Raw genomic sequence first — 230,686 nt, 5'->3', positions numbered from 1 at the left:
TGAGTGCGCAATCGCGCACATCGCTGGTGCGAAAACGATCCAGCTAGATGATTGAACGCCGCGGCGACCGCACGAACTACGGCTGATCGTGTTAGTATGGGCTTTGCAAGCCGCACTGCGCTGCGCAGGAATGCACCATGATCGACTGGGATGACGTTCGCTACTTTCTTGCCGCCGCGCGCGTAGGCTCGGTGCGTGCTGCCGCCGCACACCTCGGTGTGAACCACTCGACCGTGCTGCGACGCATCGCTCAGCTCGAGGAACGCCTCGGGGCGCAGATGTTCGAAAAGCTGCCTTCCGGCTACCGCCTGACGGCTGCGGGCGAAGAGGTCCTCGATCTCGCGACCCAGATGGAAGCGTCGTCGCACCAGCTGGAGACGCGAGTCTTCGGTCGTGACCAGAGCGCGCGCGGGCTTTTGCGGGTGACGCTTCCACCGTTCCTCGCGACACACCTGCTCATGCCGGATCTCGCCGACTTCGCGCGTTTGCATCGCGACATCGAGATGGAAATCTTGTCGTCCGGCGAGCTGGCAAATCTGACCAACCGAGAGGCCGACGTCGCGATCCGCATTGTCGCCGACCGCAAGACCCTGCCGCTCAATCTTCACGGCCTGAAGGGACCGGAGCTGTTCAGCGGCGTCTACATGTCTCGCGATCGACTAGCCGCGTGGCGTGCGGGCACGCCTGATCCCATCCGGTGGATAGGCATAGACAATCATGGAATTCCGGACTGGGCGCGCGAGGGAGAAGTTCACGTCACGGGAGTACCGTTCAGGACACCTGACGCCGAGACGCAGATCATCGCGGCGCACCAGGGGATTGGGATAACGAAACTGCCGTGCTTCGTCGGAGATGCCGACCCCCTGCTGGTGAGGGTGCCGGGGATCGACGTGCCCATGCATGGGACACTGTGGCTTCTCACGCAAGGCGAGACACGCAAGACGAAGCGGGTGCGGCTCTTCACGGAGTTCGTATCCCGGAGGCTCGCCACGTACGCTCCGCTTCTCTCGGGGCTGTCCATATCGCGCGACTGACCCCCGGCAGGTCCGCCGGCAACGCTTCCCGCAATCCGGGTGGAAGCCGAGCTGCGATCGCCTGAAGCGGCGTGTTCAATCCGCGAATCCAGTGGGAGTAGGAAACGGCGGCAGTAGCGTAGAGGTACCAGCCTAAGCTCGACCTCTTCCCACACCATGATCAGACAACGATGCCACCGTCTTCAGCGCGCCATCGAGCATGTCGCCTTTCTCGTCTTTCAGCGCAGCTTCGCGCAACCGCCTGATCCAGTCGGCAGCGTCATCGCGGCCCTTGACCAGATCGAGCGCCGACAGCACGCGATCGAATTTGGACTGGGCGCGGAGGTGGGTGTCGCTGTAGCCCTTGATCAGCCGGCGGCAGTTCAGGATTTCGACGGCGAGCGCGTAATCCTGGGGCACATATCCAAGTGCCAATGCATACCACCGCTCCAGATGCGCCGTCTCCACCTTGTGGCGCAACAGGCGGCGGCGCCAGCGGCGCAGGCCGCCAATGAACCAGAGGACCGCAAAGCCGGCAAAGCTGTCGGTGCGGATGCGCCGGCCGTGATTGATGCGCCGGTCGAGAAAGCCGGCAAGTTTCGGTCGGTTCTCGATGTAGCTGCCCAACCCCGCCGGCAAGGTGCCGCAGAACTCCTCGATGCGCGGATGGAAATATTCGGTCACCTGCAGGATGGAGCCGTCCTTGACGCCCACCTCCTTGCGCACCCGCCGGTCACGCGTCGAACGTGTCTTGAGATCGGCGACGCGGATCATGTCGTCGTAGCACAGCGCGTTGGCCAGATGCTTGGCGGCAGCGATGGACAATGCATGGGCATGTTCAGCGCTATCCAGCGCGACCGCCTGGTCGAGCCGGTCGAGATACTCGCCGCCATAGGAGATGTCCTGGTAGTCGACGACCTTTCTCAGGCCCCGGAGCGCCATGTAGCGCACCGCCGCGGGCATCAGGTCGATGCGGGCGGCCAGCGCCTGCCAACCCTGCAGCAGGTTCTGCGGACCGCTCACGCGCCCTGCACCCGGAGCTGGTTCGACCGTGGCCGGTTCTGCCGGCTCTGGCGCGGGGACCGTCGTACCGCGCGCGCGGTCGTAGGCAACGGCGAAGGCAGCGAGGCTGGCTTTCGCGCCCCGGCCGCCGGCGCCGATCGCTTGCTCATAGCTTTCACGCTTGAACGGCAATGCGTCGGAGCCGGCCAGCGCGCCAAGCAGACTGGCCGAGATCATCGAGCCATTGTCGGCGGCGATCTTTTCCATGTCGAAAGCGACGAAGCGTTTCGATGCAGCTTCCGCCGTCGCGCGTACCTTGGAAGACGAGGCCCGGCCGTCACCCGGCTCGATCTTTTCCGACACCGCGGCAATGCGATGCGAAGAAGCAATGAGCGTGGTTCGATCGGGCGTGACGAAGCCCCTGATGATGGCGCGGCCGGCTTCCATCAGCTCGGCGGCGATCAGTATGTCGACGTCGCCCTGCGAAGGCGACAGGGCAAAGACCGGCAGCCGGCCGGTGTCGCGGGCCATCTCGACGTAATAGATCGTAGCGCCGGTGCGCTGGGCGACGCCGGCGACGGAGGTCGATTGCGCGACGTAACCATTGCGCTCGGCGACATCGGTGATCCAGTCGGCGAGCACACCGCCGCCCTGGCCACCGACCGCGAGCAAAGCGAGTTTGATCACCGGCTCGGTATCGGCGGCACCGGATTTCGGGCGCAAGGGCGAAGCCTGGTCAAGCATCGGCGAACGTCAACCTACGGCTCTCGCGGCGGCGCTGCATCAGGCCGATCACGGCGCGGCGAGCGCTTTCCAGGAAGCGGTCCCAGCGGCCCGGATTGTGCACGACATCGGCGCGGTAGAAGGATGGGCACAGCACGGCGGCGTCCGCCACCTCACCGCAATTGCCGCAGCCGACGCAGCTCTGGTCGATCGATGCCACCGGATCGTCACGCAAGGGATCGTCGAGCGATTTCACCGACAGCGACGGGCAGCCGGACAGCCGCATGCAGGCGTGGTCGCCAGTGCAGATGTCCTCGTCGACGCCGAATTTCGGCTTGACGACACGGGTCCCTCCCTTGATCGCCTTGTCGACCAGCGGCTTTTCGCGACGCTGGCGGTTGAGCATGCATTCGGAAGAGGCGACGATGACCTTTGGTCCCTTTTCCTCCGTCGTCAGCGCCTCGCGCAGCGTGTCCTGCATCTTGCCGACATCGTAGGTGCGGTCGATGTGGCGCAGCCATTTGACGCCCATGCCCTTCACCGCTTCGGTGATCGGATGCTTGGTCGACTTGGTCTTGTTGCCCGCACGCGACGACAGGATGTCCTGCCCACCGGTGGCGGCGGAGTAAAAATTGTCGACGATGACGATGACGCCGTCGTTCTTGTTGAAGACCGCGTTGCCGATCGAGGAGGTCAGGCCGTTGTGCCAGAAGCCGCCATCGCCGACGAAGGAGATCGACCTCCGTTTGGCGTCGGGCGAATTGAAGGCTGAAGCCGAGGCCGGCCCGAGCCCGTAACCCATGGTGGTGGCGCCAAGCTCGAAGGGCGGCATGATCGAGAACAAATGGCAGCCGATGTCGGAGGCGATGTGGTGCTTGCCGAGTTCCTGCTCGACCAGCTTTGTCGCGGCAAAGATCGGCCGCTCCGGGCAACCGATGCAGAAGCCCGGCGGACGGCCCGGCACGACATTGATCAGGTCGGCGGTGTCGACGCCGTCGCCGACCTTGTTGGGCGCGCGCACCTCGCCCGGCAAGAGATGCGAGGCCTCGGCGCGCAGGAAGGCGCCGATGCCGTCGAGCATGACCTGGCCGGTGTATTCGCCGGCCATCGGCAGATACTCCTTGCCGACCAGTCTGGTACCGCGCCCGGCCTTGTGCAGCATGGCGGCAAAGGCTTGCTCGATGTAGTTGGGCTGGCCCTCCTCGACCACGAGCACCGCCTGCTTGCCTTCGCAGAAGGTGAGGAACTCGTCGTCGATCAGGGGATAGACGGCATTGAGCACATAGAGCGGCACATCCGTCTCGCCGTAGGTGTCGGCGAGGCCGAGACGCTGCAGCGCGCGGATGACCGAATTGTACATGCCGCCCTGCATGACGATGCCGACCGAGCCGTGGTCCGAGCCGAAGAATTCGTTGATCTTGTTCTTGGCGATGAACTCCACCGCCGCCGGCCAGCGCTTCTGCACCTTCTCCTTCTCGTGCAGGAAGGAGGCGGGCGGCAACACGATGCGGCCGGTGTCGCGGCGCGGCGCGTCGAGCGCATCGGCCACCGTCATCGGCGGGCGCTTGTTGTCCTTGGCGATGAAATGGCCATGCACATGGCAGCAGCGGATGCGCACCTGCAGCATCACCGGCGTGTTGGATGCCTCGGACAGCTCGAAACCATCCTCCACCGCCTTGACGATCGACGGCAAATTGGGGCGCGGGTCGAGTAGCCAGACCTGGCTCTTCATGGCGAAGGCATGGCTGCGCTCCTGCATGATCGAGGAGCCTTCGCCATAGTCTTCGCCGACGATGATCAGCGCGCCGCCGGTGACGCCGCCGGAGGCGAGGTTGGCCAGTGCGTCGGACGCGACGTTGGTGCCGACGGTCGACTTGAAGGTCGCCGCACCGCGAATGGGGTAATGCACCGAGGCCGCCAGCATGGCGGTGGCGGTGGCTTCCGAGGCGCTCGCCTCGAAATGCACGCCGAGCTCGCCCAGAATGTCCTGCGCGTCGGCCAGCACGTCCATCAGATGACTGATCGGCGCGCCCTGGTAGCCGCCGACATAGCCGACGCCGCATTGCAGCAGCGCCTTGGTGATGGCGAGGATGCCCTCGCCGGCAAACTCCTCGCCGGCGCCGAGCCGGAGCTTTTCGACTTCCTTGGCAAAAGACCGTTCGGCCATTTTTCCAACCTTCCGTTGCCGCCGAAACTTGGCAGCGCGTACGTCTAGATTTCGTGCTTGCGAATGTTCTTGAGCATCTTCAAGAGCGTCGCGATCAGTGCTGCATATTCGGCATCGTCAATATCGTCGAACATTGCCTCGAAGGCGTCATGCATAGCCGGCCAGGCGCGGGTGAACTCTGCGCGGCCCTCATCGGTGAGGAAGACATGGCGGATGCGGCTGTCGGTGACGCCTTGCTCGCGTCGCACAAAGCCTTGTCCCTCCAGCGTGTCGAGCGTGCGGCTCAAGGTCGACTGCTCTATGACGGTGTAGACCGAGAGGTCGTTGACGGTGACGCCGTCGGTGACCGACAGCACGGCCAGCGTGCGGACCTGCGGAATAGTCAGGCCCTGCTTGCGGAAATCGTCGCGCAAGGTGGCGTTGTAGCGGCCCATGATGCGGTTCATCAGATAGGGCGCGAATTGCTGCAGGCCGATCTGGCCGAGGGTCGAAATGCGCTGGCGCCCTTCCGCCACCTTCTGCTCCATCACAGCCTCCCCGCCAGGAGAAAGCCGGAACCGCCGCCGAGGCCTGCGCCCGGATGGGTGGAAGCGCCGATGTGATAGAGGTTTTTGATCCCGGTCTGATGGTTGCGGCTGGTCTTGAACGGCCGCCACAGGAACGACTGGTCGATAGTCGACGAGCCGCCATAGGGGTCGCCGCCAACCAGGTTGATGTTCATCGCTTCGAGATCGGCCGGCGAATAGGCGCGGCGCGCAATCACGCTGCCCTTGAAGCCATCGATGTGGCTGGCGAGAATGGTTTCGACGCGGTCGGCGTAGGCTTCACGCAGCGCCTCGGTCCATTGTCCGTCAGCCGGCGTCTGCAGCTTGCCGGCGGCATCACCCTTGATGTGCCGGGGCGCCTCGGGCAGTTGCAGCCACAGGATCGCCTTGCCTTCCGGGCAGCGCGATGGATCGAGCGCATGCGGCTGGCCGACGCAGATGGTCGGCACTTCCGGCAGCATCCCGCGCGCCGCCTCGTTGCAGGCTTTCGAGACGCCATCGAGCCCCGGCGTCAGGTGCAGCAGCGCCACCTTGTCGAGGCCTTCGCCGCGCCATGCCGGCGGCTTGGCCAGCGCATAGTGGATCTGGAAATTGCCTTTGCCGTAGCGATATTTCTGTGTCGCCTCGACCTCGGCTTTGGGAGCATCCGTGCCGACCAGCCGGCCGTAAAGCTGCGTCGGCGTGACCGAGCAGATGACGCTCTTGTTTGCTGTAATCGTTTCGCCGGATGCCAGCCGCACGCCGGTCGCGCGGCCACCGCTCTGGACGATCGAGGCGACATCGGCGCCGGTGCGGATTTCGCCGCCGCGTTCCCGTATCAGGGCTTCGAAGGCAGTGAGCAGGGTCTTCGCCCCACCCTTGACGATCGGCGCCCCGGCCGCTTCCAGCGCGAAGGCAATGACCTTGGCGATCTGCCCTGAGAAGGCGTCTTCCGGTCCGAGCCCGGCGTGCAGCACCCAGGGCGCCCACAGCGCGCGGATTGTCTCGGACCGATAGGTGCTTTCCAGCCAGCTGCGCGCCGGCACCAGTGCCTCACCCAGAAAAGCGGCAAGGCCACGCGGGCTGCGCCGCCAGGCATCGCCGGCCAGCAGTTTCGCCGTCGGATAGGACCACAGGCTGCCGCCGAGCAGGCCGAACAGCAGGCCGGCATTGCGCTCGATGCTGCCGACATCGTCGGCGTGCCGGTCGCCATCGCCGGGGGCGATCGCATTGATTGCAGCGACGTTGGCGGCGCGGTCGGTGGTGAGCACGGCATGGCTGCCGTCCGGCCGCAGCACGCCGGTTGGCGTGCCGGTGTGACAGAACTCCAGCCCGTGCCGCGCGAGGTCGCTGCCCAATGCCGCAAAGGCCGGCGAGGTGATGAACAGCACGAAGGTGGTCGCCATCACGTCATGGATGAAGCCGGGCGCGGTGATCTCCTCGGTACGCATGCAGCCGCCGATGCGGTCGTTGCGCTCGAGGACGAGCACCTTCGCGCCCTTGCCGCCGAGCATCGCCGCGCAGACCAGCGCGTTGATGCCGCTGCCGACGATGATGTGATCCGGCTGGCTCACCTCAGCGTGCTTTCTCAGCCTTTCGACACCAGCGCCAGCGCGCGGATAGGGCTGCCGGTGCCATGTTCGATCTTGAGCGGTGCGGCGATCAGGATGGCGCCCTTCGGAGGCAACTGGTCGAGATTGCAGAGGCTGGCGAGGCCATAGCGGTTGGCCTTGTGCATCAGCGTGTGGGCCGGAAATGGCGGCTCCATGCCGCCGGCCTTGCCGGCATCGGTGCCGATCGTCTCTGAGCCCCAGCCCTTGATATCCTTGCTGATCAGGAACTGGATGGCTTCGGCTGTCGGACCTGGCGTATGTGGGCCGGTTTCGTTGGCGTTGAGGAATTCGGCTTCCGAGCCATTGCGCTTATACCAGTCGGTGCGCATCACCACCCACTCCCCGGCATTGATGGCGCCATGCTTGGCTTCCCACGCCTTGATGTGGTCGACGGTGAGCAGGAAATCGTGATCGGCGGCGGCTTCCTTCGAGCAGTCGATGACATTGACCGGGCCGACGAAGTTCTGCGCCGGAATGGTGTCGGTGGCGCCGTCCGGATAATCCTTGCCGCTGATCCAATGCTGCGGCGCATCGAAATGCGTGCCCGAATGCTCCCCAAGCTTCAGCCAGTTCCATGCCCACCACGGGCCGTTCTTGTCATAACGGGAGATGTTATGGATCTCGACCTTTGGCGTGTCGACGGCAAGCTCCGGCGGCAGCTTGATAAGAGGCGTGTCGGGTCCGAGTTGCGCAGAGAGGTCGACCACCCTGATGGCGCCTGAAAGCAGCTGGCCGGCGACTTCGCCGAGGAGTTTTTGCGTGTCCATGGTCTGAAGTTCCCTCTTGTCGGTGATGATCAAGGCTCGTCTCGGCCCTTAATATCCTACTAGACGAAAACATATGCATCTGCAATTATCTTTAAGCATAAAGGAAATGGGAACGGGGCGTGAGCGAGTTCGACGCCATCTTTGTCGGGGCGGGCCACAACAGTCTGGCATGCGCTGCGCATCTGGCACTCAAGGGCTGGAAAACCGGGATTTTCGAGCGCAGTGCAGCAATCGGCGGCGCCGTCCAGACACACGAATATACGCTTCCCGGCTTCCGCCACGATTTCGGTGCGATGAATCTGAGCCTGTTCGCCGGCTCCGCCTTCCACCGGAAATATGCAAATGAATTGAAAACCCACGGGCTGGAGTTCGCGCCGGTCGCCGATTGTTTCGCCAGCGCCTTCCCAGACGGACGCTGGTTCGGCGTCAGCAACGACCTGGAAAAGACCGCCACGCGCATGGCCGCGTTCTCCGCTGCCGATGCCGAGACGTGGCGCAAGCTCGTTGCCGCATTCCCTGATGAGGCCGAGCATCTGTTCCGGCTGCTGGGCTCGCCGATGAGTGCGCGTGCGCTTGCCGGCACCGCCTGGAACCTGTGGCGCAAGAAAGGCATGTCCGGCGCGCTCGATACGGGACGGCTGCTGTTGTCATCGCCTCGCGCCTGGCTGGAGGAAAATTTCGAGTCCGCGCATGTGCGGGCAACGCTTGCCACCTGGGGCATGCATCTCGACTTCGCCCCCGACATCGCCGGCGGCGCCGTATTCCCCTATCTTGAATCGATGGCCAATCAGAGCTTCGGCATGGTGCTGGGCAAGGGTGGCGCCGACACCATCATCCGCGCGTTGTCGGGCATGGTGGCGTCGGCCGGCGGCACGATCGTCACCGGGGCGGAAGTTGCCGAGATCACCGTTGCCGGCGGCAAGGCATCGGGCGTGCGACTCGCTTCAGGTGAGACACATACGGCCACCAAGGCAGTGATTGCCGGCGTCGCGCCCAAGGCGTTGAGCGGCAGGTTGCTACCCAACGGTTTCGGCGACGCCGGCTTCGACACGGCGATGCAGAAATTCCGGCACGCGCCGGGCACGATGATGATCCATCTGGCGCTCGACGACCTGCCCGATTGGCGCGCCGGCGCGGAGCTTCGGCAGTTCGCTTATGTGCATCTGTCGCCGTCGCTCGACGCGATGTCGCGCACCTATCAGCAGGCGATGGCGGGCATGCTGCCGGACGAACCGGTGCTGGTCGTCGGCCAGCCGACCGCGATCGATCCGTCGCGCGCGCCTCAGGGCAAACATGTGCTGTGGGTGCAAGTGCGCATGCTGCCTGCCGAAATCCTGGGCGATGCGGCAGGCAGGATCGCTCACGCGCATTGGGATCAGGTCAAGGATGCCTACGCCGAGCGCGTGCTCGACATCATCGAGATATACGCACCCGGACTGCGCCCGAAAATCCTCGGCCGTGCAGTGTTCTCGCCAATCGACCTCGAGCGTGAGAACCCCAATCTCGTCGGTGGCGACCAGGTCTGCGGCAGCCATCATCTGGCGCAGAACTTCTTGTTTCGCCCGGCGCGCGGCTATGCCGGCTGGAACACGCCGGTCGCCAATCTGCACCTCACGGGCGCCGCGACATGGCCGGGCGCCGGCACCGGCGCGGCCTCGGGCTACATGCTCGCGCAACAGCTTGGCGGGAGGTAGCTCGGAAGATTTCAGGAGGGCGACGAGAGGCAAGGCGCTGCTGCCCCACGAAGCCTGAAGCTATGAACTGGTAGTGCCGCGCAAAGACAACAAACAACAAGGGGAACGACCATGACAATCAACAGACGCGAATTGCTGGGATACAGTGCCGCGGCACTTGGTGCGGCCGCAATCGGCCTGCCGCAGATCGCCAAGGCAGCGGGCGAACTGACCATCGCCTATAACGTCAACCTGCCGTCCTGGGATCCGACCACCGGACCCTCGGCCGTCAACCCGACGATCCAGGGCCTCTACCAGTCAGTGTTCGACCAGTTCATTCCGCAAAAGCCGGACCTGTCCTTTGCGCCTGGCCTGCTCACCGAATGGGGCTGGAACGAGGATCGCACCAAGGTGACGATGACGGTGCGCGAAGGCGTGACCTGGCATGACGGCTCGCCCTTCACGCCCGAGGACGTGGTCTGGTCGCTGCAGCGGGCGGGCGACGAAAAGACCGGCAATCCGATCCAGTTCGTCTGGAAGAACGTCAACAATTTCAAGATCGACGGCAACAAGATCACCGGCGACGTCGTGCAGTTCGATCCGGTCTACTTCAAATGGATGTCGTTCCTGACCGGCTACATCCTGCCGAAGGCCTATTACGAGAAGGTCGGCGCCGAAGGGTTCGAGAAGGCGCCGATCGGCACCGGCCCGTACATGGTGGAAAAATTCGAGCGAAATGCTTTCCTCCGACTGAAGGCCAACCCGCACTATTGGGGCGACAAGCCGGCCTTCGAGAATGTGACGATCAAGTTCGTCACCGACGCGGCGAGCCGCGTTGCCGAAATCGAATCCGGTTCCTCGCAGGTGACGCTGGAGGTCCCCTACGAAGAGTATGACCGGCTGATCGCCAAGGACGGGCTTGCCGGCTCGTGCAAGCCCGTTTCCGACATCGGCATGATCTTCTTCAATGACATCGAAGCGATGCTGGACAAGAACGTCCGCCAGGCCGCCGTCATGGCTGTGGACAAGGAGCTTCTGGTCAAACGGCTGCTGCGCGGCTATGGCCAGCCGATCGCCACGCTGGAGACCCCGGAGTACACGGCCTTCGACGCCTCGATCAAGGTCGAGCACAATCCTGAAAAGGCCAAGGAGCTGCTCGCGGCCTCCGGCTATTCGCCGGAAAAACCGGTCAAGTTCACAATCCAGACGACCAAGGGCTTCAAGCCCAAGGATTATGAGATGATCCAGGCGATCGTCGGCATGTGGCGCAAGGTCGGCATCGAGGCGACGATCGAGGTCTACGAGATCGCCAAGCACTATGAACTGCGCGCCGCCGACAAACTAGCGCCGGCCGCCTTCTACAATTGGGGCAATGCCATCGGCGATCCGACAACGTCGACTGGTTTTGCCATGTATGGGCCGAGCCCGCACTCGGTGTGGGACAGCCAGGACCTGATCGACATGATCAATCCGCTCTGGGGCGAGAAGGACGAGGCCAAGCGCATCGCCGGCTGGAAGGCTGTCGACAAGTATATCGCCGAGCAGGCCTATGTGCTGCCGCTGATTCAGTATGCGCAACCTATCGTGCATGCCAAGGGCGTCAACGTGGTGCAGCATGTGTCCGGCGCGCTGCTGCCGGCGCTGATGACCCCGGCCTGATATCGGCTTGTGGGCGCCACCCTTCGCTGAGCGGCCCATCCGGCCCTTCGGGCCACCTTCTCCCCGCTGGGGAGAAGAGACCAGCTCAGCTGTCCGTGACCTCTTCTCCCCTCGGGGAGAAGGTGGCCGCGAAGCGGACGAATGAGGGGGCTCTTCGTTAGAAACGCACTGGGCCAACACCAGAATGCTCCTGCAACGATTCCTGATCCGTCTGCTGACGATGCTGATCACGCTGTTCGGCGTGGCTGTCGTCGTCTTCGTCGTGATCCGCGTCGCGCCTGGTGACCCGATCGCCATGATGCTGCCCCCCGGTGCGACAGATGCCGACATCGACCGGCTGCGTGCACTCTACGGGCTCGACAAGACCATCGTGCAGCAATTCTTCATCTGGCTGTCCGGCGTCGTCAGGGGCGATTTCGGCACCTCGATTTCGCTCAGGCAAGATGTGCTCAGCCTTGTCTTCAATCGTTTGCCGGCAACGCTGGAACTTGCCATCATCGCGCTCGTCATGGCGGTTGGGCTCGGCGGCACGACGGCGATCCTCGGAGCCCGCGAGCGCGGCACGGCGGTCGAAGCCGGCATCGATATCGCCAGCGGCGCCGCCCTTTCCATTCCCGATTTCCTGTGGGGCCTCGTGCTGATCCTTTTGTTTGGCGTGCTGGTGCCGATCTTCGATATCTCCGGCCGCGTGTCGCCGCAGCTCGATCTGCCCTTCGTCACCCAGTTCTATTTCTTCGAGAGCTTGCTTCGGCTGCGCTTCGACCTGACCTGGGATCTGCTGAAACACATGCTGATGCCGGCAGTAGCCTTGGCATTGCCGCTGGCGGCAATCATCGCGCAGTTGCTGAAACAGTCGCTGAAGGAAGTGCTTGACCTCGACTATGTCGTGCTGGCCCGGGTGAAGGGGTTTTCGGAAACGCAGGTTATCCTGCGCGAGGCGCTGAAGAACGCTGCCTTGCCGACACTGACTCTCGTGGGCGTCCAGTTCACCTTCCTTGTCGGCGGCACGGTCATCGTCGAGCGGCTGTTTTCCTACGAAGGGCTCGGCAACATGGCGATCGATGCCGTCATCAACCGCGACCTGCCGCTGATCCAAGGCATCGTGCTGGTGTTCGCGCTGCTGTTCGTGCTGATCAATCTTGGCGTCGACATGATGTACGCGCTGCTCAATCCGAGGCTGCGCCATGGATGAGGCACGCATCGCCCGGCGCGGACTAGGCCCGAGGCTGTGGCTGGCCGGCGGCTGGCTGCTGCTGGCGCTGCTGGCCGCGATCTTCGCGCCGCTGGTCGCACCGCAGGACCCGCTGGCGCAAGACCTGATGCTGGAACGGCTGCCGCCATTCTGGATGAGTGGTGCGGAATCCGGCTATTGGCTGGGCACCGACAGCCTCGGCCGCGATCTCCTCTCCCGGCTGATCTTCGGCGGCCGTATCGCCTTCATCGTCGCTTTCGCGGCGGCGATCGCCGCCTGCCTTGTCGGCTCGACGCTCGGACTGGTCGCCGGCTATTTCGGCGGCTGGGCCGACCGCATCATTTCACGCATCGTCGACGTCTGGATGGCATTCCCGCCGGTGCTGTTCGCCATCCTGCTGGTCGCGGTGCTCGGCACCGGCCTCAGTTCCGTCATCCTCGCCATCGTCATAATCGACTGGACGCGCTTTTGCCGGGTGATCCGCGCCGAAGCGATGGGCCAGTCGCGCATGGACTATGTCGAGAACGCCCGCATCGCCGGCTATGGCCGCATCGGCATCATGCTGCGCGAGGTGCTGCCCAATGTGGTGCCGTCGATCGTGGCACTGCTGTCGCTGGAGATGGGCATCGCCGTCATCGTGGAGGCCATCCTGTCCTTCGTCAATCTGTCGATCTCGACCGACGATCCGACCTGGGGCGGCATCATCGCCGAGGGCCGGCTGTCGATCCATCAGGCCTGGTGGGTGCTGGTGTTTCCGCTCGTAACGCTGATCCTCACCGTGCTGTCGTTCAGCCAGTTCGGTGAGGCGCTGAAGACACGCTTCGATCCGGTGCTGCGATGAGCGCTTGCCTGGATATTGCCAATCTGAGCGCCGTGCTGCCGAACGGCCAGCGAGTGCTGCGCTCCGTGTCGCTTTCCGTGCAGCGGGGTGAGGTGCGTGCTCTTGTCGGCGAGAGCGGCGCCGGCAAGACGATGATCGGCAAGGCGGTGCTCGGTGTGCTGCCGTCAAGCGTGCGCATCGTCGAAGGCGCCATGCAGCTCGAAGGCCAAGACCTCGGCAGGCTGCAGCCCAAGGCAAGGCGTACGCTGATCGGCGCCCGCACGGCGCTGATCCCGCAGGATCCGTTGACTGCGCTCAACCCGTCGCGCCGCATCGGTCCGCAGATGACTGACCGGCTGGTGCGCATTCTCGGCTGGAGCGGTGACAAGGCGGACAAGCGTATCCGGCAATTGTTGGATGAAGTGCAGATCCGCGATCCCGACCGGGTGCTGAAATGCTATCCGCACGAGCTGTCCGGCGGCATGCGCCAGCGCGTGCTGATCGCCGCCGCCTTCGCCGCCGAGCCACGGCTGATCGTGGCCGACGAGCCGACAACCGCGCTCGACGTTACCGTGCAAAAGCAGATCCTGCGCCTGATCGCCGAGCTGCAGCGCGAGCATGGCACCGCGATCCTGTTCGTCACCCACGATCTCGGCGTCGTTGCAAAGATCAGCCAGAAGGTGTCGGTGCTTTATGCCGGCAAAGTGGTGGAGGAAGCCGAGACGGCTGCTCTCTTCGACGCCCCGCAGCACCCATACACGCGGGCACTGATGGCCGCGACGCCGCGTTACACAGATCCTTTCGCCTCGCTGATGCCGGTGGACGAGACCGTGCTGGCCGGGCTTGCCGCTGAGATCGATGCGGCAGACCAGGCGTGGAGGCGGCCGCATGGTTGAGCCGCTGTTTTCCGTGCGCGGGCTGAAGGTGGCGCTGCCCGACATGACCCGCAAGCCGCTGATCGGCCGCGCGCCGCTGGCCGAGATTTTGAAAGGCCTGGATTTCGATTTGCCGAGAGGTTCGGTGACCGGCATCGTCGGTGAATCCGGGTCCGGAAAATCGACGCTCGGCCGCACGCTTGTCAGACTTCTGGAGCCGAGCGTCGGCAGCATCCATTTCGAGGGCCGCGATATCGCCCATCTGCCGGATGCAGAGCTGCGACCTCTGCGCCGCGACCTGCAGATGATCTTCCAGGACCCGATGTCGTCGCTCAACCCGCGTCGCACCATCGCCGGCATCATTGCCGCGCCGCTCAAGCAGAATGGGCTTGGCGACAGGCTTAAGGAACGCGTCGCCGAGGCATTGCATCGCGTCGGCCTGCCGCAAGGCTTCTCCAGCCGCTATCGTCATGAACTGTCGGGCGGCCAACGCCAGCGCGTCGGCATTGCACGCGCGCTGGCGCTGTCGCCCAAATTCGTGCTCGCCGACGAGATCGTCTCCGGCCTCGACGTATCGACGCAGGCGCAGATCCTCACCCTTTTGGAGAGACTGGCCGCGGAGATGGGGCTGACGGTCGCCTTCATCAGCCACGACCTGTCGGTCATCCGGCGGCTGTGCCAGCAAGTGATCGTGATGCGCCAGGGCATGATCGTCGAGGCGAGCGCCACCGATGCGCTGTTCGACAATCCCAGGGAGACCTACACGCGCGACCTGCTTGCCGCCATCCCACTGCCTGAGATCGACGCGGACTGGTTGCGGCCAGCAACGAAAGCGCCGGCATAGGACTGTTCACCCACCACGCCGAACAGCGGGCTTCGGACGTGCATGAGGGCAAAATCAGCCCGCGAACGGAGGGTAATATGAATTACGCAGCCCGCGGCACGATGCTTGCCGCGATCCTGTTCTGCTCGATGGGAACGGCTTCGGCCGATGCGATCCCCGGCATGCGCGGCCACGACCACACCGGCATCACGGTGCCCGACATGAAGCAGGCAGTCGACTTCTTCACCGAAGTCGTCGGCTGCAAGAAGGCGATGTCGTTCGGTCCGTTCGCCGATGACAAGGGCACCTTCATGCAGGATCTTCTGGGCGTCGATCCGAAGGCTGTCATCGAGCAGGTCACCATGGTGCGTTGCGGTTATGGATCGAACATCGAGCTGTTCAAATACACCGCGCCCGACCAGAAGGATTTGACTCCGAAGAACAGCGATATCGGCGGCTTCCACATTGCCATGTATGTCGATGATGTCGCCGCGGCGAAAGCCTATCTCGACAGCAAGGGGGTGAAGACGCGGATGGGTCCGCTGCCGGTCAAGGAAGGTCCGGCGGCCGGCCAGACCATCCTCTATTTCCAGGCGCCATGGGGATTGCAACTGGAGGCGATCAGCTATCCCGATGGGATGGCCTATGAGAAGGGTGCCGAGACTGTGCTGTGGAGCCCGAAGAACCCGGACAAGTGATTTCCAGAGCGCGCTTGCGGGGCCAGCCCGCAGGCGCGCCACCCGTGTCCAGCAATCGTTCCAACATGAAACTTTAAGCTTGAAATATATTGTCTCCGGCGCGATACTTGATATGCAGCAAGCGAAGAGGAGATCGCACGGATGAAGGTTGCGGTTCTCGGTGGCGGACCAGCCGGCCTCTACTTTGCCATTTCAATGAAGCTGCGGGACGCCGCCCACGAGGTCACGGTGTTTGAGCGCAACCGCGCCGACGATACGTTCGGCTGGGGCGTCGTGCTGTCGGCCGAAACACTCGACAACCTTGCCAAAAACGACCCGGTCAGCGCTGTATGGATCAAGAAGCATTTCGCCTATTGGGACGACATCGCCGTCATCCATGACGGCGTGCGCACGGTCTCGTCGGGCCACGGTTTCTGTGGCATCGGCCGCAAGCGGCTTCTGATCCTGCTGCAGCGACGCGCGCGCGAACTTGGCGTGAGGCTGATGTTCGAGAGCGATATCGCCGACCCTCAGCACTATATGGAGACGCATGATCTGGTCGTCGCCGCCGATGGGCTGAACTCAAGGGCGCGCAACACCTTCGTCGAAGTCTTCAAGCCCGACATCGACACCCGCAAATGCAAATTCGTCTGGCTCGGCACCAACCAGAAATTCGACGACGCCTTCACCTTCATCTTCGAGAAGACCGAACATGGCTGGGTGTGGGCGCACGCCTATCAGTTCGACAGCGAGACAGCGACTTTCATCGTCGAATGCAGCGAACAGACCTGGGCTGCCTTCGGCTTCGGCGCGATGTCGCAGCAGGAATCGATCGCCGTCTGCGAGCGCATCTTTGAGAAGCATCTCGGCGGCCACGCGCTGATGACCAATGCCAATCACATCAGAGGTTCGGCCTGGATCAATTTCCCGCGCGTGCTGTGCGAACGCTGGTCGTACAAGAACCTGGCGCTGATGGGCGATGCCGCGGCCTCGGCGCATTTCTCGATCGGCTCGGGCACCAAACTCGCATTGGAAAGTGCGGTCGCGCTGGCCGAGTATGTCAAAACCGAACCGGACCTCGTCGCCGCCTTCCGCAAGTATGAGGATGCGCGCCGCACCGAGGTGCTGAAGCTGCAGTCGGCAGCGCGCAATTCGCTGGAGTGGTTCGAGGAGGTCGAGCGCTATCTCGGCCTCGATCCGGTGCAGTTCAACTATTCGCTGCTGACCCGCTCGCAGCGCATCAGCCACGAGAATTTGCGGCTGCGGGATGCCAAATGGCTTGAAAGCGCCGAGGAATGGTTCCAGCGCCAGGCGGGGGCAGGCGGCAACAGGCAGCGCCGGGCGCCGATGTTCGCGCCGTTCAGGCTGCGCGACATGCAGCTCAACAACCGCATCGTCGTTTCGCCGATGGCGCAGTACAAGGCCGTCGATGGCTGCCCGACCGACTGGCATTTCGCCCACTATGCCGAGCGGGCCAAGGGCGGCGCCGGGCTTGTCTATATCGAGATGACCTGCGTCAGCCCGGAAGGACGCATCACGCCCGGCTGTCCCGGCTTCTATGCGCCCGAACATGAGGTTGCGTGGAAGCGGCTCGTCGATTTTGTCCACACCGAGACCGAGGCGAAAATCTGCGCCCAAGTCGGGCATTCCGGGGCCAAGGGCTCGACCCGTATCGGTTGGGAAGGCACCGACGTGCCGCTCGCCTCGGGCAATTGGCCGGTCATGGCGGCCTCGGCGATTGCATGGTCACCTGAGAATCAGGTGCCGAAAGCCATGGACCGTGCTGACATGGACAAGGTGCGCGACGAGTTCGTGACCGCCACCCAGATGGCCGATCGCTGCGGCTTCGACATGCTGGAGATCCATGCCGCGCACGGCTATCTGCTGTCGTCCTTCATCACGCCGGTCACCAACCGGCGCACGGATGAGTATGGCGGTTCGCTGGAAAATCGCATGCGCTATCCCCTGGAAATCTTCCATGCGGTGCGTGCCGCCTGGCCGGCGCGAAAGCCGATCTCGGTGCGCATTTCGGCCAATGACTGGGTCGGCATCGAGGGTGTGACGCCGGCCGATGCGGTGGAGATCGCGCGGATGCTGCATTTGGAAGGCGTCGACATATGCGACGTCTCGGCGGGCCAAACCTCGATTGCCGCCAAGCCTGTCTATGGCCGCATGTTCCAGACGCCGTTCTCGGACCGTATCCGCAACGAGGTCGGCATGGCGACGATGGCGGTCGGCAACATCTACGAGCCTGACCATGTCAATTCGATCCTGATGGCTGGCCGCGCCGACCTGGTGGCACTGGCACGGCCGCATCTCGCCGATCCCTACTGGACGCTGCATGCGGCAGTGACGCTCGGCGACCGTGGCGTCAAATGGCCGGATCCCTATCTGCCCGGACGCGACCAGATCTACCGGCTGGCCGAGCGCGATGCGGCGGCGGGGCTGAAAGTATGACGACGGCCTCGGCGATTTCAGGCAAACACGCGCTGGTCACCGGCGGCGGTTCCGGCGTCGGTCGGGCCATCGCACTCGCGCTGGCCGAGGCCGGCATCGAGGTGACCATATGCGGACGGCGCGACGCCGAGCTTGCCAAGGTGGCTGGAGAGAACGACCGCATCCACGCCATGTCAGCCGATGTTACAAATGAGGCGGCGATAATTTCGCTCTACTCGCAGGCGGAAGCCATGCGAGGCCCGTTCGACATCGTCGTCGCCAATGCCGGCATGGCCAGCAGCACGCCGGCGTACAAGACCTCGCTTGCCGACTGGCAGCGGACGCTCGACGTCAATTTGACCGGCGCCTTCCTGACGGTGAAGCCGGCGCTGGTCGGCATGGCCGCGCGCAAGGCGGGCCGGATCGTCTTCGTCGCGTCGACGGCAGGACTGAAAGGCTACGCCTATGTCGCACCCTATGTGGCGGCCAAGCATGGGGTGGTCGGGCTGATGCGGGCACTGGCGGCCGAGACGGCGAAATCCGGCGTGACCGTCAACGCCGTTTGCCCGGGCTTCGTAGAGACCGACATGCTGGCGGACTCCATTCAGCGCGTCGTCGAAAAGACCGGCCGCTCAGTCGAGCAGGCGCGGGCGAGCCTTGCCTCGACCAACCCGCAAGGCCGTTTCATCCAGCCGCAGGAAGTTGCCGCGGCGGTGCTCTGGCTGTGCGGCGATGCGGCTGCGTCGATTACCGGACAAGCGATTTCGATCTCAGGAGGCGAAACATGGTAGCCGGCCCATTGCCCGCGCCGTCGGGACCCGGCAAGGACCGGCTGCGTCTCTGGATCAGGCTGCTGCGCGCCTCGCGCACGATCGAGGCCGAGCTGCGCGAGCGCCTGAAGAAGGAATTCGATACGACACTGCCGCGTTTCGACGTCATGGCCGCCCTCTACCGCGCGCCGGAAGGCATGCTGATGAGCGATCTGTCGCGCTTCCTGCTGGTATCCAACGGCAATGTCACCGGCATTGTCGACCGGCTGGTTTCGGAAGGGGTGGTCGCGCGCGCGCGCCGCAATGGCGATCGCCGCACATCCATGGTGCGACTGACCGACGAGGGTTCCAAATCTTTTGCCGCAATGGCCGCGGCGCATGAGGGTTGGATCGGAGAATTGCTGGCCAAGGTCAGCGAGGAGGATGCGCGCCGGCTGACCGGCATGCTGACCTCGTTCCGCAGCAACTGGGAGGGACGCGAATGAGTTCGATGGCCGGCCTCAAGCCGAAGCACTTCCTTTGGGAAGTCGAAGGCAGGATCGCCAGGGTGCGGCTCGACCGGCCGGAGCGCAAGAATCCGCTGACCTTCGACAGCTATGCGGAACTGCGCGACACGTTCCGCGATCTCGTCTATGCCGACGACGTCGACGCCGTGGTGTTCCTGCCCAATGGCGGCAATTTCTGCTCGGGCGGCGATGTCCACGACATTATCGGCCCATTGGTCAAGATGGACATGAAGGAATTGCTCGCCTTCACCCGCATGACCGGCGATTTCGTCAAGGCGATGCTCAACTGCGGCAAGCCGATCATCGCGGCGGTCGACGGTGTCGCGGTCGGCGCCGGCGCCATCATCGCCATGAGCGCCGACATCCGCATCGCCACGCCGGAGGCCAAGACCGCTTTCCTGTTCACCCGCGTCGGGCTTGCCGGCTGCGACATGGGCGCGTGCGCGATCCTGCCGCGCATCATCGGCCAGGGCCGTGCCGCCGAATTGCTCTACACCGGCCGCACGATGACGGCGGCGGAAGGCGAGCGCTGGGGCTTCTACAACAGGCTGGTCGATGCCGCAGTGCTCGAGGCCGACGCGCTCGAGATGGCGGCGCGCATCGTCTCCGGCCCGACCTTCGCGCACGGCATCACCAAGACGCAGCTCAACCAGGAATGGTCGATGGGCCTCGACCAGGCAATCGAAGCGGAAGCGCAGGCGCAGGCGATCTGCATGCAGACGGGTGACTTCGAGCGCGCCTACAAGGCCTTCGTGGCCAAGGAAAAACCGGTGTTCGAGGGGAATTGATGGCAGACAGGAGCTTCCTCAGCTGGCCGTTCTTTGAAGATCGCCACCGCGAACTGGCCGAAAGGCTGGAAGCATGGTGCGCGATAAACCTTCCCGTTGATCACCGCGACGTCGATGCCGCCTGCCGCGAACTGGTGGCGAAACTTGGCCGCGACGGCTGGCTGAAGCCGACGGCGCTCGATACCAACAATCCGGGACCGCTCGATGTCCGCACCTTGTGCATCACGCGCGAGACGCTGGCGCGCCATGACGGGCTGGCCGACTTCGCCTTCGCCATGCAGGGGCTCGGCACCGGCGCGCTCAGCCTGTTCGGCACGCCCGACCAGCAGCAATGGCTGGCAAAGACCAGGGCCGGCAAGACGATCTCGGCTTTCGCGCTGTCGGAGCCACGCTCGGGGTCGGATGTCGCCAACACCGAAATGACGGCGAGCCGCGATGGCGACTTCTATATCCTCAGCGGAGAGAAAACCTGGATTTCCAATGGCGGCATTGCCGATCTCTACGTCGTCTTTGCCCGCACCGCCGAGGCACCGGGTGCTAAGGGACTTTCCGCCTTTCTCGTACCCGCTGATACCAAGGGGCTTGGCATTGCCGAGCGCCTTGAAGTGATCGCGCCGCATCCGCTGGCGCGGCTTTCCTTCGATCAGGTCCGGGTGCCGGCTTTGGCGCTGATCGGCAAACCGGGAGACGGCTTCCGCATCGCCATGTCGGTGCTTGACGTGTTCCGATCGACGGTCGGCGCGGCGGCACTCGGCTTTGCCCGCCGGGCGCTGGACGAAAGCATCAGCAGGGTGGCCGAGCGCAAACTTTTCGGCGCTCCGATGGCAGAGCTGCAGATGGTACAAGGCCATATCGCCGACATGGCGCTGGACGTCGATGCCGCGGCGCTGCTGGTCTACCGCGCTGCCTGGACCAAGGACATGGGCGCGGCGCGTGTAACCCGCGAGGCGGCGATGGCCAAGCTGTTCGCCACCGACAAGGCGCAAGAGGTGATCGACAAGGCTGTGCAGCTGCATGGCGGCGACGGCGTCCGCAAAGGTCACATCATCGAGAGCCTGTATCGCGAAATCCGCGCGCTGCGCATTTATGAGGGCGCTTCCGACGTGCAGAAGGTGGTGATCGCGCGGCAGGTGATGGGCGCGGCCTGACGGCGATGTATTTCATTTGAGATTGATCTTTAAGAATACCGGGGAGGCTTGAAAATGCACGAGATCCTGCAGCCGGAGGGCTGGGCGAAACCGGTCGGCTACGCCAACGGAATTGCTGCGCGCGGCAGGCTCGTCTTCGTCGGCGGACAGGTCGGCTGGAACGGACAGTGCCAGTTCGAGACCGACGATTTCGCCGGCCAGGTGCGGCAGACGCTGCAAAACATCGTCGCCGTGCTGGCGGAAGCCGGCGCGGAGCCACGCCACATCACCGCGATGACTTGGTATTTCACCGACAAAGCCGAATATCTCGGCAACCTCAAGGGCATCGGCGAAGCCTATCGCGAGGTGATCGGCCGGCATTTTCCGGCGATGGCCGCCATGCAGGTGGTGGCGCTGGTGGAAGATCGCGCCAAAATCGAGATTCAGGCCACCGCCGTTATTCCGGATTAACGAATTCGTTATTCCCTGACTGATCAGCAGCGCAGCCCCGCCCGCTTCAGCAGCGGCAACACATGGTCGCAGAAATAGGGCAAATCCTGGGTGTAGTTGACGAACGACAGCGCGATGCCCTGGTAGCCATGCCCGGCAATGGCAGCCATCTCGGCGGCGATCGTCTCCGGCGTTCCAACCAGCGGGTAGGTGCCGGCGCCGCCGGCGAAACGCTGCCGGTAGCGGTCATAGGCATGCGGGTCATGCGACTGCGAGAACTCCTTCTTGCCGGCCATATGGGCATCGACCGCATCGTGGTCGGCCAGATCGACGGCATAGCGCGTGTAGTAGGCCTGCGCCACTTCCATGGTTGGACGGCAGACGACATGCGCCACCGTGTAGACGCCGACGTTGCGGCCAACCTTGTCGGCCCGCTCGCTGATGTCGGCGACATGCTTGCCGGCATCGCTCATTTCCGAAAAGGTCGTGAACAGATAATCGCATCGGGCGGCGGCGAAATCCCGGCCCGGGCCACCGAAAGCAGCGTTCATGGTCACCGGGCGTGGAACCTGCAGGCTCGCCGGCCGGCTCACCGCCTCCTTGAGGCGATAGTAGGTGCCTTCATAGTCCAGAGGCTGGTCCGAGGCGTAGAGCTTTTCCAGGATTTCGATCCATTCGGCGGCCTGGTCGTAGCCCTTCTCGACCAAAGGCGTGCCGAACATGCCGAATTCCTTCGGGTTCCAGCCGCAGACGATGTTCAAGCCGGCGCGGCCCTGGCTGATATGGTCGACAGTTGCCAGCGCCTTGGCGGCATAGAGCGGATGCACCAGCGGCACATGCACGGTCATGAACAGGCCGATCTGCTCGGTGGCCACCGCCAGAGCTGCTGCCCAGGTGAAGGTCTCGAACGACCATTCGCGCACCTTGTTGCGGCCGCCAAAGCCACGCCAGCGCGCGATCGGAAGCATAAATTCCAGCCCGGCGCGGTCGGCGATCTGCGCCGCCGTCAAATTGTCCTGCCAGCTTGCCGTCCAGCGTTCCGGCACATCGGTGATGGCCAGACCGCCATCGGCATTGGTCGAAAAGACGCCGAGCTTCAGTTTGTTCGAGCCGTGCAGGGGATGCGTTTTGATCATCATGGGAACTCGTGGCGGGAGACCGACACGCTAGGCCCGCGCAAAAATATTTCAAGCCTGAAATAGCTTCGCCTCGCCGCCGATTGCGGATATGAATTTGGAGGGGAAAAGGGGATGGATATGAGCGCGTTCCGTCAGAAGTGCATCGGCAAGACCAATCTCGTCGGCTCCTTCGCCGCTATTCCCCATCCCGTCGCCGTCGAAGTGATGGCGCTCACCGGCCTCGACTTCGTCTGCATCGACTGGGAACATGCCCAGATCGCGCGCGACACGATCGAAACCATGGTGCGCGCGGCCGACGTGCATCGCGTGCCGGCCATGGTGCGTGTTCCCGGTCATGCGCCGGAAGCTATCCAGGCGGCGCTCGACAGCGGCGCACAAGGCGTGCTCGTGCCGCGCGTCTCGACCGCTGCTCAGGCCGAGGCGGCGGTGAAAGCCTCGCGCTATCCGCCGCTGGGCGAGCGCGGCGTCGGGCCTGGCCGCGCGGCCGGCTATGGCTATCGCATTCCCGAATATCTGGCCGCGGCCAATGATAGGGTGGTCGTCGCGGTCCAGGTCGAGACATCGGAGGGGCTGGCCAACATCGAGGCGATCGCGGCCATAGACGGCATCGATGTGGTCTTCGTCGGCCCCGGCGATCTCTCCGTGTCGATCGATGCGATCGGGCCGAAAGGCGTGGACAAGCTCAATGAGGCGATCACAAGGATCATCCGCGCGACCGTCGCGCATGGCAGGACATCGGGTATATTTTGCGCCAGCCCACAGACGATCAGCCAGTGGGCCGCTATCGGCGCGAGCTTCTTCGTGCTGGCCAGCGATACGATGTTTCTTGGCGCCGGCGCTGCGGCCAACTGCACCGCTGCGCGCGCCGAGCTGCGGTAGACGGGCGGGATCGGGCAAAAACTTTTTAAGCTTAAAACTTTTTCCTTGAAAAGCGCAGCACATTGGATAGCATCCAAACTCGATGGCGACTGTCGTGCCGGTGGGGCTTGCCGGGCAGTCCGTCGCGGTGCTCCGGGTGGGAGGGGTTTCAGTCCTTGTCGTTCATACTGCCCCAGTCATCGTCCAGCGCGCGTTATGCTTTCGACGGCGTACGTGCCCAGATCCGTGACCTGCACACCGAAAACATTGCCAACCTTGCCGTGCGCGCCCGAGAACTGGGCGACGTGATCGCGCTCTGGTACGGCGAAGGCGACATGGTGACGCCCGCTTTCATCCGCGACGCGGCGAAGGCCGCCTTCGATGAAGGCCAGACGTTCTACGTCCCTAACATGCGTGGGCACCCCCTACTGAACGAGGCGCTGTCGGAATACCAAACGCGCATTCACGGCCGGACGATCCCGATTGCGCGCACCACGGTCACGCCCGGCGGCATGCAGGCGCTGTACCTGGCGCTGGAACTGCTGGTCGATACCGGCAGCAACGTCGTCTATGTCGCGCCGCAATGGCCCAACATCCACAACGCCATCCATCTGATGGGCGGCGAGCCAAGGCCGTTTTCGCTCGACTTCAAGGGCGACTGGCATCTCGATCTCGACCGGCTGTTCGCCACTTGCGATGCGCGCACACGCGCGATCTTCCTGTCGACGCCGTCCAACCCGACCGGCTGGACCGCGTCGCGCGAGGAGATGCAGGCGCTGCTCGACTTCAGCCGGCGCACCGGCATCTGGATCATCTCCGACGAGGTCTATGGCCGGCTCTATTTCGACGGCAATGTTGCTCCTTCCATCCTGCAGATCGCCGAGGATGGCGACCGGGTGCTGTCGGTCAACAGTTTTTCGAAGGCGTGGGCGATGACCGGCTGGCGCATCGGCTGGCTGACGCATCCGTCGGGGGTGGCCGACCAGCTTGGCGCCATGACGCAGTACATCAACAGCGGCACCGCCGCGCCTATCCAGGCAGGCGCTGTCGCCGCCATCCGCCAAGGCGAGCCGCTGGTCGAGGAGATCAGGCAGCGGATCAAAACCGGCCTCGACCTTGCCTATGACAGGCTGGCCCAGATTCCCGGCATCATCCTGCCGACGAAACCGCGCGGAGGCATGTATGCCTTCTTTGCCATGGACGGCGAAAGCGACGCCCGGCAGGCCTGCGCCAGGATACTGGAGACGGCGCGCGTCGGGCTGGCTCCCGGCCACCTCTTTGGAAATTCGGCAGCGGCCTTCCTGCGGATGTGCGTGTGCCGTGAACGCGACCAGATAGCGACCGCGCTCGAGCGCATGGTCGCCGCCATGAATTGACGCCCCGCTGGGAGGTGGGACGGCAACAAACCGTGCGGGAGCAAACCCGCCCGATCACAACCAGAGGGAACACAAAATGAGCTTCACTCGTCGCAACCTGCTTCTTCTCGCCGCCACGATCGGCATCGCTGCCGGCCCGGCCACCGCCTTTGCCGCCGATGTGCTCAATGTCGGCGCCTACCCGACCAATCCGCCCTTCGAATACAAGAACGAGAGCGGCACGTTCGAGGGCTTTGAAGTCGACATCGTCAACGAAGCGGCCAAGCGTGCCGGCATGACCACCGACATTGCCGACCTCGGCTTCCAGGCGCTGTTCGCGGCTGTCAGTTCCAATCGCATCGATGTCGCGATCTCCTCGATCACCATCACGCCGGAGCGACTGAAAACGCTGTCCTTCACCCAGCCCTATTATGACTCCGACATGGGCATTGCGACGAAGACCGATAGCGCTGTTAACACCGAGGCCGACCTCAAGGGCAAGATCGTCGGCGTGCTTTCAGGCTCGACCGGCGAGACCTGGGTCAAGGCGCATCAGGAGGCTGACGGCTACAGCGACGTGAAGGGCTATGACACGCAGCAGAATCTGCTGCTCGACCTCAGCGCGGGCCGCGTGGACGCCGCCGTCAGCGATATTCCGGGCATGGAATACTCCTTCACCAAGATGAAGGACCTCAAGGTCAAGCAGCGCATCAAGACCGGCGAACAGTACGGCCTGATGATGAGCAAGGACCATCCGCTGCTCGGCAAGCTGAACGACGCGCTGACCGCGATGAAGAAGGACGGAACGCTGGCCGCGATCCACAAGAAGTGGTTCGGCAGCGACGCGCCAGCCGATTCCTCGACGGTCAAGGAAATGCCGCTGCCCAAGGCCTGACCGGCAATGCACTTAAATCGTGCCGGCTCCCAGGCCGGCACGATTCATTTCACGCTCCGGCGCCTGCTGCCGCACGGATAGCCTCATCGGAGGCAAGGTCGATTGGTTTTAACTTGAGCATCCTTTGCTCTGGGGTTCGGGAACGCTCCCATGTCGCTGATCGACACCTTCTTCAATCCTGACGTGATAATGTCCAGCCTGCCGGCGCTGTTGCGTGGCTTCCTGAACACGCTGCTGCTCGGCATTTTGAGTATCGGCATCGGCATTCCCATCGGCCTGGGGATCAGCCTGTTGCGGCTCTATGCGCCGAAGCCGCTGCGCTGGCTGGCGGTCGGCTACACCGACATCTTCCGCGCCCTGCCGGTGCTGGTGGTGCTGATCCTGATCTATTATGCGCTGCCCTTCCTCGGCATCCGTCTGTCGTCCTGGGCCTCCGCCGTGACGGCGTTCGCCATCATCATGTCGGCCTATTCAGCAGAAGTGTTCCGCTCCGGCATTGAGAGCATTCCGAAAGGCCAATTCGAGGCAGCACAGGCGCTCGGCCTGCCTTTCCTTTTGACCTTGCGCAAGGTGGTGCTGCCGCAGGCGATCCGCGTCGTCATCCCGCCGATGACCAGCAATTGCGTCTCGATGTTCAAGGACACGTCGCTCGCTTCCACCGTTGCGCTGCCTGAACTGTTGAAGGAAGCGACCAACGCGCAGTCGCTCTATGCCAATCCCTCGCCGCTGATCGGCGCCGCTTTGGTCTATCTCATCTTCCTCTGGCCGATGGTCCGCCTCGTCAGCCTGCTCGAAGACCGCTTCAAGACCGAGAAGACGCGCTGACCTCATCAACCGTCCCGCTTCCCAAGCCATTCGCAGGAGATACAGTTGAGCAATTCCCAAGCCGCCGGCGGCTTTCCGGTCGACCCCATCCGCGCCATGTTTCCGGCCTTGCAGCGCGCCGGTGATTTCATCTTCATGGACAACGCCGCCGGCGCGCAGATCCCGCAGAGCGTGCTCGACGCGGTGACCAATCACCTGGTCTCGCACAATGTGCAGCGTGGTGGTCGCTATGGGCGCTCGGTCACGGTCGACCAATCGGTTGCGGATGCTCGGACGAGCGTGGCCTTGCTGATCAACGCCTACAGTCCGTCGGAAATCTGCTTCGGCATGAACGCCACCTCGTTCATTCGCCTGGTCAGCCTCGGCATCGGCCAGATGCTGGCCAAGGACACAGAGCGCGACGAGATCGTCATCACCGATATGGACCACGACGCCAACATCGCCACGTGGCTGGCGCTGGAGCCCGCCGGAGCCAAGTTCAAATGGTGGCGCATGCGCGAGGACGGCAACCTGCATGTCGACGACCTCAAGCCGCTGGTTTCCGATCGCACCCGTCTCGTCGCCTGCACGGTGACCGCGCATTCGATCGGCTCGATCGTCGACGTCGCTTCGGTGGCCGCGATCGCGCATGCGGCCGGCGCCGAAGTGTTCCTTGACTGCGTGCATTACGGACCGCACGGGCTGATCGACGTGCAGGCCTGGGACTGTGATTATCTCGTCTGCTCCGGCTACAAGAATTTCTCGCCGCATATGGGCTTTCTGTGGGGCCGCTTCGAAACGCTGAAGCGGCTGCCGACCTTCCGCGAGGATTTCATCCCCGACGAGCCGCCTTACAAGGTCGAGGCAGGCACCTTCATCTACGAGAACGTCTCAGGCATGGATGCCGCAGTGCAGTACCTGGAACTGATCGGCCGCAATCTGGCGCCCTCCAACAACCGCTCGCGGCGCGACAACGTCGTTGCCGGCATGGGCGCCATCCGCGATTACGAAGTGCTCCTGGCGCGCGAGATGCTCGCCGTGCTCAAGGGATGCAATGCCACGATCTACGGCGTCGCCGAGGAAGCCCGCATCAACGAACGCGTGCCGACATTCTGCTTCAACATCGGCAAGCTGTCGCCGCAGCGGATCGTCGAGGAAATGGCTGACATGCAGATCGGCATCCGCGACGGCCATATGTATGCGCCCCGGCTGATGAAGCGTCTCAACCTGTCGATGGACAGCGGCGCCATCCGCGCCTCGCTGGTTCATTACAACACGGTCGACGAGGTCAGGCGTTTCGGCGAAGCCCTGCGCGCCGTCATCGCCAAGCTGTCTTAGCTCGATCGTCAGATGTCTCCGGCGTGGAACATCGGCCCGCCCTTGTGGGCCGGGAAGCCATAGCCGTTGATCATCACCAGATCGATGTCGGAGGCACGCGCCGCGATGCCTTCGGCCAGCAGTGCCTTGCCCTCTTCGGCCATTGCCGCCAGTAAGCGCGTGACGATCTCATCGGACGAAAAGCGGCGCGGCACGATGCCGTTGGCCGCTCGCACGGCCTCGATCAGCGCCGTTACTTGCGGGTCGCTCCTGCGTTCGCCGTCCGAATAATCGTACCAGCCGCGCCCGGTCTTGCGGCCGAAGCGGCCGGCCTCGCACAGCCGGTCGGCGATTTCGACATAACGTGCTTGCGGATCGCGCATCGCCGCCTGTCGCTTGCGCCGCGCCCAGGCTATCTCCAGCCCAGCCATATCGTTGACCGCGAAGATCCCCATCGGGAAGCCCCAGGCCTCCAGCGCGGCATCCACCTCATCGGGTGCTGCGCCATCCTCCACCATGAACTCCGCCTCGCGGCGGTAGGCGGAATAGATGCGGTTGCCGATGAAACCCTCGGTAACGCCGCACACGACAGGCAGCTTGCCGAGCTTCCTGACGAAGGCGATCGCCGAGGCGAGCACATCGGGCGCCGTCGCCGCGCAATCCACCACTTCGGTGAGCCGCATGACGTTGGCCGGGGAGAAAAAATGCAGGCCGACGATCCGTTCGGGCCGGGCGGTTGCCGAGGCGATCTCGTCGGGGTTGAGGTAGCTGGTGTTGGTCGCAAGGATGGCGTCGGGGCGGACGATACGTTCGAGCTTCCGGAAGAGTTCGGTTTTTACCGCGAGATCGTCGAACACTGCCTCGATGACCAGATCGGCCTGCACCAGCCTGCCGGCGTCGCTGGCCGCTTCAAACCGGCTCAGCGCCTCCCTGCGCGCATGATCGGTGAGACGGCCGGATTGGACCGACTTGTCGAGAAGCCCGGCGATACGCTCGTATCCTTTTGCCGCGGCGTCGTCGTTCTGCTCGATGCCGATTACGCGATAGCCGGCATTCAAGGCCGAGACCGCGATGCCTGCACCCATCAGGCCGGTTCCGACGATACCGACGGTCTCGACCTTGCGAGGCGTGACACCCTCCAGCCTGTCGACTTTGCTGGCTTGCCTCTCGGCAAAGAAGACGTGGCGCAACGCTGCCGCTTCGCGAGAATCCCGGAGGCGCAGGAAGGTCGCGCGTTCGTCCGCAAGACCGTCCTCAAGTTTGGCCGTGGACGCGGCCTGGACCAGTCTCACGGCTTCTGCAGGCGCCATCTGCCCTCGGCTGCGGGAAAGTACCTTCTTTGCGGCTGCCGCGTCGGCCTCAGGTTGCGAGCGCGGGACGGAAAGCGCGCCCGTGGGCCGCAGCGGTTGGCCGACGAGATGGCGGGCGACGTCGAGCGCGCCTTCGGGAAGATCGTCGGCAATGGTATCGATCAGACCGAGAGCGAGCGCTTCGTCGGCATTTGCGGGCCGACCCGTGCCGATCAGGTCAATTGCGGCGACCGTGCCGATGAGGCGGGGCAGGCGTTGGGTTCCGCCGGCCCCAGGCACTAACCCGAGCTTGACCTCGGGCAGGCCGAAGCTGGCCGCCTTGCTGGCCACCCGGTAGTGGCAGGCCAGCGCAATCTCGCAGCCGCCGCCGAGCGCCGCGCCGCCTGCTGCCGCCACGATCGGTTTGGCGAAGCTCTCGATCGCTTCGATCACGTCAGGCAGTGTGGGCGAGACAGCGGGCTTGCCGAATTCCTTGATATCGGCGCCACCGATGAAGGTGCGCCCAATGGCGGTCAGCACCACGGCAGACACTTCATCCGACGCCGCACGCCCAAGCGCAGCCATCAGTCCGGCCCTGACATGGAAGGACAGCGCGTTGACCGGCGGATTTTCGATCGTGACGACGAGAACGCCATCGACGATCTTGCCTGTGACACTCTCGGAAAATCGTGCTGTGTTCATGGAGTTTTATCCCGGAACGACGGCAAATCTTCCTCCTCCTTCTGCTCTCCGCCAAATGCCGGTGTCCCGGCTCGGACGGATGAAGCGGCATGGATCTTCAAAATAATTTCAAGCTTAAAATAATTAGAATTCGAAAAACTTCAAGCCTACCGGAGTCGACTGCAAAAGGCGTCGCTACCACGACGGTGATCGGTCAGACTTGACGGTTGCACTGCGGTGCCGGGTCAAGGCGAGTTTGTGGAAACCTTCGGCAGCAGGGCTTTGAAATAGTCGATCGTCTGTTGCAGCCCGGCTTCTAAAGTCACCGTCGGCTCCCAGCCGACAAGCCTTTTGGCAAGGGTGATATCGGGCTGGCGGTGCCGCGGATCGTCTTGCGGAAGATCGCGGTAAATTATATCCGAACCTGATCCGGTCATCTGCGTCGTCAGTTCGGCCAAGCGCCTGATCGTTACTTCCCTTGGATTGCCGATGTTTACTGGACCGGTCACCTCCGGCCCCGTATCCATGAGGCGCAGCATGCCGCTCACCAGGTCGTCGACGTAGCAAAACGACCTTGTCTGTGAGCCGTCGCCGAAAATGGTTATCGGTTCACCACGAAGCGCCTGCACGATGAAATTTGAGACAACCCTGCCGTCTGCCGGGTGCATGCGCGGCCCGAACGTATTGAAAATCCGCGCGACCTTGACCCACAAGCCATGTTGTCGGTGATAGTCGAAGAACAGCGTTTCGGCGCAGCGTTTGCCTTCATCGTAGCATGAGCGCGGCCCGATCGGGTTTACATTGCCCCAGTAACTCTCGGGCTGCGGATGCACAGACGCGTCACCATAGACCTCACTGGTGGAGGCCTGAAAGACTTTGCATTTCAGCCGCTTTGCCAATCCAAGAACATTGATGGCGCCGTGCACGGCGGTCTTGATCGTCTGAACCGGGTCGTACTGGTAGTGAACAGGCGAGGCCGGACACGCCAGGTTGTAAATCTCATCGACTTCGACGTAGAGCGGAAAGGTCACGTCATGGCGCATGAATTCGAAGCGGGGATGCTTGGCCAAATGGTCGATATTGCGCTTTGATCCGGTGAAAAGGTTGTCGACACACAAGATTTCGTCGCCTCGTTCCAACAGGCGGTCAATAAGATGCGAGCCGATAAACCCTGCGCCCCCGGTAACGAGAATGCGTCTGCGGCTGTCATAGAGTCTGGCCAATTTCTGCTCCCAGGCAAATGCTGATCGACCAGATATCGGTCGCCACACGCAGGATACGACGTGTCCGCAGCCAATGCACAAGGACCAAACTGAAATTTCGCAGATCCGCTCGGTGCCGATGCGAATTCCGATCCCGGCATTTGGTTTGATCAGAAGGCACGATTGAGGCCGATAGTGGCCTATGGATTGGCAGCAGAGAATATCAGCCCTGTCGTCAGGGCCGCCGCTGCGTAGATGGCCGGCAGAACCTGACGGTTCACCCCAATCCGCAGCAGAGAGTGGCTCGAAACCCGGTCCTGCTGGATTTTATCCACAACATCGATGGCATCGGCGGATGGCAACATGAAAATGGCAACGACCATTTTTCGTGAGACATTCCTCTTCGCGATAGAGCATCGTTGAATTGGCCAACAGCCTGCCATACAAGCACGTCGGCTCAACAGGTGGCTCGAGGAACCCCACGGATGTCCGAACGCATTGCAGTTATCGGCCTGGGTTATGTCGGCCTGCCGGTAGCCATTGCCTTTGGGAAGGTTTTCCCCGGCACCATAGCTTTTGACATCAGCGAGCGTCGGATCGGGGAATTGCGTGGCGGCGTCGATCGTACGGGGGAAGTTGACGCAACGGCGCTCAAGGAGACCTCGATAGGGCTGACCACCGACCGGGAGATGTTGAAAGGCGCTACTTTCTTCATCGTCGCCGTGCCAACCCCTATCGACGCAAATCGCGCTCCCGATCTAGCTTCTTTGAAACTGGCGTCCGAACTCGTCGGCGAGGCGGTGAGCAAAGGCGCCGTCGTCGTTTTTGAGTCGACAGTCTATCCAGGTGTGACCGAAGATTTCTGTGGGCCGATCATCGAGCAGGTTTCCGGCCTGCGACATCCCCGCGACTTTGCCCTCGGCTATTCGCCCGAACGCGCCAACCCCGGCGATCGGGAACACTCGCTGCAAAAGATCGTCAAAGTCGTCTCCGGCGAGAATAACGAGACGCTGGAGCGCGTCGCGAACGTTTATGGCCGTATCATCGATGCCGGCGTCTACCGCGCCCCGTCGATCAAGGTGGCCGAGGCAGCGAAGGTTATCGAGAACACCCAGCGCGATCTGAACATCGCGCTGATGAACGAACTGGCAATGATCTTCGAGCGGCTCGATATCCGGACGCAGGATGTTCTTGATGCTGCGTCGACGAAATGGAACTTCCTTCCCTTCAAACCGGGGTTCGTCGGCGGCCACTGCATCAGCGTCGATCCATATTATTTGACCGCCAAGGCCGAGGCCGAAGGTTACCATCCGCAGATCATCCTCGCCGGACGTCGCATCAATGACGGCATGGGGGCCTTCGTCGCCCAGCAGGTTGTCAAGCGGCTGATTGGTTCTGACACGCCCGTCAAAGGGGCTTCTGTCGGCATTCTCGGGCTGACATTCAAGGAGGACGTGCCGGATTTGCGCAACAGCCGCGTTTTCGACATGGTCAAGGAACTAAGGCAGTTCGGAATTATCCCCAAAGTCCATGATCCCCTTGCCGATGTCGAAACCGCTCGGCGTGATCACGGCGAAACAATCCTGCCGCTCGATGAGATAAACGATTTGCAGGCCCTTGTTCTGGCGGTGCCTCACAGGCAATATCTCACCAACGAAAGAGCGCGTCTTTTTCAAATGATCAGGCCGGGGGGGACACTGTTCGATGTCAAGTCGGCCATCAAGCCCAATGAAGTTCCCGACAACATAAAATACTGGAGCTTGTAAAGCTCGCCTGAAATTAACGCTAGGATATGCAGTGACATCAAGCAGGCCGATACTGATCACCGGCGCAGCCGGGTTCATAGGGTTTCATCTTTGCCTGAGGCTGCTTGCCGAAGGAGGCCAGGTTATCGGCCTCGACTCCATGAACGAGTATTATGACGTCAGCCTGAAGCAGGCTCGTCTCGAGCGGCTGAAAGCGTTTTCGAATTTTTGTTTCGAGCATGCCGATCTCACGGAGCGGGACCGTATTTCGGAGCTCTTCCTCTCGGCCGCGCCGGAGGTTGTCGTCAATCTCGCGGCGCAAGCCGGCGTACGCTATTCGATCAGCAATCCGCACGCCTATGTGGAAAGCAACCTCAGCGGCTTTGTCAACATCCTGGAAGGATGCCGGCAGGCCTCCGTCGGCCATCTGGTCTATGCATCGTCGAGTTCGATTTATGGCGGCAGCACCCGCATGCCGTTTTCCGTGCACGATCCGGCGGACCATCCGCTCAGCCTTTACGCCGCAAGCAAGAAGGCGAACGAGCTGATGGCGCACACATACAGCCATCTGTTTCGACTGCCGACCACCGGGCTGCGTTTTTTCACCGTCTATGGTCCGTGGGGGCGGCCGGACATGGCGCTGTTCATCTTCGCCAAGGCTATCCTCGCCGGCGAGCCGATCGAGGTCTTCAACTATGGCAACATGCAGCGGGATTTCACCTATATCGACGACATTGTTGAAGGTATTATCCGCGTCATGCAGCAACCCGCGACACCCAATCCTGAGTGGAAAAGTGTCGCGCCAGACCCAGCGACCAGCAACGCCCCGTTCAGGATTCACAACATCGGCGGCAATTCGCCCGTTCAACTGAACCGATTGATCGAGGTGCTCGAAGACGCGCTGGGACGCAAGGCAAACCGCAACCTCATGCCACTTCAGCCAGGCGACGTTCCGGCAACTTTCGCCAATGTCAGCTCGCTCGAGGAGGCGACTGGCTTCAAGCCCAAAATCCCGATCGAAATAGGGGTTCCGCGCTTTGTCGAATGGTACCGGGAGTTCTACCGAGCATGATCGGACGCTTCGCCACCTGGAGGCGGCTGGCTTCTGACCAGCCATGGCTGGCGCATGCCGCTCGGAAAACTCAATAAGCCGCAGCCGAACTGGGTGTCGCCTGAAGGCGGTCAATATCTTTCCGGGGCGGCGCACCGAACAGGCGACGATATTCTCGGCTGAACTGCGAAGGGCTGTCATAGCCCACCGCGAACCCGGCCGTGCCTGCGTTTACGCCGCCGGCAAGCATAATCCTTCGCGCCTCCTGCAGGCGCAGCTGCTTCTGGTATTCGAGCGGGGTCATGCGCGTAATCGCCTTGAAATGGGCATGAAGGGACGACGCGCTCATGCCTGATGCCGCCGCAATCTCTTCGATGCGCAGTTGTGCCTGGAAATGATTGCGGATCGTGGCGATGGCGCGGCTGACCTGGTTCAGGTGGCTGTCCACCGACGCCATCTGGCGAAGCGTGTCACCGTGCGGTCCGGTGAGGAGCCGGTAAAGGATTTCGCGTTCGATCAGCGGCGCCAGCACGGTGATGCTCTCGGGGCGATCGAGCAGCCTGACAAGCCGACAGGCGGCATCAATCAGGTCGGGGTCACTTGGATAGGCAGCTAACACCGGCAGATCCCTGCTGGGGGATGCACGTCCTTCTTTCACAAGCAGTTCGGCCAGCGCGGTGGAATCAAAATCTATCTTGCAACAGAGGTAGGGCGCCGCCGGGCTCGCCTCCAACACATGCCCGACCAGCGGCAGGTCGACCGAGACGAGCAGGTAGCTCGATGCGTCATAGACCACGCTCTGGTCGGCCAGCGAGACGCGCTTCGATCCTTGGGCGATTATGCAAAGCGACGCCTCGTAGACCGCAGGCACGGGTGCACTGGGCTGGTTGGCGCGAATGAGCGACAGCCGCGGCACCGCAGTGCCGGCCATGCCAGATTTCGGCGCAAAGCGGGTGATCAGCTCGGCGAGTTCATTGATTTTCCCCATGCCGCATAATCTTCATGGCGCGAAATGTTGCAAGGCATTTCGAGTTCATTTGGAGGATCGTGCAAACTCTTTGGACGATCACGCTACCGCCCTTTGCCGGTTCGCCGCCATCTATCTCCCCGTCACCGCAGCGAAAAAGGAACGATCATGACGGGACTTAAAGACAAGGTTGTACTCATCACCGGCGCCTCCAGCGGCATCGGCGAAGCGACGGTTCGGGAACTTGCCGGTGCCGGCGCCAGACTGTTCATCGGGGCCCGCCGCACCGAGCGGCTCAAGGCGCTGGCCGCAGAAATAGGCAAAGGCGTCGCGTGGCGCGAACTCGACGTGACTGACGCGGCGAATTTCGACGCCTTTGCCGATGCCGCTCATGCCGAATTCGGGCAGATCGATGTGCTGGTCAACAATGCCGGCGTCATGCCGCTGTCGCCGCTTGCCGCGCTGAAGCGCGATGAGTGGTCTCGCATGATCAATGTCAACATCGGCGGCGTGCTGAATGGGATCGCCGCGGTGCTGCCGCGCTTCGTCGCCCAGAAGAATGGGCATATCGTCAATGTCGCCTCGGTCGGTGCGCATATCGTGCTGCCCACCGCGGCGGTCTATTGCGGCACGAAATATGCCGTCTGGGCAATCACGGAGGGGCTGCGGCAGGAGCATGACGACATCCGCGCCACGATCATCTCCCCCGGAGTGACCGCAACCGAACTGGGCGACGATATCAGCGATCCTCAGGTCGCCACGGCTCTGAAAGAATGGCGGCAGAAGTCGCTCACACCGGACGCCATTGCACGGGCGATCCGTTTTGCGCTTGATCAACCCGATGGCGTCGACGTCAACGAAGTGATCGTGCGGCCAACCGCTGCCAATATGTAGAACTTGCTGCCGGATGCCGGCTTTCGGCGAGCTACGGCGCTCTCCGAGATCCGGCAAACGGCCCACCCCTTAATGCACCACCGCCCTCAGCCTCTGGCGCAACTCCCGCGGGCCACATCGTACCGGCTCTCGAACGCGCGCGAAAAATGCGCACTCGAATTGAACCCGCAGGCAAAGGCGATTTCCGAGATCGTGGGCGACCCGCGGGCGGGCGACAACAATTCTTCCTTGCTGCGCTCCAGCCGCCTGTCCCAGACGAAGCGTTCCGGTCTCGCGGCAAGGCCGGTGCGCCGCTGGGAACTTAACCCGCTAATCATCTCCCCTGCGACGGTAGAGATGTCAGGCTTCGCCGGCCAGGCGCGCTGAAATCAGCCGCGCCGCCTGGATCACCGCTTCGCCCTGGCTGGCCGCCATGCTGTCATCGGCGCGTGACACAGGCGAGGCCACCGCGAGCGCACCGAGAGGACGCCCATCGGAGCCGAGGATTGCCGCGGCTATGCTGTGCACGCCTTCTTCATAGCCTTGGGAGCTCGAGGAATAGCCGCGCTTGGCGGCAAGCCGGATCGCCTTCATCAGCCTGTCGGGCTGCGTCACCGTGTGTGGCGTGAAGGTCGGTAACGGCTTGTCGACATAGGCCTCGGCCGCTTCCCGAGGCGAAGCGGCGAGAAAGGCGATGCCGGAGGCGGTGCCGTGCAAGGGCAGCACCTGGCCGACATCGACATTGACCCGGTTGGCCTTTGCCGAGAGTTCGACGTGGACGGTCAGCAGTGCGCCGGCGCTGAATTCCGACAGATGCACCGTCTCGCCGGTTTCCAGCGCCAGCTCGCGAACCACAGGTGCTGCCACGCGCACGAAGGGAAAATGCGCGTCGCGAAAGCGGGCCAGCCGCGACAGGCCGGCGCCGAGCCGGTAGCGGCGGCTTGCCGGCTCCTGTTCGATCAAGCGGTGGTCCGCCAGTGCCATCAGCAGGCGCCGCGCCGTCGCCTTGTCGAGGCCGGTTTTGCGGGCGAGCTCGGACAGGCCGATCTCCGGTTCGCCGAGCGTGAACTGCTCCAACAGCGATATCGCTTTGCCGACTGTGCTCATCGTGCATCCTCAAGATACTTCGCATGGGACGAAAGCCAATCCACCTTGCAGTCCGCTCATAGCACATAAAATGGTGGTTCAAATAACGAACCGTTTGGAAGCGACGAAAAAACACCAGCAAGTTTCGCGGCGACATCATCTCGATGCGCCGCGCCGTGCGCGGGGTGATGCTGCGCGGCAACACCTATCAACAGGTGGATAAACTCGGCGGCGCCGTGCCTGGCCGGCGTGTCGGCCCAAACGCCTGATCCTGGCCGGCGCCGAAGCTTCAACTCTGCCCCAGCTGCGCGCGGCGCCAGGCGGCGGGAGCCTGGCCAACCCGCTCCCGGAAGAAGCGTGAGAAATAGGCCGGATCTTCGAAGCCGATTTCGTAGGCGATGTCCTCGACGGTGCGCACGGTGAACAGCAGCAAGCGCTTGGCCTCCACCAACCGTCGCTCGCCGATGAGTCGCTTGACGCCGCTGCCAAGCACCGTATGGGCGGCCTTGTCGAGAAGATGCGGTGTCGTGGCCAGCGCCTCGACGTAGCGGTCGACGGGCCAGTTGTCGCGGAAATGCGCATCGACCAGACAGCGCAAGCCGCGCGCCAATGCAGCATCGGAAGAACCGGTGGCATCCTTCACCTCGGGACCAAGGCGCGCGATGTGCGAGAGCGCGACGGCGATCAGCGCCGGCAGGGTCTTGTCACTGCCCGCCTGCGCCTCGGCATATTCGGCGGCGATCATCTCCAGCACCGCCGCCAGCCTTTTCCACGCGACATGCTGAGGATGGCCATCGGCAAAGACCGGCCGGTCCAATGGCAGCAGGCCGTGAGCGGCTATTGCCCCAAGCGCATCGTCGGCGACCGAGACGACGATGGCGTCGGTGCCGGGCCCGATCGAGAAGCCGTGCACGATAGTGCTCGGAACGAAGCTGACGGCCGGCGCCGAAAAGTCCCAGGATTGGTCTTCGATGCGGTAGGTGCCGGAGCCGCTGGTCCAGTAGGTGATCTGGCCCATTTGCGGATGCTTGTGCGCGGCAACCTGGCCGAGATGAATATTGCCGCGCGCAAGCACCGTCTCGACATGCAGGAAGCCGACATCGAGCGGCCGCACCGGCTCGCCATAGACAAAGAAATCAGGAATGGAATTGAGGCTCATAGCGCCGGAAAAAGTCCAATCGGTTTTGCCGTTACGTCCTAACCGATCCTTGCCAGGAGCGCTAGAGTTGATGCCATAAGTGGAGGAACATCATGCGATCGGAAGACTTTCGTGCCGACAATGGGCGCCCGTTCACCGGGGCCGAGTATATGGGGAGCCTGCGCGACGGCCGCGAGGTCTACATCAACGGCGAGCGCATTGCCGATGTCACCACCCATCCGGCGATGCGCAATTCGGCGCGGTCGCTGGCGCGCCTCTATGATGCGTTGCACGTTCCCAAGCGGCGGGGCACACTGACCTCGCCGACCGATACTGGTTCGGGCGGCTACACGCACAAATATTTCCGCGTCGCCAAATCCTCCGGCGAACTCGCGGCCCAGCAGACCGCGATCGCCGAGTGGTCACGCATGTCCTATGGCTGGATGGGCCGCACGCCCGATTACAAGGCGGCACTGATGAACACGCTCGGCGCCAATGCCGACTGGTACGGCCCGTTCAAGGACAATGCGCTCGCCTGGCACAAGCGTGCGCAGGAAGCCGTGCTGTTCATGAACCACGCCATCGTCAACCCGCCGATCGACCGCCACAAGCCGGCCGAACAGGTGAAGGATGTCTTCGTCCACATCACCAAGGAGACCGACGCCGGCATCTATGTCTCCGGCGCCAAGGTGGTGGCGACGTCCTCGGCGCTGACCCACTACAATTTCCTGGCGCAGAGTTCGGCGACGGTCACCGAAGATCCGTCGCTGTCGGTCATGTTCATCGTGCCGATGAATGCGCCGGGGGTAAAGATGTTCTGCCGCGTCTCCTATGAGCAGACGGCCAACACGGCGGCGGCTCCGTTCGACTATCCGTTGTCGTCGCGCTTCGACGAGAACGATGCCATCCTGGTGCTCGACAATGTCTTCATCCCCTGGGAGGACGTGCTGGTGCTGCGCGAGGCGCAGAAAATCCTGTCCTTCCATCCGGCTTCGGGCTTCATGCATGGCTATTGCTTCCAGGGCTGCACACGCTTTGCCGTCAAGCTCGACTTCCTCGCCGGCCTGCTGGCAAAGGCGCTGCGCGCCACCGGCGGCGATGCCTTCCGCGGCAACCAGGCGGCGCTGGGCGAGGTCATCGCGCTCAGGCACATGTTCTGGAGCTTTTCCAACGCCATGGCCTACAATCCGATCCCCTGGGCGAATGGCGCTGTCCTGCCCAACCTGGAAGCAGCCCTTGCCTACCGGACTTTCATGTCGGAAGCCTATCCGCGCGTCATCGACACGGTGCGCCGGGTGATCGCCTCCGGCTTGATCTACCTGCCGTCATCGGTGCGCGACTTCAACAATCCCGAGATCGACAAATACCTCGCGCAGTATGTGCGCGGTTCCAACGACATGGGCCATGTCGAGCGCATCAAGATCATGAAACTGTTGTGGGACGCGACCGGCACCGAGTTCGGCGGCCGCCACGCGCTCTACGAACTCAACTATGCCGGTGCGCCGGAAGAGGTGCGGCTGCAGGTGCTGAAGGGCGCCGAACGCGGCGGCCGGCTGAAGGCCATGGAAGAACTGGTCGATACCTGCATGGCCGACTATGGCGAGAATGGCTGGACGGGAGATACCTGGCTCAATCCGCTCGCTTCATCGGCGGGGTGATGTCAGATGGCCACGCAGATTTCGAAGGCCGATTTCCGCGACGCCATGGCAAGGGTCTGCGCGCCGGTCAACATCGTCACGACAGATGGCCCGGCCGGGCGCGGCGGCTTCACCGCCACCGCCATGTGCAGTGTGTCGGACGAACCTCCGACACTGCTGGTGTGCATGAACGGCCGCTCGACGCAGGCGGCCATGTTTCTCGCCAACCGGCGCTTCTGCGTCAACGTGCTGACGCATGACCATATGCACCTGGCCGGCAAGTTCGCCGGCGCGACCAGGGACATGGAGGCACGCTATTCGGCGGCGCGCTGGCAAACGCTGACCTCGGGGACGCCAGCGCTGTCCGATGCGATCGTCAATTTCGATTGCGAGATCGAGGATGTGCACATCGTCGGCACGCATAATGTCATGATCGGCCGCGTTATCGACGTCAGGCACGGCAGCGGCGGCTCGGCCTTGCTCTATGTCGACCGCAATTACACGCAGCCGACGCGGCTTGGCAGCTTTGGCGGCTGAGCCGCAGCAATCAGCTCTCGCCGGCGATCAGGCTCTCCAGCAGATCGAGCAATTGCTCGAGCCTCTCATGTCCGAAGCGCTGTTCGATGTCGCGGTAGATGACGAGGCGTTCCGGCGACAAGGCATCGATCAGGGCGGAACCCGCCGGGGCGATCGTCAGCACGACACGGCGGCCATCGCCTTCCGCCTTGTTGCGGGTGATGAATTTTCGGCCCTCGAGCGTCTTGATGATGCGTGTCAGGCTGGGCGGCAGCACCGAAGCGCGATCGGCAAGTTCCGTCGCCTCGACAGGGCCGGCCTCGCTCAGAACGCGCAGCACGCGCCATTGCTGTTCGGTCACATCATGCGCCGCCAGCATTGGACGAAACCGCGCCATCACCACTTCGCGGGCATGGAGCAGCGCCATCGGCAGAGAACGACGGGTGTTTTCAGGCAGCAAGAAGCAGCGTCCCCAATGATGCGGGCGGTCGGCGGGACCGCACGCCAAAACCTGACCTTTCCATCCCGTATCGTCGCCTCAACTTGGATGCAAGGCTTGACTTCAGTGATGCTGCATGTAATTAACGCGTTAACTACAGCAGTGGAACAATACGGGGAGCGAGACGCGGTGCCTCACTTTTCCATCGAGTATTCGGCCAACCTCGATGCCAAGGTCGACATGAGCGAATTGTGCGCGCTGGTGTTGCGCACCGTGCTCGGCACCGGGCTGTTTGAAACCGGCGCGGTGCGGGTGCGGGCCTTCCGTGCGGAAGCCTATGCCATCGCCGACAGCCTGCCGGAAAACGCCTTTCTCGACATGTCGTTTCGCATTGGAACCGGCCGCAGTGCCGAGGACAAGAGACGAACCGGGGAGGCGGTCTTCTCCGCCGTGAGCGAATACCTCGCCCCCCTGTTCGAGACCCCGCATTTCGCTCTTTCCCTGGAGATCAGGGAAATCGATCCGGTCCTGAGCTGGAAGAAAAATGCAATCCACCCGCGACTGCGCGGCAAGTGACGGAAGCTGATATGTCCGACCTCGAAGGCAATCTGAAAAAGGCCGAGGCCTATCTGGCCCGTTTCAAGCGCGACGGCGTGCTGAACCAGATCGGCGGCGAAGCGGTGCCGGCGGTGGATGGCTCGACCTTCGAGGCCATGTCGCCGGTCGATCTCAAGCCGCTGGCCAAGGTCGCGCGTGGCAGCGCCACCGATATCGACCGCGCCGCCAAGGCGGCAAAGGCGGCGTTCCCGGCCTGGGCCGCCATGCCGGGCGACGGGCGCAAGAAGCTGCTGCACAAGATAGCCGATGCGATCGAAGCGCGCGCCGAGGAGATCGCCTTCGTCGAGTGCATGGACACCGGCCAGGCGCTGAAATTCATGGCCAAGGCCGCGCTGCGCGGCGCCGAGAATTTCCGCTTCTTCGCCGACCGCGCGCCGGAAGCGCGCGACGGCGAGACGCTGCGCACGACAGGCCAGGTCAACATCACCACGCGCGTGCCGATCGGCCCGGTCGGCATCATCACGCCGTGGAACACGCCGTTCATGCTGTCGACATGGAAGATCGCGCCGGCGCTGGCGGCAGGCTGCACCGTCGTCCACAAGCCGGCCGAATTTTCGCCGCTGACCGCTCGCCTGCTGGTCGAGATCGCCGAGGAGGCCGGCCTGCCGAAAGGCGTGTGGAACCTGGTCAACGGCCTCGGCGAGCACGCCGGCAAGGCGCTGACCGAGCACCCTGACATCAAGGCGATCGGTTTTGTCGGTGAGAGCCGCACCGGCTCGATGATCATGAAACAGGGCGCCGATACGCTGAAGCGCGTGCATTTCGAACTGGGCGGGAAGAACCCGGTGATCGTCTTCGCCGACGCCGATCTCGAACGTGCGGCGGATGCGGCCGTGTTCATGATCTACTCGCTCAACGGCGAACGCTGCACCTCATCGTCGCGGCTTCTGGTCGAAGCCTCGGTCTACGACACATTCACGGATCTGGTTGCGGAGAAGGCAAAGCGCATCAAGGTTGGCCATCCGCTCGATCCCAAAACGGTGGTTGGTCCGCTGATCCATCCGGTGCACGAGGAAAAGGTGCTTTCCTATATCGAGATCGGCAAATCGGAAGGCGCGGTGGTAGCCGCCGGCGGCGGCAAGTTCGCCGGTCCGGGCGGTGGCTGCTATGTCAGCCCGACGCTGTTTACCGGGGCCACCAACAGGATGCGCATTGCCCAGGAAGAGATTTTCGGGCCGGTGCTGACTGCCATTTCCTTCAAGGACGAGGCCGAAGCGCTGGCGCTGGCCAACGACACCCAATACGGCCTGACCGGCTATCTCTGGACGTCGGATGTTACCCGCGCCTTCCGCTTCACCGATGCGCTGGACGCCGGCATGATCTGGGTCAATTCGGAGAATGTGCGGCATTTGCCGACGCCGTTCGGCGGCGTCAAGAATTCCGGAATCGGCCGCGACGGCGGCGACCATTCCTTCGATTTCTACATGGAGACGAAGAACATCGCCTTCGCCACTTCAGCGCACACGATCCAGAAACTCGGCGGCTGACCGGAGGACATCGCATGCCACTGCCCAAACCAAACCTCTATCCCGCCTTCAACATCGTGCGCCTCAGCCATGTCGAACTGGCGGTCACCGACCTAGCGAAATCCCGCGCCTTCTATGTCGACACGCTTGGCCTGCAGGTTACCGACGAGGCATCGGACGCCATCTATCTAAGGGCCCTGGAAGAGCGCGGACACCACTGCATCGTGCTGAAGAAGGCCGGCAGCGCCGAAGCCCGCGATCTCGGCTTCAAGGTTTTTTCGGATGAGGATCTCGACAAGGCCGAGCACTTCTTCAAGGCAAAAGGCCTGCCGGTCGAGTGGGTCGAGCGACCGTACCAGTCGCGCACCTTCCGCACCCGCGACCCGCACGGCATTCCGCTCGAGTTCTTTGCCCAAATGGAAAGGCTGCCGCCGATTCATCAGAAATATGCGCTCTACAAGGGCGTGAAGCCGCTGCGCATCGACCACTTCAACTGCTTCTCGCCCAATGTCGACGAGTCCGTCGCCTTCTACAACGAGCTTGGCTTCCGCGTCACCGAATACACCGAGGATGCCAGTAGCGGAAAGCTGTGGGCGGCCTGGACGCACCGCAAGGGCGGCGTCCACGACATCGCCTTCACCAACGGTGTGGGTCCGCGCCTGCATCACGTCGCCTTCTGGGTGCCGACACCGCTCAACATCATCGACCTGCTCGATCTGATGGCGACGACGGGTTACCTCGCAAATATCGAGCGCGGCCCCGGCCGGCATGGCATTTCCAACGCCTTCTTCCTCTATGTCAGAGACCCGGACAATCACCGCATCGAGATCTACTGCTCGGACTACCAGACGGTCGATCCGGATCTGGAGCCGATCAAGTGGGACCTCAAGGACCCGCAGCGCCAGACGCTGTGGGGCGCGCCGGCGCCGAAAAGCTGGTTCGAGGAGGGCAGCACCTTTGCCGGCGCGGCCGCACGCCAACCGGATTTGACGGCGTCGCCGATCATCGCACCGTGACCACAGACGCGAACCTGACGGAGACCGGGATGACTGCACCTGGGCGGCTCGCCACCTTCACCGTCGGCGGCAAGACGCGCTATGGCGTGGTCACAGATAAGGGCGTCGTCGACCTGTCGGCGCGGCACAGCCAGTGGCCGACGCTGCGCGAAGTGATCGAGGCCGGCGTGCTACGGCGGCTGGCGGAAGAGGCCGAAGCCCACGCCGTCGATTTTCCAGTCGGCGCCATCGCTTATGAAATCCCTGTGCCGTCGCCGGAAAAGATCATCTGCGTCGGCGTCAACTACCCGGACCGCAACGAAGAGTACAAGGACGGCCAGGCCGCGCCTTCGAACCCGTCGCTGTTCATCCGCTTCCCCCGCTCCTTCGTCGGCCACAACGCGCCGCTGGTGCGGCCGCCGGAATCGCCGCAGCTGGACTATGAGGGCGAGATCGTCATCGTCATCGGCAAGGGTGGACGACGCATCGCCGAGAGGGATGCGCTTGACCATATCGCGGCACTATCCCTGTGCAACGAAGGCACCATTCGCGATTGGGTACGGCACGCCAAGTTCAACGTCACGCAGGGCAAGAATTTCGACCGCACCGGCTCGCTCGGTCCGTGGCTGGTGCCGTTCACCGACGAGGCGCAGATTGCCGACATCGCGCTGACCACCCGCGTCAATGGCGAATTGCGCCAGCAGGACCGCACCAGCCGGATGATCTTCTCGTTCCGCAAGATCATCGCCTATGTCTCCACCTTCACCACGCTGGTGCCAGGCGATATCATCGTCACCGGTACGCCGACCGGCGCCGGCGCCCGCTTCGACCCGCCGATCTGGCTGAAGCCGGGCGACGTGATCGAAGTCGAAGCCGACGGCATCGGCGTGCTCCGCAACGGCGTCGTCGACGAGGCAGCATCGTGACCCCCGAGCAAGTTGAAGATGCCGCGGCAAGGCTGTTCGAAGCCGAGCGTTCGCGCCGCCAGATCCGTCTGCTCAGCCTCGATTTTCCCGACGCGACGATGGAGGATGCCTATCGCGTCCAGGCAGCGCTGGTGAAACGCAAGACCGATGCCGGGCTGACCCCGAAGGGCTGGAAGATCGGCCTGACATCGAAGGCGATGCAATATGCGCTCGCCATCGACACGCCGGATTCGGGCGTGCTGTTCGACGACATGTTCTTCAACGACGGCGCGACGATACCCGTCGGCCGCTTCATCCAGCCGCGCGTCGAGGCCGAGATAGCCTTCGTCATGAAGGCGCCGCTGAGGGGCCCAGGCGTGACCATCTTCGACGTGCTCAACGCCACCGATTATATCACGCCGGCGCTCGAAATCCTCGACACGCGCATCGAACGCGTCAATGCCGAGACAAAGAAGGCGCGCACTTTCTTCGATACGATTTCCGACAACGCCGCCAATGCCGGCATTGTCATCGGCGGCCGGCCGCAACGACCCGATGAAGCCGATATGCGCTGGATCGGCGCCATCGTCTCGCGCAATGCGGAGGTCGAGGAGACCGGGCTTGGCGCCGGCGTGCTCAACCATCCGGCGATGGGCATTGCCTGGCTGGCGGACAGGCTCGCCCGCTACGGCATGTCCATCGCGGCCGGCGAGGTGGTGCTGTCCGGATCGTTTGTGCGCCCGGTCGAGGCGCGGCCCGGCGATACCATCGTCGCCGACTTCGGCAGCTCGGGAACGGTCAGCATCCATTTCGCCAAGAGCTGACGGCTCTCATCGGCTCGTCAGTTGGGCTGTTCGCCGCGCAGGTAGTCAATCGCCACATCGGCTGCGATGGTCGACATCCGCAAGCCGACATCCCTGGTGATGTCGCCTTCGACGCGGCTTTGCACCCAGCCAAGAAAGGCGAAGGCACGCAACGCGGCGAATAGAGGCAATGCGGCGATGTCCTGCGGGATCAGCGCACGCTCTTGCTGGTAGCCGTCAAGCAAAGCGGTTTCGATCAGCGGGTAGATCGCCTCCTCGCGGTTCTGATAGAGGGCGACGGCAAGGTCGTACATGTGCCAGCCATGGCCGCAATCGTCGAAATCGATGATGCGCACCGCGCTGTCATGGATGAGCACATTTTCGCGCACCAGATCGGCGTGGATGATGCCGAAATTGCGCGCGCTGCGCTCATGTTCCGACAGCGCCTTCACTGCCTTGTCGCGCGCCTGCAAGACCAGCGCGCGGCGAGGACCATCGAGAAAGGGCGAGGTCTCGAACCGGCCCCAGACCGGGTTCGCACCGAAGAAGCCGTCGAAGTCCCAGGCATGGCGGGCGAAGCCCGCGGGCGGCGCCCACGAGGCAGTGACATTGTGCATATGGGCGATGGTCCGCCCGATCGCCGTGAAGATCTGGATCGACTGGTCGGCCGTGTAGGCCAGTGGCACGCCGCGTGCGCCCACGGCGCGGCCCTCCAGCCAGCTCAGGCAATCGGCCTGCCGGGGCTGCGCCGAGGTGGCCGTGCTGACAAGTACGAACGGATCGCCGGCCTGTGTTGCGACGCAAGACGGCGTGGCGACGCCGGCGGATTGCAGGAAGCCCATCCATTGCAGTTCCGAACGCAGCGCGGCGTCCGTGTGGTAGCCGAGCCGGTGGATGCGCATGGCTGCCGGCTGGCCATCCGGCAGCCGCACGCGGAAGACGGCGTTCTCGCGGTGCTTCAGAAGTTCCGGCTCAGAGTTGCGGACGCCCCAATGTTCGAGCGCACGCCTGGCGAGCTCCGTGACATCGGCTGCCGTTTCGGGCTCGGATTGGGTGGAAACAGAATTCACGCCGGCACTCCGCCGACTTCGCCCAGCACCTCGTCCAGCAGGCCGATCAGGAAGTCGGCATTGTCACGCGAGAACGGCATGGGCGGGCGGATCTTGAGCACATTGCCGTGGATGCCGGTCTTGCCCATCAGCACGCCGCGATGGCGCATGCGATTGGCGACCTGCTCGGCAATGTCGGGCGCCGGTTCGCGCGTGTCGCGGTCGTGGACCAGCTCGGCGCCGAAGAACAGTCCGGCGCCCCTGACCTCGCCGATGCACTCATGCCGATCGGCCAGCGGGCGCAGCAGGCCAAGCGCATAAGCGCCGACGTCTTGCGCGTTGGCGACAAGGTTTTCCTGTTCGATGACGTCGAGGACGGCATTGGCGACCGCGCAGGAGACCGGGTTGCCGCCGAAGGTGTTGAAGTAGCGGAAAGCGTCGCGGAAGGTCGCCAGTATCTCCTTGGTGGTGACCACGGCCGCGATCGGATGGCCATTGCCCATCGGCTTGCCCATGGTGACGATGTCGGGGACGAAGCCGGCGCGCTGATGGCCCCAGAAATGGCTGCCGGTGCGGCCGAAGCCGGGCTGCACTTCGTCGGCGATGACCAGACCACCGGCTTCGCGCACGGCCCCCAAGGCGTCGTCGAAAAAACCGGTGGGCAGAGCCGGGAAACCTTCATTGGCGAGCAGCGGACACAAGATGATGCCAGACAGGCCAATGCCGTCCTGTGCCAGCGAAGCGATCGCTTGACGCACGGCGTCGCCGAAGGCCTTGCCATTGGCCATCGCATCGGGATGGCGATAGCTGTCGGGGGCCGGCACCAGCCTGACATGGGGGGCGCGGCCGCGGATCGGAGGCATGCGCGTGCTGAGCTGCGAAACCGCCGCCGTGTTGCCATGATAGGTGGCGTCGGTGGCGATGATGCCCATATTGCCGGAGGCGGCCTGCGCCATGCGCAGCGCTATGTCGTTGGCCTCGCTGCCGGTACAGGTCAGGATTGCGGTGGCGAGGCTTGCATCGAAGGTCGCCGTCAGCCGCTCGACATAGTCGAGAATTGCGGTGTGCAGATAGCGTGTGTGGGTGTTGAGCAGGCTTGCCTGACGGCACAAGGCCTCGACCACATGCGGGTGGCAATGGCCGACATGGGCGACGTTGTTGTAGGCATCGAGATACTTGCGGCCGTCGGCATCGTAGAGCCAGACGCCTTCGCCGCGCACCAGGTGCACGGGCTCGTCGTAGAACAATTGCGATTTCGCGCCGAGCAGGCGGGCACGCCGCTTGACGAGCGCTTCCTCGCTCGGGTTCTTCTCAGATTGGGTCATTGCGTACCAAACTCCATTGCGTCAGCGGGTCCATCAGGCCCTCGACAGACCTGCATCGATGGCCTCGCCGATCTTTGCCACGTCGGCGGCGCCGATGATCAGCGGCGGCGACAGGATGATGTTGTTGCCGGACACGCGCAGCATGACGCCGGCGTCATAAGTGGCTTCCGAAACCACGGCCATGGTCTTCTTGTCCACCGGCTTTTTCGTCGTGCGATCGGAGACCAGCTCTAGCGCAGCCATCAGGCCCTTGTACCTGATGTCGCCGACGATCGCGTGCTTGGCTTTTAGCCCCTCCAGCATCGCCGCCAGCTCGATGCCGCGCGCGGCTGCGTTCTCGTCCAGGCGAAGCCGTTTGGTCTCGACAAGTGCAGCCAGCCCTGCCGCGCAGCCGACAGGATGGCCGGAATAGGTATAGCCATGACCGATCGCCCCGAAGCTGGTCTTGTCGGCCTCGAAGACGTCGGCGACCTTGGCGCCGATCAAGGTGGCGCCGAGCGGGAAATAGCCCGAGGTGATCGCCTTGGCGATGGTCATGAAATCCGGCTTCACGCCGGATAGCCGCGAACCCGACCAGGCGCCGGTGCGACCGAAGCCCGTGACCACCTCGTCGGCGATCAGCAGGATTTCGTGGCGGTCGCATATCTCGCGCACCAGCGGCATGAAGCTGTCATGCGGAACGATGACGCCGCCGGCGCCGAGAACCGGCTCCATGATGAAGGCGGCAATAGTGTCGCCGCCCTGGAAGGCGATCTCATCCTCCAGCGCTTTGGCGCACAGTTTGGCCAGCCGCGCCGGATCGGTCTCATCGAACGGATTGCGGAAGGTCCAGGGTGCGGGAATGTGGAAGACGCCGGGCATAAGCGGCTCATAGTTGCGGCGGAAATTGGCGTTGCCGTTGACTGACGCGCCACCGAAATGGGTGCCGTGATAGCCCTTCTTCAGCGCGAGGAATTTTGTCCGGTCGCCCTGGCCGCGGATCTTCCAGTATTGGCGGGCGAGCCGCAGTGCGGTTTCGACCGAATCCGAGCCGCCCGAGGTGAAGAAGGTCCGCACCATGCCTTCCGGTTCGAACCATTCGCTGAGTTCGTAAGCGAGCTCGATCGACGGGCCGGTCGACGTGCCGCGAAACCCGGAATAGTAGGGCAGGGCGCTGAGCTGGTCGGCGATGGCCTTCTTGATCGGGTCGCAGGAGTAGCCGAGATTGACGTTCCACAGTCCGCCAACCGCATCGAGCACGGTGTTGCCGTCGATGTCTGTGACCATCACGCCTTCGCCTTTCATGATCACCTTTGGCGGGTTGGCCCGCATCTCGGCCGGGTGTGCCATCGGATGCCAGATCGGCTTGGCGTTTTTCTCGGTGAGGAAATTGATGTCGCGCATCGCAAGGCTCCGCAAATGTCTCAGGAGATGAGGTCGAAATGGCCGAGGGCCTCGGCATAGGAAAGTGCCGGCCGCGCGACGTCGAAATGAACGGTGCGCATGCCGGCGGCACGGCCGCCATCGACATTGCGCTGCTGGTCGTCAACGAACACACAGGCGCCGGCAGGCAGGCCAAGCGCCTCGGTCACCAAGGCATAGGCGCGCGGATCGGGCTTGAGGATGCCGGTATAAGTGGCGTCGACGATGGTGTCGAACAGCTCGAGCAGCGGCAGCCGCTGACGGAAGCCGGCGCCATAGAACAGATCTAGCTCGTTGGACACGATCGCCAGGCGAAATCCCGCCGCATGCACGGTCCGGATTGCGCGGACGGCTTCGGGCCGCACGATCTTTTCCGGCTCGGCTCCGCGTGCGCGCTGGACGAATGTCTCCATTGCCTCCCAGTCCTCGCCGACGAGCCGGCCGACTTCGCTGGTGCGGGTGCGCCAATAATCGCGCTCGCTGATGTCGTTGGCCTGCATGGAGCGCCACAGCGGATCTGAATCCGGGTCGAACGGCCCGTACCATTGCAGCGTTCCCGGCGCGAGGCCGAGCGCCTGTTCGGTCAAGGCATGGGTCTCGAAAAGGGTCCGGGTGACGACGCCGCCGAAATCGAGGACGAGCGCCTGGGCAGGAACAGCGCTCACGCAGCCACTCCCTTGGCCGGCATGCCGCGCGGGATGATGCCTTCCTCGACCCAGCGGTCGAAGATTTCGAGCGCCTTGCCGACGAACTCGTCGCTGTTGATGTGGGCGTCGATCTCGTGGAACTCGACGCCGGCGGGAATGGCCTTGCGCATCTCATCGGTGAACGCCGCGAGGGCTTCGGGTTCGTACAGCGGCTCGCCCTGCGCATCCCATTCCTGGATGCCGCCGGAGGGCAGGATGAAAGCGGAGCGCCCCTTCGACGCACCGAGCTTGGCGGCGACGGTCCTGGCGACTTCACGGCGGTCGGCGGCATCGACGGTAATCGAGCCGATCAACCTGTTATGAGCATGGAATGGCCGCTGCGCGAACTTTGTCGGCAGCGCCTGCCAGGTCGGCAAATCGACCATGTCTACGGCGCCAGGGGCTGCGATCTGCGGAATGCCGCGGGCGCCGGCATTCTCGAGCCGGTCGGCGCCGGAGCTGACGACCGAGCCGGCAAGATGATTGGTGATCTCCTGCAGGCTGAAGTCGAACACCGCGCAGAAATGGTCCTGGCTGGCGATCGATTCGAAGGCCCGGCCGCCCATCCCGGTGGTGTGAAAGACCGCGACATCATAGCCGCGCTGCTCCAACGCCGGCTTCAGCGTCTTCATATAGCGCAGGCAACTGCTGCCCAGCGAAGTCATGCCGATGGTCGGTCCGACCGCCGGGGCCGAAGCACGGGATGCAAGCACGATCCTCGCCGCACCGACGACCGCGCCGCAGGCCTGGGAAAGGACCAGCTTGCAGATGGTGTTGAGGCCGTAGAGCCCGCCTGCCCACAGGATCATCATCAGGTCGGGCGCGACACGCTCGGGCGGAATGAGGTGCGAGTAGGCGATGGTCGAGACGACGAATTTCGGCACGCCGAGCGGCAGGCACAGCGCGACATCGAGCGCCAAATCGGTTCCCATCGAACCACCGATGGCGATGAAGGCGTCGATCTCGCCGCGCTGGTGAAGCTGGCGCACCAGCTGAACGGCGCCGACGGCCATCAATGTCATGGCGGTGTTTTCATCGCCGCTCGAGACGATTTCGGCCATCGTCACGCCAGCGGCCCGCGCAACGGCATGCTTGTCGTGATCGGGACTATAGGCGGGGTCGCCCAGCACGCTGACATCCATCATCACGGCGCGGCCACTGGATGCCTCGATACACGCTTTCATGAACAGCAGTTCGTCGGTCTTGGTATCGCCCGTGCCGATGACCAGGATGCGGGGCGTCGCCATATCTGCAGACATCAGGCCTGCCTCCTCAGGGTTTGCAGGTTTTCGCCATTGAGGCGCATCGAAATCTCCCGTGCTGCGGTCACAACCGCAAGCCCTCGTTCCACGATCGTAGCCGGTGTCGTCCTGGCCTTCGGGGCTGCCACCGCAATTGTCCCCAGCGCAAGACCATCGGCGGCGCGGATTGCAGCCGCGACGCCGATCACGCCGTCCTCATGGCCCTGGTCGCAGATCGAATAGCCGCGGTCGCGCGCCTCGCCGATCGACTTTGAAATGGCGGCCGGCTCGACGAGGGTATGATCGGTGAAGGCCTCAAGCGAACCTGTCAGGCATGCTTTCACCGTCGCGTTGTCGGCGAAGGCCAGATAGGCGATGCCGGAGGCGGTGGAATGCAGCGGCAGAAGCTGGCCGATATCGATGTTCACCCTGTTTGCCCAGCTTGAATGCTCGACATGGACGGTGATCAGTCTGTCGACGCCGAATTCCGACAGATGCACCGTCTCGGTTGTCGAACCCGCCAAATCCTGCGCCACGGGAATTGCCGTTTGCAGGAACGGGAAGCAGGCTTCGCGGATACGCGCCAGCCGCGACAGGCCGGCGCCGAGGCGATAGTGCCGCGTGCCGGCATCCTGCTCGACGAAGCCATGGCCGCCCAGCGCCATCAGCAGCCGCCGCGTCGTCGCCTCGTCCAAGGCGCACCGCCGCGCGAGATCGGAAAGTCCGAACTCGGGCTCGTCCGCCGTGAACAGCTCCAGAAGTGAAATCGCCTTGCCGACCGTACCCATCCAGCCTCCCGCTCGGATAGAAACTTAATGTGTGAATTAACTTGACAGGCATCCGCATTCTTTGCAAGTCTATATTCAAAATAAGGGTTCAAATAATGAACCGATGGCATTTTAGGGAACAGGCCGAGCGGCCGCGAACCCAGGGGTTCGTAAGACTGGAGGGACAAATGTCAGCAGTTTCGGAACTGGCGCCCGCCAACAGGCTGCGCAAGAACAGTCTTGGCGTCGGCGCTATCACCTTCATGGTGATTTCGGCGGCGGCGCCGCTCACCGCGGTCGCCGGCGGCACGCCGCTCGGCATGCTTATGGGCAATGGGGCGGGCTTTGCCGGAACCTATCTTATCGTGACCGTGTTGCTGCTGCTGTTTGCGGTCGGCTACGTCGCCATGTCGCGCCATGTCGGCAATGCCGGCGCCTTCTATGCCTATGCCGCGCGCGGGCTCGGCGGTTTTGCCGGCGGCGCAACCGCAATCATCGCGATCCTGTCCTACAACGCCATGCAGATCGGGGTCATGGGCCTGCTGGGGGCCGCGACCGCCGGCCTGTTCGCCGGCTGGGGCATCGACCTGCCCTGGTGGGTGTGGAGCTTCATCGCCGTCGCCATCGTCGCGGTGTTGGGCTACCGCCAGGTCGACCTCTCGGCCAAGATCCTGACGGTGCTGGTGCTGTGCGAATACATCGTGGTGCTGGTGTTAGACCTCGCCATCCTCAAGACCGGTGGCGACAGCGGCCTCTCGGCGGCGCCGTTCAGCTGGACCCAGATCGTCAGCGGCTCGCCCGCCATCGCCATCCTGTTCTGTTTCGCCGCCTTCATCGGTTTCGAGGCGACGACGATCTACGCCGAGGAAGCCCGCGACCCCAAGGTGACCATTCCGCGCGCCACCTATTTCTCCGTGCTGCTGATCGGCGTCTTCTACATGGTCACGGCCTGGCTGATGGCGGTCGGCGCCGGCGTCGACAAATTGTTGCCGGCACTGCAGGCGCTTCAGGATCCGACGACTTTCCTGTTCGGCCTGTCCGACCGCTACGCCGGAACCATGCTGTCGCACGCCATGGGCATCCTGTTCGTGTCGAGCCTGTTTGCCGGCGTGCTGGCGTTCCACAACGCGGTTGCCCGCTACATCTACGTCTCGGGCCGCGAGAAGCTGTTGCCTGAAGCGATCGGCGTGACGCATTCAGTGCACCAGAGCCCGCATGTCGCTTCCGTCATCCAGAGCGTGTTGGCAGCGATCGTCATCGGACTGTTCGCGATACTCGGCCTCGATCCGGTTCTGGCGCTGTTTTCCTGGCTGACCAATGTCGCGACGCTGGGAGTCATCGTCATGATGGCGGTGGCCTCGCTCGCCGTGGTGATGTACTTCCGCGCCAACCCGTCGACGCAGGAGAATGCGCTGAAGACCACCATCCTGCCTGGGCTGGCCTTCATCGCTTTCGTCGTCATCATCTACCTGATCGTCATTAATTTCGGTGGCCTGTCCGGGGCCGGTGGCTTCCTTGGCGTGTTGCTGCCGGGGCTGGTGCTGATTGCCGCGGTGGTCGGCCTGCTGCTTGCCGGTGCGTTGAAGAGCCGGGATCCGGTTGCCTTCGAAAATCTCGGCGTGCCGCTGAAGGACTAGGACAAAGGACAAGGGGGTAGCGCGTTCGGCGCCGCCCCTTTCCATCGCAAGGGAGTAACGGCGTTGAGCTTTGCCGAGAGCATCACCGTTGAGGCGCTGGAAGCCGATCCGTATCCGATCTATGCGGAACTGCGGCGCAGTGCGCCTGTCGCTTTCGTGCCGGCGGTCAATCTCTGGTTCGTCACCCGCTGGAAGGACGTCGAGACCGTCGCAAAGTCACCCGACATCTTCTCCGCCGTCGTCGGTACGTCTCCGGTCGAACGCTCGTTCGGCAAGCCGACCATCCTGACCACCGACGGCGAAACGCATAGACAGCTGCGCCAAGGCGTCGATCCGAAATACCGGCCGCGCACCGTCGCCGCCTATGCCGGCGATCTCGTACGGTCGATTGCCGAACCTTTTCTCGACCGGATCGCCGAACAAGGCTCCGCCGAGCTGATGGCGGATTATTTCGAGCCGGTGTCGACGCTCAGCCTGGCGCGCTCGCTTGGCCTTGCCGACATCGACATACCGACGCTGCGCCGCTGGTTCTATGGCCTTGCGCAGGGCGCCATCAATTTCGAGAACGACCCGAAGCGGCAAGAGATCGCCGACGCGATCAGCGCCGAGGTCGGCGCAGCCATCCGGCCGACTCTGGATACACTTGCGCGCGCACCCGACGACTCGGCGCTATCGCATATGCTGCATGACGGCATGCCGGAAGGCACGACGCGGCCGATCGATTCCTTGATGCCAAGCATCAAGGTCATCCTGCTTGGCGGCATGCAGGAGCCCGGACATGGTGCCGGTTCGATCCTCGCCGGCCTGCTTGCGCATCCCGAACAAGTGCGGCAGGTGCTCGCCGATCCCGAGACCTTTGTGCCCAGGGCTGTCGATGAAGGCTTGCGCTGGGTGGCGCCGATCGGCACCCAGACGCGGCAGACGACGCGGGCGGTCGAGCTTGGCGGCGTAACGATCCCTGCCGGCGCCGCGGTCGCTGCACTTGTCTCCTCGGCAAGCCGCGACGAGAGCCGCTTTGCCGATCCAGACCGCTTCGACATCAACCGCAGGGAAGGCAATCATGCCGCCTTCGGCTTTGGTCATCATTTCTGTTCGGGCCGGTTTTTCGCGCGCGAGCAGATGTGCCTTGCGTTAAGGCTGCTGCTCCTGCGCTTCCCCGATCTCAGCCTGGTGCCAGGCAAGGTGCCGGTGTTTCGCGGCTGGGAATTCCGCGCGCCAACCACGTTGTATGTTTCCCTGGGAGTCCGCCACCAATGATCAGCCAGAATGCCATCGACGCGCTGCGCAAGACGGAGATCGGCGAGCGGGGCTTGTTTATCGACGGCGTACAGGCCGCAGCGACGAGCGGCGCGACGCTGGCGGTGATTTCGCCGATCGACGGCCGCCCTTTTGCCAGCATCGCCGACGGCAATGCCGCCGACATTGATCGCGCGGTGCGATCGGCGCGAAAAGCATTCGAGAAGGGTTCATGGTCGCGCGCCGCCCCTGCCTTTCGCAAGAAGGTGCTGACGAAATTTGCCGAGCTGATCGAAGAAGATGTCGACGAGCTGGTCGTGCTTGGCGTGCGCGACAACGGCACCGAGATCGGCATGGCCTACAAGGCCGAGCCACTGTCGGCGGCCGGCACCATCCGCTACTACGCCGAGGCGATCGACAAGGTCTATGGCGAGATCGCGCCGACGGCCGACAATGTGCTCGGGCTGATCCACAGGGAGCCACTCGGTGTCGTCGGCGTGATCGTGCCGTGGAACTTCCCGCTGATGATCGGCGCCTGGAAGATTGCGCCCGCACTGGCCACCGGCAACAGCGTCGTCGTCAAGCCGCCGGAGATCGCGTCGCTGACCTTGCTGCGGCTGGCCGAACTCGCAAGCGAGGCTGGACTTCCCGAAGGCGTGTTCAACGTCGTTACCGGTCATGGTGCTGTCGCCGGCGAAGCGCTTGGCCTCCATATGGATGTCGACGCCATCGCCTTTACCGGATCGGGGCCGGTCGGCCGGCGGCTGCTCGAATACTCCGCCCGTTCCAATTTGAAGCGGGTCTTCCTCGAGCTTGGCGGCAAGTCGCCCAACATCGTCTTTGCCGACGCTCCGGACCTGAAGCAGGCGGCGGTCGTCTCGGCCAACGGCATCTTTCGCAATTCAGGCCAGGTCTGCGTGGCGGGCTCGCGTCTGCTCGTCCAGTCGTCGGTCTATGATCTTTTCATGGACGAACTTGTCTCGGCAACCACGCGGCTCAAGGTCGGCGACCCGCTCGATCTCGCCAGCGATATCGGTGCGGTATCGAGCGCCGAACAGCTGGACAAGAATCTCGGCTTCGTCGCCATGGCGCAAGCCGAAGGCGCCCGTCTCGTCGCCGGTGGCGAACGGATACTGACCGAGACTGGCGGCAGCTACATGGCGCCGACGATCTTCGAGAACGTGACGCAAGAGATGCAGTTGGCGCGCGAGGAGGTGTTCGGACCGGTGCTCGGCGTGATGCGCTTCGGGACCGAGGAGGAGGCGGTGCATCTCGCCAACTCCACTGTCTACGGACTTGCCTCGGCGGTGTGGACCGCCAATCTTTCCACGGCCCATCGCATGGTGCGCGCCATCAACGCCGGTGTCGTCCACGTCAACACCTATGGCGGAGCCGATATCACCGTGCCGCTTGGCGGCGTCAAACAGTCCGGTTTCGGCCGTGACAAGTCGCTGCATGCGCTGGAGAAATTTGTCGACCTCAAGACCGCCTGGATTGCGCTCTGAGCCTCGCGGAAAGGCCAGCATATCTGCTCTTTTCGTCAAGCTTGGCCTCAGAAACGCCACGCTGGTGCTGGTTGGCGGCGATCGCGTCACCGCTATCGGCAGTTCCGACTAGCGTGGTGTCGTGGGTCCTGGTTTTGCGCGGAAAGCCGTGTTGCGGCCGGCCGGTATCACGGCGTCCTACTCCGTTGTGCTCGCTTTTTTTCTGCGCCGATTGGTGTGCGACTGGGCGACGGCCATTCGTAATTCGGGTGTGATCTCCAAAGGCGCATTCTCTGTCCCATGCGGGTCTTGCAGCCCCTGGACGTGGACGGTCGGGAATGGGAGTTCGATGCCCTGCTCCTTGAAGGCCTGGCGGAGGCGCAAAAAGAACCTGCCTTTCATGCTGAAGGCGCCTCCAGGTCTGGTCGTAACCTTGACCCTCAAGACGATGCCGTACTCGCCGAACTCCTGCACGCCCTGCATCTTGATCGGTTCGATCACCCAGTGTTTGAACTCCGGATCTTCGGCCAGTTCCAGGCCAATTCGCTTGATCAGTTTGCGAGCAAAGTCGATATCGGTGTCATAGCCAACGGTGATGTTGAATTTGTCGGTGACCCAGTCACGGCTCTGGTTCTGCACGGCGCCGAGTTCACCGAAAGGTATCGTGAACAGCGGACCACGATGGTGGCGCAGCTTCACCGAGCGCAGCGAAAAGCTCTCCACCGTACCCCTGTAGCTGCCCGATGAAATGTATTCGCCGACACGGAAAGCATCGTCGAGCAGATAAAACACGCCAGAGATCACGTCCTTGACGATGGTTTGCGCGCCAAAACCCACGGCGACGCCGACGACGCCGGCGCCGGCGATCAGCGGGCCGATCTGGATTCCGATCGAAGCGAGCATCATCAGCACCGCCATCACGATGATCACCGCGAGCAGAATGTTCTGAATGATCGGCAACAGCGTGTGCAGCCGCGCCTGATGCGGATCGAGGGTGAGGATGTCCTCCTCGCCCATCACGGCTTGCGGTATCGCGACGCCCAGCTTTCGTTCGATCAAGGCTTTGATGATCGACCAGCCGAAATCGGCAGCAAGGGCAATGACCACGACGTTGATCAAGCCGCGCAATATGAGCATGGTGGTCGTATCGCTGCCGCGCATGGATTGCATGTCCAGGCCCAGTACGCGTGCGAGAAGGTAAGCCGCCGCGAGGATGAAAATCATCCGGATACCGCGATCGATGACAGCGATCGTTACCGCCGGGATCGTCGGCCGGCCCGCATCTTCCGAACCGGGCCGCAGGACGAAATTAACCCCGCGCTCTGTCAGCACAATTGCCAAAGGCAGGAAGAATGCGGTGAATGTAAACCAGAAGAATGTGTAGAGGCCGGCAATGCGTTCGAGGAACAGAACGACGAAATAAGCCGTCAACAACCATGTCACTGCCGTGTGACCGCTGTGGCGCGCGCCGTCTCGCTCCGTTCTTGGCCGACGCCAAATGGCCAGCAGGAAGAGCAACAGCAATATGAAATCGGCGCCGACGGACAGGACCATCATTCCGTCCTGGTCTATGCCGAGACCCGGCAAGAGGACAAACGCGGCGGCGAAGAAGGCGAAAACGCCGACGATCCGGGGCAGCCAATAAGCCCAATGGTCAGCAGCTCCGTCGGTGATCGGCAGGGCACGAACCTCGATGGCGTGCTCGACCTCCATGAAAGAAGGGACGAGTGTGGCCATCACGTATAGGCGCACAGCCCACGTAAAGACCGCAGCCATCAGAAATGTCAGCACAATCTCGCGGATGAGCGCTGGCCAGTCGAACAGCATGAACGCACCGGCGCTGCCCAGCGCGAACGAGCCGATCATCATGCTGGAATAAAGCGTGCGGCCGCCGATCTTCTTGGCCCGCCCGATGGGCGTATCTCTGGGTTGCGCGATGATCCAAAGACGAAATGGACGGGTGAGCTTGTATATTGCCCAGGTGAGCGCCAGGCCGGCAGCGATAAAGATCGCAATCAGCACCAATATGCTGACGGGGCCCTTGCTGGACATATCGTCCATGGTATTGGCCCGGACGCGCGCGAACTGGTCCGGCAGCGAAGGCAAGGTTCGCACGATCTTTTCGATGTGATGCTTGATCCGATCGAGCGTCGAGGATGCCATAGTATTCATCTGGCCCGGTGCGGCCACGGCGTCGGCCGGCGGAGCGCTAGTCTCGGCAGGCGCTTCCGTCGATCCTGCGCCCTGATTTCGTTGCTCGGCCACCCAGGCCTTCACCGACGGATCGTCGAGAAGCTCGAACAGCTGTTTGACCTTGTCGGGCGTGACGGCGGCCGGTGCCTGGGCCTGTGCCGGACCAGCCAACAGGAGGGCGATGCCAAGGACGAGCGGCCCGGCTATCAGGACGAACATCGCCGTCAGGTTCCCGGGACGCCGTGCTGGGCGCGCCGGCTCCCTGGCCCCCAATCGTCGTTTCATGAGCAGCATCGTGCGGTAACCTTCCGGTCAGATCGGCGAGCAAGGACAGCTATGTCCGTCGTTGCCCCCACCTTTAACAAGCCGATGTTGCGGTGCAAGTCTCATCGCACCTAGACCGTTGGGTAGGGCACCAGGCGACCAGCAAGGCTGTCATCACCAGTGCCAGCGTTGCGCTGCATTCCTTGTCCCGACCACCTAGACCGGGTCATTGTCGGTCGTCGGTTGCTCCGCGGCGGGAGCCTGTGACCATGCCGCATTGCACAATTTTGCGACCTTGCCCACAATGCACGCATGGTCCGCAGCTCACTCGCCGTCCTGGTCATCGACGAAAACCGTATCCGCGCCGCGATCATCGAGGCAGGTTTGCGCGAGGCCGGCCATGAGCGGGTCACCGTCATCCACGACGTGACCGGCATTGCGCGGCGGATCGCCGAGATCGAGCCGGACGTCATCGTCATCGACCTGGAAAACCCGAACCGCGACATGCTGGAAAACATGTTCCAGCTGTCGCGTGCGGTGAAGCGGCCGATCGCCATGTTCGTCGACCGATCGGACCAGGCATCGATCGAAGCGGCGGTCGATGCCGGCGTTTCGGCCTATGTCGTCGACGGCCTCAGGCAAGAGCGCGTCAAGCCGATTCTGGACATGGCGGTCAGCCGCTTCAACGCTTTCTCGCGCATGGCGCGCGAGCTGGAAGAGGTTCGAGGCGAGCTTGAGAGCCGCAAGGTGATCGACCGTGCCAAGGGCATCCTGATGAAGTCGCGCGGCCTGACCGAAGAGGCCGCCTACACGCTGCTGCGCAAGACGGCGATGAACCAGAACCGCAAGATCGGCGACATTGCCCAGAGCCTGGTGACTGCCGCCGGGCTGCTCGGGCCGTCGGAGGACGAATGAGCATGAGCGCCGAGCACCAGATCACCGCCGGCTTCATGCCGCTCTTCGACAGTGCCGTGCTGGTTGCGGCGGGTGAGCTTGGATTTGCCGCGCGCGAGGGCATCGATCTCACACTGCACCGCGAGACCTCCTGGGCCAACATCCGCGACCGCATCGCCATCGGCCATTTCCACCTGGCGCACATGCTGGGGCCGATGCCGCTCGCCTGCAATCTCGGGCTGACGCCGCTTGCTTCCGAGACCATCGTGCCGTTTTCGCTCGGGCTTGGCGGCAATTGCGTCACCATCTCCGACGCCGTCTGGGAAGGCATGGCGGCACACGGCGCCATACCCGATCTCGAGCCCGCGCGCGCGGGCGCAGCCCTTCGTGCCTTCATTCGCGAGCGCGCCGGGGCTGGCGGCGATCCGCTGCGCTTTGCCGTGGTGCACCCGCATTCGGGGCATAATTACGAACTGCGCTACTGGCTTGCCGGATGCGGCATCGATCCGGAGCGCGAGATCGAGATCGTCATCGTGCCGCCGCCCTTCATGGCCGATGCGCTGGCCGCTGGGCGGATCGACGGCTACTGCGTCGGCGAGCCCTGGAACAGCGCCTCGGTCGCTGCCGGCACCGGCCATATCGTCACCGTCAAGGCGCTGCTGTGGCGCAACAGTCCGGAGAAGGTGATCGGCGTGCGCAAGGCCTGGTCGCAGGAGAACCCGGTCGCGCTGGCAGCATTGCTGCGCGCGCTGCATCATTCGGCGCGCTGGTGCCAGGATCGGGGCAACCACGCCGAACTGGCTGGTGTGATGGCTCAAGCTGGCTTCCTCGGCCTGCCACCAGCTGTCCAGATGCCGATCCTGACCGGCCATCTTGAACTGGGCGGCGGCGCCGAACTGGATGTCGACGACTTCTTCCTGCCCTTCGACAAGGCGGCGAACTTTCCGTGGAAGAGCCATGCGCTGTGGTTCTATACGCAGATGGTGCGCTGGGGGCATGTCGAGCACACGCCGGAAAACCTTGTTATCGCCCGTGACTGCTACCGTCCCGACCTCTACCGCTCGGCGCTAAAGCCGCTTGGCGTTGCACTTCCCGGCGCCAATGCGAAGGTCGAGGGCGCGCTTAAGGTCGCCACGGCTGTCGGTGCGACCGGGGCAGGCCTGGTGCTTGGGCCGGACGGCTTCTTCGACGGTCAGACCTTCGACCCCGACGAGATCGACGGCTACATAGGGCGCCAGAAAGCGGCTCGCGCGGAAGCCTGATCATTCTCGCGCCATTCTTGTGCATTGCACAAAAAATGTGCGTGCGATTGCTGTAGTGAACAATCTTTGATCTGCTTGCGATGTCGCCTCGCGTGCCGGCATCTGGCGCGTAATGTTGATTTCATTTAGGTTTTTCGTTTCACCCAAAACTGGCACGGTTCCTGCTTTGAATTAGTCAGGCCCTTCGCGGGTCACGGAACAGGCGTCCAATGGCGGGCGCCACAGGCAAAGCTGCCGCTCAGGTCAACGACGCGATCCCGGATGTACGGACGCGCGAGGCCTGGACGGCGGCTTTTTTGTTTTGGGCCACTCGACGAAGCCCTCGCGTTCAACCGGAGATCACGATGAAAGAAAAAATAGGGAAATGGATCGGGACGGGAACATCGCTCAAGGATGTGACGCGCCGCGATTTTCTTGTCAGCAGCGCCATGACGGCCGGCCTGTTCGTGGCGGCCCGCAAGCTCTTCCCCTCGGGCGCCTATGCCGCCACGACCGCTCCCGAGATCACCGGCGCCAAGCTCGGCTTCATCGCGCTGACCGACGCGGCGCCGCTGATGATCGCCAAGGAGAAGGGGCTGTTCGTCAAGTTCGGCATGCCCGACGTCGAGGTGCTCAAGCAGGCCTCCTGGGGCGCGACGCGCGACAATCTGATGCTCGGCGGCGCAGCCAACGGCATCGACGGCGCTCACATCCTGACGCCGCTGCCCTATCTCATGCACATCGGCAAGGTGACGCAGAACAACCAGCCGATGCCGATGGCTATCGTGGCGCGGCTCAACTACGACTGCCAGGGCATTTCGGTTGCGCAGGAATACGCCGGCACCGGTGTCGGTCTCGACGCCTCCAAGCTGAAGGACGCCTTCGCCGCCAAGAAGGCGGCTGGCAAGGAAATCAAGGCCGCCATGACATTCCCGGGCGGCACGCATGATTTGTGGCTGCGCTATTGGCTGGCCGCCGGCGGCATCGATCCCGACAAGGACGTCTCGACCATCGTCGTGCCGCCGCCGCAGATGGTCGCCAACATGAAAGTCGGCAACATGGACGTGTTCTGCGTTGGCGAACCGTGGAACGAACAGCTCGTCCACCAAGGCGTTGGTTTCACCGCCGCCACCACCGGCGAACTGTGGAAGGGTCATCCCGAAAAGGCGCTCGGCCTGCGCGCCGAATTCATCGACAAATACCCGAACGCCACCAAGGCGATCGTGATGGCCGTCATGGAGGCCCAGCAATGGTGCGAGGCCACGGAGAACAAGGACGAGATGGCCGCCATCATCGGCAAGCGGCAATGGATGAACGTGCCTGTCGCCGACATTATCGGCCGCCTCAAGGGCGACATCAACTACGGCAATGGCCGCGTGGCCACCGGCACTGACCTCTACATGAAATTCTGGAAGGGTGGCGTCTCCTATCCCTACAAGAGCCACGACAGCTGGTTCCTCGCCGAAAACATCCGTTGGGGAAAATTCGCGCCGACCACCGACATCAAGACGCTGGTCGATCAGGTCAATCGCGAGGATATCTGGCGCGAGGCGGCGAAGGATCTCGGCGTTGCCGCAGCCGATATTCCGGCCTCGTCGTCGCGCGGCGTCGAGACCTTCTTCGACGGCAAGATTTTCGACCCGGCCAACCCGTCGGCCTATCTCGACAGCCTGAAGATCAAGGCATCGGCTTGACCAGCGCAAACGGTGCGTTGCGCCGTTTGTCGCCCCAGCGCAACGGCGCTTCGCCGTTGTCGCCCGCATCGACCCCGGAGTTATTGTCAGACATGTCCATCCAAGCCATTGAGGAAACCACGGTGAAGGCGTTCCCCGCGAAGCCTGCCGCGGTCATCGCTTTCACCGCCAAAGCGCGGCGCCGCTTCGACCCGATCGCGATCGCCGGCAGGCTGGCCACCGCCCTGGTGCCGCCGGTCATCGTTATCGCCTTCATGCTGGTCGTGTGGCAGATCGCCTGCTCGTCGCCGACCGCCAGCCTACCGCCGCCCAGCCAGGTGTGGAACGAGGCCTATGACCTGATCGCGCATCCGTTCTTCAACAACGGCCCGCAGGATATCGGCCTTGCGTGGCGGGTGCTGATCTCTCTGCAGCGCGTCGCCATCGGCTTCGGCCTGGCGGCGATCGTCGGCGTCGCGCTCGGCGCCCTGGTCGGCCAGTCGATCTGGGCCATGCGTGGCCTCGATCCGGTGTTCCAGATACTGCGCACCGTGCCGCCGCTGGCCTGGTTGCCGCTGTCGCTGGCTGCTTTCCGCGATTCCAGCCCGTCGGCGCTGTTCGTTATCTTCATCACCTCGATCTGGCCGATCATCATCAACACCGCCGTCGGCGTGCGAAACATTCCGGAAGACTACCGCAACGTCTCGCGCATCTTGCGGCTCAACCAGTTCGAATTCTTCGTCAAGATCATGGTTCCGGCCGCCGCACCCTACATCTTCACCGGCCTCAGAATCGGCATCGGCCTGTCCTGGCTCGCCATCGTCGCCGCCGAAATGCTGACCGGCGGCGTCGGCATCGGCTTCTTCATCTGGGACGCCTGGAACTCGTCGCGGCTGCCCGACATCATCGTCGCGCTCGCCTATATCGGCGTCACCGGCTTCTGCCTCGACCGCCTGGTCGCTGCGGTCGGCGCTTTCGTCACCCGCGGCACAACGGCAAAGTGAGGAGAGGGCGATGACGGCCTATCTGAAGCTCGACCATATCGACAAATCCTTTGCCCGCGGCGGTCAGGTCAGCGAGGTGCTCAAGGACATCAGGCTGACCATCGACAAGGGCGAATTCGTCTCCATCATCGGCCATTCCGGCTGTGGCAAGTCGACCTTGCTCAATCTGATCGCCGGGCTGACCAAGGTTTCCGCCGGCGCCGTGCTGCTTGAAAACAAGGAGGTCGACAGCCCCGGACCCGAGCGCGCCGTGGTGTTCCAGAACCACAGCCTGCTGCCATGGCTCACCGTCTACGAAAACATCAGCCTGGCGGTGTCGAAAGTCTTTGGCCGTTCCAAGAGCAGGACCGAGCGACATGACTGGATCATGCGCAATCTCGATCTCGTGCAGATGGCCCATGCCAAGGACAAGCGGCCGGCCGAAATATCGGGCGGCATGAAGCAGCGCGTCGGCATTGCCCGGGCGCTTGCCATGGAGCCGAAGATCCTGTTGCTCGACGAGCCGTTCGGGGCACTCGACGCGCTGACGCGCGCCCATCTGCAGGATGCGGTTATGGACATCCATTCCAGGCTCGGCTCGACGACGATCATGATCACCCACGATGTCGACGAGGCGGTGCTGTTGTCCGACCGCATCGTCATGATGACCAACGGTCCGGCGGCAACCATCGGCGAGGTGCTTGCGGTGCCGCTGCTGCGGCCGCGTCGACGCGTCGAACTCTCTTCCGACCGCACCTTCCTGCGCTGCCGCGAAGCGGTGCTGAAGTTCCTCTATGAACGCCACCGCTTCGTCGAAGCCGCGGAGTAACGCCATGACCGAAAAACTCGTCATCATCGGCAACGGCATGGCCCCTGGGCGCATGCTGGAGCATCTGCTCGAACAGGCGCCGGGCCGCTACACCGTGACCATCTTCAACGCCGAGCCGCGGGTGAACTACGACCGCATCATGCTGTCGCCGGTTCTCTCCGGCGAAAAGGCCTATGAGGAAATCATCATCCACGGCGACGGCTGGTACATCGCCAACAACATCACCCTCTACAAGGGTCACAAGATCGTCGCCATCGACCGGGCGGCCAAGACCGTCACCTCCGATCACGGCGTCACCGAGCCTTACGACAAGCTCGTCATCGCCACCGGATCGGTGCCTTTCATCATTCCGGTGCCCGGTCACGATCTGCCGGGCGTGCTGACCTATCGCGACCTCGACGATGTTCAGGCCATGATGCTTGCCGCCCAGTCGCGGGCCAAGGCCGTGGTCATCGGCGGCGGCCTGCTCGGGCTGGAGGCGGCAGCAGGTTTGAACGCCCAAGGCATGGACGTCACCGTGCTGCATGTCATGCCGACATTGATGGAGCGTCAGCTCGATCCAGCCGCCGGCTATCTCCTGCAGCGCGCGGTGGAACAGCGCGGCATCAAGGTCATCACCAAGGCCAACACCCAGGCGATCACCGGCAACGGCAAGGTCGGGCAGGTGGAGCTTGCCGACGGCACTATTATCCCGGCAACGCTGGTGGTGATGGCGGTCGGCATCCGGCCGAATGCGGCGCTGGCCAGGGAGGCCGGCATAGCCGTCAATCGTGGTATTGTCGTCGATGCCGGCATGCGCAGCAACGACCCCGACATCTACGCGCTCGGCGAATGCGCCGAGGTCTACGGCCAGGTCTACGGGCTAGTCGCGCCGCTCTACGAGATGGCGCGCGTTGCCGCGAACCAGTTGGCCGGCAACGAGGCAGCGGCCTTCGTCCACATGGACACGCCGACCAAGCTCAAGGTCACCGGCATCGACCTGTTCTCGCTTGGCGACTTCGCCGAAGGCGAGGACCGCCAGGAGATCGTGCTGCGCGATGCCGCCGCCGGCGTCTACAAGCGCCTTGTCCTGAAAGACGACCGCATCATCGGCACCGTGCTTTATGGCGAGACGGCTGACGGCGCCTGGTTCAACGACCTCAAGAAGAAGCAGACCGACATATCGGAGATGCGCGACACGCTCATCTTCGGCCAGTCCTACCAGGGAGGTGCCCCGCTGGACCCTATGGCGGCCGTTGCAGCCTTGCCGGATGATGCGGAAATCTGCGGCTGCAACGGCGTTTGCAAGGGAAAGATCACCGGCGCGATCACGGCCAAGGGCCTGGCTTCGCTCGACGACGTGCGCGCGCACACCAAGGCATCGGCTTCCTGCGGCTCGTGCACCGGGCTGGTCGAGAAGCTGATGGTGCTGACCATCGGCGACAAGTACAACCCGGCCGCCGTGCAACCGATGTGCGGCTGCACCACGCTCGGTCACGACGAGGTGCGCCGGCTGATCATCGCCAAAAGCCTGAAGACCATTCCCGCCGTCATGCAGGAGCTGGAATGGACGACGTCCTGCGGCTGCGCCAAATGCCGACCGGCGCTCAACTACTACCTCGTCTGCGACTGGCCGAACGATTATGCCGACGACTACCAGTCGCGCTTCATCAATGAGCGCGTCCACGCCAACATCCAGAAGGACGGCACGTACTCGGTGGTGCCGCGCATGTGGGGCGGCGTCACCAACGCCGCCGAACTGCGCGCCATCGCCGACGTCGTCGACAAGTTCGAGATCCCGATGGTCAAGGTCACCGGCGGCCAGCGCATCGACATGCTCGGCATCCGCAAGGAGGATTTGCCGGCGGTCTGGGCCGATCTCGGCCAGGCCGGCTTCGTCTCTGGCCATGCCTACGCCAAGGGTCTGCGCACGGTGAAGACCTGTGTCGGCTCCGACTGGTGCCGCTTCGGCACGCAGGATTCGACCGGCCTCGGCATTCGCATCGAGAAATTCATGTGGGGCTCGTGGACGCCGGCCAAGGTCAAAATGGCGGTGTCGGGCTGTCCGCGCAACTGCGCCGAGGCGACCTGCAAGGATGTGGGCGTGATCTGTGTCGACAGTGGCTACGAGATCCATTTCGCCGGCGCCGCCGGCCTCGACATCAAGGGCACCGAAGTGCTTGGCCTGGTCAAGACCGAGGACGAGGCGCTGGAGCTTATCGTGGCGCTGACGCAGATGTATCGCGAGCAGGGCCGCTATCTCGAGCGTATCTACAAATGGGTCAAGCGCATCGGCATCCCCGAGATCAAGCGCCAGATCATGGACGACGGCGCCAAGCGCAAGGCCTATTACGAGCGCTTCGTCTTCAGCCAGAAATTCGCCCAGGTCGACCCGTGGTCGGAACGCGTCTCCGGCAAGGACAAGCACGAGTTCAGGCCGATGGCTTCGGTCGGGTTTGCGCAGGCGGCGGAGTGATCAAAATGGACTGGATATCGATCGGCTCACTCTCCGACATCCCGCGCCGTGGCGCGCGCTGTATCGCTACACCCGAGGGTAAGATCGCCGTCTTCCGCACGCAGGACGATCAGGTCTACGCCATCGACGACCATTGCCCGCACAGGGGTGGGCCGCTGAGCCAAGGCATCGTCCATGGCACCGCCGTCACCTGCCCCTTGCACAATTGGGTCATCTCGCTGGAGACGGGCAAGGCGCTCGGCGCCGACCAGGGCGCGGTGCGCACCATTCCTGTGCGCATCGAGGGCGAGCACCTGTTCATTGCGCTGAAAGCGCTGGCCAGCCGCGCGGCCTGAAGCATGGAACTTGGCGAAGCGCGCGAGGTGAGGACCACCTGCCCCTATTGCGGAGTGGGTTGCGGCGTGCTGGCGAAGGTCGCCGCGGACGGTGAAGTCAGCGTCCGCGGCGACCCCGACCATCCAGCGAACTTCGGCCGGCTCTGCTCCAAGGGCTCGGCCCTCGCCGAAACCATCGACCTCGACGGCAGGCTACTCTACCCGGAAATCCGCGGCCGCCGTGCCGGCTGGGACGAAGCGCTCGATCTCGTCGCTTCGACCTTTTCGCAAACCATCGCCGAGCACGGTCCGGACTCCGTCGCCTTCTATGTCTCCGGCCAGTTGCTGACCGAAGACTATTATGTCGCCAACAAGCTGATGAAGGGCTTCATCGGCTCGGCCAACATCGACACCAATTCGCGGCTATGCATGGCCTCCTCGGTTGCCGGCCACCGCCGCGCCTTCGGCTCCGACACCGTGCCCGGCACCTACGAGGATCTCGAGCTCGCCGACCTGATCGTGCTGGTCGGCTCCAATCTCGCCTGGTGCCATCCCGTGCTCTTCCAGCGCATCGCGGCGGCCCGGGAAAAACGACCGGAGATGAAGGTCGTGCTGGTCGACCCTCGCCGCACCATGACCGCTGATATCGCCGACATTCACCTAGCGATCGCGCCGGATGGCGACGTTGCTTTGTTCACTGGTCTGCTCGCCTGGCTCGGCCAGCACAACGCACTCGACCGCGCTTACATCACCGCCCACACGACCGGCTTCGGGCAAGCGCTCTTCGCTGCCTCGAAACTCGATCTTGCCGGCGTTGCCGCCGCCACCGGCTTGAGCGAAGAGGAGCTTGCCCGCTTTTATAGCCTGTTTGCCACCACCGCAAAGACAGTGACGGTCTACAGCCAAGGCGTGAACCAGTCGTCTTCGGGCACTGACAAGGTCAACGCCATCATCAACTGCCATCTCGCCACCGGCCGCATCGGCAAACCTGGGGCAGGACCGTTTTCAGTGACCGGCCAGCCCAACGCCATGGGCGGCCGCGAGGTCGGCGGCATGGCCAATATGCTGGCCGCCCATATGGAGATCGAAAACCCCGAGCACCGCGACCGCGTGCAGCGTTTCTGGAATGCGCCGGCCGTCGCCCCAAAGCCCGGTCTGAAGGCGGTCGAGATGTTTCAGGCGGTGGCCGCCGGCCGCATCAAGGCATTGTGGATCATGGCCACCAACCCGGTCGACTCGATGCCGGATGCCGATGCGGTCGAGGGGGCGATCAAGGCTTGCCCGTTCGTCGTGGTTTCGGATGTGCTGGCGAGCACGGACACCATGCGCCACGCCCATGTGCGGCTGCCCGCCGCCGCATGGGGCGAGAAGGACGGCACCGTGACCAATTCAGAGCGCCGCATCTCGCGCCAGCGCAGCTTTCTTGCTGTGCCCGGTGAGGCGCGGCCGGATTGGTTGATCGTCGCCGAGGTGGGCAAGCGGATGGGGTTTGACGAGGCGTTTTCCTATTCGTCGCCAGCGGAAATCTTCGCCGGACACGCCGCGCTGTCCGGGTTCGAGAATGACGGCGCACGGGATTTTGATATTGGCGCTTATGCTGGTGTTGATAAGGAGGCCTATGCAGCGCTTGAGCCTTTCCAATGGCCGGCGCCGAGCCCAGCCACCCCCCTCTGGCCTGCCGGCCATCTCCCCCGCAAGGGGGGAGATCAGCCGTCGCCTCGGCCTTCGCCAATTACCAACGATGCAGAAGATATGCCGGCGTCAAAGCTGCCAATCTCCCCCCTTGCGGGGGAGATGTCCGGCAGGACAGAGGGGGGTGTTCAAGCGGGACTTGACCCTTCCAGCACCCGCTTCTTCGCCAACGGCAATTTCTACAATCCCGACCGCAAGGCCCGCTTCATCGCCATTCGTCCCATCGTCGAGACACACACCAGCCCGGACTATCCGCTGATCCTCAACACCGGCCGTGTTCGCGACCATTGGCACACGATGACCCGCACTGGGAAAAGCCCACGTCTCTCCCAGCACATGGCCGAGCCCTTTGTAGAGATCCACCCGGCGGATGCCACGCATCACGGCATTGGCGACGCCGACATCGTGCGCGTCTCCAGCCCGCGCGGCGATGTGCTGGTGCGCGCGCTGGTGACGGCACGCCAGCGCCAGGGCAGCGTGTTTGCGCCGATGCACTGGACTGACCAGTTTTCGGCAAAAGGCCGGCTCGACACGCTGACCGCGCCTCTGACCGATCCGGTTTCCGGTCAGCCTGCGCTGAAACATGTCGGCGCCCGCATCGAGAAGTTCGCCGCGAGAGCCTTCGGCTTCGCCGTGGTGCGCCGCAAGCCGGTGGCGGTCGCAGCAGATTACTGGGCCGTGGCCAAATGCAAGGGCGGCTGGCGGGTGGAGCTTGCCTTTGCTGACGACGACATCGACTGGGCCGGTTTTGCTGGTTCGCTTTTCGATGTTCCCGTAGCCGATACGCTCGCTTATCACGACCGCGATACCGGCCAGCATCGTATTGCTGCCTTCGACGACCAGCACCTCGCCGGGGCTTTGTTTATCGCGTCGGGACCGGTGGCGGTTTCGCGGGGTTGGGCGGCACAGCAACTCCAGGAGGTTCACACCAGCCAGCGCGAACGCTTCAGGATCGTCGCCGGTCGCGCCGGCGCCGATCGGCCCGATGCGGGCGCGACCGTCTGCTCCTGTTTCAGCGTCGGGGTCAACCAGATCGCGGCGGCAGTGGCAGCCGGGTGCGCGACAGTCGAAGCCATAGGCGGCGCCCTGAAGGCCGGCACAAATTGCGGCTCCTGCCGGTCCGAGATCCGGGCGGTCATCCAGGCCAATCGGGTTCAGGCTGCGGAGTAGATGCGGCTGGCTGGGGAGGGGATCTGACGATATCCTCTTGGGCCACCATGGTCATCGATTGCGGAAGGTGGTGGCGGTCCTTTTCGGGCCGCCATGAGCGCGCCGGCAGGGGGGATCACCTGGCTTGGCTGTCTAATCCAGCCGGTCGCGCAGGATGCTCCAGGGGAGCAGCATATTCGGTGCATAGCGCACGAGCTTATGCAGCGGGATCGGCGCTGGCGGCGCGAAGGGGAGCGGCAGATCGCGGGCGTCCGTTCCGCTCGCCCAGTCCGCCAGCACTTTGCCCATTGCCGTGGTCATGGCGATGCCGCGACCGTTGCAGGCGAAGCCGGCGATCAGGCCCGGGCCGAGGTCGATGAGACGCGGCAGGAAATCCGGCATCACCGCCGCCACGCCTGTCCAGCTGTAGGCAAGCGGCGGCAGGTCAGGCAAATCGAGATGCCTGGCGAGCCGTCGCCAGATCGTTTGCGGCATGCGCGTCTCGGCGCCGGCTCCGACGACATGCATGCCGCCGCTGATCAGCCGGTTCTGGCCATCGAAGCGGCACGTGAACAGGTTGCGCCTGGTGTCGCCGACGCCCTGGCCGCCGGGCAGCAGGCGCGCGCGTATGGCCCGCGACAGCGGCGCAGTGGCGATCTGGAAGACTTTCAGCGGGATATAGGTCCGCGCCAGTGTCCGGTTCAGTGCCCCGCCATAGGCGTTGGTGGCGATCACCACCTTGCCCGCACGCACGGCGCCGGATGCGGTCGTCAAGGTCCAGCCATCCGCAGCGCGGTCAATGGAAGCGACGCGCGTCTGCTCGAAGATCCGCGCGCCGGCTTTTTCGGCGGCATCGGCTAGGCTGCGCGCATACTCGACCGGATTGAGGACGCCGCCAGATCTGTCCATCCAGCCGCCGGCATAGCCGTCGATGCCGGTGAGCTCCGTGACCGCCATGGCATCGAGCGCAACGGTCGGCCTGCCCCGCGCCGCCCATTGCTCGGCGCGCGATCGCGTTTTTTCCAGCGCGGCGGACGAATGCGCCGGCTGGATCCAACCATTCTGCACAGCGTCGCATTCGATGCCGTGCCGCTTGATCAGCCCGAAGACCAGGTCGGCGCTGCCGGCGGCGAAGTCAACCAGGCGCCCGCCGCGCTCGGGTCCGAGTTCGGCGATGATGTCGTCTGGATCCCGCTTGGCGAAGTTCGGAACGACGAAGCCGGCATTCCGGCCGGTCGCAGCCCAAGCAAGGAATTCGGCTTCGAGGACCGCGACCGAAAGCCCTTTCTCGGCGGCATGCAATGCCGTCGACAGGCCGGAAAAGCCGCCGCCAACGATTGCGAGATCGACGTCGAGCCCGCCTTGCAGCGTGCCCCGGTCGCGGCGGTTGCGGCTGACGGCATGCCAGAGTGAAACGCCATGCACGTCTTGCCGGATCATGGCATTCATGGCCCGGCCTCGTTCTCGCTGGCCGCCGCCTTTGTCTGTTTGCCGGGCTTCGGCCGGCGCGGTCGGTCGCCGAACAATCCGTTCGGCCGGATCAGCAGGATGACGCAGAGCATGACGCCGATGGCGACGATCTGCAGTGAGGCCGCGCGTGCCTGCTGCTCGGGCGCAAACAGCACGCTGGTCAGCGTGCCCGACCCCGCCCATATCGCCCAGACCAGGATGCTGCCGGCGATGGCGCCGGCATTGCTGCCCGAGCCGCCGACGATCAGCATCACCCAGACCTGGAAGGTCAGGATCGGCAGGTAATTGTCCGGCGCGATGAAGCCGGTGAAATGCGCCTGCAAAGCCCCTGCCAGCGCCATGATGGCGCCGCCGACGGCGAAGGCCTGAACGCGGTAGAAGCGCGCGCTCTTGCCCAGCGAAATCGCCGCTCGCTCGTCCTCGCGCAGCGCCTTGAGCACGCGGCCCCACGGACTGCGCGACAGGTGCTCCAGAGCGAGATAGGCCATCAGCGTCACCGCCGAAACGACCGCAAGGTTCGACAGGTTGAACAGCAGCGGCGTCTCGGCAAGGCCGCCGAACGGGCGCGGGATGAAACCGATGCCGAACGGGCCGCCGGTGAGTTTCTGCGCGTTGAGCGCGACCAGCTGCACGACGACGGCGACGCCGAAGGTGGTGATCGCCAGGTAGTCGGATCGCAGACGCAGCGTGGCCATGCCGGTAAGTGCTGCGGCGATACCGCCGACGACCATGGCGCCCGCCCAGCCGACCAGGATCGGCAGACCGAAGCCGCCGAAGCGCGCGGCATCGTCCGGGGTCGTCAGTAGCGCCGATGTATAGGCGCCGATGGCGACGAATCCGGCAAGGCCGACATTGAAAAGGCCAGTCAGCCCCCACTGCAGATTGAGCCCCAGTGTGACCAGCGAAAAGATCAGTGCGGTGGTCAGGAAGAATGCGCCGTAGCCGAGCAGGTCCATCAGCGTTCCCTCACACCAAACAGGCCGATCGGCCGCACGAACAGCACCGCCATCAGGATGATGAAGGAGATTGCGGCGCGCCATTCGGCGCCGATCAGCTGCACCGCACCGGCTTCGGCAAGACCGATGATCAAGCCGCCGAGCACGGCGCCCGGTATGCTGCCGATGCCGCCCAGGATGGCGGCTGCGAACATCGGCAGCAGCATGTCGAAGCCCATGAACGGGCGGATCTGCACCAGAATGCCGATCATCACGCCGGCCACGCAGGCCAGCGCCCCGCCGATGATCCAGGTGACGCGCACCACGGAGGCAACATCGATGCCGACGATGCGGGCCAGGGCCGCATTCTGGCTCAGCGCCTGCATGGAGCGGCCGGTCTGCGTGCGTGTCATCAACAGATGCACGCCGAGCACCAGCACTGCGGTCAGCAGCAGCAGCGCGATCTGATCGGGCGTGATGCGGATGCCGAAGCCGACCGGCATGGCGATCTGGATCGCCCGGCTGAAATAGGTCGGGCGTGAGCTGAAGGTGAATTCGAGCAGGCTGCGCAGCGCCATCGAGGCGCCGAAGCTCGCCATCACCACGATGATGGCTTGCCCCTGCGAACGCAGTCGCGAAAACAGCACCTTGTCGAGCAACAGCGCCAGCAGGGCGGTGAAAGCCATGCCGACAACCAGCGCAACCAGCAGCGGCCAGCCGAAGGACAGCGGACCAATGGGCGCCACCTTGCCGAACATCGCGCCGATGGCGCTGACGACGGCGAGCGTCGCATAGGTGCCCCAGGCCATGAAGTCGCCATGGGCGAAGTTCGAGAAGCGCAGGATCGAGTAGGTCAGCGTCACGCCGATGGCGCCAAGGCCGATCATCGAGCCGGTCAGCAGCCCATCGACGACAAATTGCAGGCTCATGCCGCGCCTCCCTTGCCGACGGGGGACGGGCGTTGGCCGAGATAGAGTTCGGCGACGACAGGATCGTTCCACAGTTCGGAAGCAACGCCCTCGTGCCGGTCCTTGCCGTCGACCAGCACATAGGCGCGGTCGCCGATGGCAAGCGCTGCCTTGGCGTTCTGTTCGACCAGCAGGATGGTGACGCCGGACTTGCGGATGCCGGCCAGCATCTCGAACACCGTCGATACGAATTTCGGCGACAGGCCGGCCGACGGCTCGTCGAGCACCAGCACCTTGGGATGGACGATCAGGGCGCGTGCGACGGCAAGCATCTGCCGTTGTCCGCCCGACAGATTGCCGGCGGCGGTGCGGCGCTGGCGGACGAGGTCGGGGAAGGCCGCATACATTTCCTCGATGCGGGCAGGGATTTCGCGTCGCTCGAGGATGCCGCAGGCGACTTTCAGATTGTCCTCGACCGACATCAGCGGAAAGATGTTCTCCGTCTGCGGTACGAAGGCGAGGCCGAGCCGGACGATGGTGTGGGCCGGCGCGGCGGTTATGTCCTTGCCGTCCAGGAACACCGCGCCGCCGGTGATCGGGACAAGGCCGGCGATCGCCTTGATGAAGCTCGACTTGCCGGCGCCGTTGGCGCCGAGCACGACGACGATCTCCCCCTTGCCGACGGTGATCGAGGCGCCGCGCACAATCGGCACGCCGGGCTCATAGCCGGCCTCGAGATTGCGGACGTTGAGGACAGTTTCGCTCATGCCGCACCTCCGAGATAGGCCTCGATGACGCGCGGGTCGCGGGCGACCTCTTCCGCCGTGCCTTCGCTGAGCAACTGGCCGCTCGCCATGACGAGGACGCGATGGCAGAGCCGCGTCACCATGTCGATATTGTGCTCGATCAGCAGAAAGGTGATGCCGTGCGCGTTGATGTCGCGGATGCGGTCGATGATGATCTCGAGCAGCGTCGCGTTGACGCCGGCGGCCGGTTCGTCGAGCAGGATGATCGCCGGATCGGCCATCATGACGCGGGCGAGTTCGAGCAGCTTGCGTTGACCGCCGGAAAGCACGCGCGCCGGTTCGTGCGCCAGCCGAGCGAGCGAGACGAGCTCGAGCAGCTCGAGTGCCTTTGCCCTGGCCGCTCTTTCCTGTGCCGCCACTCGCCAAGGCGTGACGAAGTTGGCGAGCAATTTTTCGCCGGCTTGGCCCTGTGCCGCCAGCATGATGTTTTCGATCAACGTCAGATTGGGCAGCGGGCGTGGGATCTGGAAGGTGCGTCCAAGACCACGGCCGATACGCAGATGAGCGGCTTCGCCGGAGACGCGCGTGCCATTGAGCAGGATATCGCCGCTGGTTGGCAATATGCTGCCGGCGAGCAGGTCGAACATGGTCGTCTTGCCGGCTCCATTGGGTCCGATCAGGCCGAGGATTTCGCCCGCTTTGACATCAAACGAGACATCGCTGACGGCGACAAGACCGCCAAAACGCCTGACGACGTTTCGCGCCGTCAGTACCGGCGCACGGGTCTCCTGCCTTTGGCGCTGCGCTGCATCGCTCATCAAACCCTCTGGCCGAAGACGATCGTTGTCGCCTCCTGATTTTTGATTTGTGATCACACTTGCGTTGATCACGCTATTCGGCTTTAATTTCATTCGCAAGCCGAAAACGGGGCAAATGCCGGTAATGCAGAAGGCTGCCATCGACAAGAACAATGGGACGATCGCAGCCCAGCTTACGCCGGTCGGCCGCGAGACGGTGCAGGATCGCGTCTATTCCGAGTTGCGCCGTGCTCTGATCGGTGGCCTTTTCGAGCCGAACCAGGTGCTGACCATCCGCGGTCTTGCCGATGCGCTGGTCACCTCGACCATGCCGGTACGCGAAGCGCTCGGCCGGCTGATCACGGAAAAGGCACTGGAGGCGCTGCCCAACCGTTCCGTGCGCGTGCCGCCGATCACGCTGGAGCGCATCGACGACCTCCTGCGTGCCCGCTCACTCATCGAAGGCGAAGCGATCGCGCTTGCCGCCAGGCGCATGAGCCCGCGCCAGATCGCGTCGATCGAAGCCATGCTGGGCGAATGGGACGAGATGCGGGCCCTGAAGCACAAGAAGGATATCGATCGCGAAGCGACGCTCAACCAGAGCTTCCATTTTGAGATCTACCGCTGCTGCGGCTCGGCTGTGCTGATCCCGATGATCGAAAGCCTCTGGCTTCAATCGGGACCCTGCATCCGCGTCGCCATCTATGCCTTCTCCGAGGCCGGCGAGGTCGATACCGCGCACTATCACCGCGGCATTGTCGCGGCACTTGCCAAACAGGATGCGCAAGCGGCGCGCGAGGCGCTGGTAGCCGACATCAGCCGCCCCTTCGCCTTCCTGCGCGACAAACTTCAATCGGCGAAGGACTGACATGCCCAAGCCCGCCATCGGCATCACAGAACCACGCTCGAAGCTTTCCGTGACGGCGCTGCTATTGCCCGAAAAGGCGCCGGAGAATGCCGCCTTCCTGCTGGCGTATCTGGCGCAGCCACGCATCATCCCAGGCATCCATGCGATGTGGACAGGACCGGAAATCTCGTGCCCGGTTCCGTCAGCCGATCTCCACGGCCAGGCCTATGCCCAGTCTTTGCCACCGGAGAATGCAACGCTGACGCCGCAGCCCGGCGATATCGTGCTGTCCTATGTGCCGCCACGCGTGTGGGGCGGCAATCCCAATGCCATCTTCGATATCGGCCTGTACTACGGGCAGGGGGCGCGGCTGCTGTTCCCGATCGGCTGGCTGGCCGGCAGCGTGGTCGCGCAAGTGCTTGCCGGAGAGCGCGATCAGTTTGCCGCCGCCTGCGGCGTTATCCGCCGCAACGGCGCCTGTGACATCACCTTCAGCCTGGTGGAGGCCTGAATGGCCGACGACAGTTTCGAGCTCTTCGATCTGCGCGTCGAAGCGGTCATTCCCGAAGGCAAGCCGGTCTATTGCGGCGCCAGGGCCGGCGACTATTTCGAACTGAAGGGCGAAATGCTCTCGCTGCCGGCAGGGCAGGGTTTTTCGATCTATTCGATCTCGGCCGTGTTGCCGCTCCTGGCGGCAAAGCAGCGCCCGACGCATGCAAATGACTGGATGACCTCGGATGCCGAGATCGCCTGTCCCGATCCCAATTGCGCCAGCCGGCTCCGCATCGTCAGGCTTGCCAAGCGGCGGTTCAGCCATGCCGAAACCACGGCCGTGCCGCTGCCGAAGGAGACCGACAAGGGATGACCGCCAGGACCATCGAACTCAGCCCCGGCTATGCGATCTCGCGAGTCATCCGCGGTGGCTGGCAGCTTGCCGGCGGGCATGGCGCCGTCGACCGCAGCCAGGCGGTGACCGACCTCATCGCCACTTTCGATGCCGGCATCTGGACCTATGACTGCGCCGACATCTACACCGGCGTCGAGGAACTGATCGGCGCCGCGCGCCTGCGGCTGGCCGGCGAGCGCGGTCTCGATGTTGCGGCCAGGATGAAGGTGCACACCAAGCTGGTGCCGGACCTCGAACGACTGGCAGGCATCAGCCGCGACTACATCAGGGGCATCGTCGATCAGTCGCTTCGCAGGCTCAAGACCGAGCGGATCGACCTCGTGCAGTTTCACTGGTGGGATTATGACCAGCCTCGTTACGTCGAGGCGATGGGTTGGCTCGACGAGCTTCGGCTGGAAGGCAAGGTGCGCAATCTCGGCACCACCAATTTCGATACGCCGAGGCTAGCCGAAATCCTCTCCGCTGGCATCCCGCTGGTCAGCCAGCAACTGCAATATTCAGTGCTCGACCAGCGGCCGGCAAACAGCCTTGCGGGCCTTGCCGCTAAGAACGGTGTCCGCTTCCTCTGCTACGGCTCGGTGGCGGGCGGCTTCCTCAGCGACAAATGGCTTGGCGTGGCCGAGCCCTCCACGCCGCTCGAAAACCGCTCGCTGGTCAAATACAAGCTGATCATCGACGACTTCGGCGGCTGGGAGCTGTTCCAGTCCCTGCTCAAGGCGCTGAAAGCGGTCGGCGATCGCCACGGCGTCGACATCGCCACCATCGCCTCGGCATGGGTGCTCGAGCAGCCGCAGGTCGCGGCCGTCATTGTGGGTGCGCGCAACCAGGCACATGCGCTGGCCAATACGAAAATCATGGACGTCGCGCTCGACGCCGACGATCGCGCGCGGATTGCTGCCGCCATCGCACAAGGCACCGGCCTCGCGGGCGATGTCTACGCGCTGGAGCGCGACCGTCATGGCCGCCACGGCTCGATCATGCATTACAACCTCAATGCGGGGAAGAAATGAGCGGAGAGCCTTCCCTTTTTTCGCGTGCCAGCGCTGAAATCATCGACCTGCATCGCTTCTTCGTCGACTGGTTTGTCGCCGCGCGAGCCGACGCTGTGGAGTTCGGCCGCTTCGAGGCTGTCATGGGCGAAGGCCTCACCATGGTGGCGCCGAATGGCCAGATCCTCGATCGCGACGCGGTCGTAGATCATGTCCGGACAAGCCGCGCCACTTGCGACGACGGTTTTGCCATATCGATCGAGGACATCAGGCCGGGTTGGCAGGACGCGGACACGATCGTCATCTTCTACATCGAGGCGCAACTGCGCGCCGGCAAACACAGTCGCCGGCAGTCCAGTGCGGTCTTCACCACCAGTTCATCGGCACCAAACGGCGTCGAATGGCGGCATCTGCATGAGACCTGGCTGCAGGCGCCGGAAGGCTGAACAGGCAAAAGTTCAAACAAGAAAAGGGGAACGGCAATGAAGAAGACGATACTTCAAATCACCACAGCACTGGCTCTCGTGACGATGGCCGGCGCCGCACACGCAGCGGACTGCAAGATCACCGTCGGCCTGGTCATGGAGCTCACCGGTCCGGCCGGCGAATACGGCCAGGCCGGCGCGAAGTCCGTCGAAATGGCCTTCCGCGACATCAATGAAGCCGGTGGCGTACGCGGCTGCGATCTCGCAACCGACACGCGCGACAGCCAGAGCCAGGGCAATATCGCGGTCGATGCCGCGACCCAGCTGGTACAGGTCAAGAAGGTGCCGGTGATCATCGGCGGCATCATCTCCTCGGTGTCGATCCCGATTTTGACCTCGGTCACCGGGCCGGCCAAGATCGTGCAGGTGTCGCCGGCTTCGTCCTCGCCGACGCTGACCGCCCTTGGCCGCGACGGCAAGACCAACGGCATCTTCTTCCGCACCATCACGTCGGATGCGCTGCAAGGCGTGGCCGCCGCCAAATACGCCATCGACAAGGGCTTCAAGAAACTGTCGATCATCCATGTCAACAACGACTTCGGCGTCAACATGGTGGCCGAATTCTCGCGTGCCTACAAAGCGCTCGGCGGCACCATCGTCTCCGACACGCCCTATAATGAAAAGCAGTCGAGCTATGCTTCGGAAGTGACGGCGGCGATGGGAGGCGAGCCGGACGGACTCTACCTCGTCAGCACGCCGGTCGACGGCGCAACGGTCGCCCGCACCTGGATATCGCAGGGCGGCGTGCAGAAATTCCTGCTCAATGACGGCATGAACAGCCCGGACTTCATCGAATCCGTCGGCGCCGATTATCTGAAGGATGCCTATGGTACCTCTTCTGGCACCAGCCCGACGGCATCCACCGACTATTTCCTGAAAAACTACAAGGAGTTTTCGGGCATCGAACCGTCGAACCCGGCAGCCGACCGTACCTATGATGCCGGCGCCATTGTCGGTCTCGCCATTGCCATTGCCGGCTCCGAGGATCCAGCCAAGATCAAGGATGCCATGTACAAGGCGGTCGATCCTGCCGGCACACCGATCTATGCCGGCAAGGACGAGTTCGCCAAGGCGCTCGGCCTGATCAAGGACGGCAAGCCGATCCGCTATGAAGGCGTCATCGGTCCGGTCAGCTTCGACAAATATGGCGACATCACCGGTCCGTTCCGGCTGTGGAAGATCGTCGACGGCAAGGTGACGACCGACGGTGAAATGACAACCGACGACGTCAACGCGCTCCAGGCGAAATTGCAGTAGGCGCCGGTACATTGTCCGGCGCGATCTCCGTTCGATCTCTGGGAGATCGACGCCGGACAAGCAGTCCAACATCGGCGCTAGTTACGCGGTCAAGCGCGAAATCAGCCGGGTCAATATAACGACAGGCGGCTGGCCGGGCATGAAGACCTGCGGATTGGAGAGGGCGCCGACGATATGACCCACATAGTCTGATTTGTCGTAGCCGATTGACGATATCGGGTAGGCGTCGAAATTGGTCAGGGACACATTGTCGAAGCCATAGAGGCGGAAGCGGCTGGGCCGGTTGTCGGGGAAATCCGCCCGGCAGACATCCAGAACACCCATGGCCATCGCGTCGGACGTACAAAAGACCGCATCGGGACAGCCGCGTCCCGTCAGGCCGGCGGCTGCCGCATAGCCCGACTCGTAGGAATAGTCTCCCTGGACCGTCTGCAGCAGTTCAATTCCATGATGCCGGAACGCTTCGAGGTAGTGGCCGATGCGCAGCTGTTCGACCCGCGAGGACGAACGGCCGGTCAGCAGGCTGGCCGTGCGCGCGCGCTTGGCCGCCGCATCCGCCACGGCCTCGGCGATGCCGACGCCTTCATCGGGAATGACGGTGGGTGACAGATCGTCATGCAGTCCGTTCAGCATGATGACCAGGTCCGAGCGAAACATGCGCCGCACCGTCGCTGCATCGGCAAAGTCGGAGAACACCACGGCGGCATCGACATGATAGGCAACGCCGTTGCGCAGAAAATCCTCGACCCCTTCCGCCGAGCCGATGCGGATGAGGATGACCTGCTTGCCGATCGACTGGATTGCGTCGAGCAGCCGGTCGAACAGGTCGAGATCTGAAAGGTCGTGAATGTGGTTGACCACGACGGCAACCAGATTGACGGTCTTGGTGGTCAGGCTTTGCGCCAGGAGATTGGGTTTGTAGCCGAGCTGCGCGGCGGCCTGCACGACACGTTCGCGTTTGTCCGCCGAGACCGGTCGCGGTCCGCTCGACAGCGCACGGCTGGCCGCGGCACGCGACACGCCTGCCAGCCGCGCGACATCGGCGATCGTTGCGACGGCGCCTCGAGTGTGCGCCGATCGGTTACCGGTAGTGGGTGTCACCACAGCGGGTTGAGCGCCGGCGGGTTGGAGTCCGGCCCCCACCACTTCTTGTAGGTCGTCTCATAGGTGCCCGACTGGATGAAGTCGGACACGAACATGTCGAGCCAGCGGACGAATTCGGGATCGCCCTTGGCGACCGCGATGCCGATCGGATCGTTGGAATAGAGGCCAGGCAGCGTCACCAGGCTCGGTGTCTTGGTCGCGAGGTAATCGAGCAGCGAGGAATCCTCGATCGCCGCATCGACGCGCTTCTGTTGCAGCTGCAGAACCCCGTCGGGCGCGAACTGGTCGACATAGACGAGCTCTGCTTCCGGCACGGCCGCCTTGAGGAAGGTTTCGCCCGTGGTGCCGCGGCCGACGACAACCTTCTTGCCGGCGAGCCCCTTGAGGTCGGTTATCCCGGCATCCTTCTGGACGATGACGCGCAGCCCGGCCCGGTTGTAGGGGATGGTGAAGTTGACGGTCTTGGCCCGCTCGAGCGTTGCCGAGGTGTTTGCGACCGCGACATCGATCTGTCCCGACACCAGCATGGAAATACGGGCATCGCCCGAGACGTCGACGAACTCGACCGGCACCCCGAGCTTTTGCGCCAGCAGCGTCGCGACATCGACATCGTAGCCGACAGGGTTGTTTTGTGCATCGCGAAAGCCGATCGGCTCGCCGCCGAGCGATACGCCGATGCGAATGGTGCCGCGTGAGCGGATGTCGTCAATCATGCCGGCAAGGGCCGGAAAAGCCGAACCGGCCACGATGGCCAGCGCGGCGAAGGCACGCAGTACGGTTTTCATGGTTCCTCTCCTTATTTTCTAGTGACGCGTTTTGCTGCCCGCAATTCGGGTGCGGGCATGGAATCCTTCCAGAGCCAGTAGCGGACCTCGCCCTCGCATCTGAAATTCACCACCTCGTGGTTCTGCTCGGCGTCGACGGCGTGGATGACCACTCCGGCCAGGAAGCCGGTGTCGAGTTCAGCCAGTTCCTCGACCGCCAGCGCGACCGCATCCGACAGGGATCGGCCAAGCTTCATGGCCAGCACGACGGTCCGTGCGGTGGCGCAGCGCATCGTCATCTCGCCGGTATGGGTGCACGCCGCCGCACCATAGCGGCTGTCGGCGTAAAAGCCTGCGCCGGGAATGGGAGAATCGCCGAGCCGGCCCGGATATTTCCAGGCCCAGCCCGAGGTCGAAGTCGCGGCATGGATGCCGCGCCGCGCATCCGCCGACAGGAAGACGGTGGTGTCGCGGACCCGCTCGGGATCGGTGATAGTACGGCTGAGCGGCGCCAGATCGATATCGGGGAATTTCGCCAGCTGTTGCGGTGTGAGTTCCTGTTGCAGCCGCTCCCACCAGACGCGCTTAGAGTCCTCGAACAAGACTTCGTCTTCGGCAAAACCGATTTCGCTGGCAAAGCGCCGCGCCCCTTCGCCGGTCAGCATCACATGCGGCAGGCGCTTCATTACCTGCTGCGCCAGGGCAGCGACCGCCAAGGTCCTTGGCACGGCGCCGACTGAACCGACCTCTCTTGTATTGCCGTCCATGACCCCGGCGTCGAACTCCATCTCGCCCAGCATGTTCGGCCAGCCGCCATAACCGACGCTGCGAACCTTGACCTCTTTCTCCACCATGCCGATGCCGGCAACCATCGCGTCCAGGCTGACGGCGCCATCGCGCAGCATTTGCACCGAGGTTTCGAATCCCGGCCATGCTTCGTTGTTGGCTAACAGCAGCATTCCTAGTCCTTGCGCATCTTGGAGAGAAACTGCGCAACCCGCGGCTGCGCCCGGCCGCCGTCCGCGGCGAAGAAACGATCCGTTGGCAGATCGACCACCAGCCTGCCCTTGTCGAGGAAGACGATGCGGTTGGAAATCTCGCGCGCGAATTCGATCTCGTGGGTGACGAACAGCATCGTCGTGCCTTGCGCGGCGAGCTTTGCCAGGATGGCCAGCACCTCGGAAGTCATTTCCGGGTCGAGCGCGCTGGTCACTTCATCGAGCAGCAGATAGCGCGGCTGCATGGCGAGCGCCCGGCAGATGCCGACACGCTGGCGCTGCCCGCCCGACAACTGCGCCGGGTAGGCGTTGGCCCGATCGGCGAGGCCGACGGACTCGAGCAGCTTGCGCGCCAGCGCCTCGGCCTCAGGGCGCGGCATCTTCAGCACCTCGATCGGGGCGAGCGTAATGTTCTGAAGCGCGCTCATATGCGGATAGAGGTTGAACAGCTGGAAAACGGTGCCTGAGCGCTTGCGCGCCTCGGCCAGCTCCTTCGGCTTGCTGACATCGAAATCGTCGACCGTGATGCGGCCCGACTTCAGCTTTTCGAGGCCGTTGATGCAACGGATCAATGTCGACTTGCCGGACCCCGACGACCCGAGGATCGAGACCACTTCGCCGGGCGCGATCGTCAGGTCGACGCCGTCCAGCACAGTGACCTCGCCGAACGCTTTGTGCACGTTTTCGATCTTGAGCATGTTAAAGCCCCCGCCAGGCGCTGTGCGCCCGCAGGCGGTTTTCAAGACGCTCGCCAAGCAGGGCGACCAGCTTTGCCGCGCCATAGTAGAGCAGTCCGACGACGGTCCAGACCACGAACGGCTTCAAGGTCCGCATGTTGAGGATGTGGCCGATCTTGGTCAGGTCGACGACGCCGATGACAGAAATCAGCGACGTCACCTGAAGCTGGTTGACCAGCAGCGCGACGAGCGGGCCGACCGCGAAGGCGGCAGCCTGGGGCGAAACGATATGGCGCAGGACCTGCCACCGGGTCAGGCCGAAGACACGCGCGGCCTCGACCTGCTCGCGTTCGATCGACTCGACCGCCGAGACCGCGATGACATAGACGAATGCCGCGGTGTTCGCCGACAGAGTGATGGTCGCTGCGGTGACCGGCGTCACCCTTATATGCAGCAGCGCCGGCAGGCCGAAGAACACCAGGAACAGCTGCACCAGCACCGGCGAGTTCTTCAACAGCTCCGACAGGAAGGTGACGATCTGGGCCAGAACCGGCACACGGTAGAACCGCACCAGCGCCCAGCTCAGGCCAATCAGCAGTCCGATCAGCGACGTGATGAGAAACAGCGCGACGTTGGTGCCGAGACCTTGCGCCAGCAGGATCAGGTCGTAGGAGGTGAAGTCGCTGAACCGCATCAGTCGACCGCCTCCATCATGTCCCGATTGAGATGGCGGTGGAGCAGGGTGACGCCCAGCGAGACCAGATAGGTCAGGGCCGCATAGGCACAGAGCAGCACCATATAGACCTCGAAGGGCCGATAGGTCTGCGAGACCACGATCTGGGCTGAGCCGGTGAGCTCGTTGAGCGTGATGGTCGAGAGGATCGAGGACGTAAGGATCATGTTGATGAGCACGGATCCGAGCGGTCGCACGGAGGTGCGCAGCGCAATCGGCAGCACGATGCGGGTGAAGATCTTGCGCCTGGACAGGCCGCTCACTTCAGCGGCGTCGATGATGCCCTGGTCGATGGCGAGGATGCCGGCGCGAATGATGTCGGAGGCATAGGCGCCGCCGGCAATCGAAAGCGCCACGACGCCGGTGGTGAAGGCATCGATGTAAATGCCGAGCTCGGGCAGGCCGTAATAGAAGAAGAACAGCTGGACGATGAACGGCACATTGCGGAAGAGATCGACATAGACGAAGGCGATCCGTCGAAGCAGTGCCGAGGCGGAGGTGCGTGCGATCGCCACCAACGCGCCCATGAAGACGCTTCCTACCAGCGACAGCGCGCAAGCCGCGGCCGTGAGTTCGGCGCCGCGCGCCAGAAAACCCAGATGCGGGAGCAGAGTGGACAGATCGAAATGCACCGGCGGTCCCCAGTGAAACCGGTTTCACTCTTTTGGCTTTCGCCTCGTCTGTCAAGATGCAGGGTCTGGTTGCCGGCCTGTGGATTGCATTCGTTGCGATGATTCCGGTTCGCCTCATGCGCGCTATGTCTCAAGCGCCGACAATTCGCCGCCGGCTTTCAACTCGACGACGCCGCCTATGCCAGCCGCGCGTCGCTGCGATGGCGGCTGGGGCGGCGCCCTCGGTTTTGCCGATCCCGGCGCCGGTGTCGGATTCGGCTACGTCACCAACCGCATGCTGGGTTTCGACGACTCCACGCCGCAAGGTGTTGATGATGCCGTTTACGACGCGCTCTGACGTAGGGGCGTTATGTGCGGATATTCGGGTTCCACATGGCGTCCGGCACGATCACCAGCTTGCCGACGAAGTCCTTGGCAATAAAGTCTGCCTGCGCCTTGTGAAAATCGGAGAGCCTGTAGACGCCGCCGACCAGCGGCCGGATTTTCTTCGCTTCGATGTATCCAATGATGCGGCGGAAGTCGGCGCGCGTGCCCTGGCTCGATCCGTGCAGTTGCAGCTGCTTGAGATACATGGTCCTGAGATCGAGCTGCACGACCGGGCCGGCGATGGCGCCGGCGGTGGTGTAGCGGCCTTCGGGCCTCAGGATGCGCAAGAGGTCGTTGAAGATCGCGCCGCCGACGAGATCGGCGACCACATCGATCGGCTGGTCGCCAGTGGCTTCATTCACGGCGGCGGGAAGATCGGCAACCCCACGGGTAATGACCGCTTCGGCGCCGATGTCGCGCACCGCCTGCTCCTTGCCCTTGCCGACGACCGCATAGGGAATGGCGCCGCGCGCCCGCGCCAGCTGCACGATGCCGGAACCGACGCCGCCCGAGGCGCCGGTGACCAGCACGCGTTCGCCGGCTTTCAGCCCGGCGCGCTCCAGCATCTGTTCGCCGGTGAGGTAGGCGCAGCAGAAGGTGGCGAGTTCGACGTCGCTCATGTCAGTATCGACGAAATGCGCATTCTCGCCCGGCACCGTCTGGTACTCGGCGTACCCGCCGTCGCGACCGTGGCCCATATAGTCAATGTCGGCGAGGGAATCGTCGTCGCGGTTGTAGATCGAAAAATCGACCATTACCCGTTCGCCGATACGGCCCGGGGAAACGCCTTCGCCGACGGCAGCGATGGTGCCGACCGTGTCGGTGCCCTGGATGCGCGGGAAGGTAAGCGTGTTGCCTTGCCGCCGCCACGTCGACACGGCGGCAGCGTCCTCCTCCGTGCCATAGGCGCCCTGGCGTACCCAGACATCGGTGTTGTTCATACCGCAAGCGCTGACCTTAACCAGCACCTCGCCGGCGGCAGGCACAGGCACTTTCACATCGCTGCGATAGACGAGCTTTTCCGGTCCGCCATGCCCGGTGAGCAGCACGGCGGCCATGGTGGCGGGGAGGGTCTTGGTCATGGCATTCATGGGTCGATCTCAGAGATTGGAAAACACGCTGTTGACGGCATCGGCGGTTTTCGAAACGACGATGTCGGCTTCCTCACGCGTCAGGCAGAGCGGCGGCGCGAAGCCTAGTATGTCGCCCTGCGGCATGGCGCGGCCGATGACGCCGCTGGCGGCAAGTGCTGTCGCCACTTGCGGCCCGATCTTGAGCGAGGCGTCGAAGAACACCCGGTCGTCCTTGTCGGCGACAAATTCGACCGCCGCCAGCATGCCATCGCCGCGCACGTCGCCGACGTGTCTGTGCCCGCCGACAGCCTTGGTCAGTTCGGCGCGGAAATAAGCGCCGGTCTCACCGGCGTTCGTCACCAGGTCCAGTTCGTCGATCAGTTCGAGATTGGCGACACCTGCGGCGACGCAGATCGGATGCGCGGCATAGGTCCAGCCATGGCCGAGCGAACCGAGCTTGTCGGAGCCCTGCACCAGCACCTGCCACATCTTGTCGGCAACGATGACGCCCGACAGCGGCGCGTAGGCCGAGGTCAGCCCCTTGGCGATGGTGATGAGGTCTGGCTTGATGCCGTAATGGTCGGAGCCGAACATGGTGCCCAGACGGCCGAAGCCCGTCACCACCTCGTCGGCGACCAGCAGCACGTCATACTTCTTCAGCACCGCCTGGATCTTCTCCCAGTAGCCGGCCGGCGGCGGCACGATGCCGCCAGTACCGAGGATCGGCTCGCCGATGAAGGCGGCGACGGTTTCGGGACCTTCGGCCAGGATCATCTCTTCCAGTCTGTCGGCGCAATGCTGCGAGAACTGCTCCTCGCTCATCGAGCGGTCGGCGCGGCGGAAATAGTAGGGCGCTTCGGTGTGCAGGACCGGCGCGCGCGGCAGGTCGAAGGCGTTATGGAACAGGTCGAGCCCGGTCAGTGATCCCGTCATCACGCCCGAACCGTGATAGCCGCGCCAGCGCGAGATGATCTTCTTCTTCTCCGGCCGCCCAAGCACGTTGTTGTAGTACCAGATCAGCTTGATGTTGGTCTCGTTGGCATCCGAACCCGAGAGGCCGAAATAGACCCTCGACATGCCCTTCGGCGCGCGGTCGATGATCATCTTGGCCAGCGTGATCGAGGCCTCGGTCCCGTGGCCGACATAGGCGTGGTAGTAGGCGAGGTTCTTCGCCTGGGTGGCGATCGCGTCGGCGATCTTCTGGCGGCCATAGCCGACATTGACGCAATAGAGACCGGCAAAGGCATCGATGCTCTTCCTGCCATTGTTGTCCCAGACGGTGACGCCTTCGCCGCCGGCCATGATGCGGGTCGGCGATTCACCCCGCGCATGCGTGCCCATATGGGTCGAAGGATGGAAGAAGTGGTCGCGATCCCAGGCATTGAGTTCGTTGGATTGGTCGAGCATTTTTTGACTCCTTGAGAGATGGCCGGACGGACTTATGCGACGTCCAGGCAGAGGTACTTCAGATCGGCGAAAGCTTCGAGCCCATGGCGCGAGCCTTCGCGGCCGATGCCGGATTGCTTGACGCCGCCGAATGGGATCGGCGCGCCGGTGATCTTGACGCGGTTGATAGCGACCATGCCGTAGTCGAGCGCGCGGCCCAGGCGCTGCTGGCGGGCGCCGTTCTCGGTAACGACATAGGCAACCAGGCCATATTCTGTGGCGTTGGCACGGGCGATCACTTCGTCCTCACTGTCGAACGGCGTGACGGCGGCGACCGGCCCAAAGGTCTCCTCGCGCATGATCAGCGCTTCGTCGCTGACATCGGCCAGCAGCGTCGGCTGGTAGAACAGCGGCCCGGCCTGATGCCGCTTGCCGCCGGTGAGACAGCGCGCGCCACGAGCGATGGCATGGGCGACCTGCTCTTCGACCCTTGCGACGGCACGCTCATGCATCAGCGGCCCGATGTCGATCTTGTCGGTAAGGCCGTTGCCGGTGCGCAGCGCCTCGATACGCCTGGCAAAAGCGGCGCAGAAGCGATCGTAGATCGGGCGCTGGACATAGATGCGGTTGGCGGCGAGGCAGTCCTGGCCGGAGGTGGCGAATTTGGCATCGATGGCGATGCTCACCGCCTTGTCCAGATCGGTATCGGCAAAGACGATCAGCGGCGCGTGGCCCCCAAGCTCCATCACCAGCCGCTTCATCGTCGGCGCGCTTTGCGCCGCGATCAGCCGGCCGATCTCGGTCGAGCCGGTGAAGCTTATGGCGCGAACGCGCGGGTCTTCGCACATGCGGCCGACGATGGTTGCAGCCTTTCCGGTGATGACGTTGAAGACACCGGCGGGGATGCCGGCGCGCTCGCCAAGTTCCGCCAGCGCCAGCGCCGACAGCGGCGTCTCGGATGAAGGATGCGCGACGATGGTGCAGCCGGCGGCAAGGGCGGCCGCCGCCTTGCGGGTCAGCATCGCCGCCGGAAAATTCCAGGGCGTGACGACGCCGACAACGCCGAGCGGCTCTCGTCGCACCATCATTTCCGCTTTGGGCAGATGGCTGGTGACGCTCTCGGCGTTGAGGCGCTTTGCCTCTTCGGCATACCACTCGACGAAGGAGGCGGCGTAGTCGATTTCGCCAAACGATTCCTGCAGCGGCTTGCCCTGTTCCAGTGTCATCAGCAGGGCCAGATCATCCTTGGCTGCAACGATCAGCTCGAACCATTTTCGCAGAATTCTGGACCGCTCCTGCGGCAGCAGTGACCGCCAAGCCGGGAAGGCACGCGCGGCGGCACCGATTGCCCTTGTCGTTTGCTGCGCATCGAGCGCGGCGACAAACGCGACCGTCGCGCCTGTGGCCGGATCGGTGACTTCAAAGCTTTCGGCCGCTTCGCTCGCGGTCCAATGCCCATCGACATAGGCAAGCTCGCGCAGCAGCCGGCGGTCGGAGAGGCGGTCGAGCGCCTCATGGCGATGCGAGCGGGCAAAATGCGCGGACATGGTCGAGGCCTCCCGGTTCGGACGATGCGGGAAGACTATCCGTCACATGCAGACAGAGAGACTGTTTCGACGCCCTGAAGGAGAGAGACTCTCTCTATTGTGCCGTCCCGACAGACATTCTCTCCGGGCTTATGCCGACGCCGGCAGCAGATCGGCTATCGGCAGCACGATTTCGTCCTTCACCGTCTTGGTGACGATGTAGGTGAAGTAGCGGTCGATGCCGATCTCGCGCTCCAGCAGGTCGTCGACCAGCCGCTGATAGGCGTCGATGTCGCGCGTCATCACCTTGACCACATAGTCGACGCCGCCGCCCACCGACCAGCAGGCGACGATTTCGGGGATGTCGCGGATGACGCGTTCGAAGCGGTCGAAATCGGCCTGGCGATGGCTGGCCAGCGTCACCTCCATCAACACGGTGGCGACCGGCGCCACCACGCGCATGGCGATCCTGGCGTGGTAGCCCGAGACGATGCCTGCCTTCTCCAGCTTGCGCAGCCGCATCCAGCACGGCGTCGGCGACAGCCCGACCTGTTCGGCCAGCGCCAGCTTGGTGATGCGCCCGTCGCGCTGGATGGCGTCGAGTATCCTGAGGTCGACCGCGTCGAGTTTCGATGTCATCGGCGTCCGCTTTTTGTCGGCATCACCATGACGGCGCATTATTTCGATTGTCAATTGCACTGATTTCGATCTCTATTAAGTCATGACATTATGGCAACCCGACCCTGCGCTCATCCGCCGGCCAGCCTATCAAACGCTGGCCGACCAGTTCGCCCGCGCCATTCATGACGGGCGGCTGGCCAACGGCGCGCGGCTTCCAACGCATCGAAGGCTGGCAGACGATTTAAAACTGTCGGTGCAGACGGTCAGCCGCGCCTACGAAGAACTGATCCGGCGCGGCCTGATTTCGGGCGAGATCGGCCGTGGCAGCTTTGTCCAGACGCAGCGCCGCGACCCGGAGCCGCCCTATCTGCCGGAGCGCCTCGGCGAGGTCATCGATCTGTCAATCCTGAAGCCGGTCTGCGAGCCGATGCATTTGGAGCGGCTGAAGCAGGCGCTGGGCTGGCTGGCCGAAAACCTGCCATCCAGTTCGGCGTTGTCGTTCCGGCCCAACATGGTGTTCCCGCGTCACCGCGCGGTGGCTGTCGAATGGCTGAAACTGTGTGGGCTCGACACCTCCGCACAGAATATCAGCCTGACCAATGGCGCGACCGCCGGGATGACCGTGGCGCTGATGAGCGTTGCGCCGCCGGGATCGACTGTCGCCACCGAGGCTATCGGCCACCACACGCTGGTGCCGCTGGCGCGCTATCTCGGCTTCAACCTGGAAGGCCTGCCGATCGACGGCAATGGCCTGATCCCGGAGGCGTTGAACGAGGTCTGCCGGCTCACCGACATTCGCGCGGTATTCGTGCAACCGTCGGTGATCAACCCGACGGCGACGCTGATGGACGCTCGGCGGCGCGAAGAGATCGCCGCGGTCGCGCGCAAGCACGACATCGCCATCATCGAGAACGATGTGCTGGGTCCGCTGGTCGAGGACCGGCCGCCGCCGGTCGCCGCCTTTGCGCCGGAGCGCACGCTCTACGTCACTTCCTTCACCAAGATCACCGTACCTGGCCTGCGCATCGGCTATCTCGCGGCGCCCGACCGCTATGTCGCCGCCGTTGCCAACCGGCATCTGGTGTCGAACTGGATGGCGACGCCGCTGGTGGCCGAGATCGCCACCAAATGGGTGACCGACGGCACGGCGATGGAACTCGTTCGCTGGCAGCGCGCGGCATTGCGCCGCCGCCAGGACATCGCAGCCGAGGTGCTGGGCGGGGTTGGTTATCGCGCCAGGCGCGACGGGCTGCATGTCTGGTTGCAACTGCCCGCGGACCGTGCCGAGGAAAGCTTCGTCGCCCAGGCCCGCCTGCAAGGCGTGGCGATCGCGCCCGGCACCTCCTTCCGCATCTCGGATGCGCCCTGGCATCCGGCGGTGCGCATCTCGCTCGGCTCGACCACCGAGGGGGAACTGCGCGCCGGCCTCGGCGTTGTCACCAAGTTGCTGCTTGGCGATCCGGAGCATCTGCTGCTCGCAATCTAAGCGGGAATTGCTCTGGAATCATGCAGTGCCGGAAATATTGTCATGATTTTATTTTCCCAATTGACATGATTTGGCGCGTTCCGCATCGTTAAGGGCACAGGCTTCTCCAGCAGGGGAAATTCATTTGTCCTCACCCATCATCAAGGTCGACGCCATTTCGAAGAGCTTCGGCTCGTTCAAGGTACTGGACGGCCTGTCGATGCAGGTCATGCCCGGCGAGAAGCTGGCGCTGATCGGCCCGTCCGGCTCGGGCAAGACGACGATCCTGCGCATCCTGATGACGCTGGAGAAGATCGACGGCGGCCATATCCAGATCGATGGCGAGCAGCTCTACCACATGGAGCGCAATGGCCAGCTGCTGCCCGCCGACGAGCGGCACCTGACCAAGATGCGGCAGAAGATCGGCATGGTCTTCCAGCTGTTCAATCTGTTTCCGCACAAATGCGTCATGGATAACGTCACGCTGGCGCCGATGCTGACCAAGGGCACGCCTCGCGCCGCCGCTGAAAAGCGGGCCATGGAACTGCTCGACATGGTCGGCATGGCTGACAAGGCGAAGTCGATGCCGGCGCAGCTGTCCGGCGGCCAGAAGCAGCGCGTGGCGATTGCCCGTGCGCTGGCATTGTCGCCGAAGATCATGCTGTTCGACGAGGTGACGTCGGCCCTCGATCCGGAGCTGGTCGAGGAGGTGATGAATGTCATGCGCAAGCTCGCCGCAGAGACCGACATGACCATGCTGCTGGTCACCCACGAGATGGGCTTTGCCCACGACTTCGCCGACCGCGTGCTGTTCTTCGACCGCGGCAAGATCGTCGAAGAGGGCAAACCAGACGAGATTTTCCGCCATCCAAAGCAGGAGCGCACGCAAGGCTTCCTGAAGAAGATCATCGCGGCCGGACATCGTGTCTGACCGCTTTGCGGGGCGGAAGACCGCCCCAGACAAAACCAAGAAGACAACAAAGGAGTTGGGAACAATGAAGAAACTTGGCATTCTGGCCGGCGTCGCCGGTCTCGCACTGACGGCGGTGCTCGCCGCGTCGAGCACCGGTTCGGCCGATGACAGCAAGCTCGAGCAATTGAAGGCGCAGGGCTTTGCCCGCGTCGCGATCGCCAACGAGCCGCCCTATACGGCGGTCGCCGCCGACGGCAAAGTTTCGGGTGCGGCGCCCGACGTGGCGCGCGAGGTCTTCAAGCGTCTCGGTGTTGCCGACATCGTCGCTTCGATCTCCGAATATGGCGCGATGATCCCCGGCCTGCAGGCCGGCCGCTTCGACGTCGTCACCGCCGGCCTGTTCATGAAGCCGGAGCGTTGCGCGGCGGTCGTCTATTCCGAGCCGGTGCTGTGCGACGCCGAGGCGATGCTGGTGAAGAAGGGCAATCCGAAGGGCTTCAAGAGCTACGAGGACGTCGCCAAGGACACGTCAGCCACCATTGGCGCGCCCGGTGGCGGCACGGAGGAGAAGCTGGCGCTCAACGCCGGCGTGCCGCGCGAGCGCGTCATCGTCGTGCCGGACGGCCAGAGCGGCCTGAAGATGCTGCAGGACGGTCGCATCGATGCCTATTCGCTTCCCGTCCTGTCGATCAACGACCTCGTCAAGAAAGCCAACGATCCGAACCTCGAAGTCATCGCCCCGGTGGTCGGCGCGCCGGTCTATTGCGACGGCGCCGCCTTCAAGAAAGGCGATGAGGCCCTGCGCGACGCCTTCGATGTCGAGCTCGCCAAGCTGAAGAAATCCGGCGAGTTCGCCAAGATCGTCGAGCCCTACGGCTTCTCGGCCGCAGCCGCGATGTCGACCACGCGGGACAAGCTCTGCGCGGCGAAGTGATTTTTCCTTCTCCCCGTTCAACGGGGAGAAGGTGGCCCGAAGGGCCGGATGAGGGGCGGCGCCAAGTTCTGTTATGCTAGCGCTGCCCCTCATCTGCCTGCCCGTCCTCCGCAGCAGCTGCGCTGCAGCTTCGGAGGGTGGACTGGCATCTTCTCTCCGTGAACGGGGAGAAGGAAGCTAACCGCCAACGTTGGAACCCGAATGACCCAGTGGTCCGGCTACCTCGGCCTGATATTGCAGGGAGCGCTTGTCACCATCGAGCTGACGCTGATGGGGTCGGTGCTCGCCCTGATCATGGCCTTCCTCGCCGGCATGGGCCGCGTGTCGCGCTTCTTTGCGCTGCGCTGGCTGGCCACCGCCTATATAGAATTCTTCCGCGGCACCTCGATCTTCGTGCAGCTGTTCTTTGCCTATTTCGTGTTGCCGTTGATCGGCCTCGAACTGACCCCCCTGCAGGCGGGTGTGCTGGCGCTGGGCCTCAATGTCGGCGCCTATGCGGCCGAGGTGGTACGCGGCGCCATCCAGTCGGTCGGCCGCGAACAATATGAGGCCTGCATCGCGCTCAACCTCGGCCGCTGGCAAGGCATGCGCCATGTCATCCTGCCGCAGGCGCTGCTGGTCATGCTGCCGACCTTCGGCAACAATGCCATCGAACTGCTCAAGGCGACCTCCGTGGTGTCGCTGATCTCGCTCGCCGATCTCACCTTTCAGGCGCAGGTCGTGCGCTCGCAGACCGGTAACACGCTGGCGCCGTTCACCACCATCCTGATCATCTATTTCGCCCTGGCGCTGATCATCTCCTGGGGCGTGCGTTCATTGGAACGCCGCATGGCGCGCGGCCTCGACGGGGTGCGCGTCTGATGGATTGGGACTGGAACTTCGTCTGGGAGATCCTGCCGACGCTGATCCAGGGCGTGAAGATCACCATCCTGGCAACGCTGCTCGGCTCCGTGCTGGCCGCTGTCGTGGGTCTGGGCATCGCGCTAGCACGACGCTCGCCCAACAAGGCGCTGTCGCGCACCGTTGGTTGGGCGGCCGAATTCATCCGCGGCACGCCGCTTCTGGTGCAGCTCTATTTCATCTTCTACGTGCTGCCGGATTTCGGCATCCTGTTGCCGCCGCTGGTCGCCGGCGTCATCGGGCTCGGCCTGCACTACGGCACCTACACGGCGGAAGTCTATCGCGCCGGCATCGACAACGTGCCGCGCGGCCAGTGGGAGGCGGCCAAGGCCTGCAATCTGAGCGCCACGCAGACCTGGACCAACATCATCATTCCGCAAGCGATCCCACCGATGATCCCGGCGCTGGCCAATTATTTCATCGCGATGTTCAAGGAGACACCGCTGCTATCGGCAATCACCGTGCTGGAGCTGATGAACCAGGCAAAGAGCGTCGCCAACACCTACTATCGCTACATTGAGCCGATCACGCTGGTCGGCGCTTTCTTCCTCGTCATCAGCCTCTTCTCGGTCGTGCTGCTGCGCTGGCTGGAACATCGCTACGGCAAGATCGAAAGGTAATTCTCAAGATGAAACCGCTGCCCGAAATCAGGCTGATGCCGACAAGGCCGGCGCTCGATGCGCGCCCGCTGGAAAAGCGCGTCGGCCTGATCATCCTTGCCACCGACCACACCAGCGAACCGGATTTCCGCCGCATGGTGGCGAGCGAGCGCATCGGCGTCTATGTCGCGCGCATTCCCTACAAGAATCCGACGACGCCGGAAAACCTTCGCAAGATGCAGCCGGAGCTGGCGGCGGGCGCCGCGCTGATCCTGCCAGACGAGCCGCTCGACGCGATCTGCTACTCCTGCACCTCGGCCTCGGTGGTGATTGGCGACGCCGAGATCGAGGCGGCGATCCAGTCTGCCAAGCCGGGTGTTCCTGTGGTCACGCCGCCCATGGCAGGCGTGCGCGGGCTGAAGGCGCTGGGTGCCAAGAAGATCAGCATCCTCACCCCTTACACCGTAGAAACCTCCAGACCGATGGCGACGTATTTCGCCGAGCGCGGCTTTGAGATCGTCAGCTTCACCTGCCTCGGCTTCGAGGACGATCGCGAGATGGCGCGCATTGCGCCGGCAGCGATCGCCGACCTGGCTCGTGAGGCGACGAATGCGCAGGCCGATGCACTGTTCGTGTCCTGCACCGCATTGCGCGGAGCGCTCGCGGTTCCCGGGATGGAACAGGCGATCGACCGCCCGGTCGTCACCAGCAATCAGGCCAGCGCCTGGAATTGTTTGCGGTTGTGTGGCGACGGGACGTCGCATCCCGAATTTGGCCGTCTGATGACGCTGCCTTTGCCGCGCGATTGACGATCATGACGACAGTCACCCTTAACGATATTCGTGCCGCCCGGGAGCGAATTGCCGGCAAAATCGAACGCACGCCGACAGGGTTATCTCACAGCCTTTCCGAACGACTGGGCATCCCCGTCCACCTCAAGCTTGAACACCGCCAGACCACCGGCAGCTTCAAGCTGCGCGGCGCCTCGAATGCCATTGCTTCGCTGAGCGCCGAGGAGAAGGCGCGCGGCGTGGTCGCGGCGTCGACCGGCAATCATGGCCGTGCGCTGGCCCATGCCGCGAAGCTCGAAGGCATGCGTGCGGTGATCTGCATGTCGCGACTGGTGCCGGGCAACAAGCTCGACGAAATCCGTCGGCTTGGCGCGGATGTCCGCATCATCGGCAACAGTCAGGACGAGGCGCAGCAGGAGGTCGAACGGCTGGTGGCGCAGGAGGGACTGGTGATGCTGCCGCCCTTCGACCACCCGGCCATCATCGCAGGGCAAGGCACGCTCGGACTGGAGATGATCGAGCAGGTCCCGGATGCCGCTCTCGTCCTGGTGCAACTCTCCGGTGGTGGACTCGCCTCGGGCATCGCCGCCGCCGTCAAGGGCGTCAGCCCCGGGACAAAAATCATCGGCGTTTCGATGGCGCGTGGTGCTGCGATGAAGGCGAGCCTGGATGCCGGTCGCCCGGTCGAGGTGGAAGAACTGCCGACGCTGGCGGATTCGCTCGGCGGCGGCATCGGTCTCGGCAACCGGCTGACCTTCGCCATGTGCCGCGATCTGCTCGACGACGTCATCCTGCTCAGCGAGGACGAGATCGCCGCCGGCATCCGCCATGCCTATGAACAGGAGCGCGAGATCGTCGAAGGCGCCGGCGCGGTCGGCATCGCCGCGCTGCTTGCCGGGAAGGTCAAGGCGACCGGGCCGGTGGTCGTTCTTCTCTCGGGCCGCAATATCGACATGAACACGCATCGCAAGATCGTCTGGGGTGACGCAATCGCGGAGCGCGCGGCATGAAAACTCTCCCACGCCGAATTCCCGCCCACCCCCCTCTGTCCTGCCGGACATCTCCCCCGCAAGGGGGGAGATCGGCAGCTTCGATGCGGTCGCTGTTCTTGCTGCGCTGGAGATTGGCGAAGGCAGGAGTGCAGTCCAATCTCCCCCCTTGCGGGGGAGATGGCCGGCAGGCCAGAGGGGGGGGTGACGGAACACTATCCTTCGCAGTGCGCGCCTTCGCGGAGCGCGTCGCATGAGCCGGATGACGATCCTCACCGAGAAGGAACTGCGCACAATCGTGACGCTCGATCTCGACGCGGTCGCCTGCGTCGAAAACGCTTTCCGCGCGCTCGCCACATTGCCGGTGGCGATGCCGCCGATTCTGCGGTTGGACATTCACGAGCAGCGCGGCGAGGTGGATGTGAAGTCCGCCTATGTGCCTGGAATAGACGGTTTCGCCGTCAAGATAAGCTCCGGCTTCTTCGATAATCCGAAGCTCGGTCTGCCCAGCGGGGGCGGCATGATGGTGTTGCTCTCGGCAAGAACCGGTGTGGTCGAGGCGCTGCTGCTGGACAATGGCTATCTCACAGATGTCCGCACCGCTGCTGCCGGCGCCGTCGCGGCGAAGCATCTGTCGCGGCCGGATTCGTCCGTCGCCGCAATCTTCGGCGCCGGCGTGCAAGCCGGGCTGCAACTCGAAGCACTCATGTTGGTGCGGCCGATCGCCGAGGCACGTATCTGGGCGCGCGATGCGGTCAAGGCGCAGACGGCCGCAGGCGCGCTGCGCGAAAAGCTCGGCATTCTCGTGCGCGCCGAGCCGGATGCAGCCAAAGCAACCATCGGCGCCGACATCATCGTCACCACCACGCCGTCGACCGAGCCGCTGATCAAGGCCGGCTTTGTCGTTGCCGGGCAGCACATCACCGCCATGGGCTCGGATGCCGAACACAAGAACGAGATCGCGCCGGCGATCCTGCGCATGGCCGATCTCTATGTCGCCGACAGCGCCAAGCAGACACGGCGTCTGGGAGAACTGCATCACGCCATCGCATCGGGCGTGATGGGAGCCGATGCCGCGGTCACCGAACTCGGCCAGATCATCGCCGGCGAACGGCACGGAAGGCGCTCACCCAGCGATATCACCATTGCCGACCTCACCGGCACCGGCGTGCAGGATACGGCGATCGCCACGCTCGCTCGCGACCGGGCGCGGGCGGCCAATGCCGGAACCATTTTTGAAAGCTGATGCTGGCCGCAAGGCCCAACAAACGAGGACCAAGAACAATGCAACCGAACCTGAAATTCTCGCGCGCCGAATTTGCGGATCGCCTCGCCAAGACGCGGAAAGCCATGGAGGTGAAGGGCGTCGATCTCCTGGTTGTCAGCGACCCCTCCAACATGGCCTGGCTGACCGGCTACGATGGCTGGTCGTTCTATGTGCACCAAGCAGTGATTGTGCCCCCATCGGGCGAGCCGGTCTGGTACGGCCGCGGCCAGGATGCCAATGGCGCCAAGCGCACCGCCTATCTCGCGCATGACAACATCGTCGGCTATGCCGACCACTACGTGCAGTCGACCGAGCGCCACCCGATGGATTTTTTGGCCAGCGTGCTTAGTGATCGCGGCTGGGGCAAGCTGACCATCGGCGTCGAGATGGACAATTACTGGTTCTCGGCTGCCGCCTTCGCCGCGTTGCAGAAGCACCTGCCCAACGCCCGCTTCGTCGACGCGACAGCGCTGGTCAACTGGCAGCGCGCGGTGAAGAGCCCGACTGAAATCGACTATATGCGCAAGGCGGCCCGCATCGTCGAAGCCATGCACCAGCGCATCGTCGACAAGATCCAGGTCGGCATGCGCAAATGCGATCTGGTCGCCGAGATCTACGATGCCGGCACGCGCGGCGTCGACGGCATCGGCGGCGACTATCCGGCGATCGTGCCGCTGCTGCCGTCGGGCGCCGACGCCTCGGCGCCGCATCTCACCTGGGACGACCAGCCGATGAAGTCGGGCGAGGGCACCTTCTTCGAGATCGCCGGCTGCTACAACCGCTACCATTGCCCGCTGTCGCGCACCGTCTTTCTCGGCAAGCCGACACAGGAATTCCTGGATGCCGAGAAGGCGACACTGGAAGGCATGGAGGCGGGGCTGGCGGCGGCAAAGCCCGGCAATGCCTGTGAGGACATCGCCAACGCCTTTTTCGCCGTGTTGAAGAAATATGGCATCGTCAAGGACAACCGCACCGGCTATTCCATCGGTCTCTCCTATCCGCCGGATTGGGGCGAACGCACCATGAGCCTGCGCCCCGGCGACCGCACCGAACTCAAGCCTGGCATGACCTTCCATTTCATGACCGGTCTCTGGCTGGAGACCATGGGACTGGAAATCACCGAATCCATCCTGATCACCGAAACCGGTGTAGAGTGCCTCGCCAATGTACCGCGCAAACTGGTGGTGAAGAATTGAGCCCGATGCCTAGCCTTCGCCCATCCCCGATCACCCCGACCGTCGATTTCGACAAGGACGGCGTGCAACATGGTTTCCTGCGCCTGCCCTACAGCCGCAACGACTCGGCGTGGGGCTCGGTGATGATCCCGATCTGCGTCATCCGCAACGGCAAGGGGCCGACTGCCCTGCTCACCGGCGGCAATCATGGCGACGAGTATGAGGGGCCGCTGGCGCTCTACGATCTTGCCCGCACGCTCGATCCCAAACAGGTCAGCGGCACGGTGATCATTGTGCCGGCGATGAACTATCCGGCCTTCCGCGCCGGCACGCGGACGTCGCCGATCGACAAGGGCAATATGAACCGCAGCTTTCCCGGCCGTCCCGACGGCACGGTGACCGAGAAGATCGCCGACTACTTTCAACGCGAACTGCTGCCGCGCGCCGACCTCGTCTTCGATTTCCACTCCGGCGGCAGGACGCTGGATTTCGTGCCCTTCTGTGCCGCGCACACGGTGCCCGACAAGGCACTGGAGCAGAAAGCCTTCGACGCGGTCGCCGCATTCGCGGCTCCGTTCTCCATGCGCATGATCGAGATCGACTCCGTCGGCATGTACGACACGGCGGCGGAGGAAATGGGCAAGGTCTTCGTCAGCACCGAGCTTGGCGGCGGCGGCACCTCGCGCGCACAGACGGTGCGGATTGCGCGGCGCGGCATCAGCAATGTGCTGCGTCATGCCGGCATTGTCGCCGGTGCAGTAGAGAAGAGCCCGACGCAGTGGCTCGACATGCCGTCGGGCGATTGCTTCTCCTTCGCCGAGGACGACGGCATGATCGAAACCATGGTCGATCTCGGCGAGCCTGTGAAAGAAGGCTCGGTGCTGGCGCGCATCCATTCCACCGGCCGCACCGGCATCGCTCCGCAGGAGATCAAGGCAAAAATGTCCGGCATTCTGGCGGCGCGGCATTTCCCCGGCCTGGTCAAAGCCGGTGACTGCGCCGCCGTCCTGGCCCTTGTGGTTTCATCGTGATTTCGCAGAGTACGCCGCGCGAATATCAGTCGGTCTGGATCCAGACCGACTTGGTCTCCAGATACTCGTGCAGATGCTCGATGCCGCCCTCGCGGCCATAACCCGACATCTTCATGCCGCCGAACGGCACCGCCGGGTCGATGGCATGGTACATGTTGACCCAGACCGAGCCGGCCTTGACCCGGCGCGCAAGCTTGTGCGCGGTGCCCAGATGCGTGGTGAAGATGCCGGCGGCCAGGCCATAGGGCGTCGCATTGGCACGCGCCACCGCTTCGTCGAGCGTGTCGAAGGGCATCGCCGACATGACCGGGCCGAAAATCTCCTCGCGCGCGATGGTCATCTGGTCCGACACGGCGCCGAAGACCGTCGGCGCAATGAAGTTGCCGCCATCGTAGAGCTCGCCGGTCAGCCGCGAGCCACCGGCGACCAGTTCGGCGCCTTCGTCGCTGCCGGCCCTGATATAGCCCTCCACCTTGGCTGCCTGCCTGGCATTGATGAGCGGTCCGATTTCCGTCTCTGCCTCGATGCCATGGCCGATTCGCAGTCTGCCGGCGAAATCGGCGAGCCGTCGGAGGAACTCGTCATGGATTTCGCGCGCCACGAACAGCCGCGAGCCGGCAATGCAGATCTGGCCCGAATGCACGAACACCGCCATCGCCGCGATCGGAACAGCCTTGTCGATGTCGGCGTCGCGGCAGACGATGATCGGCGACTTGCCGCCGAGCTCCAGCGAAACGCGCTTGAGGTTGGCCACGGCTGCCCGCGCGATGGCCTGGCCGGTCAGCGTCGATCCGGTGAAAACGATCTTGTTGACGTCTGGATGTTCGGCGAGCCGCGCACCGGCTTCGACCCCGGTGCCGGTGACGACGTTGACGACGCCGTCGGGCACGCCGGCTTCCTGCATCAGTTGCGCGATCAGCAGCGGCGTCAGCGACGCATCCTCGGACGGTTTCAGCACGATGGTGCAGCCTGTCGCCAGCGCCGGCGCGATCTTCCAGATCGAGGCGGCGGTCGGCGCATTCCAGGGAATGATCGCACCAACGACGCCCACCGGCTCGCGCCGGGTGAGGGTGACGATCTCGCCGGGAATCGAATTGTCGATCGCCTCGCCATGCAGCGCGGTGGCCATGCCGGCATAGAAGCGCAGCATGCCGATGACGCGGCGCCGGTTGGCGAGCGTGCGCGTGATCGGCAGCCCCATGTCGAGCGTGTCGGAAACGCTGAGCTCTTCCCAATGCGTCTCGAAGAGATCGGCGATCCTGAGCAGCACGCACTGCCGCTCGTAGGGTGAGAATTTGGACCATGGGCCTTCGAAGGCCGCGCGCGCGGCGGCCACCGCCGAGTCGATATCGGCAGCCCCGCCGCGCGGCACTGTCGCCAGCACCTCGCCTGTTGCCGGATTGAGTGCCTGCATGCCCTGGCCGGACCGCGCCGCGACCCACTTGCCGCCAATGAACATCGGTCGGAATTCGCCATGGTACAACGCCGTGGCCTTCGCCTTCGGGTCGAAGTTCAGCGTCATCTCTTCCTCCTCGCAATTCCTTGGCGACTATTACTCCCGCCGCCGACCTCAAACAAGGAAAGCTAAAGGGCGCTCGGACAATCAGATTGCGCGGACTTCCCGATCACGCCAGCCGCTAGAGCGTGATCCAGAAAAGTGGGAAACGGTTTTCGGAAAAGATCATGCTTCGACAAACGGCATCTAGAAAATCACCGGCATCTAGAAAAATCATCGCGAGTTGTCGGAGCGCGTCGCTGAAAGCTCAAGGAGGCAAGCCGATCATTGCCCACGGCGACCGCGATGCCGGCATTGCAGACGAGAGCGCAACAGGTAGTCGCCAGCCGCCACCCAGCGCTCACCCGTGGCCGGATCGATCGTGGCCGTTCCAGCCGGCTTCACCGTGACAGAGGTTTCGCGCGCCGCTTCGCTGCAATCGCTGTTGGATGACTGCACGCGGAAGCAAGATCGGTCGAGCGGCCTCGCGACTTGCAAACATTGACAGATTGAGCCGCAACCGACGGTGCCTGGCATTCGATCGAGCACGCCGGTCCGTCACTCCGGAAGGCCGGCCTTTCGGAAGCCATCGACGAAATGGTCGAGCGTGGCCGTGTCGCGGAACGGCTCCGTCTCGACCCAGTGGCTGGTGGTGAAATGTGGGTTCGCGACAAGGAACAGGTCGACCTCGGCGCGCGCCTCATCGATCCGGCCGAGTTGCGCAAGGCTTGCCGCAAGGAAACGGCGCGAGCTTGTCCGATACGTCTCGTCCCGGCGCGTCGTCTCGACGGCGGCTTCATAGTCGCGCGCCGCATATTGCGCCTGGCCGAGCGTCAGGTAGTACCAGCTTGCCGGAAACGGGTTCAGCCGGAACGCCTTGCCGATATAGTCGAGGCCGTCCTCGACGCGCCCGGCCAGGACCGCGATGTCGGACAATGTCGCCCAGGCATCGGCCTCGTTCGGGTCGAGTTCGAACGCCTTGGCAAATCCCACATCCGCTTCGTCGAATCTGCGCTCATAGGCAAGCAGGTTGGCAAGCACCCAGTGGCAGCCGGCATCGTTGGGATCGATCGCCACAGCCTTGCGCGCCAGTTCCAGGGCAAGGCCGCGGGCAGGCTCAATGGGCTCTCCCCAATGCACCCATCCCATCCAGTGGTTCATGGCAAGCCAGCGATAGGCTTCGGCATAGTCCGGATCGAGCGCAAGCGCGCGCGTCAGCAACAGATGCGCTTCGCGCGCCGTCTCCGGCGAGACGTCGATCAGGTTGCGGGCCCGCACGCACAGATCGTAGGCCTCGACATTTCGGGGCCGATTGCGCGGCAGCGGCGCGCGCAGCCGGCCAAGCAGCGCCTCGACGATCTTGGCCGTCACCTCGTCCTGAACGGCAAAGATATCTTCCAGGCCGCGATCGAAGCGGTCTGCCCATAAATGCTCGCCGCTCAGCGCGTCGACCAGCTGGGCGTTGATGCGCACGCGCCCGGCGGCGCGTCTGGCGCTGCCCTCCAAGAGATAGCGCACGCCAAGTTCCCTGGCGACCTCGCGCACATCCACCGCCTTGCCCTTGTAGGCAAAGGTCGAGTTGCGCGCGATGACGAACAGGCCGCCGATCCTCGACAGGTCGGTGATCAGGTCTTCGCTCAACCCGTCGGCAAAGGCTTCCTGCTCGGGGTCGTTGCTGAAATTGGCAAAGGGCAGCACGGCTATCGACGGTTTGGCGGGCAGCGGCAAAGCCTGTCGCTTCTCGTCGCCGAGCTGTTCGATGGCGCCGGCGAAGCGATAGCCGACGCGCGGAACGGTCGATATCCATTCTCCGCCGTTCGTGGCCGGACCCAGCAGCTTGCGCAATTGCGCAATCTGGACGGTGAGGTTGCCTTCCTCAACGGCGGTGCCTGGCCATGCCGCATCCATCAACTCGGCCTTGGCCACGATCTCGCCGGGCCGGGCGACGAGCGCCGCCAGCAGCTGCAGTCCGCGGTGGCCGGCGGCGACGGGAACTTGGTCCCGAAGGAGCGTTCCCGCACCCGGATCGAGCACGAACGGACCAAAGGCAAAGCGCGATCCCTGCATAACGCGCATCTATAGAGCAATTCCAGGAAAGGTGTGAAGGCGGTTTTCCCACGGGAAAGCGCGGAGCGCTTCACGGACGTATGGCGTCAAAACAAAGAGTTGAGCACCTCGTCGTTTCCATGAAACGGCGAGGTGCTCTAGCCAGTTTGGAACTTTTGAGAACTATTTGGCTGCGCTTAATTACGGCGCCGTCCGCATGCGGCAGAATTCAACCTCTTTCAAGCCGAGGGCTGTCGCTCCTCAAACCGAATGGAGGTTGCCATGAACGATACCCTTGCTTCTGCTCGTGCAGCCTTGCCGGAAAAGGCGGTGTCATCGGGCCGGCGTCCGACAGGCCCGCGGGGCATGATCGCGGCCTGGCGCGAGCGGATACGCTTTCGCTGGGACCTCAAGCAGATGGCGGAGGCCAATCCGCACCTGATCGACGATATCGGTCTGACCAGACACCAGGTCGAGGCCGAAATCGTCAAACGCTTCTGGCAAGTGTGAGCTGATGTCGCGGATAATACCCGCCCGCCTGTTTGGGCGTACCGCGGCGTTTTGCCGGCATTTGCACTTGCCGGAACGGTGCCGATCCTGGTTCGAAGCCGGCATGAGCGCCGAAGACGCGACGTCACCGCCAGAGAACCGCATCCCATGGGTCGCGATGGCCGGCATCATCGCGACCGTTACGGTGTTCGCCGTAGCACAGGGGCTGACCTATCCGCTGCTCAGCTTCATCCTGGAACGGCAAGGGACGACACCGGGCCTTATCGGCCTCTCGGCCGCGATGACGCCTCTGGGTTTCATTGTATCATCGCTCTTCACGCCGGCGCTGGTCCGGCGGGTGGGTGCGGCCCGCCTTGCGGTTGTGTGTTCGATCCTGGCAGCAACCGTCCTGATCGCGATTGCCTGGACGCAGGATGTATGGGCCTGGATGCCGTTGCGCTTCCTGCTCGGCTTCTTTGCCAATCCGCTTTACGTGATCAGTGAAACCTGGCTGGTCTCGATCACGCCCGCGGCACGCCGAGGCCGCATCATGGGCCTATACTCCTCCATCGTTTCCGCCGGCTTTGGCCTCGGCCCGCTGTCGCTAGGCTTGGTCGGCACGCAAGGATGGCCACCCTTCATCATCGGCAGCGCGGCCTTCCTTGTCTGCGGCCTGATCGTGCTTGCCGTCGCGCCACGCCTGCCCGACATGCCGCGTGAGGGCGAAGCGGTGTCGGTCGGCGGCTTCTTCGCGCTGGCGCCGCTGCTCTTGTTCGCAGTCTTCACGGCTGCCGCCTTCGAGCAAGTCCTGCTTTCGCTGTTCGCCGTCTATGGTGCCGCGCTCGGCAGCACTGAGCAGCGCATCGCTTCGCTCATCACCTGTTTCATCGCCGGCAATGCCGTGCTGCAGGTCGTGCTTGGGCGCGCCGCCGAACGGTTTGGCTCGAAGCCGATGATGCTGTTCTGTGTCCTGGCTTGCCTGGCCGGTTGCCTGCTGTTGCCATTGCTCTTCGCTACATGGCTTATCTGGCCGCTCTTCTTCGTCTGGGGCGGGGTCTCGTTCGGGATCTACACGCTGTCGCTGATCCAGCTCGGCGAGCGTTTCACCGGTCAAGCCTTGATCGCCGGCAATGCCGCCTTCGCGTTCGTATGGGGCGTAGGCGGCATCGTCGGCTCCCCGGTGGCCGGGCTGGCGATGCAACTGACCGGACATCAGGGACTGCCATCGTCGCTTGGCATTCTGTGCTGCGTGCTGGTGGTGTTTCTGCTGGCGGAACTACGGCGGGTTGACCGCGTTCAGGCGTAAGGCGTGCCTGCCATTGCGGCCTTCGGGCCGATGCTGCCCTTGTCGACAAGAGCGAGAAAGGCCGAACCCGCCTCGTCGCCGTCCTGGGTTTCTGGAAGCGTCCGATCCGCCTCGATGAACGCCACGGCCGCCAGGCGGGTGTCGGGGTCTGCAGCATTACGCCCGGCGCCTTCGGATAGTGCCACCATTAGGATATCCCAGCTCGTCGCGTTCGCTCGCGCCGACGCCGGCCCAGTGTTTCCGGACCAGCAATGTCTTCAGCTGCCATGTCTTCAAACCTCAATGTCAGGCGAAAACGCGGCCGCCGTAGAACTCGGCGGCCGCCAATGGCGACGCTATATTCGCCCGAGAACAACCAGAATGATCACGATGATCAGCACCAGCCCGAGGCCACCGCCGCCATAGTAACCAGTGCCGTAGAAGGGGCCGCCGCCGAGGCCGCTGAAGCCGCCGAGCAACGCGATGATCAGGATGATAATAAGAATGGTACCCAGGCCCATATGCCGTCTCCTTCGCTGCCGCGCCGTTCACGGCGCGGCTCGAAGAACTAAACTCCCAGCAAGCCTTCCTGTTCCCGGGCGATTTTCATCCGACGGCTAAGGAACGAAAGCCATCATCACGGCGTTTGCTGAGGTTCAGGCCCAAGCTGAGCGTGCCATCGCGCGCGCTGGGCGGCGCGTAGAATTCAGAATTTACGCGGGATCGCCCTTAAGGCGGCCGGCGGCTCGTCCACCCGAACGCGCCGGCAGGCGTGACGCCGGGCTTACGCTGGAAGGCGAGCTGAAACGTGTCGACATCTGAAGCCGAATTGGTCGACGACGAGTTTTGGCCCCGCACTATTTCCAGTCGAGCCGAACCGGCAGCAGCTCACGTCGCCTTGCCGGCCAGCGCGCCTATGTCTTCCTCGGCAATATCGTCGAACGATGCGTAGTTCATGTTGTAGAGCCTGGCATAGAGGCCCTTGGCCGCCATCAGCTGCTCGTGGTCGCCGCTTTCGACGATCTCGCCGTTCTGCAGCACGATGATGCGGTCGGCGCCGCGTATGGTCGCCAGCCGATGGGCGATGACCAGGCCGGTGCGCCCCTCCAGCAGCGTGACCAGCGCCTTCTGGATCAGCATCTCGGTGTAGGAGTCGATGCTGGCCGTGGCTTCGTCGAGCACCAGGATCTTGGCATCCGCCACCAGTGCGCGTGCAAAGCTGATCAGCTGGCGCTGGCCGAGGGACAGATTGCCGCCGCGCTGTTCGAGCTCGGTGTCGTAGCCGTCAGGCAAATGCTCGATGAAGTCGTGCGCGCCAACGGCTTGCGCGGCGCGCACAACCTCTTCGCGGGTAGCCGATGTCTTGTGGTAGCGGATGTTCTCCAGCACCGTGCCGGAAAACAGGAACGGCTCCTGCAGCACCATCGCCACCTGATCGCCGAGCGAATCCTGCGTCACGTCGCGCACATCGTGGCCGCCGACCCGCACCTCGCCCGACCAGACATCATAGAAGCGGTGCACCAGCGCCATGCAGCTCGACTTGCCCGAACCGGTGGGGCCGACAAGCGCAACCGTCTCGCCCGGATTGACGCGGAAGGAGATGTTTTTCAGCACCGGCTGGTCCTGCCGGTAGCCGAAGGTGACGTTCCTGAACTCGACCGAACCGTCCATGTCGCGCGTCAGCGTCACCGCGCCCTGTCTGTCGCTGACATCGACCGGTACGTCCAGCACTTCGGAGATGCGTTGGCCCGACGCCATGGCGCGCTGCATGACCGAGTACTGCATGGTGAGCGAGCGGATCGGGTCGAAGAAGCGCTGGATATAGAACAGGAACGCCACCATGACGCCGATGTCGAGGCTGTGCGACAGCACCATCGAGCCGCCGACGACGATCACGGTTGCCATCGCAATGCCGGTCAGCGTGTCGACGATCGGCACCATCACCTGCGCATATTTGGCCGAGGTCAGGTGAGCCCTGAGATTGGCCAGCACCTTCTCGTCATAAAGGTCGAAATTGACGTGCTGGCGCTCCAGGCTCTGCACCGTGCGAACGCCATGGATGCCTTCGGCCAGCGCGCCATTGGCGATCGAGTTGGTCTCATGCGCGGCCATGAAGGCGACCTTGGCGCGCGGCAGCCAGAACAGGCGCACGATGAACAACGCCGGCATGGTCGACAGCGTCAGCAGACCGAGCCGGAAATCGAGCCACAAAAGCACGCTGACGATGCCGAACAGCAGCACGATGTCGCCCACCGACATCACCGAGGTCTCGAGGAATTCCTGCATGGAATTGACGTCGCCCTGCAGGCGCGACATCAACCGTCCCACTTCGGTCTTGTCCATGAAGCTCAGCGACACACGCTGCAGATGGCTGAACATGGCGCGGCGCAAATCCGACAGCACATTCTCGGCCACCTTGCCGACGACACTTTCCTGGACATAGCTGGCGCCATAGTTGATCAGGATGATCAGAGCGAAGGCGCCGATCGCCCAGTTCATCACCGAGCGGTCGGCCTTGCCCGCGGCCATGCCGTGGTCGATGGCGTAACGGATGACCAGCGGGATCGCCAATTGCGTCAGCGTGAACACCAGCACGGCGGCAACCGAGATGAAGATCCGGCCCTGATACGGTTTCACGAAGCTCCAGATGCGGCGCACGATACGCGGATCGTAGACCTTGCCGAAGACCTCTTCCTCGTCGCGGTGCGAACCGACAACGGCCCTGGTGGGCCGCCGGCTGGTGTCTTCCTTCTGGTCGTCGTTCTGTGTCGACATCATGCGGCTCCCACCGCCACCGGCAAATCGTCGTCCGACCGCAGCTGCAGGTCGTAAAGCGCGCGGTAGCGTCCGCCGAGCGCCAGCAATTCCTGGTGCGTGCCGCGCTCGGCGATGCGGCCATTCTCGACGAACAGGATCTGGTCGGCATGCATCAGCGAGCTCAGCCGGTGCGAGATGATCAGCGTCACGCGGTCCTTGGCGAAACGCTTCATCGCGGTGCGGATTCGCTGCTCGGTGCCGGCGTCGACAGCCGCGGTGGAATCGTCGAAGACCAGCACCGAAGGCCGCAGCATCAGGGTGCGGGCGATGGTCAGGCGCTGCCGCTGGCCGCCGGAAAGCGATGACCCGCGCTCGCCCACGACCGTGGTGTAGCCGGCCGGAAGCCCGATGATGTAATTGTGCAGCTGGGCGTATTCAGCCGCCTGCCCGATGCGGGTCTCGCGCGCCCACGGATTGCCATAGGCGATGTTGTTTTCGATCGAGGTGGTGAACAGGAAGGCGTCCTGCTGCACGACGCCGACCGCCTTGCGCAGCGATTGCAGCGTGACCTCGCGGATATCTTGCCCGTCAATCGTGATCGCGCCCGACGTCACGTCGTAGAAGCGCGGGATCAGATGCGCGATGGTCGACTTGCCGCTGCCCGGCGGGCCGACAATGCCGACGGTCTCGCCGGACCTGGCCTCGAAGGAAATGCCCGACAGCGCCGGCCGGCCGCCGGCGCCCGCGTAGCGGAAGCCGACATTGTCGAAGCGCAGCACGCCTTCGGTGACCACGAGATCCTTGGCATCAGGCGCATCCTCGATGTCAAGTTCGGCGTCAAGCAGTTCGAACAGCCTTGTGCCGCAGGTCGAGGCGCGGGCGAACGAGTTGACCATCAGCCCGAGCTGGCGCACCGGCATTTGCAGGATGGTCATGAAGGTGAGGAATTGGGCCAGCGTGCCGACGCTGATCTGGCCTGCGATCACCTTCTGGCCACCGAACCACAGCACCAGGCCCATGGCCGCCAGGAAGGAAAAATTCATGGCGCTGGTGTTAGAGACGCGGATGTCGACGCGCTGGTCGGCAAGCTCCAGCGCCGACTTCTTGGCGCGGTCGAATTTTTCCAGCTCATGCCGCTGCGCCGCAAAGGCGCGCACGACGCGGATTCCGCCGAGGTTCTCGTCCATCACCCGGCTCAGCACTGACAGCCGCTCCTGCAGCGTCAGCCAGGTGCTGCGCAGCCTGAGCTGTGTGACCGAGGAGCGCCAGGCGACGAACGGCACGAAACTCAGACTGAGCAGCCCGAGCTCGAGATCGGTGCTGATCAGGAGATAGGAGCCGACGCCGATCAGCACGCCGAGCAGCACCACGCGCAATATGCCGGTGGAAAAGAACATGCGCACGCCGTCGAGGTCGAGCAGGCCAAGCGTAATCAGGTCGCCGGTATGCACCCGGTCATGGAAGGAGAAGCTCAGCCGCTGGATCTTCTCGTAGAAGGCCAGGCGCAGCTCATAGCCGGTGCGGTGGCCAACGGCCTCGCCATAATAATTCTGCGCCATGGTGAAGAGGCCGCGCAGAATGCTGACGACGAGCAAGGTGATCGCCGTCGTCCACAGCGCCTGCTCAGCCGCCACGCCGCCGCCTCCAGCCATCACGCCTTGCGCCTGGTCGATGGCGTGGCCGAGCAGGCGCGGGATGAACAGCTGCAGCGTCGCGGCGATGAAAGTCGAGGCGATGGTGATCGCAACTTGCCAAGGATGGCGCAGCGTCATGCGCACGATGCGCAGCAGCGTGCTGAGGCCCTTGCCCCAGGACGCCTCCGCCACATGGGCAAACGATTTGCCGCGCTTCGCCGCGCCGCTGGTTGCGTCCCTTGCCAAGGAAATATCCAATCCGGTCCGGACATTAGCCCAGACGAATGAAGAAGACTCAGTTTCAGATGCCGCGATGGTACGCCTCCATTTTGACCGTTCAAGGGCCAATGGCGGTATCGCACTGTGCCTGGAAGGGGCTGATCGTCCGCGGCTGCCTAAGCCCGTGTCGGCGTTAGAGGCGGCAGGCTCGTCACTTTAGGCCGATTGAAAAGATGCGAGCATGCGGGTTGCGCCAACCGCCATCATGCGTGACCTCGGCCAATATGATCGGCTGCGGGACCGAGCGCCGTGAGCAGCGCCTTGCCGCTTTCCAGCGTTGCATTCTGGTGCGGGGCGCGCAGGTTCAGCCAGCGTTTGTCGCCGGAGCGCACCGCCAGCACTGCCTTCATCGCCGGGATCAGGCCGGCATCCTGGATCACCTTGCGGAACGCCCTGATCGCGGCGTCCGCTTCCGTGACGTCTTGGCCAGCGATCGTCGCGTCGTAGAGGGCGCGGATGGCCGCAGCGTTGAGATTGACGGTCGCGGAGATACAGCCCGCAGCACCACTGGCGAGCCCCTTGGTCAGTTGCGCCTCCGAGCTGGGGAACACCGCGACGTCGGGTGCGGCGGCAATCACCGCCGCCGTGTTGTTCCAGTCGCCGGCGCTATCCTTGTAGGCGACGACCGTCTCTGGAAACGCCGCGCTCAACCGGGCGGTCAGGGCAGGGCTTACCGGCACGCCGGAGTTCTGCGGGATGTGGTAGAGAATCATCTTCAGCGCCGGGTTGGCCACCCGTTCGATCAGCTCGCTGTAGTAGCGTGCTTGGCCTTCATCCCCGGCGGCCGTGTAGAAGAATGATGGCAGCACCATCACGCCGGCGCAGCCGAGGCCGACCGCGTGCTTCGACAGTTCGACGGTTTCGGGGAGTGCGGTGACGCCGGTGCCGGGCATCATGCGCGCCGGCGAAATGCCGGCCTCGATCAGCCATTCCAGCGCCTGCATGCGCTCATTGAGCGAGAGCGACAGTGCCTCGCCCGTGGTGCCGAACGGCGACAGGAAATGCGCGCCCTGGCCCAGCACCCATTTGGCGTGTGAGATCCACAAGTCACGAGCAATCCGACCGTCATTTTCGAACGGTGTCAGGATCGGGGCGATGGTTCCTTGCGGGCGGGTCATGTCGGTCCTTCCATCGGTGCTGGAAATCAGCTTGGCATAGAGCATACGTACGATGCGATCTGCCAGAGGCGGATCTCTTGGGCCACCGCGCCGGCCGTGGGAAAACTTGCGGGTCATTGCCGCGAAATTCTGGCCCTTCGGTCTGCCGCAACCAGATGACGCCGGCGTCAATGGGTTGCAAATGGACCGGGGTTGCAAATGGACCAGGGTTGCAAGTGGACCAGCCAAGCCCGAAATTTCGAACAGAGACAGATCCGGAAACGGCATGCACCCACGATTGCTCAAGACCTTCCTCGCCGTGGCGCGGCACCGTAATATCACCCGTGCAGCGCGGGAGGTTCATCTGGCGCAGTCGAGCGTCAGCGACCAGATCCAGTCGCTGGAAAGCGAACTTGGCGTCGTCCTCTTCATCCGCTCGCGCCACGGCCTCGACCTGACGACGGCCGGCGACGCGCTGAAACCCTATGCGGAAGAGATTCTGCAACTGGCGGAGGAGGCGCGTATTGCCGTCGAGGCAACGACGGGAATGACCGCCGGAACAGTTACGGTCGGCGCGCTGGAGACGATTGCCACTGTCAAACTTCCGCAATGGCTGGCGGCCTTTCGAGGCGACCACCCGGAGATCGGTCTGCGGCTCAAAATCGCCGGCAGCGATGCCCTGCTGCGGCAGCTCGAAGAAGGCGAGATCGACGTCGCCTTCTGTTTCGACAAAGGCGGTCTGGACGAACGTCTGGCCCGGCGCACGATATCGGCCGAGCCGCTGGTCCTTGTCGCCTCACCCGAACATGCGCCCGCATCGGGGCAGAGCGACCTGGCCGCGCTCGCCGCGATGCGTTTCGTAGTGACGGAAACCGGATGCGTCTACCGGCATCTGTTCGACACTGCCTTTGCCGAGATGGCAGCGCCAGAACTTGCCGCCGAAGTCGGCAGCATCGGCGCCATTGCGGGCCTGGTGGCGACTGGTGTCGGCATGGGCCTGGTGCAGCGGCTGGCCGTTGCCGACGCGCTCGATCGCGGCGAGATCGTCGAATTGCCGTGGCCGGGGTCGGCCCGCACGGCGTCGCTGGTCCTGATCTGGCGCCGCCGGCGGGTTCAGCCGCCGGCGCTGAAACTGCTGCTGGCGGCCGCGGCCAGGAATTTCGCTGCGCTCAGATCAGCCGGTGACCGCCCTCGACATGCAGAACCGTCCCTGTCGTGAAACCGTTGCCCATCAGAAAGGCGACGGCATCGGCAATGTCGTCCGGCTGTCCGACGCGGCCGACCGGCAGGCGCCTGGCCATTGCATCGAGCGTCTCGTCCTTCTTGTCGCCGGCCACAAAACTCCAGATCGGCGTGTCGACCCAGCCCGGCGAGACGGCGTTGACACGGACCGGCGCCAGCTCGACCGCCAGCGCCCGCACCAACCCTTCCAGCGCAGCGTTGACGGCGGCAACGACCGAGCCGCGCGCCGCCGGCCGGTAGGCGGCAATGCCTGAGGTGAAGGTGATGGAGCCGTTGGCCGAAAGCTGCGGCGCGCCATGCTTGGCGAGCAGCAGCGGCCCGTAGAATTTGCTTTCGACGACTCTCTGCGCCGCCTTCAGGTCGATCGCAGGCAATAACTCATAGGCGCCTTCGATATCGGCGGCGGTGCTGACGATATGGTCGAGCCGGCCAATTCGCTTGAACAGGTCAGCGACCTGATCCTCCCTGGCGATATCGGCCGCGATGGCGCTCAGACCGGCATGGTTCCGCAGCGCCTCGCCGGCACGCTTGAGCCTGGCTTCACTGCGGCCGACGATGATGACTTCGGCGCCTGAGTCCAGGCACCGCCTTGCCAACGCGAGCCCCATTCCGGAGCTGCCGCCGACGATAGCGATTTTCGATTTTGAGATGTCTGTGTCTGCCATGTTTCCGTTCCTGTCCTGAACCGCTCCGGGCGAGAGTTCGCAGGCCGGCGGCAGGCGTGGAAACGGAAGAAAGCGATAGTGCCATCGGAGACTCCGATGGCATTATCGTCGATAGGAACCGACGCGGGCCACTCCGTCGAGTGGCCCACCTGTCAATAGAAGTGCGCTCAATAGCCGACCGTAAAGCGCTGCTTGATATGCGCCGGCTTTTCGATCTCGTCGGCCATGACGATGGCGTAGTCCTCGAAGGAAATGCTGCTGCCCTTGTCGGACGTCAGCAGCGTGTCCTTGCCGATGCGGTATTTGCCGGTCCGCTCGCCGGCGACGAACAGCGCCGAAGGCGACAGCAAGGTCCAGTCGAGATCGTCGACCGTCCGCAGCGTGTCGAGGAAGTCGGCGCCCTTCTGCGCCTCGGCCTTGTAGATATCAGGGAAGGTCGGCGTGTCGACCAGGCGCTTGCCGGGCGCAACCTCAAGGCTGCCGGCGCCGCCGACGACGAGGTAGCGTTTGACGCCGGAAGCACGCACGGCTGCGATAAGCGTATCGGGATCGCTGTCGAGGAAATGAACCGAGGAGATCACCGCGTCATGACCCTTGATCAGGGCGGCAAGGCCATCCTTGTCGAAGAGGTCGCCCTTCTTGGCAGTCACGCCCGGAAGTGCCGCGATCTTGTTTGGATGCCGGGCAATGGCGGTGATGCTGTGCCCGCGATCGGAGAGTTCCTTAAGCAGGCGGGAGCCGACCTGGCCGGACGCGCCGATAAGTGCGATTTTCATGGGGATGTCCCTTTCGTCTGGGGAGAATTTCATCTGGGGAGAATTTCTGGGACTACGCCGCCTCGATGTGAGCGACGAGATTGTCGTAGCTGCCGAACAGCGCGTTGGCGCCGATCAGGCGCGGCGCCGTTTGGCCGATCACCGCCAGCGCGGGAACGCCATTGGCATGCAGCCGCTGGAACAACATCCGCCCGCGGCTGACCAGGTCGTGATGCTTCGCCAGAAACGGCTGCGTCGGCGCTTTCAAGAGCTTTGCCGCGTCGCTCATGCCGGCGTCGGTCAGTACCGCGGCGACGCCGTCAACCGTCACAATATCGCGGCCGTCGACATAGCGCGCATGCTGGATCGCCTTCAGTGCCGCAAGTTCCTGGCGCCAGTCGTCCAGCCCGGCGGCGTTGATGCCCATGGCGGCAGCGGAAGAATCGAGCAAGGTGCCGCTGACATTGAGCACATTGTCGAGATAGGCCTGGCTGAAGCGCTGTCCGCTCAGCCGCGCGATGCGCTGGTCATTGTCCCAGGCGTGGGCGGCAAAACCTGCATCCAGCGGCCGCGCGCCGGCACCGGAGAAAAGCCCCACCGGCAGCAGTTGGAGCGCGGTCCCGCCGGCGGCCAGTCGATCCAGCATCGGCGTGGCGCCATAGCACCAGCCGCAGAGCGGGTCGAAAAGATAGGTTAGGGTTGCATTGGTCATGGCGGCCTCATTCTGTTGCCCGATAGATGACAGCTGGACCGCTTGCGAAAAATAGCGATCAATCATACAAACTGTCCGATAAAATCAGACAATGAGCGGCCTGTGACCGAACTCCTCAATCTCAATCGGCTTGTCTACTTCGCCACGGTGGTGGAGACCGGCTCGTTCACGGCCGCTGCCGACCGTCTCGACGTTGCCAAGGCTGTGGTCAGCCATCAGGTCGGCAAGCTCGAAGAAGAGCTCGGTGCAACGCTGCTGCGGCGCACGACCCGGCGCGTGACGGCGACCGAAGAGGGTCGTCTGTTCTATGACCGGACCGCGATCATCCTGCGCGAGGCGGAGGCAGCCTATGGCGACATTTCGCAGCGAGCGGCGCAGCCGACGGGGACGCTGCGGCTGACGGCGCCGCTCGATTATGGCGAGAAGGTGGTGGCGCCGACCATCGCCGCCTACATCAGAAAATACCCGAAAATGCGGGTCGAGACGATCTTCGACGATGCGGTCAGCAACCTGGTCGACGAGCAGATCGATCTTGGCATCCGCGTCGGCTGGCTGGCCGATTCCAGCAATCTGGCACGGCGGCTGGGCAGCCTGCAGCAATTCGTTGTCGCCAGCCCGGAACTGGCCGAGATGCTGCCTGGGAATGCCGGGCCCAGGCAGGCGAAGTCGCTGCCCTGGGTCGGCAACGCCCAGTTGCGCGGGGTGGGCCAATGGCTGTTCTCGAGGGGCACGGAAACGGTGCTGGCCGAACTCAATCCTGTCGTCAGTTGCGACAAGACACCGGGCGTTCTGTCCTGCGTGCTGGCCGGCATCGGCCTCGGCATCTTTCCGGATTACAGTGTCGCCGACGACATTGCGCGCGGCCGGCTGGTGCGGGTGTTCGCGGACTGGACCTTGCCGTCCGGTGGCATCCATGCCGTCTTCCCGCCGGCGCGCTTCAGGCCGGCCAAGGTGCGCGCTTTCGTCGACTTGCTGGTTGCGGCGGAAAGGCGGCGGGCGCGCAGTGCCGTTACAGGCTGATTTCGGCGCTGGCTATGGTAATCAGGGAACCTTTGTTCGGCCCACGCTTTTGGATATGCTGCGATTCCGAACCGTCAGAAGGGTATTGCCGATGACCATCAAGATCCTCGCGACCTCCGCCCTTGTTCTCGCGCTTGGCTGCAGCCTGTCTACCGCAGCGCTCGCCAAGGAGAAGAAGCACCGCCATCGCCAGCCGGAACCGGAGCAACGCTACGTTCCCGCCCATCGCGACCTCTTCTATGCCCTGTTCGGCGGCCCGCGCTACTATGATAAGATGCTGGTCACCACGGCTGCCGGCCCCTGCTCCTACGACAGGGTCGGGCCGGACGCGAATGCGCTGAACAAGGTCAACGATCACCATTGCGGGAAGTAGAACGGCCCCAAAAGCGGGGCTGTCCTGCGCCTGTCGCGGGTTCTACCGGATGCCGGCCACCGCGAACTCGATAGAGATAGCCGATGACCGTCGAAAAATGGTCTCCGTCCGAAAGGAAGGCCGCTCGCAGAGCCTATGACGCAGCGCTGAAGGTGGCGCTCGACAAGACGCTGGCTGAACTCAAGAGCAGGGCCCACGTTGCGGCAACGCCTTCCGAAATGTGGGACGTCGAAGACTTTCTGCGGCAGCAGCGACGGAAGATCGACCAGATGTTCGACTATCGCTATTCACAGCTAATACAGGTCTTCGCCAATCTCATCCGGCAAGGCTATCTCGAGGAGAATCTCTTTGTTGGCTTGTCGGAAGACAAGCGGCAAACGATCCGAAAATACGCCAGCTGGAATCGCGAAGGGTAGGGGTCCTCTTCGGGGACCCTGGCGCTGCGCGCCGCGCAGTTTGAGCTCAGCCGTGGCTTGCCTCTCTGGCATCGGCGGTCGCGCCTCTGTCCTTGTCGTCCTGCGCCATCGCCAGCGGCGCACCCGGTTCGCCTTCCCACAGGATCAGGCTGGCGGCGCCGATCAGCCCGGCGCGGTCGCCGAGTTCAGCCTGCACGATCGGCACGTCGCGATAGGCCGGCATCGCCCGCTGCTGGATGACCGCTCTGATCGACGGTGCCAGAAGGTCGAACCCGTTGGAAAGGCCGCCACCCATGACAATCAGATCGGGCGAATAGAGATGCAAGACATTGGTGAAGCCGATGCCCAGCCATTGTGCTTCCGCCTCGATCAGGTCGAGAGCGTTGGCGTCGCCGGCCTTGGCAGCCTCTACGACATGCCTGGCCGAGACGTCGCCGTCATTTGACAGCCGTCGTAAGAGCGAGCCGTCGCCCGGCGCGGTCAGTCGCGTGGCGCGGCGGCCGAGCGCGGTTCCGGAGGCAACGGCCTCGAAGCAGCCGATGGCGCCGCAAAAGCAGCGGTCGCCTTCACCGGTGATGGTCATGTGGCCGATCTCGGCCGCCAGTCCGCGCCTGCCGTGATAGATGTGGCCATCGGCGACGACGCCGCCGCCAATGCCGGTGGACACAGTCACGAACACCAGCGATCCGCTGCCACGTCCGGCGCCAAAACGCCATTCGCCGAGCGCCGCCGCATTGGCGTCGTTTTCCAGCCGCACCGGCAGCCCGAAATGCCGCCCCAGAATGTCGATCAGCGGCACGTCGTGCCAGCCGGCCAGCGTTGGCGGCGCAATGACGATCCCCGCCTTGGGGTCGAGTGGCCCCGGCGCACCGACGCCGATGCCGGCGACGTTTGCCTGCGGGTGTTCCCTAAGCAGCGTGCCTGCCAGAGCGACGATCTGGCCGATCACCGCCTCCGATCCCGCACCGGCAAGCGTCGGCGCCGAAGCATGAGCGACGATACGGCCATCGCTCTCGACCAGCGCACCGCGCAGCGCCGTGCCACCGAGATCGAAGGCGAGCGCAAGCTTGGTCATCAGGCGGCGACCTCCAGCCCGTGCAGCCAGGCCATGCGCCGGGCAAGGTCGGGATCGCCGAAGGCCAGCGAGCCCAGCACCACGGTCTCCGCACCTGCGGCGCGCAGCAGCGGCACGGTCTCGTGGCGGATGCCGCCATCGGCGGCAAGCACGATGTCGGCCTCGCGGCCGGCTTTGCGCATCAGCGCGCGCGCCTCGATCAGGCGCGGACACGCCTGCTCCGACAGGCTCTGGCCCTTGACGCCGATGGAGGTGCCGAGCAGCGTCACGAACGCCACTTCCGCCAGGAAGGGCGTGACGGCCGCGACCGGTGTTTCCAGCCGCAGTACCACGCCGGCCTCGGCCCCGAGTTCATGCGCCAGTTTCACGGCGCGCAGGCCGGTCTCGCCGTTTTCGGCGTGCACGCTGATCAGGTCGGCGCCGGCCTCGATGAACTGGCGCGTCTGTTCTTCGACGATCTCGGCTTCGACCATCAAATGGACATGGATCGGCTTCGCGGTGAGCTTGGCGATGCGCGCCACCAGGTCCGGGAAGAACAGGAAGCCAGGGGTGAAGCGGGCGTCGGCGACGTCGATATGATGGACATCGGCATGGGTCTCGATGCGCTTCAAATCGTGCTCCATATTGGCGAGGTCGGCCGACCACAGCGAGAACTCGCCGATCAGCCGGTTGCGCGGCAGGGCAGCGATCGCGGCGGGGCCGGACAGGGGCTTGTTCGTCGTCATCGTCTTAGGCTCCGTAGCCGCGCATTGTCTGGCGGTTGGTTTTGACGGCGCCGGCAGGGTCGGCGGCGGCCGTTTCGGACTCTTCCTCCAGCACCAGCCAGCCGTTGAAATTGGGTGCAGCACCAGCGATCTCGATCACCTTCGCCGTGTCACAGACGCCCTTGCCGAGCATCGCCCAGGTTCCATTCGCGTCGACATCCTTCAGATGCACATAGCGGATGCGGTCGCGATAAGTGGTGAGCGTATCCGCCATGTCCTGGCCACCGCGCAAGATGTGGCCGGTGTCGGGCACCCAGCCCACCAGCGAGGCGTCGAGCAGCCCGAAGATGCGGTCGTAGTTGGCGCGGTCGAACAGCAGCGTGTTGTGATGCGAGCTTGGATGCACCGCGACCTGGACGCCGGCCTCGCGCCCGAGCTCGCCGGCTTTGTTGTAGACCTCGGCGGCGATGGCAAACTTGTCGTCGCGCGGCCCGTCGGAAACGATCGTGGCCGAGCCCATCGACACCAGCGCGCCGGGAAAGGCGGCGGCGAAGTCGATCCAGCGTTTGGCGGTCTCCAGGTCGGCGCCGATCTCATCCCTGAGCGTGAAACCGCTCTTGGAGCCGAAGGCGAAGGAGACGAGCGTCAGCCCGGATGACTTCAGCGCGGCGGCGAACTCCGCTGGCTTGGCGGCATAGCGGCCGATCATCGTGTCGGTGATCTCGATCCCGGCATAGCCGCCATCGGCGATCGCCTTGAGCAGATCGTCCGGGCCGCCGGCGAAACGGTCGCCGAGCATTTCCCAGGTAAAGGTCTGGCAACCGACTTCCAGGTCTTTCACGGTCATCCTTTCATTCCTTGATTCCACCTCCGTTGGAGGGACATCCTACTTGACCGACCCTGCGGTCATGCCGGCGAGGAAGAACCTCTGGGCAACCAGGTAGATGACCAGGAGCGGCAGCGAGCCGAGCACGCTCATCGCCATCATCTGGTTCCATTCGAAGGCGTGTTGCCCCATCAACAACTGGATGCCGATCGGGACGGTGCGCATGGACGTCGACTTCGTCAGTGTCAGCGCAAAGAGAAATTCGTTCCAGCACAACAGGAAGGTGTAGACCGACGTCGCCACGATACCAGGCAGTGAAATCGGGACGATCACCCGCCACAGTGCGGTCCAACTGGTGCCGCCGTCGACAGCCACCGCTTCATCGAGGTCGCGGGGCAAGGTGTTCAGATATCCCGTCATCAGCAGGATCGCATAGGGCAGCGTAAACACCAGATAGGTCAGGATCAGCGCGACATAGGTGTCGAAGATGCCATACGAGACGACAAGCCCGAAGAAGGGGATCAAAAGCGTGATCGGCGGGATCGTCTGCGTGCTGATGATGAGCGTGTTGAGGCTGCCCTTGCCGCGGAAATTGAAACGGCTGAACCCGTAGGCCGCCAGCAAGGCGATCAGCACCGTCAGCACGGTCACTGCTCCGGCCACGAAGTAGCTGTTGAAGAAGAAGCGCAGCTTTACCGGGTCGCCAAGGATGGCCGCATACGCTTCCAGCGTGAAGGCCTTCGGCAGGATGGTTGGCGGCAGGGCAAAGATTTCGGTGTTCGACTTGAACGAGCTGCTCAGCATCCAGTAGATCGGGAAGGCCGCGAAAAAGAGCCCTGCGGCAAGCGCGACATGGAGCGCGGCGGTGATCAGCCTGTCTTTCGGCGTGTGCCTTTTCCTCATGTGACTACCGAGCCTTTTGATAGCGGATGTAGAACAGCGTCAGGCCGAGAGAGATCAGCAGGATGACCACGGCGCTCGCCGAGGCCTGCGACAGGTTGTAGCTCGAAAACGCCAGCTTGTACGTGTAGGTGCTGAGGACCTCGGTCGAGTAGATCGGACCGCCACCCGTCGTTATCCAGATCAATGGAAAGACCTGCATGGTCCAGATGAAGTCGAGCAGCGAGATGCTGATGATGATCGGCATCAGCTGCGGAACGGTGATGAAGATCAGCTTCTGGTAGGCCTTCGCGCCGTCGATATCGGCGGCCTCGTAGAAATCCTTGGGAATGCCCTGCAAGCCTGCGAGCAGGCTGACCATGAAAAGCGGGTAGCCCGCCCAGATATTGGCGAAGGTGACGGCGTGCAGCGCGGTCGCGGGCGAGGAAAACCACTCGACCTTGGAACCGATGATGCCCATCTGCATGAGAACACTGTTCACGACACCATTCGGCTCAAGCAGCAGGCGCCAGATCACCGCGATAATCACCGCGGTGAACAGCCAGGGCAGTATGTAGAGCACGCGCAGGATGTTGCGCAGCGTCGGATTGATGCGGTCGCTGTTCAGCATGAGTGCGAAGACCATGCCGATGGTCATATGGAAGACGACACTCATGCAGGTGAAGTAGAGCGTGTGCCACAGCGAGGCCCAGAACACCGGATCGGCAAAGATCGCCTGGTAGTGTTTCAGTCCGGCAAAGGACGGGTCGCGACGCAGCACCGCGCTGTTCTGGAACGAATAGCCAATCACCGTCACCATCGGCAGCAGCATCAGAAGGCCGATTATGAGGAGCGATGGTGACACATAGAGATAGGGTGCGACCGCTCGTTTCAGTCGATGGTGGGAGCGCTTCTGCCCGGTCATGTGCGACCCCTGGGATGTGCCTTCAAGAGGAAGGTGCGCTTCAAAAACAGGTCCATCTCAATTGCCGATCCGTTGTTGACGGGTGGCCTGGCCGAGGCCGGGCCACCCGGTGGAAGGTAGCAAACGGGCAATGGGCCGCTCAGAATTTCTCCACCCAGCCCTTTTGAGCGTTGGCTGCGGCTTGTTCCGGAGACTGCTCGCCGGCGAGCATCTTCTGGGCTTCCACATCGAACTTGGTCATCAGGTCTTCGGCCACCGGCAGCCCCGTGAACTCGTTGGCGAGATAGCCGGTCTTGAAGATTTCGAAAGCCTTGGCGAAAGCCTTGTCCGAGGTCACGAAATCGGGCTTGGCGTTGACGTTGCCCGGGAAAGCATTTGCAAGCGACACGAGCTTGGCATTCACCTTCTCGCTCATCAGATATTGGACGAGCTTCCAGGCTTCATCCTGATGTTTCGAGGCGGCGGAGATGCCGATGCCCCAGGAGGCATAGGGAAGGCCGCGCTTGCCGTTGTAGTCCGCCACGACCGGGACCGGGATGAGGTCGAAGTTCAGCTTGGGATTGCGTTTGCGGATGAGATTCACATGCGCGAGCGAGTCGATCATCATTCCCACCCGATCGTTGACGAATTCCTCGACCTTTTCCTGCTCGGTCTTGGTGGCAATGCCGGGCGAGATGACGCCGGCGTCGTTCAGCGATTTGACGAAGGTGAGCATATCGACGACCGGCTTGCCCTCGAGAGCCGGCTTGCCTTCAACCATCATCGATTGGCCCGAGGCCCAGACCCACGACATTAGGTCGTTCTGGACACCGGACGGCGTTTGCAGCGACAAGGGCAGCACCCAGCCATACTGGTTCTTGTCGGCGTGGGTCATCTTCTTGGCGGCTTCGAGAAACTCCGCGCGGGTCGACGGCAGCTTGGTCACGCCTGCCTGGGCGGCGAGGTCCAGATTGACGAAGACCGGATAGACGAACGAAGCCACGGGAAACATCACCGCCTTGCCGTCCACCTTGATGATATCCGCGACCTGGGTCTTGTCGAACCCGCTCGCATCCATCATCGGGTTCATGTCGGCCAGCGCACCCTGCGCGTTCAGATTGTTCACCCAGGCGCCGTCGAGACCGACGACGTCGCTAAGCGTTCCGGTTGCGGCGCCGACCGAGATCTGGTCTCGCGTGGTCGCATAGGGACCGCTGACCAGCGTCACCTTGATGCCGGGGTTTGCAGCCTCGAAGTCGTTCATGATTGCCCTGAGCGAGCCGCCCGGCAATTCGGGCTCCCACCATTGGGTGAATTCCAGCGTGGTGTCCGCCATGGCGCCGGTTGCACCAAGCAACCATGCGGCCGCGGCTATTTTCAGCATCGCGGGTCGTATCCGAAACATCATTTTCTCCTCCTTCTTCAAGATCGGCCGCACAATGCGGACGATCGTCTGTTCATTCAGAAGCCTTCTTGTATCTTCCGCAGGCACCTCGCTCCCGCCCGCGGTCTTCCGCAGATCTTCAGATCGCCAGATGCGTTTCGGGATCGAAGAAATGGAACTTGGCATCATCCACGGCCAACCGGATCTCCGAGCCGGAGCGGACGGCGCTGATCGGCTCGAACCTCGCCACCGCGTTCGACGCCAGGCCGAAATCGTCCACCGCATCCGGATCGCCGGAGTCCACCCGGACCGCGTCGATGTTCATGTGGACGATCTGTTCGGAGCCGAGTTCCTCGATCGAGGTCACCCTGGCCGGTATCGTCTGATACTTGCGACCGGATTCAAGGCTGCTGTCATAAAGATCCTCCGGTCTGATCCCGAACACGACCTTGCGCCCCGCATACGACCTCAAGGCCGGCCTGCGCACGAAGGCTGCATCCTGCAGCCGGACTGCGAAGTCGCGAAAAGCGAGCTCGTCGCCCTTCAGGGTCGCCTCGAAAAGGTTCATCGAAGGAGAGCCGATGAAGCCGGCAACGAAGGCGTTAACCGGCGATTCATAGAGCCTCTTGGGTGTGTCGACCTGCTGCAGCACACCGCCTTTCAACACCGCGACCCTGTCCCCCATCGTCATCGCTTCGATCTGATCGTGGGTCACGTAAATGGTCGTGACGCCGAGCTGCTTTTGCAGGCTGGTGATTTCGGCGCGCATTTGCACACGCAGTTTCGCATCCAGATTGGAAAGCGGCTCGTCCATGAGAAAGGCGGCCGGCTCGCGCACCATGGCGCGGCCCATGGCAACCCGTTGACGCTGCCCGCCTGAAAGGTTCGCGGGTTTGCTGTCCAGCAAAGACGTCAGCTGAAGAGTTTTGGCGATCTCGTCCACGCGCTTCTTGCGCTCGGCCTTCGGCTTGCCTGCCAGCCGCATCGAAAAGGCGATGTTTTCGGATACCGTCATATGCGGGTAGAGCGCGTAGCTCTGGAACACCATCGCGATGTCGCGGTCCTTGGGCGGCATGTCGACGACGTCGACCCCGCCGACCCGAAGGCTGCCGCTGGTGATGTCTTCCAACCCCGCGATCATTCGCAACGCCGTGGATTTGCCGCAGCCGGAAGGCCCGACGAGGATCAAGAACTCGCCGTCCTTGACCGACAGGTTCAACTGGTCGATTGCGCGAAAACTGTTCCCGTAGGTTTTGCAGATCTTCTCAAGAATGACTTCTGCCATATTCCTCCCTCCACAAGTATAAGCCCTGATTTTTATGATTCTCCTGGGCTTGTGTTCGCCTGCGAAATGTTTCGTCGGATCGTTTCAGGTCATGCTCCAGCATCCACATGCGCATTTTTCAGGTCGACTGCTGACGGCGCGTTCGCCGATGCCAGGAGTTGCGTGACCTGGTCCTCGGTCGGAAGCGCCTCGCGCCCGCCACGCCCCGTTATCGAAACGGCCGCCGCCGCGGCCGCGAATGCGATCCGGCCCGCGGTGTCGGCTCCGCGCGTCAACGCATGGGCATAGGCGCCATGAAAGCAGTCACCCGCGCCTGTGGAGTCGACGACCGCAACCCGGTGCGGGGGCAGGTGCCAGAGACCTGTCTCTTCACGGCCGCGATAGTACACACCCCTGCCTCCATCGGTCAGAACCACGGCGGATCGCGATGGCAACCACAAGGCATCGAGCATCTCGGCAGGCGATCGGCGCCCCGTGGCAGTCCGTGCAAAGCTAAGTGGAAGAATGAGATGGTCGCAGAGCGCGATCAGCCGCTCCGTGGCGGGGCCGCTGCTCCATTCGATATCGCCGAGGATCGCAAGGCCGAGATCGCGAGCCCGAGCCACGACATCCAGCGACCCGGTCGCATAGCTATCGACGATCAGGACGGTTGCGCGGCTGAGGATATCGTCCGGAAAGTCCGGAGCGGTGCCCAGCATCGCATCGTCGTCATACGCGATGAACCTTTCCCCGTCCGAGCCGACGGTGATCCGCGAGTGCACCGGGCGCGCGTCGGGATGGCGCGGCGCGAATGCGGTTTCAATACCGCTCGCCACGAGATCGAGCTGCACCGCGTTGTCCGAGGCACTGGCCAGCCATCCGACGAACCCGGCGGTTCCGCCGAGCCGCGCGACGGCGGCCAGCGCCGTCGCGACATTTCCCCCGAAGGCGCGGGTACTTTGCAGAACCTTACCCTTGCCCGCCGACAATGGCTGATCGACGTAGACGATGTCGTCGATCGCAATAGCGCCGAAGCCGAGGATCGAGGGGATCGTGGGCATCGTTCAGGCACCCGCCTTCGCCAGGGCGTCTTGCGCCGAAAGGCCGTCATGGATGACGCCGCGAAAGGCAAGCGCTGCCTTCTCCGGATCGCCGTGCCCCCAGAGATTGCGGCCGACCACGGCGCCGTGCGCGCCGGCACGGATGGCGTCCGCCGTCTGCTGAAGCGCGCCGAGCAGCGTATCGGTCTTTGGACCGCCCGCGATGACAACCGGCACCGGGCAGGTCCGGACGGTCTCCCGGAACGACTCGAAATCACCAGTGTAGCCGATTTTGATCACGTCGACGCCGGACTCGTAACCGATGCGCGCCGCATAGGCGATCTCGTCGGGGGTGAAGACGATCTTTGCTCCGTCGGTGAAATCGCGAGGGTAGATATGCGCCACCACAGGCATGCCGTAGCGGGCCGCCGCATTCACCGAATCGGTCAGCCAGCGTATGTATTTGCCCTCCGTCGCGCCGCGCACCGGAATGGCCACGGCCAACGCATCGGCCCCCGCGCGCACCGCGTCCTCGGGCGTTGCGATCAACTCGCTGATGCGATCGTCCGCGGTGAAGCAGCCCGCCTGAATCACCAGGGAAGCTTTGCCCGCATATTGCGGCCACAGATGGCGCGCGGTGCCAGGCTGGATGCTGACGTAGTCGGGTTTGCCCGCCATGACGCGTGCGAGCGCACCCGGCAGGTCGGCAAGGCCGCCTTTGCGCACGTCGCCATAGCCGACGAAGTGGTCGACCGCGCCGCCAAAAAGGTTCCCCGATGGATGCGAGAAGAGGCGCGCGAGACGCACCTTGGTTCCTAGGCTCATGAGTCCAAAATTCCCTGATCGGTTGATTTAAAAAAGCTCGATCCAGTGTTTCCGAAAGAAAAAGGAAAAACAATCTTTCGAAAGCTTTCGAATCTGCATATTTCCGGTAAGGTGAGCCGAGGCCGGCGCGATTGCTCGGCGCAGGCAGGCAAGGGCCGGGCAATGTTGTCGGAGCAGAGACGCCAATCGATCCTGGGCGAGGTGCAACGCAGCGGACAGGTTCGCATCAAGGACCTGTCGGACGGGTTTGGCGTGTCGGAGGTCACGGTGCGCTCCGACCTCGAAATACTGGACCGCAAGGGACTGCTGACCAAGACCCGTGGAGGGGCGGTGACCCGGACCACCGATTCGACGACGGCCGCGTTCGCCCGGCGGATGCAAACGAACCTCGACGCAAAGAAGCGCATCGCCCGGGCGGCGCTCGACCTGTTCGAGGACAACCAGTCAGTCATCTTCGACGGCGGCTCGACCTTGATGCAGCTTGCCATGCAGTTACCGCCGCTCAGCAATGTCGTGGTCGCGGCCACGGCCATGAATATCGTGCAGCATCTTATGCATCGTCCCGGGCTCGACGTTCATATGATCGGCGGCCGGGTCTATCCCGACACGGTGAGCACGCTGATCACCGATGCCGATACGGCTCTCGGCGGCCTGGTAGCGCATCAGGTCTTTGTTGGAGCGCATGCGATAGACTCGTCACTGGATGTGGTCGACGTGAACGAAGACATGGCGCGAACGAAGCGAAACCTCGTTCGCATGGCCCGGCGCGTTGTCCTGCTCGCCGATTCGAGCAAATGGGGCGTCAGCGGGACGTCCAAGGCATTTTCGCTGTCGGCCGTCGATGTGGTGATCACCGACGATGGCCTGCCCGGTCCAATACGCAGCGAGCTTGATAGGATCGGGGCCAAGGTGATCTATGCCTGAACCCATCCCGGTCTCTGATGCGCGACGGAAAGCGCGCATGAGCCACGGGCTTCGCAGCGGCCGTCGGCCGTTTTTCATGCCGGTCATGTTCTCCTCCTCACGCTGGCGGCCTCCCAGTGCACGCCAGAATTCTCATAAGCTCTATAAAAATTTTACGCGCGTCAACATTTAAAGTCCTGTATAGCGGATTGCGGGGGGTCGTGGGAACTGCAACGGTTGCGCAGCATGCCCTTGGCTTCGGAGGAAAGCTGGAAATGCACGGAAAATCAGAGACAAAGCTCGGCATCGGTGTCATCGGCTGCGGCAACATCTCGATGACCTATCTGCGCAATGCAGCGCTCTTTGGTGGTGTCGAGCTACGCGCCTGCGCCGACATTTCCGCTGACATGGCCGAGCTGCGCGCCAGGGAATACGGCATCCGCGCCCTCGGCGTTGACGCGCTGCTGGCCGACCCCAATATCGACCTCGTGCTGAACCTGACAATCCCCGCGGCGCATTTCGATATTTCGTTCTCGGCGCTTTCGGCGGGCAAGCACGTCTTCACCGAAAAGCCGTTGGCAACCTCCGCCGCCGACGGCCGCCGGCTTGTCGCCGAGGCCGCGAAGCGCGGCCTGCTGATCGGCTCGGCGCCGGACACATTCCTGGGTGCAGCCGGCCGCCGCGCGCGCCGGCTGATGGATGACGGCGCCATCGGCAAGCCGGTGACCGGCACCGCTTTCATGATGGGACGGGGCATGGAGCACTGGCATCCCAATCCGCAATTCTATTATCAGCCCGGCGGCGGTCCGGTGTTCGACATGGGTCCCTATTACCTGACCGTGCTGGTCAATCTGCTCGGGCCGGTCGAGCGCGTCATGGCGATGGCGACGCGCGGCCAGGAGGAGAGGCTGATCACGGCCGACGGGCCGTTCAAGAACACGACGTTCAAGGTCGGCACGCCGACCAACATAATATCGCTGCTCGAATTCCGCTCGGGCGCCACCGTCACCTTCGGCGCCTCATGGGATGTTTTCAAACACTCCAACCATCCGATTGAACTGCACGGCACCGAAGGCTCGCTCAGGCTGCCCGACCCCGACACGTTCGGCGGCACCGTTTCGCTGTCGGAGCGTGGCGCCGACTGGGTCGATTTCGCCAGCGACAGCGAACTCTACGGCGCCCGCAACTGGCCCTATTCCGCGCCCGACCGCGCCAATTACCGCATGCTCGGCGTCGCCGATCTGGCGGGCGCGCTGGCCACGGGCAGAAAGCCGCGCGCCTCCGGTGAGCTGGCGCTGCATGTGCTTGAGATCATGGAGGCGATCCTGGCTTCGGGCGAAAGCCGTGGCTCGGTTGCCGTCAACGGCACGGTCGACCAGCCGCCGCTGCTTGGCGAAGAGGAAGCGGCAACCCTGCTTGCCTGACGGGAGGTTCGTCCGTGACATCGCCACCGTCCCTGCCGACACTCGATCCGGAGGCCCGGCATGTGCTCGAGCTCGGCAGCCAAGCCGGTGCGCCGCCGTTCGAAACGGGAACGCCAGAACAGGCGCGCCGTGCCTACAATGAAGGCTTCCCAAACCTGCAAGGCGAGCGTGAACCGGTCGCAGCACTCAGCGAGCGCATCATCGCCGGACCCGGCGATCCGCTGAGGCTCAGGATCTATCGCGGGCAGGGCGCGCCTTCGGCAGGCGCTCCGGCGCTGCTCTATCTCCATGGCGGCGGCTGGGTGATCGGCAATCTCGACTCGCATGACGAGATCTGCCGCTGGTTCGCCAACGAGGCAGGCGCTGTCGTCGTTTCCGTCGACTACCGGCTGGCGCCGGAACACAAATTCCCGGCGGCAATAGAGGATTGCCGATCGGCACTTGCCTTCATGCAAAGCGCCGCGGACGAACTCGGCATCGACGCTGCCCGCATCGCGGTTGCCGGCGACAGCGCGGGCGGCAATCTCGCCACGGTGCTCGGCCTGCTCACGCGGGGGGACAAAAATCCGCCGGCAGCGCAGCTGCTGTTTTATCCCAACACCGATGCCGGGCAGACGACGGACAGCTATCGCCGCTTCGCCATAGGCTTTGGCCTGACCGCCTCGACCATGGCCTGGTTCCGCGACCATTATGTCCGCAATGCCGCCGACATCGGCGACTGGCGTACCTCACCGCTGAAGGCGGAAAGCCTCGCCGGTGCGCCGCCCACCTTCATCGCCATCGCCGGTCACGACATCCTCGCCGACGAAGGCGAGGCCTATGCCAGGCGTCTGCAGCAGGCCGGCGTGCCGGTCGTGCTGGAACACTGGCCCGGTCAGATCCACGGCTTCGTCTCGATGGGCCGTCACGGCCCGGCAGCGAGACAGGCGGTTGCCGCCGCCATTGCCGCGTGGCGAAGCTTCGATCCTGCCTTTGGAAAGGCTCAAGCGGACTGACGCATCACCAGGGCGGCGTCGAGGCTGACCTTCGGCGCGACGTTTGCCCTATCCTCGTTGAGCAAAGCGAGCAGAGTCTCGACGCTGCGCCCCGCCATGGCGGCAAAATCCTGCGCGATGGTGGTCAGTGCGGGGCAGGTGTAGCGGCTCAGCGGATGGTCGTCATGGGCGGCGATACGCAGGTCGCAATCGGCCTTGCGGCCGATCTTCAGCCCTTTCGCGAAGGCTGCCGCCATCACGCCGAAGGCCAGGCGGTCATTCGCACACAGTATGGTCTTGCCGGGCAGACCCCCGGTCTTGCCGGGCAGACCTCTGGTCTTGCCCGGCAGGCCGCTGGCCCCGAGCATCTGTTCCATCTGCTCGTAGCCGATGCGCTCGAAATCCCATGTGTAGTCTCGGGTGTTGCCGATAACCACCGGCTCCTGGCCAAGCTGACGCATCGCGGCGACGTAACTGTTCAGGCGCTCCGGCGAATTGTGATTGACATGCGGGATGTCGAAATAGATCGGGGCGTCGCCGGAGCGGCAGAGATAGTCGACGATGGTCGAGACGCTCTGGGCATTGTTGTTGCCGACAAAGGGCGTGCCGCCTTCAAGATAGGTGTCGAAATAGACGACCGGCATTGTCTGGGTCAGCTTCTCCAGCGTGCGCCGGTCCGAACGCAAGCCGAGCGGCGCGATCAGCGCGCCCGAAACTTTCAGCGACAGGATGGTACGTGTCGCCTCCATTTCGAGCTCGGTTGAGCCATGCGAGGAGATGACGATCGGCCAGTAGCCCTCGTCGCGCAGCCTGAGCTCGATGCGGCTGACCATTTCGGAATAGAAGGGATCGGTGACCGTCGGTACGACAATGCCGATGGCGCGGGTGCGCTTGCGGTTGAGGTTGCGGGCAAACAGATTGGGCTGGTAGTCGGACGACCGCAACGCCTCTTCGATGCGCTTGCGCGTTGCCGGCTTGACGCTGGTCGGATCGTCGAAATATTTCGACAGCGTCGGCCTGGAGACGCCGCAGGAGCGGGCGAAATCCTCCATCGTCTTGTGCGTCATTGGCATTCAATCCTCGTCTGGCACGCGCCAGAACCTCGGTCATCCCTTGACGCTGCCCACGGTCCTGCAGCCGGCGCGTCCGCCACGCAACGGCAGACGAAATTTACAGGAAACGTCAGTGGGTTCAACGCGCAATGACAGATTATACCGTGCGTAAATTTGTTCAATTGACGCGAAAATTGTCGCGCATCAAAGTCTCGGTCACAAAGAGCGCTGAAAAGTCCAGGCACCATGACACAACAGATCGATCGGCTTCTTTCCCAGCTTTATCGTCGGCTCGATGCCGCCGCGGTTGTGATCGGCGATGCTATCGATCCGCGCTACAGCGACGACCTCTCCGGCAAGGGCGGCGGCCAGCCCGAACTGGTCTTGCGTCCGCGCAACGCCGCCGACGTCGCCGAAATCCTGCGCCTATGCAGTGGTATCGGCCAGAAGCTGGTCGTCCATGGCGGCCGCACCGGGCTGGCCGGCGGCGCGCGCGTGCAGCCGGGCGAAGCGGTGCTGTCGCTGGAGCGCATGACCGCGGTCGAAGCGCCCGACCGCGCCGCGGCAACCATCATCGCGGAAGCCGGCGCGCCGCTGCAAATGGTGCAGGAAGCGGCCGATGCGTCCGGCCTGATGTTCGGCGTCGATATCGGCGCGCGCGGCACGGCGACGGTCGGCGGCAACATCGCCACCAATGCTGGCGGCATTCGCGTGCTGCGCTACGGCATGTACCGCGCCCAGGTGCTGGGGCTGGAGGCCGTGCTTGCCGACGGCTCGATCCTGACTTCGTTGCGTGGCCTGGCCAAGGACAATTCGGGATACGATCTCAACCAGCTTTTCATTGGCAGCGAAGGCACGCTGGGCGTGGTTACTCGCGCCTGCCTGCGGCTGCATCCCAAGCCCGCCACCGAGGTTGCCGCCTTTTGCGCCCTTGGCTCGCTGGAGGCGGCGATTGCGTTGCTGGGGTTGCTCAAGCAGCGGCTCGGGCCCTTGCTTTCGGCCTATGAGGTAAACTTCTCGCCGCTCTACGGCGCCATGATTGCCGGCATGGCGGCGCCGGCGCCGCTGCCTGCCGGCGCGCCGGTTTATGTTTTGGCCGAGATCCAGGGCAACCAGGCCGAGCTGGACGGCGAGCGTTTCGCTTCGGTGCTGATGCAGGCGGTCGAGGACGGCATCGTCGACGACGTGGTCGTCTCGCAGTCGCCGCGCGAATTCCGTGCGCTATGGGATGTGCGCGAAGAGGCCAACCGATTCCTGTTTGCGATCGAGGGCATGATCGGCGTCGACATCAGCATCCCGTTGGCGACCATGGCGGGTTTCCTGCGCAACGCCGAAGCCGCGATCCACGCCGTCGACAGCCGCGCCGAGATCTACGTCTTCGGCCATCTCGGCGACGGCAATCTGCACTATCAGGTCGACACCACGGAACCGGCGGCCGCCTATGAGATCATCTATCGCGGCGTGGCGGCATGCGGTGGCGCCGTCTCGGCCGAGCACGGCATCGGCCTCGACAAGAAGAAATGGCTGAACCTCGTGCGCAGCGACGCCGAAATATCGGCCATGCGCCGGCTGAAGGTGGCGTTCGATCCGCACAACATTCTCAACCCAGGGCGGATTTTCGATATCATTTGATCGCCGGGAGGATCTAGCTTGCAACTGGCGAGAGCAGCGCGTGGAAGTCGACCGTTCTCATCTGCTCGACGCCGTCCAGAGTCATATTTCCCGCGACATAGACGATGATTGCCAGACCGAGCCAGCCGATCCAGCGATACCTGGCAAGCAGCGCCGCCACCAGCGTCGAGGCGACCGCCATCAGAACCACCGACAGGATGAGACCGAACACCAGCGCATTCATGTCGTGGGCGGCGGCGCCCGCCACTGCCAGCACATTGTCCAGCGACATCGAGACATCGGCGACGACGATCTGCAGGATCGCGGTGCGCAGCGCCTTGGCCGGCCGCGCCGTCGCAAGTGCTGCGGCTTCATTGTCGACGTCCTCGCCGTCGCCGGCCGAGCGCAACTCCTGGAACATGTTCCAGCACACCCAGAACAAAAGCATGCCGCCGACCAGCATGATCCCAGGAATTTCCAGCAGCTGCACCGCGATCACGGCAAAGACGATGCGGATCACCGCCGCCGCGGCAATGCCGGCGATGATCGCCTTCTGCCGCAACGCCTTGGCGAGGCCTGCGGCCGCCATGCCGATCACCACGACATTGTCGCCAGACAGCACAAGGTTGATGGTGATGACTTCCAGATAGGCGGCGACAGTCGTCTGGTCGAAACTCATAAAGCGGTCTCCCCGGAAGGCTCCGGCTGGTTGCGGGCGCATCGGACCGATGTCTGCGCAAACGCGAAGACAGCTGATTTGAGTGCAGCCCGGTATTGAAACAAGACGCCAGCGCGGCCAATCGGTCCTCATCCACGGAATTCATCGCCGGGTCGTGATTTCCGACCAGAAATGCCCGTCCCAGAATGCCCATCATGGAAGGAAGACAAAAGCGTTCCGCTTGCCTATCAATATTGCCGACCAAAGGAGAGACGAGCATGAGCAAGACGGCACTGATTTGCTGGGGCGGATGGGAGGGTCACACGCCGGCCCGCAGCGCCGCTGTCGTCAGCGATATATTGACGGGGCATGGCTTCGAAGTGCGGATAGAAGAGGGCACATCGGCGCTCGCCGATCCGCAGCTCCCGGTCATCGATCTGATCGTGCCGGTGATCACCATGTCGACGATCGAGAAACCGGAGCTGCAAAACCTCACCGCCGCCGTCAGCGGCGGAACCGGCCTTGCCGGCTTCCACGGCACAATGGGCGACAGTTTTCGCAACGAGCCGGCCTATCAGTTCATGACCGGCGGCCAATGGGTCGCGCACCCCGGCGACATCATCGACTACCGTGTCGACATCATCAGCGACGATCCGATCGTCAGGGGTATCGAGGGTTTCGCCTACCATTCCGAGCAGTATTACATGCATGTCGACCCGAGCAACGAGGTGCTGGCGACGACGACGTTCAGCGGTGAGCATCTCGACTTCATCGACGGCGTCGTCATGCCCGTGGTCTGGAAGCGCCGCTACGGCAAGGGCCGCGTCTTCTTCAGCGCGCTCGGCCACACCGCGGATGAGTTTTCCGTGCCGCAAATGCGCACCATCTTCGAGCGTGGGGTGCTGTGGGCCAGCCGATCGGCCTGATCCCGGGCTTGGCGTCAAGCTGAGCGCAGTGGGACGGATTGCTTATAGCGATCGTCCAGTTCCGCGAAGCGGCGCTCCCGACACTGCTGGGGGCGCGCTGGCGAAGGAATCGCCAATGCCATGACACTCGAGCCGTATCGTTCGACGGGCGGCTTTTCGGAGGACTGGATGGCGTCGGGATACGGGAAAGTAGAAGACTCTAATTCTCTCTGAATCCTCGATTGAGCGAGTCGCGAACCGGCGCCAGCATATAGTCGAGCAGTGTGTGCTCGCCAGTCAGGATCATCACTTCGGCAGGCATGCCGGGCGACAATTTTACGTCATGGAGGTTTGCGAGGTCAGCCATATTGACTTTGATCTTGGCGAGAAAATAGGGTTCTCCGGTCCTCTCGTCCGTCAGCCGGTCGGCCGATACCGAGGTGAGCAACCCGTGGATTTGCGGAAGATGCCGTGTTGGATAGGCTGACAGCACAACGCGTGCCGGCATGTCCGGATGCACCATGTCGATGTCCCGCGGCTTGATCCGTGAATCGATGACCAGGTTGGACTCATTCGGAACGATGTCGAGGAGGGGCTGGCCGCTGGAAATCACGCCAGATTCAGTTGTGACACGCACGTTCATCACTGTTCCCGCGATCGGCGCGACAATGTCAGTCCTGGCCAGCACATCCTGACGCGAGGGTAACAGGCTCCGCAATTCGGCCAGATCGCCGCGCACCTTGCCAAGATCCTCGTTCGCTTTCTCACCATCCTGTTGCCGCAAATTGAGAAGCTGCAGCTCGGTCTCGCCGATCTGCTGTTCGTTGCGCGCGACCTGCGACCGGTTCGACGCCTGGCTCGCTCGGATGTCGGCCTGGGCACGCTGCAGCGCAAGGATCCGCGGCAGGCGCTCCAATCCCTTTTTGTACATTTCCTGTGCCGAAGCGATCTCGCGGTCGATCAGCCCCAGTTGCTCCTCCTCGGCTGCGATCACTTCCCTGGACCCGGTGATTTGCTCCTCTATCTGCCGTATCCGCTTGTTGAGGATCTGCTCGCGCCCCTCGCGAGTGGCAAGGCGGCTGCGAAGCAGTTCCTGCTCTTCAGCGGCCACTTTCTGCCCGGCCTGGTTGTCAGCCGATGTCAGTTCCTTGGGAAAAATGATCTGATCTTCTCCGGCAAGCTCCGCACCCAAGCGCGCTTCGACGGCCAGCAAGCGAATGTAGCGCTCATGCAGCTCGTCGTAGCGGCCCTGTGCATCGGTCGTCTTCATGCTTATCAGAACCTGGCCCGCTGTGACCTTGTCGCCATCCCGCACGTGGATCATCCCGATGATGCCGCCCTCCAGATGCTGAACGGTCTTCCGGTAGCCGTCCGGGCTGACGATGCCGGGGGCCACGATGGCGCTGGCCAGGAGGGCCACGTCTGACCAGAGGGCGATGCCGCCGACAAAGAACAGCGCGGAGAAATAGCCGAGTATACGCGCTGGACGCGTCCGGCGATTCAGGTCGCGCTTGCTATCGCGATATGCAGACGAACGCCGCCGGACAAGCCCGACAAGCACGAGCACGAACAGCGCGGTGGCAGTTGCAGCCAGCGCGGCGCGCGCCGGCACGTCCAGGCTGTCGAAACGGTTCGAAGCCGCCGCAGCTAGATCTCCAGCAGCGACAACTAACCTGTCCAGCACGTCACGCAGGCTGGCCATCAGCATGTCCATCATCTTCGACAGGTCGCTAAATCGGTCGCTCATGGCTCACTCCGCCGCCTTCAATTTTGCCGGAACGACGACGCTGGTCTTGTCTTGCCCGGACGACGGCACGGCAGTCGGTTTGCGGTGACCGCCCAGCGCGCCCAGCACCTCGTCGCGCGTGCCGAACATCTTAACGGTGCCGTCGTGCATGAAAACGACATGATCCGCCGTACGCAGCAGATTCGTCTGGTGGCTGACGAGAATGACGGTGCAGCCCCGTTCCTTCAAATGGTGAAGAACATTGAACAGAGCCATTTCACCATCGCCGTCGAGGCCAGTGTTCGGTTCGTCGAGCACGACGAGCGCGGGATTGCCGAATAGCGCCCGGGCGAGAGCGATGCGCTGACGTTGGCCACGCGAGATTCGCGCCCCATGCGGCCCCACCTCCGTTTGATAGCCATTTGGCATCCGCAATATCGTCTCGTGGATACCTGCGGCCTGCGCCGCGGCGATCACTGCGGCACTATCGACATCGCGCAAGCGCGCAATGTTGTCGGCGATCGTTCCCGGAAACAGCTCGACCTGCTGCGGCAGGTAGCCGATGTGCATTCCAAGCTGGTCCGAAGGCCAACTCGCGAGCTCTGCGCCGTCCAGCCTTACATGACCGAGCGAAGGCCGCAACGTTCCCACCATGAGGCGGCAAAGTGTGGTCTTGCCGGAACCCGACGGACCAATCACGCCGCAGGTCTCGCCGGCCTCGACGTTGAAGGATACTTTGTTCATCAGGGCCTGCTGTGTACCCGGCGCATGGTAGTGTGCGTTCTCGAGCCTTAGCCGGCCTTGCGGGCGGGGTAAGGTCACTTCACCGCCCTGCCTAGAATTGGTGTCCGCGAACAGGCGCATGAGGTTGCGACGCGCGGTGCGAGCGGTAACCAGGCTGCGCCAGGCTCCGATCGAGCGTTCTATCGGCGCAAGCGCGCGGCTCAGCAGTACCGATGCCGCGATCATCGATCCGGCCGTCAGTTCGCCGCGCAAGACAAAGTAGGCGCCAAGTCCCAGCACGGCCACTTGCAGGGCCATGCGCAGCGAGCGCGACAGGCTCCCGATGCTGGTCGTGCGACCGAGAAGTTGCGCCTGGATGGTCATCAACGACTGCTGCTTTTCTTCCCAGCGCTGCAGCGCCGAGCCCGACATGCCGAGCGAGCGCAACGTCTCAGCGCCATCGATGTATTGGCCGGCCGCGACCTGGTTGCGACGCAGCTCTGCCGACGTTTCCTGGCTCCTGCGGCGGGTAAAGAAATCATTGGCGAGCGCGCCGCAGAACAAAAGGATCGCCCCGATGAGTCCGAGCACGCCCAGTGCTGGGTGCAGAAGCCACATGAAAGCCAGGAAGACGGGCGTCCACGGCGCGTCGAGAAAGGTCAGCATGCTGTCGCCACCGACGAAACCGCGCAGGTCCGCTACGTCCTTCAGGCCGGCCTCGACGTTGCTACCCGCGAGGCGAGCCTCCATGGCTCGTTCGATCACCGGGACGTTCAACTGGTCGTCGAGCCATTGGCTGATATGGCCGAGGATCATGCGGCGGGCTTGTTCCAAAAGGCCATAGACGGCGATCGCGCCGATCACCGCCAGGGTGAGCCACACCAGCGTGTCGATCGACCCGCTCGACAGCACCCTGTCGTAGATCTGCAGCATGTAGACGGTGCTGGCGAGCATCAGGACGTTTGCAAGCAGGCTGAAGATGAGCAGGGCGGGCGCCTGGCGCCGGGCCAGATGCATTACCTCTTCGAACTGCGGTCTTGGCTGCGGCACGGCTCGCCCCCCATTGTGATGCTTTGGATTGTGCCGGCCGGGCGCCAGGAAAGGCGCCCGCCCGGTGTCGGGTCAGATGATGCCGTCCGGGGCGTCGACATGGACCGAGAACGTGTCGGTAAAGCTGTCATTGTCGCCGTCGACGAGATTGGCCGTGAAATCCAGGTCGAGCGGCGCCGGGTTGGACTCCTGCTCGAGCGAGAACTGAATCACGGGGATCTTGACGGTGCCCACGCCCATGATGAGCTGGACCGCCTCGATCTGCTTCGCGCCGCCGTCGATCTCGAAGTACTTCCCGCCCTCCGCGACGTCAGGAATGAGCGGGTCGTGGCGCGGGGCATTGCTGAGCATGCCCGCCGTCACGTCGGTAGGACCGCTGACGGTACCGTCCGTATAGTAGACGATGTAATAGAGGTCTTCCGTAGCCGGGTTGTAGCCGCCGACGGAGTTGTCGATATAGACCGTGACCTTATCCACGTCTTGCTGGGGATTGACCACGAAGCTCTCGTCGCCCGAGGTGATTGAGGTGCCGGCGAACAGCGGGGTACCCCCGCTCTTGCCGTCGAGGTTGTTGTTGTTGACGCCGATGCCCGAAGTCGACACGTTCATCTTCGATGAGCTGTTGATCAGGCTAGTGGCACCATACCCCTCCAGCGTTGCCTCGGTAGGGTCATTGTTGACCAGGTCTTCGATGTCGTTCGGGAAACTGCCCGCCCCATTCTCCAGGGGAGCGGTCACCAGATTGCTGAAGAAGATGACGTCACCGTCGTGACCGGTCGGCGGGAATTGCAGCGTTTGCACCGCGTCCGGACCGCCCGCCTTCAGCGAACCCTGTGTGGTGTCGAAGGTCGTGATCGTTCCGGGAGGGGTGTCGACGTCAAGGTCGTAAGTGCCGTTGACCGGATCGAAGGTCAGTGTGAAGTCCACGTCTTCAGCCGTGCCGTCGCCGTTGAAGTCATCGTGGATCGAGCCTGTGAAGGTGTAAGGGTCTGCCGCGTCCGGTGTCAGGGATAGGCCCGACGTTACCGTCGGGTTGGAGTCGATTGTATAATCGTCCAGCGTTACGCCCAGCAGGTTGAACCCGTCGGCGCCTGGGTCGTGCGTCCAGGTGCCATGGGCGCCACTGTCGTAGTCACCGGTTGCGTTCTCCACAGCAATTGCCGGCCCGGTGTCTTCGAAGGTGAAGGCACCGCCTATGTCGACCGAGGTGTGCGCGCTGTCGCCGTCGCCGTCGGTTGCGGTTGCGGTCAGGCTCACCAGGTTGGCGGCAAGGATGACCGGAGTGTCCGCCTCTACGGGATCGGTTGGATCGCCATGGACAACCGCACGCGACTGGTCGAGGGTCACGTTGCCGTCGGCATCGACCGAGATGCGGAACACCTCATCCGTGCCGGCAGTGCCGACGATGTCGCCGCCGACAACATTGAGAAGCACCTCAAGGCCGCTGAGCGTATCGAACACGCCGCTGGCGACGTTACTGCCGCCGCCGAGTACATCCAGCGTGTAGGTCACATCGTCGGTGGCCGCTGGTCCATCGACGCCAAAGTTCGGCGTGAACAGCGCCGCGAAGCTGGTCGAGTCGTCGGTAACGAAGTCCGAATCGCCGACCACCAGGGTCGGTACGTCATTGCCGGACGGCACGATCGATGGGCCGTCATCGTCGAAGTTGATCAAGGAGCCGACCTCTGCGCTGGCGACGTTGGTCTGATCTGTGCCGAAATGCACTTCCTTGACATCGAAATAGTCTTTTTGCTCGTCAATGTTCTTGATAGTGAAGCGGTCAAAGGTTGCGTCTGCGGTGAAATCGACCGTCACACCCTCGCCGACATTGTGAAGGATCACTCCCAGGTTGGTGTAATCAACCGTGATGCCCAGGGTGGCGGCATCCGTTACCACGCCGTTCAGCTTGAAAGTCACTGAGGCGATGTTGACTTCCGCATCGTTGTCATCACCCGGTAACGTGGCGCCTTTCGCGTTGTCATCATTGTTGTAGGCGTGGACCTCTATGTCAGCCACGGTATGGGTCGGAGTAGACTGCGAAATCGAGAAACCCGCGGTGGAGACGGTCTCGATGTGATCTGTGTAGTTCGGCGCGGTCGGCGTGTTGGTAAAGTTCTTGCCGGCGCTCTGGGTGCCGCCGTTGATCAGGTCGATCTGAAGCTCACGGCCAAAGCGCACGTCTTGTGATGAGACGCCCAGGCCTTGCGTGCTGACATTGACTTCAGCCTGTACGCCATTGTCATGAGCCGTGACCAGGATCTTCTGCGTGCTCGCCGTGTCAGCGTCGAGGATATACCACTTGTTGTGTCCGGGAGGGGCGTCACCAAGCGAGCTGAAATTCAGGACGCTGGTCCCGGTGACCGAGGCGTAGACTAGCTGATCCAGATCGATTAGATCGACGTCCGCGTTGTCAGGGTCCGGATTCATCAACGCCACGTACTGGACCAGGTACAGGTCCGCGTCGCCGTCCAGCGCAAACGAGAAGGCGAGGGGATCGAGTAATGGATCGGGCTCGCCAACTGAGGTCGGGTCAGAGGTCCCAATGACGCCGATCACGACGTCTGCATTGTTCGGGTCCTGGAACAGCCAGACATAATTGCCATCGACCGTCCGGATGCCGGTGACCGCGCCGTCGGTGGGTGAAAACGCAGTTCCCGAAGAGTCCTGGGCGAGAACGACCGAGGTGATGGTCTCCCCTGGGTCCGCGGAGGCCACCACGAAGTCCTCCTTGAAGGCGACCTCCAGCGCGGTGCCAAGATTCAGCAGATATTGCAGCGTGGTGTTGGTGCTGTACAGCGGATCGGATGGGTCAATATCATTGTCCGTGAGGCCAGCGCTCTCATCGATGATGATGTCATGAGCTGTGATGTCGATTGCCATGGAGATTCTCCCCTTTTTGAACAACATCAAGAAAAGGGGTTCACCCCCACCCGATGTCGGATGCACCTACCCCAGGGCATCCGCCGGCGCACAGAATTGCGGCCGTTTATCCTCCATTGTGCCGCCGACGCAGAGGACGCGTCCATTCGCGGTTCGATAGTGTTATGGTGAATGCCCCTACCTGATCGAACGATATACATCCTTCGAAAGATCGAGCCGCGACAGGCGCTCGCGGGCAACCGCGTTGGTATGGATCGATCGATATGCCGTGGGTTTCCGGCCTTTTGTCGGCATCTTGTCGACGCAGCCTGCCTTGCCAGCTCGCCGAAGGTAGGATCAAAGCCCGCTTTTGTGACTTGGTCCCAGATGGTCGGAAGCTTCGCCAAAAGTCGCCCAGGCGAGTTCCGCCCTGCTGCCGAGGCGGAGCTTCTCGTAGACGTGATGCAGGTGCATCTTCACCGTGCCTTCGGATACATGCAGTCGCTGCGCAATGATCTTGTTGCGCAGGCCGCGTGAAACAAGGCCGGCGACTTCCGTCTCGCGTCCAGTAAGCTTTGGCGCGCGCTGAGGCAGCGATCTCGGCGTCAGCAGATGCTGGAGGATATGGTCGTCGACCCACTTTCGGCCGCCTGCCACTGCATTGGCGCATTCGACAAGGTAGCTGTGGCTGATGCCGTCCATCAGCAGGCCGTCGGCATCGAGCTTGGGGATTTCGTTGAAGTCGAATCCGCCGTTTGGCTGCAGGATGTAGATGATGCCCAAAGGGCTGCTGGTGGCTCTCAGCCTTGCGGAAAGGCCGGCCGTCTGCCGGTCCACACCATCCAACCCTATGATGACAAGATCGGGCCGGTGGCGCTCCACCAAGGGGAGAACCTCAATCGTGTGGTGGCATTCTGCGACAACGCTGTGTCCCGCCTTCCGCAAAACCCACTCCAGACCGGCGAGATACACCCCCCGCGGGTCCGCGACTACCAAGCTCGACATGGGAACACGTCCGTAAAAAACGCAACGAACTTTGTTTAATATGTCAAGAAACCAGAGCTTCGGTCGATTGTCAAGGAGTTGCTAATATTGTAGTATATTCAAGGCTATGAATGGCATTTTCTGCGTTCGACAGGCCCGCCGAAGCGCTCGTGATCGCGCAAGGCGCCTCTGGATTTGACGCCTGTTAAGCTGCCAGTGATGACGGATTTTTGAGCTGTCTTCTCCCCTTGGGCAGACAGGCGGAGCTACTCGCAAAGCCAAATCATATGTTCTATGCTCGCTGGCATCACTGCGTTCGACAGCCGTGATCGGAACTGAGGTCTGTTGTCCTGAGGCGGGGCATCAATGTTCGAGGTCGGCGGATTTTTTCGGCAACGAATGCCGTTCTCAAAGGGCCGGCGCATCGTCGGCGCCCTTGCTCTCGTCGCCGCTGTATTCGGGCTGTTGCTGCTCGCACCGGAAGTGGCGAATGCGAAGCCGAACTGGACGCTCGATCCGGCGAATTCGACGCTCACCTATCAATCGGTGAAGAAGAACACCATTGTCGAAACCAACAAGATCAGGAACCTCTCGGGCACGCTGACATCGGATGGCGCCGCCAAGGTCACGTTCGACCTCAACTCGGTCGACACCGGTATCGACCTTCGCAATGTCCGCATGCGCTTCCTGTTCTTCGAAACCTTCAAATTCCCGACGGCGGAAGTGACGGCGAAAGTCGATCCCGCCGCTTTTGCCGATCTCGCCACCAAACGGCGCATGAGCGCGCATATCCCGTTTCGCCTGAGCCTGCACGGCGTCGACAAGGACCTTGAGGCCAATGTCGTGGTCACCATGATCACCGACAGCATGGTGTCGATCGCCTCGGAGGCGCCGGTCGCCGTGCATGTCGAGGATTTCGGCCTGTTGCCCAACATCGAAAAACTCCAGCAGGCGGCCAATGTCAGCAGCATCGTCCCTACGGCTTCGGTGTCGTTCGATTTCGTCTTCACCGCTAATGGCGCCAAGCCTGCGGCCACGCCTGCCGTCGCGGCCGCAGCCCCAGCCGATGCCGGGCCGGTCGCCACAGATGCAGGCAAGACGTCCTTCAGCGACGATGAATGCCTGAACAGGTTCGAGGTGCTGTCGCGCACCGGCGCCGTCTATTTTCGCCCAGCCAGCGCTCGGCTCGATGAAAAGAGCCGCCCACTGCTGGCCGAGGTGGTCGGCGTCGTCGGCAAATGTCCGAAACTGAAGGTCGAGGTTTCGGGCCATACCGATTCCGACGGGTCGCCGACGGCCAACAAGAACCTGTCGGAACGGCGCGCCAAGGCGGTCGCCGACGCGATCATCGCTGCGGGCATTCCATCGGCGCAGATCACGGCTTCCGGCTATGGCGAGGAAAAGCCGGTGGCGCCGAACGATACGCCGAAGAACAAGGCGCTGAACCGGCGGATCGAGTTCTCCGCCACGCCGCTCGCCAACTGAGCCGGTCCTTAACTGAGAAGGCCCGTCGACCGAAAAGGAATCCGGTGCGTTTGGACATGATTGCAAGTTGCGGCAACTTCATGCGCGGCATCGGCCTCGCCGTGCTGGCGCTTGCGTTGACCATGACCATTACCATGACCGCGGCCAGTGCCGAACGCCGCATCGCCCTGGTGCTCGGCAATTCCCATTACCGGAACGCGCCGGTGCTGCCCAATCCGGTGAACGATGCGCAGGCAATGTCCGATCGCCTGAAGGGGCTGGGCTTCGAAATCGTCTCCGGCCTCGATCTCACCAAGGCGCAGACGCAGGAAAAGATCGCGCAATTCGCGCGGCAGGTGCGTGGCGCCGATATCGCGCTGTTCTTCTATGCCGGTCATGGCCTGCAGGTCTCGGGCAGGAATTACCTGCTGCCTGTCGATGCGGCGCTGGAGGACGAGACCTCGCTCGACTTCGAAGCCGTGCAGGTGGACTTCATCCTGCGGCAGATGTCGCGCGAGACCAGCATCAGGCTGGTGTTCCTCGACGCCTGCCGCGACAACCCGCTCGCCGATGTGCTTGCCAAGGAGACTGGCGGCGACAGCACGGCAAGCAGCGGCCTTGCCGAAATACCGATCGAGAATGGCGGCGCCGGCACGCTGGTCGCCTTCGCTGCCAGTCCCAACCAGCTCGCCTATGACGGACCGGGCGAGCACTCGCCATTTTCGGCGGCGCTGCTTGCCCATATCGGCGAGGTCAACGTCTCGATCACCGAAGCGATGAACCGGGTTACGTCGGATGTGTTCAAGGCCACAGCCGGACGCCAGCGGCCCTGGATCAACGTTTCGCTGACCACCGATGTCGTGCTTCACAAGGTCGATCTCAAGGCGCCGCTGATCGTCGGCGATTCCGGCCCGGCTGCGCCCGAAGGCGATACGCAGGCGCGCACCGGCGCGGCCGCCAATCCGCCGGGTACGGACGCCGGCGAGCAGGCGCTGGAACAGCTGCGTGAGGAAATTCCGAAGCTGGGCTCGGACGCGCCAATCCTTTTCGATGTTCCGGTCAATTTCGGCGACCCGGCGATCGACGGCAAGAGCATCGCCCAACTCATCCAGGGCAAGCCGCACTTCAGTCCGGTCGAGGGCCTGGAAAAGTCCGTCTGGGACAACCAGTGCAGCAACTGTCATCAATGGACCGAGGAGCGGCTGTGCGACCAGGCCAAGACCTACGTCACCAATGATGCCTCGGTGTTGCGCCTGCAACACCCGCTGGGCACGCGCTTCAAGGTGGCACTCGGCAAATGGGCGCAAAACGGCTGCAAATGAGACCGCCAACAATGGGTTGGATCAGATTTCAATGAAATCTCATCACGATCCAGAGCAATCAGGCTCGGCGCAGCGCCTCGGTTTCGGCCAGATGGATGCCCATCTCGACAAAGGCGGTGAGCACGGAGAAACGGTCCGCCACCGCAACCCGCGCCAGTCCGGCCAGTATGCCGGCATTGACGGCATGCGCAGCCGGCAGCGGCCGCAGCCTCGACCCGTTGGTCTGCGGCGTCAGGCCATTGATGTGCCGTTGCGCCGCTAGCGCGATCCAGCCGGCAGGCGTGTGCTGCTGCGTCATCGCCGCCCCGGCGACAGCCTCCCGGCGGGTTGCATTGTTGGGGTCGCCGACCCACTCCTGGATCAGTGTCAGCGTTGCGAGGTCCTGCTCTTCGAGCAGCTCGGTCAGATGCCCCAGGCACTCATGGCCCCACCAGATTGCGGCCCGGTCAGGCAGGAGATAGGCGCAAAAGGTAATCGCTTCCTCGGGGATGCGCCCGGCCATCAGCCGGCGGCAGAACTCGAGCGAGGGTTGGTCGGTCGGAACGGCCGTCATGTCCCGAGCGACAGCCGTGTTCGCGGCGAAGAGATCGCGTGCGGTCTGGAATCGAAGCCCGTTGACCATCGCTGCTGTTATCCTCCCCCAGCCCTCACTCAACCCGCCTGCGAGGCGCGGGTCAAGTCTGTCGACCACCACATGTCCATGACGTTGTTCACAGACAAACGCCTCACGGTTTGGTATATTCCACAGCCGACCGTGATCTCGACAGATCATTGTCGAACAGGAAGAGTTGGCCCGGATCCATGGATCGGGCCTGAGTGAAAATCGGATGCTCGAAACGGGAGTAACCGTTATGCAGCGGCACATTTCAGTCTTGGCATTGGCGACCGTGCTTTTCTCGACTCACGTCTATGCCGACCCACTTCAGAAATCGGAAGACATTGTGAAGTTCTTTGCCGGCACGATCGATCACGGCGCGGCACGCGGGATTTGTGTCGGCACCGAGGACGAGTGCAAGAGCAAGACCGGCCAGAAAGAAAAGCCTCCGGAGAAGACCGGCCTCGATATGCTGATCAATTTCAGCCTGGATTCGTCCGAGCTCGACGCCAAGGCGCGCAGCGAACTCGACGAATTCGCCAAGGCGCTGAAGGACGATCGGCTGAGCAAGCTGTCCTTCGTCGTCGAAGGCTATACCGACGCATCCGGCTCGGCGACCTACAATGAGGGGCTGTCGCAGCGCAGGGCGCAGTCGGTGACGGCCTTCCTCGAATCCAACGGCATCGAAGCCACCCGCATCAAGGCGGTCGGTCTCGGCGAGGCCAATCCACGCAACCCCGACCCCTACGATCCCGTCAATCGCCGGGTCGAGATGCGGATCAAGGCGCAGTAGCGTCGCCGGCTGCGTTTTCCGGCCATCAACGCCGCGCGTCCAACGGACACGCGGCGTTTTTGTCGTTCGATGTGATCGATCAGTTCTTGAGCACGCCGCCGACCGCTACGCCGGTGCCGAAGATCAGCGCCTTGGTCAGGAAATCATTGTTGTCCCGCGGCGGCGGCTCATCCTCGCGCACGACCTCCCGGTTGCGCCTTTTCTGCACGAACTGCTGCTGTCGGCGCGGCTTCTGGGCGTACTGCTTCTTGCGTGGCTTTTCCGCCACCGGCTTCAGCGTGCGGGCCTTCTGCACCATCTGTTTTTTCGGCTTGTCCACGCCGGCCTGGTCGGCCTCATGCTTGGCACGCACGGCCTCCATCATCGGATCCGTCTGGATAACCAGGAATGCCAGTTGCTCGCGCGTCAGGAAGGTGGTCGGAGGCAGCCCGTTCCCCTCTTGCCAGTCGCCGATCGCTTGCCGGGTCTTGGCGCCGATATTGCCGTCAACGCGGCCAAGCTCGTTGCCCAGCGCCTCGACGCGCAATTGCAGGTCGATGCGGCCCTGGCGATCGAGACCGATCGCGTTCTCCGTCGCCTCGGTGCCCAGCACCTTCTTCATGTCGTCCGAAATGCCGACCGAGGTGCGCACGGCAGAACCCGAGTTCGCTTCGTCGGCATCGAGCGCTGCCACCTGCCGTTCCTGGGCTTTCGGATCGTTCAGCGCATCGATGTTGAGCCGCGCCACCGTGGCGAAGCGGCCATTCGGGAACTGTTCGAGATAGGCTTCGTAGAATGGCGCGGTGTTGCGCTTCGAGGCCTCGTCCCAAAGCCGCTGCTCGACTTCCCACGAAGGCGGTTCGCTGGTGACGGGGGCAGGGGCGGGCGCTGTCGCGGCGTTCGCGTCGTCGGCGGCCGGTTTTGCCACCGGCACGGCTTCGGCGGCCGGTTTGCCAAGGAAAACCTCGCGGCCCAGCGATGCGTTGTGCCATGGCCGCTGGCGGCCTTGCGTGGTCTCGGCCACTTCGCCGCGCACCCGCGTCAGCGCGCTCTGGATCTCGATGCCGGGTTCGGTCAGGTGCCTGGCGAGCGCGGTCGAGTAGGGGCTGTCGACGCCGTTGCCGTCAAAGGCGATGGCGCCCGGGTCGGTGGCATAAGCAATCAGGATGCCGCCGGTGCCGACGCCCTCTGATTTAGGGTCGATCGGCGCCAGGCCGGTGCCCAGCGCGGTGGAGCGGGTCTTCGGCATCGCGGCCGCCAGTGTGCGTGCCAGCGGATTGTCGCGGCAGGCATCGAGGATGATGACGCCGACCGCCGGGTCGGGTGGCAATGCGGCCATGAAGTCGTCGATCTGGACGGTGCGGGTCTTGAGATAGGCAGGTGACGTCAGTTCGGCGTCGACCGGGATCAAAAAGTTCTTGCCGTCGACCTGCATGCCGTGGCCGGCATAGAAAATGACGGCGAGGTCGGCATCGTAGGACTGCTCGGTGAATTTGCTGATCAGGCTGTGCATGCCGGCATTGTCCTGGTCGACGCCCTCGATCACCTCGAAGCCGGCATTGCGCAGCGTCGATGCGATGAGATGCGCGTCATTGGCCGGATTGGGCAATTCGACGGCATGGACGTATTTGCTGTTGCCGATGACCAGCGCGACGCGTTTGACGCCACCGGCATCCGGCGCCGCCGCCTGGACGGTGCCAAGCGCGGTCAGCATTAACAGAAAAAATCCGCTCAAAAGGACGGCAAACGCTTTCATGGGATCGGCCCTCCGCCCCAATGGGGCGCGTTATTGATGGCTGCGCATGCTAAATTTCACCAGCGACTGTATCGCTTCTGCCAAAATGGCTGTTGGGCGTATGTGATCCCAGCCACAGTTTTGGTTCACAAGGACCCAAAAACCTTCCCAAATATCCGCAAACATACCATTCGCCGGCCTCAGAACCAATCGGCTTGGCGAAAGCCGGGGCGAACTGCCAGCTCTAGCCCGGCTCAAGAGTATTTTGGATCGAGCCGACCAGTGCCGTTATCGCCTGCTTGTATTTTTCGAACTCCGGCGATGTCTGGCGGACTTCCGTCGTCGTCTGCTGGCCCGCATCGGTGGTGGCGGGCGTCGGCAATTTGCGGCCCATCTTCCGTTCCGCCCAGTCGACGACGTAGCTGGCGGTCTTGCCGGCAAGAAACGGGTTGGCCTGGATAACGGACGAGCCGAGCACGGCGCTCAACTGCGCCGATCCCGGCGACGCCAGCACCTGATGTGCGCCTTCCATGCCGAGGAAATGGCAGAGATAGAGCCGGCCGGCGGTAATCTGATGGCCGCGCGCCTTGAGATAGGCTTCGCCCTCGCGCGCCAGATTGCGCACCATCTCACGCGAGATGGTGGCGTCGTAGCGCAAAGCGAGCAGGTCTGCGGTCGACAGCGATCGCGCGAGTTCGGGACGATAGGTGTTCATCATCCGGATCCAGGTCTTGGATATGAACTGGCCGGCGCCTGTCGCCGAAGACAGCGGGTTCTTGGCCCGCGCGCTACCGCCCGATTCGACGTGGACGATACGGTCGGTCAGCGTTTCGACGGCGGGATCGCTGGAAGTGACGGCGATTGCAGCGGTCACTGTTCCGAGCGGATCGATCGCCTGACCGCTCTGGTAGAGTTCGAAATGCAAATGTGGCCCGGTCGACAGGCCGGTGGTGCCGATATAGCCGATGATGTCGCCGGCCTTCACCTTGGTGCCGACACCGCTGGCAATGGCGAATTTCGACATATGCGCGTAGCGCGTCTCGCGGCCGCCGCCATGGGCGATCTTGACCACATTGCCGTAGCCGCCGCCGTCGCCCTGGAAGATGATCTCGCCGTCGAAGGCTGCGGCGATCGGGGTCCCCACGGGTGCCGCCCAGTCGACGCCCTTGTGGATGCGAACAACGCCCAGGATCGGATGCTTGCGCGGCCCGAAGGTCGACGTCATGACACCGTTGACCGGCGTCACCATGCCGTTGGCCACCGTCAGCGAGCGCACCTGGTCATCGCCCGAGACGCAGGAAAACTGGCCGTCGCTCTGCTGGAAAACGAAACAATCCAAGCTCTTTTGCGTGCCTTGGATACCGACATAGAGCACCCGTCCGTCGGTCTCGTTCTTGCCGCGCGGCGTCTGCGAATAGATCAGCACAAGACGCTGGTCCTCGCTGGCGAAAGCATCCAGATCCTGTCCCCGCGACAGATACATGATGGCTTCGCCAATGATGCCGCTCGGCACATTGTTGCGGGCCGCCGTCGAATAGATCGCGTCGAGCAGGCGGTATTGCCGTTTCTGCGTGCCTTCGGTCTCGGCGCCCGAATAATTGAACAGGTCCTCGCGCACCCACGGGTCGACGCCCGACACGAAGGCACCGGCCGCGTTGCGTGTCAGCGTGCCGACAAAGACGTTCCTGGCGTAGATCGAAACCTGCATCAGCGACATCGTCGTGGTCTCGCGCGTCGGCCTGAAGCCGCGCATCGCCACGACATAACCAGACTGCAGGCCGTCCTTGTCGAACAGCGCCTTCAGCGCCTCGCCGGCAAGCTTTGCGTCGTCGGCGGAAAGATGCGCATCGAGCGCCACGCTGTCCAGGCTGCGGTCGTTGAGGATTTTCACGAAAATGTCCTCGGTCGCCTCGAAGCGCTGGTATTCCGAGCTGACGGTGGCAACGCTGGTGTTGTTTTCGACCGGTGTTTTCTGAAAGGCGGGGAGTGCTGCTTCGCCCTCATCGATGGTCTCGCCCCAGCCGGCCTCGGGGTCATCGGCCGCCGCCGATGCACCCGGAGCGACCTGCGGGTCAGGAGCTGGGCCGGAGGCCGCCGGAGCCCCGTCCGCGCCGGGCGATGGTTGAAGATCGTTCTGCAGGTCATTCTGCGGATCGCTGGGTTCGGCGGGTGGCGCGACCGCGGTCTTCCGCTGCGCCTGGAAGAAGGCGAAATCCTCCTGCGTCGAGGGGATCGTCGTCATGAATTTTTCGCTGGCGCTCAGCATCACGTCGGAGAGAACCATGATCTGAGGGGAGATGCCGGCCTGGTCGAGCTCCGTCGGGCGCGGCATCCCGCGGCTCTTGGCGGCGCCCGCCTCCGGCGCCAGTGTGATCCACATCGGGTCGCCGGCAAGGTCGATGATGGCCGGCACGTAGACCGATGCGTCGGCCGGCACGTCGTCCGAGTCTTCGACGGCATGCAGTTCCTCGTCCTCGTCGCGGAACGACCAGTAGTCGGCGGTAAGATAGAAGCCGGTGGCAATCGCGGCGAGGACGATTGTCGCCAGGCCAGCCGCCAGCCCGAGCCAGATCCTGCGCCTGCGTAGCGCGGCGCGCGCCTGCTTCTTTGCCTTGAAGCTGGTGTCGATGCTGTGCGTCACGGTGCGCTTCCGGTCAGGAAGAAGGTCCAGCGCACCTGTTCCTGCGTGTCGACTTCGAGAAACTTCGCCGCGATATGGCCGCGCTGCCAGCATTCATCGATGCCGCGGATCGAGAACCGCCGCCGCTCGATGCACATGTCGGTGGAGCCTGCCAGGATGGCGTGGCCGAAGACATCCGTCGCGTAGATGTAGATGTAGCGGTTGGTCAGCTCCTCGCGGATGACGTTGACGCATTGATTGGCGCCGATGGTCCACCAGCCATCGGTCTGGTCGGCATCGTCGACCTTCTGGCCGACGGCAAGATTGACAACGTCGAGCGTCTGGTTGCAGACGGTGAATTCGGCGCGCGCCTGCCCGGTGGAAAGAAGCGCCAGCAACAGCGTCGCGACCGCGCTCGCGGCGAGCTTCACGCGCACGTTCCGGGCAAGCAGGACGGGATCTCGGCGACGGCGTTGCATCGGCGTCGGTGCCTAGCCGCCGAGGCGGAAGTATTTGGCGGTCGCCGAAAATGCCGAACTCCTGGCGCCGATCTCGTCGAGTATCCTGGGCAACAGCACCGAGGCCGGCGTCGGCGTCGAGAAGTCCGCCGCTTTGATGTCGTCCGGGCCGGTGATCACCATGATGATCTGCGGCAACGCCTTGCCTGCCGCCTTGTCGGCGGCGCCGAGCCCGATCGGGATCGAGAAGGTCGCCTTGTCGGCTTGTACGACAACATGATCGTCGAGGTTGAAGGCGATGCCCCTGTGGTCGATCAGGAACACGCTCGACACCAGCCCGCCATGCGTCATCAGCGTGCCGTCGATCGGCGAGCCGTCCGGCACCGATGTCTGGTCGAGGACAAGCTGCGGCCTGTCGGCCGTGCTCGCGCCCATGAAACGCAGGAAGCCGGTGATCCCGCATTGCGGGGGCTGGATAAGGCGGACGCTGATATCCGGCTCGACATGGAACTTCGCCTGGAATTCCCCAAGCAACTGTTCGAAGGGTGGCACCGACATGCCGAAGCCCTCGATCGCGACACCCTTGTCGGCGACCGACGTCACCGTCGCAAAAAAACAATCACCACCATTGAAGGCGCGTACCCAGGTGACCCGCTCCGCGGCCGCATCGGCCGGTGGCGGCACCTCCGGCTTGGGCACGTTCATGGCAATGTCGGGCTCTGCCGGCTTGTCGGCCTGCTCACCGCTGGCGATATCGGGCTGGCTCGGCTTAGGCTCCGCGGTCGGTTCAGGCGCCTGCGTGTCCGGCTTGGGCGCCTGCGCGGTCGGTTCAGGCGCCTGCGCCTTGGGCTCGGGCGCTTGAGCGGTGGGTTCCGGCGTCGGTGCTGTGGGTTTGGGGGCCTCGGCCGTCGGTTCAGGTGTTTGCGTGGCTGGCGCTGTCGCCTTGGGCTCTACCGGCGGACTGACAGGCTCGGGGTTCTTCGCGGCATCGGACTGTGACGGGCCGGATGGCGGTTGCAGCGCGACGGTCTTGTCGGTTGGTGCGGCCGGCAGCGGGGCCGTAGCGCTCGACGCGACTGGTGGCGTCGGCTGCGGCTCGACCGGCGCTTTGGCCTGATCTTCAGCCGGAGTCTCCGCTGGTTGCGGCTTTGGCACCGTCTTCTCGACCGGCGCAGTGTCCGAAACGGGCTTGTCAGCGACGATCGGCTTTGTCAGTTCGGGTTGGAGCGGCTTGCCGGTGTCGGTGACGCGAGGCCGGTCTCCGAATCCCACGATACCCGATGCATAGAGCCCTCCAAGCGATACCACGGCCACCGCCGCCAGCACCGCGATCGTCAGATTTCTGCCTGTAGTAGCACGCTTCGGCGGTGTGCTTGCTCGCTTGGGAGTTTCAGCAGCCGGTTTCGGCTGCGACAGGTGCGCCGGGCGCACGTGCGGCACGAAAGACGGCTCCGCCGTGGCGCTTGGCGGGGCCGAACCGAAGCCTTGGGCCGGCGAGTCCCCGATCTTCGAGACAGGCCCTGCGGTCTGCCCGGTTCGCGGCAGACCGGGCCGGGGCGCGAGCGATGCCGGCGGCAAGGTCGCGTCGCTGTCGTCGCGCGTCAACCGGGCGATTTCGGCCATGCTGGCCGGTCGATCATCCGGGTCAGGCTGCAGCATCGCTTCGACGATGTCCCTGAAATCGGCATCGATGCCGGAGAGATCAGGGACGGTCCGCCGTTTTTCGACGATCTCGTATTGCGAGCCGCCCATATCGATCGGCTTGCCGCGCAGCGCCGCCGCCAGCACCAGCCCCAGGCTGTAGATGTCGGACTGTTCGCTGACCTCGCCGCCATAGAGCCCGAGCTGCTCGGGGGAGACGTAATTGTATTTTCCGGCAAACTTGCCGCCGATCAGCGTCTCGCCGCCGACCGCCGCCGACCGCGCAATGCCGAAATCGATGATTTTTGCCCGCTCGACCCGGCCTCCCGGCAGGATGATGTTGTCGGGCGAAAGATCGCGGTGGATGGCGCCGGCCTGGTGCACGGCGCTCAGGCCCGAGGCCAGCCGGTGGCACAGTTTGCGCACATCCGGAGTCGCCATCGCCCCGCCGCGCATGATGTCGTAGAGCGACTGGCCGTCGACGAATTCCATCGCCAGATAGGGCCGCCCGATGCCGGGATCTATGGTGAAGACGTGGTAGCGCACGACCGCGTCATGCGACAGATGGTTGAGGATCGAGGCTTCCTTGCGAAACAGCGACAGGATCGTCTGATCGCGGGCGAATTCCGGCAGCACGATCTTGATCGCGACATGATCGCCGGTCTGGATGTTGTGGCCGCGATAGACTTCGCCCATGCCGCCCGACGCGATGCGTTCGTCGAGCTCGTAGATGCCGCTGAGCTGCGTGCCGACGCTGGTATCCGCCATGTTGGGCAATAGCCGGGTCTTGTCGTCGGAGCTCATCGGTCTTGGCCTCCTGCACGGGACAGGCCATTGCCTTTGTCTCTGATCTTGACCAGCACGATGGTGACGTTGTCGGTGCCGCCGCGCTCGAGCACCATGGTAAGCAGCTTTTCGCAGGCAGCCTGCGGCGCTGCCGAGAGCACTGCTGCCGCAATTTCCGCGTCGCTGACATGCGCCGTCAGCCCGTCCGTGCTGAGGATGAAAATGTCGCCGGCAAGGGTCTCTCCTTGCTGGAAGTCGATGGCGATTTCGTCGTTGACGCCGATGGCGCGGGTGATGACGTTGCGGCGCGGCCAGTTCTCCGCTTCGGCTGCGCTGATCGCGCCGCTGTCGAGCAGTTCCTGCACCTCGGTGTGGTCGCGCGAAATCTGCGAGATCGCGGCGTTGCGCACGAGATAGACGCGGCTGTCGCCCGACCACAGGCAGGCGAACCTGCCGTCCATGGCCAGCAGTGCGGCAACGGTGGAGCCGATGGTCACGCCGCGTGAGCGCGAAATCCGGCGAATCTCGGCATGCGCCCGGTTCAGCCGATCCTCAAAGCGCGCGCGCAGATCCGGCGCCGAACTGGCGATGCCGATCGTCGCCAGATGCTCGACAATGCTTGCCGAAGCGACTTCTCCGGCCTCGTGCCCGCCCATGCCGTCGGCCACCACCCAGAGGCCGATTCGCGGCTCGACCAGAAAGCTGTCCTCATTGTGGTCGCGCACGCAGCCCTTGTGGCTCACGCCGTAGCTCTCAAAGGCGGCATCGTTCACTTGCCTACGCTCCGCAACGCCTTGGCTGACGTGCCTGGCCAGTCTGCCACAGCCCCATTCATTAGAGTATCGAAATCTAAGCCGCTGATGACGGACGGTGTGGTGCCGCCGCTGTCTCTGCGTCCTGCAATCGCTGGTCCTGCCATGCAATTCCCCATCAGAAAGCCTTCGGACAGCTGAAGGCGGAAAGCGCCGGCAGCGTGAATGGGTTGCCGTCCTCCCCGGTCTTGATCGTGTAGGCGACATCCCGTCCGCCGATGACGAAATGCGCTTCGAGACTGTCGCCATTGGCGGTGACCTGTCCCTTGTCCAGCAATCGTTTCAACGCCCAGGGGCCGTCGAATTTGATTGCGGACTCACGGCCGGGCAGCTCCGGCGTCAGGCTGAGACTGGCCGAACCGGTCTTGCCCGGCCACGGAATCAGGCCCGGCGTGTTGCCGGCCTGGGTGGCCTGCAACACCTGGCCGTCGATATTGAGCAGCGCCATGTCGGCATCGCCATGCAGCGACAGCGGCGTGAAGGTGATGTTGATCGACGGCGCCGGCCCGCCGAGCGGAAAGAAAGCCGCGCGGATTTGTGCCGCGAGCTGAAAGTTCTTCAGCGTCGATTTCGCCAGATTGCGGCCGAACCTGGTGTCCTGTTTCCAGTCCCAGTCCTGGCCGCTCATGTCGACCAGCGACGCCAGGTTCTGCGCGAAAAACCGGTCGAGAACCCCGCCCGGAGAAAACAATCTGGCAAAATCCGCCATGGCGACATCGTCGGTGCCGGCGGGGGCAAATGGAAAGCGCCCGGCAATCACCTCCTCGCACGGACGGCCGACGGTCTCCTCCAGCATCTCGTTGAGACGCGTGGTCGATGTTTCGGCGACGGTGCCCTCGAAATCGTCCGCCGCCGCGCTGACCATCCTGGCCAGCGCCTTCGGCAGCCGCGAGGCGTTGGCGCGCAACGTCGAGATCTGCAGCTGCAGATTGGCGTTGGCCTGGTCCGTCTGGGCGGGGACATCGGCGGCCAGCCGCACGCTCTGATAGATTTCGCGGAAATTCTGGGTGAGGGCGTCGAGCGGCCGCTGCCCCGGCGCCCCGGCCACCAAAGCCTGGAAAGACCGGAACTGGGCTTCGATGTTGGCGCCGGGATCCTGGCTCTGGGTGCTGACAAAGGCGGTCCCGGCCCTGCTCTGCGATTTGCGCGCCGCAATCTCGATGCCGATGTGGGCGAGGCCCTTGGCGCGCGCGGCGATTTCCTGGTCGCTGTCTTGAGACGGCGCAGCCGGATTGCGCTCTTGCGTCAAAGCTGTTTCGCGCGCGATCGCCTCGAACAGCTGCATCAGCGGCGAACTCGGTGATCCCGCTGCGGACAGCGCCAGATATTGCGGTTTGTCGGCGGCCATTGCCTTGAACTTCAACCTGTCGAGCACCTCGTTCCACGCCGCCGCAAAGCCCTTGCCATAGCGATCGAGCAGCTCCGGGCCGAGCTTGAGCAATTCCTGGTCGAAACCGCCTTGCTCGCCGCTCGAGCCGATCACCCATTGATCGTCGACCAGCGCCTGCGCGCTCCTGGCAAGTTGCGCCAGATAGAAGTCGAAGCCGGCATGGGTGTAGAGACCGGGGACGCGAAGGCCGGCGAGATCGTTTCCGTCATTGCGCTCGAACAGCATCGGCGCCTCCGCGCCGGCTTGCGATGACACCGAAAAATCGTCCAGCGCCGCCGCATAGGTGGCCGACTGGATGAGCGCGGTGGCGCGATCGGCAAGGCTCATGCGGCCGAGCGAGCGCTGGGCGGATTCGACCAGCGCGCGGTTGAGTTCGAACGAGGGATCCTGGTCATCGTCGAGCGCCAGCATGGCGCGCAAATGCTTCTCCAATTGCGCCCGGCCGTCGCGATTGTGGGCGCCGGGATAGCGGTTCTGTTCCCAGTCCCGTTTCAGCCAGGTGACGACCAGCTCGTCATCCACTTTCGGCGCCTTGCCGCCCAGCATCAGGTAAATCTTCAGCGGCTCGTACAGCGCCATCGGATCGGCCATCCTGGCCTCGATCGTGCGTTCGAGCTGGAACAGCAGGCGCGAGCGGAACATGCGCTCCAGCCCCTGCCGGTAGGCGGTCTCGCAGGCCGAAAGGATACGCTCACGCTGGCTGAGGCCGAACGTCGCCGTGGCCGGGGTGGGCTGGTCTCTCGTATCGTAGCCGGCCGGCAGGCCGCGCAGCGCATCGAGCGCGCCGATGACGGTTTCGAGGTCGGCATCCGACACCGTCGTGCTGGCCAGCAGCGGCGCGGCTGTCGCGCGGTATTGGCCTGCCGCCTGGCCGGTCGCGGCGACCAGCGATTTGTTGGTCGTAAAGCTCAGGCCGAGAACGCCAAGCGCGGCGATCGCTATGGCCGCGATCGCTGTCAGGCCGGCGTAGCGGGCGATCGCAACGCGCCTGTCGGCCGCCCTGTCATAGGACACCCAGCCGGACTCGGCGAAAATGACGCGGCTCAACAGATCGTGCAGGAAGAAGCTTTTGCCGGTGCCGGAAAGATGCGCCTGGGCATTCCTGCCGAAACTGCGGCCTATGCTGCCCAGCAACTGGTCGATCGGCGTGCCTTCCTGCGTGCCGGAAGAAAAATACAGGCCGCGCAGGGGGGCGTTCAGCTGCTTGCGCGTCGGCTCGAAAACGCCCTCGAGGAAATGCACGATCCGGCCTTTCAGCCCGCCGAGCTGCGCGGCGAAGCCGAAAATGGCGATGCGCGCGACCGGATCGGTCTCCGCCTGCAGCCGCTCGCTCATCTCTTCGGTCAGGCGCTTCACCAGCGCGTCGAATTCGGCTGGCGCTTCCGCGACCATGTTCAGGCCGCGCTCGGCGGTCTGGAAGGTCGCGCCCCACACCTTGCGCCGGCGTGCTTCGTCGAAACCGCCGAAATATTCCATGAATCCGGAGACCAGGTCGGCCTTGGTGAACAGCACATAGACGGGAAAGCGGACCTTCAGGACCTCGTGGATTTCCTGCAGGCGGCTGCGGATCTCGGCGACGCGGGCCGCCTGCTCGCTGTCCGCCATCAGATCGGAAAGGCTGATCGCCAGGATGACGCCATTGATCGGCTGGCGCGTCCGGTGCCGCTTGAGCAGCGACAGGAACGCCAGCCAGCTTTTGCTGTCGGTCCGTGCATGGGAATCCTGCGTCGTGTAGCGCCCGGCCGTGTCGATCAGCACCGCCTCGTCGGTGAACCACCAGTCGCAATTGCGCGTACCGCCGACACCCGCCACCGGCTGCGCCTGGCCCGACCCGGCAAGCGGAAAGTTCAGGCCGGAATTGACCAGCGCGGTGGTCTTGCCGGCGCCCGGCGGGCCGATGACGATGTACCAGGGGACGTCGTAGAGGAAGTTGCGCTTGCCGCTCGACTGCCTGAGCGTCGCGACTGCTTCGTTCATGCGAGCTTCCAGCACCTTTGCGTCGCTGCCGTCATCCTCGGCGCTGGCCATGGCGGCCTCCAGCGCCTTCTGCGCCTTGCGCCTGCGCCAGAACCGGATTGCATAGATGATCGCCACCGTTCCGACGACGATGCCGATGATCGCTGCCCGCAGCCAGATGGGATCCAACGGCCGGGCGCCGGCAAAGCGGATTAACGGGCCGGCGTACCAGACCGCGGCGGCAAAGCCGGCGAGCGCGAGCGCGCTGAAGATGCGCAGCAGCCAGCCGGTCACAGCATCTCCTCCCGCGGGATCATTACATCGACACGGCGGTTTTTGGCGCGGCCCTCCGGCGTTGCATTGTCGGCGATGGGCTCGTCCTCGCCCTTGCCCTCGACCTTTGTCCGCGACGGACCGCTGAAATGCGCTGCGATCATCTTTTCCACCGACTGGGCACGTGCGACGGAGAGGTCGAAATTCGATTTGAAGGCGCTGGTCTTCTTCGGTTTGACGTTGTCGGTGTGGCCGACGATCCGGATCGGCCCGCGCTCCGCGTCGAGAGCCGCCGCGATGCTGGCGGCCACCGGCTCGAACTCCGGCTTGACCTCGGCTCGTCCCGACTGGAACAGCAGGGCGTTGCTGATTTCCACGATGATGAAATCACCCTTGGTGCCGACGCTGACGCCGCCGCCTTCGATCTCCTTGGCCAAGGCAGTGCGGATGCGATCGACCTGCGCAATGGTCGTTGGCGCTGCGACGACTTTCACCTCCTCGGTCAGCGGCACGAAACCGGTGCGCTCGATGGTGACCGGCGTCGCCGGATTGAGCGCCAGCAACTCGCCGGCAACAGCCTCGCCATCATTGGTGATGAGCACGCGCAGCGTGAAAAAGGCTGCGGTCAAAACTGCCGCGGTTGCAGCGGCTATGGCCCAGAGCGGAACCCGCCTGGAGCCTTGCGCCGATGTGACCGACAAGCCTTGCCAGCGCGGCGAGATGTCGTCGTCACCGAGGACGCGGAAATAGGCTGATGTCTCGTAGACGTCGCGGCGGACCCGTTCGAGGCTCTCGCGCGGCTGGCCGCGATACTGGCCTTCGAAGCCAAGCGACAGGCAGACATGCATCAGCTCGATGAGATTGCGATGAGGTTCCGGCGTCGCCAGCACCGTGTTCAGCGCCTGGAAAAAACCGGCGCCGGTGGGTTTGACCTGGAAGAAGCGCTGCAGCATGGCGTGCTGCGCCCACGCATCCCGGCTGGAACCGGGCAGATTGGCGACGATATCGTCGGCGGTTTCGCAAAGCACATAGCTGGCGATGCGCGCATCCTCTTCCGAAGTATCGGTCCTGGCGATCTTGCGGTCGAAATCCTCGATCAGGCCGGCGACATGCTGCGCCAGCTTCTCGGCCTGTCTTTCGACGGCCACCAGCCGCAGATGCCCAACCAGCATCAGCAAGGGCGCCGCGGCAGCGACGATCGGGTTGGCCGCGCCATAGTCGACGCCATCGCTGGCGCCGAGCAGCGCATCCAGCGGCGTTTTCCCAGCCGTCCCGGCTGAGCCGTGAACGGGCGGATCGGCCGGCGCGTTGGCGAAGGGCGTTCCCTGATAGATCACCGTCCCCGTGACGTCGGACGGCGGCTGGCGGCCGGCGTTGGGATCGAAAACCGTGGGTTCCGGGACGCTGGCAGGGGCGATCACCGTACTGCCGGGGGCCGGCGCATCGCGGGCGAGAACCGTCTTTTGCTTGCGGCCGGGATTGGGGCGGCTGGGGCGGATGACGGTTTTGCCGGTCGGATCGAAAGGATCATCCTTCGAGCTCATCGCCGATCCCTGCCTCTACGCCCGCGCGGCGCGACGCACAGCGCCATGTCCGCGCGAACGCGGACCGCAGGACGCTATCTCGCCGTGACATGACATGTGCCGCAGAACCCCGAGGTCGACCAACCGTACCCGCGTGCTCAATTGTCGTATGTGATCGTAGTCTCAGAAGGTTGCGATGGAAACCCGGCGCAATTTTGGTCGCCGGCCGGTGCCCGGGTGGCCTTCACGGTGTCTTCAGAAGTGCGCGGGCTTAGCCCTTGCCAGTCTTCTGCTTGGCGGCCTTGGCATAGGCTTCGCTGAAATAGGTGAGGAATATGTCCAGCATGCCGTTCTCGTGCGCTTCCTCCTTGGCCCGCCAGGTCGCGACCAGTGCGTCCCAGGCGCGCGTCTTCTTCGAGGCAAAGGAGGATGGCGGCAGTTTTTTCGCAATCGCCTCGGGCGACAGATCGTCAAGCAACCGCGACAGCGCCGCCTGCATGGCGGCGAAGGTTGCGAATTCATGCGTCTTGAGGTCGTGGAAAGCGTCTTCGATGCTGTGCCGGGCATCGAGATAGCCGGATCTACGCCGCGCGAACATGATGTCGAGGATTTCGTCGGTCCCGGGCACGAACTTCAGCGGATTGTTGTCGGCGGAATTGATCATGGTGCGGTCGCTGGTCTTGGCCAGGACTTTCGCGGCGGCGCGCGCCTTCAACAGCAGCACCAGTTCGTCGACGACGATGCGCAGCACCGCGCCGATCTCGCCGGCCACCTCCTGCGGCTGGCGCAGCAAAAGCACCTCTGGCGGAATGCCGGCGCCGGCGGCAATCGCGCGCAGGATCTCGTCGGCTTGCTGCGGCCGGCTGGAGAGCGAAGCGGGCGGCGCGGTCGGTGACCGTGGCGATGCGGCATGGTCTGGAAAGGATCCAACGGGCATCTGCCGTTGCGTCGAACCATGGCCACCGAAGGCTGGGTTCCCGTCATCGATGGATACCGAGACGATATAGCGGCCGATCCGGAGCCGGTCCCCTTGCGCCAACCGGTGTGGGCCGGTCAGGCGCTGGCTCGACCCGTTGACGAATGTGCCATTGCGCGAGACGTCGTGGAGAAAAAAAGCGCCGCCTTCGTAGCGGATTTCGCAATGCCGGCCGGAGATGAACTTGTCCGGATCGGGCAAGGTCCAGGCACAGTTCTCCCGCCCTATCTCGAAGCCGCGGTCGCGCGATGCGTAGCCGGGCTGCAGCCCGGCAGGCAGGACATCGACATTGCTGATCTGCAGACTGATGAACATGCGCTATGGTCCGTCGACCGCTGCCGTTTCCATTGATCCGATGTGCCACAGTCTAGCAGCTTGCGGGCACAGCGGGAGAGCGGCGTTTCACACTGGCGAAAGCGGCGCAAACAGCAACGGCCTGCCGCTTGTCCTCTTTGGTCTGCCATAGAACATGTGGTAGGCTCAACATGGCTTGGGTGGCAAGTTGCGAAATATCCCTGAACGTGAGGTCGTTAACACAAGAAGGGCTTCGAACCTGCCACACTAGCGCTCAGGAGGGGCACGACCCATGCCGAGTGAACAACGCGCCGCGCTTGTGCAGACGCCGGTCGGCGCCGAGCTGTTGACCTTTACGCATCTCGTCGGCCGCGACGAGATCAGCCGCTGCCTTGCCTACACCGTTGGATTTGTTTCGACCAATGCCGATATCGACCCGCTGAAGATGCTGGGCGGCGCCGTTTCGATCGAAGGCGAGGCCGACCCCAAGCGCTGGTTCAGCGGCCTCATCGCCGAGTTCCGCCTTACCCGCATCGAAGATCGGCTGGCTCACTACGAGGCGGTCGTCAGGCCGTGGCTGTGGTTCCTCGGCAATACCACCGACTGCCGCATTTTCCAGGACAAGACTGCCGTCGAGATCGTGGAGGAGATCTTCTCCAAATATGGCGGCATCGCCAAGTTCGAGAAGCGCTTGCAAGGCTCCTATCCGCCGCGCGAATATTGCGTGCAGTACGACGAGAGCGACCTCGATTTCGTGCAGCGGCTGCTCGAGCATGAAGGCATAATGTACTTCTTCGAGCATGCCGAGGGTGAGCACACACTGATCCTGGCCGACGCCATGAGCAAGCTCAAGCCGGCGCCGGGCTATGAGACGGTGCTATATCAGTTCGAAGGGCAGGGCTCGCGCCGCGACGTCGAATACATCACCGACTGGATTCCAGGCAGCGCGGTGCGCCCCGGCGCCTATGCCCACACCGATTATGACTTCGAAAAACCCGCCGCCGATTTGATGGCGAAGTCGGCGCAGCCCTTCGGCCACAAGCAGGCCGCGGGCGAGAACTATCGCCACCCCGGCGCGCATCTGGAAGTCGGGCGCGGCGACAGCCTGGCGGCGATCAGGCGCGAAGAAATCCAGGCGCCACACCTGCGCATTGCCGCCGTCGGCACGGTGCGCGGCCTGTTTTCCGGCTGCACCTTCAAGCTCGACGGCTTTCCGCGCGACGACCAGAATAAGGAGTATCTGGTGATCAGCGCCGAGTACCGGCTGTTCGATCCGGGCTATCGCGCCGGCGTCGACACCGATGGCGAGAATTTCAAGGTGGTGCTCGGTGTGGCGCCGACCTCAGTTGCTTATCGGCCGCCGCGCATCACGCCAAGGCCGATCATGCGCGGGCCGCAGACGGCGACGGTCGTCGGTCCGTCCGGCGAGGAGATCTTCACCGACAAATATGCCAGGGTGAAGGTGCAGTTCCACTGGGACCGCCTCGGCAAGAAGGACCAGAAGAGCTCCTGCTTCGTGCGGGTGTCGCAGACCTGGGCCGGAAGCGGCTGGGGCTTCATCCAGATCCCGCGCATCGGCCAGGAAGTGATCGTCGATTTCATCGAAGGCAATCCGGACCTGCCGATCATCACCGGCCGGGTCTACAACGCCTCGCAGATGCCGCCCTACGGACTGCCTGGCAACGCCACGCAGTCCGGCTGGAAGTCCAACTCGTCGAAGGGCGGTGGCGGCTACAACGAACTGATGTTCGAGGACAAGGCCGGCTCGGAGCTGGTCAACTTCCAGGCGCAGAAGGACCACCACCTTCTGATCAAGAATGATCGCCAGAAGCTGGTCCAGCACGACCAGTCCGACCGCATCGACCACGACGCCAAGCACTCCGTCGGCCACAACCTCGACGAGGACGTCGGCAACAACAAGACGGTCAAGGTCGGCGTCGACCAGACGACCAATATCGGGTCGAACGACACCGAGACGGTGGGCAAGAACCGCTCACTGACGGTGGGGGTCGATGAGACGATCAACATCGGCTCGAACTCGACCGAGACGATCGGCGCCAACCACACCCAGACCGTCGCGATCGTGCAGACGGTGACTGTTGGCGCGGCGCGGGTCGATTCGGTCGGAGCATCCGAGACCCGAACTGTGGGCGGTCCGCAGACGAACACGATCGGTGCGACGCGGTCGGTCACCGTAGGTGCTGCGCAGAGCCACGATATCGGCGCGGCTGATAGCTGGAACATCGCGGCGGCGCAAAGCGTCAATGTTGGCGCCGATCAGAGTTTCACCATCGGCGGGGCACAGTCGTCGCAGATCGGCAAGGGCAGGTCGGCAAAAATCGCTGCGGACGACGCAACCGATGTCGGCGGCGGGCACGCGCTCAAGGTCGGCAAAGGCAGCGGAATCCAGATAGCCGAAGACAGTGTGATCAAGGTCGGCAAGAATCTGATGATCGAGGCGGCCGACTCGATCACGCTCAAATGCGGTTCGGCCTCGATCACGATGAAAAAGGATGGCACCATTGTCGCTGATGGGAAGGATATTACCCTCAAGGGCAGCGGCAAGATCACCGTCAAGGCCGACGGCGAGGTGATCGTCAAGGGCAGCACGATCAACAACAATTGAGGGCATCATCATGGAAGTGCTGGAGCGTATCGACGGCGTCGTGATCGGCCTGCTGATCGGCTTCCAAGGCGGGGCGCCGCTGGTTGTCTTCGTCGGCAATCCGCGCGAGACCGCGATAGCGGCGCGCAGCCTGACGGAGCTGGACGTTTCGGCCGTCGGATCCGAACTGGCTTTGCTCTTCGAGGGCGGCGACCCGGCGCGGCCGCTGGTGGTCGGGCGCATCGTCGATCCTGCGCCCCGCGGCAGGAGCCTCGAAGTCGTCCGCGACGGCGAACGTGTCGTCATCAACGGCGATGAGCGCATTGAACTGCGCTGCGGCCTGGCATCGATCATTCTGGAGAAGAATGGACGCGTGACCATTCGTGGCACCCAGTTGACCAGCCAGGCCAGTGGCACCAACCGCATCCGCGGCGGGGCCGTGCATCTTAACTGAGGCATTGCCGATGCACAGCATCGCGACCATTGCGGCGATCGTGGACCAACACGCCGAGGACGCGGCGTTCCTGTGGCTTCGACGTCGTCTGGAGATCGACGGTCCAATCCTCGACGAGACCGATATCGGCCGCATCGACCAGCGTCTCGAAGCCAATCTCGAAGGGCTCATGGCAGCCGGCAAGGCCGGTTGGGAAGCTGCTCAAGCGCGCTTCGCCGACTACGCCGAACCGGGCGAGATTTTCGTGCTTGGCACTCTGGCAATGCGTTGGAGCGATGCCAAATTGGTGACCTCTGCAATCGACGCGGGCGCAAGCCTAGGTGACGCCGGCATATCGAGCCTGTCTGCCGCGATCGCGCGCACGCCGGGCGAAAACCTGCGCCCGTTCGTGGCGCAGTGGCTGGACACGCGCGACGCGCGGCTGCGCTGTCTTGGGCTATCTGCGCTCTGGCATCATCGCGTCGATCCGGGACAGCGCCTGCATGATCTGGCCAGCCATTCCAATGCGAACGTGCGTTGGCGCGCCGTCCGGCTCGCCGGCGTGCTCAGGCGGCGCGACCTGCTTCCGGAAGTCCTGGCTGGGCTTGACGGCGAGACAACGAAAGAACGTCTTGCGGCCGCCTTCGCTGCTTGCCTGCTTGGCGAGGCTCGGTCCGCGCACTCGGTGATCGACAAGATCGTGCTGACGGAGACGGACCATGCGCAGGCGGCGATCGAGTTGCGCCTGCTGACGACGCCGCCGAAGGCCGGCAAGGCCTGGCTGCAATCACGTCTCGGACAGCCTGTCTTGCGCATCGCGGCCACGGCATCGATCGGGCTGCTCGGCGACCAGGCGGTGGTGCCGTGGCTGATCGAGAAGATGCGCGAGCCGGAACTGGCATCCGCAGCGGGTGCAGCACTTCGCGATCTGTTCGAGGTGGACTTCGGCGACACCGACCTTTTCGTTGCCGATCCAGCTGTTCTTGGCGAGGGCTTTGCCCAACTCGACGACAGCTCGCTGCCGGCCGCCGATCGCGTCGAAGCATGGTGGGACGAAGGGCGCGGCGGGCGCAACCATCGTCTGTTCCGTTCGATGCGCAGGCTCAGGGTGGATGCGTTGCGCGCGGCAATCGCCACGCCCGAGGCGCCGCTGGCAGACTGGCGCAGGACACGCAAGTTCCCGGCGTGGATGTGATCGCTTTCGCCGAGGGAAGGCTTGTCCCTCCGTTCAGCGTTGGCGGAGGTCGGTAAGCGCGATCGCCGACCGGTTGCCACCCTCGGATGCAAGCTCGCAGGCTGCGACGCGGCCCGGCGCGTAACCGCTTATAAAACTGTCGGCCGCCAGCATCAGAACAAGTGCCGCACTAGCGGCTCCAATGTCGCCGACCGTCATCGCAGGGTAGGCTGTCGGGAATATCTCGCGGTGCGTGCGGTAGAAGCGCGAGCGACCGACCAGTTGTTCGAGCCCGCTGTACCGTTCCCCGTTTCCATTGCTGACAAGGAACTCGATATCGGGTTCCTTGGGTCCGGACCCGCTGAAGGCAGCAAGCAGCGAAGCCACCATCGCACGGCCTTGACTCTGGCGTTCGGAAAGAACGCTGTCGATCTCTTGAGCCAGGCCCGCCCCGCAAATCATTGCAGCCGGCCCGCTCCCCGGCGCTCGCGTCAGGCGCACGAAGACAGCGCCCTCGCCAGGGACTGCCCCTTGAGCATTGTTTTCGGATTTCAGACGATTGGCTCGCATCAAGCGCGCAATGTCGGTCCCGTTGACGAGGCTGTCCACACCACCCAGCAGCACCTGCGCGACGGTCCCGGATTCTAGCATGTCGCCGGCATAGTCGAGCAGTCCGGCGCTGGCTGCGGCACCGCCGTCAAATACCCGCGAGCCGGCATTGAAGCGCAGGCCGCATCGCTCGAAAATGGCATTCAAAAGGCGCCCCCGCTCGACCTCTTCATACGCCGGATGGTCGCGGAAACTCTCCGGCAGCGCGAGCAGAACAGCGGTCTGGTCCGGCGTTGCCTTGTTGTCGAGCATCGCCTCCTTGAGAGCGCGGGCGCCCATGCTGGCGAGCCATACCCCGTCATTGCGTCGCAGGCCCGCCTTGGCTGGAATGCGTGCCACGATCTGTGTGGTGGGAAACGGCTCTGAAAGAGGCACCTCCTGAAATGCTGACAGGTTGGCGCGAATGGCTGAGATGGTCTGGCGCGCGTTCAATCCAGCAGGCGTGACGGCGCCACCAACCGAGATGTAGAGCGGCCGCTTCACGGCTGCCACGCCGAGCGATCGCGCAGGGCCCCGTCGCCGCCGAGAAGATTGAGATAGAGTTTTCGCTTGCGGCGCGCATTGATCCAAACAGGAGAAATGTGGCCGAAGGCGATTTCCCGCAGCGCCGGCACGTTGCGCCGGATTACCACTGCCAAACGAGCCTTAAGGGTCACGCGCTTCAAGTCAGGCTCGATGAGCACGGTGTCAGGCTTGAACGCGTTTTCTTCTACACGGTCGTCATAAATGAGCCGAAGCGGGGCCGTGATGCGCGGCAGGCGGAAATCCCATCTGCCCGAAGCCGTCATGCCGATCACCGTGATATCCTCGCCGTTGCCGATGCCGGCCATCTGCTGATCGGCTGGGGCGCACATATAATGCCGCGTGTCGAAGTCTTTGGGAGCGAGCGGCCATTGGGATTCGAGCCAAGCCTTGTCGTAGGTTCCGGCGAAAGCCAGGCGCGGTTGCCAGCCCCGGCCAATCGTCCCGAATCCCGCCGGCCTCAGGGATTCCCCAGGTCGGGCTTGCGCTTCGCCCGGATACATGACGTTGGGCGCCTCGGTTCTGACCGCAGGATCTGCAGACCGGGCGTTATGGTACCCCACGCCGACTGGGTTGCGCTGGTCCGTGCGCAAGTCTTCCAAAGTGCCGCCATAGGTGCGTTCATAGACGATCGGCATGGTCCGGAAAGGCGCCGGTGCGCTGTAGCCGCCGGAGTCGTAGATCCGGTCCCCGACGACCTGCAATACCTTGCGGATCGAGTTACCGACACGCAGGCCAACCTGCATCTCGCGTACCGGCCTTCCATCCGGCGCGTGCGCGACGCCATTCACGATCACCTCGGCGCCAGGCTTGACGGGCGCGATGTCCGCTTCGTAGCGGGTCGATGAAAGGGCCGGATCGCCAAAAGGCTCATCGCCAAAGATCACCGGCACCTGTTCGGCCGCTGGCTGGAATTCCTTTCCTTCATCCGTCGCCGTGAAACTTGCCGATAGCATGACAATCAGAGTTTCTTGGCCGTCAGCATTCAATTGGACGTGCGTCGCGGCGGCGAAGGGTGTCCTGTTTTCCAGCCAGACATCGAAGGCCATCGTTCAGCACCACCGGCCGTTTTCATCAAGCCCGATCGGCCAATAGGGCATGGCCGTCAGCAGTTCTACATATTCCTTGTTGCCTTCATCGACGACCCATTGCAGCAGGAACACCTCAGGCGCGAGGCGGTCGGCCGCGGGCAGCGTTTCCCCCACCGCAACGCATCGCAGCCAGTATTCCCGCACGAGCCACACCACCGCCGGATGATTCGCCGGGCCGGCCGCTGCATCATCCAGCTGGGCCGTGATCGCTTGATTGACGGTCAGGCCGCCATCGACCAGTTCGTCGAGGCCAGCTTCCCAGATCTCGGAAGCCACCTCGAACGTCTCCTGCAAGTCAGCGAGGTAGGCCTTGAACAGGGACCTATAGGCAGCAGAGGCCTCGCGGCGCGAAAGGCGGATTCCATGATCGGGACCGACAACGTCCTGGGGTGCGTTGAGAAGCCGGTTCAGGCCGAGTTCGACACTATGATCAATCCGCATTGCCATCTTCTTCTAGCCTCAGCACATTTCGAGAGATGGATCCTCGCCGATCGGGACATAGACGAAGTACTTGAAGTACTTGAATAGTTCCGTGTCGTATTCGGACATCATTTCGACCAGCAGCAGATTGGGCGGCACGGGACCGCTGGCGTCCGCTTCGTCGCCATCCTCACCCCAGTTCGATTCATCGTCCTCGTCGTCATCATCGGTCTGTCGGGCGTACCGTTCAAGGTTCAGGCCGTGAACCTTGAAGTAGTGCTTGCGGTAGATCGCCAGAATCCGTGGATGGGCCACCAGCCCGGCGGGCCAATGCAGATTGGCTATGTTCTCACCGGAGGCGTTCAGGCGCTGCTGCAGTGCGCCCCACCATTCCTCGATCGCCGGCATGACGGCGTGGAGCTCTGCGGTCCACGCATCGATTATCGCCGTATAGTCAGCGTCGAGATCGGCAAAACCCGTTGCACTCATCGCCTAGATCCCCCGAGCGTTCATGAACTTCCTAATCGCCTTGTTGTCCACCTTGGACTGCCGGCCCGGCTGGCTGTTGCTGTGGCTGGAGCAATGCGGCCTGACGTAAAGCGCTTTCATCGCATCCTTGAAGCCTTGTGGGACGATCTCTATATTGCATCCACCCGCGTACCACGCTGCCTTCTGCGTCGGCTGGTGATCGGCGATCAGCGGGGCTTCCTTCCCCGAAATTTGCCGGTTGACCTTGGCCTCCAGTCGCTTGATCGCGGTCTTGTTCTTGCCGGTCGTGCGTTTCTTCAACCTGTCAAGGTTACGTTTGCATTCCCAGCATGGCCGGTTCTGAACCTTGGCTTTCTGCGGGCCTGTTGGCTGGGTGTAATGATCGTCGTAGCAATAATCGGTCGTGCATTTCTTCTTCTCTTTCACCAGAAGAGCATTGCGGAAGTTGACCAAGGCGGCGGTATCGATGGTGTTCGGGAGTGGACTTGCCGTGTTCTGCTCCATGGTGTCGCCATGGCGGCAGACACCCTTACCCTCCACCTTGACGACGAACGACCAGAGCTTGAACACTCCCTTGCCCTTGATCTTGTGCGTTATGACCCCCGCGCCGAGGCCTTGGGTGGCCGGCTCGTTGCCGGTGCTGGTCGCAACCTCCGACGAGCTTTCGAGCGCGGTCGGATTGCCTTCGATCTTGACGCTCTTACTGCCTTTGGTGAGATCGCTGGAAGACAGCATGTTGACGTATGGAACCGGAACCGGGCCTGCCGGCGGGGAAGGCGGGCTCAAGCACACATCTCCCGGCGCCACGCCCTTGCCGCCGCTTCCTTTGTGGAAGAAGCCCATGCCTTCAGCAAAGACTGTGCTGCCCATCAGAGCTATTCCGTCTCAGGGCGCGGGGCGCGCATTTTCGGCAGGGCGTTGGCCGCCAGGTCGTGAATATCCGAGAACGCGAACTCATGCACCGACCAGTCGTCGAGCCAGAAGCCAATCCGGTTCGGATCGCCATGGCTGTTGCTGGGCGCGGCAAGGTTGGCCAAGCCTTCGGCTATCCAGGACTGCGTCCTCTGCAATTCGACCGCTTCATCAACGATTGACGCAACGCCGTCGAACCATGCATCGTCAGGTGCCGGTGTAGCCCCAATCCCGATGATCGCGAACGGATAGCGGCGTCCCACGCGGTCCTCGCTCATGCGCCATGCGCCGGCACAGGGCCGGTCGCCGAAAATGCCGCTCTTGACGATGAAGCGCCAAACACGCGAATCCAATTCCCCCTCGTCTGGCCTCTCGCGCAACTCCATCGACATCCAGCGGTCCCAGCGGTCGATGAAGGTCCGCGGCAGGTTTACGGCAACGAAATCTCCGGTCGCCGGAATCTTGCCGAAGAAGCCGGTGTTCAGATCTGCGGCGGACATGAGAATTTCTTGAACATCTGGAGGTTGTAGGGATTTTCGACACTCGCCGCCTTGAGCTTGAAATCGGCGTACATGCCTTTCGTCCCCAGCCGCAGGCTGTAGACATCGGACAGCGACGTCCCGGTGAAGCGGCCGCCGCGCAGCATCCTCAGCCACGCCCAGCTTCCCGTCTCGTTGAGCATGATTTCGGGCGAGCCGTCGATCGGCTGGAAGGCGAGCGAGATAACGCCGGTGCCGTCCTTGCCGGGCCAGGTCATCGGCTGCGGCCGCGTCGCATTGTTGAAGTAGACCAGGTTCTGGCCGTCGAGGTTGAGGGTGACGCGGGTGATGTTGGGCGACAGGTCGGTCGGCTCGAGTGTGAAGGCCATCACCGGGCCCTGGCCGCCGGGAAAGAGATCGTCGCGAATGCGCCGCGCCTGCTCGAAGGCGGCAAGTGCGGACGGGTCGAGGCCGAAATCGGCACGCCATTTCCATGGCTGCGCAGAGGTGTCGACATAGCCGAGCAGATGGTCGTTGATGAAGCCGTCGATCATCCCTGCCGGCCCAAACAAGCGGGCGAAGTCGCGGACGTTGACGTCGACCGCGCTGTCGGGGCTGAACGGATAGCGGTCGTTGAGCGCGGCCTGGCAGAAGGGCAGGATGTCGGCGCGCCAGATGGCGTTGAGCTCGGAGGCCACGGCCTTCTGCGTCAACCCGCTGGTGTCGCCGGCAATGCCGCTAAGCCAGGTGTTGACCGGGTCGGGCAGGATTTGCGCCTGGCGGGCGACGGCGCCGGTCAGTTCGGCAAGCCCGCCCTGTTTCTTGATCGCGTCCTGCGGGTCGGGATTGGCGGTCACCGTCTGCAGCACGTTGGACAGCGCCGTCAGCGCGACGACCGCGGCATCGAGCGCCGGCGGCTGGCCGTCGACCTCGGCAATCGTGCTCTTGAGCGGCTTGAAGTGCTCGGCCACCAGCGTGCCGGTCAGGTCGACTTCGCTGGCCGATCCTGCGCGCGGCAATAGCTTGGCGCCGGTCTTGACGATCTTGCCCAGTTTGCCGAGCTTGCCCAGCAGTTTCGAGCCGCCCTTCGCCGCCGCCTTGTCGTCACCGGCCGGCGCGTCGTCCGAGCGGGTGAGGTCGACCTCCTGGACCACCGCCGTCAACAGCCGCTTCAACGCGGAATCGGCACTGGAAAGGTCTTTCAGATTCTCGCTGGCAATGTTGAGGTCGCTGAGCGGCGCCAGCCGCATGTCGCGCAAAAAACTGTCCCACTGCGCGATATAGTCGTCATAGTAGAGCTTCAGGATATCTTCCGACAGCGCCGACACCGACGTCTCGGAATTTTCCGAGCAGCCGCCGGCAAACACGGCGCGGTCGAGTGCCGCCTGGGCGGCGACATCCTCGACCCGGTCGAGGATCGCGTCGTGGAAGCCGTCATAGGTGAAGGCGCCTGATATGCCGACGCGCAGCGTCTTGTCGGAGCGTCGCGAAAACACCTTGGCGCCGTTCGGCCCGGCGAAATTGGCGGGGATCCATTCCTTCAATCCGGCCACCGCCGGATCGGCCAGCAATTGCTTGTAGGCCCGCGCCGGCAGCGAGATCGTGCAGACCGTTTTCAGCGCTTCGGCGACCAGCGCCTGGTCGGGTGTGATGTAGCTATCATCGACCGCCATGCGCCGGATCGCGGCCAACTGGTGTTCTTCGGCATCGGCGGTCGGGAAGGGCGCGGCCGGCGCGAATTCGGGCAGGTCGTTCACCCACCAATTCTCGACGAAGTCGGAGTCCATCTGAGACAGACCGGTCATCATGCGGTAGGTCTTGAGTGCGCCCAGCATGAAGTCCGGATCGCGGATCTGCCGCCACATGGTCGCTTCGAGCAGCGCCACCATCCGCGGCTCCAGCACGTTGCGCAGAGCGTGGTCATAGGTGTCGGTCTGCGCCCGCATCATCTCGGCCGAAGCCGATGGTCCGAGCAGGTCCTGTGCCTTGTTGGGAGGCGCAGTCCTGGCATTGGCGACTTCGTCCATGGCGGTCAGGGCAACGTCCATAGCCGGCTGCAGCACCGAGGCGGGCGTCGCGGCGGTCGACGTCAGCGGCGCCTGCAGTGCTTCGAACTGGCCGGCTTGCGCGGCGATGGCGTTGCGATTGTCGTAGTAGGACCAGGTGAACAGGCCGCCGGCGAGTATGGCCGCAGCCGCGCTGGCAGCGGCGGCACCGCGCCAGACCCAGCTGCGGCGGCGCTGCGCCAGCGGATCGAAGGTGCCGAGCCCGGCCTCCTTGAAGATCACCTCGGTCAAAAGGTTCTTGAGGAAGAAGCTGCGCTTCTCGAAGCGCTGCGCCGGCATCGTGCGTCGTGCCGGCAGGCCGAAGGAGGAGGCGAGCGCCGCGGTCAGCCGGTCGATCGGCGCGCCTTCCTGGGTCGCCGAGGTCAGATAGAGGCCGCGCAGCCAGGCTGCCTCCTCGTAGCGGCTCTCGCCGAACATCGCCTCGACCAGCACCTGGATGGGCTCGGACAGGCTTTGCAGCTGTGCGGGAAAGCGGAAGATCTCGGCCCGTTCGGCCAGCTTATCCTCGTCTTCCAGCCGCGGCACCAGCCGCTTTTCCAGCTCCCTCGACAGCGTCGTGACTTCACCCGCGATCGTCTTGGCGTCGACGCGTGCATCGAGCGGGAAGGTCGTCCCCCATACCTGTTCGCGCGCCGCCGTCGACAGGCCGCCGAAGAAGGCCTCGAAGCCTCTGATCAGATCGGCCTTGGTCAGCATCAGATAGACTGGCAGGCGGATTTCCAGCCGCTCTTCGAGCTCGGCCAGGCGCCTGCGGATCTTGCGGCCATGCGCCTTGACGGCTTCGTCGCCCTCGGACAGCGCGTCGATCCCAAGCGCAACGATGACGCCGTTCAGCGCACGACGGCCACGATGCTTCTTCAACAGATCGAGGAAACCCAGCCATTCCACGGCGTCGACATCGGGCTGGCTTTCCTGCTGGACATAGCGCCCGGCGGTGTCGATCATCACTGCGTTTTCGGAGAAGAACCAGTCGCAGTTGCGGGTACCGCCGATGCCCTGCAGATCGTCGGTGAGGTCGATCGGAAAGTTGAGGCCGGATTGGCGCAAGGCCGTCGTCTTGCCGGTCGCCGGGGGGCCGACGATCACATACCACGGCATCTCGCGCAGGAACTTGCGGCCGCCGAGCTTGCGGCGCTTCAACTCGACCATGACGTCCTGGAACTTGGCGCCGACCGCGGCGACGTTTTCCTCGCCCGGGCTGAGCCGCTTTTCCTCGACCGGGGCGGAAATCTCGGCGACGAACATGCGGTTGGCGCGGATCGCGCGGCGCTGCGCGACGATCAGCCAGATCAGCCAGAAGATCACCAGAAGAGCGATGATGACGATGCGCACCGTCTCCGACGCCATCGGCACATAGTCGCCGACCCGTACGATCGGGCCGAATACCCAGATGATCAGCGACAGCAGCGCCAGGCCGATCAGCGTCCACAGGAAACGCGAAGTCAGGACCGCCCAGAGGAAGCGCAGGATGAACATGTCACAGCCTCTTTTCGACCAGCACTTCGACGCGGCGGTTCAAGGCCCGGCCTTCGCGTGTGCCGTCGTCGGCCACCGGATCGGTGGCGGCCCGGCCTTCGGAGCGCACGCGCTCCTTCGGCACGCCGTTCTGAATCAGGATATCGGCAATTTCCGCGGCGCGGGCTTCCGACAGCCGCTGGTTGGTGGACAGTGGGTTGGTCTTCTGCAACGGAACGCCGTCGGTGTGGCCGACCACGGTGATATCGCCGATCAGCTCCTGGTTCTCGAGGATCACCTTGGCGACCGAGGCGATGAGCGGATCGAAGCCGTCTGTCAGCTGCGCGCGCGACGACTGGAAGAGTTCGGGATTGGAGGCCTGGATGACCAGCCGCGCCAGCGACACGCTCTCCGTGCCGCTCAGCGCTCTCTTGAGCTCGTCGGGTGCTGCCGCCTGGAATTCCGGCAGCAGCGCGAAATCCACCGCCACCGGCGGCGGCGCGTCGACCTTCGGCGAAGCGCGGGTGACATCCGTACGCGTCGGCGGCGGCAAGGCGCGAACCAGCGCCGAAAGCTCGACCGCCTGGCTGCTCAGGCTCATCGACAGCCCGATATGAATGGCGGTGGCGATCACCGCCGCTGCCGCAACCATCACCCAGATCGGCACGATGAAGCGCTGCGGCTCGTCGGAGGCGATCACGCCCTTCCAGTTGGGCGAAAGCTGTGCGCCTTCGGCGTCGCTGTCGCGCAGGAAGCGCGCCGCGGCCACACGCACGGCATTGAGCGAACGGTCGCCGGAGCGGCCCGGCACGCGATATTTGCCGCGGAAGCCGAGCGCCATGCAATGATATTGCAACTCCAGCATTTCGCGGTCGCGATTGGGATGGCGCTCCAGCTCTTCAAGACGGGCGAAGAACTGCGCGCCGGCATCGACGTCGCCGCGCAGCATCACCACCAGCGGCTGGCGTGGCCATGCGCTGGCGCCGCCCCACGGCGTGTTCAGCGCCAGATCATCGAGCAACGCGGCCACCAGCCACGCGGCCTGGTCGGCGCGCTCAAGTGACGATCCCTGTGCCATGGTGGCGTCGCGGCAGCGCACGAGTTCGTCGAGCAGCCTGGTGCGCAGGGCTTCCGGGTTCTCAGGCGGCTGCGCGTTTTCGAGTTCGGGTGCAAATTCCAGCAGCGGCGAGAACGCGTTGACGAGCACGTTCGGATGCGCGCGCGCGGAGCGTTTCGCGGTCACCCCTGACGCCGGCAGCGGCATGGCGCGCGGCGTTGGCGCTCCGCTCAGCCGAATGCGCGTCCGCTCCCGATCCTCGGACAGTCCGAATGGATCGTCCCTGCTCATCATCTCACCTGTTGACCGAGTAGCAGTCGACCTGCGGTTCGCTGGGCAGCACGCCCGAAACGCCGATCACAAACCCGGGCGCTTCGAGCAGCGAGGCCCAGTGCTCGCTTTTCTGGTCCAGTTCGAGGCACAGCCGGTCGCCGTCATAGGGAATTTCGCGCGGCTGCGAATGCAGGGGCTTCAGCGGAATGCCGGGCAGGCGTGATTTCCACAGCCCTTCGAATTCGCTGGCCGAGCCGACGGTCGCCTGGTTGACGAAAATCTTGCGCAAGGCATCCTCCGAGAGTTCGGAGCCGATCCGCACCACGATGCGGCTCGCCACCAGAAGTTTCGGGTTGTCGATGCGGATCTTCCACACATTGGTGGCATGGCGCATGACCGGCAGGGCGCGCGATTTCGGCTCGATGTAGCGCAGGCTGAGGATCAGCGAACGCAGCGCATCGGCCAGCGCCGAATAGGCGGGTCCGGGCGCCATGTGGTCGTAGACAGGCAGTTCGCCGAGCCGCCTTGCGCTCGAGCCATAGGTCGCCATCGAGCCGGCTAAGCCAGCCAGCTCCATATAGACCTCGGCTGGATGGAAGACATCCTGCACAAGCATGTGCGCCAGCCGCGGCCGCGCGGCGTTGACCAAATTGAGGATCAGAAGATCCTCGACGCTGCGCCCGGGGCCGCCCAGCACCATCTTGCCATGCGCCTCGGCGATCTGGTCGAGGCCGGTGACCACTTCCTGCAGCAGCCGGCTGTACCAGGACGCCGCGCCGATGACCAAGGTCGGCGGCAGGAAGGTGTCGTCCAAGGCCACGCCGCCATCGGCGCGCACGCCCTTGAGTTCGGCCACCGGCAGCGCGGTGTAGCCGCCGACGGCCGTGCCCGGCGCCAGCAACAGCGCCTGCGGCCGTGCGATCTCGATTTCCTCGGGATCGGAGCCGCCATGCACGGCGTCGCGCACCGACACGATCCGGCCGCGATAGCGCGCGCCGGACGGCTCGGCGTGAGCGGGGTCGAAGCCGACGCCGCCTGGCGGCTCGAGCGGCAGCGCTATCAGCACCGGTCCAGCGCCCATCTCCGGCGTCACCGCCAGCGGCCGCGGCGCATCCATCGTCTCGGGGATCGCGAACGGCGTCCCGTCTGGAAAGATGCCGCGTGCCGAGAGCACCGAAATCTGGCCGGCATCGAGCTGTGCCTGATCGAGCATCAGCGTTCGAAAGCCGAACGTATGCAGATGCCCGGCCTGCAAGGCGCCGCGCACCGTCGCTTCGAAGAAGCGGTCCTGTTGCTGGAAATGCTGGGTGCGGAGGAACAGTCCCTCCGACCACAGCACCCTGTTTGCATCGTTCATGCCGGCACTCTCTGCTTCCTGCTCATCGCCTCGCGCGGCTTTGCGGATTCGCCGCCCAATGCATGTCGCTCAAAAGTGGTCACGGTTTTGAGAGAACGACATGCATAAAAACAAAGACCTAAAGCGCGTCGCCTGAATCCGTTCAAACGCGACGCGCTTTAGGCGGAAATCCCGCCGCTGCCGAGCTTCACTTTGACCGTGAACTTCGATCCCGGCGAAACCGATTTGGTCGTGCGCCAGTTGCGTCCGCCGGGTTCCCTGATCAGCGCGACGAAGCCGAGTGCTGCCACTTCCGGCTCGACCGTGATGGTCTTCGATGCGGTCTTGCCGGGTCCGACGGAAACCGTGTCGGAGCCGATGAGATCGCCGCCAAGTGCCGCGCCGGCACCGCCCTGCAGGGCGAAATAGTCGGCCGAGTTGAAGGCGCCGGTGCTCTTCAGGCGCAAGATCATCACCGTCACCGGCCTGTCGCCGCCGCCCGGTCCCGGGTTCATGCCGGCGCCGCCGGCAAGATTCACTGTGATGACGGATGGTTTCGGCGGGCCGCTCTGGCAAGCCGTCAGCAGTCCCGTCGCCCCGATGGCAAGGATAAATTCGCGTCTGTCGATCATGTCTCAGTCCTCCTCATATGCATCACGAAAATCAGCGCCGATCTCGCCCAGAAAACGCGTCTCGGCGCTGCGAGCGATTTCACGGTGGCGTTTCTGGTACAACTCCCAGAGCTTGGCTCCGCGCCCGCCGGTCAGCAGATTGCCGATCGCCGAACTCGACTTCAGTTCCTGCTCGATCGCCGCCGGATCGAAGCGGTCGATCATGCGCTTGAGCGCGCCTTGCACGCCGCGCCAGGCGCGAACGTGATGCTGCGCCAGATCGCGCACCGCGTCCTTGATCGCCGCCTCGGCGCCGAGGAAACCGGGGCTGCGCTCGGCCAGGATGGTTACCAGCGCATCGTCGACCGAGGGCAGGAATTTGAGCGGGTTGACTTCGGATGCGCCAACCACCGTTTGAGCGACGCGAGCGTTGCCCTTCTCTTCGGCGCGCTTGCGCAAAAGCTGCATCAGCCCTTCCATCATCAGCCGGTACTCGCGGCCGAATTTTTCCATGTCGGCCACCGGATCGCCGCCGGGAAAATCGGCCTCGTCCATGCCCATGCCGCGCAGGAAAGCGGCGCGAAAGTCCGCGTCCGGCTGTCCGGTCGATGGCCGTGCTGCAGCTTGCCGGACAGGAGGGCGGGGCGGTGGTTGCGGGGTTGGCTTTGGCGATGGCTCGGCCGCGCGAGCCGGCAGCTCCCACGGCGCCGCGGAGGGAGCAGGCGAGGCCGCATCGATTGCGCCGCCATCCGTCACGCCGGCGTCGAGGCTGGTGGACTCGGCCGGGCCAAAACCAAACCCGTCATCGTAGGCCGGCGGCTGCTCGGAATTGGATCTGCTAGGCTCTCTCGACAGCGGCGCGGAGTCGAGGCCGAAGGGGTCGTCGAACAGCGGCTTGCCGCCGCTTTTGTCGGTGACGGCCTCTGGCGCCGGCGTCGCCACCGGGTCGAGGCTGAATGGATCGTCGAACGCCTGCGAGCTGCGTTCATCCGCACGCGCGAACGCGCCGGGCACCGGCTTTTCGAACGGATCGGGCAGGTTGGCAGGGCGTGGCCGTCCCGGCTCTTCTTGGGTCGTGGACGAAAAGAAATCGTCGCCGCCGAGACTGACCGGCGCCCGCGACGCCACCGGCTTGCTGGCGGGCATCGAAGGCCTCAAGGCCGGCGCCTCGGTCTTCGCCGTCTGCAAATCGACGCACACCACATAGTCGCCCAACCGCAGCCGCATGCCGCTTTGCAGGCGCTCGGTATTTCCCGCGCCGAGTGGGCTGCTGGCATCGTCGATGAACAGCCCGCTGCTGGAAGTATCGGTGACGAAATAGCCGCCCTGCTTGCTGGTGATCTTGCAGTGGGCGCGCGAGACGAACATGTCGGGATCGTTGATCTGCCAGTCGGCGTCGGCGCTGCGGCCGATCACCAGCTCACCCTCGTCCAGCCGCGCCTGCCGCGTGACTTGCGCGCGGGGTCCCTGTTCGAGCGTCAGCAGCAGGCTCATGCCGCCACCTCTTCGCGCCAGCCGACGATGGTGCGCAGCCGCATGTCTTCGGCATCGCCTCGCGCAGGGTTGCGCGCCAGCCAGGTGGTGCGGGCAAGCTGGACGGTGCCGAGCTTTGCCGGCGGCACTGCCTTTGCCGCAAGCACGATCCTGAGATCGACATCGATGGTCTCGCCGATCAGGTCGCGCACCGCCTGCTTCAACAACTTCAGCCGCTCGCCGCCGGGCAGGAACGCCTTGTAGTCGATATAGCTGAGCGCACCGATGCGCAGTTCGATTCGGCTTTGCCGGCTGAAGCTGCGCGGGCCGATGGTGGCGCTGCGGCCGAGTGTGGCATAGCTGCCGGCCAGCCGGCTCTGCAGCGCCTTGGGAATGGTCATCCAGGCGCCGACGAATTCCTTCAGCACCACCGGAACCTTGAAGGCTTCGGCAATGAACAGCGTCAGCCGTTCGGGACCCTCGACCTGGCTGGCGAGCGAGGCGGCCTGGCGAAGCTTTACCGCATCGAGTTCGGCGTCCTGGGTGCCCGGCAGCCCGATGCCGGCCATCGCTTCCAGCATCGAACGGACGCGGCCGCCGACACCGCGTTCGACCTGCACGGCCGGATGCGCATCCGCCCAGGCGCGATAATAAAGCGCGATCATCCGGTGCTGCAGGATGTTGACGAAATCGACGAAGGTCGTGTCGCTCGTTTGCCGCGCCTCGGCGCCTGCATACCAGCGCTGCGAAAGCCGATCGAGCACCCAGCGCGTCAGATGCAGCGGCATCGGCCCTTCAGGCCCGAGCAGGCCGAGATTGTTGACCGTCACCCGCGCCGGCGACTTGTCCGTCGGTTCGTGGAAATCCACCACGTCCTGCACTGCGAAGGACAGCCGCACATTCTGGCCGAGCCTTGCCGGCTCGCGGTCCGGCCGGCCGGAATGGCCGAACAGGCCGCCTTGCCGCTCCAGCCGGCGCAGCAGTTCGAAAAAGTCGAAACTCTCGGACAGGGTTGCGGCTCGCTCTAGATCAGGTAGCGATTGCCGGGCGTCATCGGCCATGGCACATCCTCCTGTTTCTGGAGCAACCGCGTGCGCGTGCGCACGAACCCGTTAATGCCGGCATGGCGGGCAAACAGCCGCGACAGCAGGCCCGACAGCAGCAGAGTGCTCTGTCCCGCCAGCACCGACTGGTCGACATGCAGCGTCACCTCCGTGCCGCGCCCAAAACACATTGGTCCTTCGATCGCCAGCCTTTCGATCACCGCGCGCGAATCGATGCGCACGATCGAGCGCACATTGCGGGCGAGCCCGGGATCGCCGCGTTCGGCATAGAGATCGAGCAGCGCATGCAGCGGATCGACGCCGCGGCCTTCCTTGGCCAGGCTGAGGAAGTTCAGCGCCAGCTGCGAGACCAGCCGCCAGGCCAGGTCGTCGGCGCGCGACTCGCTGTCGGCGCCGGTCGGCAGCGCTGCCGGGATGGCCGGCTGCGGCGAACGCAGCGCGCCGAGCAGCCTGACCGATTCCACCGGGTCGCCCGCTTCCAGCGTCAGCGTTGGCGTGTCGTCGAGGATGGCAAGATCGCGGTTTGTGCACAGTGCCACGACGTCGACGCGCTTGAGCGGCCGGTTGGCCTGACTGTTGACTGGGCGCGAAACCGCCAGGAAGACGTCGTCCCCGGCATAGGAGGTCCGCGTCACGCCCTGGCGCCGCTCGTCCTCGGTCGGCCGGCGCGGCCGCCGCTCCGTCGAATAGACCCAGCCGCTGCCGCGATTTTGCCCAAGGCTGAAGAGTTCCGGTATCTCCGCGTCGGGTCCCTCGGCATCGGCGTCTTCGACGCGGATGACGCGGTAGATTTCAAAGTCGCGCGCCCGCGTGCGGTCGGCATGCAGCACCTGGCGCGTCTTGCGCTGGTCGAGCTCGACGATGTTGCACTCGCGCTCGAAGAGATTGATGATCGGGGTGGCGAAGAGATCGAAATCCGCCGGCGTCAGATCGGCGAGTTCGGGCACCGGACGCCGGAACAGGAAGATGATTTCGAGCCCGGCCTGGCATTTGCGCACGACCGGCAGCAAGCCGGTGACGCGCCCATAATGGAAGCGCTCGGGCATCATGAAATATTCGCGCAGCAGGCGGTAGCCTTCGAAGGTCGGCCGCGTGCGCGGCATCAGCGCCTCGGCATCGGCAATGCCGACCATCTCCGGCGGCGGTAGCGGCGACAATGGATTGGTCTTGCCTTCCGGTCGAGCGCCGACACCGGAGCAGACTCCGAAGATGGCGTCGAAGATCAGCGGCGCCTTGGTGCGGTTGGCGAAATAGAAGTCGAGCCGGTCGAGCGCCATTTCGTCGAGCTTGCCTTTGCCGGTCCGCGCCAGCGTGATGCGAAGTGCCGCTTCGCCACCCTTGCCGCTGATCGGGCCAATACCGGCGGCGGCAAGCGCGCTGCGGTCCTGGAAATAGCCGACCGAACTGATCGCGATCGGAAACAGCGTCATGTCCTGCGCGGTGGTGAAGGTGCAGCGCGTCGACAGGCCGGCCTGCAAGCTGGAGACCAGCCGCGTGCCGCGCTTGACGACATGGCCGGCAAGCATTGTCTGCACCTGCTGGCCGGGCTTCAGCACCACCATGGCGGTTGCCGGCGCCGGCGTGACGAGATCGGGATAAAGCACGTCGAGGATGCTGCGCGAAAACCGCGAGCGCTCGGCATCCACCTTCAGGCGCGTGCGCGCGGCGAGGAAGGCGACGCCGTCGAGCAGCCGCTCGACATAGGGGTCGGGACACGGCACCGTATCCAGCGACAAATTGCGGGCAACCGCCGGATGCATGTCGGCGAACTCCGCCGCCAGCCCGCGTATGTGGGACAGTTCCTCCTCGTAATATTCTACGAAGACCCGGTCCATCTCTCAGGCTTCCCTGAACTCGGTGCGCGCCAGTCCGTTGTCGAGATTGATCGTCGTGCGCAGGCGCATGCGCTCGGGCGTCGGCGTCATGATCAGCACGGCGTCGATCTCGATCTTCAGGCCGGTCTTGTCGCCGAGGTTGACCGTGACTTTCGTCGCGCTCTCCTTCAGCCGCGGCTCGAATGCGGCGAGCACGGCGCGGATCTCGCGAGCCAGAACATCGCGATCGAAGTCGCGCGACGACCGGCCGGAGAAGGACGGCACGCCATAATTGACAACGCTGCGGCGCACCTCCGGAAAGTCGGCCAGCGATGTCGGACTGTCGGTCATCTGCTCGGCCTCGAGATCGGATAGCAGCGGCGCGGATTCGAAACGCTCGGTGTTGAACAGCGCCTCGATGTCGCGCCGCACGGCCTCGCGCAGCACATCGGGCGACACCACGATGCCTCGGCTTTCAAGCTCGCCACGGTGCCGGTTCTGAAACGCCAGCCGGTGCAGCCGGCGCTTCTGATCGGGGTTCAATGCGTCATCGGCGTCGATGCGCCTCGGTCCGTCTGCCAGCAGCTCGTCCAGGCGCTCTGCGCCAAGCTCCTCCTGCAGAGCCTGCCTGAGCCCGTCTATCTCCGAGCTCACGCCCGGCAGATCGTTGACGAGGCGGTCCCACAGCGAAGGCTGTACCGCCTCGCGCTTGGCCCGTGAACCGCCCGCCTGTACCTTGTCGGCGGCAGGGCGCTTTGCTCGCCCCTCACTTGCCGACATAGACATCCATTTCGGCTTCGTCATTGTCGTCATAGACGAACTTGATCTTCTTGTAGGCGAAGGAGACTTCCTCCTGGATCAGGTCGGCTTCATCATCGGCCTGCGACATGTCGTATTCCATGATCGAGGCGTCGGTCAGGGTAACGACCAGATAGTCCTTGCTCTCGCCGTCGATGGTCCGCCGAGCGGAGAATTTGACCTCGTCCAGCGCCTTGTTTTCGAACAGGGCCTTGGCCAGATAGGGTGAGGCCTTGTCGTAGTGCTTGGTGAACTTGATCATGCCCATCGACACGCGGCCTCGGCGCGAGAGGGAATTGGGGTCGTAGGGCGCGACCATCTTGTAATCGACGCCATGGATTTCGATCTCGTCGTCATGGCCGTCGCGCGTGCTGGGCCCCTTGATATCCGGAACTTTCAGAAAACCGTCGATCTTCATTGTGGGCATTTTCGTTCTCCACGCTTTCAAACAAAGGTTTGGTTGCTGCAATCAGGTCTTCACGGACGGCAATTCCGACACCAGCCTGAGCGAGGCATTGATGCCCTCCAGCTGGTAGTGCGGGCGCAGATAGAAGCGGGCGTTGTAGTAGCCCGGCCGGCCCTCCACGCTGTCGACCTGCACCTCGGCGGCGGCAAGCGGACGCTTGGCGCGCGCCTTGTCGTCGGCGAAGGCCGGGTTGGCCAGCACGTACCGGTTGATCCATTCGGTCAACCAGATCTGCATGTCGGTGCGTTCCTTGAACGAGCCGACCTTGTCGCGCGCAATCGCCTTGAGGTAGTGGGCGAAGCGCGAGACCGGGAACAGATAGGGCAGGTTGGCGGAGAGCCGCTCGTTGGACTGGGCGTCGGGGTCGACCAGGCGGCCGGCCCGCGTCTCGTCATCCTGCAGCGAATGGGCGCCGATAAAGGCCGCGAGATCGGTGTTCTTGCGGTGCAGGATCGGCATCAGCCCGAGCTTGGCCAGTTCCGCCTCGCGCCGGTCGTCGATGGCGACTTCCGTCGGGCATTTCATCGCGATCGAGCCGTCATCGGTCGGGAAGGAGTGCACCGGCAGGTTAAGCACAGTGCCGCCATTTTCGACGCCGCGGATCTGGGTGCCCCAGCCATAGAGCTTGTGGCTGCGGTTGATGTTGACGCCCATCGGGAAGGCAGCGTTCATCCAGACATATTTGTTGTGATCGCCCTGCACTTCCTCCTCGAAGGAGAAGCCCTTGACCGGGACTGTCTCCGAGCCGTAGGGCAGCCGCGCCAGCACGCGCGGCATGGTCAGCCCGATATAGCGCGCATCCTCGCTCTCGCGCAGCGATTGCCACGAGGCGTAGGCCGGGTTGGAGACGATCTGCTGCAGGTCCTGCGGGTTGGGCAGTTCCTGCCAGCTGTCCATGCGGAACAGCCGTGGCGAGGCGGCGGCGATGAACGGCGTGTGCGCCGAGGCGCAGATGCCGGAGATGTTGCGCAACAGGCCGACGTCGCGCGGGTGGTTGGAGAACTCGTAGGCGCCGATCACGCAGCCGATCGGTTCGCCGCCGAGCATCGAATACTCGTCGGTGTAGACTTTCTTGAAGATCGGGCTCTGGTCCCACATCTGGCCTTCATAGTCTTCGAGCGTATCGGCCAGCTGCTCCTTGGAAATGTTCATCACCCGGATCTTCAGCTTCTGATCCGTCTCGGTGTTGTTGATGAGGTACCAGAGGCCGCGCCAGGTGCCTTCCATCTGCCGCACTTCCGGCGCGTGCAGGATTTCGTTGACCTGGGTCGTCAGCATCTTGTCGATGCCGGCGATCAACGACTTGATCGACTTGATCGAGTTGGACGAGATCGTCGTCGTCTCGGAGCGCGACTGCGCCGCCAGCGCCAGGTTGCGCACCAGCTGCTGCAGCTTCTCGCTGTCGTCCTTCTTGACCTTGAAGTCCTTCTCCAAGAGCTGGCTGAATTCACCGAGATCGACGGCCTCGGCCTCGGCGACGGATGCTGCGGTCTTTTGCTGTTCGGCCATGATCTATTCCTCACCCTTGTCGTCGGACAGCGCCTGGGCGGCGATCTGGCCAAGCAGCGGCTGGTTGTTCAGCAATTGGGCGATGCGCTTTTCGGCATCGACGCGGCCGTCCATGAAGCCGAGCAGCTCCTCGAGCTGGCGCCGCATCTTGAGGATTTCGGCCAGTTGCGGGACCTGTTCGGCGATCTTGTCGGGGGCGAAATCGCCCATCTTGGTGAAGGTCAGGTCGAGCGCCAGTTCTTCGTCGCGCTCCTGTCCCTCGGCCTGCGGCAGCGTGTTCTTCACCCGCGCCTTGACCCTGGGCCCCAGCGCTTCCATGAATTTGGGGAAGCGGTTGGCATCGGTCTCGACAAAGGAACGGTCGAGCACCGTCTTGGACGCTTCCCTGGTCTGCGATGCGCCCGACAGGTCGGCCATCACGCCCATGACGAACGGCAGTTCGATCGTCGTCGGGCTGCCGTAGGTTTCGACATCGTAGGCGATCTGCACGCGCGGGGCGCGATTTCGCTCGATGACCTTCGCTTTGCTTTCGGCTGGCATGTGTTGCTACCTTTCATCCTTCTGGGCAGTCTTCTTGGCGTCGGGAACGCCGGCGAGCAGCCGGAATTCCTTGAGCCCCGACGGGGCGAGGTCTTCCATCAGTTCAACGAAATCCATGTGCACCATCCTGCGCACCCGGCGGGCGAGATGCGGGATCGGGCTCGACGGCTCGGTGCGGTCGTAGAACGCGACCACAAGGTCTAGGCACTTCACCACATCGTCGCGCGAGGAAATCCTGTCCGGGAGTCCCGCACCGGTCTCAGCGTAGCTTGCCATCGTCTCGGCTCCATGACCGTTTCTGACCGGCGCGGCCGGGCTTGCCGCGGCAGCAGCCGGGCTGGCGGCTCCCTTCGTCGCTGCCTCTTCCGTGGTCTCGACCGCCGTATTGCGTTCCAGCGTCGTCAGCACGCGCTGCAAAAATCGTTTCAGGTCCGGGACGGCAGCCCCGTTGCTGTCAAGACGGGCATTCAGGGCCGTATCGACTGCGTCGAGCGCCTCGATCGCTGCGTGCGCCCCGGCGATGAGCGCTGTCATCTGTTCACCGGCCTGGTCCTGATGGGCGGCACAACCGCTGCCCACCCGGTTCAGGAGCTGTCCGTGCGCGCTGACCAGCGCTGCCTTCTCCGTGGCATTCAATCCCGACGCCGCTTCCTGAAGCATGACGCGATCATCGAGCGCACCCTGTTCGAGATCGCGTCCGCTGATCGGCCCGATGGGACGCGGCGCGAAGAAGACCATCTGCCTGAGGTTCGCCATTAGGCCTTCCTGGCCGTTCTGCAGGTCGGCCAGCGCGTTGAGGCGGCGCAGGGCGGCCTCGCGTGGTTGGGGGCTGGCCCGCAGCGCCGGGTGCATCGTCTCCCAATGCGTCTCGAATGTCTTTGCAATCAGGGTCAGGCCCTGTGCCAGTCCGGCCAATCCCTCTTCATTGGCGAGCGCCCGGGCGACAATGACAAGCAGGCGCAGGTCGCGGCCATGCGAACGCAACTCCTCGGCCTTGCCGAGCACGGCAGGCCAGTCGACCGGAATGGTCGATTGCGCGGCTGGCTTGTTGCGCCCGTCATGGACGACCTTGACTTGCGGCTCCGTGAGCCGCTCCAGCTCATGAAAAGCCGGATCGTTGCGCAAGTCTTCGCCTGACGGATTTTCACCGTCCAGCGGAGCAAGCCAGAGTGCGAGATCGACCACAGATACCCCCGGCGACCGGCTCTAAAACCGTACGTGACCCAACGTTAGCACACGGTTGCATATTCCCACAATTCGCCATCCGCTCAAAAGTTAACGAGCGCTAATGAATGTCGGTGCAACTGCGTCTCGGATGGCGCAATTCATGGCGTGCCTGGCCAACCTCGTATGTGAAGCGCATCGCATAGGATTAGAAAAAATCGTGGTTGTCTGCATTTGGCGGCGCGGGACTCTCCACAAAGAGAAAGGCCGGCTGCATCAAGCGCTTTGTCAAGCGGCTGCTTATGTGGCAGGCTGTCGACGGGCAGATTGCAGGAGCACGTTCGATGGAACAGCGCCGGTCGTCGCAGGGGTTCAAACGCAAGGAACTGGTTGGCAAGCTCAATCCGGTCTGCCTGCGCGCCTTCAAGGCCGCCGCCGACAGCGCAAAGCTGCGCGGCAATCCTTACGTCGAACTCGTCCATTTCATAGAACAACTGGTGCTGTCCGAGCGTTCGGATGTGCAGATGATCATTGCCGATGCCGGCGTCGATGCCAGCCGGCTTACCAGCGAAATGACCCGCGCCGTCGACAAGCTGCCCTACGGCGCCACCTCGATCGAGGAATTTTCCGACCACATTTTCCACGCCATCCAGGAAGCCTGGAATCTGGCGACGCTGGAATTCGGCATGGAGGAGGTCCGCAGCGCCCATATCGTGCTCGCCTGCCTGAAGACGCCGGTGCTGGAAGGCCTGGTGGCGAAGATCAGCGGCGAATTCGACAAGATCGACGCCGACGGGGTCATCGCCCGCTTTGCCGAGGTGGTGGAGGGCTCGCTCGAAGCCGGCGCCATGGCAGCAGTGGCTCCCACCGCGGAGGCGCCGCGGCGCGCTCCGGGCGGGGATTCGGCGCTGGCCAAATACGCCACCGACCTCACCCAGCGCGCCCATGACGGCAAGATCGACCCGGTCGTCGGCCGCGACCCGGAGATCCGGCAGATCATCGATATCCTGATGCGCCGCCGGCAGAACAACCCGATCCTGACCGGCGAGGCCGGTGTCGGCAAGACCGCGGTGGTCGAGGGCTTTGCCCTGCGCATCGCCCAGGGCGACGTGCCGCCGCCGCTGCAAGGCATCAGCGTGCGCATGCTCGACGTCGGCCTGATGCAGGCCGGCGCCAGCGTCAAGGGCGAGTTCGAGAAGCGCCTGAAGGCGGTGATCGACGAGGTGCAATCCTCCGAAACGCCGGTCATCCTATTCATCGACGAGGCGCACACGCTGATCGGCGCCGGCGGTGCGGCGGGAACCGGCGATGCCGCCAATCTCTTGAAGCCGGCGCTGGCGCGCGGCGAACTGCGCACCATCGCGGCAACGACCTGGGCCGAGTACAAGCAGCACATCGAAAAGGACCCGGCGCTGACCCGCCGTTTCCAGGTGGTCAAGATCGACGAGCCGTCGGAAGCGGTCGCCGTGCTCATGCTGCGCGGTGTAGCCGGCGTGCTCGAACAGCATCACGAAGTGCAGATCCTGGACGAGGCGATCGAGGCGGCGGTCGGCCTGTCGCATCGCTACATCCCGGCGCGGCAATTGCCCGACAAGGCGGTCAGCCTGCTCGACACCGCTTGCGCCAGGGTCGCGATCTCGCAGCATGCGACGCCGGCCGAAGTAGAGGACATTTTGCGGCGCCGCCAGGCGCTGGAAGTCGAAAGCGGCATCATCGGCCGCGAGGCAGCGATCGGCATCGAAGTAACTGACCGGCAGGCGCGGGTCGAGGCCGGGCTCACTGAGACGGGGACCATGCTCGCCGCCGCCGAGGAGCGCTGGGAGCGCGAAAAGGCGCTGGTTGCCGAGATCCTCGAACTGCGCGCGCGGCTGCGCGGCGACGGCGTCCCGCTCGATGCGGTGGCGACAGCTGAGGCCGATGCCGAACCGGCAGCGCCGGACGAAGAAAAGACCAAGGTGCCCAAGGCCGAGACGCCCAAGGCCGAAACGTCCGAGACCGAAGCGCCGGCGGCCGAAGCTGCGCCGTCAGATCCTGTCGCCGATCTGGCGCGGCTGCGTGAACTCATGGCCGAGCTTGCCACCGCGCAAGGCGAGACGCCGCTGATCCTGCCGTCGGTCGACCGCAATGCGGTCGCTGCCGTGGTCCAGGACTGGACCGGCATCCCGACGGGACGGATGCTGTCCAGCCAGACCGAAAAGGCGCTCAAGCTGGCCACCACGCTGTCCGAACGTGTCGTCGGCCAGGATCACGCCATGGAGATGATTGCCAAGCGCGTGCAGACCAGCCGCGCCGGGCTCGGAGCGCCGGAAAAGCCGGTCGGCGTGTTCCTGCTCTGCGGCCCCTCAGGTGTCGGCAAGACCGAGACGGCCCTGGCGCTGGCCGAGACGCTCTATGGCGGCGAGCAGAACCTGATCTCGATCAACATGTCCGAATTCCAGGAGGCGCACACCGTCTCGACGCTCAAGGGCGCACCGCCCGGCTATGTCGGCTACGGCAAGGGTGGCATTCTCACCGAGGCCGTGCGCCGAAAACCCTATTCGGTGATCCTGCTCGACGAGGTCGAGAAGGCCCATCCCGACGTCCACGAGATCTTTTTCCAGGTCTTCGACAAGGGCATGATGGATGACAGCGAGGGAAGGCGCATCGACTTCAAGAACACGCTGATCCTGCTGACGTCCAATGTCGGCTCCGAAGTCATCATGGAGCGGACCGGCAACGGCACGGTGAGGGCAGGGCTCGACGGCCTCGATGCTGCACTGCGCGCTCCACTGCTGAAGGTGTTTCCAGCGGCCTTCCTCGGCCGCGTCGTGACCATCCCTTACTATCCGCTCTCGGATTCGATGATCGAGGCCATCACCCGCCATCAGTTCGGCAAGATCGCGCGGCGGCTGCGCGCCAGCCACGACGCCGAACTGGTGATCGGCGACGGCGTCATGGCGCTGGTCAAGGCGCGCTGCACCGAAATCGAGTCTGGTGGCCGCATGATCGACGCCATCCTCACCAACACGCTGTTGCCGGAACTCAGCCGCGGCGTGCTGAACCGGTCGCTCGACGGCGAGAAGATGACCAAGGTGACCGTCAGCGCTTCCACTGACGGGTTTGCCTATTCGTTCGAATAGTCAGGCCTGACTGCTCGGCTCCGTCTCGGCGCGGATCAGCTTTATGTCGGCGCCGGCTGCCCAGGCGCCGATATCCTCGCGCCGCAACGCCGCCGCCATCATGTCGGGAAACAGGTCCGGCGTGCAGGCGAAGACCGGTATGCCAAGTGCCGCGACCGAAGCCGACATCGCCTGATCATAGCCCGGCCGGCCCTGATCGGTCAGCGCCAACAGCACGATGACATTGACGCCGGACCGGACCAGCGCCGCAAGCCGCCGCAGCAAGTCCTGGCCGTTGCCGCCCTCATAGAGGTCGGTGATCAGCACGAAGTGGGATTTGGTCGGCCGCTCGATGCGGTCGGCGCAATAGGCGACCGCCTGGTTGATGTCGGTGCCGCCGCCGAGCTGCACGCCAAACAGCACCTCGACCGGGTCGCTGAGCTCTTCGGTCAGGTCGACGATGGCCGTGTCGAAACAGACCAGCTTGGTGCGCACGACCGGCAGCGACGCCATCACCGCGGCGAAAATCGAGGCGTAGATCACCGAGCTCGCCATCGAGCCGGACTGGTCGACGCACAGCACCACTTCGTCGAGATCGACCAGCCGGCGTTGCTTGCGCATGAAGCCGACCAGTTTTTCCGGCACGACGGTTTTGTGCTCAGGCTGGTAGTGGCGAAGATTGGCCGAGATGGTGCGCGGCCAGTCGATGTCGCGTTGGCGCGGCCGGTTGGTGCGTCGCGACTTGTCGAGCGCGCCACGGATCGCCTCGGCGGTCTTCTGCTCCAGCCGCTGCATCAGCTTGGCAACGATGTCGGCGATAATGGTGCGGGCGATGTCCTTGGTCTTGGCCGGCATCACCGAACGCAGCGAGATCAGGTCGGCGACGAGGTTGACGTCGGCCTCGATCGCCTTGAGGAATTCCGGCTCCATCAGCATCTGCTTCAGGTTCAGCCGCTCAAAGGCATCCTTCTGGACGATCTGGACCACTTGGGCGGGAAAGAAGGAGCGGATATCGCCCATCCATTGCGCCACGCGTGGCGCCGAGCGGCCGAGCCCGCCGCGCCGCTTGCGCGGGTCGGCATCCGCATTGGCGCCGTCGCCGTAAAGCGCATCGAGCGCCGAAGACAGTTTTTTGTCATCACTGGAAAGGGCGGAGGAAGCCTCGTCATCGGCGCCGATCGCCAGCCGCCAGCGGCGCTCGCGCCCGCTATCGGAGGATGCTGGGCCGGGTTCGGGCACTTCGGCTTCGTCATCCATTGTCACACTCCGCCCGCCAGCAATGGCCCAAGCCGCTCCAGGTGACGGCGCCAGCCCTCGCCGCCATCCGGCGCCGGCGTCAGGCCGGCCGGCAACCTTGCGGTGCGGCCGAGCACGGCCTCGATCAACCGCCGCCGCTCCATCGAGTCCAGATTGGAGAAGACGCGGCGCAGCAATGGCAGATGCGCGATGAAAGCGTCCTCGTCGAGCGATTTCAGCCACCCATCGACGGCGCCGCGCAGGCCCTCGTCGTAGATCAGCCGCTGGCCGGCAGTGCTGAAGAAACCTTCGAAGAACCCCGCTGCCTGGGCGACCGGCGTCCCCGGCGACAGCCTGCGTCCGAGCAGCCCGGCGGCGTCCTCTGCCGACAGTTGGCCGGCTTCATAGAGCAGATGCGCGGCGCAGCCGGCGAGCAGCGCCGTCGAGCCCGGACCTTCCAGCACGCCGGTCAGGCCGTTGCGCCATGCATCGAGCACGCCTTCGCCGGGCTCGACCAGCCGGATCGCCGTGTCGGCCTTGCGCACAGCACCGACCAGCGTGGTGGCGGCCTGCTCGTCCAGGTCGCGCACCGCATAGGGCAGCGCGATCGCGCCTTCGACGATCAACCGTTCCAACAAACCGGACAGCCGGTTAGTTTCGGTCTTGCGCGCCTCGCCGTAACGGATGATGTCGGCAAGCGGCGGCACCGAGGCCAGCATCTCCAGGCATTCGCTGCTGTGCGCTGCGCGCGCCTCCAACGCTACAAGGCCGGCGCTCGCGGCCTCCGACAGATCCGCGGTAATGGCGCTCTGGACAAGGGCGGCAAGCGTGTCGAGGCTCGCGGCCGCACCGAGCATCTGGATCAGGCGGCCATTGGCGGCCTTTTCGATAGTCGGGCCGTAGATCAGGTTCTCGACCAGGCGCACGGCATATTCCGGCTCCCAGGCCAGCGTCCATTTTTCGCGAAAGGTGCCGCGGCTGCGGCCGGCGTCGGCCAGCCTGCCCCATTGCACGCCAAGCACGTTCAGCCGGTGCAGCAATGTCGAACGAAACAGTCCGCTTTCGCTGCGCAGATCGACCGACAGCTCGCGTTCCAGCGCCTCCGGCTTCAGCCGCGCCGCCTTCTGGTTGCGCTGCAGGTCCTCGATCAGCGGCGCCAGCGGCGTGTCGGGCGGAATCTCGCCGACATCCGCGCCCAAAAGCAGCTCGGCCTCGACCAGCGCCCACAGCACCGCTTCGCCGTTGAACAGCGCCGCGATCGCGGCATCGCGCAATTCCTCGAAGCCGGGCTTCGGCCGCTCGCGAATGGCAGCCAGTGTGCGCGCAAGCCGCTCGGCCTCGATCAGCGACGCGGTCGACACCAGATGGCCCTTCGCCCGCAGCACCGCCGCGATCGTCGCCAGCCACAGCGTCGCGGCGTCGCGCCGCCCTCGTGTGAGCCACAGATGTTTGCACCAGCCGGGCGCGACGACGCCAGCGCCATAACCATAGCCCAGCGCAAGACGCGGCCCGGTCCATGGCGCCCATGTCATGATGCTTTTGCGCCGGGCAATTCCCTTGATCAGCGCCTGGTCGTTCTTCTGCGTGTGCGCGGCCTGCAGGGCCGGCACATGCCATGCGCCGCAGACGACGGCGATCGGTCCGGCGAATTCCTTGCGCGCGGCGGCGATTTCCAATCGCATATGCGCTTCACGCTTGGCCTCGAACGGCGCGATCGCACCTTCGCCGTCGCGCAGCGTCGTCATCGCATCGGTGATGGCAGCGAAGATTGGACCCGGCTGCGGATTCTGCTCGATAATGTCGGCCCACCAGCTTTCGCCATCTTCATAGCCGGCGGCCGCAGCCAGCGTGCCGATCGGGTCGCGATGCGATGCGGGCTCGCCATCCTCACCGGTTTCGTCCTTGGGTTCGGGCTTGTCGGCGTCAGCCGTTTTGTCGGTGTCGTCGGTTGCCGGTGCCGCGAACCGTGCCGATGACGGCAGGTCGATGAACCGCAATGCCGCCTTGTTCTCCACCGCCCACACCGCCGCCTGGTATTCCGGCGAGAACTCGGCGAACGGCCAGAAACTTGTCGCGGCCGGATCGTCCTCGGGGTAGCAGAGCAGCGCCACCGGCGGCTGCATCTGCGGGCGCGCCAGCAATGGCAGCAGGGCGGACGCGTCGCTCGGCCCTTCGATCAGCACCGCGACCGGCTGCAAGTCCCGCAGCGCCTGCACCAGGCTGTCGGCGGAGCCCGGCCCGTGATGGCGGATGCCGAAATAGGCGACGTCGCTCATGACCTCAGATCGCTGCGTTCAGCGCCGCGTAATAGCCGGCATAGTCCGGCCGCTTCTTGAGCACCGTTTCGAGATATTCCTCCAGCACCACCTTGTCCTGCACCGGGTCCTTGACGATGGCACCGACAAGGCTGGCGGCGAGGCCTTCGGCGCCGAGCTTGCCGCTGTCGAACCACGCCGCCTGGCTGAGGCCGCCGACCATGGTGGCGATCGCCTCGGCGGTCGAGAGCGAACCCGAAGGCGTCTTTAGCGTCACCTTGCCGTCGGCGGTTGCGCCCGAGCGCAGCTCGCGGAAAATGGTCAACACGCGAGCGATCTCCTCGCCGACATTTTTCGGCACCGGCAGGTCGAGCCCGCCGGCCATCTCGTCGACCCGCTTGGAGACGATCGCCACCTCTTCCGCCATGTCCTCGGGCAGCGGCAGCACCACCACATTGAAGCGGCGTTTCAGCGCCGAGGACAGCTCGTTGACGCCCTTGTCGCGGTTGTTTGCGGTGGCGATGATGTTGAAGCCGCGCTGGGCATAGAGCGACGTGTTGAGTTCCGGGATCGGCATCATCTTTTCCGACAGCACGGTGATCAGCGTATCCTGTACATCGGAGCCCATGCGCGTCAACTCTTCCAGGCGGCATAGCTTGCCGCTCTCCATGGCGCGGTAGAGCGGCGTCGGCACCAGCGCCTCCTGGCTCGGCCCTTTGGCCAAAAGCTGCGCATAGTTCCAGCCGTAGCGGACCTGGTTCTCGTCGGTGCCGGCCGTGCACTGCACGATTAGCGTCGAGTTGCCCATGATGGCGGCGGCGAGATGTTCCGACACCCAGGACTTGGCGGTGCCGGGAACGCCGAGCAACAGCAGCGCGCGGTCGGTAGCGAGTGTCGCCACCGCGGTTTCCATCAGCCGGCGGCGGCCAACATATTTCGGCGATATCACGGTGCCGTCGCTTGCCTTGCCGCCGAGCAGATAGGTCAGCACGGCCTTCGGCGACAGGCTCCATCCGGCCGGCTTCTGGCGTTCGTCATTGCGCGCCAGCGCCTGCAGTTCAGCGGCATAGGCCTGCTCGACAGGGAGGCGGATGGCTGCGTTCATGGTGCTGTTCTCCGGATTGTCATGTGTTGGTTCCCGTCATTGCCGCGTTGAGGCGCAGGAAAGCGAGCGAGGCTGCCGCCGGCAGCATGCCGGCCGCAACAATGTCGCCGATCAACCGTTCAGCGGTCTCCGCTGTGGCAAGAAAGCCTATCGTTTCCAGGGCGTGGTCCGCGCTTCGCTTCGCGGGCTCGTCGTTTCCCGCAACCATGGTGCGCAGTGCCGACAGCGCCTTGCCATTTGTCAAATCGTCCCATTCAAGCCAACTCGCTTCGGCGCCTTCGACCAGGTTGAGCGCTTCAAGATTTTGAGCGTCCTTCAGGATCTGCCTGATCAGGTTCCGCTTCCTGCCGCTGTCCAAACGCAACATGAGGTGGAAGACAAACAATGCCGACTTGCCACCTTCGGCGACAAGCGTATCCGCCAACAGCGCCACCGTGGCATCGCTGCCGGACACGGCGACCATCCGAACGAGAGACAGATCCGCTCTGTCATCGGCACCGAATTGCCATGCCCCGATGAAATCGGACTCTGTTTTGCCGAAATGCGCCGCAAGATCGACCAGGTAACAGCTTGCGAACAGGTCGACGCGACGACTTTCTTGCGCAGCCGATTTGAGTTTTGCCGGCATGTATGTGGTGCGGCGGCGGATGAAGCCGGATTTGCCTTCTGTGATGAAGGCGGCGAGTTCGGCAACGGGGCCGTCGGCTCCGTCGTTGCCCGGCCGGCCATGCTCGCCCAGCCTTGCCAGCAGCCGGCCCGCCAGCTCCCGCACCTTGCCGGAGCGGTCGGTGGCCAGGCTTTTCAGGAATGGCGCGTCCGTGGGCGTCAGGTTGAAATGCATGAGTTCGATGAGCGCCAGCCGGACTTCAGCCGGCTCGCCCGTCGCCTTGGCTTCCATCAGGCTGCGGGCCGTGGCCGGATCGCGACGGCGCATCTCGGCCAACGCGATACGGCGCGCGGCGGGGTAAAAGTCATCCCAGTTCTGCGCCGTCAGCTGCTCCTGCGGGGCAATCTTCAGCCCCTCGACGCTGGCCTGCCAGTCGATCCACGGCGCATAGATGTCAGGGCTGTTCTGGTCTGATGCCGACGGCATCCAGTCCATCGGATGCAGCACGTAGCCGCGGCTGGCGACGAGCGTCGCGACACGCGACTTGCGCTGCGCATCGGCGGCGTTCTTCAGGGCCGCCCGCAACAGCGGCCGCAACCGCTCCGGCAGCAGCGGCAGGCCAAGCCTCGGCAGCGGCGGGCGCCGCTTCAGCGTCTTCGGCGCCGACGGCCGCAGGCCGACATCGAGCGCCTGCGCCGCGATCGCCAGCAGACGTCGCTCCCGTTCGTCTGGGCTTGCGCCACCCGCGATCTCCTTCCATGCGGTTGGCGCCAGATCGAACGCGGTTCCGCCGGTGATCCAGCAGTCGCGCATCGTCGCCAGGCCGATTAGTTCGAGCTCGTTCATGACAGATCGAGCCTCCCGAAGCCGCTTTGCGCGGCCAGCAGATCGAGCCGCGCGCCGTTCCAAAGCGCTGCCGTGGCCGCGAGGTCGAGGCCAAGCACGGTCTGATCGACGGTCCCGCTAACAGGCAGGGCGATCCCTTGCGGGTCGTGCGCCGCTTGCCACCAGGCGGTGCCGCGCTCATCGAGCAGGATCGCGCCGGCAGGCAGCATCAGCGGGCTATCGGTCGACCAGGGCGCTGCGTCCTGGTGCGCCGCATGCGCCGCGAGCGGGTCCTTGACAGCGTCGAGGCCGAAATCCGGCCAGGCGCCCGACACGACGTCGCCCTTGCGCTCCGCCACCAAGGCCCGCAGTGGCTGGCGCGACGGGTAGAATACCAGGCGGGCGTGGAACCGGTCACCGGGCGTGAACGCCGCCGAGCGGCGGCCGGCCGAAGCCGGAAAGAAATCGAGCAGCAGCGCAAACTGCGGCGTCGGGCTTTTCAGATCGAGCAGCCAGGTCGAATGGCTGACGAGACCGTCGCGGCGGGTCTCGATCTTCTCGCCTACGACCTCCCAATGGCTGTCGACCTGCTTCGCGTCGGGACTGGACAGAACCTGGTCGCGGGTTTCGGACGCCGACACCAGTCGCTTCAGCTCGGGATCGTCGGGCGCCGAGCGCCAGGCTTTGGCCAGCAGCACCAGCTTGCCGAGTTCGCGGATCGCCGCGTCCGGCCGTTCCTCGCTGCGCAGCGCCATTAGCCGGGCCGGGATTTCGTCGATGCGTCCGGCAAGCGCCGTCGCCTTCATGTCGACAAGCCGCGCCGCAATGCGGCGGCAGCGCTCGCTGCTGGCGTCGGCAAAGGCGGAAAGGCCGAGCCGCAGCTGGTCGGCAATCCACTGGTCGAGTTCGTCCAGCGCGCCTGCCACCGCGGTGCGCGTATCTTCCGCCCGCTTGCGCTGCGCCGTCTCGCGGCGCTCCGTCGCGGCGGCGTCATCGACGGTGCTTTCCTCTGCGTGCGAGGCCTCGCCAATGCTCTTGCCAGACGCGCCCCTGCCAGACTTTGCGTCGACCGGCGGGGGCGCACTCTTCCTGCGCCGGCCAAGCCAGTCATTGACCCATTCCGGCGTTGTTTCGGCTGATGTGAAGCTGGCCGGCGCCGTGGCGGCGATCCACATCAGCGCCAGCGTGTGCTTGCAGGGAAATTTTCGCGACGGGCAGGTGCATTTGTAGCCGTGGTCGCCGGTGTCGACGACGGTGCGATAGGGGTTGGATCCCGAGCCCTGGCATTCGCCCCAGATCAGCGCCTGCTGCTCGTTCTTCTCCAGCCGCGGCCAGTTCGAGCGCTTGGTGAGCTTCGAGGCGGCGCTTAGCGACGCCTGATCGGGGGCCAGCGCCTCGATGGTTTTCAGTTCGAATTCCAAGCCGCGCCTCTCGTCACCCCAAATCAATGCCTGGCATCAATATAGGGTGCCGTTTGTGAAGGATTGTTGTGGCCCCGGCAAGACGAAGATAGCGCAGATCAGTACAACGGCGTGGCCATATGCCGGGGCGTCGGCCATTGCGCCGTGATCTCGGGCTGCACCGGGCGCTCGAGATAGGTCGACAGCACGACATAGCTTCGCGTCGAGGTGACGCCGGGCGTTTCGTAGAGACGCGCCAGCAGGCCTTCGAGCGCCCTGGTGTCCTCGGTGCGGACCTTGAGAAGCATGCAGGTGTCGCCGGCCACCGAATGGATTTCCTCGACCTCAGGATATTGGGAGACGGCCATCAGCTCCGGTGTCTTGCCCCAGCCCTTGGTATCGATATGCACGAAGGTGAGCAGCGGCTTCTTCACCGCCTTGGGGTCGATGATCACAGCCGTGCCGCGGATGGCGCCGCTGCGCCGCAGGCGCTTGACCCGCTCATGCGCCGCCGGCGGCGAAAGGCAGACGCGTTCGCCAAGTTCGGCGTAGCTGATCGTCGCATCCTCGACCAGCACGCCTAATATTTTTCGGTCGATTGCGTCGAGCTCGCGGGGAGCTACCTTGTTCTGCAGAACCCCATCTGTTTCTTCGTCCATATCGAAATTCCTTGTTGTCGCGGAATTCAGTTCGGCCATTATGACCCGATGACGAACGCGCATCAAGCTGCAACGCTCCATCAGCCGATCCCGGCGCTGGCCTACCTCCTGACCGGCTGCATCGCCGTCATCGGCTCGAACTCGCTGGTCCTGGGTCCAATTGCTCCGGCAGTCGCCGCATCCTTCGGCACCAGCGTGCCGGCGGTGATGGCCGCGTCGGCTGCCTTCGGTCTCGGCACTTCCGCCAGCGCTTTGTTCCTCGCCCGCTATATCGACGGCGTCGGCGCCCGCCGCATGCTGCAGGGCGCTCTGCTGTTGCTGGCGGTCGGGCTTCTCGCCAGCGCGCTGGCGCCGACGGTGATCATGCTGGTCGCGGCCCAGGCCGTCGCCGGCATCGCCGCCGGCGTCGCCATGCCGGCCATCTATGCCAGTGCAGCGGCAATTGCGCCGCCCGGCCGCGAAAGCGGCACGATCGGCGTCGTGCTGACCGGCTGGACGGTCTCCATGGTGGCCGGCGTGTCGCTGTCGGCCGTGCTTGCCGATCTCGTGCACTGGCGCGCCGTCTTCGCCGCCGTCGCGGTGCTTTCCGCCATTGCGCTTGCTGCCTTGTCGATGACCTCGCTCAGCGACGTCAGGAAGAGCGGCCCGGCACCGTCGCCGTTCGTTGCGCTGGCCATTCCGGGGATCGTGCCGCTGCTCATCGCCTGCACCGCCTTCATGACCGCTTTTTACGGCGTCTACGGCTATCTCGGCGATCATCTGCACCAGGATCTGGGCGAGCCCGTCAGCGCCAATGCGCTGGCCGCGCTCGCCTATGGCGCCGGCTTCGGCGCCGCGGCCTTCCTCGACGGCGTCATCGACCGCATCGGCGCGCGGCGCGTCATGCCCTTCGCCTATCTGCTGGTCGCCGTCGTCTATGTCGCCATCGCGCTCGCAAGCAGCAATTTCGTGCTGATCCTGGCTATGATCGCCATATGGGGCCTTGCCAATCATTTCGGCCTGAACGTGCTGGTGATGCGCCTTACCGCGCTCGATCCGTCGCGCCGTGGCACCATCATGGGCCTGAACAGTTCGGTCACCTACCTCGCCGTCTTCATCGGCACCACCAGCTTCGGGCCGCTTTATTCATCGTTCGGCTTTGCCATCTGCGCGATCGTCGCCGCCGTGCTGATGCTGGTTGCGGCAGCAGCGGGGTCATGGCGGTCGCCTCCGCCCATCAAGCCGTAAAGCTTGCGTCCTCATCCCGTCCTTCGCTAGAGCTTGGCTTGCCATGCGAGCCCCGCCCGGATGAAGACGACGCTTGAAACCACTGCCGACCCCTCGTCAGACGACCTCGCCTTCCTGGCCGAGCGGCTGACGGCGTTCAATGACGGCGATGTCGGCCCCTCCGGCCGCAAGCCGCTCGCGGTCTTCGTTCGTGACGAGCACGGCGCTGTCGTCGCCGGCATTTCGGGATACACCGCCTGGGGCTGGCTCTATGTGCAATGGCTGTGGGTCGACGAACGCCTGCGCGGCCAGCATATGGCCGGCGACATGCTGGACGCTGCCGAGCGCGAAGCAGTCGCCCGGGGCTGCCAGAACACCTGGATCGACACGTTCAATCCGACAGCGGCCAAAGTCTATGAGCGGCAAGGCTACCGGCGTTTCGGCGAGCTGCCTGACTTTCCCATCGGCCGCAGCCGCATCTTCCTGCAGAAGAAGCTCTAACCTGCCAGCCGCCCGCCTTGCATCGGCCGCGGCACGCCGGTGGTGCTGGGAAAGCTGATCGGCAGGCCGCGCAGCACGCGCACGGCAAGGAAGGCAAAGCATTCGGCCTCCACCGCATCGCCTTTCCAGCCCAGTGTCTCGGCCTGCACCACCTCGACGCCGGCACGGCTTGCCAGCATCGCCATCATCGTCGGGTTGCGGCGGCCACCGCCGCTGACCGCCAGCCGCTTCGGCCGGCGCGGCAACAAATCGAGCGCCTTGCCGACGGCCGAAACGGTGAAAGCCGTCAGCGTCGCCGCCCCATCCTCTGCGCTGAGGCCGTCGGCCATGGCGGCGCCGAAGTCGAAACGGTCGAGCGATTTCGGATAGGGCTTGGTCAGATACGGATGCTGCAGCAATTTGGCCAGCCGCACTTCATCGACGGTGCCGGCCGCGCCCAGTGCGCCGTCGCGGTCCATCTCGCCGAGGCCGTTTGCCTTGATGAAATCGTTGAGCGGCGCGTTGGCCGGGCCGGTGTCGAAGGCGACGATGTTGTCCTTGCCGTCCCACCAGGTGACGTTGCCGACACCGCCGAGATTGAGCACAGCGGTGTCGCCGCTGGCGTCGGCTTCCCTCAAAAGCGCCGCGTGATAGGCAGCCGCCAGTGGCGCGCCCTGGCCGCCGGCGCGCACATCGGCCGAGCGGAAATCATAGGCGACCTTGGCGCCCAGGATCGAATGCATCAGCTCGCCGTCGCCCAATTGGCGCGTATCGCCGCGCCGCCCGGGTTGCGGGGCACGATGCAGCACGGTTTGGCCGTGAAAGCCGACCACGCCGATATCGCCCATGGTCAGGCCGTAGCTTTCGACAAGGTCCTTCACCGCCGCCGACTGCGCCCGCGTCAGCGCCTCCTCGGCTTCGGCAAAGATCGCCGGCTCCGGCCCGTCGAAATTCCACACCCGGGCCTGACGCAGCGTCTCCTCCAGCAAGGCACGGATCGCTGCGGGGTAGGGGGCCAGCGTATAGGTGCCGAAATCGGCGATCCGCTCGCCATCGGTCTTGATCAGCGCCACGTCGATATTGCCGTCAAGCACGGTGCCGGTCATCAGGCCGACGGCCCAGATTGGTTCCACGGTCGACTCCCTTGCGACACCGTTTGCGATTCCAACGCAATCACCTGTCGGACGGATTGTCTCGCCAGGCAAGACCCTGGCCGCGGTCGATTGCTCCGAACCTGCCGGCAGAGTTTTTCACCGAACAGCGAAAATCGAGCAACGCCGTTCTTGCCTCTTGCCGTTCAAGACGCCAGCTATGGAACAAGCACATCAATCGCCAGGGAGAAACGGCATGGCATCCGAAGTCGCAGTGATCGCGGGCGCGGGCGCGGGCCTGAGCGGCTCGCTGGCCCGTCTTCTCACCAAGGAAGGCTTCCGCGTGGTGCTGGCCGCCCGCAACACGGCCAAGCTCGCGGCGCTGGTCGGGGAAACCGGCGCACTGGCCGTCGAAACCAACGTCGCCGACCCGGCCTCCGTCGCCGGCCTGTTCGACACCGCCGACAAGCAAGGTCCGCTGGCGCTTGCGGTCTTCAACGCCAGCGGCCGCACGCGCGGCCCGATCGCCGAGGTCGATCCCGATGCGGTCAAACAGGCGCTGCTGGTTGGCGCCTATGGCGGCTTCCTGGTCGGCCAGCAGGCGGCGCGGCGGCTGCTTGCGCGCGGCTCCGGTTCGATTCTTTTCACCGGCGCTTCCGCCAGCATCAAGGGCTTTCCCAACTCCGCCGGCTTTGCCATGCCAAAATTCGGCCTGCGCGGTCTGGCTCAGTCGATGGCGCGCGAACTCTTCCCGAAGAACATCCATGTCGCCCATTTCATTATCGACGGCCAGATCGAGCCGGTCGGGACGAAGCCCGAGCGACCGGACAGCCAGCTGTCGCCCGATGCGATCGCGCAGACCTATCTCGCGACCCATCGCCAGCATCGCAGCGCCTGGAGCTTCGAGGTCGAGCTGCGGCCCTTTGTCGAGACATTCTGACCGGTCCGGCGTGACCGTTCTCGCAATTGCGAAATCTTTGAGAGAATATTCCCGGCTTCGTGTTTGAGAAGAAATGCGGTTCTTTGATCCGGCAAGCAGCATTGCCGATGATGTCGTCAAGGCTTGGTATTCCACCTCGCCGCAATGACTTCAGGATTACGAGGGATCGACAATGTCCGAACGCGGAAACGCTTCCAGTTCTCTTCTTTTTTCAGCCATCAGCCGGCGAGCTGCCCTTGCGGCACTTTTTGCCTCGGCCGTCACGCTTGCCGGTCTGGCTCAGCCGACGCCGTCCTTCGCCGAGGACAAGAAGTCTATCAAGGTCGGCATCATCAGCGGCGAGGATGAGGATGTCTGGCGCGTCGTCGTCGCCCAGGCCGCCGAAAAAGGCCTGACCGTCGAGACCGTGGTGTTCAACGACTACACCCAGCCCAACGAGGCGCTCGAGCGCGGCGAGATCGACGCCAACGCCTTCCAGCACCAGCCCTATCTCGACAACCAGATCAAGACCCAAGGGTACCACATCGTGCGCGTCGGCTACACCGGCGTCTGGCCGATCGGCCTCTACTCCAAGAAATACACCAAGGTTGCCGACCTGCCCGAAGGCGCCGTCATCGGCTTGCCCAACGACCCCTCGAATGAGGGCCGCGCGTTGCGCGTTCTGCAGAACGAAGGCGTGATCAAGCTGAAGGACGGCACCGGCATCCTGGCGACCACCGCCGACATTGCCGAGAACCCTAAGAAGGTCGTCATCAAGGAACTGGACGCCGGCATTGTCGGCCGCTCGGTCGAGGATCTCGACGCGGCTGTCGTCAACACCGACTGGGCGCTGAAGAGCGGTCTCGGCCCGGACAACCGCATCGCCCAGGAGCCAGTGGCCGACAACCCCTACCGCAACTTCATCGCCGTGAAATCCGGCAACGAGAACGAGGCGTGGGTGAAGACGCTGGTCGCGTCCTACCAGAACGAGGCGGTCAAGGCCGAGTTCGACAAGGTCTACAAGGGCACCGGGATCAGCGCCTATTGATTGGCGCCTGGTTGTCAGGAGCAGGCGGCCCGCTGTTGAGCGGGCCGCTGTCGCATTTGTCGAGCGTTGAAACGGACAGTGAGATGAACCAGCACGTCACGGCCGGGGCATCCGGTCCGGTCAATATATCGGCCGGGCAAGAAGATGTCGTACGCCTCGTCGACCTCAAGCGCCGCTTTGGCGCGACGCCTGCGCTCGACGGCGTGTCGCTGACGGTGAAGAAGGGCGAGATCCTAGGCATCATCGGCCGCAGCGGCGCCGGCAAGTCGACGCTGATCCGCTGCCTCAACGGGCTGGAGCGGCCGGACTCCGGCGACGTCTTCATCGAGGGCCGCGAGATCGGCCGGCTCGGCGAGCGTGAATTGCAGCCGTTGCGGCGTCGCATCGGCATGATCTTCCAGCACTTCAATCTGCTGTCGGCCAAGACCGTGGAGGACAATGTCGCGCTGCCGCTGAAGATCGAGGGCCGCCCAAAGGCCGAACGGCTGGCGCGCGCCGCCGAATTGCTCCACCTCGTCGGCCTGTCGGAGAAGGCGAAGGCCTATCCGTCCTCGCTGTCGGGCGGCCAGAAGCAGCGCGTCGGCATCGCCAGGGCGCTGGCCGCGCGGCCGGCGCTGCTGCTGTCCGACGAGGCGACCTCAGCGCTCGATCCGGAGACGACGCGCTCCATCCTGGCCTTGCTGAAAGACATCAACCGGCAGCTCGGCCTGACCATCCTGCTCATCACCCACGAGATGGAGGTGATCCGCTCGATCGCCGACCGCGTCGCGGTGATCGATGCAGGGCGCATCGTCGAGCAAGGCCCGGTGTGGTCGGTCTTTGCCGAGCCGCGTTCCGAAATCACCAGGAGCCTGCTCGGCGGCATCCGCCCGCAACTGCCGGCCGAGATTGCCGGCCGGCTTGCTCCCGGAGGCGGCGCCGAGCTCATCCTCAGGGTCGACGTCGCAGGTGAGGCCGCGCGCGGTCCGCTGCTGTCCGATCTTGCGGTGGCGGTGCCGGGGCCTTTCCGCCTCGTCCATGGTGGCATCGACCATGTCCAGCAGCAGCCGGTCGGCACGCTGTTCCTTGCGGTCGCGGGCAACGATCCGAAACATCTGTCGAAAGTAATCGCATTCCTGAAGGCCCGCGACGCGCGGGTGGAGGTGCTTGGCCATGTCGCCGGTTCTGTTTGAACTTCTGCTGCGTTCGATCTGGGAGACGGTCCTGATGACGGCGGCATCGGGCCTCATCTCGCTCGTCTTCGGGCTGCCGCTCGGCCTGGCATTGATTGCCACCGAGCGCGGCGGCATTGCCGAAAGCCTGTGGGTGAACCGCGCGCTCGGCGCCGTCATCAACGGCTTCCGCTCGGTGCCTTTCATCATCCTTCTGGTGGCGCTGATCCCGGTGACGCGGCTGATCGTCGGCACCTCGATCGGCACCTGGGCGGCGATCGTGCCGTTGTCGATTGCGGCGACGCCCTACTATGCCCGCATCGCCGAAGTGTCGCTGCGCGAGGTCGATCGCGGCCTGATCGAGGCGGCGCGCGCCATGGGCGGCAACCGCTGGACGATCATCCGCGAGGTGCTGGTGCCCGAAGCATTGCCCGGCATCGTCGCCGGTTTCACGGTGACGCTGGTAACGCTGATCGGCGCCTCGGCCATGGCCGGCGCCATCGGTGCCGGCGGGCTTGGCGACCTCGCCGTCCGCTACGGCTACCAGCGTTTTGAGACCAGCGTCATGGTCGCCGTGGTCATTGTGCTGATCATCCTCGTTTGCGGCATCCAGTGGGTCGGTGACCGGCTGGTCGCCAGGCTGGACCGGCGCGGATGAGCGCCACGAACGTTATTTGTCGGCAGGCTGCCAAACGCAGCGCCGGCTTTCTCTATCGGCGCCGAGATTGGATTGCGCGTTGCTTTGATCGGACCGGCCTGCGTGCCACCGTGACAGCGGAACAAGGAGCTTGACCATGCCCAGGATCGTACCCGTGCTTGATCTCGGCCGTCTCGAACAGGGCGCTTCCGAGCGGCGAACGTTTCTCTTCGACCTGCGCACGGCCGCGCGCGATGTCGGCTTCTTCTATTTGACCGGCCACGGCATATCGGCTGCGGATACCGCAGAAGTGCTCGACGCGTCGCGCCGCTTCTTTGCCCTGCCGGAAGCCGACAAACTGGCAATTGAAATGGTCAAGTCCTCGCAGTTCCGCGGCTACACGCGCGCCGGCGGCGAGCTGACCAAAGGCAAGGCCGACTGGCGCGAACAGCTCGACATCGGCGTCGAACGCCCGGCCATCGAACAAGGCCCCGGCGTGCCCGCCTGGACGCGGCTGCAAGGGCCCAACCAGTGGCCGGCCACGCTGCCCGAGCTGAAGCCGGCGCTGCTCGCATGGCAGGCCAAGGCGACCGCGGTGGCGATCCGGCTGCTTAGGGCCTTCGCTTTGTCGCTCGACCAGGCCGAGGACGCCTTCGATCCGATCTACCGGGCCGAGCCCAACCATCGCATGAAGATCGTGCGCTACCCCGGCCGCGACGCCACCGGCGACAACCAGGGCGTCGGTGCGCACAAGGATGGCGGTTTCCTGACGCTTCTGCTGCAGGACGAGAACAAGGGGCTGCAGGTCGAATATGACGGTGCCTGGGTCGACGTCGATCCGCTGCCCGACACGCTGGTGGTCAACATCGGCGAACTGCTCGAACTGGCGTCGAACGGCTATCTCCGGGCGACAGTCCACCGTGTGGTGACACCGCCGGCCGGCGTCGAGCGCGTCTCGGTCCCGTTCTTCTTCAGCGCCCGGCTCGACGCCACGATTCCGCTGCTCGACCTGCCCGAGGATCTGTCGGCCGAGGCGCGCGGGCCGGCCAGCGATCCCGACAATCCACTGTTTCGCAATGTCGGCACCAATGTGCTGAAGAGCCGCCTGCGCTCGCATCCCGACGTGGCGCGCCGGCACTATGCCGATCTTCTGGAAACCGGCGCCTCACCGGCTGAAATCTTTCAAAACGAGATCGAAATTTCCGAATCTCGCGTTGTTTTAGAAAGCCGTTCGTCGCCATCTGCCGCGAATACGCGCATATAGGAATTATCGTTCGGCGGCTTCCTCCCATTCCACCGAGCGGTGTTCCCCTCTGAAGGTTCTTGACCTTCTTTTGGCCGGGCCGCTTTCGCGCCCGGCCTTTTTTATGTCAATAGCTCTTCTTTCTTCCCCACAAGGGGAGAAGGAAGAGGCGCCAGGGGACTTCACCCAAACTTCGGATCAAGGCTGCCCGACTTGTAGCGCTTGGCCATCTCAGCTACCGGCAGCGGCTTGATCTTCTGGGCATTGCCGGCGGTGCCGAACTGCTCGAAGCGCTCCTTGCACAGTTTGCGCATCGCGGCCATGGCCGGCGTCAGGTATTTGCGCGGATCGAACTCGCTCGGGTTTTCGGTCAGCACCTTGCGGATGGCGCCGGTCAGCGCCATGCGGTTGTCGGTGTCGATGTTGATCTTGCGCACGCCGTGCTTGATGCCGCGCTGGATCTCTTCCACCGGCACGCCCCAGGTCGGCTTCATCTGGCCGCCATATTTATTGATGATCTCCTGCAAATCCTCGGGCACCGAGGACGAGCCGTGCATGACCAGATGCATGTTGGGCAGGCGGCGGTGGATTTCCTCGATGACGTTCATCGCCAGCACCGCGCCGTCCGGCTTGCGCGAGAATTTGTAGGCGCCGTGGCTGGTGCCCATGGCGACAGCCAGCGCATCGACATGGGTGTCCTTGACGAATTCGACCGCCTGCACTGGGTCGGTCAAGAGCTGGTCGTGGCTGATGGCGCCTTCGACGCCGTGGCCGTCTTCCTGCTCGCCGCCGCCGCTCTCAAGCGAACCGAGCACACCGATCTCGCCTTCCACCGACACGCCGCCCCAATGCGCCATGTCGACGACGCGCCGGGTGATTCCGGAATTGTAGGCATAGTCGGCCGGCGTCTTGCCGTCCTCTTTCAGCGAGCCGTCCATCATCACCGAGGTGAAGCCGTACTGGATGGCGGTGACGCAGGTGGCTTCGTTGTTGCCATGGTCGAGATGCATGCAGACCGGGATGTCGGGGTGGATTTCGACCAGCGCGTCGATCAGCTTGGCCAGCACCACATCATTGGCGTAGGCGCGGGCGCCGCGGCTTGCCTGCAGGATGACCGGCGACTTGGTCTCCTCGGCCGCCTCCATGATGGCGAGGCCCTGTTCCATATTGTTCATGTTGAAAGCGGGTACGCCGTAGCCGTACTCGGCGGCGTGGTCGAGCAATTGTCTCAGTGTTATGCGAGCCACCCAATAGTCTCCCGTATCTGGTTTCAAGCGCAACGTCGCGGGCCGGCCGATTGCCGGCCTAGATGCTTCTGGCCGGATTTCGCCAGAACCGCAACCGTCAGCGGCCATCGAGGCCGCAATTCTTGTTGCAGGGCTGAAATCCGGTAGCCAGCCGGTGAGGCGCTAATCTCCCCCATTGAGGGGGAGATGGCCGGCAGGCCAGAGGGGGTCGGTTCGACTGGAGCGCTAGCATCATCTGTCGGTGCTGGGAGGTCGCGTCAGGACGCGCCGACCCCCTCTGTCGCCTTTGGCGACATCTCCCCCTCAAGGGGGGAGATTATCCGCGTTCGGGGAACATCGCCTTCAAGCCTTCGCGCGAAGCCTTGGCCACACCGCGCTCGGTGATCAGCCCCGTCACCAGCCGTGCCGGCGTCACATCGAACGCCGGATTGGCCGCCGGCGTCGCTTCGGGCGAAACCCGAACCTGCGCGATCTTGCCGTCCGCCGTCTTGCCCCAGACCAGCGACACCTCGTCACCGGAGCGTTCCTCGATCGGGATTTCGGTAAGGCCATCACCCACCGTCCAGTCGATGGTCGGCGAGGGCAGAGCGACGTAGAAGGGCACCTCATTATCGGAGGCGGCGAGCGCCTTGAGATAGGTGCCGATCTTGTTGCAGACGTCGCCATTGGCCGTGGTGCGGTCGGTGCCCACGATCACCATGTCGACCGCGCCACGCTGCATCAGATGGCCGCCGGCATTGTCGACGATCAGCGTGTGCGGCACGCCGTGGCCGGCCATCTCCCAGGCGGTCAGCTGGGCGCCCTGGTTGCGCGGGCGCGTCTCGTCGACATAGACATGGACCGGAATGCCGGCCTCGACGGCGAGATAGATCGGCGACGTGGCGGTGCCGTAATCGACCGTCGCCAGCCAACCGGCGTTGCAGTGGGTGAGGATGTTGACCGGCTCGCCCGGCTTCTTGCGTGCCGCGATCTCCTTGATGATGGCAAGCCCGTTCTCGCCGATGGCGCGATTGAGATCGACATCCTCGTCGGCGATTTCGGCAGCGCGCTTATAGGCCGCCTCCGCGCGCTGTCCCAATACGATCGGCCTGAGGAACCGCCGCATCTCGTCCAGTGCCCAGCGTAGATTGATCGCAGTCGGCCGCGTCTTGTGCAGCGTCTCCCAGACCGCGTCGAGCGCTTCGTCAGACGGATCGTCCGCCATCTGGATGGCGACGCCGTAGGCCGCGGTGACGCCGATCAGCGGCGCGCCACGAACCCACATGTCACGGATCGCGGTGGCGATGCCGGCAACGCTCCCGATCGTCTCGACCCGGAACTCGTGCGGCAGCCAGCGCTGGTCGATGATCTCGACCGAACGCTGGTCGTCGCTCAGCCAGATGGTGCGGTAGTGGCGCTCGCCGACGTTCAAATCCTGCTCTCCCGTTCGATCAAAGCGGCCAGATTATTGACCTCGTCCATGCCGTGAATCTGGCGCCGGTTGACGGCGATGTGACGGCCGAATTTCAGCGCCTTGGCCTCGCAGGAGGCTCGCAGATCCTCGTCCTCGATGGTCTCGAAATCGGCATTGTGGGCGAGGCCGAGGATGCGCCGGTGCACCTCGATGCCGGCAAAGCCCAAGAGGTCGGTCCAGATCTGGTGCAGCACATGGTCGAGCGCCTGCTCCGAGGCGAGAATGTCGCCCTGATCCTCGAACAGGCTCTTCTGGTAAAGCATGCCGGTGCGCTCGGTGCGCCATAGATGCGAGAACTCGGCGCGGAACACCGTCCAGGTGTCGTTGGTCACCCCGAGCAGATAGGCACGCATGGCGTCACGCTTGCCCTTCTGTTCATGGCCGCGCTGCGAGAAGTAGGACATCCAGAAATTGGCAAGCAGCATGCCTACATCGAAGGCCATCGGACCGTAGAAGGCGAACTCCGGATCGATCATCCGCGTCTCGGTGTCGGTGACCATGATCGAGCCCGAATGCAGGTCGCCATGCAGCAGCGTCTCGGCGTTGGCGGCGAAGATATGCTTCAGCCGCTGCGCTTCGACCTTGAGGTCGCGGTCGGCGCGCAGTTCGGCAACCAGGCCGTCGAGCTGCGGCGAGGTGTGCCGGTTCAGCTTGGCATCGAAATATGGGTCGGAAAACACCAGGTCTTCGGTGATGCCGCAGAGCTCGACATTGTCGGCAAACAGCGCCAGGTCGGCCTTGCGGTCCTTGGTGGGCATGGAGAGATCAGAGCCGCGGAACAAAGTGCGGGCCATGAACAGGCCGATGTCGCGGGCGATATTTGGCAACTCTCGGCCGTCGATCAGGGCACGGCGCAGGATGATGTGCGGCGGCGCCAGATATTCCATGATGATCAGCGCCTGGGCTTCGTCGAAATGGAGGATCGCCGGCACCGAGCCCGGCGCGCGCGCCTCTTGCCGCGTCAGCGCGTGATATTCGAAGAAGGAACGTTTCAAGGGCAGCGGCCAGCTGTCGCCGACGAGGCGAACATAGGGCAGGGCTTGCTTGACGACCGCCGCACCCGAGCCGCCTTCGACGATGAAGACGAGGTTCAGATTGCCGTCGCCGACCTCGCGCACCTTCCAAGGGCCCTTGCCGATTTTGGCGCACAGCGCTTCGTTCGTACCGAGGCGCGTTGCAAGCGTCTCCACCGACAGTGCTTCAAACGGCAATTTCGCAGTCATTCCTCACCCTCCCGCTTGCTCGCTCCAATCATAGTGGAGCGATGGCGGTGAGGCCAAGCTAGGAAGCTGACTGGCAATTGTCAATCGAGTTGACAATTGATGACGTAGCCCATAGCGTCATCGTCAGGGAGGAACGAATGGGCAATGATGCCGTGTTCCGCGTGGACGGGCTGAGGAAATCCTTCGGCCATATCGAGGTGCTTGGCGGCGTCTCGCTCGAATTGCATGCCGGTGAGATCACTGTGCTGATGGGCGCCAACGGCGCCGGCAAGTCCACCCTCGTCAAAATCATCAGCGGCGTCTACGACCATGACGGCGGCATCATGCACCTCGCTGGCGGCAACTTTGCGCCGAACACGCCGGCAGAGGCGATCCGCGCCGGTGTCGTTACCGTGCACCAAAACATCAATGACGGCGTCGTCGCCGAACTCGATGTCGCCACCAACCTGACGCTCGATCGGTTGAGCGGCAAGGGCGCGCCGCTGCTGTTCAACCCCGGCCGGGTGCGCCGCGAAGCCAAAGCGGTGGCCGACCGCATGGGGCTCGCCATCGACCTCAAGGCCCGCATCAGCGACCTGTCGCTGGCCGATCGCCAGATGGTGGCCATCGCGCGCGCCATGGCGCACCAGCCGAAAGTGCTGATCCTCGACGAGCCGACCTCGTCGCTGTCCAGCGCCGAGGCCGACCGGCTGTTCGCCCTGCTCGACCGCTTGCGCGAGCAGGGCGTCGCCATCCTCTACATCTCGCATCGCATGTCGGATATCAGGCGGCTGGCCGACCGCATCGTCTCGATGCGCGATGGCGTCATCTCAGGCGTCTTCGACAGCAAGCCTCTCGACTATGAGGGCGCCGTTAACGCCATGCTCGGCCGCAAGATCCATCTTGACCGGATCGAAGCCAGGAGTTCTGCCAAGCCGATCCTGACCGTCGATGCCTTGCGCATCGCCCCTGGTGCCCGGCCATTCTCGCTGACGCTCGGCGACGGCGAGGTCGTTGCCATCACCGGCCTCGTTGGCGTCGGCAAGACCGCGCTCGCCGAGACGCTGTTCGGCTTGCGCAAACCGCTGTCCGGCACGATGACTTTATATGGCAAGCCCTATGCGCCCGCGTCGACCGGCGAAGCCATCGCCGCCGGCGTGTTTCTGGTCGCCAAGGACCGTGGCGAAAACGGCATCGTCGGCGGCTTCAACATCCAGGAAAACATCAGCCTGCCCTTCCACAAGCGCATGTCGCGCTTTTCAGTTCTCAAACGCGGCCTTGAACGCACTATTGCCCGCCGGCAGATCGAGGATCTCGGCATCGTCTGCCGCTCGGAGAAGGACGACATGACCACTCTGTCGGGCGGCAACCAGCAGAAGGTGATGGTGGCCCGCTGGATGGCGCAGGACGCCCGATTGTTCATTCTCGACGAACCGTTCCAGGGCGTCGATATCTCCGCCAGGCGCGACATCGCCGCCAAGCTGAGGGCCAGCGCCAATGGCCGCGCCACGCTGCTGTTCGTCACCGAACTCGACGAGGCACTGGAGACGGCCGATCGCATATTGGTGATGTCCGAGCAGACCATCGTCGGCGAACACCGCAACGCCGATGTCGATCTCGACCGTCTGCTGGCCGAAGTCGCGGGCGGGCCGTTGCACAGTGCGGCCTGAGCCACGATGATTGAAGAACTGAGGGTTGGAATGGAGTGCACGGGTTTGAGTTGGGTATTGACGGCGGGCGCTGAATGACGCTGCGCGATTACGCTATCCGCTACGGGTTCATCGTGCTTCTGTTCGGGCTGATCGCGTATTTCGCCATCGCCGCCGACGGGTTCGTCTCGCCGCAAAGTGCCGTCTTCATTTTCCAGTCGGTCGCCATCACCGGCGTGCTGGCGCTGGGCGTCACCGCCACACTGGTTGTCGGCGGCTTCGATCTCTCGATCGGCTCGGTCGCCACATCGGCCATGATGGCGGCTGCCTATGTCATGGTGGTGCTGGAGCAGAACGTTGTCGTCGCTGTCCTCATCTGCCTGCTCATCGGCGCCCTTGTCGGCCTCATCAATGGCTGGCTGATCGTCTATATGCGCGTGCCCGATCTGCTGGCGACGCTCGGCATGATGTTCCTGCTCGTCGGCCTCCAGCGCATCCCGACTGAAGGACGCTCCATCGCCACCGGTATGACAATGCCGGACGGCTCGGTCGCCAACGGCAAATTCTCCGACGCCTTCCTGGCGCTCGGCCGCCACCGCTTCGACTTCTTCATCCCGAACCTCATTCCGGTCTCGGTGGTCGTGCTGATCGTGCTCGCCGTGCTGATCTGGTTCTTCCTCGAATACACACGCTTCGGCCGCATGATGTATGCCGTGGGCAGCAATGAACGGGCCGCCGAACTCGCCGGCGCGCCTGTCAAGGCATACAAAATCTGGGCCTACGTCATTTCAGGAGTTTTTGCCTCGATCGGCGGGATTTTGCTGGCCGCACGGCTTGGACGCGGTGACATCGCGTCGGGTAATAATCTGCTGCTCGATGCGGTTGCCGCGGCGCTGATCGGCTACGCGGTGCTCGGCGCCGCCAAGCCGAACGCCTTCGGCACCGCCATCGGCGCGCTGTTCGTCGGCATCCTGCTGCAAGGCCTGACGATGATGAACGCGCCTTACTACACGCAGGATTTCGTCAAGGGCGTGGTTCTCGTCGTCGCCCTTGTCTTTACCTTCGCCCTTTCCGGCCGGGGCAGGAGATAGAATGGCTGCCGGGACAGTTTTGGGTTCAACAAACGGAGGAAAGAACGTGAACATCACAAGAAGACTTTTGGGGAAGGTCGCGCTCGGATTGGCCGGCGCAACAATGCTGATGCAGGTCCCGGCCTTTGCCGCCGACAAGCCGGCGCCGTTCGACAAGCCCGGCGTCAAGATCGCGCTGGTGCGCTATCTCTCGACCGGCGATTTCTTCCAGGCCTATCTCTCGGGCGTCGAGTCCCAGTCCAAGGCGCTCGGCATCGATCTGCGCGTGCTCGACAGCCGCCAGGACGCCGCCCTTCAATCCGACATGGTCGACCAGGCCATCGCACTCGGCGTGCAGGGCATCATCATCCAGCACGGCCTGACGGAATCGATGAAGGACGCCGCCCAGCGCGCGGTCGATGCCGGCATCAAGGTCGTCGCCTTCGACGTCAATGTCGAAAACCCCAAGATCCCGCAGATCGAACAGTCCGACAAGGACCTTGCGCGCCTGGCGCTCGAGCAGGCGGTCAAGGACAATGGCGAGAGCTGGAACGCCGGCTATGTCTATGTCGCTGGCATCGCGCCGCTCGACCGCCGCAACGAGACCTGGGTCGACGTGAAGAAGAAACATGCCGGCATCAAGGAAGTCGCGATGTTCGGCACGCTCGACAACCCGATCGCCAACTCGGTCGCCAACCAGGCGCGCTCGGTGCTGCAGGCGCATCCCGACATCAATGTGATGTTCGCGCCCTATGACGAGTTCGCCAAGGGTGTGAAGATCGCCGTCGACGAGGCGGGGCTGAACAAGAAGATCAAGATCTACTCCGCCGACATCTCTACCTCGGACATCGCGGCCATGCGCGAGACTGACAGCGCCTGGGCCGCCACCGCCGCCACCAACCCTGCCGTCGTCGGCCAGGTCTCGGTGCGCGCGCTGGCGCAGCTGCTCGCCGGTGAAGATCCCGGCCACAACGTCATCGTGCCGCCGACGCTGATCACCCAGAAGGACCTGATCGACAAGGACATCAAGAACATGGAGGACCTGTCGGCCAAGCTGCCGCAATTCGCCCATGCCGATGTCGCCATGCCGGCCTGGATGCCGAACCCGAACGCGAAGTAGGATCGGTCGTCTGATAGATGCGAAGGGCGGCATGGGCCGCTCTTTTCATTTGATCGTAAGCCTGCCGGCCTACAACCAATGGTCTGGATCGCGCATCCCGTGGACAATCGCCACAGCGATAACACCATCGGGCTGCGGCTCGTAGATGATGATATAACGGCCTTCGACGAGCACGCGGGCCGTTGCGCTTAACTCGGGCCGTGCGCAGCCCATCTTGGGGTGCTGCGCCGCCAGCTCCAGTCTTTCGAAAATGCGCATCAACAGTCTGTCTGCTGCCTTTTCATTGTCGGCGGCGGTGGTGTGCCAGATGTCTCGCAAATCCTGCGAAGCGCGCGGTGTGAGCCGATGGCTAGCCACGGGCGCGGCGTTCTGCCTTCAGGCTGCCGATGAACTCGGTGGGGTCGACAGCCACTGGCTTGCCGCTGCCCATCCCGTCGGCATAGGCCCGCTTCAAGTGCTGGAGTTCGAGCGTGCGCAATTCCTCGCGCTGCTCCCATAAGCGCAGGGCGTCGCGGACAATCTCGCTGTTGGAAGCATAACCGCCACCTTCGATAGCGCTTTGCAGGCGAGCTATCTGCTGCGCGGTGAGGGATATGGTGAGGGTGCGCATAGGTTCGTTTTTCATACCCACATTATAATGCATCCAACAAGGTCTAACAATATCTGTTAGGAATCTGCCCCTGCATCATGACCGCCCGACTCGCACCAGCCACCGCGCCGTCCTCGCCATGCAGGCGTGCAGTACCGGAACACCATATTCGATGGCAGGCAGGTCGTGCGGCGCACCCTTGGCGGGGATCGCCAGCATCCGCCCATGCCCGCCCGGCGCCAGGCAAAGCTGCGTCCCATCAGACGGTGTCGCCAGCGCGCCGTCCTTGAAATTGCTCAGCAGCCATTGGCCTTCGCGGGTGACGAAGATGGGAACGGCGTCGTATTTCGCCGGGTCCAGCGCGGCTATGACATTGGTTGCCGAAAGCAGCGACACCTCATGCTCGGCGGAGCGCCCGCCGAACAGCAAGCCGACACGAAGTCTCTTCGCAGCCATCGACAACTCCACCAAGGATCAGGGTCGGAGCTCGCATGCGAAACACAAGGCGCGCCCTAAAGTGGTCGAGCAATAGGCCAAGGATTGGAGTGGATTTTGACCAGTTCGAGCAGTTTTTCAGCACGACCTGCAAAAGCAGTTCTCCGCCTGGAGTCCTTCAGGTGGGAGAGCGGTTCGTCGTTTTGGTGAACGATGAACCGCTCCAGGTCTATGTCTAGCGCAGCGCTGCGGCGATGTTGCCACCGTCGACCGTCGTCACATCGGCGGTGGTGCGTTCGGCCAATGCTTGGTGCAGGAAGGCCTGCGCCACGTCTTCTGCCGTCACCTCCTGTCCGAGCAGATTGCCCGACATGTATTCCTTCTCCGACACGCCGCGCGCGCCGGAACGGCTGGCGATCATGGCGTCGGTCAACAGGCCGGAGCGGATGCGGTCGGCGTTGACCGCATTGGAGCGGATGCCGTGCGCGCCGTAGTCGAGCGCATATTGCCGGGACAGGAATAGCGTCGCCGCCTTCGGCACACCATAGGCGCCGAATTTCGGACCCGGGTTGACCGCCTGCTTGGAGGTGTTGAACAACAACACACCGCCGGTGCCCTGTTCCAGCATGATGCGCACCGCGTTCTGCGCCGCCGACTGGTGGGCGAAGAAGTTGAGCTCGAAACTCTTGCGCAGCAGGGCATCGTCGAGCTCGCCGATGCGGCCTTCCCAGGCGGCACCGGCGTTGGAGACCAGAATGTCGACGCCGCCATAGACAGCGACAGCTTTGTCGAAGGCGGCGCGCAGCTCGGCCGGGTTGGTGATGTCGGCGCCGACGCCGATCGAATTGTTGCCGGCTGCCTTTGCCGCCTCGGCCGCCCTGGCCGCATCGAGATCGACGACGACGGCATGCGCGCCATTGGCGGCGAACAGTTTTGCCGTCGCAGCACCGATCGCGCCGGCGCCGCCAGTGATCAGCACCACCTGGCCGGTCAGCGGCTTCGGCTTGTTGGAGGCGAGCTTGGCCTGCTCAAGCGACCAGTACTCCAGCGGGAAGAGATCGGCCTTCGATAGAGGATGGAAACTGCCGACGGCCTCGGCGCCGCGCACCGCCTCGATCCACATCTCGCCGACATCAGATGCGATCTTCGCATCCTTCAGCGTGCGGCCATGGCCGAACATGCCGAGGCCCGGCACCAGCGTCAGCCGTGGCATCGGGTCGAGCATGGTGCGCTCGACGTCGTCCAGCGCGTCATTGGTTTCGAAATAGGCGCGGTAGTCGTTGGCGAAGGCGTCGACATGGCTCTTGATGACGGCCTTGTAGTCGCCGGCCTTGTCGGCGTCTGGCGCCGGAACCGCCATCGGTCCGGTCTTGATGCGGATCGACAAATCGGGCGTCGACACGCCGCGTCCGGCATAGTCTGCAATGCCGGCCGAGTTGATGAAATCGACGATGGCGTCCGAAGTGCGGAAATCGCTGATCATGCGGTCGAAGCGGCCTTCGCCACGCGCCACCGCGACCGCGCCACGCAGCATCGGCGCGATCGCTGCCGGCGTTGCGAGCTTGGCCGGCAGTGCGGCTTTCGCTGTCTTCGGCTTGCCGTTCTTCGCCACATAGTCTTCGGCCACGTTCACATAATGGATCATGCGGTCATAGGCCTGCTTCGCATCGTCGCCGAAGGTGAAGATGCCATGCTTGTCGAGGATCAGGCCTTCGACGCTGGGGTCGGCGTCGTAGACATCGGCGGCCACCTTGGCGAGGTCGAAGCCCGGCTTGATATAGGGCACGTACCCCATCTTGTCGCCGAACACGGTCTTGATCAGCGGCTTGCTGTCCGGCTGGTCGACGATGGCGAGGATCGCGGTCGAATGCGTGTGGTCGACGAATTTATGCGGCAGGAAGGCGTGCAGCAGCGTCTCGACCGATGGATTGGGGGAGGCGGGGTCGATGAGGTTCGCCCGCTGCAGCGCCACCATGTCCTCGTCGGCGAGGCTGGCCAGCGCACGCGCCTTCAGCAGCGCGCCGAGCTTGACCGCCGGCAGGCCTTGCGGCTCGATCACACCCATGTCCCAGCCGCTGCCCTTGACGCACAGCACATCCCATTCGTCGCCGACGAGATCGGTGGCCTTGGTCTTGCAGGAGGTGTTGCCGCCGCCATGCAGCACCAGCCGCGGCTCGCCGCCGAGCAGCCGGGTGGTGTAGACGCGCAACGCGAGGTCGCGGGCAACGCCCTTTTTCGCATAGTCGGCAACCAGTCTTTCCGCGTCGCCGTCATTCCAAAGGTTCTTCATGTCGCTATGTCCGCTTTGCTGTCTTTGATGTTGCTGTGAACAGGAGTACCGCGACGCCTTGATGACAATGCGCCGGCTGCTGGGATTTCGTTGGTCAGGAAGCCTTTTTTGCCCCCGCACTGGCTCCGGCATGGTCGAGCAGCCGCCGCGCCATGCTGGCGCCGACGACGAGATGCGTGCAGAGCCCGCCGGCGAGCGCGGCGAGCAGCGGTTCGAACTTGCTGTCTTCCTGCACCACCATCAGCCGCTTCTCGATCTGGCGCAGTGACGACAGCGAGGCCGAGATGACGCGGCGGTTGTAGCTGCAGTCGAGCGCCTTGCCGGCGGCATCGATGATCTGGCCGGCAACGACGCCGGCGGCGCCCGCTTCGCGCAACAGCCCCATCTCGCCGGGGCTGAGCGCGCCGCATTTGACGACATGGCTGTCGCCATCGACCGTGCCTACCGAATAGAGCGCCAGATCGCAGTTTGCAATATCGGCCAGTTGTTCGCGGATCACCGGTTCGGCGCGCAGCCCATGCGCCAGCAATTCCGTCGTCAGCACCAGCGGCGCGTAGAAATTGAGGCCCTTGGCGTTGAGCCGCCGGGCGATCTCCATCGTGCACTGGTCGGGACGGTAGGAGTAGGGCGCGCCGAGATTGCCGCAGAGCTGCACAACCGTGACGTCCTGCAGGTCGGCATAGGACATGACGTCGGCGATGGTGTAGACGGTGCGGCCCCAGGCGACGCCGATACGGTCGCCCTTCTTGACCAGTTCGAGAAAGACACTCGCCGCCAGCACCGCAACGTCCGTCGAAGGGTCGACGACATAGGCATTCTCCGGCGCGATCCACACCGCATCAAGCTTGAGCGCGTCCTCGAGCTGGCGTGCCAATACGTCGTCGGTGAACAGCTGCGTCGAGGTCGAGATGTTGACGATGCCGGTCTCGCGCGCCTTGCGCAAATACATGGCGACCGAGGCGCGGGAGATGTTAAGCTGGCTGGCGACCTGGTCCTGGCGCAGGCCATGGGCGTAATAGAGCCAGGCGGCCTTGTGGATAAGCTGTTCTGCCGGTCGGATCGCCATGCCGTCTCCTCGGCTGACATTATTCACGGCTCTCGACAAAAGTCAAACTTGCGTGGGTACATGATACCTCTTTGCCCACTCGAATCTGGACGATCATTGCGCCAAATGTGCCCGGTCGGGAATCGCCGATGGTGACGTGGCGGGAACCTGTGGTTAGAAGTTCTCAGCAAATGAAACTCGGGGAGCACGGGATGGGCAGTCCCTACGATCAGGATCTCGGCAAGAACGCCGCCAACCACCAGCCGCTGACGCCGCTCACATATCTGGAGCGGGCGGCAAGCACCTATCCCGACCATGTTGCCATCATTCATGGTAGCCAGCTCATCACCTATCGTACCTTCTGGCGGCGCTCGCTGAAGCTCGCCTCGGCGCTGTCGAAGCGCGGCATCGGCAAGGGCGATACCGTCACGGTGATGCTGTCGAACACGCCGCCGATGCTGGAGGCGCATTTCGGCGTGCCGATGACCAAAGCGGTGCTGCATTCGCTCAACACAAGGCTCGATGCCGCCGTCATTGCGTTCCAGTTCGACCATGCCGAGACCAAGGTCCTCGTCGTCGACCGCGAATTTTCCGCTGTCGTCAAACAGGCACTGGCACTGGCCAAGGTGAAGCCGCTGGTCATCGACTATGACGATCCCGACTATGCCGCCGATGCACCCTATCCCAAGGGCGAGCGCATCGGCGCGATCGACTATGAGGCGTTCGTCGCCGGCGGTGACCAGGGCTACGCCTGGTCGATGCCCGACGACGAATGGGACGCCATCTCGCTCAACTACACCTCCGGCACGACAGGCAATCCGAAGGGCGTCGTCTACCACCATCGCGGCGCTGCCCTGATGGCTTACACCAACACCATCCATGCCGGCATGGCCAAGCACGCCGTCTATCTGTGGACGCTGCCGATGTTCCACTGCAATGGCTGGTGTTTTCCGTGGACGATGGCGGTCCAGGCCGGCACCCATGTCTGCCTGCGCTGGGTGCGGCCGAAGCCGATCTACGATGCCATCGCCGACCACGGCGTGACGCATCTGTGCGGTGCGCCGGTCGTCATGTCGGTGCTGATCAACGCCAGGGACGAGGACAAGCGGACGTTCCCCCAGACGGTGACCTTCAATACGGCGGCAGCACCTCCGCCGGAAGCGGTGCTGTCGGGCATGGCCGATGCCGGCTTTGCCGTCACCCATCTCTACGGGCTGACCGAGACCTATGGCCCGGCGGTCGTCAACGAATGGCACAGTGCGTGGGACGATCTCGACAAGGGCGAACGCAGCGCCAAAAAGGCCAGGCAGGGCGTGCGCTATGCCGCACTCGAAGGCCTGACCGTGATGGACCCGGGGACGATGCAGAAGACGCCGGCCGACGGCGAGACGATCGGTGAGGTCATGTTTCGCGGCAACATCGTCATGAAGGGCTATCTGAAGAACAGGAAGGCGACCGAAGAGGCCTTTGCCGGCGGCTGGTTCCACTCCGGCGACCTCGGTGTCATGCATCCCGACGGCTACATCCAGCTCAAGGACCGCTCCAAGGACATCATCATCTCCGGCGGCGAGAACATTTCATCGATCGAGGTCGAGGAAGCCCTCTACAAACACCCGTCCGTGGCGTCCTGCGGCGTCGTCGCCAAGGCAGACGACAAATGGGGCGAGGTGCCGGTCGCCTATGTCGAGCTGAAGCCCGGCAAGGCGGCAAGCGAGGCCGAGATCATCGAACACTGCCGCGCGCTGCTCGCCCGCTTCAAGGTGCCGAAGGCGGTGATTTTTGCCGAGATCCCGAAGACATCGACGGGGAAGATCCAGAAGTTTCAGCTGCGGGAAATGGCGAAGGGATCTTAGTTCCAGAGCGCAACGGCACGCGAGGTCGAGTTGGCGCCCACCCCCTCTGTCACCTTCCGTCACCAAATTATACGCGTACGTCGAATTCGCATTGACACTTCCCTCTTTTCGATTTACGACTGACGAAAGTTGAAATTCGTCACTAATAAATCGACAGAGAGCCATGTCCGAAGCCGCCAGCATAATGGCCGACGCCACCCGCCAGGAGAATGTCACCCGCATTCTCGACTGTGCCGAACGCCTGTTCCGGCACTATGGTTACGGCAAGACCAATGTCGCCGACATCGCCCGCGAACTCGGCATGTCGCCGGCCAACATCTACCGTTTCTTCGCCTCCAAGGTCGAAATCCACCAGGCCGTCTGCGGCCGCATGCTCCTCGCCAGCTACAACATGGCCTACGAGATTTCCCGGTTGCCGATCAGCGCCGAGGAGCGGCTGCGCCGCTACGTGCATGCGCAGTACAAGATGACACTGGAAGTCATGCTCGACGACCAGAAGGTCCACGAAATGGTCATCGTGGCGCTCGAGCGCGACTGGGGCGTCATCGACAAGCATATCGACAGCATTCACGACCTGTTTGCCGAGGTCATCCGCGAGGGCATCGAGGCCGGCGAGTTTGCCGACCAGGATCCGGTCATCGCATCGCGCTGCTTCGGCGCCGCCACCGTTATTCTGTGTCACCCCCAAATGGTGGCGCAATGCCTTGCCAAGACCAATCGGGCGATGCCCGACGATCTCATCGATTACGCGATCAAGGCTCTGAAGTAATAGCCGCCGCCCGCCGGGCGCCGGTGTCGACCGTTCATCTCCAGTCGGGAGCACGAAAGTGTCTTTGTCCAGTTCCATCATCCGCAAGCTGCCGGTCGCCGGCCTGATCGTCGCCACGCTCGGGCTCGCCGCCTGCAGCCAGGAGAAGACCGAGGTCCAGGACATCATCCGTCCGGTCAAGGTGGTCGAGATCGGCCAGGCCGAAAAGAGTCGCGAACTCACCTATTCCGGCTCGGTGCGAGCCCGTACCGAAATGAACCTCGGCTTTCGCATCTCGGGCAAGGTCACTGAGCGCCTGGTCGACATCGGCCAGCATGTGACGACAGGCGATGTGCTAGCCCGTATCGATCCCACGGACTATGAGCTGTCGGTCAAGAGCGCCAAGGCCAGCCTCGACGCCGCCGAGCGGCAGGTCGAGACGGTCGATCTGTCCCGCAAGCGCGCCGAACAGCTTTTTGCCAAGAACTTCACCTCCAAGTCGCAACTCGAACAGGCGACGCTGAGCTACAACCAGGCGGTAGCGACGCGCGATGCCGCCCGCTCTACCCTTGCCCAGGCGCAGAACCAGGTCGTCTACACCGATCTCAAGGCGAGCGAGAACGGCATCGTCACGGCGGTCTCGGCCGATGTCGGCCAGGTGGTCGGCGCCGGAACGCCTGTGATGACCGTTGCCGTCGACGGCGAAAAGGAAGTGCTGATCGCGGTTCCCGAAATGGACATCGCCGCCTTCAAGCCGGGAAAGGAAGTCAAGGCCAGCTTCTGGTCCGATGACGCGCTGGCGCTCTCCGGCAAAGTGCGTGAAGTCGCCGGCAGCGCCGACCAGCAGTCGCGCACCTTTGCCGTCCGCGTCTCGCTGCCCGACGACCCGCGCGTGCTGCTCGGCATGACCGCCAACATCGAGGCCTCGGTGGCCAAGAAGCAGGAGATGGTGTCGATCCCGCTCAGCGCGCTTGCGGAAAAGGATGGTCGCAAGATTGTCTGGACCGTCGACCGCGCCGGCGAGACGGTGCACGAGCGCCTGGTCAAGGTTGCGGAGTTCACCGCCGACGGCGTCAGCGTCGCCGACGGGCTCAAGCCGGGGGATGTCGTCGTTGCCGCCGGCACCCAGTTCATGACCGAGAATCTCAAGGTCAAGCTGACCGGCGATGCGGTCCAGGCCGCCTCTGCGGAAGGCGATGCCGCAAAGGCCCTGCGCTGACCGCAGGCATGAAGCCGGCTTGATCGTCGCTTCGGCGAAAGGGCTGGGCAAGCGAATTCAGGGTTTCCGGGCGGCGAGCGCCCGATGGTCGAGACGCCAAGATCGAGTTCCCCCGCATCGATCCGCGCGTCCCACCGCGATGAGTGTCTCTCCGCTCGGAAAGCCTCGCCGCCCGGAAGCCAGCATCGGAATATCCTAGCTGCATGCAAAGCGCATGCGCGCACGATCAACGAATTGGACTGACGCCGATGACCACCACCGACAGCACTGAAAAGCAGCCTTTCAATCTTTCGCGCTGGGCCATCGGCCATCCCTCGATCGCGCGCTTCCTGTTCGGTCTGATCATCATTGCCGGCGCGCTCGGCCTGATGCGCATGGGCCAGAAGGAAGACCCCGATTTCACTTTCCGCGTCATGGTCGTCCAGGCGATCTGGCCGGGCTCCTCGATCCAGGAGATGGAAGACCAGGTCGTCAACAAGATCGAGCGCAAGCTGCAGGAAACGCCGCACCTCGACTTCGTCCGTTCCTACACCCGCGCCGGCAGCGCCATCATCACCGTCCAGATCAAGGGCGACACCAATGCAGAGGAGGTGAAGGACGCCTTCTACCAGGTGCGCAAGAAGGTTGGCGACATCTCCGGCGACCTGCCGCAAGGCCTGCTCGGGCCCTATTTCAACGACGAGTTCGGCGACACTTTCATCACCCTGCACTCGATCGGCGGCGACGGCTACAGCTATCCGGAGCTGAAGAAATTCGCCACCCAGGCTCGCGACATGCTGCTGACGACGCCGGGCGTCGAGAAGGCCGTCATCATCGGCGACCAGCCGGAGAAGCTTTATATCGACGTCTCGTCCAAGGCCCTGGCCGAACGCGACCTGACGCTGACCGACCTGCAGAACGCCATCAAGGGCCAGAACAATGTCGATCCGGCGGGCTCCGTCGACACCGGGCTGCGCTCGGTGCGCATCTCGGTCGAGGGCGATGTCACCAGGGCTGCCGACATCAGGGAATTGCGCCTGCGCGCCGGTGGTCAGGTGACACGTCTTGGCGATATTGCCACCGTGAGTTCCGGTCTCGAAGATCCCTATCAGCGCAAGTACCGCTTCAACGGCCACGAAAGCGTCCAGGTCGGCGTCGTCATGGCCAAGGGTTTTAACGTCAGGGACGTCGGCACGGATGTCGAGGCGACCTACAAGCGCTTTGAGGAAGCGCTGCCCTACGGCGTTGCGGTCGACCAGATTTCCAACCAGCCCGAGGTTGTCAAGGACGCCGTCAACGAGTTCATGGAGGCGCTCGGCGAGGCGCTGCTGATCGTGCTTGCTGTCTCGCTGCTGTCGATCGGCTGGCGTTCCGGCCTGGTCATCGCCATTGCCATTCCGCTGGTGCTGGCCGCCACCTTCGCCATCATGTACGAGCTCGGCATCGATCTGCAGCGCATTTCGCTCGGCGCCCTGATCATCGCGCTCGGGCTGTTGGTCGACGACGCCATGATCGTCGTCGAGATGATGGAGCGCAAGCTGGAAGAGGGGCTGGTCAAGATCGAGGCGGCGAGCTTCGCCTATTCCTCGACCGCCTTCCCGATGCTGAGCGGCACGCTGATCACCATCGCCGGCTTCATCCCGGTCGGCTTCGCCGCCTCGACCGCCGGCGAATATGTACGCACGCTGTTCTATGTCGTCGGGATCGCGCTGGTCGTGTCGTGGTTCGTCGCCGTCTATTTCACGCCGTGGCTGGGCTACATGATCCTCAAGCAGCGCAAGCATGCCGGCAACCATCATGACGCCTTCGACACCGGCTTCTACCGGCGGCTGCGCGCCACGGTCGGCTGGGCGGTGCGCCACCGCATCATCGTTCTGGCGATGACGCTGGTCACCTTCGCCACCAGCCTGTGGGCGTTCCAGTTCATCCCACAAAACTTCTTCCCGCAATCCTCGCGGCCGGAAATCCTCGTCGATCTCTGGTTGCCTGAGGGAACCTCGATCAAGGAAGTCGAGACGCAGGCCAAAGCGTTGGAAGCACGGATGATGGACGACAAGGACAAGCGCTTCATCGCCACCTATATCGGCGAAGGCGCGCCGCGCTTCTTCCTGCCGCTCGACCAGCAATTGCGCAATCCGAACTATGCGCAGCTTCTGGTGATGGCCAATGACGAGCCGGCACGTGAGCGGCTGATCCTCAAGCTGCGCTCAGTCCTGGCGCAGGATTTCCCTTCGATCCGCTCCAAGGTCGACCGTCTGTTCCTCGGCCCGCCGACCGGCTGGCCGGTGCAGATGCGCATCATGGGTCCGGACCGCCAGGAGGTGCGCCGCATCGCCGACCAGGTGAAGGCGAAATTCGCCGAAAATCCGCTCCTCGGCGCCGTCCATGACGACTGGCTGGAGCCGGTACCGGCGATGAAGCTGGTCATCGACCAGGACCGCGCCCGTGCGCTTGGCGTCACCTCGCAGCGCATCCGCCAGATGCTGCAGGCAGCGATGTCCGGCGCGCCGCTCGATGACTTCCGTGATGGTGAGGAGACGGTTTCCATCGTCGCCCGCGAACCGGACGCCAGCCGCAGCCTGCTGTCCTCGGTCGACTCGGTCTATATCCCGACCGATTTCGGCGGCTTCGTGCCGCTGTCGCAGGTGGCCAAGGTGGTGCCGGTGCTCGAGCAGGGCGTCGAATGGCGGCGCGACCGCCTGCCGACCATCTCGGTGCGCGCCACGCTGCCGGATGGCGTGCAGTCGAACGACGTCGTCACCAAGCTCTACAATGATATGCAGGGCATGCGCGCCGGCCTGGCGCCCGGCTACAAGATCGAGATCCAGGGCGGTGCGGAAGATTCCGCCGAAAGCCAGGCCTCGATTGCCGCCAAGGCGCCGATCATGCTGGCCGTCATCGTCGTGCTCCTGATGATCCAGCTGCAGCATTTCGGCAAGGCGATGCTCGTGCTCGCCACCGGTCCGCTCGGCATCATCGGTGCGGCGGCGGCTCTGTTGATCAGCGGCGCGCCGTTCGGCTTCGTCGCCATCCTCGGTGTCATCGCGCTGCTCGGCATCATCATGCGCAACTCGATCATCCTGGTCGACCAGATCGATCAGGACATCGCCAGGGGGATGGACCGATCGGAGGCCATCATCGGCTCGGCCGTGCGCCGTTTCCGGCCAATCGTGCTGACGGCGATGACGGCGGTGCTGGCGCTGATCCCAATCTCGCGTGCGGTGTTCTGGGGACCGCTCGCCTACGCCATGATGGGCGGCATCCTCGTCGCCACCGTACTCACCATCCTGGTGCTGCCGGCAGGCTACGCGCTGTTCTTCGGCCGCGAGCCGAAGAAAGGCAGGAAGCCGGCTGATGAGGCGGTGCAGGACAATGACAGGCCGCCACTGGCGCTGGCCGCCGAGTAGGCGCTGCTGGGGCACAGGATCTTCCTTGGAAAATGCTGGAACGCCGTACGCTTGACGTGCGGCGTTCTGGCTTTCGCCTTGCCGGTGGCACCGAGCACCCAGGCAAGTATCTCAACACCAGGCGGGTTCATCAAAATAGGTTGAACGGCCACCTGTATGAAAATGCTTCGCGGCGCCGGTTTTGCAAAACAGAATTCCTTTCCAGGACGGCAAAGCCGTCCGATCCTGCTTACATATCGGAGCGGCAACGCTCATTCGCATCAGGTGATCATCCCATGGTAGACAATAAGCAATTGCGGCTCGGCGCCTTCATGCGTCCGGTCAGTCTTCACACCGGGGCCTGGCGCTATCCCGGCTCATATCCCGATGCCAACTTCAACTTCGCCCATCTGAAGCGCTTCGCGCAGACGCTTGAGGCGGCGAAGTTCGACGCCTTCTTCATGGCCGACCATCTGGCCGTTCTCAACATGCCGATCGAGGCGCTACGGCGCAGCCACACGGTGACCTCGTTCGAGCCGTTCACGCTGCTGTCGGCGCTCGCCGCCGTCACTGATCATATCGGCCTTGTCGCCACCGCATCGACGACCTTCGACGCGCCCTATCACATTGCCCGCCGCTTCGCCTCGCTCGACCATATCAGCGGCGGCCGCGCCGGCTGGAACATCGTCACCACATCCAATCCCGACGCCGCGCTGAACTTCGGCCTCGACGAGCATGTCGAGCACGACGAGCGCTATCACAATGCGCGGGAATTCTACGATGTGGTGACCGGCCTCTGGGACAGCTTTGCCGACGACGCCTTCATCCGCGACGCCGAGAGCGGGCTCTATTTCGATCCCGCGAAGCTGCATGTGCTCGACCATAAGGGTGAGCATCTCTCGGTGCGCGGCCCGCTCAACATTGCGCGGCCGGTGCAGGGCTGGCCGGTCATCGTCCAGGCCGGCGCATCTGAGGCCGGGCGGCAGCTGGCAGCCGAAACGGCGGAGGTGATCTTCGCCGCCCATTCCGATCTGGCGTCCGGGCAGCGCTTCTTTGCCGATGTCAAAAGCCGGGCCGAGAAGCTCGGCCGTTCGCGCGACGACATCAAGATCCTGCCCGGCGCCTTCGTCATCGTCGGCGACAGTGTCGAGGAAGCACAGGCCAAACGCGCCAAGCTCGACAGCCTGGTCTATTACGAGAGCGGCATTGCCTCGCTGTCGATCGCGCTCGGCCATGACGCGTCGGCCTTCGACCCCGACGCGCCCTTGCCCGAAATCCCCGAAACCAATGCCTCGAAGAGCGGCCGCGAGCGCGTCATCGAGCTGGCGCGCCGGGAGAATTTGACCGTCCGCCAGCTGGCGCAGCGGCTCGGCGGCTATTCCGGCCTTGCCTTCGTCGGCACGCCTAAAACCATCGCCGACGCGATGGAGGAATGGTTGCTTGCCGAGGGGTCAGACGGCTTCAACGTCATGTTCCCCTATCTGCCAGCCGGGTTGGACGACTTCGCCGAGAAGGTGGTGCCCGAGCTGCAGCGGCGAAAGCTCTTCCGGCGCGAGTATGAGGGCACGACCTTGCGCGAGAATCTCGGCCTGAAGCGTCCGCCGAACCGGTTCTTCGAAGGCTCCGAAGCGGTCATCCGCAAGGCCGGCTGACGTCTGCCACAAAAAGAAACGGGCGCGCCGAAGCGCGCCCATTCTTTTCAAGCCATCACTTTCAGATGACGAAGTACCAGTTGGCGAGCAGCATCACCACCAGGCCGGCGACCAGCGTCAGGTAGGGCAGCATGCCTGCCTTTTTGACCGAGAGGTCTGCGCCCGCCATGCCGAGGTCGGCCAGCATGTGGTCGGGGAACTTGCCCTTGTCTTGGACGTAGTGCCGGTAGCAGAACACCGGGATGATCAAGGCGGCTGTGATCAGGCCGGCCCAGAGCGCCATCGGGTTCCACACCTTGGCGCCGGCGCCCATGAAGATGGCGTTTACATAGGCGAAGATGGCGCCGAGACCGAGCAGCCAGCTCGGCGCCTTCCAAGGCCGGTTGATGTGGCCGTTGTCGATGCGGTGGATCCAGCCGGCATTGAGGTTGAGGAAGTTGAAGATGATGTAGCCGCAGTTCGACACGGCGAGGATGAAGAAGAAGCTCGTCGCGTCGGCCGAGGCGATGGCCAGCACGATCAGGTTGAAGACGAGATCGGTCCACATGGCGCGCGTCGGCGCGCCATGCTCGTTGACGTGGCTGAGATAGCGCGGCAGCCAGCCATCGACCGAGCCCTGGTAGAGCGTGCGCGACGAGCCGGCCATTGCCGTCATGATGCACAGCACCAGCGCCAGGATCATCAGCATCACCAAGAGGCTGTGGATCAATGCGCCACCCCCGACCATGCCGGCCAGTGCATCGGCGACACCCGAGCCGTCGACGATCGGCGTCGCCAGCATGCCGTTGAGGCCCAGCACGCCCTGGAAGGTGAAGGGCACCAGGATGAACAGAAGCATGCAGAGCAGGCCGGAATAGAAAATCGCCTTGAACGTGTCGGTGCCCGGGTTCTTGAACTCCGATGTGTAGCAGACGGCGGTCTCAAAACCATAGGTCGACCATGCGGCGATGAACATGCCGCCCAGCACCAGCGTCCAGCCGGCAATGTTCCACGAGCCGGGCTCCGGCGCGTAAGCCGCCGCCAGCGGCACCAGCGGCGAAAAGTTCGCCCAGTTGATCTGGCCGGTGACGATCGGCACGACACCGACGATCAGCATCGGGATGATGACCAGGAGGCCGATATACTTCTGCACATTGGCGGTGCCGAGAATGCCGCGATGCTGGATCGAGAAGATGATCAGCATCAGCACCGCGCCGATGAAGAAAGTGGCATTGAGGGTGAAGGAGACAGGACCTAGCGTGTGGCTGAACAGCGTCCAGTTGCGGATCGCCGGCGTGGCCGCCGCGGTCACCGCGGCGATGGCGTCGGCAGGCACCGTTCCGGCATGCGCCGCGATATAGGCGACGACGTCCGGCGACGCCTCGGTGAACAGCGGCACCGGCGCCAGCGCGTTGAGAATATAGGCGGCGGCGATCGAGCAGCCCAGCGACAGCACCGGCGACCAGGCGAACCAGTTGCACCACACCGACAGCGGCGCGATGAACTTGGAATAACGCAGCCAGGCGGTGGCGCCGTAGATCGAGGCGCCGCCCGACTTGTTCGGGAACAGGCCGGCGATCTCGGCATAGGTGAAGGATTGCAGGAAGCCCATGATCATGGAAGCGATCCAGATCCCGAAGGCCAGCGTTCCCGTCGTTCCGGCAATGCCGCCGATCGAAAACAGGACAAGGGCAGGAACGCCGCTCGCCACCCAGAAGGCGCCGCGCCAGTCGATGTTGCGGAGCAGCTTGCCTTCAGCGGGCTGCTCCAGGGCAGTGGTAATCGTGCTCATCTGTCTGAATTCCCCATTTTGTGTTCCCGGCCGGTGATGCCTCGGCTTCGCGAAGCTTGTTCCCCGGTACATGACCGCACGACTCCAGTGTTTCCACTCAGTCGTATTTTTTTCTTAACAGTGAAGATTGATCCGGCGCGCTTTCACGTCAAGTGATTTGTGGCGTCGTGCACATCACGGTTGCGAAACGCTCGCTTTGTCCTTCTCCCCTTGTGGGGTGAGAAGCGGTCCGCGGTAGCGGACGGAAAGCCAATTGCTTTCGAGCTTCGAACGCCCTGAGCCTGCGAAGGGCCGGGGGTACAACCCTCAGGATCGCGGCCTGGTCTTTTGCGGATCGTAGTGGGCGAAGGCCACGACGCGCGCCGGCAGCCGTTTGGCGTGGCCGTCGAGTTTGCCGATCTCGACCTCTGTGCCGGTGGCCGCATGGGTGACGTCAAGCCTCGCCAGAGCGATGTTCTTGTTCAGCACCGGCGAGCGCATGCCCGAGGTGACGACGCCGATCTGGGCGCGGCCGATATGGACACAGTCGCCATGGCCGACCGCAACATTGCTGTCGATGTCGAGGCCGACGAGCTTGTGCTGCGGATGTTCCTTGCGCCTTATCAGCGCCTCGCGGCCTATAAAATCGTCGGTCTTGGTCTTCAACGGCACGGTGAGACCAATGCCCGCCTCGAACGGGTCGGTCTGGTCGGAGAATTCGTAACCGGCGAAGATCAGCCCGGCTTCGATGCGCACCATGTCGAGCGCCTGAAGGCCCATCGGCTTCAGCCCGTGCGGCTGGCCGGCCTCCCAGATGGCATCGAACACTTTTTCGGCGTTGCGTGGGTGGCACCAGATTTCGTAGCCGAGCTCGCCGGTATAACCGGTGCGCGACACCACGACCGGAATGCCATTGCCGCCGCCGATGCGCGCGACAGCGAAGCGGAACCATTCGAGTTCGTCGATCGACGGTTGCAGCGGCGAGGTCCAGACCACCTCTCGCAAAATGTCACGGCTCTTCGGCCCTTGGACAGCGACATTGTGCATCTGGTCGGTGGACGAGCGCACCAGCACGTTGAGGCCAAGCTTCTTTGCCGTCTCGCGCAGCCATTCGCCAGACAGGTCATCGCCGCCGACCCAGCGGAAATTGTCCTTGCCGAGCCGCAGCAGCGTGCCGTCGTCGATCATGCCGCCATGCTCGTAGCACATGGCGGAATAGACGACCTGGCCGACGCCGAGCTTCTTGACGTCGCGGGTCAGCGTGTATTGCAGCAGCGCTTCGGAATCGGGACCGGTGACCTCGAACTTGCGCAGCGGCGACAGGTCCATGATCACGGCATCCTGTCGGCAGGCCCAGTACTCGGCGATCGGCCCCTCTTTGGCGAAAGAATTGGCCAGCCAATAACCCCGGTATTCCACGAAGTTGCGGGTGTGCTTGGCGAAGCTTGAATGGAAGGCGGTCTCGCGGGTCATTTTCGGTTCCGAATCGGGCGTCATGCGTCTGGCGATCGCTCGCGAGAATTTGTGTTGGCCGGAATAGGTTCGCACATGGATGTCGGTGAGATCCCAGCCATTGGCCGGCGTCGTGTCGTCGGGGCAGGCGGAGGAGACGCAGACGATGTCGGTGAGCGCCCTGAGCAGGACATAGTCGCCGGCGCGCGACCACGGCTCATCCGACACCATCACGCCATGGGCGTCGATCTCCGTGTTGAAGAAGAAGTTGATCGCCATCCAGCCGGCGCGGGGCGTCACGCCCTTGTCGGCCAGCGCGCGATTGAAGTTCTCCGAGCAGTTGGTGTGGCCGGGATAGCCGATGTCATCGTAATATTTGGCGGCACACGCCAGCGCGAATGCGTCGTGTCGCCCGCATGTGTCCTGGATAACCTCGACCAGCGGCTCCATGTCCTGGTCGTAATATTTCGAATGCAGGCCCGGCATCGGGTAGCTCGATCCCATCAGCGTGCGCGTGGTCGTTACGTCGAGCGGATGGTCCAGCCCCTTGTCCAGCTTGCGCGCCGAGAAGCACTGGAAATCGGTGCACTGGCGGCCGTCGACATCGATGATCTGCAGGTAGTCGCCCGCCTTGACGAAATAGGATTCGGCTGTCGCCGCATGGACGCGCAGATCGAGCACCGGATCGGCAAGCGGATCGGCCAGCTGCGACTTTGTCTTCAGGCGCACGGTGGCGCGGCGCACCATGACGGTGAGCGGCGTTGCCGTATCATGGCTGTCGACGAGCATCGGCCCGCCGGGTGCGGCAATCAGCATCGCGCCGTCGCGCCTGACCGTGAATGCCTGCTCGGTGCCGGCAGGCGTTGCGCCGCCGAACACACGCACCGCCTTGGGCTCGTCGAGCTGCACCTGGCGGCGCTCAAGGCCACGACGGACGGAAGCCAGGCTGTCATCGCCCTCGGCCAGAAGCGCCTTGATCCCGGCGGCATTGCTGTTGGACTTTTCGCCGAGGATGGAAGGATCGGTGGCGCCGGTCCTGTCCCAGGCCAGCAACTCGCAAGCCTGCCCGCCCTCGACATTGCGCACGGTGAACGTATCGCCGGCCTCGACCTCGATCAGCACCGCGCCATTCCCCAGGATAGTATGGCGCTCCATGCCCGGCGGCAGCGCGATCTGGCCGGGCCTCAGGATGAGGCTCGGCCGCGGCGGTCCGGCTGCGACAGAGGGGTAGGGCGACTGGCTCATCTCAGCCTTGCGGTTCGAGAAACAAGTTTGCCTGTGTGTAAAATTATTTTAGCAGCAAGAATAGCAGCGCGGTTGGGTTTGGCAAGGTGGAGGGTGGCGTTCTCGCCGCGGTCGCTAAGGCCGAACCTTGCCGATCAGCCCTATCTTCCGAACGTCAGCGCTGCCCCTCATCTGGCTGCCGCCATCTTCTCCTCGTAAACGGGGCGAAGGACGCTGTCGTCGCCGGCTTCGCCAATCGCCAACGTTGCAGGACGAGCGCCGAGGCTGCGACCAGCTTCTTTCTCCCCGTCACTATACGGGGAGAAATGCCCGGCAGGGCAATGAGGGGCGGCGCCAACATCTGAAACTATCGAGCTAAAGCTCCTCGGAATGCCCGATAGCCACACCATACTCCGCAGCCGAATCCAACATCGTGTGCCACAGACTTTCGGCAAACGTCGCAAACACCAGGAGGTTGAACACCGCCTGCCCATCCGCCTTGTCACCACCACGCCAGAGCGTGACGCTGGTGTGATCCATCGAGGTCGCGGCAGCAGCGCCAACCGGAAACGCATCGGGATGCAAATCAATCGACGACAGTTTCGCCAGCATGGCGCGCGCCTTGAGGCCGCAGATGCTGATCAGCACGCGTGCATGCGATTGGTCGGATAGCGAAGCGGAAGATGCAAAGGTCTGAGCGAGCACCTCAGTCCTGCCACCCTTCGACAGGACAAAAAACTGATCCGGTCCCGACCAGATCAGCGTCGCATCAGCGGTGCCAACTGCCTTCGGCGTTTCCGGAGCCGCGACGCCGAAACGAGCGTTCGTGGCCTCGGCCAAATCACCCGCCTTGCCGCGCCGTGCCATCACCTGGACGAGGTCGAAATTGCGGATCTCGGTCAGCGACACACCGGCATCGCCTTGCGGGCCGCAAGCGCCAGGAGCGAGCGCGCGCTCGAGCGAGCTGCGAACATCCCAGAAAAAGTCAGCCACGCTGGCGCCCTCCATCGGGATCGTAGAAGACGGGATTGCAGAGTTCGATATCGTAGTCTTCACCGCGCAGCGGATCATGCGCGTGGACGATCTCGCCGATGCGTTCGCGGCCGCGCTCGACAAGGCCGAGACCGATCCACTGGTCGAGCGTCGGCGAGAAGCAGACCGAGGTGACGTAGCCCAGGTCGTTATCAGGCCCGGGCGTCTGGCCCTTCGGGATGATGTGCGCGCCGGAGCGCAGGCGGCGCGCCTTGTCGACCGGCTTGATGCCGACCACGACCTGCCGGTCCGGCGCCACCAGCGCCTCGCGGCCGGCCATGACGCGACCGATGAAATCCTTCTTGGTCGACATCATCTTGCCGAGGCCGAGATCGGCGGCGGTCGTCGTGCCGCTCAGTTCCGGTCCGGCGACATGGCCCTTTTCAACGCGCATGACGCCGAGGGCTTCTGTGCCATACGGCGTCACGCCGAACGGTTTTCCCGCCAGCATCAAATTGCGTGCCATCGCTTCACCGTAACGCGCCGGCACCGAAATCTCGAACGCCATCTCGCCGGAGAAGGAGATGCGGAACAGCCGCGCCTTGATGCCGCCGCGCAAAGCGACTTCGCGCACGCCCATGAATGGAAAACCTTCGTTCGAAAGGTCCTCGGCAGGGTCGACGATTTCCTTCAACAGGTCTCGCGTCCTTGGCCCGGCAATCGAGAATTGCGCCCACTGGTCGGAGACCGAGGTCAGTTGCACGTCGAGTTCGGGGAATAGCACCTGCCGGCAGAATTCGAGATGCTGCATCACCAGCCCGGCCTTCGCCGTGGTCGTGGTGAGGAAATAATGGTCATCGGCCAGCCGCGAGGTCGTGCCGTCATCATAGACGAGGCCGTCCTCGCGCAGCATCAGCCCGTAGCGGGCTTTTCCCACGGCAAGGTTTGAGAAGGTGTTGATGTAGACGCGGTCGAGGAAGGCGCCGGCATCGGGGCCGTGCACATCGATCTTGCCCAGCGTCGACACATCGCAGAAGCCGACGCCGCCGCGCACCGCCTTGACCTCGCGGGTGACCGATTCCAGCCAGTCTTTCTCGCCGGCGCGCGGATACCATTGCGCGCGCTTCCACAGGCCGGTGTCGACAAAAATCGCGCCTTGTTCGGCCGCCCAGTGATGCGACGGCGTCAGCCGCGTCGCATGGAAATTTTCGTCGCGATGGTGGCCGGCAAAAGCGCCGATGGCGACCGGCACGTAGGGCGGGCGATAGATGGTCGTGCCCGTCTCGTGAATGGATTTGCCCGTTACCGCCGCCATGATGGCGAGGCCGGCGACGTTGGACGTCTTGCCCTGGTCGGTCGCCATGCCGAGCGTGGTGTAGCGCTTCAGGTGCTCGACCGATTCAAAACCCTCGCGCTGCGCCAGCTCGATGTCGGACGCGGTGACATCATGCTGCTGGTCGACGAAAGCCTTGCCTTTGCCAGCGACATGCCAGAGCGGGGTCAGCGAGAACGCCTCGTCGTCGGCGACCGGTGCCGATCCCGCATTGCCGATCCGGCTGGCGTCATGCGCCGCTGCGGCGCCGGCCTCGAAACCTGCGCGCAGGCAGGCGCCTAGCCCGAAGTCGCCATTAGCCGCACCTGCGGCGACCATACCGGGCGGCGCGCCGTCCGGCACGAAGGCGGCGATGTCGTCTCGCCATTTCGGCCGGCCGCGATGGTAAGAGGCGAGCCCGACCGCCGGATTCCAGCCGCCGGAAACGGCAAGCCCGTCGGCCTCGACCTCGGCGCGCGCGCCGCCGGTCAGCGACACCGCTATTTTTCTTACGCCGTCCTTGCCGCCGTCGACGCCGCTGACCGAACCATGCAGCACGGTGAAGCCGTTCCTGGAAGCGAGAGAACGATGGGCAGGCGAGACGTCAGGCCGCGCGTCGATCACCGCCGCGATCTGCAGCCCGGCGCCGAGTGCCGTCTCGACCGTGCGCCAGCCATCCTCATTGTTGGTGAACAGCGCGATCCGCTTTGCCGGCGTCGCCGCATAACGTGTGACGTAGGTGCGGATGGCGGACGCCATCATCACGCCGGGCGTGTCATTGCCGGCAAAGACGATGGGACGCTCAATCGCGCCGGCGGCGACGACGCAGCGCTTGGCCACGATGCGCCACAGGCGCTGGCGCACCTGATGCTCGGGCGGCACCGGCAGATGATCGTTGACCCGCTCGATCGCGCCATAGGTACCGCCGTCATAGACGCCGAACAGGGTCGTGCGGGTCATGATGCGGACATCCGGCATCGAGCTGAGCTCGGCCAGTGTGCGCGACAGCCACTCCGCGGCCGGCAGACCGTCGATCGTGCCGCCATCCGACAACAGACGGCCGCCGGGCGCAAAATCTTCTTCGCACAGGATGACGCGCGCACCGCTGCGGCCTGCAGCGAGTGCGGCGGCGAGACCGGCCGGACCGGAGCCGGCGATCACCACATCGCAATGCGCCCAGGCCTTGTCGTAGTGATCCGGATCGGGGGTGACCGCCGCGCGACCCAGACCCGCGGCGCGTCGGATCGCCGGCTCGTAGACCATTTCCCAGAATTTTGCCGGCCACATGAAGGTCTTGTAGTAGAAGCCGGCGACGAAGATCGGTGCGAACAGCTGGTTCACCGACATCACATCGTGGCGCAGCGAGGGCCAGCGGTTCTGGCTTGCCGCTTCGAGGCCTTCATACAGTTCGGCCGTCGTGGCCTTGGTGTTGGCCTCGCGCCGTGCGCCGGTGCGCAGTTCGACCAGCGCGTTGGGTTCTTCCGAGCCCGCAGTCAGAATGCCGCGCGGACGATGGTATTTGAACGAGCGGCCGACCAGCTTGACGCCATTGGCGACCAGCGCCGACGCCAGCGTGTCGCCCTGGAAGCCGGAGAGGCTCTTGCCATCGAAGCGGAAGTTGAGCGGCGCCGAGCGGTCGATGAGACCGCCGGATGTGAGACGATGGGATTGGCTGGAACTCACGATGGCCGGCCTCTCATCGATCCAATGCCAGGCGGGACCGTCGCGCTCTTCACCCTCCCCCTTGTGGGGAGGGTCGCTGCGCAGCAGCGGGGTGGGGGTGCGGCACCGCCCCCCCCCCCGCCCGGGGGGGGGGCCGCCCCCCCAGGGGGGGGGGGGGGGGGGGGGGGTTTTGGGGGGGGGGGGGGTTGGGCAGGGTTGCGGG

The 230,686-nt window shown here is 63.9% G+C and carries 196 protein-coding genes and 1 pseudogene; 90 read left to right on the top strand and 107 right to left on the bottom strand.

The genetic code is table 11. The features are described 5' to 3' along the window. Positions 1–137 precede the first annotated feature (137 nt). The gene (locus NKJ57_RS17875) at positions 138–1,034 is read left to right on the top strand and encodes a LysR family transcriptional regulator (protein WP_352511436.1); all 897 of its coding nucleotides are present in this window, start codon (positions 138–140) and stop codon (positions 1,032–1,034) included. 132 nt (positions 1,035–1,166) lie between these two features. Here NKJ57_RS17875 and NKJ57_RS17870 read toward each other — a convergent pair whose 3' ends face one another. From NKJ57_RS17870 to NKJ57_RS17850, 5 genes are read right to left on the bottom strand one after another with little or no spacing between them, the layout of a single operon-like run. Continuing rightward, entirely contained in the window at positions 1,167–2,759 is a 1,593-nt protein-coding gene (locus NKJ57_RS17870) for an indolepyruvate oxidoreductase subunit beta family protein (protein ID WP_352511438.1), read from the bottom strand. Continuing rightward, a complete protein-coding gene (locus NKJ57_RS17865; RefSeq protein ID WP_352511439.1) occupies positions 2,752–4,905 on the bottom strand; it encodes a thiamine pyrophosphate-dependent enzyme in 2,154 nt (717 codons plus the stop codon). The genes NKJ57_RS17870 and NKJ57_RS17865 overlap by 8 nt, the downstream gene beginning before the upstream one ends. 44 nt (positions 4,906–4,949) lie before the next feature. Beyond that, positions 4,950–5,432, bottom strand: coding sequence for a MarR family winged helix-turn-helix transcriptional regulator (locus tag NKJ57_RS17860; protein ID WP_352511440.1), 483 nt, complete (start codon positions 5,430–5,432; stop codon positions 4,950–4,952). Then, positions 5,432–7,003: a phytoene desaturase family protein gene (locus NKJ57_RS17855; protein ID WP_352511442.1), complete on the bottom strand. Its 1,572-nt coding sequence runs from the start codon at positions 7,001–7,003 to the stop codon at positions 5,432–5,434. Before NKJ57_RS17855 ends, NKJ57_RS17860 begins: the two co-directional genes overlap by 1 nt. Positions 7,004–7,017: 14 nt before the next feature. Continuing rightward, positions 7,018–7,809, bottom strand: a complete 792-nt coding sequence (locus NKJ57_RS17850; RefSeq protein WP_023686911.1) for a cyclase family protein — start codon at positions 7,807–7,809, stop codon at positions 7,018–7,020. 119 nt (positions 7,810–7,928) lie between these two features. On the opposite strand from NKJ57_RS17850, the gene NKJ57_RS17845 reads away from it, so the two are divergent. From NKJ57_RS17845 to NKJ57_RS17785, 13 genes are all read left to right on the top strand, one after another. Further along, a complete protein-coding gene (locus NKJ57_RS17845; RefSeq protein ID WP_352511443.1) occupies positions 7,929–9,503 on the top strand; it encodes a phytoene desaturase family protein in 1,575 nt (524 codons plus the stop codon). 111 nt (positions 9,504–9,614) lie between these two features. Beyond that, positions 9,615–11,141 (top strand): ABC transporter substrate-binding protein, encoded by a 1,527-nt coding sequence (locus tag NKJ57_RS17840; RefSeq protein ID WP_023667795.1) that lies wholly within the window; start codon positions 9,615–9,617, stop codon positions 11,139–11,141. A 184-nt stretch (positions 11,142–11,325) separates the two neighbouring features. Then, entirely contained in the window at positions 11,326–12,333 is a 1,008-nt protein-coding gene (locus NKJ57_RS17835) for an ABC transporter permease (protein WP_023740549.1), read from the top strand. Further along, positions 12,326–13,174, top strand: coding sequence for an ABC transporter permease (locus NKJ57_RS17830; protein WP_023714925.1), 849 nt, complete (start codon positions 12,326–12,328; stop codon positions 13,172–13,174). The genes NKJ57_RS17835 and NKJ57_RS17830 overlap by 8 nt, the downstream gene beginning before the upstream one ends. Then, a complete protein-coding gene (locus tag NKJ57_RS17825) occupies positions 13,171–14,049 on the top strand; it encodes an ABC transporter ATP-binding protein (RefSeq protein WP_023740551.1) in 879 nt (292 codons plus the stop codon). Before NKJ57_RS17830 ends, NKJ57_RS17825 begins: the two co-directional genes overlap by 4 nt. Beyond that, on the top strand, positions 14,042–14,872 hold the full coding sequence (locus tag NKJ57_RS17820; protein WP_023740552.1) for an ATP-binding cassette domain-containing protein: 831 nt from the start codon (positions 14,042–14,044) through the stop codon (positions 14,870–14,872). The genes NKJ57_RS17825 and NKJ57_RS17820 overlap by 8 nt, the downstream gene beginning before the upstream one ends. 77 nt (positions 14,873–14,949) lie before the next feature. Continuing rightward, positions 14,950–15,549, top strand: coding sequence for a VOC family protein (locus NKJ57_RS17815; protein ID WP_023738334.1), 600 nt, complete (start codon positions 14,950–14,952; stop codon positions 15,547–15,549). A 141-nt stretch (positions 15,550–15,690) separates the two neighbouring features. Beyond that, a complete protein-coding gene (locus NKJ57_RS17810; RefSeq protein ID WP_352511444.1) occupies positions 15,691–17,985 on the top strand; it encodes a bifunctional salicylyl-CoA 5-hydroxylase/oxidoreductase in 2,295 nt (764 codons plus the stop codon). Then, positions 17,982–18,755 carry an SDR family NAD(P)-dependent oxidoreductase gene (locus NKJ57_RS17805; protein WP_352511445.1) on the top strand — a complete coding sequence of 258 codons (774 nt, stop codon included), beginning with the start codon at positions 17,982–17,984 and terminating at the stop codon, positions 18,753–18,755. Before NKJ57_RS17810 ends, NKJ57_RS17805 begins: the two co-directional genes overlap by 4 nt. Next, on the top strand, positions 18,749–19,219 hold the full coding sequence (locus NKJ57_RS17800; protein WP_023667803.1) for a MarR family winged helix-turn-helix transcriptional regulator: 471 nt from the start codon (positions 18,749–18,751) through the stop codon (positions 19,217–19,219). The genes NKJ57_RS17805 and NKJ57_RS17800 overlap by 7 nt, the downstream gene beginning before the upstream one ends. Continuing rightward, the gene (locus tag NKJ57_RS17795) at positions 19,216–20,028 is read left to right on the top strand and encodes an enoyl-CoA hydratase family protein (RefSeq protein WP_352511446.1); all 813 of its coding nucleotides are present in this window, start codon (positions 19,216–19,218) and stop codon (positions 20,026–20,028) included. The genes NKJ57_RS17800 and NKJ57_RS17795 overlap by 4 nt, the downstream gene beginning before the upstream one ends. Then, entirely contained in the window at positions 20,028–21,176 is a 1,149-nt protein-coding gene (locus tag NKJ57_RS17790; protein WP_352511447.1) for an acyl-CoA dehydrogenase family protein, read from the top strand. Before NKJ57_RS17795 ends, NKJ57_RS17790 begins: the two co-directional genes overlap by 1 nt. 54 nt (positions 21,177–21,230) lie before the next feature. Further along, complete coding sequence (locus NKJ57_RS17785) at positions 21,231–21,626, top strand: RidA family protein (RefSeq protein WP_023667806.1); 396 nt, start codon at positions 21,231–21,233, stop codon at positions 21,624–21,626. Between the two features lie 23 nt (positions 21,627–21,649). Here NKJ57_RS17785 and NKJ57_RS17780 read toward each other — a convergent pair whose 3' ends face one another. After that, the gene (locus NKJ57_RS17780) at positions 21,650–22,741 is read right to left on the bottom strand and encodes an LLM class flavin-dependent oxidoreductase (protein WP_352511589.1); all 1,092 of its coding nucleotides are present in this window, start codon (positions 22,739–22,741) and stop codon (positions 21,650–21,652) included. 120 nt (positions 22,742–22,861) lie between these two features. Between NKJ57_RS17780 and NKJ57_RS17775 the strand changes: the two genes are divergently transcribed. The 5 genes from NKJ57_RS17775 to NKJ57_RS17755 all read left to right on the top strand — a co-directional run bounded on the left by NKJ57_RS17775 (position 22,862) and on the right by NKJ57_RS17755 (position 27,994). Beyond that, positions 22,862–23,623 carry an HpcH/HpaI aldolase family protein gene (locus NKJ57_RS17775; protein WP_023686922.1) on the top strand — a complete coding sequence of 254 codons (762 nt, stop codon included), beginning with the start codon at positions 22,862–22,864 and terminating at the stop codon, positions 23,621–23,623. A gap of 155 nt (positions 23,624–23,778) precedes the next feature. Then, on the top strand, positions 23,779–24,978 hold the full coding sequence (locus NKJ57_RS17770; protein ID WP_352500340.1) for a pyridoxal phosphate-dependent aminotransferase: 1,200 nt from the start codon (positions 23,779–23,781) through the stop codon (positions 24,976–24,978). 76 nt (positions 24,979–25,054) lie between these two features. Beyond that, complete coding sequence (locus NKJ57_RS17765; protein WP_023682726.1) at positions 25,055–25,852, top strand: ABC transporter substrate-binding protein; 798 nt, start codon at positions 25,055–25,057, stop codon at positions 25,850–25,852. Positions 25,853–26,002: 150 nt separating this feature from the next. After that, positions 26,003–26,677, top strand: coding sequence for an amino acid ABC transporter permease (locus tag NKJ57_RS17760; RefSeq protein ID WP_023667812.1), 675 nt, complete (start codon positions 26,003–26,005; stop codon positions 26,675–26,677). A gap of 45 nt (positions 26,678–26,722) precedes the next feature. Beyond that, positions 26,723–27,994 carry a cysteine desulfurase-like protein gene (locus NKJ57_RS17755; protein WP_352500341.1) on the top strand — a complete coding sequence of 424 codons (1,272 nt, stop codon included), beginning with the start codon at positions 26,723–26,725 and terminating at the stop codon, positions 27,992–27,994. Positions 27,995–28,002: 8 nt separating this feature from the next. On the opposite strand, the gene NKJ57_RS17750 is transcribed toward NKJ57_RS17755, so the two are convergent. From NKJ57_RS17750 to NKJ57_RS17740, 3 genes are all read right to left on the bottom strand, one after another. Next, positions 28,003–29,964 (bottom strand): 3-hydroxyacyl-CoA dehydrogenase NAD-binding domain-containing protein, encoded by a 1,962-nt coding sequence (locus NKJ57_RS17750; protein ID WP_352511448.1) that lies wholly within the window; start codon positions 29,962–29,964, stop codon positions 28,003–28,005. A 224-nt stretch (positions 29,965–30,188) separates the two neighbouring features. Continuing rightward, the gene (locus NKJ57_RS17745; protein WP_023667815.1) at positions 30,189–31,166 is read right to left on the bottom strand and encodes a UDP-glucuronic acid decarboxylase family protein; all 978 of its coding nucleotides are present in this window, start codon (positions 31,164–31,166) and stop codon (positions 30,189–30,191) included. Positions 31,167–31,345: 179 nt separating this feature from the next. After that, a complete protein-coding gene (locus tag NKJ57_RS17740) occupies positions 31,346–31,528 on the bottom strand; it encodes a hypothetical protein (RefSeq protein ID WP_023667816.1) in 183 nt (60 codons plus the stop codon). Positions 31,529–31,630: 102 nt separating this feature from the next. Between NKJ57_RS17740 and NKJ57_RS17735 the strand changes: the two genes are divergently transcribed. Together NKJ57_RS17735 and NKJ57_RS17730 are read left to right on the top strand one after the other, a co-directional pair. Beyond that, positions 31,631–32,911, top strand: coding sequence for a nucleotide sugar dehydrogenase (locus NKJ57_RS17735; RefSeq protein WP_023682723.1), 1,281 nt, complete (start codon positions 31,631–31,633; stop codon positions 32,909–32,911). Between the two features lie 31 nt (positions 32,912–32,942). After that, entirely contained in the window at positions 32,943–33,962 is a 1,020-nt protein-coding gene (locus NKJ57_RS17730) for an NAD-dependent epimerase (protein WP_023748004.1), read from the top strand. Between the two features lie 70 nt (positions 33,963–34,032). Here NKJ57_RS17730 and NKJ57_RS17725 read toward each other — a convergent pair whose 3' ends face one another. Next, the gene (locus NKJ57_RS17725) at positions 34,033–34,929 is read right to left on the bottom strand and encodes an AraC family transcriptional regulator (protein ID WP_352511449.1); all 897 of its coding nucleotides are present in this window, start codon (positions 34,927–34,929) and stop codon (positions 34,033–34,035) included. 147 nt (positions 34,930–35,076) lie between these two features. Between NKJ57_RS17725 and NKJ57_RS17720 the strand changes: the two genes are divergently transcribed. Beyond that, positions 35,077–35,802: an SDR family oxidoreductase gene (locus NKJ57_RS17720; RefSeq protein WP_023682721.1), complete on the top strand. Its 726-nt coding sequence runs from the start codon at positions 35,077–35,079 to the stop codon at positions 35,800–35,802. An 86-nt stretch (positions 35,803–35,888) separates the two neighbouring features. Here the strand turns inward: NKJ57_RS17720 and NKJ57_RS17715 are convergent, their stop codons facing one another. From NKJ57_RS17715 to NKJ57_RS17705, 3 genes are all read right to left on the bottom strand, one after another. Continuing rightward, a complete protein-coding gene (locus NKJ57_RS17715) occupies positions 35,889–36,119 on the bottom strand; it encodes a helix-turn-helix domain-containing protein (RefSeq protein WP_352511450.1) in 231 nt (76 codons plus the stop codon). A 22-nt stretch (positions 36,120–36,141) separates the two neighbouring features. Then, the gene (locus tag NKJ57_RS17710; protein WP_023695200.1) at positions 36,142–36,888 is read right to left on the bottom strand and encodes an IclR family transcriptional regulator; all 747 of its coding nucleotides are present in this window, start codon (positions 36,886–36,888) and stop codon (positions 36,142–36,144) included. A 268-nt stretch (positions 36,889–37,156) separates the two neighbouring features. Continuing rightward, positions 37,157–38,026, bottom strand: coding sequence for a helix-turn-helix domain-containing protein (locus tag NKJ57_RS17705; RefSeq protein ID WP_352511452.1), 870 nt, complete (start codon positions 38,024–38,026; stop codon positions 37,157–37,159). 92 nt (positions 38,027–38,118) lie between these two features. Here NKJ57_RS17705 and NKJ57_RS17700 point away from each other — a divergent pair, with 92 nt between their 5' ends. Together NKJ57_RS17700 and NKJ57_RS17695 are read left to right on the top strand one after the other, a co-directional pair. After that, positions 38,119–39,663, top strand: a complete 1,545-nt coding sequence (locus tag NKJ57_RS17700; RefSeq protein WP_352511453.1) for a 4-hydroxyphenylacetate 3-hydroxylase N-terminal domain-containing protein — start codon at positions 38,119–38,121, stop codon at positions 39,661–39,663. A gap of 6 nt (positions 39,664–39,669) precedes the next feature. Next, on the top strand, positions 39,670–40,179 hold the full coding sequence (locus tag NKJ57_RS17695) for a flavin reductase (protein WP_023667825.1): 510 nt from the start codon (positions 39,670–39,672) through the stop codon (positions 40,177–40,179). Between the two features lie 10 nt (positions 40,180–40,189). On the opposite strand, the gene hpaR is transcribed toward NKJ57_RS17695, so the two are convergent. Beyond that, positions 40,190–40,585, bottom strand: a complete 396-nt coding sequence (gene hpaR, locus NKJ57_RS17690) for a homoprotocatechuate degradation operon regulator HpaR (protein ID WP_023704722.1) — start codon at positions 40,583–40,585, stop codon at positions 40,190–40,192. 201 nt (positions 40,586–40,786) lie between these two features. On the opposite strand from hpaR, the gene NKJ57_RS17685 reads away from it, so the two are divergent. Genes NKJ57_RS17685 through hpaH form a run of 5 tightly spaced genes read left to right on the top strand, consistent with a single transcriptional unit; the run spans position 40,787 to position 45,405 of the window. Further along, positions 40,787–41,173, top strand: a complete 387-nt coding sequence (locus NKJ57_RS17685) for a 5-carboxymethyl-2-hydroxymuconate Delta-isomerase (protein ID WP_023695203.1) — start codon at positions 40,787–40,789, stop codon at positions 41,171–41,173. A gap of 11 nt (positions 41,174–41,184) precedes the next feature. Next, a complete protein-coding gene (gene hpaE, locus NKJ57_RS17680) occupies positions 41,185–42,702 on the top strand; it encodes a 5-carboxymethyl-2-hydroxymuconate semialdehyde dehydrogenase (RefSeq protein ID WP_027050175.1) in 1,518 nt (505 codons plus the stop codon). Between the two features lie 14 nt (positions 42,703–42,716). After that, positions 42,717–43,697 carry a 3,4-dihydroxyphenylacetate 2,3-dioxygenase gene (hpaD, locus tag NKJ57_RS17675; RefSeq protein ID WP_027050174.1) on the top strand — a complete coding sequence of 327 codons (981 nt, stop codon included), beginning with the start codon at positions 42,717–42,719 and terminating at the stop codon, positions 43,695–43,697. A 29-nt stretch (positions 43,698–43,726) separates the two neighbouring features. Further along, a complete protein-coding gene (locus NKJ57_RS17670) occupies positions 43,727–44,602 on the top strand; it encodes a fumarylacetoacetate hydrolase family protein (RefSeq protein WP_027050173.1) in 876 nt (291 codons plus the stop codon). Then, positions 44,596–45,405, top strand: a complete 810-nt coding sequence (gene hpaH, locus NKJ57_RS17665; protein WP_023710038.1) for a 2-oxo-hept-4-ene-1,7-dioate hydratase — start codon at positions 44,596–44,598, stop codon at positions 45,403–45,405. The genes NKJ57_RS17670 and hpaH overlap by 7 nt, the downstream gene beginning before the upstream one ends. Positions 45,406–45,422: 17 nt before the next feature. Here hpaH and NKJ57_RS17660 read toward each other — a convergent pair whose 3' ends face one another. Genes NKJ57_RS17660 through NKJ57_RS17635 form a run of 6 tightly spaced genes read right to left on the bottom strand, consistent with a single transcriptional unit; the run spans position 45,423 to position 51,874 of the window. Further along, a complete protein-coding gene (locus tag NKJ57_RS17660; RefSeq protein WP_352511454.1) occupies positions 45,423–46,454 on the bottom strand; it encodes a phosphotransferase enzyme family protein in 1,032 nt (343 codons plus the stop codon). Continuing rightward, on the bottom strand, positions 46,451–47,758 hold the full coding sequence (locus NKJ57_RS17655) for an aminotransferase class III-fold pyridoxal phosphate-dependent enzyme (RefSeq protein ID WP_023686940.1): 1,308 nt from the start codon (positions 47,756–47,758) through the stop codon (positions 46,451–46,453). Before NKJ57_RS17655 ends, NKJ57_RS17660 begins: the two co-directional genes overlap by 4 nt. 33 nt (positions 47,759–47,791) lie before the next feature. Next, on the bottom strand, positions 47,792–49,141 hold the full coding sequence (locus NKJ57_RS17650) for an aspartate aminotransferase family protein (RefSeq protein WP_023745655.1): 1,350 nt from the start codon (positions 49,139–49,141) through the stop codon (positions 47,792–47,794). Positions 49,142–49,161: 20 nt separating this feature from the next. Further along, the gene (locus NKJ57_RS17645; protein ID WP_352511455.1) at positions 49,162–49,824 is read right to left on the bottom strand and encodes an HAD family hydrolase; all 663 of its coding nucleotides are present in this window, start codon (positions 49,822–49,824) and stop codon (positions 49,162–49,164) included. Further along, positions 49,821–51,104: a Tm-1-like ATP-binding domain-containing protein gene (locus tag NKJ57_RS17640; protein WP_352511456.1), complete on the bottom strand. Its 1,284-nt coding sequence runs from the start codon at positions 51,102–51,104 to the stop codon at positions 49,821–49,823. Before NKJ57_RS17640 ends, NKJ57_RS17645 begins: the two co-directional genes overlap by 4 nt. Further along, entirely contained in the window at positions 51,104–51,874 is a 771-nt protein-coding gene (locus tag NKJ57_RS17635) for an IclR family transcriptional regulator (RefSeq protein ID WP_352511457.1), read from the bottom strand. Before NKJ57_RS17635 ends, NKJ57_RS17640 begins: the two co-directional genes overlap by 1 nt. Positions 51,875–52,041: 167 nt before the next feature. On the opposite strand from NKJ57_RS17635, the gene NKJ57_RS17630 reads away from it, so the two are divergent. The 3 genes from NKJ57_RS17630 to NKJ57_RS17620 all read left to right on the top strand — a co-directional run bounded on the left by NKJ57_RS17630 (position 52,042) and on the right by NKJ57_RS17620 (position 56,231). Then, positions 52,042–53,490 (top strand): APC family permease, encoded by a 1,449-nt coding sequence (locus NKJ57_RS17630; RefSeq protein WP_352511458.1) that lies wholly within the window; start codon positions 52,042–52,044, stop codon positions 53,488–53,490. A 63-nt stretch (positions 53,491–53,553) separates the two neighbouring features. Beyond that, positions 53,554–54,747, top strand: a complete 1,194-nt coding sequence (locus NKJ57_RS17625; protein ID WP_352511460.1) for a cytochrome P450 — start codon at positions 53,554–53,556, stop codon at positions 54,745–54,747. Continuing rightward, complete coding sequence (locus NKJ57_RS17620) at positions 54,744–56,231, top strand: aldehyde dehydrogenase (protein WP_352511461.1); 1,488 nt, start codon at positions 54,744–54,746, stop codon at positions 56,229–56,231. Before NKJ57_RS17625 ends, NKJ57_RS17620 begins: the two co-directional genes overlap by 4 nt. 177 nt (positions 56,232–56,408) lie before the next feature. Here the strand turns inward: NKJ57_RS17620 and NKJ57_RS17615 are convergent, their stop codons facing one another. Next, positions 56,409–58,697, bottom strand: coding sequence for a mechanosensitive ion channel family protein (locus tag NKJ57_RS17615; RefSeq protein WP_352511462.1), 2,289 nt, complete (start codon positions 58,695–58,697; stop codon positions 56,409–56,411). A gap of 282 nt (positions 58,698–58,979) precedes the next feature. Here NKJ57_RS17615 and NKJ57_RS17610 point away from each other — a divergent pair, with 282 nt between their 5' ends. The 8 genes from NKJ57_RS17610 to NKJ57_RS17575 all read left to right on the top strand — a co-directional run bounded on the left by NKJ57_RS17610 (position 58,980) and on the right by NKJ57_RS17575 (position 69,918). Next, entirely contained in the window at positions 58,980–59,582 is a 603-nt protein-coding gene (locus NKJ57_RS17610) for an ANTAR domain-containing response regulator (protein WP_023667842.1), read from the top strand. A 2-nt stretch (positions 59,583–59,584) separates the two neighbouring features. After that, positions 59,585–60,823: a CmpA/NrtA family ABC transporter substrate-binding protein gene (locus NKJ57_RS17605; RefSeq protein ID WP_352511590.1), complete on the top strand. Its 1,239-nt coding sequence runs from the start codon at positions 59,585–59,587 to the stop codon at positions 60,821–60,823. 344 nt (positions 60,824–61,167) lie between these two features. Continuing rightward, entirely contained in the window at positions 61,168–62,496 is a 1,329-nt protein-coding gene (locus tag NKJ57_RS17600) for a CmpA/NrtA family ABC transporter substrate-binding protein (protein ID WP_352511463.1), read from the top strand. 92 nt (positions 62,497–62,588) lie between these two features. Then, entirely contained in the window at positions 62,589–63,479 is an 891-nt protein-coding gene (ntrB, locus tag NKJ57_RS17595) for a nitrate ABC transporter permease (RefSeq protein WP_023682697.1), read from the top strand. A gap of 10 nt (positions 63,480–63,489) precedes the next feature. Continuing rightward, positions 63,490–64,287 carry an ABC transporter ATP-binding protein gene (locus tag NKJ57_RS17590; protein WP_023667847.1) on the top strand — a complete coding sequence of 266 codons (798 nt, stop codon included), beginning with the start codon at positions 63,490–63,492 and terminating at the stop codon, positions 64,285–64,287. Between the two features lie 4 nt (positions 64,288–64,291). Then, positions 64,292–66,742, top strand: coding sequence for a nitrite reductase large subunit NirB (gene nirB, locus NKJ57_RS17585; RefSeq protein ID WP_023740572.1), 2,451 nt, complete (start codon positions 64,292–64,294; stop codon positions 66,740–66,742). A 5-nt stretch (positions 66,743–66,747) separates the two neighbouring features. Continuing rightward, entirely contained in the window at positions 66,748–67,077 is a 330-nt protein-coding gene (nirD, locus tag NKJ57_RS17580; protein WP_023740573.1) for a nitrite reductase small subunit NirD, read from the top strand. A 3-nt stretch (positions 67,078–67,080) separates the two neighbouring features. Beyond that, on the top strand, positions 67,081–69,918 hold the full coding sequence (locus NKJ57_RS17575; RefSeq protein WP_023740574.1) for a nitrate reductase: 2,838 nt from the start codon (positions 67,081–67,083) through the stop codon (positions 69,916–69,918). 132 nt (positions 69,919–70,050) lie between these two features. Here NKJ57_RS17575 and NKJ57_RS17570 read toward each other — a convergent pair whose 3' ends face one another. Genes NKJ57_RS17570 through NKJ57_RS17550 form a run of 5 tightly spaced genes read right to left on the bottom strand, consistent with a single transcriptional unit; the run spans position 70,051 to position 74,774 of the window. Beyond that, positions 70,051–71,346, bottom strand: a complete 1,296-nt coding sequence (locus NKJ57_RS17570; RefSeq protein WP_352511465.1) for an NAD(P)/FAD-dependent oxidoreductase — start codon at positions 71,344–71,346, stop codon at positions 70,051–70,053. Beyond that, positions 71,343–72,326 (bottom strand): branched-chain amino acid ABC transporter permease, encoded by a 984-nt coding sequence (locus NKJ57_RS17565; protein WP_352511592.1) that lies wholly within the window; start codon positions 72,324–72,326, stop codon positions 71,343–71,345. The genes NKJ57_RS17570 and NKJ57_RS17565 overlap by 4 nt, the downstream gene beginning before the upstream one ends. Then, a complete protein-coding gene (locus NKJ57_RS17560) occupies positions 72,323–73,231 on the bottom strand; it encodes a branched-chain amino acid ABC transporter permease (RefSeq protein WP_023710022.1) in 909 nt (302 codons plus the stop codon). Before NKJ57_RS17560 ends, NKJ57_RS17565 begins: the two co-directional genes overlap by 4 nt. Further along, positions 73,228–73,977, bottom strand: coding sequence for a branched-chain amino acid ABC transporter ATP-binding protein (locus NKJ57_RS17555; RefSeq protein WP_352511466.1), 750 nt, complete (start codon positions 73,975–73,977; stop codon positions 73,228–73,230). Before NKJ57_RS17555 ends, NKJ57_RS17560 begins: the two co-directional genes overlap by 4 nt. Then, positions 73,974–74,774 (bottom strand): ABC transporter ATP-binding protein, encoded by an 801-nt coding sequence (locus NKJ57_RS17550; RefSeq protein WP_352511468.1) that lies wholly within the window; start codon positions 74,772–74,774, stop codon positions 73,974–73,976. The genes NKJ57_RS17555 and NKJ57_RS17550 overlap by 4 nt, the downstream gene beginning before the upstream one ends. 124 nt (positions 74,775–74,898) lie before the next feature. Here NKJ57_RS17550 and NKJ57_RS17545 point away from each other — a divergent pair, with 124 nt between their 5' ends. Genes NKJ57_RS17545 through NKJ57_RS17520 form a run of 6 tightly spaced genes read left to right on the top strand, consistent with a single transcriptional unit; the run spans position 74,899 to position 79,238 of the window. Then, positions 74,899–75,621, top strand: a complete 723-nt coding sequence (locus NKJ57_RS17545) for a GntR family transcriptional regulator (protein WP_023699822.1) — start codon at positions 74,899–74,901, stop codon at positions 75,619–75,621. A 1-nt stretch (position 75,622) separates the two neighbouring features. Beyond that, a complete protein-coding gene (locus NKJ57_RS17540) occupies positions 75,623–76,111 on the top strand; it encodes a DUF3830 family protein (RefSeq protein ID WP_023667857.1) in 489 nt (162 codons plus the stop codon). Next, positions 76,112–76,465 carry a TIGR04076 family protein gene (locus NKJ57_RS17535; protein WP_023667858.1) on the top strand — a complete coding sequence of 118 codons (354 nt, stop codon included), beginning with the start codon at positions 76,112–76,114 and terminating at the stop codon, positions 76,463–76,465. Continuing rightward, positions 76,462–77,517, top strand: coding sequence for an aldo/keto reductase (locus NKJ57_RS17530; RefSeq protein ID WP_023699821.1), 1,056 nt, complete (start codon positions 76,462–76,464; stop codon positions 77,515–77,517). The genes NKJ57_RS17535 and NKJ57_RS17530 overlap by 4 nt, the downstream gene beginning before the upstream one ends. Next, positions 77,514–77,942, top strand: coding sequence for a hypothetical protein (locus NKJ57_RS17525; RefSeq protein WP_023667860.1), 429 nt, complete (start codon positions 77,514–77,516; stop codon positions 77,940–77,942). Before NKJ57_RS17530 ends, NKJ57_RS17525 begins: the two co-directional genes overlap by 4 nt. 36 nt (positions 77,943–77,978) lie before the next feature. Continuing rightward, positions 77,979–79,238: an ABC transporter substrate-binding protein gene (locus NKJ57_RS17520; protein WP_352511470.1), complete on the top strand. Its 1,260-nt coding sequence runs from the start codon at positions 77,979–77,981 to the stop codon at positions 79,236–79,238. 81 nt (positions 79,239–79,319) lie between these two features. On the opposite strand, the gene NKJ57_RS17515 is transcribed toward NKJ57_RS17520, so the two are convergent. The 6 genes from NKJ57_RS17515 to NKJ57_RS17490 are packed head-to-tail and all read right to left on the bottom strand — an operon-like array spanning position 79,320 to position 84,146. Next, a complete protein-coding gene (locus NKJ57_RS17515) occupies positions 79,320–80,342 on the bottom strand; it encodes a LacI family DNA-binding transcriptional regulator (RefSeq protein ID WP_023732245.1) in 1,023 nt (340 codons plus the stop codon). Then, positions 80,336–81,127 carry a transporter substrate-binding domain-containing protein gene (locus NKJ57_RS17510; protein ID WP_023695228.1) on the bottom strand — a complete coding sequence of 264 codons (792 nt, stop codon included), beginning with the start codon at positions 81,125–81,127 and terminating at the stop codon, positions 80,336–80,338. Before NKJ57_RS17510 ends, NKJ57_RS17515 begins: the two co-directional genes overlap by 7 nt. Before the next feature lie 11 nt (positions 81,128–81,138). Further along, positions 81,139–82,065 (bottom strand): isoaspartyl peptidase/L-asparaginase, encoded by a 927-nt coding sequence (locus tag NKJ57_RS17505; protein WP_352511472.1) that lies wholly within the window; start codon positions 82,063–82,065, stop codon positions 81,139–81,141. Between the two features lie 2 nt (positions 82,066–82,067). Further along, positions 82,068–82,802, bottom strand: a complete 735-nt coding sequence (locus NKJ57_RS17500) for an amino acid ABC transporter ATP-binding protein (protein WP_023699816.1) — start codon at positions 82,800–82,802, stop codon at positions 82,068–82,070. Position 82,803: 1 nt separating this feature from the next. After that, positions 82,804–83,475, bottom strand: coding sequence for an amino acid ABC transporter permease (locus NKJ57_RS17495; protein ID WP_023682681.1), 672 nt, complete (start codon positions 83,473–83,475; stop codon positions 82,804–82,806). Beyond that, positions 83,475–84,146 (bottom strand): amino acid ABC transporter permease, encoded by a 672-nt coding sequence (locus NKJ57_RS17490; RefSeq protein WP_023682680.1) that lies wholly within the window; start codon positions 84,144–84,146, stop codon positions 83,475–83,477. Before NKJ57_RS17490 ends, NKJ57_RS17495 begins: the two co-directional genes overlap by 1 nt. 178 nt (positions 84,147–84,324) lie before the next feature. Here NKJ57_RS17490 and NKJ57_RS17485 point away from each other — a divergent pair, with 178 nt between their 5' ends. Beyond that, positions 84,325–84,483 carry a hypothetical protein gene (locus NKJ57_RS17485; protein ID WP_352511474.1) on the top strand — a complete coding sequence of 53 codons (159 nt, stop codon included), beginning with the start codon at positions 84,325–84,327 and terminating at the stop codon, positions 84,481–84,483. A gap of 10 nt (positions 84,484–84,493) precedes the next feature. Here NKJ57_RS17485 and NKJ57_RS17480 read toward each other — a convergent pair whose 3' ends face one another. From NKJ57_RS17480 to NKJ57_RS17465, 4 genes are all read right to left on the bottom strand, one after another. After that, entirely contained in the window at positions 84,494–85,603 is a 1,110-nt protein-coding gene (locus NKJ57_RS17480; protein WP_023753982.1) for an alcohol dehydrogenase family protein, read from the bottom strand. Positions 85,604–85,612: 9 nt separating this feature from the next. Beyond that, a complete protein-coding gene (locus tag NKJ57_RS17475; protein ID WP_023682678.1) occupies positions 85,613–86,992 on the bottom strand; it encodes an aspartate aminotransferase family protein in 1,380 nt (459 codons plus the stop codon). A gap of 32 nt (positions 86,993–87,024) precedes the next feature. Continuing rightward, the gene (locus tag NKJ57_RS17470) at positions 87,025–88,518 is read right to left on the bottom strand and encodes an NAD-dependent succinate-semialdehyde dehydrogenase (protein WP_023753983.1); all 1,494 of its coding nucleotides are present in this window, start codon (positions 88,516–88,518) and stop codon (positions 87,025–87,027) included. 129 nt (positions 88,519–88,647) lie between these two features. After that, positions 88,648–89,136, bottom strand: coding sequence for an Lrp/AsnC family transcriptional regulator (locus NKJ57_RS17465; RefSeq protein ID WP_023686966.1), 489 nt, complete (start codon positions 89,134–89,136; stop codon positions 88,648–88,650). Between the two features lie 82 nt (positions 89,137–89,218). On the opposite strand from NKJ57_RS17465, the gene ehuR reads away from it, so the two are divergent. The 10 genes from ehuR (at position 89,219) to doeB (ending at position 99,182) form a co-directional block, all read left to right on the top strand. Then, complete coding sequence (ehuR, locus tag NKJ57_RS17460) at positions 89,219–90,604, top strand: MocR-like ectoine utilization transcription factor EhuR (RefSeq protein WP_023753984.1); 1,386 nt, start codon at positions 89,219–89,221, stop codon at positions 90,602–90,604. A gap of 124 nt (positions 90,605–90,728) precedes the next feature. Continuing rightward, positions 90,729–91,514 carry an ectoine/hydroxyectoine ABC transporter ATP-binding protein EhuA gene (ehuA, locus tag NKJ57_RS17455; RefSeq protein WP_023682675.1) on the top strand — a complete coding sequence of 262 codons (786 nt, stop codon included), beginning with the start codon at positions 90,729–90,731 and terminating at the stop codon, positions 91,512–91,514. Positions 91,515–91,578: 64 nt separating this feature from the next. Then, positions 91,579–92,430, top strand: a complete 852-nt coding sequence (gene ehuB, locus NKJ57_RS17450) for an ectoine/hydroxyectoine ABC transporter substrate-binding protein EhuB (protein ID WP_023704762.1) — start codon at positions 91,579–91,581, stop codon at positions 92,428–92,430. 201 nt (positions 92,431–92,631) lie between these two features. Continuing rightward, positions 92,632–93,291 carry an ectoine/hydroxyectoine ABC transporter permease subunit EhuC gene (ehuC, locus tag NKJ57_RS17445; protein ID WP_023667875.1) on the top strand — a complete coding sequence of 220 codons (660 nt, stop codon included), beginning with the start codon at positions 92,632–92,634 and terminating at the stop codon, positions 93,289–93,291. Continuing rightward, complete coding sequence (ehuD, locus tag NKJ57_RS17440; protein WP_023709687.1) at positions 93,291–93,950, top strand: ectoine/hydroxyectoine ABC transporter permease subunit EhuD; 660 nt, start codon at positions 93,291–93,293, stop codon at positions 93,948–93,950. Before ehuC ends, ehuD begins: the two co-directional genes overlap by 1 nt. Before the next feature lie 8 nt (positions 93,951–93,958). Next, positions 93,959–94,738, top strand: a complete 780-nt coding sequence (eutA, locus tag NKJ57_RS17435; protein ID WP_023682672.1) for an ectoine utilization protein EutA — start codon at positions 93,959–93,961, stop codon at positions 94,736–94,738. Between the two features lie 5 nt (positions 94,739–94,743). Continuing rightward, positions 94,744–95,730 (top strand): hydroxyectoine utilization dehydratase EutB, encoded by a 987-nt coding sequence (gene eutB / locus NKJ57_RS17430; protein ID WP_023749754.1) that lies wholly within the window; start codon positions 94,744–94,746, stop codon positions 95,728–95,730. Positions 95,731–95,962: 232 nt separating this feature from the next. Then, positions 95,963–96,955, top strand: coding sequence for a cyclodeaminase (locus NKJ57_RS17425; RefSeq protein ID WP_023704765.1), 993 nt, complete (start codon positions 95,963–95,965; stop codon positions 96,953–96,955). 38 nt (positions 96,956–96,993) lie between these two features. Further along, positions 96,994–98,172: an ectoine hydrolase DoeA gene (gene doeA / locus NKJ57_RS17420; RefSeq protein WP_352511475.1), complete on the top strand. Its 1,179-nt coding sequence runs from the start codon at positions 96,994–96,996 to the stop codon at positions 98,170–98,172. Positions 98,173–98,177: 5 nt separating this feature from the next. Next, entirely contained in the window at positions 98,178–99,182 is a 1,005-nt protein-coding gene (gene doeB / locus NKJ57_RS17415) for a N(2)-acetyl-L-2,4-diaminobutanoate deacetylase DoeB (RefSeq protein WP_352511476.1), read from the top strand. Between the two features lie 25 nt (positions 99,183–99,207). Here doeB and NKJ57_RS17410 read toward each other — a convergent pair whose 3' ends face one another. Both NKJ57_RS17410 and NKJ57_RS17405 read right to left on the bottom strand, forming a co-directional pair. Further along, the gene (locus NKJ57_RS17410; protein WP_352511477.1) at positions 99,208–100,704 is read right to left on the bottom strand and encodes an aldehyde dehydrogenase family protein; all 1,497 of its coding nucleotides are present in this window, start codon (positions 100,702–100,704) and stop codon (positions 99,208–99,210) included. A gap of 531 nt (positions 100,705–101,235) precedes the next feature. After that, positions 101,236–102,753: a winged helix-turn-helix domain-containing tetratricopeptide repeat protein gene (locus tag NKJ57_RS17405; protein ID WP_352511478.1), complete on the bottom strand. Its 1,518-nt coding sequence runs from the start codon at positions 102,751–102,753 to the stop codon at positions 101,236–101,238. A 252-nt stretch (positions 102,754–103,005) separates the two neighbouring features. Between NKJ57_RS17405 and NKJ57_RS17400 the strand changes: the two genes are divergently transcribed. Both NKJ57_RS17400 and NKJ57_RS17395 read left to right on the top strand, forming a co-directional pair. Next, entirely contained in the window at positions 103,006–103,233 is a 228-nt protein-coding gene (locus NKJ57_RS17400) for a DUF1127 domain-containing protein (RefSeq protein WP_050588972.1), read from the top strand. Positions 103,234–103,336: 103 nt separating this feature from the next. After that, positions 103,337–104,518, top strand: coding sequence for an MFS transporter (locus NKJ57_RS17395; RefSeq protein ID WP_023695245.1), 1,182 nt, complete (start codon positions 103,337–103,339; stop codon positions 104,516–104,518). Here NKJ57_RS17395 and NKJ57_RS17390 read toward each other — a convergent pair. From NKJ57_RS17390 to NKJ57_RS17370, 5 genes are all read right to left on the bottom strand, one after another. Beyond that, positions 104,509–104,706 carry a hypothetical protein gene (locus NKJ57_RS17390; RefSeq protein ID WP_023695246.1) on the bottom strand — a complete coding sequence of 66 codons (198 nt, stop codon included), beginning with the start codon at positions 104,704–104,706 and terminating at the stop codon, positions 104,509–104,511. The two genes, NKJ57_RS17395 and NKJ57_RS17390, sit on opposite strands and share 10 nt — an antisense overlap. A 147-nt stretch (positions 104,707–104,853) precedes the next feature. Beyond that, positions 104,854–105,018: a DUF3309 family protein gene (locus tag NKJ57_RS17385; RefSeq protein ID WP_023667887.1), complete on the bottom strand. Its 165-nt coding sequence runs from the start codon at positions 105,016–105,018 to the stop codon at positions 104,854–104,856. A gap of 367 nt (positions 105,019–105,385) precedes the next feature. Next, positions 105,386–107,272 (bottom strand): ABC transporter ATP-binding protein, encoded by a 1,887-nt coding sequence (locus tag NKJ57_RS17380; protein ID WP_352511480.1) that lies wholly within the window; start codon positions 107,270–107,272, stop codon positions 105,386–105,388. Beyond that, positions 107,272–109,134, bottom strand: a complete 1,863-nt coding sequence (locus NKJ57_RS17375; RefSeq protein WP_352511482.1) for an ABC transporter ATP-binding protein — start codon at positions 109,132–109,134, stop codon at positions 107,272–107,274. The genes NKJ57_RS17380 and NKJ57_RS17375 overlap by 1 nt, the downstream gene beginning before the upstream one ends. Positions 109,135–109,370: 236 nt before the next feature. Continuing rightward, positions 109,371–110,285, bottom strand: a complete 915-nt coding sequence (locus NKJ57_RS17370) for a dihydrodipicolinate synthase family protein (RefSeq protein WP_031196228.1) — start codon at positions 110,283–110,285, stop codon at positions 109,371–109,373. A 265-nt stretch (positions 110,286–110,550) separates the two neighbouring features. Between NKJ57_RS17370 and NKJ57_RS17365 the strand changes: the two genes are divergently transcribed. Continuing rightward, complete coding sequence (locus NKJ57_RS17365; RefSeq protein ID WP_352573737.1) at positions 110,551–111,483, top strand: LysR family transcriptional regulator; 933 nt, start codon at positions 110,551–110,553, stop codon at positions 111,481–111,483. Here NKJ57_RS17365 and NKJ57_RS17360 read toward each other — a convergent pair. The 3 genes from NKJ57_RS17360 to NKJ57_RS17350 all read right to left on the bottom strand — a co-directional run bounded on the left by NKJ57_RS17360 (position 111,434) and on the right by NKJ57_RS17350 (position 113,638). After that, complete coding sequence (locus NKJ57_RS17360) at positions 111,434–112,171, bottom strand: SDR family oxidoreductase (RefSeq protein WP_023704776.1); 738 nt, start codon at positions 112,169–112,171, stop codon at positions 111,434–111,436. The genes NKJ57_RS17365 and NKJ57_RS17360 overlap by 50 nt on opposite strands. Positions 112,172–112,338: 167 nt before the next feature. Then, on the bottom strand, positions 112,339–112,947 hold the full coding sequence (locus NKJ57_RS17355; RefSeq protein WP_352511486.1) for an NAD(P)-dependent oxidoreductase: 609 nt from the start codon (positions 112,945–112,947) through the stop codon (positions 112,339–112,341). Between the two features lie 52 nt (positions 112,948–112,999). Then, complete coding sequence (locus NKJ57_RS17350; RefSeq protein ID WP_031196229.1) at positions 113,000–113,638, bottom strand: DsbA family protein; 639 nt, start codon at positions 113,636–113,638, stop codon at positions 113,000–113,002. 102 nt (positions 113,639–113,740) lie between these two features. Between NKJ57_RS17350 and NKJ57_RS17345 the strand changes: the two genes are divergently transcribed. From NKJ57_RS17345 to frp, 3 genes are all read left to right on the top strand, one after another. Then, complete coding sequence (locus NKJ57_RS17345) at positions 113,741–114,658, top strand: LysR family transcriptional regulator (protein WP_352511487.1); 918 nt, start codon at positions 113,741–113,743, stop codon at positions 114,656–114,658. A gap of 91 nt (positions 114,659–114,749) precedes the next feature. Beyond that, positions 114,750–115,031, top strand: coding sequence for a hypothetical protein (locus NKJ57_RS17340; protein ID WP_023686988.1), 282 nt, complete (start codon positions 114,750–114,752; stop codon positions 115,029–115,031). An 83-nt stretch (positions 115,032–115,114) separates the two neighbouring features. After that, on the top strand, positions 115,115–115,447 hold the full coding sequence (gene frp / locus NKJ57_RS17335; RefSeq protein ID WP_023695254.1) for a fluorescence recovery protein: 333 nt from the start codon (positions 115,115–115,117) through the stop codon (positions 115,445–115,447). A gap of 46 nt (positions 115,448–115,493) precedes the next feature. On the opposite strand, the gene NKJ57_RS17330 is transcribed toward frp, so the two are convergent. From NKJ57_RS17330 to NKJ57_RS17290, 9 genes are all read right to left on the bottom strand, one after another. Then, positions 115,494–116,522: an ROK family protein gene (locus NKJ57_RS17330; RefSeq protein WP_023695255.1), complete on the bottom strand. Its 1,029-nt coding sequence runs from the start codon at positions 116,520–116,522 to the stop codon at positions 115,494–115,496. Next, positions 116,522–117,247, bottom strand: coding sequence for a ribulose-phosphate 3-epimerase (locus NKJ57_RS17325; RefSeq protein ID WP_031202456.1), 726 nt, complete (start codon positions 117,245–117,247; stop codon positions 116,522–116,524). The genes NKJ57_RS17330 and NKJ57_RS17325 overlap by 1 nt, the downstream gene beginning before the upstream one ends. 4 nt (positions 117,248–117,251) lie before the next feature. Continuing rightward, positions 117,252–118,073 (bottom strand): sugar phosphate isomerase/epimerase family protein, encoded by an 822-nt coding sequence (locus NKJ57_RS17320; protein ID WP_023740599.1) that lies wholly within the window; start codon positions 118,071–118,073, stop codon positions 117,252–117,254. Between the two features lie 39 nt (positions 118,074–118,112). Further along, a complete protein-coding gene (locus NKJ57_RS17315) occupies positions 118,113–118,955 on the bottom strand; it encodes a carbohydrate ABC transporter permease (RefSeq protein ID WP_023682646.1) in 843 nt (280 codons plus the stop codon). A 4-nt stretch (positions 118,956–118,959) separates the two neighbouring features. Beyond that, on the bottom strand, positions 118,960–119,856 hold the full coding sequence (locus NKJ57_RS17310) for a carbohydrate ABC transporter permease (RefSeq protein WP_352511490.1): 897 nt from the start codon (positions 119,854–119,856) through the stop codon (positions 118,960–118,962). A 139-nt stretch (positions 119,857–119,995) separates the two neighbouring features. Next, positions 119,996–121,243: an ABC transporter substrate-binding protein gene (locus NKJ57_RS17305; RefSeq protein ID WP_352511491.1), complete on the bottom strand. Its 1,248-nt coding sequence runs from the start codon at positions 121,241–121,243 to the stop codon at positions 119,996–119,998. Positions 121,244–121,358: 115 nt separating this feature from the next. Further along, positions 121,359–122,504, bottom strand: a complete 1,146-nt coding sequence (locus NKJ57_RS17300; RefSeq protein ID WP_352511492.1) for an ABC transporter ATP-binding protein — start codon at positions 122,502–122,504, stop codon at positions 121,359–121,361. An 89-nt stretch (positions 122,505–122,593) separates the two neighbouring features. After that, entirely contained in the window at positions 122,594–123,544 is a 951-nt protein-coding gene (locus tag NKJ57_RS17295; protein ID WP_023804402.1) for a PfkB family carbohydrate kinase, read from the bottom strand. 3 nt (positions 123,545–123,547) lie between these two features. Then, on the bottom strand, positions 123,548–124,348 hold the full coding sequence (locus NKJ57_RS17290; protein WP_023682642.1) for a beta/alpha barrel domain-containing protein: 801 nt from the start codon (positions 124,346–124,348) through the stop codon (positions 123,548–123,550). A 162-nt stretch (positions 124,349–124,510) separates the two neighbouring features. Here NKJ57_RS17290 and NKJ57_RS17285 point away from each other — a divergent pair, with 162 nt between their 5' ends. The 3 genes from NKJ57_RS17285 (at position 124,511) to NKJ57_RS17275 (ending at position 127,670) form a co-directional block, all read left to right on the top strand. Continuing rightward, positions 124,511–125,272, top strand: coding sequence for a DeoR/GlpR family DNA-binding transcription regulator (locus NKJ57_RS17285; protein WP_023692210.1), 762 nt, complete (start codon positions 124,511–124,513; stop codon positions 125,270–125,272). 254 nt (positions 125,273–125,526) lie between these two features. After that, entirely contained in the window at positions 125,527–126,675 is a 1,149-nt protein-coding gene (locus NKJ57_RS17280) for a Gfo/Idh/MocA family protein (RefSeq protein WP_352511494.1), read from the top strand. Between the two features lie 14 nt (positions 126,676–126,689). Then, on the top strand, positions 126,690–127,670 hold the full coding sequence (locus tag NKJ57_RS17275; RefSeq protein ID WP_023708132.1) for an alpha/beta hydrolase: 981 nt from the start codon (positions 126,690–126,692) through the stop codon (positions 127,668–127,670). Here NKJ57_RS17275 and NKJ57_RS17270 read toward each other — a convergent pair. Continuing rightward, positions 127,658–128,722 (bottom strand): LacI family DNA-binding transcriptional regulator, encoded by a 1,065-nt coding sequence (locus NKJ57_RS17270; RefSeq protein WP_031197909.1) that lies wholly within the window; start codon positions 128,720–128,722, stop codon positions 127,658–127,660. The genes NKJ57_RS17275 and NKJ57_RS17270 overlap by 13 nt on opposite strands. Before the next feature lie 225 nt (positions 128,723–128,947). On the opposite strand from NKJ57_RS17270, the gene NKJ57_RS17265 reads away from it, so the two are divergent. Beyond that, a complete protein-coding gene (locus tag NKJ57_RS17265; RefSeq protein WP_352511496.1) occupies positions 128,948–130,333 on the top strand; it encodes an FAD-binding oxidoreductase in 1,386 nt (461 codons plus the stop codon). 13 nt (positions 130,334–130,346) lie between these two features. On the opposite strand, the gene NKJ57_RS17260 is transcribed toward NKJ57_RS17265, so the two are convergent. Continuing rightward, the gene (locus NKJ57_RS17260) at positions 130,347–130,991 is read right to left on the bottom strand and encodes a YjbE family putative metal transport protein (RefSeq protein WP_023695266.1); all 645 of its coding nucleotides are present in this window, start codon (positions 130,989–130,991) and stop codon (positions 130,347–130,349) included. A gap of 257 nt (positions 130,992–131,248) precedes the next feature. Here NKJ57_RS17260 and NKJ57_RS17255 point away from each other — a divergent pair, with 257 nt between their 5' ends. Next, complete coding sequence (locus tag NKJ57_RS17255; protein WP_352511498.1) at positions 131,249–131,896, top strand: ThuA domain-containing protein; 648 nt, start codon at positions 131,249–131,251, stop codon at positions 131,894–131,896. A gap of 199 nt (positions 131,897–132,095) precedes the next feature. Here the strand turns inward: NKJ57_RS17255 and NKJ57_RS17250 are convergent, their stop codons facing one another. The 4 genes from NKJ57_RS17250 to NKJ57_RS17235 all read right to left on the bottom strand — a co-directional run bounded on the left by NKJ57_RS17250 (position 132,096) and on the right by NKJ57_RS17235 (position 139,205). Then, a complete protein-coding gene (locus NKJ57_RS17250) occupies positions 132,096–133,622 on the bottom strand; it encodes an HlyD family type I secretion periplasmic adaptor subunit (RefSeq protein ID WP_352444507.1) in 1,527 nt (508 codons plus the stop codon). Between the two features lie 3 nt (positions 133,623–133,625). Then, positions 133,626–135,341: a type I secretion system permease/ATPase gene (locus tag NKJ57_RS17245; protein ID WP_023726319.1), complete on the bottom strand. Its 1,716-nt coding sequence runs from the start codon at positions 135,339–135,341 to the stop codon at positions 133,626–133,628. A gap of 105 nt (positions 135,342–135,446) precedes the next feature. Next, positions 135,447–138,254 carry a DUF5801 repeats-in-toxin domain-containing protein gene (locus NKJ57_RS17240; RefSeq protein WP_023726320.1) on the bottom strand — a complete coding sequence of 936 codons (2,808 nt, stop codon included), beginning with the start codon at positions 138,252–138,254 and terminating at the stop codon, positions 135,447–135,449. 336 nt (positions 138,255–138,590) lie between these two features. After that, positions 138,591–139,205 carry a LuxR C-terminal-related transcriptional regulator gene (locus NKJ57_RS17235; protein WP_352573735.1) on the bottom strand — a complete coding sequence of 205 codons (615 nt, stop codon included), beginning with the start codon at positions 139,203–139,205 and terminating at the stop codon, positions 138,591–138,593. A 411-nt stretch (positions 139,206–139,616) separates the two neighbouring features. On the opposite strand from NKJ57_RS17235, the gene NKJ57_RS17230 reads away from it, so the two are divergent. After that, positions 139,617–140,702, top strand: coding sequence for an OmpA family protein (locus NKJ57_RS17230; RefSeq protein ID WP_352511499.1), 1,086 nt, complete (start codon positions 139,617–139,619; stop codon positions 140,700–140,702). Positions 140,703–140,746: 44 nt separating this feature from the next. Then, positions 140,747–142,003 (top strand): caspase family protein, encoded by a 1,257-nt coding sequence (locus tag NKJ57_RS17225; protein WP_352573733.1) that lies wholly within the window; start codon positions 140,747–140,749, stop codon positions 142,001–142,003. A gap of 58 nt (positions 142,004–142,061) precedes the next feature. Here the strand turns inward: NKJ57_RS17225 and NKJ57_RS17220 are convergent, their stop codons facing one another. Beyond that, positions 142,062–142,694 (bottom strand): DUF6931 family protein, encoded by a 633-nt coding sequence (locus tag NKJ57_RS17220; RefSeq protein ID WP_245265448.1) that lies wholly within the window; start codon positions 142,692–142,694, stop codon positions 142,062–142,064. A 160-nt stretch (positions 142,695–142,854) separates the two neighbouring features. Between NKJ57_RS17220 and NKJ57_RS17215 the strand changes: the two genes are divergently transcribed. Continuing rightward, positions 142,855–143,391, top strand: a complete 537-nt coding sequence (locus NKJ57_RS17215) for an OmpA family protein (protein ID WP_023682635.1) — start codon at positions 142,855–142,857, stop codon at positions 143,389–143,391. Positions 143,392–143,470: 79 nt separating this feature from the next. On the opposite strand, the gene NKJ57_RS17210 is transcribed toward NKJ57_RS17215, so the two are convergent. The 8 genes from NKJ57_RS17210 to tagH (NKJ57_RS17175) form a co-directional block, all read right to left on the bottom strand. Beyond that, positions 143,471–145,084, bottom strand: a complete 1,614-nt coding sequence (locus tag NKJ57_RS17210; protein ID WP_023695271.1) for a caspase family protein — start codon at positions 145,082–145,084, stop codon at positions 143,471–143,473. 265 nt (positions 145,085–145,349) lie between these two features. Beyond that, positions 145,350–147,746 carry a M23 family metallopeptidase gene (locus tag NKJ57_RS17205; protein WP_352511501.1) on the bottom strand — a complete coding sequence of 799 codons (2,397 nt, stop codon included), beginning with the start codon at positions 147,744–147,746 and terminating at the stop codon, positions 145,350–145,352. Then, positions 147,743–148,204, bottom strand: coding sequence for a DUF1036 domain-containing protein (locus NKJ57_RS17200; RefSeq protein WP_023667922.1), 462 nt, complete (start codon positions 148,202–148,204; stop codon positions 147,743–147,745). Before NKJ57_RS17200 ends, NKJ57_RS17205 begins: the two co-directional genes overlap by 4 nt. A gap of 12 nt (positions 148,205–148,216) precedes the next feature. Further along, the gene (locus NKJ57_RS17195; RefSeq protein WP_352511503.1) at positions 148,217–150,628 is read right to left on the bottom strand and encodes a serine/threonine-protein kinase; all 2,412 of its coding nucleotides are present in this window, start codon (positions 150,626–150,628) and stop codon (positions 148,217–148,219) included. Then, positions 150,625–151,383 (bottom strand): PP2C family protein-serine/threonine phosphatase, encoded by a 759-nt coding sequence (locus tag NKJ57_RS17190; RefSeq protein WP_352511504.1) that lies wholly within the window; start codon positions 151,381–151,383, stop codon positions 150,625–150,627. The genes NKJ57_RS17195 and NKJ57_RS17190 overlap by 4 nt, the downstream gene beginning before the upstream one ends. Before the next feature lie 157 nt (positions 151,384–151,540). Further along, on the bottom strand, positions 151,541–155,062 hold the full coding sequence (tssM, locus tag NKJ57_RS17185) for a type VI secretion system membrane subunit TssM (protein WP_352511506.1): 3,522 nt from the start codon (positions 155,060–155,062) through the stop codon (positions 151,541–151,543). After that, complete coding sequence (tssL, locus tag NKJ57_RS17180) at positions 155,059–156,585, bottom strand: type VI secretion system protein TssL, long form (protein ID WP_352511507.1); 1,527 nt, start codon at positions 156,583–156,585, stop codon at positions 155,059–155,061. Before tssL ends, tssM (NKJ57_RS17185) begins: the two co-directional genes overlap by 4 nt. Positions 156,586–156,835: 250 nt before the next feature. Continuing rightward, entirely contained in the window at positions 156,836–157,855 is a 1,020-nt protein-coding gene (gene tagH, locus NKJ57_RS17175) for a type VI secretion system-associated FHA domain protein TagH (RefSeq protein ID WP_352511509.1), read from the bottom strand. 271 nt (positions 157,856–158,126) lie between these two features. Here tagH (NKJ57_RS17175) and NKJ57_RS17170 point away from each other — a divergent pair, with 271 nt between their 5' ends. The 3 genes from NKJ57_RS17170 to NKJ57_RS17160 are packed head-to-tail and all read left to right on the top strand — an operon-like array spanning position 158,127 to position 162,067. Then, positions 158,127–160,460, top strand: coding sequence for a type VI secretion system Vgr family protein (locus NKJ57_RS17170; protein ID WP_352511511.1), 2,334 nt, complete (start codon positions 158,127–158,129; stop codon positions 160,458–160,460). A 7-nt stretch (positions 160,461–160,467) separates the two neighbouring features. Then, positions 160,468–160,893, top strand: coding sequence for a DUF6484 domain-containing protein (locus tag NKJ57_RS17165; RefSeq protein ID WP_023682625.1), 426 nt, complete (start codon positions 160,468–160,470; stop codon positions 160,891–160,893). Between the two features lie 10 nt (positions 160,894–160,903). Further along, positions 160,904–162,067: a hypothetical protein gene (locus tag NKJ57_RS17160; protein ID WP_023704807.1), complete on the top strand. Its 1,164-nt coding sequence runs from the start codon at positions 160,904–160,906 to the stop codon at positions 162,065–162,067. Positions 162,068–162,100: 33 nt separating this feature from the next. Here NKJ57_RS17160 and NKJ57_RS17155 read toward each other — a convergent pair whose 3' ends face one another. The 18 genes from NKJ57_RS17155 to tssA form a co-directional block, all read right to left on the bottom strand. Continuing rightward, the gene (locus NKJ57_RS17155) at positions 162,101–163,147 is read right to left on the bottom strand and encodes a hypothetical protein (protein ID WP_023682623.1); all 1,047 of its coding nucleotides are present in this window, start codon (positions 163,145–163,147) and stop codon (positions 162,101–162,103) included. Next, complete coding sequence (locus NKJ57_RS17150) at positions 163,135–164,226, bottom strand: DUF2169 family type VI secretion system accessory protein (protein ID WP_023682622.1); 1,092 nt, start codon at positions 164,224–164,226, stop codon at positions 163,135–163,137. The genes NKJ57_RS17155 and NKJ57_RS17150 overlap by 13 nt, the downstream gene beginning before the upstream one ends. Before the next feature lie 3 nt (positions 164,227–164,229). Next, positions 164,230–164,709 carry a hypothetical protein gene (locus NKJ57_RS17145; protein ID WP_023682621.1) on the bottom strand — a complete coding sequence of 160 codons (480 nt, stop codon included), beginning with the start codon at positions 164,707–164,709 and terminating at the stop codon, positions 164,230–164,232. A gap of 18 nt (positions 164,710–164,727) precedes the next feature. Continuing rightward, the gene (locus NKJ57_RS17140; RefSeq protein WP_023682620.1) at positions 164,728–165,177 is read right to left on the bottom strand and encodes a hypothetical protein; all 450 of its coding nucleotides are present in this window, start codon (positions 165,175–165,177) and stop codon (positions 164,728–164,730) included. A gap of 3 nt (positions 165,178–165,180) precedes the next feature. Further along, the gene (locus NKJ57_RS17135; protein WP_023708137.1) at positions 165,181–166,020 is read right to left on the bottom strand and encodes a DUF4150 domain-containing protein; all 840 of its coding nucleotides are present in this window, start codon (positions 166,018–166,020) and stop codon (positions 165,181–165,183) included. Between the two features lie 32 nt (positions 166,021–166,052). Next, a complete protein-coding gene (gene tagF / locus NKJ57_RS17130; RefSeq protein WP_023704809.1) occupies positions 166,053–166,589 on the bottom strand; it encodes a type VI secretion system-associated protein TagF in 537 nt (178 codons plus the stop codon). After that, entirely contained in the window at positions 166,571–170,110 is a 3,540-nt protein-coding gene (gene tssM, locus NKJ57_RS17125) for a type VI secretion system membrane subunit TssM (RefSeq protein WP_352511513.1), read from the bottom strand. Before tssM (NKJ57_RS17125) ends, tagF begins: the two co-directional genes overlap by 19 nt. A gap of 1 nt (position 170,111) precedes the next feature. Further along, positions 170,112–171,437, bottom strand: coding sequence for a type IVB secretion system protein IcmH/DotU (icmH, locus tag NKJ57_RS17120; RefSeq protein ID WP_023804377.1), 1,326 nt, complete (start codon positions 171,435–171,437; stop codon positions 170,112–170,114). A gap of 4 nt (positions 171,438–171,441) precedes the next feature. Continuing rightward, positions 171,442–172,776, bottom strand: a complete 1,335-nt coding sequence (gene tssK, locus NKJ57_RS17115) for a type VI secretion system baseplate subunit TssK (protein WP_352511515.1) — start codon at positions 172,774–172,776, stop codon at positions 171,442–171,444. A gap of 158 nt (positions 172,777–172,934) precedes the next feature. Continuing rightward, positions 172,935–173,387: a type VI secretion system lipoprotein TssJ gene (gene tssJ / locus NKJ57_RS17110; protein WP_352511517.1), complete on the bottom strand. Its 453-nt coding sequence runs from the start codon at positions 173,385–173,387 to the stop codon at positions 172,935–172,937. A gap of 3 nt (positions 173,388–173,390) precedes the next feature. After that, positions 173,391–174,860: a type VI secretion system-associated FHA domain protein TagH gene (gene tagH, locus NKJ57_RS17105; RefSeq protein WP_352511519.1), complete on the bottom strand. Its 1,470-nt coding sequence runs from the start codon at positions 174,858–174,860 to the stop codon at positions 173,391–173,393. Next, complete coding sequence (tssG, locus tag NKJ57_RS17100) at positions 174,857–175,900, bottom strand: type VI secretion system baseplate subunit TssG (RefSeq protein ID WP_031194673.1); 1,044 nt, start codon at positions 175,898–175,900, stop codon at positions 174,857–174,859. Before tssG ends, tagH (NKJ57_RS17105) begins: the two co-directional genes overlap by 4 nt. Beyond that, positions 175,864–177,738: a type VI secretion system baseplate subunit TssF gene (gene tssF, locus NKJ57_RS17095; RefSeq protein WP_352511520.1), complete on the bottom strand. Its 1,875-nt coding sequence runs from the start codon at positions 177,736–177,738 to the stop codon at positions 175,864–175,866. The genes tssG and tssF overlap by 37 nt, the downstream gene beginning before the upstream one ends. Before the next feature lie 3 nt (positions 177,739–177,741). After that, entirely contained in the window at positions 177,742–178,497 is a 756-nt protein-coding gene (gene tssE / locus NKJ57_RS17090) for a type VI secretion system baseplate subunit TssE (protein ID WP_023704816.1), read from the bottom strand. Then, complete coding sequence (locus NKJ57_RS17085; RefSeq protein ID WP_023673716.1) at positions 178,484–178,933, bottom strand: Hcp family type VI secretion system effector; 450 nt, start codon at positions 178,931–178,933, stop codon at positions 178,484–178,486. Before NKJ57_RS17085 ends, tssE begins: the two co-directional genes overlap by 14 nt. A 51-nt stretch (positions 178,934–178,984) precedes the next feature. Then, positions 178,985–180,490 carry a type VI secretion system contractile sheath large subunit gene (gene tssC / locus NKJ57_RS17080; RefSeq protein ID WP_023682611.1) on the bottom strand — a complete coding sequence of 502 codons (1,506 nt, stop codon included), beginning with the start codon at positions 180,488–180,490 and terminating at the stop codon, positions 178,985–178,987. A gap of 3 nt (positions 180,491–180,493) precedes the next feature. Then, the gene (gene tssB / locus NKJ57_RS17075) at positions 180,494–181,030 is read right to left on the bottom strand and encodes a type VI secretion system contractile sheath small subunit (protein ID WP_023673718.1); all 537 of its coding nucleotides are present in this window, start codon (positions 181,028–181,030) and stop codon (positions 180,494–180,496) included. Between the two features lie 6 nt (positions 181,031–181,036). Continuing rightward, the gene (gene tssA / locus NKJ57_RS17070) at positions 181,037–182,215 is read right to left on the bottom strand and encodes a type VI secretion system protein TssA (RefSeq protein ID WP_023704817.1); all 1,179 of its coding nucleotides are present in this window, start codon (positions 182,213–182,215) and stop codon (positions 181,037–181,039) included. Positions 182,216–182,538: 323 nt separating this feature from the next. Between tssA and tssH the strand changes: the two genes are divergently transcribed. Next, positions 182,539–185,313 carry a type VI secretion system ATPase TssH gene (gene tssH, locus NKJ57_RS17065; protein WP_023749738.1) on the top strand — a complete coding sequence of 925 codons (2,775 nt, stop codon included), beginning with the start codon at positions 182,539–182,541 and terminating at the stop codon, positions 185,311–185,313. On the opposite strand, the gene NKJ57_RS17060 is transcribed toward tssH, so the two are convergent. The 6 genes from NKJ57_RS17060 to NKJ57_RS17035 form a co-directional block, all read right to left on the bottom strand. Continuing rightward, on the bottom strand, positions 185,314–186,549 hold the full coding sequence (locus NKJ57_RS17060; protein ID WP_023704819.1) for a VWA domain-containing protein: 1,236 nt from the start codon (positions 186,547–186,549) through the stop codon (positions 185,314–185,316). A gap of 2 nt (positions 186,550–186,551) precedes the next feature. Next, the gene (locus NKJ57_RS17055; RefSeq protein WP_023708142.1) at positions 186,552–188,804 is read right to left on the bottom strand and encodes a DUF5682 family protein; all 2,253 of its coding nucleotides are present in this window, start codon (positions 188,802–188,804) and stop codon (positions 186,552–186,554) included. Between the two features lie 4 nt (positions 188,805–188,808). Beyond that, positions 188,809–189,888: an ATP-binding protein gene (locus NKJ57_RS17050; protein ID WP_023687038.1), complete on the bottom strand. Its 1,080-nt coding sequence runs from the start codon at positions 189,886–189,888 to the stop codon at positions 188,809–188,811. 19 nt (positions 189,889–189,907) lie between these two features. Next, entirely contained in the window at positions 189,908–191,341 is a 1,434-nt protein-coding gene (locus NKJ57_RS17045; protein ID WP_352511521.1) for a DUF5691 domain-containing protein, read from the bottom strand. Then, complete coding sequence (locus NKJ57_RS17040; protein ID WP_352511522.1) at positions 191,338–192,741, bottom strand: SWIM zinc finger family protein; 1,404 nt, start codon at positions 192,739–192,741, stop codon at positions 191,338–191,340. The genes NKJ57_RS17045 and NKJ57_RS17040 overlap by 4 nt, the downstream gene beginning before the upstream one ends. Positions 192,742–192,839: 98 nt before the next feature. Next, positions 192,840–193,379 (bottom strand): Lrp/AsnC family transcriptional regulator, encoded by a 540-nt coding sequence (locus tag NKJ57_RS17035; RefSeq protein ID WP_023687041.1) that lies wholly within the window; start codon positions 193,377–193,379, stop codon positions 192,840–192,842. A gap of 48 nt (positions 193,380–193,427) precedes the next feature. Here NKJ57_RS17035 and NKJ57_RS17030 point away from each other — a divergent pair, with 48 nt between their 5' ends. Together NKJ57_RS17030 and NKJ57_RS17025 are read left to right on the top strand one after the other, a co-directional pair. Beyond that, complete coding sequence (locus NKJ57_RS17030; RefSeq protein ID WP_023726345.1) at positions 193,428–194,606, top strand: MFS transporter; 1,179 nt, start codon at positions 193,428–193,430, stop codon at positions 194,604–194,606. Between the two features lie 60 nt (positions 194,607–194,666). After that, positions 194,667–195,086 carry a GNAT family N-acetyltransferase gene (locus NKJ57_RS17025; RefSeq protein WP_352511524.1) on the top strand — a complete coding sequence of 140 codons (420 nt, stop codon included), beginning with the start codon at positions 194,667–194,669 and terminating at the stop codon, positions 195,084–195,086. Here the strand turns inward: NKJ57_RS17025 and NKJ57_RS17020 are convergent. Continuing rightward, entirely contained in the window at positions 195,083–196,198 is a 1,116-nt protein-coding gene (locus NKJ57_RS17020; protein ID WP_352511525.1) for an anhydro-N-acetylmuramic acid kinase, read from the bottom strand. The two genes, NKJ57_RS17025 and NKJ57_RS17020, sit on opposite strands and share 4 nt — an antisense overlap. 214 nt (positions 196,199–196,412) lie before the next feature. On the opposite strand from NKJ57_RS17020, the gene NKJ57_RS17015 reads away from it, so the two are divergent. The 5 genes from NKJ57_RS17015 to NKJ57_RS16995 all read left to right on the top strand — a co-directional run bounded on the left by NKJ57_RS17015 (position 196,413) and on the right by NKJ57_RS16995 (position 201,175). After that, on the top strand, positions 196,413–197,096 hold the full coding sequence (locus NKJ57_RS17015) for an SDR family NAD(P)-dependent oxidoreductase (protein ID WP_352511527.1): 684 nt from the start codon (positions 196,413–196,415) through the stop codon (positions 197,094–197,096). Between the two features lie 172 nt (positions 197,097–197,268). Further along, positions 197,269–198,123 carry a MetQ/NlpA family lipoprotein gene (locus tag NKJ57_RS17010; protein WP_023668580.1) on the top strand — a complete coding sequence of 285 codons (855 nt, stop codon included), beginning with the start codon at positions 197,269–197,271 and terminating at the stop codon, positions 198,121–198,123. An 83-nt stretch (positions 198,124–198,206) separates the two neighbouring features. Then, positions 198,207–199,295, top strand: a complete 1,089-nt coding sequence (locus NKJ57_RS17005) for a methionine ABC transporter ATP-binding protein (RefSeq protein ID WP_352511529.1) — start codon at positions 198,207–198,209, stop codon at positions 199,293–199,295. Next, positions 199,276–199,932: a methionine ABC transporter permease gene (locus NKJ57_RS17000; protein ID WP_352511530.1), complete on the top strand. Its 657-nt coding sequence runs from the start codon at positions 199,276–199,278 to the stop codon at positions 199,930–199,932. The genes NKJ57_RS17005 and NKJ57_RS17000 overlap by 20 nt, the downstream gene beginning before the upstream one ends. Positions 199,933–200,068: 136 nt before the next feature. Continuing rightward, complete coding sequence (locus NKJ57_RS16995) at positions 200,069–201,175, top strand: isopenicillin N synthase family dioxygenase (protein ID WP_352511532.1); 1,107 nt, start codon at positions 200,069–200,071, stop codon at positions 201,173–201,175. Positions 201,176–201,336: 161 nt separating this feature from the next. Here the strand turns inward: NKJ57_RS16995 and fba are convergent, their stop codons facing one another. From fba to mtnK, 3 genes are all read right to left on the bottom strand, one after another. Further along, positions 201,337–202,401: a class II fructose-bisphosphate aldolase gene (gene fba, locus NKJ57_RS16990; RefSeq protein WP_023729260.1), complete on the bottom strand. Its 1,065-nt coding sequence runs from the start codon at positions 202,399–202,401 to the stop codon at positions 201,337–201,339. Positions 202,402–202,717: 316 nt separating this feature from the next. After that, complete coding sequence (mtnA, locus tag NKJ57_RS16985; RefSeq protein ID WP_023668575.1) at positions 202,718–203,812, bottom strand: S-methyl-5-thioribose-1-phosphate isomerase; 1,095 nt, start codon at positions 203,810–203,812, stop codon at positions 202,718–202,720. Continuing rightward, the gene (gene mtnK, locus NKJ57_RS16980) at positions 203,809–205,077 is read right to left on the bottom strand and encodes an S-methyl-5-thioribose kinase (protein ID WP_023668574.1); all 1,269 of its coding nucleotides are present in this window, start codon (positions 205,075–205,077) and stop codon (positions 203,809–203,811) included. The genes mtnA and mtnK overlap by 4 nt, the downstream gene beginning before the upstream one ends. A gap of 137 nt (positions 205,078–205,214) precedes the next feature. On the opposite strand from mtnK, the gene NKJ57_RS16975 reads away from it, so the two are divergent. From NKJ57_RS16975 to NKJ57_RS16965, 3 genes are all read left to right on the top strand, one after another. Further along, on the top strand, positions 205,215–206,726 hold the full coding sequence (locus NKJ57_RS16975; protein ID WP_352511534.1) for a sugar ABC transporter ATP-binding protein: 1,512 nt from the start codon (positions 205,215–205,217) through the stop codon (positions 206,724–206,726). Positions 206,727–206,800: 74 nt separating this feature from the next. Further along, entirely contained in the window at positions 206,801–207,796 is a 996-nt protein-coding gene (locus NKJ57_RS16970; protein WP_023668572.1) for an ABC transporter permease, read from the top strand. A 46-nt stretch (positions 207,797–207,842) separates the two neighbouring features. Then, a complete protein-coding gene (locus NKJ57_RS16965) occupies positions 207,843–208,895 on the top strand; it encodes a substrate-binding domain-containing protein (protein WP_023692173.1) in 1,053 nt (350 codons plus the stop codon). A 69-nt stretch (positions 208,896–208,964) separates the two neighbouring features. Here NKJ57_RS16965 and NKJ57_RS16960 read toward each other — a convergent pair whose 3' ends face one another. From NKJ57_RS16960 to NKJ57_RS16940, 5 genes and pseudogenes are all read right to left on the bottom strand, one after another. Then, entirely contained in the window at positions 208,965–209,252 is a 288-nt protein-coding gene (locus NKJ57_RS16960; protein ID WP_352511536.1) for a type II toxin-antitoxin system RelE/ParE family toxin, read from the bottom strand. Then, positions 209,245–209,505 carry a ribbon-helix-helix domain-containing protein gene (locus NKJ57_RS16955; RefSeq protein ID WP_023692171.1) on the bottom strand — a complete coding sequence of 87 codons (261 nt, stop codon included), beginning with the start codon at positions 209,503–209,505 and terminating at the stop codon, positions 209,245–209,247. The genes NKJ57_RS16960 and NKJ57_RS16955 overlap by 8 nt, the downstream gene beginning before the upstream one ends. A gap of 88 nt (positions 209,506–209,593) precedes the next feature. Then, positions 209,594–209,940: pseudogene (locus NKJ57_RS16950) on the bottom strand (D-alanine--D-alanine ligase A); the annotation flags it as partial. Positions 209,941–210,154: 214 nt separating this feature from the next. Beyond that, a complete protein-coding gene (locus NKJ57_RS16945; RefSeq protein ID WP_352511538.1) occupies positions 210,155–212,209 on the bottom strand; it encodes a bifunctional aldolase/short-chain dehydrogenase in 2,055 nt (684 codons plus the stop codon). Between the two features lie 94 nt (positions 212,210–212,303). Continuing rightward, positions 212,304–213,275, bottom strand: coding sequence for a sugar-binding transcriptional regulator (locus tag NKJ57_RS16940; protein ID WP_023738425.1), 972 nt, complete (start codon positions 213,273–213,275; stop codon positions 212,304–212,306). Positions 213,276–213,466: 191 nt separating this feature from the next. Here NKJ57_RS16940 and NKJ57_RS16935 point away from each other — a divergent pair, with 191 nt between their 5' ends. The 5 genes from NKJ57_RS16935 (at position 213,467) to NKJ57_RS16915 (ending at position 222,091) form a co-directional block, all read left to right on the top strand. Beyond that, entirely contained in the window at positions 213,467–215,107 is a 1,641-nt protein-coding gene (locus tag NKJ57_RS16935) for an acyl-CoA synthetase (protein WP_352511541.1), read from the top strand. A gap of 163 nt (positions 215,108–215,270) precedes the next feature. Further along, positions 215,271–215,876: a TetR/AcrR family transcriptional regulator gene (locus NKJ57_RS16930; RefSeq protein ID WP_286461551.1), complete on the top strand. Its 606-nt coding sequence runs from the start codon at positions 215,271–215,273 to the stop codon at positions 215,874–215,876. 58 nt (positions 215,877–215,934) lie between these two features. Beyond that, positions 215,935–217,074 (top strand): efflux RND transporter periplasmic adaptor subunit, encoded by a 1,140-nt coding sequence (locus tag NKJ57_RS16925; protein ID WP_352511542.1) that lies wholly within the window; start codon positions 215,935–215,937, stop codon positions 217,072–217,074. Between the two features lie 248 nt (positions 217,075–217,322). Further along, on the top strand, positions 217,323–220,460 hold the full coding sequence (locus tag NKJ57_RS16920) for an efflux RND transporter permease subunit (RefSeq protein WP_352511543.1): 3,138 nt from the start codon (positions 217,323–217,325) through the stop codon (positions 220,458–220,460). 275 nt (positions 220,461–220,735) lie between these two features. Next, on the top strand, positions 220,736–222,091 hold the full coding sequence (locus NKJ57_RS16915; protein WP_352511544.1) for an LLM class flavin-dependent oxidoreductase: 1,356 nt from the start codon (positions 220,736–220,738) through the stop codon (positions 222,089–222,091). A gap of 61 nt (positions 222,092–222,152) precedes the next feature. Here NKJ57_RS16915 and NKJ57_RS16910 read toward each other — a convergent pair whose 3' ends face one another. The 4 genes from NKJ57_RS16910 to NKJ57_RS16895 form a co-directional block, all read right to left on the bottom strand. Next, the gene (locus NKJ57_RS16910; protein WP_023668560.1) at positions 222,153–223,862 is read right to left on the bottom strand and encodes a trimethylamine N-oxide permease; all 1,710 of its coding nucleotides are present in this window, start codon (positions 223,860–223,862) and stop codon (positions 222,153–222,155) included. A gap of 306 nt (positions 223,863–224,168) precedes the next feature. After that, positions 224,169–226,538, bottom strand: coding sequence for a trimethylamine N-oxide demethylase (locus NKJ57_RS16905; protein WP_352511546.1), 2,370 nt, complete (start codon positions 226,536–226,538; stop codon positions 224,169–224,171). Between the two features lie 354 nt (positions 226,539–226,892). Continuing rightward, the gene (locus tag NKJ57_RS16900; RefSeq protein ID WP_352511548.1) at positions 226,893–227,525 is read right to left on the bottom strand and encodes a sarcosine oxidase subunit gamma; all 633 of its coding nucleotides are present in this window, start codon (positions 227,523–227,525) and stop codon (positions 226,893–226,895) included. After that, on the bottom strand, positions 227,503–230,484 hold the full coding sequence (locus tag NKJ57_RS16895; RefSeq protein ID WP_352511550.1) for a sarcosine oxidase subunit alpha: 2,982 nt from the start codon (positions 230,482–230,484) through the stop codon (positions 227,503–227,505). The genes NKJ57_RS16900 and NKJ57_RS16895 overlap by 23 nt, the downstream gene beginning before the upstream one ends. Positions 230,485–230,686: the final 202 nt, after the last annotated feature.

It is taken from the genome of Mesorhizobium sp. M0077, from assembly GCF_040322955.1.
GTDB lineage: Bacteria > Pseudomonadota > Alphaproteobacteria > Rhizobiales > Rhizobiaceae > Mesorhizobium.
Note: the sequence above shows the minus strand (reverse complement) of the source record. Positions and strands in the feature narration are given on the sequence as shown.

Excerpts from the sequence above, each read along its gene's own strand:
- NKJ57_RS17875 (WP_352511436.1), top strand. The coding sequence starts at position 138 with ATGATCGACTGGGATGACGTTCGCTACTTTCTTGCCGCCGCGCGCGTA.
- NKJ57_RS17870 (WP_352511438.1), bottom strand. The coding sequence starts at position 2,759 with ATGCTTGACCAGGCTTCGCCCTTGCGCCCGAAATCCGGTGCCGCCGAT.
- NKJ57_RS17865 (WP_352511439.1), bottom strand. The coding sequence starts at position 4,905 with ATGGCCGAACGGTCTTTTGCCAAGGAAGTCGAAAAGCTCCGGCTCGGC.
- NKJ57_RS17860 (WP_352511440.1), bottom strand. The coding sequence starts at position 5,432 with ATGGAGCAGAAGGTGGCGGAAGGGCGCCAGCGCATTTCGACCCTCGGC.
- NKJ57_RS17850 (WP_023686911.1), bottom strand. The coding sequence starts at position 7,809 with ATGGACACGCAAAAACTCCTCGGCGAAGTCGCCGGCCAGCTGCTTTCA.
- NKJ57_RS17840 (WP_023667795.1), top strand. The coding sequence starts at position 9,615 with ATGACAATCAACAGACGCGAATTGCTGGGATACAGTGCCGCGGCACTT.
- NKJ57_RS17835 (WP_023740549.1), top strand. The coding sequence starts at position 11,326 with ATGCTCCTGCAACGATTCCTGATCCGTCTGCTGACGATGCTGATCACG.
- NKJ57_RS17830 (WP_023714925.1), top strand. The coding sequence starts at position 12,326 with ATGGATGAGGCACGCATCGCCCGGCGCGGACTAGGCCCGAGGCTGTGG.
- NKJ57_RS17825 (WP_023740551.1), top strand. The coding sequence starts at position 13,171 with ATGAGCGCTTGCCTGGATATTGCCAATCTGAGCGCCGTGCTGCCGAAC.
- NKJ57_RS17820 (WP_023740552.1), top strand. The coding sequence starts at position 14,042 with ATGGTTGAGCCGCTGTTTTCCGTGCGCGGGCTGAAGGTGGCGCTGCCC.
- NKJ57_RS17815 (WP_023738334.1), top strand. The coding sequence starts at position 14,950 with ATGAATTACGCAGCCCGCGGCACGATGCTTGCCGCGATCCTGTTCTGC.
- NKJ57_RS17810 (WP_352511444.1), top strand. The coding sequence starts at position 15,691 with ATGAAGGTTGCGGTTCTCGGTGGCGGACCAGCCGGCCTCTACTTTGCC.
- NKJ57_RS17805 (WP_352511445.1), top strand. The coding sequence starts at position 17,982 with ATGACGACGGCCTCGGCGATTTCAGGCAAACACGCGCTGGTCACCGGC.
- NKJ57_RS17800 (WP_023667803.1), top strand. The coding sequence starts at position 18,749 with ATGGTAGCCGGCCCATTGCCCGCGCCGTCGGGACCCGGCAAGGACCGG.
- NKJ57_RS17795 (WP_352511446.1), top strand. The coding sequence starts at position 19,216 with ATGAGTTCGATGGCCGGCCTCAAGCCGAAGCACTTCCTTTGGGAAGTC.
- NKJ57_RS17790 (WP_352511447.1), top strand. The coding sequence starts at position 20,028 with ATGGCAGACAGGAGCTTCCTCAGCTGGCCGTTCTTTGAAGATCGCCAC.
- NKJ57_RS17785 (WP_023667806.1), top strand. The coding sequence starts at position 21,231 with ATGCACGAGATCCTGCAGCCGGAGGGCTGGGCGAAACCGGTCGGCTAC.
- NKJ57_RS17780 (WP_352511589.1), bottom strand. The coding sequence starts at position 22,741 with ATGATCAAAACGCATCCCCTGCACGGCTCGAACAAACTGAAGCTCGGC.
- NKJ57_RS17775 (WP_023686922.1), top strand. The coding sequence starts at position 22,862 with ATGAGCGCGTTCCGTCAGAAGTGCATCGGCAAGACCAATCTCGTCGGC.
- NKJ57_RS17765 (WP_023682726.1), top strand. The coding sequence starts at position 25,055 with ATGAGCTTCACTCGTCGCAACCTGCTTCTTCTCGCCGCCACGATCGGC.
- NKJ57_RS17760 (WP_023667812.1), top strand. The coding sequence starts at position 26,003 with ATGTCGCTGATCGACACCTTCTTCAATCCTGACGTGATAATGTCCAGC.
- NKJ57_RS17750 (WP_352511448.1), bottom strand. The coding sequence starts at position 29,964 with ATGAACACAGCACGATTTTCCGAGAGTGTCACAGGCAAGATCGTCGAT.
- NKJ57_RS17740 (WP_023667816.1), bottom strand. The coding sequence starts at position 31,528 with ATGGTCGTTGCCATTTTCATGTTGCCATCCGCCGATGCCATCGATGTT.
- NKJ57_RS17735 (WP_023682723.1), top strand. The coding sequence starts at position 31,631 with ATGTCCGAACGCATTGCAGTTATCGGCCTGGGTTATGTCGGCCTGCCG.
- NKJ57_RS17725 (WP_352511449.1), bottom strand. The coding sequence starts at position 34,929 with ATGGGGAAAATCAATGAACTCGCCGAGCTGATCACCCGCTTTGCGCCG.
- NKJ57_RS17720 (WP_023682721.1), top strand. The coding sequence starts at position 35,077 with ATGACGGGACTTAAAGACAAGGTTGTACTCATCACCGGCGCCTCCAGC.
- NKJ57_RS17715 (WP_352511450.1), bottom strand. The coding sequence starts at position 36,119 with ATGATTAGCGGGTTAAGTTCCCAGCGGCGCACCGGCCTTGCCGCGAGA.
- NKJ57_RS17710 (WP_023695200.1), bottom strand. The coding sequence starts at position 36,888 with ATGAGCACAGTCGGCAAAGCGATATCGCTGTTGGAGCAGTTCACGCTC.
- NKJ57_RS17705 (WP_352511452.1), bottom strand. The coding sequence starts at position 38,026 with ATGAGCCTCAATTCCATTCCTGATTTCTTTGTCTATGGCGAGCCGGTG.
- NKJ57_RS17700 (WP_352511453.1), top strand. The coding sequence starts at position 38,119 with ATGCGATCGGAAGACTTTCGTGCCGACAATGGGCGCCCGTTCACCGGG.
- NKJ57_RS17695 (WP_023667825.1), top strand. The coding sequence starts at position 39,670 with ATGGCCACGCAGATTTCGAAGGCCGATTTCCGCGACGCCATGGCAAGG.
- hpaR (WP_023704722.1), bottom strand. The coding sequence starts at position 40,585 with ATGGCGCTGCTCCATGCCCGCGAAGTGGTGATGGCGCGGTTTCGTCCA.
- hpaE (WP_027050175.1), top strand. The coding sequence starts at position 41,185 with ATGTCCGACCTCGAAGGCAATCTGAAAAAGGCCGAGGCCTATCTGGCC.
- hpaD (WP_027050174.1), top strand. The coding sequence starts at position 42,717 with ATGCCACTGCCCAAACCAAACCTCTATCCCGCCTTCAACATCGTGCGC.
- NKJ57_RS17670 (WP_027050173.1), top strand. The coding sequence starts at position 43,727 with ATGACTGCACCTGGGCGGCTCGCCACCTTCACCGTCGGCGGCAAGACG.
- NKJ57_RS17655 (WP_023686940.1), bottom strand. The coding sequence starts at position 47,758 with ATGACCCAATCTGAGAAGAACCCGAGCGAGGAAGCGCTCGTCAAGCGG.
- NKJ57_RS17650 (WP_023745655.1), bottom strand. The coding sequence starts at position 49,141 with ATGCGCGACATCAATTTCCTCACCGAGAAAAACGCCAAGCCGATCTGG.
- NKJ57_RS17640 (WP_352511456.1), bottom strand. The coding sequence starts at position 51,104 with ATGTCTGCAGATATGGCGACGCCCCGCATCCTGGTCATCGGCACGGGC.
- NKJ57_RS17635 (WP_352511457.1), bottom strand. The coding sequence starts at position 51,874 with ATGGGTACGGTCGGCAAGGCGATTTCACTTCTGGAGCTGTTCACGGCG.
- NKJ57_RS17630 (WP_352511458.1), top strand. The coding sequence starts at position 52,042 with ATGTCAGCAGTTTCGGAACTGGCGCCCGCCAACAGGCTGCGCAAGAAC.
- NKJ57_RS17620 (WP_352511461.1), top strand. The coding sequence starts at position 54,744 with ATGATCAGCCAGAATGCCATCGACGCGCTGCGCAAGACGGAGATCGGC.
- NKJ57_RS17615 (WP_352511462.1), bottom strand. The coding sequence starts at position 58,697 with ATGCTGCTCATGAAACGACGATTGGGGGCCAGGGAGCCGGCGCGCCCA.
- NKJ57_RS17610 (WP_023667842.1), top strand. The coding sequence starts at position 58,980 with ATGGTCCGCAGCTCACTCGCCGTCCTGGTCATCGACGAAAACCGTATC.
- NKJ57_RS17605 (WP_352511590.1), top strand. The coding sequence starts at position 59,585 with ATGAGCGCCGAGCACCAGATCACCGCCGGCTTCATGCCGCTCTTCGAC.
- NKJ57_RS17600 (WP_352511463.1), top strand. The coding sequence starts at position 61,168 with ATGAAAGAAAAAATAGGGAAATGGATCGGGACGGGAACATCGCTCAAG.
- ntrB (WP_023682697.1), top strand. The coding sequence starts at position 62,589 with ATGTCCATCCAAGCCATTGAGGAAACCACGGTGAAGGCGTTCCCCGCG.
- NKJ57_RS17590 (WP_023667847.1), top strand. The coding sequence starts at position 63,490 with ATGACGGCCTATCTGAAGCTCGACCATATCGACAAATCCTTTGCCCGC.
- nirB (WP_023740572.1), top strand. The coding sequence starts at position 64,292 with ATGACCGAAAAACTCGTCATCATCGGCAACGGCATGGCCCCTGGGCGC.
- nirD (WP_023740573.1), top strand. The coding sequence starts at position 66,748 with ATGGACTGGATATCGATCGGCTCACTCTCCGACATCCCGCGCCGTGGC.
- NKJ57_RS17575 (WP_023740574.1), top strand. The coding sequence starts at position 67,081 with ATGGAACTTGGCGAAGCGCGCGAGGTGAGGACCACCTGCCCCTATTGC.
- NKJ57_RS17570 (WP_352511465.1), bottom strand. The coding sequence starts at position 71,346 with ATGAATGCCATGATCCGGCAAGACGTGCATGGCGTTTCACTCTGGCAT.
- NKJ57_RS17560 (WP_023710022.1), bottom strand. The coding sequence starts at position 73,231 with ATGAGCCTGCAATTTGTCGTCGATGGGCTGCTGACCGGCTCGATGATC.
- NKJ57_RS17555 (WP_352511466.1), bottom strand. The coding sequence starts at position 73,977 with ATGAGCGAAACTGTCCTCAACGTCCGCAATCTCGAGGCCGGCTATGAG.
- NKJ57_RS17550 (WP_352511468.1), bottom strand. The coding sequence starts at position 74,774 with ATGAGCGATGCAGCGCAGCGCCAAAGGCAGGAGACCCGTGCGCCGGTA.
- NKJ57_RS17545 (WP_023699822.1), top strand. The coding sequence starts at position 74,899 with ATGCAGAAGGCTGCCATCGACAAGAACAATGGGACGATCGCAGCCCAG.
- NKJ57_RS17540 (WP_023667857.1), top strand. The coding sequence starts at position 75,623 with ATGCCCAAGCCCGCCATCGGCATCACAGAACCACGCTCGAAGCTTTCC.
- NKJ57_RS17535 (WP_023667858.1), top strand. The coding sequence starts at position 76,112 with ATGGCCGACGACAGTTTCGAGCTCTTCGATCTGCGCGTCGAAGCGGTC.
- NKJ57_RS17530 (WP_023699821.1), top strand. The coding sequence starts at position 76,462 with ATGACCGCCAGGACCATCGAACTCAGCCCCGGCTATGCGATCTCGCGA.
- NKJ57_RS17525 (WP_023667860.1), top strand. The coding sequence starts at position 77,514 with ATGAGCGGAGAGCCTTCCCTTTTTTCGCGTGCCAGCGCTGAAATCATC.
- NKJ57_RS17520 (WP_352511470.1), top strand. The coding sequence starts at position 77,979 with ATGAAGAAGACGATACTTCAAATCACCACAGCACTGGCTCTCGTGACG.
- NKJ57_RS17510 (WP_023695228.1), bottom strand. The coding sequence starts at position 81,127 with ATGAAAACCGTACTGCGTGCCTTCGCCGCGCTGGCCATCGTGGCCGGT.
- NKJ57_RS17505 (WP_352511472.1), bottom strand. The coding sequence starts at position 82,065 with ATGCTGCTGTTAGCCAACAACGAAGCATGGCCGGGATTCGAAACCTCG.
- NKJ57_RS17500 (WP_023699816.1), bottom strand. The coding sequence starts at position 82,802 with ATGCTCAAGATCGAAAACGTGCACAAAGCGTTCGGCGAGGTCACTGTG.
- NKJ57_RS17495 (WP_023682681.1), bottom strand. The coding sequence starts at position 83,475 with ATGCGGTTCAGCGACTTCACCTCCTACGACCTGATCCTGCTGGCGCAA.
- NKJ57_RS17485 (WP_352511474.1), top strand. The coding sequence starts at position 84,325 with ATGCCAGCCGCGCGTCGCTGCGATGGCGGCTGGGGCGGCGCCCTCGGT.
- NKJ57_RS17480 (WP_023753982.1), bottom strand. The coding sequence starts at position 85,603 with ATGAATGCCATGACCAAGACCCTCCCCGCCACCATGGCCGCCGTGCTG.
- NKJ57_RS17475 (WP_023682678.1), bottom strand. The coding sequence starts at position 86,992 with ATGCTCGACCAATCCAACGAACTCAATGCCTGGGATCGCGACCACTTC.
- NKJ57_RS17470 (WP_023753983.1), bottom strand. The coding sequence starts at position 88,518 with ATGTCCGCGCATTTTGCCCGCTCGCATCGCCATGAGGCGCTCGACCGC.
- NKJ57_RS17465 (WP_023686966.1), bottom strand. The coding sequence starts at position 89,136 with ATGACATCGAAACTCGACGCGGTCGACCTCAGGATACTCGACGCCATC.
- ehuR (WP_023753984.1), top strand. The coding sequence starts at position 89,219 with ATGACATTATGGCAACCCGACCCTGCGCTCATCCGCCGGCCAGCCTAT.
- ehuB (WP_023704762.1), top strand. The coding sequence starts at position 91,579 with ATGAAGAAACTTGGCATTCTGGCCGGCGTCGCCGGTCTCGCACTGACG.
- ehuC (WP_023667875.1), top strand. The coding sequence starts at position 92,632 with ATGACCCAGTGGTCCGGCTACCTCGGCCTGATATTGCAGGGAGCGCTT.
- ehuD (WP_023709687.1), top strand. The coding sequence starts at position 93,291 with ATGGATTGGGACTGGAACTTCGTCTGGGAGATCCTGCCGACGCTGATC.
- eutA (WP_023682672.1), top strand. The coding sequence starts at position 93,959 with ATGAAACCGCTGCCCGAAATCAGGCTGATGCCGACAAGGCCGGCGCTC.
- eutB (WP_023749754.1), top strand. The coding sequence starts at position 94,744 with ATGACGACAGTCACCCTTAACGATATTCGTGCCGCCCGGGAGCGAATT.
- NKJ57_RS17425 (WP_023704765.1), top strand. The coding sequence starts at position 95,963 with ATGAGCCGGATGACGATCCTCACCGAGAAGGAACTGCGCACAATCGTG.
- doeA (WP_352511475.1), top strand. The coding sequence starts at position 96,994 with ATGCAACCGAACCTGAAATTCTCGCGCGCCGAATTTGCGGATCGCCTC.
- doeB (WP_352511476.1), top strand. The coding sequence starts at position 98,178 with ATGCCTAGCCTTCGCCCATCCCCGATCACCCCGACCGTCGATTTCGAC.
- NKJ57_RS17410 (WP_352511477.1), bottom strand. The coding sequence starts at position 100,704 with ATGACGCTGAACTTCGACCCGAAGGCGAAGGCCACGGCGTTGTACCAT.
- NKJ57_RS17405 (WP_352511478.1), bottom strand. The coding sequence starts at position 102,753 with ATGCGCGTTATGCAGGGATCGCGCTTTGCCTTTGGTCCGTTCGTGCTC.
- NKJ57_RS17400 (WP_050588972.1), top strand. The coding sequence starts at position 103,006 with ATGAACGATACCCTTGCTTCTGCTCGTGCAGCCTTGCCGGAAAAGGCG.
- NKJ57_RS17395 (WP_023695245.1), top strand. The coding sequence starts at position 103,337 with ATGAGCGCCGAAGACGCGACGTCACCGCCAGAGAACCGCATCCCATGG.
- NKJ57_RS17390 (WP_023695246.1), bottom strand. The coding sequence starts at position 104,706 with ATGGTGGCACTATCCGAAGGCGCCGGGCGTAATGCTGCAGACCCCGAC.
- NKJ57_RS17385 (WP_023667887.1), bottom strand. The coding sequence starts at position 105,018 with ATGGGCCTGGGTACCATTCTTATTATCATCCTGATCATCGCGTTGCTC.
- NKJ57_RS17380 (WP_352511480.1), bottom strand. The coding sequence starts at position 107,272 with ATGTCGACACAGAACGACGACCAGAAGGAAGACACCAGCCGGCGGCCC.
- NKJ57_RS17370 (WP_031196228.1), bottom strand. The coding sequence starts at position 110,285 with ATGACCCGCCCGCAAGGAACCATCGCCCCGATCCTGACACCGTTCGAA.
- NKJ57_RS17365 (WP_352573737.1), top strand. The coding sequence starts at position 110,551 with ATGCACCCACGATTGCTCAAGACCTTCCTCGCCGTGGCGCGGCACCGT.
- NKJ57_RS17360 (WP_023704776.1), bottom strand. The coding sequence starts at position 112,171 with ATGGCAGACACAGACATCTCAAAATCGAAAATCGCTATCGTCGGCGGC.
- NKJ57_RS17355 (WP_352511486.1), bottom strand. The coding sequence starts at position 112,947 with ATGAAAATCGCACTTATCGGCGCGTCCGGCCAGGTCGGCTCCCGCCTG.
- NKJ57_RS17350 (WP_031196229.1), bottom strand. The coding sequence starts at position 113,638 with ATGACCAATGCAACCCTAACCTATCTTTTCGACCCGCTCTGCGGCTGG.
- NKJ57_RS17340 (WP_023686988.1), top strand. The coding sequence starts at position 114,750 with ATGACCATCAAGATCCTCGCGACCTCCGCCCTTGTTCTCGCGCTTGGC.
- frp (WP_023695254.1), top strand. The coding sequence starts at position 115,115 with ATGACCGTCGAAAAATGGTCTCCGTCCGAAAGGAAGGCCGCTCGCAGA.
- NKJ57_RS17330 (WP_023695255.1), bottom strand. The coding sequence starts at position 116,522 with ATGACCAAGCTTGCGCTCGCCTTCGATCTCGGTGGCACGGCGCTGCGC.
- NKJ57_RS17325 (WP_031202456.1), bottom strand. The coding sequence starts at position 117,247 with ATGACGACGAACAAGCCCCTGTCCGGCCCCGCCGCGATCGCTGCCCTG.
- NKJ57_RS17320 (WP_023740599.1), bottom strand. The coding sequence starts at position 118,073 with ATGACCGTGAAAGACCTGGAAGTCGGTTGCCAGACCTTTACCTGGGAA.
- NKJ57_RS17315 (WP_023682646.1), bottom strand. The coding sequence starts at position 118,955 with ATGAGGAAAAGGCACACGCCGAAAGACAGGCTGATCACCGCCGCGCTC.
- NKJ57_RS17310 (WP_352511490.1), bottom strand. The coding sequence starts at position 119,856 with ATGACCGGGCAGAAGCGCTCCCACCATCGACTGAAACGAGCGGTCGCA.
- NKJ57_RS17305 (WP_352511491.1), bottom strand. The coding sequence starts at position 121,243 with ATGATGTTTCGGATACGACCCGCGATGCTGAAAATAGCCGCGGCCGCA.
- NKJ57_RS17300 (WP_352511492.1), bottom strand. The coding sequence starts at position 122,504 with ATGGCAGAAGTCATTCTTGAGAAGATCTGCAAAACCTACGGGAACAGT.
- NKJ57_RS17295 (WP_023804402.1), bottom strand. The coding sequence starts at position 123,544 with ATGCCCACGATCCCCTCGATCCTCGGCTTCGGCGCTATTGCGATCGAC.
- NKJ57_RS17290 (WP_023682642.1), bottom strand. The coding sequence starts at position 124,348 with ATGAGCCTAGGAACCAAGGTGCGTCTCGCGCGCCTCTTCTCGCATCCA.
- NKJ57_RS17285 (WP_023692210.1), top strand. The coding sequence starts at position 124,511 with ATGTTGTCGGAGCAGAGACGCCAATCGATCCTGGGCGAGGTGCAACGC.
- NKJ57_RS17280 (WP_352511494.1), top strand. The coding sequence starts at position 125,527 with ATGCACGGAAAATCAGAGACAAAGCTCGGCATCGGTGTCATCGGCTGC.
- NKJ57_RS17270 (WP_031197909.1), bottom strand. The coding sequence starts at position 128,722 with ATGCCAATGACGCACAAGACGATGGAGGATTTCGCCCGCTCCTGCGGC.
- NKJ57_RS17265 (WP_352511496.1), top strand. The coding sequence starts at position 128,948 with ATGACACAACAGATCGATCGGCTTCTTTCCCAGCTTTATCGTCGGCTC.
- NKJ57_RS17260 (WP_023695266.1), bottom strand. The coding sequence starts at position 130,991 with ATGAGTTTCGACCAGACGACTGTCGCCGCCTATCTGGAAGTCATCACC.
- NKJ57_RS17255 (WP_352511498.1), top strand. The coding sequence starts at position 131,249 with ATGAGCAAGACGGCACTGATTTGCTGGGGCGGATGGGAGGGTCACACG.
- NKJ57_RS17250 (WP_352444507.1), bottom strand. The coding sequence starts at position 133,622 with ATGAGCGACCGATTTAGCGACCTGTCGAAGATGATGGACATGCTGATG.
- NKJ57_RS17245 (WP_023726319.1), bottom strand. The coding sequence starts at position 135,341 with ATGCATCTGGCCCGGCGCCAGGCGCCCGCCCTGCTCATCTTCAGCCTG.
- NKJ57_RS17240 (WP_023726320.1), bottom strand. The coding sequence starts at position 138,254 with ATGGCAATCGACATCACAGCTCATGACATCATCATCGATGAGAGCGCT.
- NKJ57_RS17230 (WP_352511499.1), top strand. The coding sequence starts at position 139,617 with ATGCCGTTCTCAAAGGGCCGGCGCATCGTCGGCGCCCTTGCTCTCGTC.
- NKJ57_RS17215 (WP_023682635.1), top strand. The coding sequence starts at position 142,855 with ATGCAGCGGCACATTTCAGTCTTGGCATTGGCGACCGTGCTTTTCTCG.
- NKJ57_RS17210 (WP_023695271.1), bottom strand. The coding sequence starts at position 145,084 with ATGCTGACCGCGCTTGGCACCGTCCAGGCGGCGGCGCCGGATGCCGGT.
- NKJ57_RS17200 (WP_023667922.1), bottom strand. The coding sequence starts at position 148,204 with ATGCAACGCCGTCGCCGAGATCCCGTCCTGCTTGCCCGGAACGTGCGC.
- NKJ57_RS17195 (WP_352511503.1), bottom strand. The coding sequence starts at position 150,628 with ATGAGCTCCGACGACAAGACCCGGCTATTGCCCAACATGGCGGATACC.
- tssL (WP_352511507.1), bottom strand. The coding sequence starts at position 156,585 with ATGAGCTCGAAGGATGATCCTTTCGATCCGACCGGCAAAACCGTCATC.
- tagH (WP_352511509.1), bottom strand. The coding sequence starts at position 157,855 with ATGTTCATCAGTCTGCAGATCAGCAATGTCGATGTCCTGCCTGCCGGG.
- NKJ57_RS17170 (WP_352511511.1), top strand. The coding sequence starts at position 158,127 with ATGCCGAGTGAACAACGCGCCGCGCTTGTGCAGACGCCGGTCGGCGCC.
- NKJ57_RS17160 (WP_023704807.1), top strand. The coding sequence starts at position 160,904 with ATGCACAGCATCGCGACCATTGCGGCGATCGTGGACCAACACGCCGAG.
- NKJ57_RS17150 (WP_023682622.1), bottom strand. The coding sequence starts at position 164,226 with ATGGCCTTCGATGTCTGGCTGGAAAACAGGACACCCTTCGCCGCCGCG.
- NKJ57_RS17145 (WP_023682621.1), bottom strand. The coding sequence starts at position 164,709 with ATGCGGATTGATCATAGTGTCGAACTCGGCCTGAACCGGCTTCTCAAC.
- NKJ57_RS17140 (WP_023682620.1), bottom strand. The coding sequence starts at position 165,177 with ATGAGTGCAACGGGTTTTGCCGATCTCGACGCTGACTATACGGCGATA.
- NKJ57_RS17135 (WP_023708137.1), bottom strand. The coding sequence starts at position 166,020 with ATGGGCTTCTTCCACAAAGGAAGCGGCGGCAAGGGCGTGGCGCCGGGA.
- tagF (WP_023704809.1), bottom strand. The coding sequence starts at position 166,589 with ATGTCCGCCGCAGATCTGAACACCGGCTTCTTCGGCAAGATTCCGGCG.
- tssM (WP_352511513.1), bottom strand. The coding sequence starts at position 170,110 with ATGTTCATCCTGCGCTTCCTCTGGGCGGTCCTGACTTCGCGTTTCCTG.
- icmH (WP_023804377.1), bottom strand. The coding sequence starts at position 171,437 with ATGAGCAGGGACGATCCATTCGGACTGTCCGAGGATCGGGAGCGGACG.
- tssK (WP_352511515.1), bottom strand. The coding sequence starts at position 172,776 with ATGAACGATGCAAACAGGGTGCTGTGGTCGGAGGGACTGTTCCTCCGC.
- tssJ (WP_352511517.1), bottom strand. The coding sequence starts at position 173,387 with ATGATCGACAGACGCGAATTTATCCTTGCCATCGGGGCGACGGGACTG.
- tagH (WP_352511519.1), bottom strand. The coding sequence starts at position 174,860 with ATGAGCCTGCTGCTGACGCTCGAACAGGGACCCCGCGCGCAAGTCACG.
- tssG (WP_031194673.1), bottom strand. The coding sequence starts at position 175,900 with ATGGCCGATGACGCCCGGCAATCGCTACCTGATCTAGAGCGAGCCGCA.
- tssF (WP_352511520.1), bottom strand. The coding sequence starts at position 177,738 with ATGGACCGGGTCTTCGTAGAATATTACGAGGAGGAACTGTCCCACATA.
- tssE (WP_023704816.1), bottom strand. The coding sequence starts at position 178,497 with ATGTCGGCAAGTGAGGGGCGAGCAAAGCGCCCTGCCGCCGACAAGGTA.
- NKJ57_RS17085 (WP_023673716.1), bottom strand. The coding sequence starts at position 178,933 with ATGAAGATCGACGGTTTTCTGAAAGTTCCGGATATCAAGGGGCCCAGC.
- tssC (WP_023682611.1), bottom strand. The coding sequence starts at position 180,490 with ATGGCCGAACAGCAAAAGACCGCAGCATCCGTCGCCGAGGCCGAGGCC.
- tssB (WP_023673718.1), bottom strand. The coding sequence starts at position 181,030 with ATGCCAGCCGAAAGCAAAGCGAAGGTCATCGAGCGAAATCGCGCCCCG.
- tssH (WP_023749738.1), top strand. The coding sequence starts at position 182,539 with ATGGAACAGCGCCGGTCGTCGCAGGGGTTCAAACGCAAGGAACTGGTT.
- NKJ57_RS17060 (WP_023704819.1), bottom strand. The coding sequence starts at position 186,549 with ATGGATGACGAAGCCGAAGTGCCCGAACCCGGCCCAGCATCCTCCGAT.
- NKJ57_RS17055 (WP_023708142.1), bottom strand. The coding sequence starts at position 188,804 with ATGAGCGACGTCGCCTATTTCGGCATCCGCCATCACGGGCCGGGCTCC.
- NKJ57_RS17050 (WP_023687038.1), bottom strand. The coding sequence starts at position 189,888 with ATGAACGCAGCCATCCGCCTCCCTGTCGAGCAGGCCTATGCCGCTGAA.
- NKJ57_RS17045 (WP_352511521.1), bottom strand. The coding sequence starts at position 191,341 with ATGAACGAGCTCGAACTAATCGGCCTGGCGACGATGCGCGACTGCTGG.
- NKJ57_RS17035 (WP_023687041.1), bottom strand. The coding sequence starts at position 193,379 with ATGGACGAAGAAACAGATGGGGTTCTGCAGAACAAGGTAGCTCCCCGC.
- NKJ57_RS17030 (WP_023726345.1), top strand. The coding sequence starts at position 193,428 with ATGACGAACGCGCATCAAGCTGCAACGCTCCATCAGCCGATCCCGGCG.
- NKJ57_RS17025 (WP_352511524.1), top strand. The coding sequence starts at position 194,667 with ATGAAGACGACGCTTGAAACCACTGCCGACCCCTCGTCAGACGACCTC.
- NKJ57_RS17015 (WP_352511527.1), top strand. The coding sequence starts at position 196,413 with ATGGCATCCGAAGTCGCAGTGATCGCGGGCGCGGGCGCGGGCCTGAGC.
- NKJ57_RS17010 (WP_023668580.1), top strand. The coding sequence starts at position 197,269 with ATGTCCGAACGCGGAAACGCTTCCAGTTCTCTTCTTTTTTCAGCCATC.
- NKJ57_RS17005 (WP_352511529.1), top strand. The coding sequence starts at position 198,207 with ATGAACCAGCACGTCACGGCCGGGGCATCCGGTCCGGTCAATATATCG.
- NKJ57_RS17000 (WP_352511530.1), top strand. The coding sequence starts at position 199,276 with ATGTCGCCGGTTCTGTTTGAACTTCTGCTGCGTTCGATCTGGGAGACG.
- NKJ57_RS16995 (WP_352511532.1), top strand. The coding sequence starts at position 200,069 with ATGCCCAGGATCGTACCCGTGCTTGATCTCGGCCGTCTCGAACAGGGC.
- mtnK (WP_023668574.1), bottom strand. The coding sequence starts at position 205,077 with ATGACTGCGAAATTGCCGTTTGAAGCACTGTCGGTGGAGACGCTTGCA.
- NKJ57_RS16975 (WP_352511534.1), top strand. The coding sequence starts at position 205,215 with ATGGGCAATGATGCCGTGTTCCGCGTGGACGGGCTGAGGAAATCCTTC.
- NKJ57_RS16970 (WP_023668572.1), top strand. The coding sequence starts at position 206,801 with ATGACGCTGCGCGATTACGCTATCCGCTACGGGTTCATCGTGCTTCTG.
- NKJ57_RS16955 (WP_023692171.1), bottom strand. The coding sequence starts at position 209,505 with ATGCGCACCCTCACCATATCCCTCACCGCGCAGCAGATAGCTCGCCTG.
- NKJ57_RS16945 (WP_352511538.1), bottom strand. The coding sequence starts at position 212,209 with ATGAAGAACCTTTGGAATGACGGCGACGCGGAAAGACTGGTTGCCGAC.
- NKJ57_RS16940 (WP_023738425.1), bottom strand. The coding sequence starts at position 213,275 with ATGGCGATCCGACCGGCAGAACAGCTTATCCACAAGGCCGCCTGGCTC.
- NKJ57_RS16935 (WP_352511541.1), top strand. The coding sequence starts at position 213,467 with ATGGGCAGTCCCTACGATCAGGATCTCGGCAAGAACGCCGCCAACCAC.
- NKJ57_RS16930 (WP_286461551.1), top strand. The coding sequence starts at position 215,271 with ATGTCCGAAGCCGCCAGCATAATGGCCGACGCCACCCGCCAGGAGAAT.
- NKJ57_RS16920 (WP_352511543.1), top strand. The coding sequence starts at position 217,323 with ATGACCACCACCGACAGCACTGAAAAGCAGCCTTTCAATCTTTCGCGC.
- NKJ57_RS16915 (WP_352511544.1), top strand. The coding sequence starts at position 220,736 with ATGGTAGACAATAAGCAATTGCGGCTCGGCGCCTTCATGCGTCCGGTC.
- NKJ57_RS16910 (WP_023668560.1), bottom strand. The coding sequence starts at position 223,862 with ATGAGCACGATTACCACTGCCCTGGAGCAGCCCGCTGAAGGCAAGCTG.
- NKJ57_RS16905 (WP_352511546.1), bottom strand. The coding sequence starts at position 226,538 with ATGAGCCAGTCGCCCTACCCCTCTGTCGCAGCCGGACCGCCGCGGCCG.
- NKJ57_RS16900 (WP_352511548.1), bottom strand. The coding sequence starts at position 227,525 with ATGGAGGGCGCCAGCGTGGCTGACTTTTTCTGGGATGTTCGCAGCTCG.